The sequence below is a fragment of the Nocardia sp. NPDC059228 genome (assembly GCF_042754245.1).
Taxonomy (GTDB): domain Bacteria; phylum Actinomycetota; class Actinomycetes; order Mycobacteriales; family Mycobacteriaceae; genus Nocardia.
The window spans coordinates 1-196,621 of the sequence record NZ_JBHZAL010000015.1 but is presented as its reverse complement, the minus strand read 5'-3'; the positions used below and the strand labels follow the sequence as shown (position 1 = coordinate 196,621).

General features: G+C 68.3%; 188 protein-coding genes, 2 tRNA genes and 3 pseudogenes. 100 read left to right on the top strand and 93 right to left on the bottom strand.

The window, feature by feature from the left end; translation table 11 throughout:
* Positions 1–114: 114 nt before the first annotated feature.
* Positions 115–873 carry a class I SAM-dependent methyltransferase gene (locus tag ACFXKA_RS23735; RefSeq protein WP_379428941.1) on the bottom strand — a complete coding sequence of 253 codons (759 nt, stop codon included), beginning with the start codon at positions 871–873 and terminating at the stop codon, positions 115–117.
* 397 nt (positions 874–1,270) lie between these two features.
* On the opposite strand from ACFXKA_RS23735, the gene ACFXKA_RS23730 reads away from it, so the two are divergent.
* On the top strand, positions 1,271–1,939 hold the full coding sequence (locus ACFXKA_RS23730; RefSeq protein WP_379428940.1) for a hypothetical protein: 669 nt from the start codon (positions 1,271–1,273) through the stop codon (positions 1,937–1,939).
* Between the two features lie 102 nt (positions 1,940–2,041).
* Here ACFXKA_RS23730 and ACFXKA_RS23725 read toward each other — a convergent pair whose 3' ends face one another.
* The 5 genes from ACFXKA_RS23725 to ACFXKA_RS23705 form a co-directional block, all read right to left on the bottom strand.
* Positions 2,042–3,640, bottom strand: a complete 1,599-nt coding sequence (locus ACFXKA_RS23725) for an FAD-binding oxidoreductase (protein ID WP_379428939.1) — start codon at positions 3,638–3,640, stop codon at positions 2,042–2,044.
* Between the two features lie 115 nt (positions 3,641–3,755).
* On the bottom strand, positions 3,756–4,349 hold the full coding sequence (locus ACFXKA_RS23720; RefSeq protein ID WP_379428938.1) for a TetR/AcrR family transcriptional regulator: 594 nt from the start codon (positions 4,347–4,349) through the stop codon (positions 3,756–3,758).
* 24 nt (positions 4,350–4,373) lie between these two features.
* Positions 4,374–4,964, bottom strand: a complete 591-nt coding sequence (locus tag ACFXKA_RS23715) for a TetR/AcrR family transcriptional regulator (RefSeq protein ID WP_379428937.1) — start codon at positions 4,962–4,964, stop codon at positions 4,374–4,376.
* Between the two features lie 278 nt (positions 4,965–5,242).
* The gene (locus ACFXKA_RS23710) at positions 5,243–6,331 is read right to left on the bottom strand and encodes a dihydrodipicolinate reductase (protein ID WP_379428936.1); all 1,089 of its coding nucleotides are present in this window, start codon (positions 6,329–6,331) and stop codon (positions 5,243–5,245) included.
* Positions 6,328–7,152: an SDR family oxidoreductase gene (locus tag ACFXKA_RS23705; protein WP_379428935.1), complete on the bottom strand. Its 825-nt coding sequence runs from the start codon at positions 7,150–7,152 to the stop codon at positions 6,328–6,330. The genes ACFXKA_RS23710 and ACFXKA_RS23705 overlap by 4 nt, the downstream gene beginning before the upstream one ends.
* Positions 7,153–7,247: 95 nt before the next feature.
* Between ACFXKA_RS23705 and ACFXKA_RS23700 the strand changes: the two genes are divergently transcribed.
* The 5 genes from ACFXKA_RS23700 (at position 7,248) to ACFXKA_RS23680 (ending at position 11,627) form a co-directional block, all read left to right on the top strand.
* Complete coding sequence (locus tag ACFXKA_RS23700; RefSeq protein ID WP_379428934.1) at positions 7,248–7,829, top strand: TetR/AcrR family transcriptional regulator; 582 nt, start codon at positions 7,248–7,250, stop codon at positions 7,827–7,829.
* 313 nt (positions 7,830–8,142) lie between these two features.
* Entirely contained in the window at positions 8,143–8,286 is a 144-nt protein-coding gene (locus tag ACFXKA_RS23695; protein ID WP_379428933.1) for a hypothetical protein, read from the top strand.
* An 82-nt stretch (positions 8,287–8,368) separates the two neighbouring features.
* Positions 8,369–10,168 carry a fatty acid--CoA ligase FadD11 gene (gene fadD11, locus ACFXKA_RS23690; protein ID WP_379428932.1) on the top strand — a complete coding sequence of 600 codons (1,800 nt, stop codon included), beginning with the start codon at positions 8,369–8,371 and terminating at the stop codon, positions 10,166–10,168.
* A 180-nt stretch (positions 10,169–10,348) separates the two neighbouring features.
* Positions 10,349–10,960 (top strand): TetR/AcrR family transcriptional regulator, encoded by a 612-nt coding sequence (locus tag ACFXKA_RS23685; RefSeq protein WP_379428931.1) that lies wholly within the window; start codon positions 10,349–10,351, stop codon positions 10,958–10,960.
* Between the two features lie 13 nt (positions 10,961–10,973).
* Positions 10,974–11,627: an enoyl-CoA hydratase-related protein gene (locus ACFXKA_RS23680; protein ID WP_379428930.1), complete on the top strand. Its 654-nt coding sequence runs from the start codon at positions 10,974–10,976 to the stop codon at positions 11,625–11,627.
* Positions 11,628–11,750: 123 nt separating this feature from the next.
* Here ACFXKA_RS23680 and ACFXKA_RS23675 read toward each other — a convergent pair whose 3' ends face one another.
* Both ACFXKA_RS23675 and ACFXKA_RS23670 read right to left on the bottom strand, forming a co-directional pair.
* Positions 11,751–12,659, bottom strand: coding sequence for an alpha/beta fold hydrolase (locus ACFXKA_RS23675; RefSeq protein ID WP_379428929.1), 909 nt, complete (start codon positions 12,657–12,659; stop codon positions 11,751–11,753).
* 127 nt (positions 12,660–12,786) lie between these two features.
* Positions 12,787–15,954 (bottom strand): crotonase/enoyl-CoA hydratase family protein, encoded by a 3,168-nt coding sequence (locus tag ACFXKA_RS23670; RefSeq protein WP_379428928.1) that lies wholly within the window; start codon positions 15,952–15,954, stop codon positions 12,787–12,789.
* Positions 15,955–16,109: 155 nt separating this feature from the next.
* Between ACFXKA_RS23670 and ACFXKA_RS23665 the strand changes: the two genes are divergently transcribed.
* Both ACFXKA_RS23665 and ACFXKA_RS23660 read left to right on the top strand, forming a co-directional pair.
* The gene (locus ACFXKA_RS23665) at positions 16,110–16,445 is read left to right on the top strand and encodes an ArsR/SmtB family transcription factor (RefSeq protein ID WP_379428927.1); all 336 of its coding nucleotides are present in this window, start codon (positions 16,110–16,112) and stop codon (positions 16,443–16,445) included.
* Positions 16,442–16,915, top strand: coding sequence for an SRPBCC family protein (locus ACFXKA_RS23660; RefSeq protein WP_379428926.1), 474 nt, complete (start codon positions 16,442–16,444; stop codon positions 16,913–16,915). The genes ACFXKA_RS23665 and ACFXKA_RS23660 overlap by 4 nt, the downstream gene beginning before the upstream one ends.
* A 10-nt stretch (positions 16,916–16,925) precedes the next feature.
* Here the strand turns inward: ACFXKA_RS23660 and ACFXKA_RS23655 are convergent, their stop codons facing one another.
* The 6 genes from ACFXKA_RS23655 to ACFXKA_RS23630 all read right to left on the bottom strand — a co-directional run bounded on the left by ACFXKA_RS23655 (position 16,926) and on the right by ACFXKA_RS23630 (position 22,627).
* On the bottom strand, positions 16,926–17,807 hold the full coding sequence (locus ACFXKA_RS23655) for a GNAT family N-acetyltransferase (RefSeq protein ID WP_379428925.1): 882 nt from the start codon (positions 17,805–17,807) through the stop codon (positions 16,926–16,928).
* Between the two features lie 329 nt (positions 17,808–18,136).
* On the bottom strand, positions 18,137–19,375 hold the full coding sequence (gene mshC / locus ACFXKA_RS23650; RefSeq protein ID WP_379428924.1) for a cysteine--1-D-myo-inosityl 2-amino-2-deoxy-alpha-D-glucopyranoside ligase: 1,239 nt from the start codon (positions 19,373–19,375) through the stop codon (positions 18,137–18,139).
* 158 nt (positions 19,376–19,533) lie between these two features.
* Positions 19,534–20,331 carry an SCO1664 family protein gene (locus ACFXKA_RS23645; RefSeq protein WP_379428923.1) on the bottom strand — a complete coding sequence of 266 codons (798 nt, stop codon included), beginning with the start codon at positions 20,329–20,331 and terminating at the stop codon, positions 19,534–19,536.
* Positions 20,315–20,899: a DUF3090 domain-containing protein gene (locus ACFXKA_RS23640; RefSeq protein ID WP_354832444.1), complete on the bottom strand. Its 585-nt coding sequence runs from the start codon at positions 20,897–20,899 to the stop codon at positions 20,315–20,317. Before ACFXKA_RS23640 ends, ACFXKA_RS23645 begins: the two co-directional genes overlap by 17 nt.
* Before the next feature lie 26 nt (positions 20,900–20,925).
* Positions 20,926–21,660: a histidine phosphatase family protein gene (locus tag ACFXKA_RS23635; protein WP_354832446.1), complete on the bottom strand. Its 735-nt coding sequence runs from the start codon at positions 21,658–21,660 to the stop codon at positions 20,926–20,928.
* 16 nt (positions 21,661–21,676) lie between these two features.
* Entirely contained in the window at positions 21,677–22,627 is a 951-nt protein-coding gene (locus ACFXKA_RS23630) for an undecaprenyl-diphosphate phosphatase (RefSeq protein WP_379428922.1), read from the bottom strand.
* A 274-nt stretch (positions 22,628–22,901) separates the two neighbouring features.
* Between ACFXKA_RS23630 and ACFXKA_RS23625 the strand changes: the two genes are divergently transcribed.
* The 4 genes from ACFXKA_RS23625 to ACFXKA_RS23610 all read left to right on the top strand — a co-directional run bounded on the left by ACFXKA_RS23625 (position 22,902) and on the right by ACFXKA_RS23610 (position 27,104).
* Positions 22,902–23,861: an aldo/keto reductase gene (locus tag ACFXKA_RS23625; RefSeq protein WP_354832450.1), complete on the top strand. Its 960-nt coding sequence runs from the start codon at positions 22,902–22,904 to the stop codon at positions 23,859–23,861.
* A gap of 20 nt (positions 23,862–23,881) precedes the next feature.
* Positions 23,882–24,919 (top strand): ABC transporter substrate-binding protein, encoded by a 1,038-nt coding sequence (locus tag ACFXKA_RS23620; RefSeq protein ID WP_354832452.1) that lies wholly within the window; start codon positions 23,882–23,884, stop codon positions 24,917–24,919.
* A gap of 329 nt (positions 24,920–25,248) precedes the next feature.
* Positions 25,249–26,265 (top strand): FecCD family ABC transporter permease, encoded by a 1,017-nt coding sequence (locus ACFXKA_RS23615; RefSeq protein ID WP_379428952.1) that lies wholly within the window; start codon positions 25,249–25,251, stop codon positions 26,263–26,265.
* Positions 26,262–27,104, top strand: a complete 843-nt coding sequence (locus ACFXKA_RS23610; protein ID WP_379428920.1) for a heme ABC transporter ATP-binding protein — start codon at positions 26,262–26,264, stop codon at positions 27,102–27,104. Before ACFXKA_RS23615 ends, ACFXKA_RS23610 begins: the two co-directional genes overlap by 4 nt.
* A 60-nt stretch (positions 27,105–27,164) precedes the next feature.
* On the opposite strand, the gene ACFXKA_RS23605 is transcribed toward ACFXKA_RS23610, so the two are convergent.
* The 4 genes from ACFXKA_RS23605 to ACFXKA_RS23590 form a co-directional block, all read right to left on the bottom strand.
* Positions 27,165–27,515: a YrdB family protein gene (locus tag ACFXKA_RS23605; protein WP_379428919.1), complete on the bottom strand. Its 351-nt coding sequence runs from the start codon at positions 27,513–27,515 to the stop codon at positions 27,165–27,167.
* Positions 27,512–29,662 (bottom strand): MMPL family transporter, encoded by a 2,151-nt coding sequence (locus ACFXKA_RS23600; RefSeq protein WP_379428918.1) that lies wholly within the window; start codon positions 29,660–29,662, stop codon positions 27,512–27,514. Before ACFXKA_RS23600 ends, ACFXKA_RS23605 begins: the two co-directional genes overlap by 4 nt.
* Complete coding sequence (locus ACFXKA_RS23595) at positions 29,614–30,150, bottom strand: hypothetical protein (RefSeq protein WP_354832460.1); 537 nt, start codon at positions 30,148–30,150, stop codon at positions 29,614–29,616. Before ACFXKA_RS23595 ends, ACFXKA_RS23600 begins: the two co-directional genes overlap by 49 nt.
* 105 nt (positions 30,151–30,255) lie before the next feature.
* Positions 30,256–30,633: a hypothetical protein gene (locus ACFXKA_RS23590; protein WP_354832462.1), complete on the bottom strand. Its 378-nt coding sequence runs from the start codon at positions 30,631–30,633 to the stop codon at positions 30,256–30,258.
* A gap of 196 nt (positions 30,634–30,829) precedes the next feature.
* On the opposite strand from ACFXKA_RS23590, the gene ACFXKA_RS23585 reads away from it, so the two are divergent.
* From ACFXKA_RS23585 to ACFXKA_RS23575, 3 genes are read left to right on the top strand one after another with little or no spacing between them, the layout of a single operon-like run.
* Positions 30,830–31,855, top strand: coding sequence for a hypothetical protein (locus ACFXKA_RS23585; protein ID WP_379428917.1), 1,026 nt, complete (start codon positions 30,830–30,832; stop codon positions 31,853–31,855).
* A complete protein-coding gene (locus ACFXKA_RS23580) occupies positions 31,855–32,121 on the top strand; it encodes a DUF5703 family protein (protein WP_040857817.1) in 267 nt (88 codons plus the stop codon). Before ACFXKA_RS23585 ends, ACFXKA_RS23580 begins: the two co-directional genes overlap by 1 nt.
* An 18-nt stretch (positions 32,122–32,139) precedes the next feature.
* On the top strand, positions 32,140–33,219 hold the full coding sequence (locus ACFXKA_RS23575) for a quinone-dependent dihydroorotate dehydrogenase (RefSeq protein WP_379428951.1): 1,080 nt from the start codon (positions 32,140–32,142) through the stop codon (positions 33,217–33,219).
* A 94-nt stretch (positions 33,220–33,313) separates the two neighbouring features.
* Here the strand turns inward: ACFXKA_RS23575 and ACFXKA_RS23570 are convergent, their stop codons facing one another.
* From ACFXKA_RS23570 to ACFXKA_RS23560, 3 genes are all read right to left on the bottom strand, one after another.
* Entirely contained in the window at positions 33,314–33,727 is a 414-nt protein-coding gene (locus ACFXKA_RS23570; RefSeq protein ID WP_379428916.1) for a hypothetical protein, read from the bottom strand.
* 250 nt (positions 33,728–33,977) lie between these two features.
* Positions 33,978–34,172 carry a hypothetical protein gene (locus ACFXKA_RS23565; protein WP_379428915.1) on the bottom strand — a complete coding sequence of 65 codons (195 nt, stop codon included), beginning with the start codon at positions 34,170–34,172 and terminating at the stop codon, positions 33,978–33,980.
* Positions 34,173–34,257: 85 nt separating this feature from the next.
* Positions 34,258–34,551: a hypothetical protein gene (locus tag ACFXKA_RS23560; protein ID WP_379428914.1), complete on the bottom strand. Its 294-nt coding sequence runs from the start codon at positions 34,549–34,551 to the stop codon at positions 34,258–34,260.
* A gap of 439 nt (positions 34,552–34,990) precedes the next feature.
* Between ACFXKA_RS23560 and ACFXKA_RS23555 the strand changes: the two genes are divergently transcribed.
* From ACFXKA_RS23555 to ACFXKA_RS23540, 4 genes are all read left to right on the top strand, one after another.
* On the top strand, positions 34,991–36,544 hold the full coding sequence (locus tag ACFXKA_RS23555; RefSeq protein WP_379428913.1) for a carbohydrate kinase family protein: 1,554 nt from the start codon (positions 34,991–34,993) through the stop codon (positions 36,542–36,544).
* 8 nt (positions 36,545–36,552) lie between these two features.
* Positions 36,553–37,638, top strand: a complete 1,086-nt coding sequence (locus tag ACFXKA_RS23550; protein WP_379428912.1) for a GTP cyclohydrolase II — start codon at positions 36,553–36,555, stop codon at positions 37,636–37,638.
* A 160-nt stretch (positions 37,639–37,798) separates the two neighbouring features.
* Positions 37,799–38,410 carry a GTP cyclohydrolase gene (locus ACFXKA_RS23545; RefSeq protein ID WP_379428910.1) on the top strand — a complete coding sequence of 204 codons (612 nt, stop codon included), beginning with the start codon at positions 37,799–37,801 and terminating at the stop codon, positions 38,408–38,410.
* A gap of 187 nt (positions 38,411–38,597) precedes the next feature.
* Positions 38,598–40,427 (top strand): AMP-dependent synthetase/ligase, encoded by a 1,830-nt coding sequence (locus tag ACFXKA_RS23540; protein WP_379428909.1) that lies wholly within the window; start codon positions 38,598–38,600, stop codon positions 40,425–40,427.
* A 103-nt stretch (positions 40,428–40,530) separates the two neighbouring features.
* On the opposite strand, the gene ACFXKA_RS23535 is transcribed toward ACFXKA_RS23540, so the two are convergent.
* Positions 40,531–41,838, bottom strand: coding sequence for a hypothetical protein (locus tag ACFXKA_RS23535; protein WP_379428908.1), 1,308 nt, complete (start codon positions 41,836–41,838; stop codon positions 40,531–40,533).
* A gap of 133 nt (positions 41,839–41,971) precedes the next feature.
* Between ACFXKA_RS23535 and ACFXKA_RS23530 the strand changes: the two genes are divergently transcribed.
* Positions 41,972–42,523: a TetR/AcrR family transcriptional regulator gene (locus ACFXKA_RS23530; RefSeq protein ID WP_379428907.1), complete on the top strand. Its 552-nt coding sequence runs from the start codon at positions 41,972–41,974 to the stop codon at positions 42,521–42,523.
* A gap of 204 nt (positions 42,524–42,727) precedes the next feature.
* On the opposite strand, the pseudogene ACFXKA_RS23525 reads toward ACFXKA_RS23530, so the two are convergent.
* Positions 42,728–43,024, bottom strand: a pseudogene (locus tag ACFXKA_RS23525) (hypothetical protein); the annotation flags it as partial.
* Between the two features lie 413 nt (positions 43,025–43,437).
* On the opposite strand from ACFXKA_RS23525, the gene ACFXKA_RS23520 reads away from it, so the two are divergent.
* From ACFXKA_RS23520 to ACFXKA_RS23510, 3 genes are all read left to right on the top strand, one after another.
* A complete protein-coding gene (locus tag ACFXKA_RS23520) occupies positions 43,438–43,833 on the top strand; it encodes a transposase (protein WP_379428950.1) in 396 nt (131 codons plus the stop codon).
* A gap of 254 nt (positions 43,834–44,087) precedes the next feature.
* Complete coding sequence (locus tag ACFXKA_RS23515; protein WP_379428905.1) at positions 44,088–45,383, top strand: hypothetical protein; 1,296 nt, start codon at positions 44,088–44,090, stop codon at positions 45,381–45,383.
* Positions 45,380–46,567, top strand: a complete 1,188-nt coding sequence (locus tag ACFXKA_RS23510; protein WP_379428904.1) for a DUF4041 domain-containing protein — start codon at positions 45,380–45,382, stop codon at positions 46,565–46,567. Before ACFXKA_RS23515 ends, ACFXKA_RS23510 begins: the two co-directional genes overlap by 4 nt.
* A 703-nt stretch (positions 46,568–47,270) precedes the next feature.
* On the opposite strand, the gene ACFXKA_RS23505 is transcribed toward ACFXKA_RS23510, so the two are convergent.
* The 3 genes from ACFXKA_RS23505 to ACFXKA_RS23495 all read right to left on the bottom strand — a co-directional run bounded on the left by ACFXKA_RS23505 (position 47,271) and on the right by ACFXKA_RS23495 (position 50,559).
* The gene (locus ACFXKA_RS23505; RefSeq protein WP_379428902.1) at positions 47,271–47,807 is read right to left on the bottom strand and encodes a YbhB/YbcL family Raf kinase inhibitor-like protein; all 537 of its coding nucleotides are present in this window, start codon (positions 47,805–47,807) and stop codon (positions 47,271–47,273) included.
* Positions 47,808–47,826: 19 nt separating this feature from the next.
* Entirely contained in the window at positions 47,827–49,176 is a 1,350-nt protein-coding gene (locus ACFXKA_RS23500) for a M20/M25/M40 family metallo-hydrolase (protein WP_354832484.1), read from the bottom strand.
* A 165-nt stretch (positions 49,177–49,341) separates the two neighbouring features.
* Positions 49,342–50,559 carry a hypothetical protein gene (locus tag ACFXKA_RS23495; protein WP_379428901.1) on the bottom strand — a complete coding sequence of 406 codons (1,218 nt, stop codon included), beginning with the start codon at positions 50,557–50,559 and terminating at the stop codon, positions 49,342–49,344.
* 179 nt (positions 50,560–50,738) lie between these two features.
* Here ACFXKA_RS23495 and ACFXKA_RS23490 point away from each other — a divergent pair, with 179 nt between their 5' ends.
* The 4 genes from ACFXKA_RS23490 (at position 50,739) to ACFXKA_RS23475 (ending at position 56,060) form a co-directional block, all read left to right on the top strand.
* Complete coding sequence (locus tag ACFXKA_RS23490; RefSeq protein WP_379428900.1) at positions 50,739–51,827, top strand: phospholipid scramblase-related protein; 1,089 nt, start codon at positions 50,739–50,741, stop codon at positions 51,825–51,827.
* Positions 51,828–51,891: 64 nt separating this feature from the next.
* Positions 51,892–53,409, top strand: coding sequence for an FAD-dependent monooxygenase (locus tag ACFXKA_RS23485; protein ID WP_379428898.1), 1,518 nt, complete (start codon positions 51,892–51,894; stop codon positions 53,407–53,409).
* 169 nt (positions 53,410–53,578) lie between these two features.
* Positions 53,579–55,030 (top strand): FAD-dependent oxidoreductase, encoded by a 1,452-nt coding sequence (locus tag ACFXKA_RS23480; protein ID WP_379428897.1) that lies wholly within the window; start codon positions 53,579–53,581, stop codon positions 55,028–55,030.
* A gap of 151 nt (positions 55,031–55,181) precedes the next feature.
* Positions 55,182–56,060: an NAD(P)-dependent oxidoreductase gene (locus tag ACFXKA_RS23475; protein WP_379428896.1), complete on the top strand. Its 879-nt coding sequence runs from the start codon at positions 55,182–55,184 to the stop codon at positions 56,058–56,060.
* A 100-nt stretch (positions 56,061–56,160) separates the two neighbouring features.
* On the opposite strand, the gene ACFXKA_RS23470 is transcribed toward ACFXKA_RS23475, so the two are convergent.
* The 5 genes from ACFXKA_RS23470 to ACFXKA_RS23450 form a co-directional block, all read right to left on the bottom strand.
* Positions 56,161–57,384, bottom strand: a complete 1,224-nt coding sequence (locus tag ACFXKA_RS23470) for a hypothetical protein (RefSeq protein WP_379428895.1) — start codon at positions 57,382–57,384, stop codon at positions 56,161–56,163.
* A 5-nt stretch (positions 57,385–57,389) separates the two neighbouring features.
* On the bottom strand, positions 57,390–57,611 hold the full coding sequence (locus tag ACFXKA_RS23465) for a hypothetical protein (RefSeq protein ID WP_379428894.1): 222 nt from the start codon (positions 57,609–57,611) through the stop codon (positions 57,390–57,392).
* A gap of 108 nt (positions 57,612–57,719) precedes the next feature.
* Positions 57,720–60,086, bottom strand: coding sequence for a GMC family oxidoreductase N-terminal domain-containing protein (locus ACFXKA_RS23460; protein WP_379428893.1), 2,367 nt, complete (start codon positions 60,084–60,086; stop codon positions 57,720–57,722).
* A gap of 11 nt (positions 60,087–60,097) precedes the next feature.
* A complete protein-coding gene (locus ACFXKA_RS23455) occupies positions 60,098–61,126 on the bottom strand; it encodes a hypothetical protein (RefSeq protein ID WP_379428892.1) in 1,029 nt (342 codons plus the stop codon).
* 13 nt (positions 61,127–61,139) lie between these two features.
* A complete protein-coding gene (locus tag ACFXKA_RS23450) occupies positions 61,140–62,663 on the bottom strand; it encodes an aldehyde dehydrogenase family protein (protein ID WP_379428891.1) in 1,524 nt (507 codons plus the stop codon).
* Positions 62,664–63,669: 1,006 nt separating this feature from the next.
* On the opposite strand from ACFXKA_RS23450, the gene ACFXKA_RS23445 reads away from it, so the two are divergent.
* Positions 63,670–63,969, top strand: a complete 300-nt coding sequence (locus tag ACFXKA_RS23445; protein WP_354832508.1) for a hypothetical protein — start codon at positions 63,670–63,672, stop codon at positions 63,967–63,969.
* Positions 63,970–64,396: 427 nt separating this feature from the next.
* Here the strand turns inward: ACFXKA_RS23445 and ACFXKA_RS23440 are convergent.
* Both ACFXKA_RS23440 and ACFXKA_RS23435 read right to left on the bottom strand, forming a co-directional pair.
* Positions 64,397–64,639 (bottom strand): annotated as a pseudogene (locus ACFXKA_RS23440) (transposase); the annotation flags it as partial.
* 2 nt (positions 64,640–64,641) lie between these two features.
* A complete protein-coding gene (locus ACFXKA_RS23435; RefSeq protein WP_379428890.1) occupies positions 64,642–65,364 on the bottom strand; it encodes a FadR/GntR family transcriptional regulator in 723 nt (240 codons plus the stop codon).
* Between the two features lie 598 nt (positions 65,365–65,962).
* On the opposite strand from ACFXKA_RS23435, the gene ACFXKA_RS23430 reads away from it, so the two are divergent.
* The gene (locus ACFXKA_RS23430; protein ID WP_364610405.1) at positions 65,963–67,093 is read left to right on the top strand and encodes a glycosyltransferase; all 1,131 of its coding nucleotides are present in this window, start codon (positions 65,963–65,965) and stop codon (positions 67,091–67,093) included.
* 123 nt (positions 67,094–67,216) lie between these two features.
* On the opposite strand, the gene ACFXKA_RS23425 is transcribed toward ACFXKA_RS23430, so the two are convergent.
* Complete coding sequence (locus tag ACFXKA_RS23425; protein WP_379428889.1) at positions 67,217–68,338, bottom strand: hypothetical protein; 1,122 nt, start codon at positions 68,336–68,338, stop codon at positions 67,217–67,219.
* Positions 68,339–68,588: 250 nt separating this feature from the next.
* Here ACFXKA_RS23425 and ACFXKA_RS23420 point away from each other — a divergent pair, with 250 nt between their 5' ends.
* The 6 genes from ACFXKA_RS23420 to ACFXKA_RS23395 all read left to right on the top strand — a co-directional run bounded on the left by ACFXKA_RS23420 (position 68,589) and on the right by ACFXKA_RS23395 (position 72,294).
* A complete protein-coding gene (locus ACFXKA_RS23420; protein ID WP_379428888.1) occupies positions 68,589–69,773 on the top strand; it encodes an anion permease in 1,185 nt (394 codons plus the stop codon).
* Between the two features lie 11 nt (positions 69,774–69,784).
* Positions 69,785–70,078 carry a hypothetical protein gene (locus ACFXKA_RS23415; protein WP_354832519.1) on the top strand — a complete coding sequence of 98 codons (294 nt, stop codon included), beginning with the start codon at positions 69,785–69,787 and terminating at the stop codon, positions 70,076–70,078.
* A gap of 3 nt (positions 70,079–70,081) precedes the next feature.
* Positions 70,082–70,384, top strand: a complete 303-nt coding sequence (locus ACFXKA_RS23410) for a DUF3349 domain-containing protein (protein ID WP_379396769.1) — start codon at positions 70,082–70,084, stop codon at positions 70,382–70,384.
* Positions 70,385–70,416: 32 nt separating this feature from the next.
* Positions 70,417–70,728, top strand: a complete 312-nt coding sequence (locus ACFXKA_RS23405) for a DUF3349 domain-containing protein (RefSeq protein WP_354832523.1) — start codon at positions 70,417–70,419, stop codon at positions 70,726–70,728.
* Positions 70,729–70,914: 186 nt separating this feature from the next.
* Positions 70,915–72,021 carry an alanine dehydrogenase gene (gene ald, locus ACFXKA_RS23400; protein ID WP_379428887.1) on the top strand — a complete coding sequence of 369 codons (1,107 nt, stop codon included), beginning with the start codon at positions 70,915–70,917 and terminating at the stop codon, positions 72,019–72,021.
* 51 nt (positions 72,022–72,072) lie between these two features.
* Positions 72,073–72,294: a hypothetical protein gene (locus ACFXKA_RS23395; RefSeq protein WP_354832527.1), complete on the top strand. Its 222-nt coding sequence runs from the start codon at positions 72,073–72,075 to the stop codon at positions 72,292–72,294.
* 56 nt (positions 72,295–72,350) lie between these two features.
* On the opposite strand, the gene ACFXKA_RS23390 is transcribed toward ACFXKA_RS23395, so the two are convergent.
* Both ACFXKA_RS23390 and ACFXKA_RS23385 read right to left on the bottom strand, forming a co-directional pair.
* Complete coding sequence (locus ACFXKA_RS23390; RefSeq protein ID WP_354832529.1) at positions 72,351–72,851, bottom strand: Lrp/AsnC family transcriptional regulator; 501 nt, start codon at positions 72,849–72,851, stop codon at positions 72,351–72,353.
* Positions 72,852–72,917: 66 nt separating this feature from the next.
* A complete protein-coding gene (locus tag ACFXKA_RS23385; RefSeq protein ID WP_379428885.1) occupies positions 72,918–73,118 on the bottom strand; it encodes a hypothetical protein in 201 nt (66 codons plus the stop codon).
* Positions 73,119–73,583: 465 nt separating this feature from the next.
* Between ACFXKA_RS23385 and ACFXKA_RS23380 the strand changes: the two genes are divergently transcribed.
* From ACFXKA_RS23380 to ACFXKA_RS23365, 4 genes are all read left to right on the top strand, one after another.
* A complete protein-coding gene (locus ACFXKA_RS23380) occupies positions 73,584–74,309 on the top strand; it encodes a DUF5753 domain-containing protein (protein WP_379428884.1) in 726 nt (241 codons plus the stop codon).
* Positions 74,306–74,515, top strand: a complete 210-nt coding sequence (locus tag ACFXKA_RS23375; RefSeq protein ID WP_354832535.1) for a DUF397 domain-containing protein — start codon at positions 74,306–74,308, stop codon at positions 74,513–74,515. Before ACFXKA_RS23380 ends, ACFXKA_RS23375 begins: the two co-directional genes overlap by 4 nt.
* 101 nt (positions 74,516–74,616) lie before the next feature.
* Positions 74,617–75,291 carry a class I SAM-dependent methyltransferase gene (locus tag ACFXKA_RS23370; protein ID WP_379428883.1) on the top strand — a complete coding sequence of 225 codons (675 nt, stop codon included), beginning with the start codon at positions 74,617–74,619 and terminating at the stop codon, positions 75,289–75,291.
* 209 nt (positions 75,292–75,500) lie between these two features.
* Positions 75,501–76,418, top strand: coding sequence for a DMT family transporter (locus tag ACFXKA_RS23365; RefSeq protein WP_379428882.1), 918 nt, complete (start codon positions 75,501–75,503; stop codon positions 76,416–76,418).
* A gap of 146 nt (positions 76,419–76,564) precedes the next feature.
* Here ACFXKA_RS23365 and ACFXKA_RS23360 read toward each other — a convergent pair whose 3' ends face one another.
* From ACFXKA_RS23360 to ACFXKA_RS23345, 4 genes are all read right to left on the bottom strand, one after another.
* On the bottom strand, positions 76,565–76,834 hold the full coding sequence (locus ACFXKA_RS23360) for a hypothetical protein (protein ID WP_379428881.1): 270 nt from the start codon (positions 76,832–76,834) through the stop codon (positions 76,565–76,567).
* A gap of 12 nt (positions 76,835–76,846) precedes the next feature.
* Entirely contained in the window at positions 76,847–77,809 is a 963-nt protein-coding gene (locus tag ACFXKA_RS23355) for a sigma-70 family RNA polymerase sigma factor (RefSeq protein WP_379428949.1), read from the bottom strand.
* A 774-nt stretch (positions 77,810–78,583) separates the two neighbouring features.
* Complete coding sequence (locus tag ACFXKA_RS23350) at positions 78,584–79,375, bottom strand: SDR family NAD(P)-dependent oxidoreductase (RefSeq protein ID WP_379428880.1); 792 nt, start codon at positions 79,373–79,375, stop codon at positions 78,584–78,586.
* Between the two features lie 318 nt (positions 79,376–79,693).
* Complete coding sequence (locus ACFXKA_RS23345; protein ID WP_379428879.1) at positions 79,694–80,521, bottom strand: acyl-CoA thioesterase; 828 nt, start codon at positions 80,519–80,521, stop codon at positions 79,694–79,696.
* Between the two features lie 221 nt (positions 80,522–80,742).
* Between ACFXKA_RS23345 and ACFXKA_RS23340 the strand changes: the two genes are divergently transcribed.
* Positions 80,743–81,405, top strand: a complete 663-nt coding sequence (locus ACFXKA_RS23340; protein ID WP_379428878.1) for an HAD-IA family hydrolase — start codon at positions 80,743–80,745, stop codon at positions 81,403–81,405.
* A gap of 18 nt (positions 81,406–81,423) precedes the next feature.
* Here ACFXKA_RS23340 and ACFXKA_RS23335 read toward each other — a convergent pair whose 3' ends face one another.
* The 3 genes from ACFXKA_RS23335 to pruA form a co-directional block, all read right to left on the bottom strand.
* A complete protein-coding gene (locus tag ACFXKA_RS23335) occupies positions 81,424–82,851 on the bottom strand; it encodes an amino acid permease (protein WP_379428876.1) in 1,428 nt (475 codons plus the stop codon).
* Positions 82,852–83,045: 194 nt separating this feature from the next.
* Positions 83,046–84,005 (bottom strand): proline dehydrogenase family protein, encoded by a 960-nt coding sequence (locus tag ACFXKA_RS23330; protein ID WP_379428875.1) that lies wholly within the window; start codon positions 84,003–84,005, stop codon positions 83,046–83,048.
* Positions 84,005–85,663, bottom strand: coding sequence for an L-glutamate gamma-semialdehyde dehydrogenase (gene pruA, locus ACFXKA_RS23325; protein WP_379428874.1), 1,659 nt, complete (start codon positions 85,661–85,663; stop codon positions 84,005–84,007). The genes ACFXKA_RS23330 and pruA overlap by 1 nt, the downstream gene beginning before the upstream one ends.
* A gap of 232 nt (positions 85,664–85,895) precedes the next feature.
* On the opposite strand from pruA, the gene ACFXKA_RS23320 reads away from it, so the two are divergent.
* A complete protein-coding gene (locus ACFXKA_RS23320; RefSeq protein ID WP_379428873.1) occupies positions 85,896–87,602 on the top strand; it encodes a PucR family transcriptional regulator in 1,707 nt (568 codons plus the stop codon).
* A 24-nt stretch (positions 87,603–87,626) separates the two neighbouring features.
* On the opposite strand, the gene ACFXKA_RS23315 is transcribed toward ACFXKA_RS23320, so the two are convergent.
* Positions 87,627–88,601, bottom strand: a complete 975-nt coding sequence (locus ACFXKA_RS23315) for an alpha/beta hydrolase (protein WP_379428871.1) — start codon at positions 88,599–88,601, stop codon at positions 87,627–87,629.
* A 154-nt stretch (positions 88,602–88,755) separates the two neighbouring features.
* Complete coding sequence (locus ACFXKA_RS23310) at positions 88,756–89,988, bottom strand: lipase family protein (RefSeq protein WP_379428869.1); 1,233 nt, start codon at positions 89,986–89,988, stop codon at positions 88,756–88,758.
* Between the two features lie 122 nt (positions 89,989–90,110).
* Here ACFXKA_RS23310 and ACFXKA_RS23305 point away from each other — a divergent pair, with 122 nt between their 5' ends.
* Positions 90,111–91,193 (top strand): hypothetical protein, encoded by a 1,083-nt coding sequence (locus ACFXKA_RS23305; protein ID WP_379428868.1) that lies wholly within the window; start codon positions 90,111–90,113, stop codon positions 91,191–91,193.
* Positions 91,194–91,215: 22 nt separating this feature from the next.
* On the opposite strand, the gene ACFXKA_RS23300 is transcribed toward ACFXKA_RS23305, so the two are convergent.
* The 3 genes from ACFXKA_RS23300 to ACFXKA_RS23290 are packed head-to-tail and all read right to left on the bottom strand — an operon-like array spanning position 91,216 to position 93,982.
* Positions 91,216–92,460 carry a cytochrome P450 gene (locus ACFXKA_RS23300; protein ID WP_379428948.1) on the bottom strand — a complete coding sequence of 415 codons (1,245 nt, stop codon included), beginning with the start codon at positions 92,458–92,460 and terminating at the stop codon, positions 91,216–91,218.
* Positions 92,456–92,650: a ferredoxin gene (locus ACFXKA_RS23295; protein WP_354832567.1), complete on the bottom strand. Its 195-nt coding sequence runs from the start codon at positions 92,648–92,650 to the stop codon at positions 92,456–92,458. The genes ACFXKA_RS23300 and ACFXKA_RS23295 overlap by 5 nt, the downstream gene beginning before the upstream one ends.
* An 18-nt stretch (positions 92,651–92,668) precedes the next feature.
* Positions 92,669–93,982 carry a hypothetical protein gene (locus tag ACFXKA_RS23290; RefSeq protein ID WP_379428867.1) on the bottom strand — a complete coding sequence of 438 codons (1,314 nt, stop codon included), beginning with the start codon at positions 93,980–93,982 and terminating at the stop codon, positions 92,669–92,671.
* Between the two features lie 162 nt (positions 93,983–94,144).
* Here ACFXKA_RS23290 and ACFXKA_RS23285 point away from each other — a divergent pair, with 162 nt between their 5' ends.
* From ACFXKA_RS23285 to ACFXKA_RS23255, 7 genes and pseudogenes are all read left to right on the top strand, one after another.
* Complete coding sequence (locus ACFXKA_RS23285) at positions 94,145–94,288, top strand: hypothetical protein (protein WP_379428866.1); 144 nt, start codon at positions 94,145–94,147, stop codon at positions 94,286–94,288.
* A 77-nt stretch (positions 94,289–94,365) separates the two neighbouring features.
* Positions 94,366–95,012, top strand: a pseudogene (locus ACFXKA_RS23280) (NADPH-dependent FMN reductase).
* 320 nt (positions 95,013–95,332) lie between these two features.
* The gene (locus ACFXKA_RS23275) at positions 95,333–96,325 is read left to right on the top strand and encodes a zinc-binding dehydrogenase (RefSeq protein ID WP_379428865.1); all 993 of its coding nucleotides are present in this window, start codon (positions 95,333–95,335) and stop codon (positions 96,323–96,325) included.
* 156 nt (positions 96,326–96,481) lie between these two features.
* Positions 96,482–97,477 carry an RNA polymerase subunit sigma-70 gene (locus tag ACFXKA_RS23270; RefSeq protein WP_379428864.1) on the top strand — a complete coding sequence of 332 codons (996 nt, stop codon included), beginning with the start codon at positions 96,482–96,484 and terminating at the stop codon, positions 97,475–97,477.
* 241 nt (positions 97,478–97,718) lie between these two features.
* A complete protein-coding gene (locus tag ACFXKA_RS23265; RefSeq protein WP_354832577.1) occupies positions 97,719–98,960 on the top strand; it encodes a glycosyltransferase family 4 protein in 1,242 nt (413 codons plus the stop codon).
* Positions 98,957–101,056 carry a glycogen debranching N-terminal domain-containing protein gene (locus ACFXKA_RS23260; RefSeq protein WP_379428863.1) on the top strand — a complete coding sequence of 700 codons (2,100 nt, stop codon included), beginning with the start codon at positions 98,957–98,959 and terminating at the stop codon, positions 101,054–101,056. Before ACFXKA_RS23265 ends, ACFXKA_RS23260 begins: the two co-directional genes overlap by 4 nt.
* Positions 101,057–101,182: 126 nt before the next feature.
* A complete protein-coding gene (locus ACFXKA_RS23255; RefSeq protein ID WP_379428862.1) occupies positions 101,183–103,945 on the top strand; it encodes an aminotransferase class I/II-fold pyridoxal phosphate-dependent enzyme in 2,763 nt (920 codons plus the stop codon).
* Positions 103,946–103,971: 26 nt separating this feature from the next.
* Here ACFXKA_RS23255 and ACFXKA_RS23250 read toward each other — a convergent pair whose 3' ends face one another.
* The 3 genes from ACFXKA_RS23250 to mihF form a co-directional block, all read right to left on the bottom strand.
* Positions 103,972–105,321, bottom strand: a complete 1,350-nt coding sequence (locus tag ACFXKA_RS23250; RefSeq protein WP_379428861.1) for a flavin monoamine oxidase family protein — start codon at positions 105,319–105,321, stop codon at positions 103,972–103,974.
* A gap of 463 nt (positions 105,322–105,784) precedes the next feature.
* Positions 105,785–105,869 (bottom strand) — tRNA-Leu (locus ACFXKA_RS23245).
* Positions 105,870–106,008: 139 nt separating this feature from the next.
* Entirely contained in the window at positions 106,009–106,323 is a 315-nt protein-coding gene (mihF, locus tag ACFXKA_RS23240) for an integration host factor, actinobacterial type (protein WP_354832585.1), read from the bottom strand.
* 274 nt (positions 106,324–106,597) lie between these two features.
* Here mihF and ACFXKA_RS23235 point away from each other — a divergent pair, with 274 nt between their 5' ends.
* Positions 106,598–107,425, top strand: coding sequence for a tetratricopeptide repeat protein (locus ACFXKA_RS23235; RefSeq protein ID WP_379428860.1), 828 nt, complete (start codon positions 106,598–106,600; stop codon positions 107,423–107,425).
* A gap of 9 nt (positions 107,426–107,434) precedes the next feature.
* On the opposite strand, the gene ACFXKA_RS23230 is transcribed toward ACFXKA_RS23235, so the two are convergent.
* Positions 107,435–109,705 (bottom strand): ATP-binding cassette domain-containing protein, encoded by a 2,271-nt coding sequence (locus ACFXKA_RS23230; protein WP_379428859.1) that lies wholly within the window; start codon positions 109,703–109,705, stop codon positions 107,435–107,437.
* A 175-nt stretch (positions 109,706–109,880) separates the two neighbouring features.
* On the opposite strand from ACFXKA_RS23230, the gene ACFXKA_RS23225 reads away from it, so the two are divergent.
* Positions 109,881–110,189: a hypothetical protein gene (locus ACFXKA_RS23225; RefSeq protein WP_379428857.1), complete on the top strand. Its 309-nt coding sequence runs from the start codon at positions 109,881–109,883 to the stop codon at positions 110,187–110,189.
* 95 nt (positions 110,190–110,284) lie between these two features.
* Positions 110,285–110,369, top strand: a tRNA-Leu gene (locus ACFXKA_RS23220).
* Positions 110,370–110,609: 240 nt separating this feature from the next.
* Here ACFXKA_RS23220 and ACFXKA_RS23215 read toward each other — a convergent pair.
* From ACFXKA_RS23215 to ACFXKA_RS23175, 9 genes are all read right to left on the bottom strand, one after another.
* Positions 110,610–111,314 carry an aspartate/glutamate racemase family protein gene (locus ACFXKA_RS23215; RefSeq protein ID WP_379428856.1) on the bottom strand — a complete coding sequence of 235 codons (705 nt, stop codon included), beginning with the start codon at positions 111,312–111,314 and terminating at the stop codon, positions 110,610–110,612.
* Positions 111,315–111,344: 30 nt separating this feature from the next.
* Positions 111,345–112,634: an NAD(P)/FAD-dependent oxidoreductase gene (locus ACFXKA_RS23210; protein WP_379428855.1), complete on the bottom strand. Its 1,290-nt coding sequence runs from the start codon at positions 112,632–112,634 to the stop codon at positions 111,345–111,347.
* 9 nt (positions 112,635–112,643) lie between these two features.
* Positions 112,644–113,519 (bottom strand): family 3 encapsulin nanocompartment shell protein, encoded by an 876-nt coding sequence (locus ACFXKA_RS23205; protein ID WP_379428854.1) that lies wholly within the window; start codon positions 113,517–113,519, stop codon positions 112,644–112,646.
* A complete protein-coding gene (locus tag ACFXKA_RS23200) occupies positions 113,513–114,337 on the bottom strand; it encodes an SDR family NAD(P)-dependent oxidoreductase (protein WP_379428853.1) in 825 nt (274 codons plus the stop codon). Before ACFXKA_RS23200 ends, ACFXKA_RS23205 begins: the two co-directional genes overlap by 7 nt.
* Before the next feature lie 6 nt (positions 114,338–114,343).
* Positions 114,344–115,279, bottom strand: coding sequence for a sulfotransferase (locus tag ACFXKA_RS23195; protein WP_379428852.1), 936 nt, complete (start codon positions 115,277–115,279; stop codon positions 114,344–114,346).
* A gap of 15 nt (positions 115,280–115,294) precedes the next feature.
* Entirely contained in the window at positions 115,295–116,449 is a 1,155-nt protein-coding gene (locus ACFXKA_RS23190) for an MFS transporter (RefSeq protein WP_379428850.1), read from the bottom strand.
* The gene (locus tag ACFXKA_RS23185) at positions 116,446–117,774 is read right to left on the bottom strand and encodes a DegT/DnrJ/EryC1/StrS family aminotransferase (RefSeq protein WP_379428849.1); all 1,329 of its coding nucleotides are present in this window, start codon (positions 117,772–117,774) and stop codon (positions 116,446–116,448) included. Before ACFXKA_RS23185 ends, ACFXKA_RS23190 begins: the two co-directional genes overlap by 4 nt.
* Positions 117,775–118,278: 504 nt before the next feature.
* Positions 118,279–118,491: a GNAT family N-acetyltransferase gene (locus ACFXKA_RS23180; RefSeq protein WP_379428947.1), complete on the bottom strand. Its 213-nt coding sequence runs from the start codon at positions 118,489–118,491 to the stop codon at positions 118,279–118,281.
* A gap of 76 nt (positions 118,492–118,567) precedes the next feature.
* A complete protein-coding gene (locus ACFXKA_RS23175; RefSeq protein ID WP_379428946.1) occupies positions 118,568–119,281 on the bottom strand; it encodes an ArsR/SmtB family transcription factor in 714 nt (237 codons plus the stop codon).
* Positions 119,282–119,498: 217 nt separating this feature from the next.
* Between ACFXKA_RS23175 and ACFXKA_RS23170 the strand changes: the two genes are divergently transcribed.
* From ACFXKA_RS23170 to ACFXKA_RS23155, 4 genes are all read left to right on the top strand, one after another.
* Complete coding sequence (locus ACFXKA_RS23170) at positions 119,499–119,654, top strand: hypothetical protein (protein WP_379428848.1); 156 nt, start codon at positions 119,499–119,501, stop codon at positions 119,652–119,654.
* A gap of 60 nt (positions 119,655–119,714) precedes the next feature.
* A complete protein-coding gene (locus ACFXKA_RS23165) occupies positions 119,715–121,001 on the top strand; it encodes an MFS transporter (protein ID WP_379428847.1) in 1,287 nt (428 codons plus the stop codon).
* Positions 121,002–121,482: 481 nt separating this feature from the next.
* The gene (locus tag ACFXKA_RS23160) at positions 121,483–123,750 is read left to right on the top strand and encodes a serine/threonine-protein kinase (RefSeq protein WP_379428846.1); all 2,268 of its coding nucleotides are present in this window, start codon (positions 121,483–121,485) and stop codon (positions 123,748–123,750) included.
* Between the two features lie 100 nt (positions 123,751–123,850).
* On the top strand, positions 123,851–125,620 hold the full coding sequence (locus ACFXKA_RS23155) for an FAD-dependent oxidoreductase (protein ID WP_379428845.1): 1,770 nt from the start codon (positions 123,851–123,853) through the stop codon (positions 125,618–125,620).
* 316 nt (positions 125,621–125,936) lie between these two features.
* Here the strand turns inward: ACFXKA_RS23155 and ACFXKA_RS23150 are convergent, their stop codons facing one another.
* The 3 genes from ACFXKA_RS23150 to ACFXKA_RS23140 all read right to left on the bottom strand — a co-directional run bounded on the left by ACFXKA_RS23150 (position 125,937) and on the right by ACFXKA_RS23140 (position 127,578).
* Positions 125,937–126,566, bottom strand: coding sequence for a hypothetical protein (locus tag ACFXKA_RS23150; protein ID WP_379428844.1), 630 nt, complete (start codon positions 126,564–126,566; stop codon positions 125,937–125,939).
* Between the two features lie 70 nt (positions 126,567–126,636).
* A complete protein-coding gene (locus ACFXKA_RS23145) occupies positions 126,637–126,993 on the bottom strand; it encodes a DUF1330 domain-containing protein (RefSeq protein WP_379428843.1) in 357 nt (118 codons plus the stop codon).
* Positions 126,994–127,020: 27 nt separating this feature from the next.
* Positions 127,021–127,578, bottom strand: a complete 558-nt coding sequence (locus ACFXKA_RS23140) for a TetR/AcrR family transcriptional regulator (RefSeq protein ID WP_379428842.1) — start codon at positions 127,576–127,578, stop codon at positions 127,021–127,023.
* A gap of 67 nt (positions 127,579–127,645) precedes the next feature.
* On the opposite strand from ACFXKA_RS23140, the gene ACFXKA_RS23135 reads away from it, so the two are divergent.
* Genes ACFXKA_RS23135 through ACFXKA_RS23125 form a run of 3 tightly spaced genes read left to right on the top strand, consistent with a single transcriptional unit; the run spans position 127,646 to position 131,710 of the window.
* Positions 127,646–128,593 (top strand): haloalkane dehalogenase, encoded by a 948-nt coding sequence (locus ACFXKA_RS23135; RefSeq protein ID WP_379428841.1) that lies wholly within the window; start codon positions 127,646–127,648, stop codon positions 128,591–128,593.
* On the top strand, positions 128,590–130,236 hold the full coding sequence (locus tag ACFXKA_RS23130; RefSeq protein WP_379428840.1) for a sulfatase-like hydrolase/transferase: 1,647 nt from the start codon (positions 128,590–128,592) through the stop codon (positions 130,234–130,236). Before ACFXKA_RS23135 ends, ACFXKA_RS23130 begins: the two co-directional genes overlap by 4 nt.
* A complete protein-coding gene (locus ACFXKA_RS23125; RefSeq protein WP_379428839.1) occupies positions 130,226–131,710 on the top strand; it encodes a hypothetical protein in 1,485 nt (494 codons plus the stop codon). The genes ACFXKA_RS23130 and ACFXKA_RS23125 overlap by 11 nt, the downstream gene beginning before the upstream one ends.
* 49 nt (positions 131,711–131,759) lie before the next feature.
* On the opposite strand, the gene ACFXKA_RS23120 is transcribed toward ACFXKA_RS23125, so the two are convergent.
* A complete protein-coding gene (locus tag ACFXKA_RS23120) occupies positions 131,760–132,785 on the bottom strand; it encodes an Lrp/AsnC family transcriptional regulator (protein WP_379428838.1) in 1,026 nt (341 codons plus the stop codon).
* Between the two features lie 101 nt (positions 132,786–132,886).
* On the opposite strand from ACFXKA_RS23120, the gene ACFXKA_RS23115 reads away from it, so the two are divergent.
* The 7 genes from ACFXKA_RS23115 (at position 132,887) to ACFXKA_RS23085 (ending at position 140,508) form a co-directional block, all read left to right on the top strand.
* Positions 132,887–134,323, top strand: coding sequence for an MmgE/PrpD family protein (locus ACFXKA_RS23115; RefSeq protein ID WP_379428837.1), 1,437 nt, complete (start codon positions 132,887–132,889; stop codon positions 134,321–134,323).
* Positions 134,320–135,192 (top strand): oxaloacetate decarboxylase, encoded by an 873-nt coding sequence (locus ACFXKA_RS23110; RefSeq protein ID WP_379428836.1) that lies wholly within the window; start codon positions 134,320–134,322, stop codon positions 135,190–135,192. Before ACFXKA_RS23115 ends, ACFXKA_RS23110 begins: the two co-directional genes overlap by 4 nt.
* A 3-nt stretch (positions 135,193–135,195) precedes the next feature.
* Entirely contained in the window at positions 135,196–136,443 is a 1,248-nt protein-coding gene (locus ACFXKA_RS23105; protein ID WP_379428835.1) for an aconitase/3-isopropylmalate dehydratase large subunit family protein, read from the top strand.
* 8 nt (positions 136,444–136,451) lie between these two features.
* Positions 136,452–136,937 carry a 3-isopropylmalate dehydratase gene (locus tag ACFXKA_RS23100; protein ID WP_379428945.1) on the top strand — a complete coding sequence of 162 codons (486 nt, stop codon included), beginning with the start codon at positions 136,452–136,454 and terminating at the stop codon, positions 136,935–136,937.
* 31 nt (positions 136,938–136,968) lie between these two features.
* Complete coding sequence (locus ACFXKA_RS23095; protein ID WP_379428834.1) at positions 136,969–137,544, top strand: YbhB/YbcL family Raf kinase inhibitor-like protein; 576 nt, start codon at positions 136,969–136,971, stop codon at positions 137,542–137,544.
* Positions 137,545–137,738: 194 nt separating this feature from the next.
* Positions 137,739–138,773, top strand: coding sequence for a zinc-dependent alcohol dehydrogenase family protein (locus ACFXKA_RS23090; RefSeq protein WP_379428833.1), 1,035 nt, complete (start codon positions 137,739–137,741; stop codon positions 138,771–138,773).
* Between the two features lie 421 nt (positions 138,774–139,194).
* On the top strand, positions 139,195–140,508 hold the full coding sequence (locus tag ACFXKA_RS23085) for a glycosyltransferase 87 family protein (RefSeq protein ID WP_379428832.1): 1,314 nt from the start codon (positions 139,195–139,197) through the stop codon (positions 140,506–140,508).
* On the opposite strand, the gene ACFXKA_RS23080 is transcribed toward ACFXKA_RS23085, so the two are convergent.
* Positions 140,456–141,190, bottom strand: coding sequence for a glutamine amidotransferase (locus ACFXKA_RS23080; protein WP_379428831.1), 735 nt, complete (start codon positions 141,188–141,190; stop codon positions 140,456–140,458). The genes ACFXKA_RS23085 and ACFXKA_RS23080 overlap by 53 nt on opposite strands.
* Positions 141,191–141,276: 86 nt before the next feature.
* On the opposite strand from ACFXKA_RS23080, the gene ACFXKA_RS23075 reads away from it, so the two are divergent.
* Positions 141,277–141,951, top strand: coding sequence for a class I SAM-dependent methyltransferase (locus ACFXKA_RS23075; protein ID WP_379428830.1), 675 nt, complete (start codon positions 141,277–141,279; stop codon positions 141,949–141,951).
* Positions 141,952–142,047: 96 nt separating this feature from the next.
* Here ACFXKA_RS23075 and ACFXKA_RS23070 read toward each other — a convergent pair whose 3' ends face one another.
* The 6 genes from ACFXKA_RS23070 to ACFXKA_RS23045 all read right to left on the bottom strand — a co-directional run bounded on the left by ACFXKA_RS23070 (position 142,048) and on the right by ACFXKA_RS23045 (position 148,233).
* Positions 142,048–143,640 carry an MFS transporter gene (locus ACFXKA_RS23070; RefSeq protein ID WP_379428829.1) on the bottom strand — a complete coding sequence of 531 codons (1,593 nt, stop codon included), beginning with the start codon at positions 143,638–143,640 and terminating at the stop codon, positions 142,048–142,050.
* Positions 143,641–143,782: 142 nt separating this feature from the next.
* Positions 143,783–144,946 (bottom strand): polyprenyl synthetase family protein, encoded by a 1,164-nt coding sequence (locus ACFXKA_RS23065; protein ID WP_379428828.1) that lies wholly within the window; start codon positions 144,944–144,946, stop codon positions 143,783–143,785.
* 150 nt (positions 144,947–145,096) lie between these two features.
* A complete protein-coding gene (locus ACFXKA_RS23060; protein WP_379428827.1) occupies positions 145,097–146,077 on the bottom strand; it encodes a hypothetical protein in 981 nt (326 codons plus the stop codon).
* 118 nt (positions 146,078–146,195) lie between these two features.
* On the bottom strand, positions 146,196–146,972 hold the full coding sequence (locus ACFXKA_RS23055) for an ABC transporter permease (protein ID WP_379428826.1): 777 nt from the start codon (positions 146,970–146,972) through the stop codon (positions 146,196–146,198).
* Complete coding sequence (locus ACFXKA_RS23050; protein WP_379428825.1) at positions 146,969–147,619, bottom strand: ATP-binding cassette domain-containing protein; 651 nt, start codon at positions 147,617–147,619, stop codon at positions 146,969–146,971. Before ACFXKA_RS23050 ends, ACFXKA_RS23055 begins: the two co-directional genes overlap by 4 nt.
* Before the next feature lie 47 nt (positions 147,620–147,666).
* Entirely contained in the window at positions 147,667–148,233 is a 567-nt protein-coding gene (locus ACFXKA_RS23045; RefSeq protein WP_379428824.1) for a TetR/AcrR family transcriptional regulator, read from the bottom strand.
* Between the two features lie 73 nt (positions 148,234–148,306).
* On the opposite strand from ACFXKA_RS23045, the gene ACFXKA_RS23040 reads away from it, so the two are divergent.
* Positions 148,307–149,527, top strand: coding sequence for an FAD-dependent monooxygenase (locus ACFXKA_RS23040; RefSeq protein ID WP_379428823.1), 1,221 nt, complete (start codon positions 148,307–148,309; stop codon positions 149,525–149,527).
* A 501-nt stretch (positions 149,528–150,028) separates the two neighbouring features.
* The gene (locus tag ACFXKA_RS23035; RefSeq protein WP_354832654.1) at positions 150,029–150,244 is read left to right on the top strand and encodes a hypothetical protein; all 216 of its coding nucleotides are present in this window, start codon (positions 150,029–150,031) and stop codon (positions 150,242–150,244) included.
* Positions 150,245–150,296: 52 nt separating this feature from the next.
* On the opposite strand, the gene ACFXKA_RS23030 is transcribed toward ACFXKA_RS23035, so the two are convergent.
* Complete coding sequence (locus tag ACFXKA_RS23030) at positions 150,297–150,632, bottom strand: hypothetical protein (RefSeq protein WP_379428821.1); 336 nt, start codon at positions 150,630–150,632, stop codon at positions 150,297–150,299.
* A gap of 239 nt (positions 150,633–150,871) precedes the next feature.
* On the opposite strand from ACFXKA_RS23030, the gene ACFXKA_RS23025 reads away from it, so the two are divergent.
* Positions 150,872–151,318 carry a nuclear transport factor 2 family protein gene (locus ACFXKA_RS23025; RefSeq protein ID WP_379428820.1) on the top strand — a complete coding sequence of 149 codons (447 nt, stop codon included), beginning with the start codon at positions 150,872–150,874 and terminating at the stop codon, positions 151,316–151,318.
* A gap of 12 nt (positions 151,319–151,330) precedes the next feature.
* Here the strand turns inward: ACFXKA_RS23025 and ACFXKA_RS23020 are convergent, their stop codons facing one another.
* Complete coding sequence (locus tag ACFXKA_RS23020) at positions 151,331–152,212, bottom strand: LLM class F420-dependent oxidoreductase (protein WP_379428819.1); 882 nt, start codon at positions 152,210–152,212, stop codon at positions 151,331–151,333.
* Positions 152,213–152,393: 181 nt separating this feature from the next.
* Between ACFXKA_RS23020 and ACFXKA_RS23015 the strand changes: the two genes are divergently transcribed.
* From ACFXKA_RS23015 to ACFXKA_RS23005, 3 genes are all read left to right on the top strand, one after another.
* Complete coding sequence (locus tag ACFXKA_RS23015) at positions 152,394–153,614, top strand: transcriptional regulator (protein WP_379428818.1); 1,221 nt, start codon at positions 152,394–152,396, stop codon at positions 153,612–153,614.
* Between the two features lie 194 nt (positions 153,615–153,808).
* Positions 153,809–155,326 carry an aldehyde dehydrogenase family protein gene (locus ACFXKA_RS23010; protein WP_379428817.1) on the top strand — a complete coding sequence of 506 codons (1,518 nt, stop codon included), beginning with the start codon at positions 153,809–153,811 and terminating at the stop codon, positions 155,324–155,326.
* Positions 155,327–155,403: 77 nt separating this feature from the next.
* On the top strand, positions 155,404–155,811 hold the full coding sequence (locus tag ACFXKA_RS23005; RefSeq protein WP_354832666.1) for a DUF779 domain-containing protein: 408 nt from the start codon (positions 155,404–155,406) through the stop codon (positions 155,809–155,811).
* A gap of 86 nt (positions 155,812–155,897) precedes the next feature.
* Here the strand turns inward: ACFXKA_RS23005 and ACFXKA_RS23000 are convergent, their stop codons facing one another.
* The 4 genes from ACFXKA_RS23000 to ACFXKA_RS22985 form a co-directional block, all read right to left on the bottom strand.
* Entirely contained in the window at positions 155,898–156,713 is an 816-nt protein-coding gene (locus ACFXKA_RS23000) for a class I SAM-dependent methyltransferase (RefSeq protein ID WP_379428815.1), read from the bottom strand.
* A 60-nt stretch (positions 156,714–156,773) separates the two neighbouring features.
* On the bottom strand, positions 156,774–158,327 hold the full coding sequence (locus ACFXKA_RS22995) for a succinic semialdehyde dehydrogenase (RefSeq protein ID WP_379428814.1): 1,554 nt from the start codon (positions 158,325–158,327) through the stop codon (positions 156,774–156,776).
* Between the two features lie 319 nt (positions 158,328–158,646).
* A complete protein-coding gene (locus tag ACFXKA_RS22990; RefSeq protein WP_379428813.1) occupies positions 158,647–159,090 on the bottom strand; it encodes a hypothetical protein in 444 nt (147 codons plus the stop codon).
* A gap of 35 nt (positions 159,091–159,125) precedes the next feature.
* Entirely contained in the window at positions 159,126–160,628 is a 1,503-nt protein-coding gene (locus ACFXKA_RS22985) for an alkaline phosphatase (RefSeq protein ID WP_379428811.1), read from the bottom strand.
* Positions 160,629–160,888: 260 nt separating this feature from the next.
* Here ACFXKA_RS22985 and ACFXKA_RS22980 point away from each other — a divergent pair, with 260 nt between their 5' ends.
* The 6 genes from ACFXKA_RS22980 to ACFXKA_RS22955 all read left to right on the top strand — a co-directional run bounded on the left by ACFXKA_RS22980 (position 160,889) and on the right by ACFXKA_RS22955 (position 167,734).
* Positions 160,889–163,225 (top strand): nitrate- and nitrite sensing domain-containing protein, encoded by a 2,337-nt coding sequence (locus ACFXKA_RS22980; RefSeq protein WP_379428810.1) that lies wholly within the window; start codon positions 160,889–160,891, stop codon positions 163,223–163,225.
* On the top strand, positions 163,203–163,601 hold the full coding sequence (locus ACFXKA_RS22975) for a roadblock/LC7 domain-containing protein (RefSeq protein WP_354832678.1): 399 nt from the start codon (positions 163,203–163,205) through the stop codon (positions 163,599–163,601). Before ACFXKA_RS22980 ends, ACFXKA_RS22975 begins: the two co-directional genes overlap by 23 nt.
* A gap of 166 nt (positions 163,602–163,767) precedes the next feature.
* Entirely contained in the window at positions 163,768–166,386 is a 2,619-nt protein-coding gene (locus ACFXKA_RS22970) for a nitrate- and nitrite sensing domain-containing protein (RefSeq protein WP_379428808.1), read from the top strand.
* Complete coding sequence (locus ACFXKA_RS22965; RefSeq protein WP_040857697.1) at positions 166,364–166,789, top strand: roadblock/LC7 domain-containing protein; 426 nt, start codon at positions 166,364–166,366, stop codon at positions 166,787–166,789. The genes ACFXKA_RS22970 and ACFXKA_RS22965 overlap by 23 nt, the downstream gene beginning before the upstream one ends.
* A complete protein-coding gene (locus ACFXKA_RS22960; RefSeq protein ID WP_354832682.1) occupies positions 166,786–167,163 on the top strand; it encodes a DUF742 domain-containing protein in 378 nt (125 codons plus the stop codon). The genes ACFXKA_RS22965 and ACFXKA_RS22960 overlap by 4 nt, the downstream gene beginning before the upstream one ends.
* Entirely contained in the window at positions 167,144–167,734 is a 591-nt protein-coding gene (locus ACFXKA_RS22955; protein ID WP_354832684.1) for an ATP/GTP-binding protein, read from the top strand. Before ACFXKA_RS22960 ends, ACFXKA_RS22955 begins: the two co-directional genes overlap by 20 nt.
* A gap of 76 nt (positions 167,735–167,810) precedes the next feature.
* On the opposite strand, the gene mtnC is transcribed toward ACFXKA_RS22955, so the two are convergent.
* From mtnC to ACFXKA_RS22930, 5 genes are all read right to left on the bottom strand, one after another.
* On the bottom strand, positions 167,811–168,494 hold the full coding sequence (gene mtnC, locus ACFXKA_RS22950; RefSeq protein ID WP_379428807.1) for an acireductone synthase: 684 nt from the start codon (positions 168,492–168,494) through the stop codon (positions 167,811–167,813).
* Positions 168,491–169,069, bottom strand: a complete 579-nt coding sequence (locus ACFXKA_RS22945; protein WP_379428806.1) for an acireductone dioxygenase — start codon at positions 169,067–169,069, stop codon at positions 168,491–168,493. Before ACFXKA_RS22945 ends, mtnC begins: the two co-directional genes overlap by 4 nt.
* A 33-nt stretch (positions 169,070–169,102) precedes the next feature.
* Positions 169,103–170,764, bottom strand: a complete 1,662-nt coding sequence (gene mtnA, locus ACFXKA_RS22940) for an S-methyl-5-thioribose-1-phosphate isomerase (RefSeq protein WP_379428805.1) — start codon at positions 170,762–170,764, stop codon at positions 169,103–169,105.
* A gap of 273 nt (positions 170,765–171,037) precedes the next feature.
* Complete coding sequence (locus tag ACFXKA_RS22935) at positions 171,038–171,172, bottom strand: hypothetical protein (protein WP_379428804.1); 135 nt, start codon at positions 171,170–171,172, stop codon at positions 171,038–171,040.
* Between the two features lie 262 nt (positions 171,173–171,434).
* The gene (locus ACFXKA_RS22930) at positions 171,435–171,635 is read right to left on the bottom strand and encodes a hypothetical protein (RefSeq protein ID WP_354832694.1); all 201 of its coding nucleotides are present in this window, start codon (positions 171,633–171,635) and stop codon (positions 171,435–171,437) included.
* Between the two features lie 559 nt (positions 171,636–172,194).
* On the opposite strand from ACFXKA_RS22930, the gene ACFXKA_RS22925 reads away from it, so the two are divergent.
* From ACFXKA_RS22925 to ACFXKA_RS22915, 3 genes are all read left to right on the top strand, one after another.
* Positions 172,195–172,473 (top strand): hypothetical protein, encoded by a 279-nt coding sequence (locus ACFXKA_RS22925; protein WP_379428803.1) that lies wholly within the window; start codon positions 172,195–172,197, stop codon positions 172,471–172,473.
* Positions 172,474–173,348: 875 nt separating this feature from the next.
* The gene (locus ACFXKA_RS22920) at positions 173,349–173,630 is read left to right on the top strand and encodes a hypothetical protein (protein ID WP_354832698.1); all 282 of its coding nucleotides are present in this window, start codon (positions 173,349–173,351) and stop codon (positions 173,628–173,630) included.
* Positions 173,627–174,040: a hypothetical protein gene (locus ACFXKA_RS22915; RefSeq protein WP_033091132.1), complete on the top strand. Its 414-nt coding sequence runs from the start codon at positions 173,627–173,629 to the stop codon at positions 174,038–174,040. The genes ACFXKA_RS22920 and ACFXKA_RS22915 overlap by 4 nt, the downstream gene beginning before the upstream one ends.
* A gap of 35 nt (positions 174,041–174,075) precedes the next feature.
* Here ACFXKA_RS22915 and ACFXKA_RS22910 read toward each other — a convergent pair whose 3' ends face one another.
* Positions 174,076–175,320: a KasA/KasB family beta-ketoacyl-ACP synthase gene (locus ACFXKA_RS22910; protein ID WP_379428802.1), complete on the bottom strand. Its 1,245-nt coding sequence runs from the start codon at positions 175,318–175,320 to the stop codon at positions 174,076–174,078.
* Between the two features lie 39 nt (positions 175,321–175,359).
* On the opposite strand from ACFXKA_RS22910, the gene ACFXKA_RS22905 reads away from it, so the two are divergent.
* The gene (locus ACFXKA_RS22905) at positions 175,360–175,929 is read left to right on the top strand and encodes a TetR/AcrR family transcriptional regulator (RefSeq protein WP_354832701.1); all 570 of its coding nucleotides are present in this window, start codon (positions 175,360–175,362) and stop codon (positions 175,927–175,929) included.
* Between the two features lie 60 nt (positions 175,930–175,989).
* On the opposite strand, the gene ACFXKA_RS22900 is transcribed toward ACFXKA_RS22905, so the two are convergent.
* Positions 175,990–177,234, bottom strand: coding sequence for an MFS transporter (locus tag ACFXKA_RS22900; protein ID WP_379428800.1), 1,245 nt, complete (start codon positions 177,232–177,234; stop codon positions 175,990–175,992).
* 112 nt (positions 177,235–177,346) lie between these two features.
* Here ACFXKA_RS22900 and ACFXKA_RS22895 point away from each other — a divergent pair, with 112 nt between their 5' ends.
* From ACFXKA_RS22895 to ACFXKA_RS22885, 3 genes are all read left to right on the top strand, one after another.
* Positions 177,347–177,724 (top strand): ArsR/SmtB family transcription factor, encoded by a 378-nt coding sequence (locus ACFXKA_RS22895; RefSeq protein WP_379428799.1) that lies wholly within the window; start codon positions 177,347–177,349, stop codon positions 177,722–177,724.
* 112 nt (positions 177,725–177,836) lie between these two features.
* A complete protein-coding gene (locus tag ACFXKA_RS22890) occupies positions 177,837–178,685 on the top strand; it encodes a DUF3558 family protein (protein WP_379428944.1) in 849 nt (282 codons plus the stop codon).
* A gap of 51 nt (positions 178,686–178,736) precedes the next feature.
* Positions 178,737–178,958, top strand: coding sequence for a hypothetical protein (locus tag ACFXKA_RS22885; RefSeq protein WP_354832709.1), 222 nt, complete (start codon positions 178,737–178,739; stop codon positions 178,956–178,958).
* Between the two features lie 356 nt (positions 178,959–179,314).
* Here ACFXKA_RS22885 and ACFXKA_RS22880 read toward each other — a convergent pair whose 3' ends face one another.
* Positions 179,315–180,196: a class I SAM-dependent methyltransferase gene (locus tag ACFXKA_RS22880; RefSeq protein WP_379428798.1), complete on the bottom strand. Its 882-nt coding sequence runs from the start codon at positions 180,194–180,196 to the stop codon at positions 179,315–179,317.
* Positions 180,197–180,470: 274 nt separating this feature from the next.
* On the opposite strand from ACFXKA_RS22880, the gene ACFXKA_RS22875 reads away from it, so the two are divergent.
* The 3 genes from ACFXKA_RS22875 (at position 180,471) to ACFXKA_RS22865 (ending at position 181,435) form a co-directional block, all read left to right on the top strand.
* A complete protein-coding gene (locus ACFXKA_RS22875; protein WP_379428796.1) occupies positions 180,471–180,659 on the top strand; it encodes a hypothetical protein in 189 nt (62 codons plus the stop codon).
* 13 nt (positions 180,660–180,672) lie between these two features.
* Positions 180,673–181,035: a hypothetical protein gene (locus tag ACFXKA_RS22870; RefSeq protein WP_379428795.1), complete on the top strand. Its 363-nt coding sequence runs from the start codon at positions 180,673–180,675 to the stop codon at positions 181,033–181,035.
* Between the two features lie 121 nt (positions 181,036–181,156).
* Entirely contained in the window at positions 181,157–181,435 is a 279-nt protein-coding gene (locus ACFXKA_RS22865) for a hypothetical protein (RefSeq protein ID WP_354832717.1), read from the top strand.
* Between the two features lie 182 nt (positions 181,436–181,617).
* On the opposite strand, the gene ACFXKA_RS22860 is transcribed toward ACFXKA_RS22865, so the two are convergent.
* Positions 181,618–181,914 (bottom strand): hypothetical protein, encoded by a 297-nt coding sequence (locus ACFXKA_RS22860; RefSeq protein ID WP_354832719.1) that lies wholly within the window; start codon positions 181,912–181,914, stop codon positions 181,618–181,620.
* A gap of 523 nt (positions 181,915–182,437) precedes the next feature.
* On the opposite strand from ACFXKA_RS22860, the gene ACFXKA_RS22855 reads away from it, so the two are divergent.
* The 8 genes from ACFXKA_RS22855 (at position 182,438) to ACFXKA_RS22820 (ending at position 188,071) form a co-directional block, all read left to right on the top strand.
* Entirely contained in the window at positions 182,438–183,076 is a 639-nt protein-coding gene (locus ACFXKA_RS22855; protein ID WP_379428794.1) for a hypothetical protein, read from the top strand.
* A 179-nt stretch (positions 183,077–183,255) separates the two neighbouring features.
* A complete protein-coding gene (locus ACFXKA_RS22850; protein WP_379428943.1) occupies positions 183,256–183,975 on the top strand; it encodes an AAA family ATPase in 720 nt (239 codons plus the stop codon).
* A 214-nt stretch (positions 183,976–184,189) separates the two neighbouring features.
* Positions 184,190–184,348, top strand: a complete 159-nt coding sequence (locus ACFXKA_RS22845; protein ID WP_379428793.1) for a hypothetical protein — start codon at positions 184,190–184,192, stop codon at positions 184,346–184,348.
* A gap of 65 nt (positions 184,349–184,413) precedes the next feature.
* Positions 184,414–184,824, top strand: a complete 411-nt coding sequence (locus ACFXKA_RS22840; protein WP_379428792.1) for an NUDIX domain-containing protein — start codon at positions 184,414–184,416, stop codon at positions 184,822–184,824.
* A 139-nt stretch (positions 184,825–184,963) separates the two neighbouring features.
* Positions 184,964–186,085: a nitronate monooxygenase family protein gene (locus ACFXKA_RS22835; RefSeq protein ID WP_354832725.1), complete on the top strand. Its 1,122-nt coding sequence runs from the start codon at positions 184,964–184,966 to the stop codon at positions 186,083–186,085.
* A gap of 56 nt (positions 186,086–186,141) precedes the next feature.
* On the top strand, positions 186,142–186,729 hold the full coding sequence (locus tag ACFXKA_RS22830) for a sensor domain-containing protein (protein WP_379428942.1): 588 nt from the start codon (positions 186,142–186,144) through the stop codon (positions 186,727–186,729).
* A 275-nt stretch (positions 186,730–187,004) separates the two neighbouring features.
* Positions 187,005–187,811: an HNH endonuclease family protein gene (locus ACFXKA_RS22825; protein ID WP_379428791.1), complete on the top strand. Its 807-nt coding sequence runs from the start codon at positions 187,005–187,007 to the stop codon at positions 187,809–187,811.
* Between the two features lie 35 nt (positions 187,812–187,846).
* Positions 187,847–188,071: a hypothetical protein gene (locus ACFXKA_RS22820; RefSeq protein ID WP_354832731.1), complete on the top strand. Its 225-nt coding sequence runs from the start codon at positions 187,847–187,849 to the stop codon at positions 188,069–188,071.
* 3 nt (positions 188,072–188,074) lie between these two features.
* Here the strand turns inward: ACFXKA_RS22820 and ACFXKA_RS22815 are convergent, their stop codons facing one another.
* Positions 188,075–188,527 (bottom strand): SRPBCC family protein, encoded by a 453-nt coding sequence (locus ACFXKA_RS22815; protein ID WP_379428790.1) that lies wholly within the window; start codon positions 188,525–188,527, stop codon positions 188,075–188,077.
* Between the two features lie 111 nt (positions 188,528–188,638).
* Here ACFXKA_RS22815 and ACFXKA_RS22810 point away from each other — a divergent pair, with 111 nt between their 5' ends.
* On the top strand, positions 188,639–189,166 hold the full coding sequence (locus tag ACFXKA_RS22810; protein WP_379428788.1) for an NUDIX domain-containing protein: 528 nt from the start codon (positions 188,639–188,641) through the stop codon (positions 189,164–189,166).
* 22 nt (positions 189,167–189,188) lie between these two features.
* Here the strand turns inward: ACFXKA_RS22810 and ACFXKA_RS22805 are convergent, their stop codons facing one another.
* From ACFXKA_RS22805 to ACFXKA_RS22795, 3 genes are all read right to left on the bottom strand, one after another.
* Positions 189,189–189,785: a Uma2 family endonuclease gene (locus tag ACFXKA_RS22805; protein WP_379428787.1), complete on the bottom strand. Its 597-nt coding sequence runs from the start codon at positions 189,783–189,785 to the stop codon at positions 189,189–189,191.
* Between the two features lie 117 nt (positions 189,786–189,902).
* The gene (locus ACFXKA_RS22800) at positions 189,903–191,045 is read right to left on the bottom strand and encodes a serine hydrolase domain-containing protein (RefSeq protein WP_379428786.1); all 1,143 of its coding nucleotides are present in this window, start codon (positions 191,043–191,045) and stop codon (positions 189,903–189,905) included.
* A gap of 66 nt (positions 191,046–191,111) precedes the next feature.
* A complete protein-coding gene (locus ACFXKA_RS22795) occupies positions 191,112–192,515 on the bottom strand; it encodes an MFS transporter (RefSeq protein ID WP_379428785.1) in 1,404 nt (467 codons plus the stop codon).
* Between the two features lie 100 nt (positions 192,516–192,615).
* On the opposite strand from ACFXKA_RS22795, the gene ACFXKA_RS22790 reads away from it, so the two are divergent.
* Positions 192,616–193,092 (top strand): winged helix-turn-helix transcriptional regulator, encoded by a 477-nt coding sequence (locus tag ACFXKA_RS22790; RefSeq protein WP_379428784.1) that lies wholly within the window; start codon positions 192,616–192,618, stop codon positions 193,090–193,092.
* Between the two features lie 337 nt (positions 193,093–193,429).
* Here ACFXKA_RS22790 and ACFXKA_RS22785 read toward each other — a convergent pair whose 3' ends face one another.
* Entirely contained in the window at positions 193,430–193,978 is a 549-nt protein-coding gene (locus ACFXKA_RS22785) for a TetR/AcrR family transcriptional regulator (protein WP_354832750.1), read from the bottom strand.
* Between the two features lie 134 nt (positions 193,979–194,112).
* On the opposite strand from ACFXKA_RS22785, the gene ACFXKA_RS22780 reads away from it, so the two are divergent.
* Entirely contained in the window at positions 194,113–195,033 is a 921-nt protein-coding gene (locus tag ACFXKA_RS22780; RefSeq protein ID WP_379428783.1) for an esterase/lipase family protein, read from the top strand.
* A gap of 1,288 nt (positions 195,034–196,321) precedes the next feature.
* Here ACFXKA_RS22780 and ACFXKA_RS22775 read toward each other — a convergent pair.
* On the bottom strand, positions 196,322–196,621 hold a 300-nt coding region (locus tag ACFXKA_RS22775), incomplete at its 5' end, for a hypothetical protein (protein WP_379428782.1).

Here is a 196,621-nt window from a genome sequence, read left to right as displayed (position 1 = left end):
AACACTCGTTCTTCCACTCTCCCCCTCCCTGTCTCGAACAACTAAACCCGGTGCGGGGTGGTGGCGGCGCGGCGGGCGCCCCCCCCCCCCCCACCACACACTTCGAGACACTGCCTAGTCGAGGCGGGTGGCGGCCACGGCCCACACGGGCACGTGCACCCGGTTGTTCTTCAGCAACGGCCCGATGATCTGCAGTTGTTCCATCATCGGCTTCATCCGATCAGCCCATCCGGAGTCGTCGCTCATCTCCTTGGTCATGTAGGCGAACGTCTCCGGGCCGAAGTTGGCCTGGTAGGTGGTGGTTCCCAGGTGGTCGATGACCCACCCGGCCGCGGAAAGCACGCGGTCGAAATTCTCCGCGGGCAAACCTTCGAGCTGAACGCCGTTGACGTTGTGGCGGCCGAATTCGAACATGAACAGCCGTGCCCCCCGTCTGGTGGCGCGGTGCAGGGCCTGCGCGTACCGGATCTGGGTTTCTTCGTCGTCGAGGAACACGTGGTAGAAGGCGCTGTCGACGACGGTGTCGAAGCGATCCTCCAAGCCCTCGAGTTTGGTGGCATCGGCCACCTCGAAGTTCACCGTCACCTCGGCGCGCTCCGCGTTGCGCTTGGCCCGCTCGATGGCCGACGGCGACGAGTCGATACCGGTGACCGAGTAGCCCTTGGACGCGTAGTAGATCGCGTGATGCCCCGGGCCGGTTCCGGGGTCGAGCACCTCGCCCCGCACGGCGCCGTAGGCCACCAACTGCTGCACCACCGGCTGTGGGCCGCCGATGTCCCAGGGGATCAATGCGGGAGCACCCGGTTCCGATGCCGTGTCGTGGTACAGGGCTTCGAAGTCCATCTGATCGTCGTGCTTCGGTTCGGTGCCCATGGCTCCTCCTTCGATTGCGGATGGGCAACACATGAAGGGTCGTGCCGGCGATGCGACGAATTGTTCCGATGATGGGTCGTCAGTTCTCGGATCATCAGTTTAGTTGTTGCACCGCCGACGGTGGCCCGGTGCTGTTGTTCATTCCGCGCCCGGTGCCGAACATGCTGATCCGACGAATGGAAACCCTTTGGCGTATTTGGCTTTTGGTGAAATTTCTGATTCGACCGAAGTTGGCAATGGCCGATGCTGGATGGTGTGGAAACGGTTGCCACCAGAGCGGGTTGGTTCGGGTTGCTAACAGTTCCGCTCAGTGGGACACGGGCCGGGTGCCGTCCCGAAGGCTGGGTTACTGTCCGGTTGGTTCGATGATCAGCATCACATTCCGGGTAGCAGGGCTATGAAACTGACGTATTTGCTGTGGGGGGCCGAATTGAAGACACGCCTGCACGATGGCGAATTGCGGCGGGCGCTGTCCTGCTGCGGTGTCAGCGAACTGCAGGTGAATATCCGTGACGAGTACGTCGCCGCCGCCGAGCTGTGGATGTGTACCTATGACACGCCCGTCGACGCCGTGGTGACGCTGCGTGGGGTCGAGGACCCCGATCAGGTCACCGCGCTGCTGCGGCCGCTGGCCGATCGGCTCGACGGGTTCGTCGTCGACGAGCTCACCCCGTTGCGCCCGCCGCGCACCGACAGCGGTGTCCGCGCCGACGCACTGGCGCGCATCGCGGTGATGAGGATTCCCGCCGGGATGACCCGGGCGCAGTGGCTGGAGAACTGGATCGGCGACCACACCCAGGTCGCGCTGGACAACCAGGCCAGTCTGGGCTACATCCAGAATCCGGTGCTGGGCTCGATCACCCCCGACGGGCGGGTGGACGCCGTTGTCGAGGAACTGTTCCCGATGGCCGCGATGTCGGATCCGCACGCCTACTGGGGAAGCGGCGGTGACGACGCCGAACTCGAGCGGCGCTGTACCCGCATGCTCGACAGCATCGCCCGTTTCGGCGCCGACCGCGACCTCGACGTCATCCCGACCAGCCGCTACGTCTATTCGCTGCGCTGACCGTGCGCCGACCCCCGGCCGAGCCCGAGCCGGCGCCGGGGCCGGTACCAGGTGGCGCTTTCGACCCGCACCGGGCGCCGAACCCTTCGAGCAGGTGGCTGTTCATGACTGCCCCTCGCGGTCGATGAGGACGCCCGGGTTGAGGATCCACGCGGGGTCGAGTGCGTTTTTGGTGGCGCGCAGGGCGGTGGCGAACGGCCCGGGTCGTTCCCGGTCGTACCAGGGCCGGTGGTCGCGGCCGACGGCGTGATGGTGGGTGATGGTGCCGCCGTTGGCGGAAATGGCTTCGGAGACAGCGGTTTTGATCTCATCCCACTGTTCGACGGTGCTCCCCCACCGGCCGGCGGCGTATACACCGAAGTAAGGTGCGGGCCCGTCGGGATAGACGTGGGTGAACCGGCAGGTCAGCACGCCGGTGACACCGGTGGACCGGAACGCGTCGGCGGCCGCGGTCTCGATGGCGGCGCGCAGCTGGTCGAATCGATCCCAGGTGCAGGCGGTTTCGAAGGTTTCGGTGATCATCGACTGGGCGGCGAGGGCGTCGCGCTGATAGGGCATGCGCAGGAACGACGAGCGCCAGGTGTCGGAGGGGTCGGCGTCGGATGCGGTGGCGGGCGCCTCGTCGCGGGTGCGGCCGCCGAAACCGGCGCAGATCTCGACGGCGCGGCGCAGGGATTCGCCGACGGGGTGGTCGGCGGATTCGAATCCGAGGACCAGGACTCCCCCGGCGGCGAGGACTCCGGCGTTGAGGAACGCTTCGGCGGGATCGAGCAGCCGGCAGTTGGCCGGGTTGAGCCCGGATTGGGCCAGGGTGCGGGTGGCGTCGACGGCGGCGCGGTAGTCGTCGAACAGGACCGAGGCCTTCGCGCGCCAGCGGGGCCGATCCTGCAGCCGCATCCACGCTTCGGTGATGACGCCGAGGGTGCCCTCCGAGCCGAGGAACAGGCGGTCGGGGGCCGGTCCGGCGCCGGAGGCGGGCAGCCGCCGCGATTCGCCGACCCCGGCGGGGGTGACGACGCGCATCGATTCGAGCAGGTCGTCGATGTGGGTGTAGAGGGTGGCGAAGTGTCCGCCGGCGCGGGTGGCGAGCCAGCCGCCGAGGGTGGAGAACTCGAACGATTGCGGGAAGTGCCGCAGGGTCAGGTCGTGGGGGCGCAGCGCGGATTCCAGTGCGGGCCCGAGGATTCCGGCCTGAATACGGGCCGCGCGGCTGGTGCGGTCGATCTCGAGGACCTGGTCGAGCGCGGTCAGGTCGAGCGCGACGCTGCCGGGATAGTCGCCGCAGTCGCGGGGTTCGACACCGCCCACGACCGAGGTGCCGCCACCGAAGGGGATGACCGCGAGTCCCGCGCCGGCGCACCAGTCGAGGACGTCGACCACGTCCTGCTCGGTGCGCGGGCGCACGACCAGGTCGGGGACATCGCCGATGCGGCCGAGCAGATTGCGCACGATATCGCGGAAGGCCTGGCCGTGGCCGTGCAGCACGCGGTCGGCGGTGTCGTAGGAGGCGATCCCGGCCAGGGCCTGCGGGGCGCGGGTGCGCGGTTGCGGGATCGGGAGTGCGGTGAGCTCGGGTGGCTGGTGGATGGTGAGGTCGGCGTCGGGCAGCAGGGCCGCGATCCGCTGGGTGAGTGCGCTGCGTTCGGCGCCGGTGACGGCGTCCTCGACGGTGCCCCATCCCCACCACGATCTGGTTGCCATGGTCGTATCCTCCACTCGCCACATTAATGACTGATCGGTAAATTACTACATGGTCAATAACGGCGGCGGCAAGAGGCACCCTCGCGGACACCGCTGCGCGGCCACCGGATTCGAGTCAGGCGAACGCGGCGATGACCCGGCGGGTGCGGGCCGCCAGCTCCGGCCCCGGCACCTGCGGATGCCGCTGCCACCAGTGGATCAACGCGGTCACCGCACCGATCCACACCTCGGTGAACGCCGCCAGATCCACCGGATCGGTGATCGCACGCGCGGCCATGAACGCCGACATCGCGCGCGCGGCCTGCTCCTCGATCCGCGCGCGCGCCGCGTTCGCGGCCTCGGCGGCCGGGCCGGCGGCGGGATGGGTGCGATCCAGCAGCACGTTCCAGTCGTGCGGGCGGTGCTCGAGCGCGCCGAAGATCGCCAGCAGGGTCTGCTCGGCCATGGTCAGATCCGCGGTCCCCGACAGCACCGGCTCCACCGCCTCGGTGACGGCCCGGGCGGCCCGGTCCAGGCACGCGGCATAGAGCCCGTCCCTGGTGTCGAAACAGGTGTGCACCAACGTCTTCGACACCCCGGCCTGCTTGGCGACGGCCGCCATCGACAGACCCGCGTAGCCGACCCGCGCGATCTGCGCGGCGGCGGCGTCGAGGATCTGCTCCTCGCGTTCGGCGCGCGGCACATTCCTGCTGCCCGCGGTGCGTGCCATCTCAGCCCTTCCCGGATGCGGCGGTCACGACAGAGCCGTGATCAGGCGGCGGCTGCGCGCGATCATCGCCGCGGCGGATTGGTCGGGATGACGGATCCACCACGACACCAGCGCGGTGACCGAACCCATCCAGATATCGGTGACCATCGAAAGATCCTGCGGATCGCCGACCCCGCGCGCCCGCATCACCGCGCCCGCCCCGTGCGCGGCCTGCGCGGCGATCCGCCGGCGCGCCGCCCGGGCGGCGTCGGCGGCCGGACCGTCGCCGGGATGACTGCGATCGAAGAGCGCATTCCAGTAGTACGGGCGATGCTCGAGAACCCCGAAGATCGCCGCGAGGGTGTTCGCCGCCATCTCCAGTTCGGCCGGACCGGCGATGACGGTGTCGATCGCGTCACCGATCGCCGCGGCGGCCCGCTCCACACACGCCGCGTACAACTGGTCCTTCGTGCCGAAGTAGGTGTACACCAACGGTTTCGACACCCCGGCCTGGGCGGCGACCTCACCGGGATTCAACCCGGCATACCCGACTGCGGCGATACGTTCGGCGGCGATCTCCAGGATCTGATTCTCCCGCTCGGCGCGCGGCACACCCTTGGTTCCCGCCCTACCCATTCCACCGTCCTCGGTCACACACCCGGTCACCAGCAACCTACCGAATCGGCGACCACGCCCGGCCCACCCGCCACGCGCGCCGGGAACCGGGCGGACCTGTCAGGGTGGGCTCGCGACGTGGTCGGCCGCGCCGGCTCTCACGCATGCCGTGCTGGACGCCGGGTGGCTACCGACGAGTGGAAGCTGCTGCCGCCGAGGAGGATCGGTGGTTCGCGACCCGGACACGAGACAGCCCCCTCCGGACAGGTGCCGGGAGGGGGCTCGCGCACCGCGTCCGGTCAGCGGATGGTGCCGGCGCCCGGGATCAACGGCAGATCCAGCGGGGTGACCCAGCCCGGCGGCAGGGCGTTGACCGCGGGCACGGCGTTGAGGGCGCGCATGCCGGTCGCCAGGCACCCGGCGACGGCGGGGGTACGCCCGGAACCGTCGGTGAAACGGAACGAGGTCTCCTGCGAGATCGACGGGCTGCCGATGATGTCGACCCGGTAGACGTCGTCCTTGGTGCCCGCGGGCCAGTCCGGGGCGGCATCGAGGCCGATGCGGTTCACGTGTTCGAGGGTGATGACCTCGCGGCCGCGATACACGCCGTTGATGGTGAAGCGGATCGCGGCGACCGTGCCGGCCTTGATGATGCCCTTGGCCGAGGGCCGGTCCTCGGGCGTCACCCACTTGTCCCAGGTGGTGGTGATGGCCTCGAGTTCGATCCCGGCGGCGGTGGCGATCATGGGAACCGTTGCGCCCCAGGCCATCACGAGCATGTCGGGGTGTTCGAGCAGGGCGGTGAACTCGGGCGGGTGGCCGATGCCCATCTCGAATTCGTAGTCGCCCTCGTAGTCGGTGTAGTCGAGCAGCTCGGAGGCGCGCACGGATTCGACCGCACCGCACAGGCCCATCAGGGTCATGGGGAACAGGTCGTTGGCGAAGCCCGGGTCGATGCCGGTGGTGAAGCACGACGCCCCGCCGGCCGCGCACGCCTCGGTGATCGGGTCACGCCAGAACGCGGGCAGCTTGTCCATGTGCGGCCACACCCACGGGGTCATCGCGGTCGAGCACACGTCGATGCCCGCGCGCAGGAACGACCCGATCACGCGCATGTTCTCCTCGGCGAACGCCGCCGTCGGCCCGTAGTGCACGACCGCGTCCGGGCGCAGCGCGATCAGCTCCTCGACCGAATCGGTCGCGAGCACACCGGTTTTCGCGGCCCCGCACAGGTCCCCGGCGTCCTTGCCGACCTTGTCGGGATTGCTGACGCCGACCCCGACCAGGTCGAAGCGCGGGTGGCGCACGATCTCGGCCAGCACCATGGACCCGACCACGCCGGTCCCCCACAGCACGACGCGCTTGTTCACGGTTGCTCCTGTACTCATCGGTGGAACTCGCCGCAGTCGACGGTGAGCATCTGGCCGGTGACGGCGGTGGCGAGATCACTGGCCAGGAACAGGGCCGCGCGCGCGACCTCCTCGGGTCCGGCGAGGCGGCCCAGGTCGGTGGGTGCGGCCTTCTGCCGGTAGATGTCGTCGTGGGTGACCCCGGCCTGGCCGGCCAGCCAATCGAAATAGGCCTTGTTGATGTCCTCGTACACATACGACGGTGCGACCGAATTGACGCGGATGCCGCGCGGCCCGAGCTCGGTGGCCAGCGACGAAGCCAGGTGCGCGAGTGCGCCTTTGGACAGTTTGTAGCCCGAGTACTCCGGTTGCGAGCTGTAGGACACGCACGAGTTGAGCATGATGACCGACCCGCGCGAGCGTTCCAGCGCGTCGGCGAACAGCGCCGACAGTCGCAGCGGCGCGAACACGTTCGTCTCGTTGGCGTGGCGCAGCGCCTCCACCTCGATCTGGGTGATCGGGTACATGGGCGGGATGGCGAAGGCGTTGTTGATGAGGCAGTCGACCCGGCCCAGTGCGGCCAGCGTGGTCTCGACGAGCGCGGCGCGCTGGGATTCGTCGGTGATGTCGGTCCTGGCGACCACCGCGGCGCGGCCCAGGGCGCGGACCTCGTCGGCGTATTCGTGCAGGCGTTTCTCGGTGCGTCCGGCCAGCACCAGATCCGCGCCCATGCGGGCGGCTTCGATGGTGAGCGAATGGCCCAGGCCCGGTCCGACACCGGAGACCACGATGACCTTGCCGGCCAGCAGCGGTACCGGCTGGTAGGTGTCGGCGGGGGTGACCTGCGGGGCAGCTGACACGACTCCTCCTCGAGTCCTCAGCGGTTACAGAATGTAACGACTTTGATGTGACAGACTGTATCGACTCCTGCCCGCAGCGACAAGGACGGATTTCCGTGACCACACGCCACCGGCTGGGCCCGCACCGCGACCCCGCGGTGGACACCGCGGTCCTCGACGCCACCCGCGCCCTCGTCGTCGAAGCGGGCTACGGCGCCACCTCCATCGACGCCATCGCCGCCCGCGCCGGCGTCAGCCGCCCCGCCATCTACCGGCGCTGGCCCTCCAAGGCCCACCTCATCGCCCAGGCCGTGTTCCCCGACGTCGGATCCGCGGTCGTCGCCCCCGATCTGCTCGCCGAGATCCGCAAGGTCATCCGCGGCACCATCCAGCTGTTCGGATCGGCCGAAACCCGCGCCGCCATGCCCGGACTCATGGCCGAGATGCGCCAGGACTCGGGCCTGTACGAGAAACTGTCCGCCCGCCTGGACACCCCCACCCGCGACGAACTCGCCGACTACCTGCCCGGCGACGCCGAACGCCCGGGCCTGGACCCGAACACCGTGCTCGACACCATCGCCGGCGCCGCCCTGTTCGCCATGTGCATCCGCGACATCGACGACCTGGACGGATTCGCCACCTCCCTCGAGGACCTGTTGCTCTACGGCATCCTGGGCGCCCGCCCCGACACCGAATGACCCGGCGCGGCCTCACCTCTCGGCGAGACCGACACCCAGCATCAGCGTCAGCGAGTCGAACAGCGGCCTGAATTCGACCACCTTGGCCTGGGTCACCCGCACGAAACCCCTCTCCGCCGACTCGATCGTCGCGCCCGTCGGCGGCGCGGACCGGAACTCGCCGCCATGGATGCCGCGCGGGGGCGACCCTGCACCTCGTGGCGACCCGCCGCAACAACCCCGGTGAGCCGGCCCGGTCGTCGCCCAGCGGAGCGAATTTCGGTGGGCGGAAAGGTCTTTCGGCGGTCGCGTACCCGCCAGGGCGGCCAAGACCGTGCACGCGCTGCTGATCGAGACCCCGCCCACTCCCGCCGAACTGAAATCGGTGCAGATCGGCGGCGACACCACCGGGTCGGTGGGCGCGGTCGCGCAGGTCAGCGAGATCGTGGTCGCGCTGCGGCCCACCCGGGACTGCTGACCTGCCGCATTCGGGCCCGCGACACCCACTCCGCCCCTTACCGTCTGAGAAGGCTTCGATGGTGAGTGGAACGAGAAGTGTGATGAGCGAACCGAATACGTCCCCCGCCGCCTTCCAGGCGACCGCCGCGATCGACCCCGGCGCGGTCGCGGTCCGCGATATCGGCGGCGCCCGCGCCCTGACCTGGGCCGACTATGCCACCCAGGTACGCGAGGTCGCCGCCGGGCTGGCCGCACTGGGGGTGGGGCGCGGGGACACGGTGGCGTTCATGATGGCCAACCGCGTCGAGTTCTACCCCCTCGAGGTCGGCGCCCAGCACACCGGCGCCACCTCGTTCTCGGTGTACAACACGCTCTCGGCCGAACAGCTGCACTACGTGTTCAGCAACGCCGGCAACCGGGTCGTGCTGTGCGAGGCCCAATACGTCGACCGCATCCGCGCCTGCGGAGTGCCCATGCAGACCATCGTGTGCGTCGATGAGCCCGCCCCCGGCACGCTGACCGTCGCGCAGCTCAAACAGTTGGGGCGCACCGATTTCGACTTCGACGCCACCTGGCAGGCGATCCGGCCCGACGACATCGTCACCCTCTGCTACACCTCCGGCGCCACCGGCAACCCCAAGGGCGTGGAGATCTCCCACGCCAACCTCGCCTTCGAATGCCGCGCCTACGCCTCGGTCATGCCCGTCGAGTTCGGCGACCGCATCACCTCGTTCCTGCCGACCGCGCACATGGCCGACCGGGTCACCAACCTGTACCTGCACGAATACTTCGGCACCCAGATCACCGTCGTGCCCGACCGCACCCAGCTGCCCGCAGCCCTGGCCGACGTGCACCCCACCATCTGGGGCGCGGTCCCGCGCGTATGGGAGAAACTCAAAGCGGCCGTGGAATATTCGGTCACCGCCGAAACCGACCACACCCGCCGCGCCGCCCTCACCTGGGGCCTCGAAGTCGCCGCCCGCAAGGCCGCCGCCCAGCTGGCCGGGCAGCCGATCGACACCGACCTGGCCGCCGAATGGGACAAGGCCGACGCCGCGGTGTTGGGGCCGCTGCGCGCCAAACTCGGCCTGGACCAACTCAAATGGGCGCTGTCGGGGGCCGCGCCGATCCCGCCGGAAACCCTCGGATTCTTCTTCGGCCTGGGCATCCCCATCTCCGAGGTGTGGGGCATGTCCGAACTGACCTGCATCGTCAGCGTCTCCCCGCCCGCCGAAGCCCGCCTGGGCACCGTCGGCCGGCTGCTGCCCGGACTGGAATCCAAGATCGCCGACGACGGCGAGTTCCTGGTCCGCGGGCCCCTGGTCATGCGCGAATACCGGCACGAACCCCAGAAGACCGCCGAGGCCCTCGACCCGGACGGCTGGCTGGCCACCGGCGACATCATCACCTGCGACGCCGACGGCTACCTGCGCGTGCTCGACCGCAAGAAGGAACTCATCATCAACTCCGCCGGAAAGAACATGTCCCCGGCCAACATCGAGAACACCGTCAAAGCCGCCACCCCGCTCATCGGCGCCCTGGCCACCATCGGCGACAACCGCGCCTACAACACCGCCCTCGTCGTCCTCGACGCCGAATCCGCCGCACCCTACGCCGCTCGGCACCGGCTACCCGACGCCTCCGCGGCCGCCCTCGCCGCCGATCCGGGCGTCATCGCCGAGATCGCGCGCGGCGTCGCCGCCGGCAACGCCAAACTCTCACGCGTCGAACAGATCAAACGCTTCACCATCCTGCCCACCTTCTGGGAACCCGGCGGCGACGAGATCACCCTCACCATGAAACTGCGCCGCACACCCATCGCCCGCAAATACGCCGCCGACATCGACCGCATGTACACCCCCGCCCTCGCCGACGGTGTCCACGAACCCACCACACCCTGACCCGCACCGGCATCCGATCCGGCCGTCTCCGCACCCCGTCGCGGAGGCGGCCGGATCGTGTTCGCGCCGCGGGAGGGGAGTCTCGGGCGGCGCGGCGCTCGCGCGCCGGTCACGTCGCTGGACGGGCCGGCAAGGAACCGACCCTTTATAACAGAGCGCTTGCTCTGTTATGGTCGGTGCATGCCCCGCCCCCGCACCCACGACCCCGACCTCGTGCTCGATGCCGCCGAGGCCCTGGCCGTGCGATCCGGGCCCGCCGCGGTCACCATCCGCGCGGTCGCCGCCGCCACCGGCGTCTCCAACGGAGCGCTGTACCACACCTTCGGGTCACGCGCGGAACTGGTGGGGCGCACCTGGATCCGGGCCGCCCACCGGTTTCTCGCACTCCAGGCCGCCATGGTCGCCGAGGCCGGCGACGGCGTGGCAGCGGTCATCGCCGCCGCCGAGGCGCCCGCGGAATTCGCCGCCCGCCACCCCATGTCGACCCGGCTGTTCTTCACCGTCCGCCGCGACGACCTGCTCGGCGACGACCTGCCCGAACCCGTCCGCGCCGAACTCGCCGCCACCCAGGCCACCCTGGTCGAGCTGATGAAGACCCTCGCCCGCCGGCTCTGGGACCGCGCCGACGCCGCCGCCGTCGACACCCTCACCCTGTGCCTGGTCGACCTGCCGACAGCGATCCTGCTCGACCGCGACCGCCTCGCCAATCCCCTTGCCCGCGGGCAGCTCCGGGCCGCCGTCCGCGCGGTCCTCGACCTCGGGCCCGCACCCGCACGACCGAAAACCACCTGAGGAAGGACACCCCATGCCCACACTCACCTACCACGACAAGATCGCCGTGCTGGACCTCGGCGGCGACGAGAACCGCTTCTCACCCGAATTCCTCGACCAGATCGGTGCGCACCTCGACACCGCCGTCGCCGACGGCGCACACGCCCTGGTCACCACCGCTTCGGGCAAGTTCTACTCCAACGGCCTGGACCTGGACTGGCTCTCGGCCAACGGTGAACGCGCCGAATGGTATGTGGCGCAGGTGCAGTCGCTGCTGGCCCGCGTGCTCACCTTCGAACTGCCCACCGCGGCCGCCCTGCCCGGGCACGCCTTCGGCGCCGGCGCCATGCTCGCCCTCGCCCACGACTACCGGGTCATGCGCGCCGACCGCGGCTACTTCTGCTTGCCCGAAGTCGACATCCACATCCCCTTCACCCGCGGCATGGCCGCGCTCATCCAGGCCAAACTCACCCCCAAGACCGCGATCGCGTCCATGACCACCGGACGCCGCTTCGGCGGCCCCGACGCCCTCGCCCACGACATCGTCGACGCCACCACCGACCTCGACACCCTCACCGACACCGCGCTCGCGATGCTCGCCCCGCTCGGGGCCAAGGACCCGGCCACCCTCGGCGCCATCAAGGCCACCATGTTCGCCGACGCCGTCGCCGCCCTGAACAACGCCTGACCTGGCCTACCGGGTGCGGCCGGCCACCGACACCGCCGGCCGCATCCGGTTGCCGCACGACGAGCACTCCATTGCGATGGGCTCACGGGGGCACAGGATTCGGGCCCCACGGCGGCCACCGACTTATCCGGTATGCGCGCCGGCTCCCCGGAGATGCGGCAACAGCAACTCCGCGACCGCATCCGGGCGTTCGGCCTGCAGGAAATGCCCACAGCCGGGCAATTGCGCGTGCTGGACCTGTGCATGCTCTGCCAGTACCCGCTGCAGATCCGGCGACAGGCAGCCATCGCGCAGCCCGGCCAGCGCGAGCGTGGGCAGCGGGGCGGCCTCGGCCATCAGGATGTCGCTGAATTCGCGAGTCGCCCTGCGCTGCACCGTGAACAGCGACCGGTAATACCGCGTGGCCGCCCACGCCATCACCGGATCGGTGAAAACGGCTGCCACCGGCGCGAACTCGTCGTCGGTGAACGCCCACCCCGGCGACCACCGCCGCCACAGCGCTCGTACGAACCCTGCGTCCCGGCGGGTCAGCAACCGCGGCGACAGCCCCGACTGCATGACCGGAATGTAGGACGACAACACCAGCTGCCGCGGCAGATGCCGCCACATACCCGGCGCCACCCCGCCCCCGAACGGCGGAATCGCCAGCAATGTCAACGACTCCCACCGCCGCGGATCCTGTTTGGCCAGGATCATGGCCACGAACGCGCCCCAGTCGTGTCCCACCAGATGCGCGCGCGGCCCACCCAGCTCCGTATGCCAGGCCGCCACATCCGCACTCACCGCCATCAGGTCATAGCGCGCCGCCCGCGACGCCGACCCCGGCGTATAGCCGCGCAACCACGGCGCCAGCACCTGATACCCGGCCTCGACCAGCAGCGGGATCAACCCGTCCCACGTGTGCGGCGTATCCGGAAACCCGTGCAGCAGGATCAGCAGCGGCGCGTCGTCCGGGCCGAAGTGACGAGCGGACAGTTCCAGGCCGTCACGGCGCAACGTCAGCGTGCGCGCAACAGGATGATCGAACGGCATGCACACACCCTCTCACTGGAGTCGACTGTCGAATTCCTCGACACCTGAACACATTCGGCCCCACGGCACGAAGCCGCGACCCGGCGGCGGGTTCGCCGGCGGCTACCAGCCGAACCCGCTGTCGCGGTCAGCGGCCCTGCCAGACCGGGGGACGTTTCTCCACGAACGCGCGCATACCCTCCCCGGCGTCCTGCGACGACAGGGCGGCCGCGGCGACCCGACCCTGCTTGCCGAACGCCTCGGCCACCGACCAGTCCGGGGCCTGTTCGATGATCTGCTTGCTCGCATCGATACTCAGCGGAGCGTTCACCGCGATCCGCTGCGCCAGCGCCAGCGCCGCCTCGAGCGCCTTGCCCGGTGCGGCGACCTCGTTGATCAAACCGATCTCGGCGGCCCGGGCCGCGGTGATCGGGTCACCGGTCAAAGCCAGTTCCATGGCGATCGCCCGGGGTAGGCGCTGCGACAGGCGCAGCACGCCACCGCCGACGGCGACCAGGCCGCGTTTGACCTCCGGGATGCCGAACGTCGAATCACTCGCCGCGACAATGAGATCGGCGGCCAGCGCCAATTCGCAGCCGCCCGCCAGCGCGGGCCCCTCCACCGCCGCGATGAGCGGCTTGCGCGGCGGCTGGGAGACGATGCCGAGGATGCCGCGCTTCTCGGTGACCGGCACCTCGCCACGAGCGGCCGCCTTGAGATCCATACCGGCACTGAAATATCCGCCCGCACCGGTGAGAATCGCGATGCGCGCATTGGAGTCGCCCTCGTAGGCGTCGATCGCGCGTTCCAGTCCCAGCGCGGTGGCCAGGTTGATCGCATTGCGCGCCCGGGGCCGGTTGATGGTGATGATCATGACGTGGCCGCGGCGCTCGATGAGCACCGGCGCGGGCGGCGGCGGCGGCAACGCGACCCGGGGCAGACCCGCGGTGCTCAACCCGTGACCAGGCGTCTTCGCCACCGTCGTATCCGCAGCAGTGTCAGTGGATACACCGGTATCGGTGGCGACGGCATCGGATTCCACCGCGCCGGACTCGGAGGTCACCGGGCCGGCATCGGATTCCCCTGTGCTGGACTCGGCTTCGCTGACCTGCGCGGGCCTCGGGACGATCGCGTCGCCGTCCACGGTCACCGGCAGGCCCAGCCAGTCGTCGTCGGTGAGAGCGGTGAGCAGGGCGGAATCGGTGGAGCGCACCAGGACTCGCTCACCCTGCGGGGTCAGCACGCTCACGATCGCGGCCTCGGGACGGCCGTCGCGGCCGTAGGGCAGCGTGTAGGCCTCCACCACGGCCTCGCCGCTGAAACCGGTGCGGGCCGGGCGGGCCGGGGGATGCTCGATGACCGGGGTCAGATGCCGGTAGCTCTGCCGGGGCGGGGTCGCCGAGTACACGCCGAGGGCGTGCTTGGTCAGATACCAGCCCAGAGACGTTGCCAGACCGAAGGATTCCGGCTCGGCGCGCAACCGCTGCACCAGCGTCGCCACCGCGTGACCCCCGTAATTGTTGCCCGGCCCGCCACCGAAGGTCAGGCCCCCGGTCACCGACAGCGGCCGCTTGGGATCCTCCACCGGCAGCCCCAGCTCACGGGCCGCGATCTGCACCGCCACCGGGAAACACGCATACAGATCGACATGGGCCAGCGCGTCGGCGGTGATGCCCGCATGGTCGAGCACCGCCGCACCCAGCGTGCGGATCGCGGGCGACGCCGCCAAATCGCTGCGCTCACTGACGAACCACTCGTCGGTGCCCGAGGCGCCCGCGTGCAGGAACACCCACTTGTCCTGCGGAATACCCGCCGCCTCGGCGGCCGCCGCGCTGGCCACGATGATGCCCGAAGCCATGTCCACCATCAGGTTCGCGCACTCGAGTTTGGTGTAGGGCGCGGAGATCATGCGATTGGCCTCGGTCACCGTCGCGATCTCGGGGGCCGGGAACTCCTGCGGCTGCCAGGCATTCGGATTGGCCGCCGCCACCGCCGAGAACCGCGACCACATCTCGGCCACCGCCGCCGCATGCTCGGCCGGAGTACGGCCCAGCCGCCCCCGATTGGCCGACTCCAGCAGCGCGTACATATTGATCGGCGCCTGCAGCCCCGCCGCCGACTCGGCCGCATTGTTGGCCGCCTTGTCGATCCCCACCGTGCGCGTCGGCGCCACCGCCGGATCCTGTACCGGCCAATCCAATTCGATTCCGGCGCGCTGCGCCGCCGCCTGCGTGGCCCCGGCCTCGGCGCCGGTCACCAGCACCAGGTCGTAGTCGCCAGCCGCGATCGCCGCGGCCGCCTCGTTGAGCACCAGCTGCCCGCCGTCACCGCCGAACGGGCTCGACTGCACCGTCTCCGCCCCGCGCGCGCCCACCGCGCGCGCCACCAGCGCACCCAGATCCCGGTACTGCCACGACGTCGGCGACACCGCGAACACCGCATTCGCCTGCGCCAGCAGCGCTTCCCCCGCCCCGGCATCAGCGGCCGCGGCGCGCAACGCCCGCACCGCCAGCTGCGCGGGATCGCCGTAGGACGGGTCGGGGGTGCGCTGCACCACCTGCCCGACGCCCACCAGCACCGGCGTGCCCGGCGCCAGCAGCGTCCCGGATGCCCGGTGCCGCACCGCCTTGTGCGCCGTCCGCTCCGTCGAGCTCGACTTGGCCGCCACCGCCGCGGGCAGCGCCGCCAGGGAATCGCGCAGCGCGTCACCGAGCGCCCGGGCCACCGTCGCGCCCAGCGGCCCGTCGACCGGCTGCCCCGACAGACCCGCATCGAGGTACACACTCGACCCGGACCCGTTGGGCGCCACCGTGATCCACAACCCCAGGCCCAGCCCCTGCGGCCCGCGCCCGCGCATCGCCAGCCCGGCGTCGCCGACCTCGGTCACCGTCCACGCCACATCCGCCGGGATCCCCATGAACTTGGCCACCTGCGTGTACTCCACGCCCACCGCCGCCGCCCCCGGCGCCTCCCCGCGCCAGCCCGCATGGAACACCACCCACTCCGGAAGTCGTTGCAGCTGAGCGAGATACGCCAGCGTCGCGGCCGGCCCGGTCTCGAGATCGTGATGGGCGTGCGCGGTGCGCGGGTAGTCCGCCAGCCCCGCCGGCACCGCGTGCTCGACCGGGACCGCCGCCTCGCCGGTACCGCCGTGACCGGTCAACCCGGCGATCAGCTCCCGCACGATGCGCGGATCGCGGCGCACACTGTCGACCAGCTGCCCACCCGCACGCAACTGTTTACGCACCGACGCACTCCGATCGAGCCCCTGCCCGACCACCGCACGCAAACGTTCGAAACCCGGCACCGCACTCACGGCCCACCTCCTCGCTGAGGGTCCACACCATCCGGCCCTCACGGTATCGGCCGCCGACCGGCCGCGGGAAGGGCGACGGCGACTTCGCACCCCCGCCAACCGGATTCGCCACCACCCCTTCCACCCGCGTGTGTGTAAGCGTAGAATTACGGTTCGTGGGTACTTACCAAAGCGCCGCTCTCGACGCCCTCGGTGACCCGACCCGGCGAGCCATCTTCGAACGCCTCGGCCGAGGCCCGTGCGCGGTCGGCGAACTCGCCCAGGAGCTTCCCGTGTCCCGGCCCGCCGTCTCCCAGCACCTCAAGGTGCTCAAACAGGCCGGCCTGGTCCGCGACGAAGCCGTCGGCACCCGGCGCGTCTACCGGCTCGACCCCAGCGGCATCGACGCGCTGCGCGCGTACTTCACCCACTTCTGGTCGACCGCGCTGTCGGCCTTTCGCGACGAAGTGAACCGCCACGCCCAGCAGGACCACACCCAGGAGCAGTCATGACCCAGCACACCGACACCGTCACCGTCGACGTCACCGTCGACGCACCCATCGACAAGGCCTACCGCGTCTTCACCACCGGCATGGACACCTGGTGGCCGCGCGAGCACCACATCGGCTCCGGCCCGCTGGCCGAAGTCGTCGTCGAACCCCACGTCGGCGGCCGCCTCTACGGCCGCGAAGCCGACGGCACCGAATGCCCGTGGGGCCGGGTGCTGGAGTGGTCACCCGACACCCACTTCGCCTTCTCCTGGGACATCGACCTGAGCTGGAAACCCGAATCCGACCCGGCCCGCACCAGCCGCGTCGATGTCACCTTCACCGCCCTCGACCCCGGCCGCACCGCCGTCACCCTGGTGCACTCCGGCTTCGAAAACCACGGCCCCGGCTGGGAATCCATGCGCGACGCCGTCGGCTCCCCGGACGGCTGGCCCGCACTGCGCGACAACTACGCCAAGGTCGTCGCCGCCTGAGCGGGCACCCTCACAGCAGGCGGGTGAACCACACCTGATCCCGCAACCGGATCCCGTCCACCACGATCTCCTCCGCATACCCGGCCGCGGCGGTGAACACATCGGGCACCACCCGCGTCATCCGGAACCCGCACCGCTGATAGAACCGCAGATTGCCCACATCGGCGGTGGCGGTGGCCACCTCCAGCCGGCGCACCCCGGCGTCGGTGGCCACCGCCACCACCCGATCGATCAGCCGCCTGCCCACCCCGGTGCCCCGCACCGGTTCCGCCACAGCGGTATTGACGATCTCCCAGGTCGATTCCCCGGCCCCCGGCGCAGCCTGGATATGGCCGACCACCGCCCCGGAGTCGTTGCGCGCCACCCACACCCGTCCCCGGCCGATATACCCGGCCAGCGCCTGCTCGGAATCCTCGGCCATCCGGAACGACCACGCGATCTCGGCGCGATCACCGAGGAACTCCTCGATCCGCACCTCGCGCGCCGCCTCCGGCACCACGATCAGCATCCACCCCTCCGGATCCAGCACCGCGAACGCCCCCGCCGCTACCCAATACGGATTGTCCGGAACCACCTCGGCCACACCATGATCGGCCAGCCGCGCCCGCAACCGCGCGAACCCCGACCGCAGATACAGCACCACCGCATGCTCGGGGCCCGGCGGTGGCGGTGGCGGCGCGCCTTCGCGGCGCACCAGCTCCAGCTGCGCCGACGCGTCCGGCAGCCCGAACACGAACCCGCTGTAGCCGGCATGATCCTCGAACACGAAAAGTTCGGTCAGTCCGACGATCTCCCGGTAGAACGCCGCACACTCCACCACCCGATCGGTCTCCCGCGCGAAACGCGCCGCCGCCAGCGACCACTCGCCGCGACCGGACTCCGAGGCAACCACAGGCACATCCTCCTCACAGACAACGACACCCGCACGCCGGCATGTCGGCCCGGCACCGAGCAGTCGACCCATTGCTCCCCAACCGCCCGCCCGACCCCGCACACCTTGCCGAATACCGACCGGCCGAAACACGAACGCGGGTGCCCCGATACGGGCGCGCGCGGTGGACACACCCCCCCCGGCGCGGCGCCCCGCCCACGTTCCAGCCCCCCAGTGCCCCCCACCCGCCGCCCCGCCCCCCCCCACCGTTCCCAACACCCCTCGGCCCAAACCCCCACCGCCGGCCCCGCCTGCGGGCCCCCCGCGTTCGACTCACGCCCTCGTGCGGCTCAGAGCGCGACACCCAGCAGGGCGTCGACGGTGTCCTTGATCAGACCCGGCGCCGCGGTGGCGGGGCCGCCGTAGGCCAGCGCCTGCTGTGCCCACGCGTCGATCGCCGCGATCGCCTTCGGCGTGTCCAGATCGTCGGCCAGATGCCGCCGCACCCGCGCCACCGTGTCACCGGCCTCGGGACCCGACTCCAGCGCCACCGCCGCCCGCCACCGCTCCAGCCGCGAAAGCGCCTCGGCCAGTACCGCATCCGACCACTCCCGGTCGGCGCGATAGTGGCCCGCGAACAACCCCAGCCGGATCGCGGCCGGGTCGGTGCCCGCGCGGCGCAGCTTCGACACGAACACCAGATTGCCGCGCGACTTCGACATCTTCTCGCCGTCGAGCCCGATCAGGCCCGCGTGCACGTAGTGGCGGGCGAAACGGCGTCCCTTCACCAGCGCCTCGGCGTGCGCGGCCGAATACTCGTGGTGCGGATAGATCAGATCGCTGCCGCCGCCCTGCACGTCGAACTCGGTGCCGATGCGGTTGAGCGCGATCGCCGCGCACTCGATGTGCCAGCCGGGACGGCCCGCCCCGAACGGCGCCGGCCACGACGGCTCACCCGGCCGCTCCGCGCGCCACAGCAGCGCGTCGATCGGATCCCGTTTGCCCGGCCGCTGCGGATCCCCGCCGCGCTCGGCGAACAGTCGCTCCATCGTCGCCCGGTCGTAGCCGGACTCGTACCCGAACTGCTCGGTCGCGTCGTGACGGAAGTAGATGTCGGCGTACTCCGGATCATCGACCACATACGCCGCACCCGAGGCGAGCAGCTTGTCGACCAGCTCCACGACCTCCTGCACCGACTCGATCGCGCCGATGTAGTCGCGCGGCGGGATCACCCGCAACGCGTCCATGTCCTCACGGAACAGATTGATCTCCCGGGTGCCGAGCTCACGCCAGTCGATGCCGTCGCGCTGGGCGCGCTCGAACAGCGGATCGTCGACATCGGTGGTGTTCTGCACGTAGTGCACCTCGTGCCCGCCGTCGCGCCACAACCGGTTGACCAGGTCGAAGGTCAGATAGGTGGCCGCGTGCCCGAGATGGGTCGCGTCATAGGGGGTGATGCCGCACACGTACATCGTCGCGGTGGCGCCGGGGGTCACCGGGCGCACCTGCTTGTCGGCGGTGTCGAACAACCGCAACGCCGGTCCGGATCCGGGAACGGTCGGGACAGCGATATCGGACCAGGACTGCATGAATCGAGGTTAACGCTGTGATCGCGCCCCACCCCCGCCGCCCCCGCACCGGTGTGCCGTGCGACACCTGCCCGCCCTGGCCGACCAGCACCCTAGTCGCGGGCGCGAGGGTGTCAAGAGTTGCAATCACGACGAGGCGAACGTCGCCGCCGACCGGGTCAGAACGCGGGCCAGGGAATCGGGCGCTGACTCACCGGCATCGGCATCACCGGCTCCTCCAGCAGGGCCCGCCCGCGCGCCTCGAGCGCCTCGATCTCGGCGTCGGTGAGGAACTCCGCCAGCCGCTCACCCAGCTCACCGGGCAGCGCCTTGACGAAAACCGTGATGTCGGTGAGCAATTCGTCACCGATCGGCTCACCGGCCCAGCCCCACAACACCGTGCGCAACTTCGGGTCGCGATGCAGGCAGATGCCGTGATCGACACCGTAGACCCGCCCATCGAGCCCGACGAGAGCGTGCCCGCCCTTGCGGTCGGCATTGTTGAGCAGCACATCCAGCACCGCCATCCGATGCAGCCGCGGATCATCGGCGTGCACCAGCGACACCGGATGCCCACCCGGATCCAGCGCCCGCAACACCTCCCGATACCCCTCGGGCACCGCATCCACCGGGCACAGATCCACCAGATCCGGGCCCGTGGCATCCTCGGCGGTCTCGATCCAGCGCTGCACCATGCCCGGCCCGAAAGGGCCCTCCCGCAACACGGTTTCCGGGATCACGCCCCAGCCGATCGCCTCCGACACCAGATACGAGGCCACCTCCCGCCCGGCCAGCGTGCCGTCGGGGAAATCCCACAGCGGCCGCTCCCCGCGCACCGGCTTGTACACCACCCGCAGCCCCGCGCCGTCGGTCTCGCAGACGAGCGTCACATTGCTGGCGGTGGTGACCTGCCCGATCACCGTCAGCTCGGCGGTGCGCAGCCCATCCTCGCTCACGCCGTCATTCCTCGAGTTCATTGCCGCCGAAGATGTCGCCGCGCTTGTAGCCGTTGGTGCGCACGCACATGTGCCCCTTGGACGACAGCGGCTCCCCGCACAGCGGGCACGGCGGGCGCCCGGCGGCGATCACGCGCGCCGAGCGCAGCGCGAACTCGCGCGCCTGTACCGGGGTCAGGAACACCCGCACCGCGTCGGGACCCTCCTCGGTGTCGTCGAGCACCACCGATTCGTCCACCTCGGTCTCGGTGATCGCCAGCAGCTCCACCACCACCGCGCCCGCGTCGGCGTCCCAGCCCAAACCCATGGTGCCGACCCGGAATTCGGCATCGATCGGGGTGATCAACGGCGCGGTATCGGCCACATCGGCGGCCTGCGGCGGCACGGTGGTGCCGAAGCGTCGTTGCACCTCGTCCAGCAGCAGACCCATCCGATCGGCGAGCACCTTCACCTGCTGCTTCTCCAGCAGCACGCTGATCACCCGCGGGTCCTGCACGGCCTGCAGGTAGAACGCGCGGTCGCCCGGCTCGCCGACGGTGCCGGCGACGAAACGATCGGGGGTGCGGAAGATATGGATTGCTCGGCCCATTGCACCTCCATTCGGTTCACTCACACTTATGAATCGGGGCGTTCCGCTACCCCATTATCCGTACTGATGGTGGTACCCGTTTCTCCGCCGGGAACCGGCCCCGAGCGCGATTCGCCGCCGGTTCGCGGTGAAATCGCCGCCAACGCGGACAGGTCCGTCCCGGTGTCGTTGACCCGCCACACGTACGGGGCGGTCGGGGTGTAGCGGATGACGCTGATCGACGCCGGCTCCACCACGATGCGCTGGAACCCGTCGAGGTGAATGCCGAAGGCGTCGGCCAGCACCGATTTGATGACGTCGCCGTGCGTGCACGCAATCCACAACACATCGCTACCATGCCGGGCCGCGAACTGCCGATCCCGTTCGCGGACAGCGGACACGGCCCGAAACTGCACCTGTGCCAAGGACTCTCCGGAGGGGAAGGTCGCCGCCGAGGCGTGGCGCTGCACCACCTTCCACAACGGCTCGCTCATCAGGTCCGCCAGCGCCTTGCCGGTCCAGTCGCCGTAGTCGACCTCGAGCAGGCGTTCGTCGGGTTCGGGTTCGAGTCCGAGCTTGTCGGCCAGGGGGGCGACGGTGCGCTGGCAGCGCAGCAGCGGCGAGCACACGATGTGTTCGATGGGCAGTGATCCCAGCCGCTCCATCAGGCTCTGCGCCTGTTCGCGTCCGCGGTCGGTCAGATCGACGCCCGCGCTGCGGCCGGCCAGGGTGCGAGCGGTATTCGACGTGGACACGCCGTGCCGCAACAGGATCACCGTCACCGGGACAGCCTACTGGCTACGTCGCCGACACGACGCCGGTCGTCAGCAGCACCATCACGGTCAACCCCAGCAGGATGCGGTAACCGACGAACCAGTCCAGCGAGTGCCGCGCCACGAACTTCAGCAGCCACGCCACCGACGCATACCCCACCGCGAAGGACACGATGGTCGCCACCAGCAGCTGCGGACCCGACGCATTGAGGCCCTCACCAGCGGGTTCGAACGCGTCGGGAAGACTGAAAAGGCCCGAGGCCAGCACCGCCGGGATCGCCAGCAGGAACGAGAACCGCACCGACGCCTCCCGGGTCAGCCCGCAGAACAGGCCCGCCGACGAGGTCGCGCCCGAACGCGACACGCCCGGGATGAGGGCCAGGCACTGCGCCAGCCCCATGATCAGGCCGTCGCGGGTGGTCAGCAGCTCGATCGGGCGGCGACGGCGACCGTAGGCCTTGCCCGAGTAGTACTCGGCGGCCGCGATCACCAGTGCGAACACGATCAGCATGATCGACACCAGCCACAGATTCCGTGCGCCGGTGCGGATCTGGTCCTTGAGCAGCAGACCCAGAATCCCGATCGGGACGGTGGCGATGATCACATACCAGCCGATCCGATAGTCCAGCTCGCGCTGCACGTCGGGATCGGGGCCGAAGGAGAAGCGCCCGTCCTCGGTCAGCACCGGCAGCCGGGTGGTCGCACGCTCGGACACCGGCACCGAAACCCGTTGCGGCGCGGCCACCTTCGACCACATCGTGGTGCACCAGGCGACCAGGATGCGCCAGATGTCCTTGGCGAAGTACACCAGCACCGCCGCCTCGGTGCCCAGCTGGGTGACCGCGGTGAACGAGGCGCCCGCATCGTCACCGAAGAACACCGCCGAGGTGATCCGCAGATGCGCCGAGGAGGAGATCGGCAGAAACTCCGTCAGCCCCTGCACCAGGCCCAGCACCAGCGCCTGCACCCACGTCATCGACTCGCCCACACACCCTCCAGTCCCGAATCGTCGGCTCCCGGTGCGGATTTCGGCGCCACATCGCGCCCGAACCGCCACCGCCCCGGCGCATCCGCGCCGCAACACCGCAGCGACCCTACCGGGCGGGTGTCCGAATTCGGACATGCATGCGCGAAATGGGCGGAGTTGCCCGGTACGGACGTCGACCCGCCGCGCTCGCCGCGGGCCGTAGCCCGGCAGATGCGACAGGTGGGCCTAGGCTGACGCGTGTGACGAAAGTGCAAGCGCGGTGATGGAACAACGGACGGTCGGCCGCAGCGGACTGCGGGTCTCGAGGCTCGGGCTGGCCACCCACACCTGGGGCAGGGAAACCGACGCCGAGGACGCGGCCGCCCAGCTGATGGCGTTCGTCGAAGCGGGCGGCACCCTGGTCGACACCTCCCCCGCCTACGGGGACGGCGCCGCGCAACACATTCTCGGCGAACTGCTCTCCGAGATCGGGCGCGAGGACCTCGTGCTGTCCGGAAGTGCCGGATACACACCGATACTCAGCGATGCCGCCGCGGAAGCGCCCGCCGCCGTGCGCTGGACCGTCGACGCCTCCCGGCGCACCATGCGGCGCCAGCTCGACCACACCCTGCGCCAGCTCGGCACCGACCACCTCGACCTGTGGACCGTCGCCGCCTGGGACCCGCACACCCCCCTCGAGGAGATCGCCGACACCCTGTCGTGGGCGGTGCGCTCGGGGCGGGTGCGCTACGCGGGCGCGCGCGGCTACGACGGCTGGCAGCTGGCCACCCTGGCGGCCGCGGCGCCCATCACCGCCGCGACCACCCAGTACTCGCTGCTCGCACGCGGGGTCGAGCACGAATTCGTGCCCGCCGCACAGCATCACGGCATCGGCCTGATCGCCACCGCACCCCTGGCCGGGGGCATCCTCACCGGCAAATACCGCGACGGCGTGCCCGCCGACTCGCGCGGCGCCGACGAGGCCACCGCCGCCGAGATCACCGCCCACCTCGACGATCGCGCGGTGCGGGTGGTGGACGCGGTGGTCACCGCCGCCGACGGGCTGGGCACCTCACCGCTGGCGGTGGCGCTGGCCTGGATCCGCGATCAGCCCGCGGTGGCGACGATGCTGGTCGGGGCGCGGGATATCGGGCAGCTCACCGGGATTCTGGCCGCCGAAACCCTCGAGCTGCCGCGTGCCATCACCGCCGCACTGGGAGACGTGAGCGCACGCACAGAATGAGCAAGGCTAACCTTACCTGCATGAGGTGTCTCGTGAATGCCCGCTCGGCGGCCCGTACGCTGCTGATCATGCTGCTCGGCATCGGCCTGGTCGCGGGCGTCACCGCCTGCAGCAGCGGCACCTCCGGCACCGGCGGCGCCCACGGCCCGGTGACCGCCAGCGTCGGCGACCTGAACCCGGTGGCGATCGGACCCGAACCCACCCCGGTGCTGCCCGCGACCGTGAAGTCCTTCGACGGCAGCGACGTCACCGTCACCGACACCAGCCGCATCATCGCCGCCGACCGCTACGGCACCCTGGCCCAGACCGTCGTCGCGCTCGGCCTCCGGTCAAAACTGGTCGGCCGCTCCAACTCTGCGGCGTTCCCCGCCGTCGAGGACCTGCCCACCGTCTCCAGTGGCGCGGGCACTCTGAGCGTGGAATCGGTTGCGGCACTGCGGCCCACGGTATTCCTCACCGACACCACCGCCGTCACCGCCGCCCTGCGCGAGCAGCTCAAGGCACTGGGCATCACCGTGGTCTACTTCGACCCGCAACGCACCATGGACGGCGTCGTCCCCCAGATCCAGGCCGTCGCCGCCGCCCTCGGCGTCCCCGACGCCGGCAAGGCCCTGGCCCAGCGCACCCGCGACGAGATCTCCGCGGCCACCGCCTCGGTGCCGCACCAGGATTCGAAGCCCAAGATCGCGTTCCTGTACCTGCGCAGCACCGCCATCACCATGATCGCCGGACCCGGCTCGGGCGCCGACTCGCTCATCACCGCCCTGGGCGGCATCGACGCCGGCACCGCCTCGGGCATCACCCAGGACTTCCTGCCCATCACCAGTGAAGCCATGATCGCCGCCGCCCCGGACGTCTTCCTGCTCATGAGCGACGGCCTGGCCTCCGTCGGCGGCATCGACGGCCTCGAGAAGATCCCCGGCGTCGCCCAGACCCCCGCCGGACGTGACCGCCGCGTCGTCGACATGTCCGACGCCGTCCTGCTGTCCTTCGGCCCCGACACCGGCCGCGTCCTGGCCGCCCTCGTCAAGGCCGTCTACGGCACGAGCAACACATGACCGACCCGCAAGCCCCGCGACCCGATCCCGCCCGCCCGCCCGGCGCTGCCGCCACACCGGACGGCGACGGGACCGATCCGGCCGTGGACCGCGCGGCGAACCGGGCCAGGGCACACGAGACGACCTCGCCCACCGGTAAGCGCGACGAGACCGATCGGGCGATGTCCGAGCGGGCGAACCCGGCTGCCGCCGTGGAGTCCGGTCGCGCGGCCAGCGGGCGCGGGGCAGTCGAGATCGCCGATTCGGAGACGGAATCGGTTGCCGCACATCGTTTGCCGGCGAGTGTCGATCCGGCTCCGGCCGGTCGGCGCAGCCGCCCGCGCACCACGCTGATCTTCGCCGCTGCCCTGGCCGGGCTGGTGGTGCTGGCCCTGATCTCCGCGGCCATCGGCCAGGTGCCGACCAGCCCCGCCGAGGTCGCGGGCAGCGTGTTCCACCGCATCGGGCTCGACTGGGGCCCGCTGCCCCACCATCCCGCCGGCAACGTGACGTTGTGGGAAGTACGGTTCCCGCGCGTCGTACTCGCGGTGCTCGTGGGCGCGGCCCTGGCCACCGCGGGCGCGCTGCTGCAGGGCGTGTTCGCCAACCCGCTGGCCGAACCCGGCGTCATCGGCGTGTCCGCGGGCGCGGCGGTCGGGGCGGGTGCGGTCATCGTGGTCGGCGGCGCGTTCACCGCGGCCTGGTCGGTGGCGGCGGGCGCGTTCGTCGCCGGGCTGGGCACCACCCTGCTGGTGTATCTGCTCTCGCGCTCGGGCGGGCGCACCGAAGTGGTGACCTTGATCCTCACCGGCGTCGCCATCAACGCCTTCGCCGGCGGCGTCATCTCGTTCCTGCTGTTCAAGGCGTCCCCAGCGGCCCGCGATCAGCTGGTGTTCTGGCAGATGGGCAGTCTCAACGGGGCGAGCTGGCAGGCGGTCAACGTGGTGTGGCCGCTGACCCTGCTGGGCATCGCGGCCGCGATCTGGATGGCCCCGCGCCTGGACCTGCTCGCCCTCGGTGAATCCGCGGCCCGCCACCTCGGGGTCGACGTGGAACGGTTGCGGCGCAACATCCTCGTCGTCGTCGCGGTGCTCGCCACCGCCGGCGTCGCGTTCACCGGCATCATCCTGTTCGTCGGATTGATCGTGCCGCACCTGGTGCGCATGCTCGTCGGGCCCGGACACCGGGTGCTGATTCCGCTGTCGGCGATCCTCGGCGCGGCGGTGCTCGTCGCCGCCGACATCGGCGCCCGTGCCCTGGTCCACAACGCGGACCTGCCGCTGGGCATGATCACCTCGCTGGTCGGCGGGCCGTTCTTCTTCTGGCTGCTGCGCCGCACCCGGGCACGATCGGGAGGCTGGGCATGAGCGGCCTGCGCGAGCTGGCAACGATTTTCGGGCGTACCCCCGCACTGCCGGAGACACCGGAACCGGGCGCGGTCACCTTGCGCGCCCGCAACGTCAGCGCCAAGCGCGGCGACCGCACGGTCCTCGAGGGCATCGACTTCCCGGTGATCGCCGGGCAGATCGTGGCGCTGGTCGGACCCAACGGCGCCGGGAAGTCCACACTGCTGGCCGCCCTCGCCGGGGAACTCGAACTCTCCGGCGGCAGTGTCGAACTCGACGGGCACGCCCTGACCCACTGGTCCCACCTGGACATGGCGCGCCGGCGCGCGGTGCTGCCGCAATCGCACACCGTCGGATTCCCGTTCCGCGCACGCGAAGTCGTGGCCATGGGACGCTCCCCGTGGGCACGCACCGACCGCCAGGACCACGACAACGAGGCGATCGCCGCCGCCATGGCCGCCACCGACGTCGAACGCTTCGCCGAGCGGCCCTTCCCGGCCCTGTCCGGCGGTGAACGCGCCCGCGTCGCCCTGGCCCGGGTGCTGGCCCAGGACACCGCGACCCTGCTGCTCGACGAGCCCACCGCCGCACTCGATCTCGGCCACCAGGAGCAGGTGCTGCGCCTGGCGCGCGAGCGTGCCACCGCCGGCGCGGCCGTTGTGGTCGTGCTGCACGACCTCGGTGTCGCCGCCGCCTACGCCGACCGGGTCGCCGTCCTGGAAGCCGGGCGCATCGCCGCCGACGGCCCGCCCCGCCAGATCCTCACCCCGGAACTGCTCTCCCGCGTCTACCAGCACCCGGTCGACGTCTTCGACCACCCGGTGACCGGCGCGCAACTGGTGCTGCCCGTCCGCGGCTGATTCGCCGAAAGCCGTGCGGGCCAGGCACATTCGCCCCGGCCCGCACGGCGGCAACGCGGATCAGAGCTGCTGCTGACCCCACAGCAGCCGCAGCGCGCCGTTGCCCAGCCACACCGCGAACATCACCGCACCCGCGACCGGAGTCCAGGCCAGGCCCAGCAGCACCGACGCCGCGCCGAACCACACGACCTCCAAAACGACACGCCGCCAACCGGTTTGCGGGAACCGGGGATCCTTGGCCGCGCCGAACAGCGCCCACACCACGATGAACACCGCCGGGGCCGCCAGCCCCAGCACGATCCGCGCCGCGAGCGGCGCCGACACCGTGAATCCCCACCACGCGGCCGCACCCAGCACCAACAGTTCCAGCAGGAACATCACCAACAGGTTCGCGCCCTTGAGCACGCTCATCGCCAGACCAACTTCAATACCGCGGGAGTCAACAGCATACGGATCACGGTGGCGTCCAACACCAGTGCCGCGATCATGCCGTAGGCAATGTATTTCATCAGCACCAGATCCGAGAACCCGAACGCCCCGGTCACCACGATCAGAATCGCCGCGGCCGAGGTGATCACACCGCCGGTGTGGGCGATGCCGTAGCGGATCGCCTCGGGCGCCTCGGCTCCCGCCGCGCGCGCCTCGGCCATCCGCGACTGCAGGAACACCTCGTAGTCGGTCGACAGGCCGAACAGCACCGTCACGATCAGCACCAGCACCGCGAACATGAGCGGACCCGGCGTGAAATCGAACAGGCCCGCGCCGTGGCCCTGCACGAAGATCCAGGTCAGCACGCCCAGGGTGGCGCCGAGGCTGAGCGCGCTCATCACCACCGCCTTGATCGCCAGCACCAGCGACCGGAACGCCGCGTACATCAGCGCGATCGCCGCCACGACCAGGATCGCCGCCAGCAGCGGCAGCCCCTTGATCAGACCCTGGATCGAATCCCGCTCCAGCGCGGGCACCCCCGCGACCATCACCTGCACCGCGTCCGGTTGCGGGATCGAGCGCAGTGCCGCGATCACGCTGTCGGCGTCGCGTTTGTCGCGCAGCCCGCTGGCCAGCACCGTCACCTGATCCTTGGTCGGCGCGGCCGGATCGAACGGCCCCGTCATCTCCGGGCCCACCATCTGATTGGCGGCGTAGCGGATATCGGAGAGCTGCTGCGGATTCGCGCCCACCACCACCAGCTTCAACGGCTCGGTCCGGAACTGCGGGAACATGCGGTCGAAGTCCTGCTGCGCCACCCGCGCCGCATTGTCCGAGGCCAGATATCGCTCGCTCAGCCCCCCGAACTCGATACTGCGGAACGGCAGGATCAGCACCAGCAGCATCAGCACCACCGGCACGATCACCAGCCACGGCTTGCGCATCGCGAAAAGCGCCAGCCGCGAGAAGAATCCGGCATCGATCTGCTCGGCGGTGCGCACACTGGCCAGCCCGTGCCAACCCCACAGATCGATGCGCCGCCCCACGATCGACAACACCGCCGGCAGCGCCGTCACCGACAGCACCGCCGCCAGCAGCACCGAGGAGATACCGCCCAGCGGCACCGACCGCAGCACCCCGTTGGGGTAGATGAACAACGCTCCCAGGCTCACCGCGATGATCGCCGCCGAGAACAACACCGTCCGCCCGGCCGTCGCCACCGTCCGCGCGGTCGCCTCCTCGACACTGCGGCCCGCCGCCAGCTCCTCCCGGAACCGGGTCACCGCGAACAGCCCGTAGTCGATCGCCAGCCCCAGGCTCACGAGCGTGACCACCGCCGAGGCGAACACGTTGACCTGCAGATGATTCGTCAGCAGCCGCATGATGCCCTGGCTGCCCAGGATCGTCATGCCGCCGATCAGCACCGGCAGCAGCGCCCCCACCACCCCGCCGAACACGAAATACAGCAGGATCGCCACCAGCGGCAGCGCGATCAGCTCCGCCCGGCGGATGTCGTCCTGCATACCGGTGTTGATGCCCTCCACCACCGGCTGCAATCCGGCCAGCTGCACCGTCGTCCCGCCCGGCCCGGAACCGGTTGCGCCCGAGTGGAATTCGCTCTTGACGGCCAGGTAGTTGTTGACCGTGTCGGTGCCGCCGGCCCCGCGCAGCCCGATGCTGGCGAAGGCGTGCGTGCGCGAGGCGTCGGCGAACTGCCCCATCAGCGCGCCGTCCCAATACGAGTCGATCTTCAGGATCCGATCGGGATGCTCGGCGCGCAGCCGGGTCAACTCCGCCGCCACCGCCGAACGCACCGGCTCGTCGTCGACGGTCAACCCGGGCGGTGCGGTGTAGATCGCGATCAGATCCGCGTCGGTGTCGCGCCCGAAGGTGGCATCGGCCAGCTTCGACGCCGCCACCGACTGACTGGATTCGTCGAACCAGCCCTCCTGGGTGAGGTGATCACCCAGGTCCCGCCCGTAGCACCCCGACGCCAGCACCACCAGCCCGAACACGGCGAACACCGCAAACCGGAAACGGTGGATCAGCCGCCCCCATCGCAGGGATCCGGCCTCGAGCATCAGCCGCAGGCCGCGGTCTTGTAGTCGGCCGAACGCAGAATGCCGCACAGGTCGGTGCGTGAGATCTTCCAGCGCCCGTCCTTGTACACGAAATGCACCACCGTGGTGCGCACATCGGTGCCGGTGCCGTCCTTGTCCAGGCTCAGCGTCGCGGTCAGGGTGCCGTCGTGATTGTCGAACACCGGATCCTTGACCCCGTACACCGCGCGCGGATGATCGGCCAGCGCCTTGTACATGTCCGGAATCGCGTCCTTGAACGCCTGTCCGTCCTCGATCAGCGCGGTCCGGTCACTGTCGGGCAGATTCGGATCCAGTGCGCTCTTGATCTGCGCGTCCAGCTCCTGCGCGGTCGGGATGGTCGGCTTGTTGGCGCTGCTCTGCGCGGCCGCGGCCGCCGAAGACGAACTCAGTGCCGCGTACGCCGAGGACCGTGCCTGGGCCACCTTGGACTCGTCGTCGCCCCCGCCGCACGCGGCGATCGACGCGCCGAGCACGGTCAACAGAAGCGCGGCGGCGGCCGGTCGTCGAAGTCGCATCAACATCCTCGTCAGCTCGAACTGCGGTTGTGTGCCGTTAGTTTGTCACGCGCCGCGCCCGAGGGTGATTCCTGTGTCACAGACACCCGGTTCCGCGCGAGCGGCTCACATGCCGTCGATGACCGCGCTGAGCCGCCCCAGCAGCGCCCGCACCGTGACGGCCTCCCGCAGCTGCGCGGCCGGCACCGGCGTGGCCTGCGGAATCAGATCGCGCACCAGCGCCACGACGCTGCGCTCGTCGTCGAGATCGATATCGGTCACCGGTGCCATCGCCACCGCTTCGACGTCCTCGGGGCCGGGCACGGCGGTGGCCAGTCCGAGCCGGTAGATCTCGAGGGTGAGGGTCGCGCGGTGGGTGCGGAAGGCGAAGGACCGCCCGTCCGCGGTGACCCCGAACCCGTGCGCGTAACGACCCACCGTCACGTCTTCGACGATGAAGCCCGGAGTGCGGTCGGCTACCAACAGATCTCCCTGATACAGCACGCTTTTGCCTTCCACGGTAACCGCACCGGCCGACAACGCCACCGAAAGCCCATGTCACATCATGCAAATCGGCCCGGGAGGCGGGCGGCACGCCGCCGCGAAGACCCCCGCTTGTGGGGTGTGGTGACGGATCATGGTCAGATAAGAGAGCACGCATGATTTCGTCGCTCAGTTCGGTCAGTAAGGAGTTCGCTGCATGCGCCGTCGCGGCTGGATCGGTTCAGCCCTCGCGGGTGTGACCGTGGTGACCCTGCTGGCGGGCTGTTCCTCCCAGGAGAACAACGCCGACAACGCCACTCGTGACCCGGCCACCCCCGCCGCCGCGCCCGCGGCCACCGCGGCCCCCGCCGGGGAGGTGACCCCCAGCACCCCGATCTCGCTGCTGGTCTCCGAACCGGCCACCGGAATCCTGGCCGCCGCGACCACCGCCGGCGACACACCCGTGCTGCGGCTCACCGACACCGCCACGCCCGCCAACCACCGGACCACCGATGTCCCGCTACCCGGCAAGGCCGCCTCGCTCGCCCTCGGCAAGCCCGGCGAGATCCTCGTCGCGGTGCCCGGCGGGATCCTCCGCGTCGACGCCGCCTCGGCCAAGGTCACCGAGATCGCGATCGACGGCGACGTGCACGCGGTGGCGCTGCGCCCCGACGGCTCGCTGGTGGCGGGCCTGGCCAACGGCAAGGTGCTGCTGCTGGACGCGGACGGCACTGTGCGCCACACCATTTCGGGTCTGTCCTCCGCCGACGCGGTCGAAGCCGGCGACGGCGCGGTGGTCGTGCTCGATCGCCGCCAGACCGCCATCGTCCAGCTCGACGGCACCAGCAAGCTCGGGCTGTCGCTGCGCGCGGGCGACGGGGCGTCGAACATGATCGGCGACCACTTCGGCCGCCGCATCGTCACCGACACCGCCGGGCAGGAACTGCTGGTCTACACCGCCGATCCCTTGGTCCTGCACCAGCGTTTCCCGGTAGGCTCGTCGCCCTACGCACTCGCCTACGATCAGCGGTCCGAGACCGTGTGGGTGACGCTGACAGGCAGCAACGAAGTCGTCGGCTACGACCTGTCGACGGGTATACCGGTAGAGGTGGGGCGCTACCCGACGGTGCGCCAGCCCAACGCGGTGACCATCGACGGCCGCACCGGTGACATGTTCGTGGGATCCGCGACCGGTGACGGTCTGCAACGGATCGGCGCGGACCAGCGGAAGAGAGGGCAGTGATGGCTCGGGCCTCACGATCGGCGCACCAATCGCGCACATTGCCGGAGGGCTGGGAGGAATCCAGCGACGAATGGGAATACGTGCCCCTGCGGCTGCCGCCCGGCATCAGCAGGGTCACCGCCTCCATGCGGCTGTCCATCCACGCCGAATACGGTGGCTGGGAGTTGTCGCGGGTACGCGCCTACACCGACGGCAGCCGTCGGGTGTTACTGCGCCGCCGCAAGACGACCCCCCTGCTATCCCCGACACCCGAGGCGGTGATGTAACCCCCCATGTACGAGCGCCTGTACAGCCTGTTGCTGAAGGTGATGTTCCTGCTGCCGCCGGAACGCATCCACCACCTGGCCTTCGCCGCCATGCGGCTCGCGACCCGCTTCGCCCCGGGCCGCGCCCTGACCGGCAGGCTGCTGGTGGCCGACGATCCGATCCTGCGCACCCGCGTGTTCGGCGTGGACTTCCCCGCGCCCCTGGGTCTGGCCGCCGGCTTCGACAAGAACGCCGACGGCGTCGACGCGTGGGGCCCGCTCGGTTTCGGCTACGCCGAGATCGGCACCGTCACCGCCCAGGCCCAACCCGGCAACCCGGCCCCCCGGCTGTTCCGCCTGCCCGCGGACCGGGCGCTCATCAACCGCATGGGCTTCAACAACTTCGGCGCGGCCGCCGCCGCCGGACACCTGGCCCATCGCCTGCCCGGCGGCGTCCCCATCGGCGCCAACATCGGCAAAACCAAGATCGTCGAACCCGAGGACGCCGCGGGCGACTACGCCATCTCCGCCGAACTGCTGGGCCCGCTGGCCGACTTCATGGTCGTCAACGTCAGCTCCCCCAACACCCCCGGCCTGCGTGACCTGCAGGCGGTGACCTCGCTGCGCCCGATCCTGCAGGCGGTCCTCGACACCGTCTCGGTCCCCGTCCTGGTCAAGATCGCCCCCGACCTGTCCGACGAGGACATCGACGCCGTCGCCGACCTCGCCGTCGAGCTCGGCCTGGCCGGCATCGTCGCCACCAACACCACCATCCGCCGCGACGGGCTGCGCACCCCCGCCGCCGACGTGGAACCGATCGGCGCGGGCGGCCTCTCCGGCGCCCCCGTCGCGGACCGCTCCCTCGAAGTCCTGCGCCGCCTCTACGCCCGAGTGGGCGACCAACTCACCCTGATCTCCGTCGGCGGCATCGAAACCGCCGACCAGGCCTGGGAACGCATCCTCGCCGGGGCCTCCCTCCTCCAGGGCTACACCGGCTTCATCTACGGCGGCCCGTTGTGGGCCAAGCACATCCACCGCGGCCTCGCCGCCAAACTCCGCGCCCACGGCTACACCACGCTGGCCGACGCGGTCGGCGCCGAACACAAAACCCGCGCCTGACAACCGCTCCCGGCCACTGACCTCGCACCGGCGGCGGCCCGACGCGTCCTGGGGACCGATCGGGTGCGGAGAATCGCCGTGCGGGTCGGGTCGGTCAGGCCCACAGGTGGCGGGAGCGGGCGCCTGTCGTCGAGGGACGGTGGGTGGTGGCTGCCCATCCTGCGAGGATCGATTCGGGTCGTTCGTCCTCCTCGTCGGTCTCTCGGGGAGTGTCCTGGCGGTACATCCGTTCGGCCAGGCGTTGCGAGAGCAGCAGTACCGCGCTTTCGACGCCGATGCCGACTCGGGTGGCCAGGTCGGCGGCCCACAGGTGGGCGGCTTCGTCGTAGACGACGGCCGGATCGGACAGGATTTCGTCCAATTCCATTCCGGCGCGGGCCTGTTCGTGGGTGAGCCGGTGGGTCGGAAGCCAGCTCAGGCGCCAGACCGCTTCGCTGCCCCGGTGCTCGCGGATCGCATATTCGGGGCTGATGGTGCTGGTCATGGCGGTGGTGGTGATGTCGATCATGGGGCCCTCCCTCGGCCGTGCACGCGAGCGGCAGGATCGCTGCCCGTTCGCGCTGTGGTGCGCTCGGTCGCGGTCGATGTCCCACGCCGGGCTGTTTGCTCCCTCATCGAATGCTGGTCGGTCGCACTGTCATCGCGTCTCCTGCTCCCGCCCGAATGTCGGCTGTGCCAACTCCTTTCCCCGGTTGTCGACCCACGGGCGATACCGCGGTCGACGATCGTCACGGCCCCGTTTCCGGCGTCGCCTGTGCTCATGCCGACCGCCGGCGCAGCAGAAACATCGCCTGCTCCACCGGAATCCCCAGTTCGCCCGCGCCGGCGATCAGGCGGCCCTGGACGATTTCGTCCCGCGGATACGGATCGACGGCGACGATTTCGGCCAGCACCATGGCCGCCAGCGCCTGGGCGCGGGCAGCAGCCGATCCGGCAGCCAACTGCACCGCCACGCCAAGGTCCACCGGTCGGCGACCCGCACGGCGCTCTCTCCGGTGACGTCGCTGGTCATCGTCCAGTCGTCGGTAGCGTAGATGGTCACGAGTCCCCCCGCTCCTGCCGGCGCCTGCGCAGGATGTCGCAGGCTGCTTCGATATCGATGCCGAGTTCGGCGGCGATGGTCTGCACGCGCTGCCACACCGTGTCGGAGCCGACGAGCGGGGTGCACAGGATTTCGGTGAGTTCCATTGCCGCCAGCGCTTGTTCGCGAGTCAGCAACGGCCGAGGCCGCCAGCTGAGCTCCCATGCCGGTTCCGGGCAGTCCGGGCGCCGCTGCGCCCATTCGACGACTGCGATGCTGCTGGTGATCGAGTTGGCACTGGGATAGATCACGGTGGCCCCCCGGGGCGTGTGTCGCCCTCGCGCGGCCGCTGGATGCCGGTGCCGGCCGACCCTCGAAAGGCGACCGGCCCGGTGGGCCGTCGCCTGCGAATGATGGTGTCGGCCAGGGCGATTGGCGACAGGAATGGATGGTGTCGGTCGCGGCGCGGACGGATTCCGTCCTAGCCCACGGCGACATCGATGTCCTGCTCCGCATCGCACTCGCTGGTCGCGCCGCGTCTGTGCCGGCGGATGTGTCGAATCAGTAGAAGCACTCCGGACACCGGACCTCCCGAACCTGCCTGGTGGGCACGGTACTTCGCCACCATCAGTATGGCATTTGCCGGGAGTTGGGTGTTTTTGCCGCTGGTCTCCGGCATTTGCCGCCGCACCCAGATTATTGCCGTATTCGCTGGTAGCTAAACCGATTTCGGCGGTATCGTTGGAGCAAATGGTGAGAGACAACAACGATCCAGGACTCGCGTCCACCATTGCGGTGCCCGACCACGCTGCGGATGCTGTCTGCGGAACCCTCATGCGTGTCAGAAAGCACGAGGGTTTGAACGTCGGCCGCATCGAGAGCAGTGAGATCGACACCAGGATTCTGCTGCAGCTCACCGCGGTACGCCGCTGTGCGCACCTGGAGCGCGTGGAGCCGAAGGATGCGCTCCCGGGAGCGATTCGCCGGATCGCCGACAAACTGTCGGTGACCGACCGGGTCGTCGTCGACGCCGAGCTGTGCCTGGGACTGCTGCGTGAGATCGGTCCGCCGGGTGTCGATCTGGATCAACACTACGGCGCGGCACTCGCTCAGCGTCGCAGCTCCCTGGCCCGCCATTGGCGGACGCTGCACGAGGCATTCGGGGCGGTCGACATCCCGCCCGCGCCCACCGCGCGGGCGGTGCGCGGGGGCCGGTACGAGGTCCCGGCCTTTGTAGCCCTCGCGAAACTCTTGACCACGCTGTCCGATCCCGGCGGTAGTGAGCGCGATGCAGTGGTCGTCATCGGCGACGCTGTCATCGACCACATCCTGGAAGTCGACCACTTCCCCCGGCCGGGGATGTCGATGTGGGGAAAGGACTCCGGTAGTCGTCCGGGAGGAAAGGGACTCAATCGAGCGGTGGCGTTGGCGCGTCTGAACCTCGATGCGAGACTTCTCGCGGCGATCGGCGATGACGACGAAGGCCTCGAGATCCTGCACTACCTCGACAGCGAACACGTCGATACCAGTCTGATCAAGGTCGCGGCGCTCGAGCGGACTCCGGTGACGACGGTGGTGACCCCGGCCGACGGCGACTATTCGTCCATTGCGATCAAGAAGGGCCGAACGCGGCTGACCTCCTCGGATCTCGAGCTCGCGCCCATCCGCCATGCGATCACCTCCGCGGCAGCGGTCGTGCTCACGTTCGAGCAGTCGGACAGCGTGATCGAGAAGGTGCTGGAAATCGTTGGTGCGGTGAATGATTCGTCCGCCGGATCCGAATCTCCATGGGTGGTCGTGAATGTGAGCCCGCCACGTCCTCCGACGCAGTACATGCGCGACCATCTCGCGGTCATCGACTACCTGGTCGGTTCCTCCGATGATCTCGCTCGACTGCGCCCCGATCTCCCGGACGGGGCCGTCGCCGAAGCCCTGCTGAACGACGGGGTCGGCACGGTGTGTGAGATCGATCGGTCCCAATGCACGGTTCATCGGCGTGGTCTCGGTGCCATCGAGGTCGATCGCTTCGGCACCGCGGTATCGAACGTCGCCGGCGCGGCCTCGGCCTTCTCCTCTGCGTTGACCAGCAGGCTCGTCAAGAACGCCCGGCCGGCCGAGACCGCGGACTTCGTGTGGGCGACCGCGGCGATGGCGACGCTGATCCATCGTGATGCCGGTGAGCATCCCGTGGAGAGCGTTCCCGACGGCATGCCTTCCGAGGCGAGCATCGACGAAATGGTCGAAAGTACGCCCGTCGGCGATGGTCGAGGCCCTGATGCTGACGCAGCAACTCCACCGCGCTGATCAGCGCCGTGACGGCTGCGCGAAGGCGACACGTCGCTGATGTATCAAAGACACGCCGACGTCTTGACGAAAGTCGTATTATGCTTCCCCGCGGCCGCAACTGGCTTGCGGGCACGGTCCCCACTCGAATGGGGTCGGAATGGTTCGACCTCACCCGGGAGGATCGGTTGCGCGCACCAGTAGTCGAGACCAAACGGTCTGATCGTGAGTACGCCGTCGCGCTGGCTGCGAAAGCTCACTGCGACACTGAGCACCGATTCACTCGCAATGGACTCGATATCACCGTCCGTGTGGTCGCGATAGACGCGAACCAGGGGTATGCGCTCGTATTCGGCGACGGGTCGCATCTGGAAAACTGCTTGGTCCGTATCCACTCCCGGTGCCTTTACGGCGATGCCCTCCGTTCCGACGACTGTGACTGCGGCCCCGAACTGGATCTGGCCATGGACATGATCCAGGAAGAAGGCAAAGGGGTACTGATCTATCTCGAGCAGGAGGGGCGCGGCGCGGGGTTGATCAACAAGGCCCGCGCCTATCAGTACAGCCAGCAGCATGACGCCGATACCTTCGAGAGCTACGGAAAGCTCGGCCTGCAATTGGATTCGCGGCGCTACACCGCCGCGGCCATGACCCTGAACGAGCTCGGGCTGACGCAGATTCGATTGTTGACAAACAATCCGGCCAAAGCCGACGACCTGCGTGAGGCGGGATTGGCCGTCGAGATGAAGCCGCTGCTGATTCCGCCTCAGAATCCCACTGTGCACCGCTATCTCGAGGCCAAGCGCGCCCACCGGCATCATCGTTTGCCGAAGTCCTGGCGGTTCTACAAGTGGGTCGATCGCCTGATGCAGGCGACCGGGCTGCTGGTATTCGGACTGTGTTGTGCCGCATTGGCCGTGGTCGCGCGTTCGACCATCCTGACCGTCTGGGAGCGTGTCTGGCCCGGCGCTGCGGTGCCCGCCGGTGGATTCGTGATCATCGCTGTCGGTATCGCGGCCGCAGTCGGACTGGCTGTCGGTAAGCGCGGTTCCGCCCGGCGACGCCTGCAGAAGGCGCGGCTGGCCTCCCGCATAGTGTCCGTGCAGCTGCGGTAGGACACGATCGCCTCTGGATATCGTGCCCGTTTTGCTCGGATCGGGGCATGAACCTGGTCGCTCGGCCATAATTGCCAGAGGCAGGGCGGCAGGTGGTGTAGGCGTGAAAGAGCTTCAGGCAACCGCACATTCGTTGCTCCGGAACGGACGCGAGTTGCGGGTGCGTGTGAAGGAAGTGCACGACGAAGCCGGTGTCGGGCACATGCTGATCTTCGGGGAGCCGGCCGATGGGTGCCTGGTACGGATCCACTCCCGCTGCCTCTACGGCGATGTGCTCGGCTCGCAGGACTGCGACTGCGGCCCCGAACTCGACCTGGCCATGGACCTCATCCAGGACGAGGGCGGGCAGGGTGTGCTCATCTATCTCGAGCAGGAGGGGCGCGGAGAAGGCCTCGAGGTCAAGGCGATGGGGTTGCATCTCGGTGAAGAGACAGGTGCGGACACCTTCGATGTCTACCGGCGGCTGGGGCATCCCGACGATTCCCGCACCTATGACCATGCCGCCTATGCGCTGGCCGCCCTGGGATTGCGATCGGTGCGGCTGATGACCAACAACCCGGACAAGGTCGCCGCCGTGGCGGACGCGGGGCTGATCGTGACGGCGGTGCCGCTCGAGACCGAGCCGCGCAGTCCGCAGGCGGCGCTGTACATGGCGGCGAAAGCCAAACGGCGCAGCGCTTATCCGGGGCGGCATGCCGGCATCGGGCGTGATCCGGTAGTCGGACCGTGGGGTCGCACCTTCGATTCCGCCACCCGCCACCAGGATCGGTAAATTCGGCCACCGAGGTGGCCGTGTAGCCCAGGACACAACCGTGATGATCTGGTTACGATGAGTGAGCCGCGCCACAGACGGCGCGTGGCCATCGCGTGATCGGGTTGGTCGTTCTCTCGGACGTCGGGGTTCGCGCAGGTGGGTGCGCGTGTGGCGGGTGAAGCGAGAGGCAATCGGGAAAAGGGTTATGACGACTGACATCGGGTATGCGCACGCATCTGGGAAAACCGTTCACACGATTCCGCAGGCGTTCCAGGAGACATTGACGCTGCGGCCGGGGCAGGTGGCGTTGCGGACCGTCGGGGGGACACAGCAGATCACCTGGCGCGAGTACGGGGAACGGGTGCGCGCCATCGCGGCGGGGCTGGCCGGATTGGGGGTGGGGCGCGGGGACACCGTGGGGATCATGCTGACCAACCGGCCGGAGTTCAATCTGGTCGACACGGCGGCGTTGCACGTTGGAGCGACGCCGTTCTCGATCTACAACACCAGCTCCGCCGAGCAGATCGCCCACCTGTTCACCAATGCCGAGAACAAGGTCGTGATCACCGAGCCCGCGTTCCTGGACGTGGTGCGCGGGGCGGGCGTCGAGCTGGAACACATTGTGCTGGTGGAGGGTTCGGCGGCGGGCACGCTGACCCTGGCCGAGGTGGAGGCCGCGCCCGAGGCGGACTTCGACTTCGATGCCGCCTGGCAGGCGGTGCGGCCCGACGATGTCGCGACGCTGATCTACACCTCGGGCACCACCGGCCCCTCCAAGGGCGTGGAGCTCACCCACGCCAATGTGGTGGCCCAGATCGTGGGCCTGGTCGAGGGCCCGCTGACCGTCGGCCTCGACGACCGCTCGGTGTCCTACCTGCCGGCCGCCCATGTGGCCGACCGCATTTCGGGCCACTGCGCCAACCTGTTCACCGGCGTGCAGATGACCTGCGTGCCCGACCCGCGCGAGATCGCCGCCGCCCTGCCCGACGCCCGCCCGACCGCGTTCTTCGGCGTGCCGCGCGTGTGGCAGAAGATCAAGGCCGGGATCGACGCCAAGCTCGCCACCGAGGCCAGCCCGGTGAAGAAGGCCCTCGCCAACTGGGCGCTCGGGGTCGGCGCGCAGGCTGCCCGCGCGGATCTGGCCGGCACCGGCCGCGGCCCGCTGCTGGATGTGCAGCACAAGCTGGCCGACGCGCTGGTGCTGTCGAAGCTGCGTCACGCGCTGGGCTTCGACGAGTTGCGCGTCGCCGCCTCCGGTGCGGCCGCGATCCCGCCGGAGACCCTGGAATACCTGCTGGGCCTGGGCTTCACGGTGACCGAGGTGTGGGGCATGTCGGAGACCTCCGGTGTCGGCACCTACACCCCGCTGGCCAAGCCGAAGCCGGGCACCGTCGGTGTTCCGTTGCGCGGGCTGGAGATTCGCCTGGGCGAGGACGGGGAACTGCTCGTCCGCGGCGGCATCGTCACCCACGGCTACCGCAAGATGCCCGACAAGACCGCCGAGGCCATCGACGGCGACGGCTGGCTGCACACCGGTGACGTCGCCACCATCGACGGCGACGGCTACGTCAGCATCGTCGACCGCAAGAAGGAACTCATCATCAACGAGGCGGGAAAGAACCTGTCTCCCACCAATATCGAGAACACCGTCAAGGCGGTGTCCTCGCTGGTCGGCCAGGTGGTGGCGATCGGTGACGCCAAGCCGTTCATCTCCGCGCTCATCGTGCTCGACCCCGACACCGCGGTGGTGCGGGCCAAGGCTCTGGGCACTCCCGACGCCGAGCTGAAGACCCTGGCCGCGCACCCGGAGATCGTCGCCGAGATCAAGGCCGCGGTCGCCGAGGCCAATGCCAAGCTCTCGCGGGTGGAGCAGATCAAGCGCTTCACCATCCTGGATCTGGGCTGGGAGCCCGGCGGTGACGAACTCACCCCGACCCTCAAGCTCAAGCGCAACCCGATCGCGGCCAAGTACGCCACCGAGATCGCCGCGCTGTATCTGACCCCGCCGCCGGACGGCGTGATCAACATGAGCTGATCCGGGGGCACGCCACCGGAACAGAGGTGGGCCTGGACGAGTCGTCCAGGCCCACAGCCGTTTTCGCGTCCGTTGTGCTACAGGCGCCGCATCGCCGGTGGTGTCACCCGCGCGCCGCGGCCGTCCGGGTCACCCGGGCCAGCAGATCGCTCATCGACTCGGCGATCCGCCCCATCTGACGGTGACTGTGCTCGGCGGTGTCGTACTCCACCTGAATCGTCAGCCGATCGCCGACCGTGAAGATCGTCATCTTCGGCGGCATGCCGGCCGCCATCGCGAACACCTCGTCCCGCACGAACTCCAGGCCCGCGGGCATCGGATGTGCGGGCAGCCGGCCCATATTCGACAAGGCGATCGCCGGCGCACCCGACAGCATCGCCGCCACCTCCGGCGCCAGCGCCCGCTGCGCGGCCCGCATGAACAGCGCCGGGAACCGTGCGTCCAGCATCTGCCGCATGGTCGCGTCGACCACCGCGCCCAGCGCCCGCGGATCGGCATCCCGATCCACCAGCGCCGGGGTTCCCGCCCCCGAGGCGCAATTGAGCATCGTCGAGGCCGGCAGTCGCGGCGAGAGTTCCGGCCGCAGATCCGCGGCATGCCCGCACATCAACGGCAGCGGCCCGTCCTCGGCGAGCTCGGCGCGCACCGCCGCCAGGGCGGCTCCGGCGAGCAAGCTGTTGACCGAGATCCCTTGTTCGCGTGCCACCTCCACCAGCTCGCCGGTGTGCCGGGGCGGCAATTCGATGCGGCGCAACGCCAATCGCCCGCCGGGATCGCCCGACCCGTCGCCGTCGTGCGGCAAGGTCCGCGGTGCGCCCTCGGGCCCGACGGTCGCCGCCATCTCCCCTACCTGCGCGAGGAATCCGTCGACCTCGGCGTCGGTGGTGACCCGCGCCAGCAGTCGATCGACGCCGTCGAGCAGGTCCCGGTCCGTATCCTCGAGCGGTAGTGCCGTTCCCGCGAAGTGTGCGCTGTAGCGCCTCCACATCTCGTCCAGCAGCGCGAAAGCCGAACGCCCATCGCTGATCCCGTGATGGATGACCAGCACGATGCGACTGTCCACGGGCCCGCGCAGCAGCACCGCCCGGAACAGCCCCGCACTCCAGTCAGGGCAAGTGTTGACCAGTTCCCAGTACTCGTCGACCTCGCCGTCGCGCACCTCCAACGGCGGCGCATAGCCCTCGTCCACCTCGAACCGCGCCACCCCCGCCACCGTGACGGCGCGGCTGCGCAGCAGCACATGCCCGGCCGCGAGTTCGCCGAGCACCCGCCGCAGCACGGCGGGATCGACCGCACCGCGCACGGTGGTGCCGATGAACAGCGGCATCCCGCCGATCGGCACGCTGCCGAGGCGGGTGTCGGTGGCGAAGTAACCGGTTTCGAAGGGGGACAACAGTCTCTGCTGAGTCATGTCGGGGCTCGTACTTCCGTGTGATGGATCGTGCCGAACTCGACCATACACACGTTTCATACGTATGTACAAAACATCTGTTTTAAACGGCTGTTACAAACGACCGTTTCACCCGGTGCTAGGCTCTACCGCCGTGGGAACCCGAGAAGATCTCCTCGCCGCGACCAAGCAGTGCCTGGCCGACCGCGGCTACGCCCGCACCACCGTGCGCGACATCGTCGCCGCCTCCGGCGCCAACCTCGCGGCCATCAACTACCACTTCGGCACCCGCGACAAGCTGCTGAACCAGGCCATGCTCGAGGCCACCGCCGCCGCCGTGCAGCAGATCCTCGACTCCCTGCCCGCCGATCGCGCCGGTGATCCGGCCGCCCGCCTGAACACCTTCTGGCACAAACTGATCGACTCGTTCACCGCCGACCGGGTGATCTGGACCGCCAATATCGAATCCGCGGCCCAGGCCCTGCACTCCCCCACCCTGCGCGCGGAAACCGGTGCCGCACAGCAACAAGCGCGCGCCGGCCTCACCGAAGCCCTCGGCGCCGGCGACCCCGCCATCGGCGCACTCCTGCAAACCCTCATCGGCGGCCTGCTGGTCCAATACCTCATCGACCCCGACCACTCCCCCACGCCGGAAGATCTCGCCGCGGGCCTGTGCGGCCTGGCCCAGCTCACGACCCCCGACTAGCCACCTGCACTCGCCGCTGGGCACGGCCGGCCGCGCCGCCGCCGCTGCCACACCGCGACGAGCCTCGGGTGTCCGAGTCGGGCGACCGGCCCAGTCTCGTTGGATCCCAGCGCCGTCCGGGTGCTGTCGGGTGCCTCCGCGATCGGGACACAGGAGTTCCCGGTAGTAGTCGCCGAAAATCCAACGAAATTTTCGTAGATCCTGGTCAGGTGCGGTGCGGCGATAGGCGACCAGGTCGCCAGCCTCGTAGAGACGGACGGGTCGTCTCCGTCTGCGAGCACCGTTTCCAGCTCTCCGAGGGCTTCGTGCAGTTCGTCGGTAGCGGCCGCCAGCGCGCGGGCCGGATCGGCGGATGTCGACCAAGCGGCAGAATTCGGCGCGTTGCGGCTCCCATGGTTCGGGCGTGAGCAGGTAGGCAGCTGGGTCTGCGTTACGGCGTGAGCCTGGCATGTGCGCATCGCCGCTGCGCAGGCCATCCCGCAGGCCGAGCAGCACGCACAGGCGAACACTCTGCTCTACAACGACACCGCTGCACCGGCATTCCTGAGGTCACGAGGTGAATCCCTCCGGATTTGATGCCGACTGCTGCGCGGCCTGTACATCAAGGCCTCGGACTCGCTGCCACGCTCGGTCGAGCAGCGCGTCGCGGTGCAGGAGCGTCCGGGCGCGGACCGGGCGTACGGGGGATTTCCTCACTGTGGCCCCATCTCTCCACCATCATCCGCATAGCCTGCAGCGTGGTCCACGCGTCCGCCTTGACGGACTTCTTCTTGCTGCGCATCGTGCGCTTGGAGATTCCGTAGATGGGGTTCTCGCCCTTGATGGCGCCGTGGCGTTTACACAGGTCGAGAGTCTCGCGCAGAATCGTGGCCTGGCACCGCGCCTTCCGCTTGTGACCCAACAGCAGCGACCGGATCGGGCCATCGTCCAAACGGCACGCCAGCTGGATCATGACCCGTCAGGCCGCGCTGCCCACCGTACGGCGCACCGACCTCGACGAGCTGCTCGCCACCTGCCCCGAAATGACCGCTGTCACTGGGCTCGTGCACGAGTTCGCCCACATCATGAGCAACCGCCGCGGCAGCGAGCTCGACTGTTGGATGAAACAGGTCCGCGAGGCGCGGCTACCCGAACTCAAACCCTTCTTGACCGGCCTGGATCAAGACCATGATGCCGCCGTCGCCAGCCTCACTCTGCCCTTCAGCAGCGGCCCGATCGAGGTTGTGAACACGAAAACCAAGCTGATCAAACGACAGATGCATGGCAGGACTGGCTGCCAGCTGCTCCGCCGCCGAATCCTGTTGGCATAGTTCGCGATCCGCCACCACCGAAAGAGGGCCAGAGCCGCTATCTGGACAGACCCGGGCCACACATTCGAGGTCCAGCAGGGACGCCTGGTTCATGACCTGCTTCGGTGTCACGACTCCATCACTGCGAATTTTGGGCAACTCAGTTTCGATATGCTTGCGTGCTGATTGTCGGCGCATCCGGAGCGGAGCAGCACGGGTAACGGATTGGCTCCGGTCACGACAGGAAATGCAGACTGTGGTTAACGGCTCGGTCGGTGGAAAGCGGTGCGAAGAAGGGGATTTGGGTGGCGCGGCGGCGGGGGTTCCTTGCTGAACTGCAGCACCAGCAGAGGCTGGCGCAGCAGCGGCAAGCGAGGCAGCAGCGGGAAGCCATACGAGCGCACAACGAGGCTGTACGGGAGGCGCAACGCTCTGTTCGCGAGCAGCAACGCGCGGCTGCCGCCGCTATGCGAGCTTCGGCCGCCGAACGCGCTGCCGCGGAACGCGCTGCCAAGCTGGCCCACATAGCAGCCCGCGAGGCAGAAGCCGCGGAGAAGAACGCACAGCTCGCTGTCACCTATGACGAGATCGACAACCTCCTCAATGCCACACTGGAGACCGACGACTGGGTCAATCTGGAGTCGCTCCGTGAACATGTCGAGGATCTCCTGTTCGATCGTCCCGAATTGCTGGTTCCGTCGCTGGCTCCCCGTTACCGGCCGACGCCAGCTCGCCCGATCTTCAAGCCCCCTGCGCCGCCGTCGAGTCTCAGCGGTGCTCTGGGCGGTAACCGCAGGCATGCAATGAACGTGGAGGCGGCGCAACGCGAGTACCTGAGCCGTGTACAGCAATGGGAGATTGCTCTCACTCAGACCTGTGCGCGGAACGCCGAGCTGCGCGATGAGTGGCGCCAACGGGAGGCGTCCCGCTGTTCAGCGTTGGCCGATGCACAACGCAGGCTCGAACAACTCAACACCGAGCGTCGCAAGCAAGCCGAATTGTCGAACGCCCGCCTAGACGGACTGATCACTCGTTTGAGTGAGCGGCAGCCTGCCGCGATGGACGAGTATGTGGCTATTGTGCTGGCGAACTCGATCTACCCCGAGGCATTCGAGGTGTCGTACGAGCACAGCTTCGACGCGGACGACCACGAACTGCGCATCACCGTGTTGGCTCCACACCCCGACACGTTCCCCACCTCGAAAGCCTTCCGCTACAACAAGTCCAACGACGAGATCACCACGACCGTAATGTCGGCTGCGGACACGAAGCGCCGCTATGCATCGGCGATCGCGCAGACGGCGCTGCGGACAGCACATGAAATGTTCGAAGCCGATCGGGAAGGAATCATCGACAGCGTCGCGCTGACCGTCGCCGTCGACACCGTCGACAGCGCAACCGGCCACGACACCCGGATCGACCTCGTCCGGCTGGCAACCGATCGCCCAGATTTCCTTCCCATCGAGCTTTCTCGCGTGGAACCGGCCGCCACGCTGGCCTACCTCTCGGCAGCGGTATCGAAGAATCCCTACGGGCTGGCTCCCTTGGCAAATCACGGAGTACGCGGATGAACGACCCACAAGACGCGATCGTCGGACTGCGAAAGATGTTGATCGTCAAGGAACGCGAAGCCGCCGACCTGCAAGACCGCATCCACGATCTCACCGCGCAACTCCAAGCCCGCCCCATTCCCGCTGCCGAACCGCCAGCTCTGAATGACCCCCGGCTCATCACCGTCGAAGACGCACTGGTGCTTCAGGAGGTGGGGATCTACGAGTATCACCACCCCCTGGAGAACGCCGACAGTTACAAGCAGGCTCTCGCAGACCTTCGCACCGACGTACGCGAAGCTGTGAAGAGCAGTGAAGCCATCGTTGTGGCCAAAAAGTTCAGCTTCAACAACTCACTCGCCGAAGGCCGTCGGTTGACCTCGGACCTGTCCAAGCTCATGCTGCGAGCGTACAACGCCGAGGCCGAGAACTGCGTCCGAACCATACGGGCCGGCAACTTGGACACCGCCAAACGGCGACTCGACAAAGCCGCCAAAGATATCGAAAAGCTCGGCGCAGCAATGCAGATGCGCGTGTCACCCGACTACCACGAGCTACGTATCAAGGAACTCGAACTCACCGCCGACTACATGATGAAGGTGCAGGAGGAACGCGAGGCCGCCCGGGAGGAACGCGAGCGACTGCGCGAGGAACGCAAAGTCGAGCAAGAACTCGCCGCAGAGCGTGAGCGACTCGACAAAGAACAAGCGCACTACCGTGCGGTGCTACAGCGGCTCAGAGACACCGGACAAGACACCCGCGACATCGAAGACCAGTTGGCTCGCATCGCGGACGCGATCGCGCAAAACGACTACCGCGCAGCGAATATCCGTGCCGGCTACGTCTACGTCATCTCCAACATTGGAGCCTTCGGACCCGGCGTCGTCAAGATCGGACTGACCCGCCGCCTCGAACCCCTCGACCGAGTCCGCGAACTCGGCGGCGCTTCCGTCCCGTTCCCGTTCGATGTCCATGCGGTCTACTTCTCCGATGACGCGGTCACACTCGAAAACGAACTGCACAAAGAATTCAGCTCTCGACGGCTCAACCATGCGAACCAACGGCGCGAATTCTTCTTCGCCACACCTGAAGAAGTACGTCAAGTGCTGACGAAGAAGGTGGGAAACCTCCTCGACTACAATGACTCTCCCGAAGCCACGCAGTACTTCCAATCGAAGGGTTACTGGCCCGACTTTAGGGGATAGCGATTAAACTGACACGCCCACACGGTGGGCAAACTCCCGAAGGGTGCTTCGTCTGTCGTGTTGGAGGAGCACGCTGACCACCGTCCGGAGCAGGGTACGCCGCCGCCGCAAAGCATCAGCGCGGCGATCTTGCGGTGTCCGCACGGGCTATTCCTCGGCGTATTTCAGCCACGCTCGACGCGAATCGCTGCACGACCCTTGGGACGTCGCGGTGATCGACGACCAGCCGGACCGCCTCGAGCTTGGTCGCTTCGTCGTACTTCGCAGGCATGATGCGCCCATCCTTTCCAAGAAAGAAGGTGAGCACCAAACCCGGGGCGATTCACACCGACCGGGTAGACCGACGTCGGCCGATCGCCATCGTTGCGGGTCAACGGCGGCACAGAGGCAGGCTCACCTCGTGACCGGCGCCGGTCTGCTCGAGCCGATGGCCAAGTCCCGCACTGCAAACCCGACAACCTGCGGCGCTACTTCAACCCCTCACCACAAGCCAATGCGCGAGTCGACCGGCGCCATTGAGCCGCCTTCGCCTGAACTGACATCCGCTCAACTGGAATCGTCGAATCACCTTCTGCCAGGCGATATCTCCAACTTCGTTGGATTTTCGGCGATTACTACCGGGACCCCCACGGGTCGTGTTGCCCGGACATGACTGGGGCCCCGAGCGAATTACTCGGGGCCACAGTCGTTTCGGCGTGGACGCCTACTTCTGCTCGTGAGTGCCGATGATGGTGGCGCGGCCGATGGCGTTCATGAACAGGTTGAAGCCCAGGTAGGCGGGCGAGGCGTTCTCGTCGACCTCGAGGCGTTCGACGCCGACGGCGTGCACGACCACGAAGTAGCGGTGCGCGCCGTGCCCGGCGGGCGGGAACGCGCCGGTGTACTCGTGCAGGCCCGCGTCATTGCGCAGGTGGATGGCGCCGGCGGGCAGGGTGCCGCCCTTGCCGGCCTGCCCGCTGGTGAGGCTGGTCGTGGTGACCGGGACATTGGCGAGGACCCAGTGCCAGAAGCCCGAGGCGGTCGGCGCGTCCGGGTCGTACATGGTGACGGCGAAACTCTTGGTCTCGGCCGGGAAGCCCGACCAGCTCAGCTGCGGGGAGATGTCCTCTCCGCCCGCGCCGCCCAGCGCGCTGACCTGATCCAGGTGCAGGGGCTTGCCGTCGCTGATATCGGTGGAGGTCAGGGTGAACTCGGGCAGCTGCGGCAGCGGCGCGTAGGGATTGTAGGAGTAGTCGGGCACGAGCAGTCCTTTCGAATCGTCAGCTGTGCAACAGGAAGTGTTCCAGTACACGGGTGCCGAATTCGAGCGATTCCACCGGAACCCGCTCGTCGACCCCGTGGAACAGGGCGGAGAAGTCCAGTTCGGGCGGCAGTCGCAGCGGCGCGAAGCCGAAGCAGCGAATCCCCAACTTGGCGAAGGCTTTCGCGTCGGTGCCGCCGGAGAGCATGTAGGGCACGGTGCGCCCGTTCGGATCGTGGGCCAGGATGGCGTCGTTCATGGCGTCCACGAGGTGCCCGTCGAAGGTGGTCTCGTAGGAGTCGAGCTTGGTGATCCATTCCCGTTCCACATCCGGTCCGATGAGCGCGTCCACCTCCCGCTCGAATTCGGCCTGCCGTCCCGGCACCACCCGGCAGTCGACGACGGCCTCGGCGGTCTGCGGAATCACATTGGCCTTGTAGCCCGCCCGCAGCATGGTCGGGTTGGCGGTGTCGCGCAGGGTCGCGCCGATGATGCGGGAGATGGTGCCCAGTTTGGCCAGCTGACCCTCGATATCCGGTGAGCCGGGATCGAATTCGAGCCCGGACTCCTCGGCGACGGCGGCCAGGAACTCCGCGACCGAATCGGAGACCACCAGCGGGAAGGTGTGGGTGCCCAGCCGCGCCACCGCCTGCGACAGGATCGTCACCGCGTTGTCCTCGTGCAGGAACGAGCCGTGCCCGGCACGAGCCTTGGCGCGCAACCGCATCCAGCCCAGGCCCTTCTCCGCGGTCTCGACCAGATACAGCCGCCGCTCGCTGCCGTCGGGCCGCGGCACGGTCAGTGAGAATCCGCCGACCTCGCCGACCGCCTCGGTGATGCCCTCGAACAGGTCGGGCCGATGCTCGACCAGCCACTGGCAGCCCCAGCGCCCGCCGTTCTCCTCGTCGGCCACGAACGCCCACACGATGTCGCGCGGCGGTACCGTGCCCTCGATCTTGAACTGGCGGGCCACCGCCAGCATCATGCCGACCATGTCCTTCATGTCGATGGCCCCGCGGCCCCACACGTAGCCGTCGCGCACCGCGCCGGAGAACGGGTGCACACTCCAGTCGGCGGCCTCGGCGGGCACCACGTCGAGATGCCCGTGGATCATCAGGGCCCCGCGTGAGGAGTCCGCGCCCTGCAGCCGCGCGAACACATTGCCGCGTCCCGGCGCACCCGATTCGACGTATTCGGTGGTGTACCCGGCCTCCTCGAGCTGTGCGGCCACCCACTGCGCGCATTCGCGCTCGCCCTTGGTGGTTTCCAGTTCGCCGGTATTGGAGGTGTCGAACCGGATCAGCGCGCTGACCAGGTCCACCACTTCCGAGACGGCGCGAGGGGTGCGGGTTTCGGCGGTTTCGGACACGTCACCTTTCCTACCACCTCCCCGGCACCCCGTCGCCCACCGCCGCCCGCACGACCCGCCCCGCCGCAGGTCGAACGACGACCGGGAGTTGGAATCATCCGTGGCACAAGGGTTCCCGTACCCGGCGGGACGGCACCCGCGCGCCCGATCGCCGACGGCGGCCGCTCAGCGCAGGAAACGGATCGTGTTGGTCAGCGTGGCCAGCAGCGAATCCAGGTGCTGGTCGGCGATGCGGCGTTCGAGAACCTCGAGGTCCAGGCGGGTGGCGGTGGCCCACAGCTCGCCCACGCGGGCCTGGACCTCGACATCGGTCGCGGACAGCACCCACAGCAGCGGCGGCCACAACCGGGCGGTCTGGGCCAGCGCAGGCAGCATGAGCAGCGTCGGGGCGTCGAGGGTGGCCAGGCGCAGGCCCGCCCGGCGGCGCACCTCGGCGGGAGTGCGCGCCAGGGGTTCGAGAACCCCGCGCCACACCGCCAGGTCGCTGCTGCCGTCGACGGCGTCGACGAGGGTCTCGGCGATCTCCGGCAGCACCGGGTTGAGGGCCAGCCGGGTCAGGGCATTCGGGCTCAGCCGTCCGAAGAAGCGCAGCATGTCGTCGGTGGCGCCGGCTGCGATATAGGTGGCGATCAGGTCCGCCACCGCCGAGGGCGGGGCCACCTCGAAGAGGATGTCGCCCACCGCGGCGATCACATCGGGGGCGCAGCGCGCGAACACCGACAGCGCCGCGAGCCGTAACTCCTTGGAACCATTGATGACCGTGCCCAGCAGCCGCGGCACCCGCTGACCGCTGCCCGCGAGCAGCTGCCGCATCACCGCACTGAGCGATTCCCCCGAATACGCGTAGGCGGCCGAGCGGATGAGGCCCTCGTCATCGGGCACCCCCTCCTCGACCGCCTGGATCAATTCCGGTGTCGCATAGGCCAGGAACGGCCCCGCGGTGATGTAGTCGCGCCGGGCCAGCAGCTCGTTCACGATCGCCACCACCGGCGCGGGCGGTGCGTCGTCGGCGAGCTGGCCGACCGTGCGCGGATCCAGATACGGCGCACAGTCCGCGGCGTATCCGACGTCCAGCCGCAGCAGCGCCTCGATCGCCTTGGCCGGATACTTCACTCCGATCGCGCCGGCCGCGCGCCCGGTCATGGTGGGCGGCACCAGCCGCTGCACGATCGGCAGCGAGATGCTCAGCGGGATGACGGGGACCAGCTTGGCGATGCGCTCGAACACCGGCGCGTGCCGGTCGAAGAGGTTGCCCGCCATGCGTTGTTGCAGCTCGTGCAGGCGATGCGGGCCGAGGCGTTCGAGGTGGGCGAGCCGTTCCACCGGCACGTGCAGGGTCCGGGCCAGGAGGACGAGCTGGGCTCGCGTCACCAGTTCGGTCATAAGCCCGGCCGCACCGTGTACGCGTGGCAACCCGCGAATTCGACTGTGGCGGACATACTTTCCCCGTTCCCCGGTTGACCCGAGCTGGGCCTCCGGATGTCGACCGCCCATCATAGAGGTGACCGCGGGGCGAAAAGTGCAAAAAGTGCAGAGTCCCTGTACACCGTTAGGATGCGGCCATGAGTCAACCCGCGGGGTGGTACCCCGAGCGTCCCGGATCTCCAGTGCTCCGCTGGTGGGACGGCAGCCAATGGACGAATCACACTCAGCCCCAGCAGCAACCGGCGCCGGCGCCGCAGCAACCGGATCGGCCCCGGTCCGACCAGTTCGCGCAGCAGCCGAACCAGCCGCACGCTCAGCAGTCGCAGCCGCACCAGGTCCAGCAGCAGTACGCGCCGCAACCTCAGCAGCAATACGGCCAACAGCCCCAACAGCAGTACGGCCACCAGCCCCAGCAGCAGTATGCCCAACAGCCGCAACAGCAATACGGTCAGCGCCCGCCACACCCGCAGCAGCCGGGCCAGCCCTATGGCGCGCAACCGCAGCAGTTCGGCGGTCGCAGTGAGGCCAGCCCCTGGGAGCTCGAGGTCGGCAGCGCCGACAACCCCGCCGGCATTCAGCGCCAGGTGCAGCAGCAGGCCGGGATCGCCCCCGCCCAGGCCGGTGGCGGCACCGTGTTCACCGAACCCGTGCTGGTGGTGAACCAGAAGGTCAAGTTGATCGAAATGGTCAACGAGTACAGCGTCTTCGACCAGCACGGCCGCCAGATCGGCGCGGTCGCCGAGGTCGGGCAGAGCGCGCTGAAGAAGGCCGTGCGCTTCCTGTCCAGCTACGACCAGTTCATGACCCACAAGCTGGAGATCCGCGACGCGCACGGCCAGTGCCTGATGCGAATCACCCGCCCGGCCAAGGTCTTCAAGTCGAAGTTCCTGCTCGAGCACGGCAATGGCGCGCCGATCGGTGAGATCATCCAGGAGAACATGATCGGCAAGATCAACTTCGCCTTCGTGGTCAACGGTCAGCAGATCGGCGGTATCCGCGCCGAGAACTGGCGGGCCTGGAACTTCGCCATCCACGACCACACCGGTCAGGAGGTCGCCCGCATCACCAAGACGTGGGAGGGCCTGCTCAAGACCATGTTCACCACCGCCGACAACTATGTCGTGCAGATCCACCGCCAGCTCCCCCAGCCGCTGCTGTCCATGGTGGTGGCTTCCGGCCTGGCCATCGACACCGCCCTGAAACAGGATTCGCGCGGCTGGAACTGACCGCGCAAGCGGCGCGCAAGCCGACGCAAGCGCCCGGTGATCGGCCACCACCACAGTGATTCTCATGGATGAGACACGAGATGTGGTGGTGGCCGGGGCCGGACCGGTCGGGCTGATGCTGGCCTGCGAGCTGCGGCTGGCGGGGGTGGACGTGCTGGTCGTCGAGCGCCTCGCCGAACCCGATACGACGATCAAGGCGGGCGCGATCAACGTGCCCACCGCCCAGGCGCTGGGCCGGCGCGGGCTGGTGCCGGAGCTGCGGGCGGCCCACGAGGCGGCGCTGGCCCGCATGGGCCAGATGTTCGCGGGCGCAGCGGTTCCCACCGCGCCGCGGCGTACACCGGCCGGTGCGCACTTCGCCGGGATCATGCTGTGGGCCGGCAATGTCGACGGTGCGGATCCGGCCTTCGCCGATCTGGGCCCGGCGGCCGAATACCGCTTTCTCGATCAGCAGACCATCGAGGCCGTCCTGGCCCGCCGCGCCGCCGACCTCGGAGTACCGGTGCGGCGCGGGGTCGAGCTGACCGGATTCGACGACGACGGCCTCGGTGTCACCGTCGACTGCGGCGGGCACACCGTGCGCGCCGGCTGGCTGGTCGGTTGCGACGGCGGCCGCAGCACCGTGCGCAAACTGGCCGGATTCGAATTCCCCGGCCTGGGCCCCGAAATCACCGGCCGCCAGGCCCTGGTCGAGATGACCGGCGCGGAGAACGTGCCCCTGGGCTGGCACACCACCCCCACCGGCATCTTCGTCAACGGCCCCCAACCCGGCCGCATCCTGACCGTGGAACTCGACGGCCCGCCCGCCGACCGCACCAACCCGGTCACCGCCCGCGAGCTCGAGGACAGCTTCGAACGCGTCACCGGCGTGAAAGTGCAGATCTCCACGGTGGTTTCGGCCACCCGCTTCACCGACAACACCCGTCAGGTCCCCGACTACCGCAGCGGCCGGGTCCTGCTGGCCGGCGACGCCGCCCACGTGCACTCCCCGTTCGGCGGCCAGGGCCTGAACCTGGGTATCGGCGATGCGGTCAACCTGGGCTGGAAGCTGGCCGCCGTGATCCGCGGCCGATCCCCGGAGACGTTGCTGGACACCTATACTCGCGAACGCCACCCGATCGGCGCCTGGGTGCTGGACTGGACGCGCGCGCAGATCGCGCTCATGCGCACCGATCCGCGCAGCCGGGCGCTGCGCGCTGTCACCACCGACCTGCTCGACACCCCGGCGGCCACCACGCAGGTGGTGAAGAAGCTCTCCGGCGTGCTGCACCGCTACGACCTGGGCAGCGCTGACCCGCTGGTCGGTGCGGCCACACCCGATTTCGAGCTGTCCGACGACACGAGCGTGTCCGGTCACTTCGCCGACGGCCGTGGCGTGCTGCTGGATCCGACCGATTCCCCCGCCCTGCGCGCCCAGGTCGAGCCGTGGGCGGATCGCATCCGGATCGTCACCGCCAAGCCCGCTCAGCCGCGCGAGCCGCTGTCGCTGCTGATCCGCCCCGACGGCATCGTCGCCTGGACCTCCGCCGAGCCGCACGGGCTCGAACAGGCCTTGACCACCTGGTTCGGCAGCCCGGCGTGACCGGCCCCGCGGCGCCGGCCCGCGGTGGGCAGCTCACCCCACCACCGCGGCCGGCGCCGGCAGTTCCCGTGGCCGTGCCGGTGGTATCCGGTGAGTGAGACAACCGTTTTCGGTCGGCGCGACGGGCTGGGACCGTTCGCGGTGGACGAGATGGAAGGACGGTGCGGTCGTGGCCGACTGGGGTGTGGCGTGGGATGTCGAGGCCGATGTGGTGGTCGTGGGATTCGGCGGGGCGGGCTGCGCGGCCGCCGTCGCGGCCCATGATGCCGGGGCGCGAGTGCTGGTGCTGGACAAGGAATCCGGTGGCCGGGCCGGTGGCAGCACCCGGGTGTCGGGCGCGGTGTGGTTCGACAACCGCGATCCCGAGCGGGCCGCGGTCTACCTGCACAGCCTCAGTGCCGGGCGGCCGATCCCGGAACCGGTGGTGCGGGTGTGGGCGCAGGAGACCGCCCGCAACAGCGAGTGGATGGAAAGCCTCGGCATCCCGGTCGGTTTGGCGGTGCCCGCGCCACCGGAATTCCCCGACCTCGACGGCAGCGATGTCATGTGCGGCTGGATCGGCGTCGAGGGCCGCATGGGTGACGGACTGCTGTGGGCGGCCCTGTCGGAGGCGGTCCGCGACCGCGGCATCGAGGTCCGGTTGCAGACGCCCGCACGCGAATTGATCACCGGCGACGGCACGGTGCTCGGCGTGCTGGCCACCGCACCGGACGGGACCGCCCTGCGGATCCGCGCCGAGCGCGGAGTCGTGCTGGCCACCGGCGGATTCGAGGCGAACCCGGAGATGGTGCGCGATCACCTGCGCCTGACCGACCCGGTGGTCTGGGGCACGCCCGCCGCCACCGGCGACGGCCTGCGCATGGCGGTCAAGGCCGGAGCCGACCTGTGGCACATGTCCAACATGATGACCCTGCCCGGATTGCGTGCTCCCGGTTACGAAGCCGGGTTCTACACCGCGTTCCCCAACACCAACAGCTTCGTCTACCTCGGCCTCGACGGTCGCCGCTACTGCAACGAACGGGTGGCCCTGGGCCACGGCCATGCCCGCATCAACGGCAGCTACCAGCTGTTCCCCACCACCCCGATGCACATCGTCTTCGACGAATCCGCCCGCCGCGCAGGCCCGATCGTGCCCGGTCGCGAGCGCCTCGCCGTCGGCTGGGCCAGCCTGATCGAAGGCTACGACTGGAGCGCCGACAACAGCGCCGAGATCGGCAAGGGCTGGATCCACCGCGCCGACACCCTCGCCGAACTCGCCGCCATCCTGCACGTGGACGCCGACGTCCTGTCGCAGACCGTCGACCGCTACAACGCCGCCTGCGCCGCCGGGCAGGACGACCAGTTCGGCCGCCCCGCAAAGACTCTCGCACCCCTGTCCGAGCCGCCCTACTACGCCTTCACCGCGGCCCCCATCCTGGCCTGGAGCAACGGCGGCCCCCGCCGCAACGAGAACGCCGAAGTCCTCGATCCTTTCGGCGCGGTCATCCCCGGCCTCTACGCGGCGGGCAATGTCAGCTCCACCTACTCCTGGTGCAAGGACGGCGGCTTCCACATCGCCGACGCCCTCGCCTTCGGCCGTGTCGCCGGGCGGCACGCAGCCGAACGCGGCGGGAGCGCGTAGCGCGGCTGGTGGTCGACTGTGCTGGAGACAAACCTTTTCGTAAGTAGCTGAGCTATTTGTGCGTACTTGTGGGACGACTCCGTAACCGGCAGCCTCGAATTCAGCGCGCGCCGGAACCACTCGCCAACGAGCGACAAGGAGTTGTCCTGTAATGACGAACATCCAGCACAGCCCGGTGACCGTACTCGGCCTCGGTGCGATGGGGCGGGCGCTGGCGGCCGCGTTCCTGAAGGCCGGCGTGGCGACCACGGTGTGGAATCGGACGCCCGGAAAGGATGCCGAACTGGTTGCCGCGGGCGCGGTTTCCGCTCGGACGGCCGAGCAGGCGGTGGGCGGCGGTGAACTGGTCGTCACCGTGCTGCTCGATCACGCGTCCGTGCACGAGACCCTCGATCCGATCGCGGCCGAGCTCCGCGGCAAGCAGTGGCTCAATCTGACCAGCACCTCGCCGGAACAGTCGCGGGAACTGGCGGCCTGGGCGGCCGGACACGGCATCGATTTCCTCGACGGCGGGATCATGGCGGTCCCGGGCATGATCGGGGCGGAGGGCTCGAGCATTCTCTACAGCGGGTCGCAGACGATCTTCGACGCCCACCGCCCCACCCTCGAATTGCTGGGCGCGGCCGAATATTTCGGCACCGACGCGGGCCTGGCCGCGCTGTGGGATTTCGCGCTGCTCTCGACCATGTACGCCATGTTCGGCGGGTTCTTCCAGGGCGCGGCCCTGGTCGGCTCGGCCGGAGTTGCGGCCTCGGAGTTCGCGGCTCGCGCGGCGGCGTGGGTGACCGCCATGTCCCAGATGCTGCCCGCCTACGGCCGCGTCATCGACACCGGCGACTACACCGGCGATGTCTTCCAGGACCTGGTCTTCACCAAAACCGCCCTGGACACGTTGCGTCGAGCCGCATTCGATGCCGGAATCACCGCCGAACCGCTCGACGGGATCGCCTCCCTGGTGGACCGTCAGGTCACCGATGGACATGGTGCGGCCGCATTCGAACGCAGCATCGAGGCCCTGCGCGGGCAGTGACGGACCGCACGCTCGGCGGTGACCGCGCCATCCGTGCGTACCGAAATCCGCTGCGGCCCCGAGCGACTCGAAGGTCGCCGGGGCCGCAGCGTCGGCGACGTCATCGCGTGAGCTGCAATGTTGCGATCAGTGTCGTCAACTGCTCGCCCAGGCCGAGATCGGCGATGCGCTGCTCGATCTCGTTGCGCTCCAAGGCCGGCAGCGGCGACCACAGTTCCCCGATCCGCGACTGCGCATCCGGCTCGGCGGTGGCGAGGACCTTCAGCAGCGGCGGCCACAGGTGCGCGGTCGCCGCGAGCCCCGGGAGCCCCGTCAGCGTCGCGGTGTCGAAATGCGAGATGGCCCCGCCGATCCGGCGCGCGATGCCCGGCTCGGTGCGCTCGGCCAGCTCCAGCAGACCCCGCCAGACCGCGGCCTCGCCGCTACCGTCGGCCGCGCCCGCGACGGCGTCGATGGGCTCCGGTTCGGCCAGAATCGGATTGGCCGCGAGCAGGTCCAGCGTCGCGGGGCTCAGCTGCCCGGCGAAGCGCAGCGTCTCCGGGACCGCCCCGGCGGAGATGAAGGTCTCGATCAGATCGGCGATCTCGTCGGCCGAGCCCACATCGAAGAGGATGTCGCCGATCGCCACGATCACATCGGTGTCGCAGCGCGCGAACACCGACAGCGCCGCCAGGCGCAACTCCTTGGCGCCCTGCAGGATGGTGCGGGCCAGCTTCGGAACCCGCCGTCCCTCGCCGGTCAGCAGGTGCCGGATGATCACGCTGATGTTCTCGCCGGAGAACGAGTACGACGCCGACCGGATCAGGCCCTCGTCGTCGTGCACGTCGCGCTCGACCGCGTGCACCAGATCCGGTGTCGCATAGGCCAGGAACGGTCCCGCCGTGATGTAGTCCCCGCGGCGCAGCAGCTCGTTGATGATCCGCATGACCGGCCCGGCCGGGGCGATATCGGCCAGCTGCCCGACGCTGTGCGGATCCATGTAGGGTGCGGCCTCGGCCGCATAGCCCGGATCGAGCATGCCGACCGCCTCCGCGGCCTTCCGGGGGTGATCCACCCCGATCGCACCCGCGGCGCGACCGGCCATCACCGGCGGCACCAGCTTCTGCACCAGCGGCAGCGAGATGCTCAGCGGGATGATCGGCACCAGCAGCGACAACCGCGAGAAGATCGCATTGTGCTCGGCGAACATCACCTGCGCCATGCGTTCCTGCAGTTCGTGCAGGTTGGCGGCGCCGAGCTTCTCGAGATGGGCGAGCTTGTCCTCGGAGACGTGCAGCGTCCGCGACAGCAGGGTGATCTGTGCGCGGGTGACCAGGTCGCTCATCGCCCCTACCCGAGCTTGTTGCCGAACATGATCTTCTTGGCGGCCGTGCGCAACGGCCACGGCAGCGCGCCGACGGTCTTGTCGACGGCCTCGACCATGGCGATGTTCTCGGTCCGCCGCGCCTGCTGGAAGATCGCCAGCAGATCGGCGGTCTCGCCCTCGGTCAGCAGATCCAGCGCGGCCAGCGACCCACCCAGTTCCCGTTCCAGTTCGGCTCTGGCACCCATTGATTCGTCCCCATCCTCCGGAATGATCCGGATCACCCCTTGTGTGCTTACACCAATCTCTACCAAGATCACAGGTGGTGCGCCAGAGGGGTGACGGGGCGAATCCGGTCAATTGAGGTCAGCTGCAATCAGATCGGCGGCGCGGAGCGCGAACGCCATGATGGTGACCTGCGGGTTGACCCCCAGTGACGTCGGGACGACCGAACCGTCGACGACATACAGACCGGTCGTGCCGAATACCCGATGGCCGAAATCCACCACCGCTGTCCGGGCATCAGTACCCATCCGGGCGGTGCCCAGCGGGTGCGGGCCCATCATGCGGAATTGCCGCGGACTCAACCGGATCTCGGCGACCGTGCGGGCCTGATCGAGGGTGCGGATCGGCGGGGTCCCCGCGATCGGCAACGCCACCGCCTCCGCCCCGCCGTGCAGGAACAGCTCGGCCAGGCTCGCGCAGGCGTGCTGCAACGCGGCCTGGACGCGCGGGGTCAGGTGATAGCGGATCAGGGTCCGCCCGCCCGGACCGTGATGCACGCTGCCGGTGCCGGTGTCTCGCACCATCGCGCCGAACTGCTCGGTGTGGGTCCAGCGGTTCATCCATTCGGTGAGCCGCGCACCATGGAACGGCAGCGTGCCGGCCGCGAACTGCGGTGGGATGGCGACGCCTTCGAAGGTGACCAGCGGATCGCCCAGTCCTTCCACCTGGTAGCCCTGCGGGATCCCCGACCACGGCGTTCCGGGCGTCGGCATCATGGCCACCGCGCCCAGGGACGGATGCACCGACAGGTGGCGTCCCAGCGCGGGCAGGCTCAGGCCGTTGCGACGCAGCAGCAGCGGCGTCATGAGGGTACCGGCCGCGACCACCACCGCGCGGGCGCGGATCTCCACTGTCCGCGGCGCGCCGTGCGCGTCCTGGCCCTCGGCCAGCACACCGGTGGCACGGCTGCCCGACAACAGGATTCGGGTGACGGTCAGATTCGTGAACAGCTGCGCACCGCCCTTCAGTGCCCGTGGCACCCAGCTGACATTGCTCGAGCGTTTGGCCTCGGTCGGGCAGCCGTGCACGCACTGGCCCTGCCCGTCGCAGCCCACCGCATTGCGCGGCAGCGGACCGTGCGCCGTGCCCAGGGCGTTCGCGCCCGCGCCGATGATCTCCGCGACCCGGCCCAGATAGCGGGGATCGGCGGGGCCGATGCCCAGTTCGGCGGCGACCTCGTCCAGGTAGGGCGCGAACGCCTCGGGGGTGAAGTCGCCGGGGAAGCCCAGGTCCAGCCATTCCCGCAGCACCGCGTCCGGGGTGCGGAAGGCGGTGCCGGAATTGATGGCGGTCGTCCCGCCCACCAGCCGGCCCGTGCTGACGCCGAGCACCGTATTGCCGAGTGCCAGGTTGTATCCGCCATCGCGCCAATACTTCTGGGTGCGTTCTCCCAGATCCCCGCGGAACTGTGCGCGGCCGGCGTAGTCGCCCTCCTCGACCATCACCACGCCGAGGCCGTGTTCGGTGAGCCGGGCTGCCGTGGCCGCACCGCCCGCACCGGTGCCGATCACCACGACATCGCAGTCGATCGTCTCCCGCCGCGACAGCTCGGTCGGGGTGGTGACATTGGCCATCCAGCCCGGCCGCTGCTCGAGCACGGGCTCGTCGTAACGTGGCGCGCCGATCGCATCCAGATAGCGGCGGTCACCGAAATGCGCGATCCGCAACGGAGTCTCGACGGCATCGACCGCGTGCCGCAGGGCGCTGCCGCGCCGGGCCTCCTCCACCAGGGCCCGGCGTTGCGAAAACGTCAGCGCCGCAGCGCGTTTGCCGTGCCGGGCGCGCGCTGCCGCGTCGAGTCCGCGCAGCGCCGCCCGCATCCCGGATTGCATGAGCGGGGTCATATTGCCGATATAGGTGTCGACCCGGTCGATGGTGCCGGTGTCGACGGGCGGCACCGACCCGCCCGGCTCGATCAGCACCTCGGCCAGCGCTGCGAGGGTCTCGCGATGTCCCGGGCCGAGTATCCCCTCCGGATGGCGGCCCTCGGGCAGGTCGGCGCGCAGCGACACCCATGGCTGGAACGAGCGCAGAAAACTCGGATAGTCGTTGGCGAAGAACTGCATTCGCCCCTGCGCCACCCGCTCGCCCTCGCACGACAGGGTGGTGGCGAGGTTGGTGAGGCCGGCGTGCGCGCCGCGCAGCCAGCGCACATCCTTGCGACCGCTCAGCTGCCAGACGCGGCCGGCGTCGTCGCGGAACTCGAGTTCGTAGCTCATCAGCCGCTTGGTCACCGGCAGCGCGATCAGGGTGCCGAGCACCGCCGCGCCGTCCGCCCACGGCAGGGCCCGGATGGTGCCGGTGATGCGCGCGCGCCCATTGGTGACGAATCCGCGCGCGTGCCCGGATTCGCAGCGCAGATCCATGGCCACGTGATGCGCCAGCCCGTCGGCGTCGTAGAGCTCGCCGCGCATGGTCTCGAAGAAGGTCAAAGGCATAGCGGGTTCTCTCAGACGATCGGGGACACCGACGCAACCGGGTGCGGGACAAGGAATTCCAGTGCGCCGCCGTGCGGGCTGCGCAGCTCGAAGGCATTGCCGTTGATCGGGGCGACGTGCACGGAGACAGTCGCGGTCTTGGAATTGAGGCAGTAGCTGGTGTCGCGCGCCGGGTTCCGGTAGGCCAGGCACACCATCTGCTCGGGCTCGGCGTGCATGCGCAGATCCGCGGTGCCGTGTCGGCCGCGCATGCGCAGGGTCCAGGTCGGGAAGTCGAGCCGGGGGCGCTGCCGCCACAGGTCGACGATCCGGTCGAACCGGAATTCCTCGTCGCCGCGGCGGATGACCAGCATGGACAGCAGCGGCGAGGTGCGGCCCGCGATGCGGGTGCGGCCCGAGGCTGCCTCCAGTACGGCGAAGGGTTCGCCGCTCCGGGCATCGGTGAAAACGCACTGGCCCCAGGCGTATTCGGGGCTGTGTTCGCGGCCCCAGTTGTGGCCCTGCATCCCGTGCCAGCCACTGAGGTCCCAGTGCTCGCCCTGCCACTCCAGCCGGCCCGTGCAGGTCAGGACTGGAAACGGGGTCACCAGTTTGTTGTTCGGTACCGGAGTATCGAGCAACCGGTCGCTGGGCAGCAGCGACATCGGCTCACCCAGACCCGCCACCTTGCTGAAGCTCAGCTCCCAGGTGACGGTGTGCGCGTCATCGGACAACTTTCCGCTGGTCGTACCGCCGTTCCCGGTCAACGACAGGGTCAACGGACCGGCGGAGACGTCCTGCCCGATCGCGTGCGCCTCGAATCGTGCGGCCGCCAAGGGAATATCGAGACACCAGGCGTGCGTGCGCTGCCCGTCGAAGACGCTGCACCACGCCTGCGCCAGCGCGGTCCCGTCGCGCGCGGCGAGCACGGTCGCCTTGATCCACACCGCGCGCGGCGAGTGCGGGTCATTGGCGCGCACGAACCACGATTCGACGTGATCGGCCCCCGCCCGCAGCCGCGGAGCGTTCTGGGCGATGGCGGTCATGACTTGGTTGTTCACCGATTCCCGTCCTTCAGAGTTTCGGCTGCCGGCTGAGCATGCCCAGCAGCAGGTGACCGGCCCGCCCGTATCCTCGCAGCCGAGCCGCCGCTCGCGGCGTGACCGCGCCGGAGGCCAGCGCCCGCATGGCGTCCTCGAGCTCGGGCCCGTACGGATACCACCAGGGCCGTTTCGGCCCGAACGCCGGGCCGCGCGGCAGGTCCACCACCTGCACCCAGCTCGCATCCAGCAGCGCATCGACCCCGTGTGAGCGGCCGAAGCCCGACCGGCCGACCCCGCCCCACGGCAGTTCCGGTGTCGAATACATGGTTGCCGCAACATCATTGATCGACACCGCGCCCGCCCGCAGCCGCTGCGCCAGCGTGCGGGCGCGTCCGACATCGGCGGAGAACACACTCGCGGTGAGCCCGTACTCGGTCGCATTGTGCAGCGCCACCGCCTCGTCGTCGGACCCGAACCGCGCGATCGCCGTCACCGGCCCGAACGTCTCCTCTCGCCACACCTCGGCCGCCGTGACACCCGCACCGCTCACCAGCGCGGGCGAAAGGTGGCGGTCCCGCAACGGTTCTCCGCCGCGCACCTGCACGCCGCCCTGCCGCGCCGCGGCGAGATGGCGCTCCCACACCCGCTGCTGGCGCTCATCGATGGCCGGCGCCAGATCCCGCCCGGTGTCGATGCGCCGCACCTTGTCCTCGAGCCGGACCAGGAACGCGTCGTGCAGCGAGTCGTGCACCAGCACCCGCTCGATCGAGCAACAGGCCTGTCCCCCATTGAAATTCGCACCCCAGGCCACCGCCGAGGTGGTGAACTCCAGGTCGGCATCGTCGAGCACGATCGCGGCGTCGACCCCGCCCAGTTCCAGCCCGACCGGAATCGGGAAGCGTGCGGCCGCCGCCATCACCGTCCGCCCGGTGGCCACCGAACCGGTGAACAGCACCTTGTCCGGCCGCCCGGCGATCAGCTCGGCGCCGACCGCCCCGTCCCCGACCGCCAGTTGCACGACCCCGGCGGGCAGACCGCAGTCTGCGATCAGCTCGACCAGCGCCTCGGCCACCCGCGGTGTGAGCTCGGAAGGCTTGAGCACCACCGCATTTCCCGCGATCAATGCGGGAAGCACCTGACTGAACGGAATCAGGAACGGCAAGTTCCAGGGTGCGATGGCGACCACGACCCCGTAAGGCTGATGGGTGCGCAGCGCCTTCCGATGCGGCACGGTCGCCGAGCTGATCCGGGTCGCGCCCAGGGTGGCGACGGCACTGTCGAGGTGATGGCGAGCCAGGGCGATCGCCGGGACTACCTCGTGCGCCAGCGCCTCGGCGAGTGGTTTGCCGTTCTCGGCGGCGATCCCCTCCGCGATCCGGTCCATCCGGTCGAACAGCAGCTGCGGCAGCGACCCCAGCACCTGGACCCGTTCGGCGACCGTCAGCGCAGCCCACTCCGGCTGCACCTCCCGCGCCCGCTCGAGCAGCACGGCCGGGGTAACCACGTCCGGCCGCTCGGCGCGAGCCTCGCGTTGCGATTGCAGAGGGGGCGTCATACGCGTACCGCCTTGTCCAGACAGATGATCTTGGCCTGGTGGCCAAGTGGTCAGACCAATATATCGATCCAGCGTCGAAACACAAGACCGTCGCCCGGATCGGTCAGCTGTGCCCAGCGCTCGCCGGGGCGGGGCTCGGCACGCGCGGCGGGCTACACGCCGGGATCAGGCCGGTACGGGCGTCGGCCCGTGAGACCGACCGGTAAGGCTCGTATTCGAGTGGTCTGAATTCTTCTGCTGGGTGAGCGCGAAAACCGCTGAGAGCAACGATCACCCGCAACTTGCCACGATCGTCCATCCTGTCGAGGGTGCCCGTTCAGAAGAAGTAGCTGCCAGGATTGCGCGCAGCTGCATCAGGGCGTCGAACGGAGTCGATGCCAGGCGTGTGTCCACGGGCACCGGCGGTGGCGGATCCGGCACCACCGCACCGAGCTTGACCCAGGGAAATTCGCTGAACAGGTCCGCATAGTGGGTGTGACCGAGGACGATTTCCTGCTTACCGTTGCAGCCGGACGCCGTGTCAACGGGCACCGACGCGACCAACCAGGGGTGCGGCGGCGCCCTGTACGCGCTGCAGTGGGGTCACGCAGAGCCGTCGCCCCCATAGCACAGAACGGGAGAGACGTCGAGGACGGCAACCGTGTTCTGAGCATGTCGCGCCCTCGCGTTGCGCGAGGCCTCCTCGTATCGCCGTCATGCCGGCGAGTCCCTGGGTGGGTCGTTCAGCTCGAGGGCGCGCCGTGCCGGGATCGGAGATCCGCGACGAGATCTCCTCCGCCGCAGGCCGATACGCGGCTCCGTAGAAAAAGCAATCGAATTTGATCATTGAATTCGCGGGCGGAATGAAGATCAAATAGCGTCATCTAAGCAAAACGTGCTGTTAGCTCATTGTTAACGGTGATTATTCACACAAAAATAGCGGTAGATTTGCAGATCTCTTCTTCATAACATTTTGTTGTGCGCCGTGATGGCGTCGTTATCTGTCTGTGAAAGGAAGACTCCATACATGTTCTCTCGCAAGATCGTTGCCGCCGCCACCCTCTCGGCCGCCGCCCTGTTCCTCGGCCCGGTCGCGGTGGCCTCGGCTGCCGGCTCCCCCGCCACCGGCCTGGGCGCAGGTTCGGCTGACGCCGGCTCGTCCTCGGGTTCGGCCGGCTCGTCCTCGGGTTCGGCCGGCTCGTCCTCCGGTTCGGCCATGCTCGACTCCGGCAGCTCGGCACTCGACGGCGGCACCCACGCCATTGTCAACATCCTCGATGCGATCAATGGTGTCAGCAACCTGGGCAAGTCCAAGCCCGCCTCCTGATTCGGGCGGTGGTGCCGGACCTGCCACACCACCGGCGCCCGTGGACACACGGGTGGCGTCGACCCCGTTCGACGCCCTGATACAGCTGCGGGTCAATCCCCGCAGCTACCTCTTCTGAACGAGCACCCTCGACAGGATGGACGGTCGCGGCAAGTTGCGGCGGCCGTTGCTCTCAGCGGTTTCGCGCTCACCCAGCAGACGAATTCAGACCGCTCGAATACGAGCCCTCACCAGTCTCGCATCACCGAGCTCGGCCCACGGAGACTCGCTGAACGGGTCCGCATTGTGGATGTGACCGAGGACGATTTCCAACTCGCCGCCAGGCCCGAATTGCCTTCTCTGGTTGTCGATCTGGACCGTTGGCAGTGTCGGCCTGGTGACCAGCTTCGCACTTTCGGTGGTCATGACCCCGGCGTGGTCGGGCCGGCAGGATGCGGTGCCGGAGCAGGTCGAATCCCGCTCGGCCATACATTTGTCGTTTGATCAGTCTGGTTTTCGTGTTGACACCTTCGATCGGGCCGCTGCTGTAGGGCAGGGTCAAGCCCGCGACGACGGCGTCGTGGTCCTCGTCGACACCGGTGAGGCATGGTTTCGGCTCGATGAGGCCGGCCGCACGAACCTGCTTGATCCAGCAGTCGATTTCCGGTGCCGCACCGATACGGGCGGGGCGTCCTATGCGCCGGGTCGAGTCTGACGGAGAAATGTGTCGAACGACTCCGCCGCGATCGCCAGCAGGGCATCCGCCGCCGCCCGCGCTTCCTGGGCGTCGCCCGCGATGACCGCCTCGGCCAGTCCGCGGTAGCGATCGATGCTGCCCACCTCACCGGCCATCACCCCCGCCAGCGCCTCCACCGCGGGTTCATACACCGCGCGCAGATCGTTGTAGAGCAGCCGATACACGATCGAATCCGCACCATCGACCAGGTGATCCCAGAAAGCGACCGCCGACATCTGCTGCGTCACCGGATTGTGTTCCACCGCAAGCGCTTCCACCGCCGCGTGCAGCGCCTCGGCCAGCCCGGCCCCGGCGCGCTCGGCGGCCAGCCCCGCGACCTCCCGCCCGAGCACGCGCCGCGTCTCCAGGATCGATCGCACCACCGTGGGGTCCAGCTCCCCCTGCCGGATCAGCAACCGCGGCAACATCTCCAGCCCCGCGTGCCGCCGGAAGTCCTGTACCGTCGTCGACCCACCCTGCCGCACCTCGACCAGCCCGGTGTGCGCCAACCGCTGCAGCGCCTCCCGCACCGTCGGCCGCGACACCCCCAGCGTCTCCGCCAGGGCCCGCTCCGCCGGCAAGGCCGCCCCCGGCGCCAACTCCCCATCCAGCACCTCACCCACGAGCTGCTCGAATACCGTGTCCGGCACCGTTCGCCGATCGATCCGCTTGAACGCCATCCTCGAACGCTAAATGCGCCCACCCAAACAGGTCAAGCGGCCAGACCAGTTGCTACCACGACCCATACGAGGCCGCCGCAGCGGCGGCGCGAAATTGCCGGGCAATGGGCGATCGAGGCGCACCAGATCGACCGAGCCGCCGATGAGCCCGGATTGCAGTGCGGGATGGGGTCGAGACGGTGAACGGTAGCGCCGCGGCAGCCGCCGACCAGGCGAGCACGCCGCTGACCAAGATCAGCGAACCCTTCTACTTGCCCATGATGAGCTCCTGGTTACGGCGTCGCGCACCCGCGCAGCGCGGCATCGGCGGATCGTCGCGAACGGGCCGCCCGGCGAAGCGGTCCCCGAGCGGCAGTGCCGCGCACCGGGCCCTGACGACCGAGCGCATGGGTGCGGCGTGGTGGAGATTTGCCCGGAATTGCGTGCTGCGGGCTTCCCGATCTTGGTGGCGTGGGTCGTGCGGGGTTCGGGGTGTGAGGTTCGGTGGGCGGGTGCGGGGTGCCGACTACGCCGGGTTCGCTGGGTCTTACGCGGGTGTTCATGTGGTGTTGGCGCCGGGGGTGCCGACGGTAACCCGTTGCCCTGCACGATCGGCCTCGTGCGCATCGTTCAGCTGGCGAACTTCTATGGTCCGCGGTCGGGTGGGTTGCGCACCGCGTTGCATCACCTGGGTGAGGGATATGCGGCCGCCGGGCACGAGGTGGTGCTGGTCGTGCCGGGGCCGAAGCGGGCCGAGGAGGTGCTGCCGACCGGGGTATTGCGGATCACGGTGCCCGCGCCGCAGATTCCGTGGACCGGCGGCTACCGGGCAGCGGACCCGCGCCGGGTCGCCGACACCCTGGCCGGGCTGCGGCCCGATGTGCTGGAGGTGTCGGACCGGTTGACACTGCGTGGCTTCGGCCGGTGGGCGCGCCGCCGCGACATCGCGGGCGTGATGATCTCCCACGAGCGCCTCGACCGGTTGCTGGGCCAGATCTTGCCCGGTCCGATCGCCCGCCGCGCCGCCGACGCCGCCAACCGCCGCACCGCCGAGGACTACGACGTCGTCGTCTGCACCACCCAGTTCGCACGCGAGGAGTTCCACCGCATCGACGTCGAGAACGTCGAACTCGTCCCGCTCGGCGTCGATCTGGACATGTTCCGGCCGGACCGCCACGACCACCGCCTGCGCACCGATCTCGGCGCCGACGACTACCCGTTGCTGGTGCATTGCGGCCGCCTCTCGGTCGAGAAACGGGTCGACCGCAGCATCGCCGCGGTGAGCGCACTGCGCCGCCGCGGCCTCGACGCCCGTCTGGTCGTCGCGGGCGACGGCCCCCGCCGCGACGCCCTCGAACGCCGCGCCCGCACCATCCCACCGCTCCCGGACGGCCGCCCCACCGTCCACTTCGCCGGCTTCATCGATGACAGAACCGCTTTGGCCACCCTGCTCGCCACCGCCGACGTCTCCCTGGCCCCCGGCCCGCACGAAACCTTCGGCCTGGCCGCACTCGAAGCCCTCGCCGCCGGCACCCCGGTCGTGGTCAGCCGCTCCTCGGCGCTGGCCGACATCATCACCGCCGAAGCCGGCGCGGTGGCCGCCGACCACCCCCGTGCTTTCGCCGAAGCCGTCACCGACGTGCTGTCCCGCCCGGCCGCCGAACGCCGCCGGGCCGCCCGCAGCCGCGCCGAGGAATTCACCTGGCCCGCCGCCGTTTCCGGCATGCTCGGCCTGCTCGGTCAGGGCTGACCGGTCGCCTGGGGGAGCGACGGATCAGCATGCCGGGTGAGCAGTGCGCAAGGCGCTCGCACCGCTCACCCGGGCTACCGGGCGCGACCCTCGCACGGCAAACCCGACTTTCGCTGAAGCCGGTCAGTCGCGCGACGGGTCGGGCTGCCAGGGCACGTAGGGCCGTCCCGACGCCTCCGCGGCGTTTTTGGAGGAGTTCAGCTGGTACGGCGTGATCCCGCCGGGCTGCCACGGTCCGGCCGAGCCCGCCGCGAGCGCCGACCCGGCCTTGGGAACCAGGCCGATCTCATTGCGCACCACCGTGATCGGGCGGTCGGCCAGCGAGAACCAGTCCAGGTCGAGGAAGTCGTGGCTGCCCCGGGTGAGTGCGCCGCGCCGCATGGCATCGCCGAGCCGTTCGGCCATGCCGTGCGTGCTGAGGTGGCCTTCGTCGGCCTCGAACAGGCCCGCGCCCGCGCGCAGGTACCCGGTCTCGAACAGCGAGATCACCATGGCCAGCAGGCTGAACGCGCGCGGGTCGTCATTGGCGCGGGCCATGAAGGCGAAGACCTCGATCTCGTTCTCGAGGGTGGTTCCGTACCCGGCGAGCACGTGCACCCAGTCGTGCTGGGCCAGCAGTGGCGGCGCGGAACCGGGCAGACCGGGGGTGACGAAGCCCCGGTCACGGTAGAAGTCGGCGACACCGCGTCCGAGCGTGCCGACGGGCAGGTCCCACAGTTCGGCCCAGCGCCCGGCCAGCACCGGATCGTCGGTGACCGCGCTCCACGAGCTGTCCAGGCCCTCGGTGTGGAGCGCGTCCAGCCGCAGCGTATTCGTATTGCCCAGATAGCCGTTGCGGGTGAAGTCGACCGCGGCCAGATCCACCGCGCCCTCGGCGTAGCGCTGCGCGACGGCGATCATGTCGTCGTCGACCCCGAGCGCATCGGCGAACTCCCGCAACCGGTTTCCTGCTTCCGCGGGCAGCGGCCGCACCACCAGCGCCGCGAGCAGCATGGTCTGCACGATGCGTTCCCGGAACACCCGATTGCGCCGCGCCATGCCGTCCGCGAACTCCGCCGCCCCGATCGGGCGCACCTCGGCCAGTTCCACCGGATGCCCGGTCATCGACAGGAACAAGGCCGGAACCAGCAACTCCTGCAGCGGCGTCAACCCCGCCTCCCCCGCCGCCGCACTGACCACACCCCGCGCCAGGAACCGCACCTCGGCGGCATCCGGCGGCGTGAGCAGCACCTCGTCCATCGACACCCTCCCGAACCTCGGGGCCCCAGCGGCCCGCCTCATTCTCACCGCGAAACACCGCCGCTGCGCGCTCATTTCACTGACGGCGTAGTCCGCCCATCTCCTGCCCCTGTGCACGCTCATGCCCGGCTGCCGCCAGCGCATGTGAGAGGCCGGACAACCCCGGGCGACCGTCCCGGGGCTATCCGATTGAATTTCGAGTGAACACCGGCGTGTAGCCATTCTGCGCGCGGTATTCCGTTGTGACACTGGAGTTGTGAGCGCTGAGCTACTGGTTCTCTTGATCGTGGTGGTTACCGCGTTGGCGTTCGATTTCACCAACGGGTTTCATGACACGGCGAATGCGATGGCGACCTCCATCGCGACCGGCGCGCTCGCTCCCCGGGTGGCAGTGGCCCTTTCGGCCGTGCTCAACCTGGTCGGAGCGTTCCTGTCGGTGGAGGTCGCCAAGACGGTCTCGGGTGGACTGCTGAATATCGGCGGCATCCACGGTATGGCCTTGCTGCACATAGTTTTCGCGGGCCTGGTCGGCGGAATTCTGTGGAATCTGTTCACCTGGCTGGTCGGAATTCCGTCGAGTTCCTCCCATGCCCTCTTCGGTGGCCTGATCGGGGCCGCGGTCGCGGCGCTGGGCGCGAGCGGCGTGATCTGGACCGGGGATCAGAAGACCGGCCTGATCAACAAGATCATCCTTCCGGCCCTGCTGGCCCCCTTCGTCGCCGCACTGGTGGCCGGAGTGGGCACCTACGCGGTCTACTGGCTGACCCGCCACTCCCGCAAGGACCGGGTGAGCACCGCATTCCGCTGGGGCCAAATCGGTTCCGCGTCCCTGGTCTCGCTGGCCCACGGCACCAATGACGCCCAGAAGACCATGGGCGTCATCTTCATGGCCCTGGTCGCCCGCGGGACCTATACCAATGCCGACGACATCCCGCTGTGGGTGAAGGTGTGCTGTGCCCTGGCGATCGCCGCGGGTACCTACCTGGGCGGCTGGCGCATCATCCGCACCCTGGGCAAGGGTCTGGTGGAGATCGATTCGCCGCAGGGCTTCGCGGCCGAAACCTCTTCGGCGGCCATCATTCTCACCTCGGCTCAGTTCGGCCTGCCGCTGTCGACCACCCAGACCGCGACCGGTTCCATCCTGGGCACCGGCCTGGGCAAGCCGGGCGCGGAGGTGCGCTGGGGTGTCATGGGCCGCATGGCCGTGGCCTGGGTGCTGACCCTGCCGCTGGCCGGTCTGGTCGGCGCGGCCTGCTGGTGGGTCGCCGATCTCGGCGGTGGCCTGCTCGGCGTGCTGATCGTGCTGGCCGTGCTGATCGCCCTGTCGGTCTCCATGTACCTGCGCTCGCGCCGCAATCCGATCGACACCAGCAATGTCAACGACGACTGGGCGGATGGCCTCACCCCGCCGGCCCAGCCGCGCGAGAGCGCCGCGGCCTGAGGAGAGCGAGCATGCACACCTTCAACGCCATCGCCAAGTCCCTGGGCGAGGTCACGCTGATCGCGCTGGTGCTCGGGGTCGGGGTGCCGGTGATCTTCGGGATCGGCGTCCGGCTCTGGGCACTGGAACCGGCCGCCGACGGCCCGGCCACCGCCAACCGCAATGTGGTCGTCACCGCCATCGCCTACCTCTGCTTCGCGGCGGCCCTGATCGTGGTCGCCGCCGGAATCCTCTATATCGCCAAGGATTTCATCAGCCACAGCTTCGACATCCAGTTGTTCGGCGCGAAACCCCCGAAGAAGTGAGCCATGACGACCAATCGTTCGATCCTCGCCACCGTCCTGGCCTGGCTGCGCGCGGGCTACCCGCACGGCGTCCCGCGTGAGGACTACGTGGCCCTGTTCGCGGTGCTGCACCGCAAGCTCACCGACCGCGAAGTCGACGAAGTCATCGAGGGATTGCTCGCCTCCGGCGGCGTGCTGGACCGGGCCGCCATCGAAACCGCCATCGCGCAGCTCGCCCACGAGAAGCCCGGCGCCGACGACGTGAACCGGGTCGCGGCCCGGCTGGCGGCCGGCGGGTGGCCGCTGGGCGACCCGTCCGAGGCGTGAATTCCGTTCCGGCAGAGTAGAACCGAGCACCGATGGAGTTGTCCGAGCTACTGGCCAGAATTGTCGGCTGGCTGCGCGCCGGGTACCCGCACGGTGTTCCCGACACCGACTATCTGCCGCTGCTGGCCGTACTGGCGCGGCGGCTGTCCGAGGACGAGGTGCGGCAGGTGGCCGCCGAGCTGGTGCTGCTCGGCGCGCTGCCCGCCGACCGGGCCGACGTCGGGGTGATCATCACCAAACTCACCGACGAGATGCCGCGCGCCGCCGATCTGGATCGGGTCCGCGCCCATCTGCGGGCGGGCGGCTGGCCGATCGATGACAGCTGGCCGGAGCCGTTGCAGTAGCGCCGCAAACGCCGAAGATGCTTCGGTGTGACCCAGCTCGCACTCGTTGATTCCGGGCATTCGGATAGTGGAGTGCGAATTCAGAGAATCTTATTCACGTCTCTGGCGCTGATCTCGCACAATATTCATACTGACTCTCTGGCGGCGATCCCGCCTCAACCCCAGTCGAGAGAGTCAGGAGTGCGGATGAAGATCGGAATTCCCCGCGAGGTCAAGAACCACGAGTACCGGGTAGCCTGCACGCCCGCCGGTGTGCACGAGTTGGTGGCCCGCGGCCACGAGGTGGTCGTCGAGGCCGGCGCGGGTGCCGGCTCGACGTTCGAGGACGACGCCTACCGCTTCGCCGGTGCGCAGGTGCTCGACACCGCCGACGAGGTCTGGGGCGTCGCCGATCTGGTGCTCAAGGTGAAAGAGCCCGTCGCCGAAGAGTATTCGCGCTTGCGTGCGGACCAGGTGCTGTTCACCTACCTGCACCTGGCCGCCTCCCGGGAGTGCACCGACGCCCTGCTGTCCTCGGGCATCACCTCCCTCGCCTACGAAACCGTCACCGCCCCCGACGGTTCCCTGCCACTGCTGGCCCCGATGAGCGAGGTCGCGGGCCGGTTGGCGCCGCAGGCGGGCGCGTATCACCTGATGCGCAGCGGCGGCGGCCGCGGCGTGCTCATGGGCGGTGTGCCGGGTGTACGCCCGGCGCGCGTGGTGGTGATCGGTGCGGGCGTGTCCGGGCGCAATGCCATCGCCGTCGCGCACGGCATGCACGCCGAGGTCACGGTGCTCGACTTGAACATTCAGCGCCTGCGCGAGATCGACGACCTGTACCACGGCCAGGTGCGCACCGTCATGTCCAACCGGCTCGAGGTCGAGAACCTGGTGCGCGAGGCCGACCTGGTCATCGGCGCGGTGCTGGTGCCCGGCGCGAAGGCTCCCACCTTGGTCTCCAATGACCTTGTCGCCCAGATGAAGCCGGGTTCGGTGCTGGTCGACATCGCCATCGATCAGGGCGGCTGCTTCGCCGATTCCCGCCCCACCACACACGCCGATCCCACCTACCGGGTGCACGACTCGATCTTCTACTGCGTGGCCAATATGCCCGGCGCGGTTCCGCACACCTCGACGGTGGCCCTCACCAACGCCACCCTCCCCTACGCGGTCGCTCTGGCCGACAAGGGCTGGCGCGACGCCGTCGCCGCCGACCCGGGCCTGGCCGCGGGCCTGAGCACCCACAAGGGCGAACTGCTCTCGGAATCGGTTGCGGCAGCACACGGTTACGCCGCACACTCCGTGGCCGCCTGAGGCCTCATCCGGAAAGGTCGACACGGTAATGCCCAGGGATGGCGATCGGCCATGACCCACGAAGGATGGTTCCCACCCGACGGTGATGTCCACGTGCGAATCTGGCTGGCCGATGTGGTCTTCGACTACACGGTCACTGCGGTAGCGGTACGCAACTTGATCCACGATTGGCGGCAAAGGCATTGGTTCACAATCGAATTCATACGCGACACCTTCGACGAATGCCGGCTGCTGCCGCGCCTGCCGTGTGAACGACTGTTCGTCGGACCGTGAGGGCTCCGCTTACTGAACCAACCTTTCCGGACATGGCACCAGCCCCGCGCCGCCGATCAGGTCGCGGGGCGATGCCCCGGGCGCACGTGCTCGAAGATGAGGATCGTCTCCGTGGACGCGACGGCGGGATGCGCGCTCAGATGCTCCAGCACGAAGGTGCGCAGCTCGCCGGAGTCGGCGGTGGCGACATGGATCAGGTAATCGTCGGCCCCGGCAATGAAATACACGTTCTCGACCTCCGGCAGCGCGGCCATCTGCTCACCGAATTCGGCCAGCTGGCCGCGCGCCGCCGCACTCACCCGCACCGCGATCATGGCCTGCAGCTCGCGACCCAGCGCGGCCGGGTCGATATCGGCGTGGAACCCGCGGATCACCCCGTGCTCCACCAGCGCCCGCACCCGGCCCAGGCAGGTCGAGGGTGCGATCCCCGCCGCCGCGGCCAGCGCATTGTTGGTCATTCGCCCGTCGCGGGCCAGCTCATCGAGCAGCAGCCGGTCGATGGCATCCAGCGGAACCGCCCCGCCCGGCACATTCGATCCTGAAGAAACCTTCTTCATGGAGGAACTGTATCGAACTTCCTTCGTGCGGGAGGGGCAGATCAACGAAATATTCGTACAGAGCGGTCACTCGCCGGCCCAGATGTTCCAGCTGGTGGCGCCCCGCTCCCGGTACCCGCTCCGCTGCAGGTAGGGCACCTGCCGGCTGAAGTACCGCTTCGCCTCGCGCTCCTCACCGCACTGCGCATGCTGCGCCAAGGCTCGTTGCGCGACTTCCAGATTCAGTACCGGGTGGTCCGGCACGCTGTGCGTAACAGGTCGATTCACCACATCAACTCCCTACGTGTCGAGCGTCGGCGGGTGCCGGCGTCCCGCACGCGATGAGCCGACGCTTGGCCTGGTTCTTCACCGGACACACCGAAACCAGGCAATTCCGGTGTGTCTGCATGGTCAGATGCGCGTATTCGATTGTCATCGTTGGCAATTCGCTATGGTCGGTGATGGAAGGGTTGGACACGAACTCAGATTTACTCCGATGCCAAGGGATTTGGGGCCGCCATGACCGGCTGGTCGCGGGTATAGCGCCGAACTTCCATCGCGGGGGGTTCCAAATTTCGGCGCCTTCGATAGAAAGGCTAGGAAAATGTCTGGCTCCACCCTTGCCGCCCGCGCCCTCGGTCGACTCTTGGCCGCGTACCGTCAACGGGCGCAGCTGAGCAGATCTGCCGCAGCGCGGGTCGTGGACACTCGATACAGACCATCGGCCGCCTGGAAGACGGTCTCAAGACCAAGGTGTCGCGGGTCTGGATCAATGCGCTCGCCGACGCGTACAACTGCGGCGACGACGAGCGCCGCCTATTGCTCGGCCTTTCCCAGGAAATGGCCTCGGCGCAGCAGAATTGGTGGCGGGCGTACGAGGATGCGATGAAGCCTCGTTTCGATTACTACCTCGGGTTGGAAGCTTCCGCCCGCCGCGTGTCCTTCTGGCGACAGGCGGACGTGCCCGGACTCTTCCAGACGCCTGCGTATCGTCGCGCGATCGAATGGACCGAGCATCCGACGATGCCACCAGAGCAGGTGGAGAGGCGCGTTGAAATGGCCATGAGGCGAAAGAACCGATTGGAAGACAAAGGGTTCGAGATCGATGTCGTCTTGTCGGAAGCTGCCCTGCACGGTCAGATCGGCGGACCGGCAGTTCTGGCCGAGCAGCTTCGATACCTGGCCGATCTGAGCCAGCTGCCGAACGTGTCGATCCGGTATGTTCCCCACCATGCTCCGGGCCATCTCGGTGCGGTGGTGGAATCCTTTGTCCTGCTGGAGTTTCCCAAACTTCCGGCAACCAGGATGGTCGAGCCGCCGGTGGTCTACATCGAAGGCTTTGTGGGAGACCTCTACCTGGAACGAGAGCCCGAGGTCCGGCGGTATCGGCATGCGTTCGGCGAGATCAGCCGAGTAGCATTGGATCCGGTCACAACCAGGCAGGTCATGTTGTCGAGAGCCAAGGAGTGCGCCGAATGAACATCGAACTGTCCGAAGCCGATTGGTTCAAATCCAGCTACAGCCATTCGGGCGGAGAATGCCTGGAAGCCGCCCACCTGAACCGCGCGAGGGTCGGAGTACGGGATTCGAAACTGGGAGACTCGAGCCCGGTGCTCGTGTTCTCCCCGGTGGACTGGGACGTGTTCAACGCCGCCGTGCGGGCCGGGAAGTTCGATCTCGGCTGACGTCCTGGGACGGTCGAGGGCTTGGTCCACGGCATTTCGAAGCCCATGCAGAGATCTATGATCGCACTAGACCTGATTACCCGGCCGCACTGTGGACACGGTTGCGAGAGTTCGGGTTACTGCGGTCCGGCGTCCGGGTGCTCGAGCTCGGCGCCGGTACCGGATTGGCGACGGGTCCGATGCTGCAGGCCGGTGCTGCTGTCACCGCTGTCGAGCCGGGGCAGGGTCTGGCCGCCCGTCTGCACCGTCGATGGCCCGAGGCGTCGGTGATCATCGACAGCGCTGAAACAGCGCCCTTGCCGTCCGCCGCCTTCGATCTGGCCGTCGCGGCGACGGCCATCCACTGGTTCGATCTCGACGTGGTGCTGCCGAGAATTCACCGCGCGCTGGTCACGGACGGTCATTTCGCGGTGTGGCGTCACGTCTTCGGCGACCCGTCGGCCGCTGCCACCCCATTCCGGCAGCGAATAGCCGAGATCGTCGCGCGTCGCGGCGACTACTCCCCGCCGCGCAGACCGGCAGACTTCGACACCGATGCGTTGGTGCGCCGTCTGACCGGCAGTGGGCACTTCGTCGCCGCTCATGTCGAACGGTTCTCCTGGACAATCGAACTGAGCACCGATCAGATCCACGATCTGTTCACCACTTTCAGCGATTGGACGGCCGCTGAAGTCGACGAGGCCGCCCGCGCGGCACACACCCTCGGCGGGCACGTACTCGAGCACTACCTCACCCCGCTGATCATTCTGAAACGCGCCGGAACTGTCCCCACCTGACCACCGGGCGGACCGGGCGCGAGGCTGTTGGGTAGTCTCGGTCCATGGGTACGTTCTGGCACTCCGTCACGCCGCCGCCGGCCGCCTGATCGGGCGCAGCGGCAGACTCTCGTTTCGCGTTCCGGCTGACCTCCGACGGCAGCCCGGATTCGTCGTGCGCCCGTTTCGATTCCTTCCCCCTTCGGAATTCGACGACGGAGTACTCGACAGTGTCCGAACACACGTCCACGCTCACCCCTGAACAGACCCCTTCAACCTCTTGGCGCGGTAGTGCGCCGATCCTCGCCGCGTCGGTGCTGTGGGGCAGCACCGGTACCGCGGCATCGCTGGCTCCAGCCGGAACATCGGCTGCCGCAATCGGTTCGGCCGGCTTGGCCCTCGGCGGATTGCTGCTGTTCGTCACCGGCCGCGGGCATCGGATGCGCGCCGCCGCGTCGGAACGATGGCTGCTGCTGCTCGGCGCGTGTGCCGTGGCGGGGTATCCGGTCACCTTCTATCCGGCCGTGGCCCGCACCGGCGTGGCCGTGGCCACGGTCATCGCCCTCGGAAGCGCACCGGTCTTCGCGGGCCTGCTGGCCTGGCTCACCGGCCGGGGCCGACCGTCCACGAGATGGTGTGCCGCCACCGGGCTGGCCGTAATCGGTTGCGCAGTACTGGTTATGGGCCCGCGATTCGGCAATGCGACCCCGATCGACCTGCCGGGCATTCTGCTCGCGGCCTGCGCGGGCCTCACCTACGCCGTCTACTCCCTGATCGGCGGCACCCTCATTACCCGCGGCCACGCCTCCGGCTCGGTCATGGGCATCATGTTCGGTCTCGCCGCCGTCCTGGTCCTGCCCGTGGTCGCAACCTCCGGCCCGATCTGGCTGACCACGCCGAGGGGCCTGGCGGTCGCCCTGCATCTCGCGTTCTTCACGACCTTCCTCGCGTACCGCCTGTTCGGTTACGGCCTGCGCCACACCACCGTCGCGTCCGCCACCACCCTGACGCTCGCCGAGCCTGCGGTCGCCGCTCTGCTCGGCGTCACCGTCGTCGGCGAGCGCCTCCCCGCGCTGTCCTGGTGCGGCCTGGTCGTCCTCGGTGCCGGTCTGGCCGCCCTGACATTCCCGGACAAGGGGTTCCGGTAGTAATCGCCGAAGAGACAACGGATATGGCGTAATGCCTTGTCGAGGTGGGTGATTCGTCGAGTTCGACTGCACGTCAGGTGCCAGGCGTCGCGAGGAGCTGTTCCGGTTCTTCACGCTGGCCCTCACCAGCGTGAACGGGCCGTGAGCTATTCATCGCCGATACCGACGCCCCGGCCGCAGCAATATCTGTTCCGGCCTGCTCGGCGGATCCCGCAGAGGTCAGCCGCAATACGGAACAGTTGAACGCGTTCCGATGGCCGATTCTCTTGCTCGTCGTGGTAATCGAGTGCACGACGGTAGATCTGCTGAATCACGCGGTCGGCGGCGTCGGCTGAACCGATCATGAGTTGGCAGAACAGCCGCAGTTGCGCGTGCAGCGCGGCGTCGTGCTGGGCGATGTCTTCCTGTTCGGACATGCCGTGGCCTGGTCAGAGTCCGAACAGCGGAAACAGCCCGGAGCCGTGGAACGCGACGATCCTGTCGATGCCCTCGGCGGTGATTGTCAATACGTGCAGTGCGTGTGGATGGTGTGCACCGTCGTGGCCGCGGGCGTACACCGCGAAGGCGGGCTGTCCATTGGCGGAGGTGGCGACCAGTTCGGCCGGACCGATCATCCGCATCTGTCTGGCCAGGAAGGCGAGGATGGTGTCGCGGCCTTCGAACCAGGCCGCGATCGGCGGCATTTCCCATCGTGCGTCTTCGGTCAATACCGCGACGAGTTGATCGACGTCCGCGGTTTCGAATGCGGTGACGTATCGGTCGAGCAGGGCGCGCTGCCGTGGTTCGTCCGGTTCGGTCAGACCGTCCTCGCTGAGCGGAACCTGGGCTCGCGCTCGCTGCAGCGCGCTGTTGACGGCCGCCGTTGTCATCTCCAGCAGTTCCGCGACCTCGGTGGTCCGCCATTGCAGCACGTCGCGCAGGATCAGCACGGCTCGTTGTCGCGGTGGTAGCTGCTGGAGTGCCCCCATCAGGGCGAGCCGCAGGGTCTGTCGTTGCACCACAACGGTTGCCGGGTCGGTCGGTGCGGCGGTGAACAGGACGTCGGGTATCGGCTGGAGCCACGACACCTCCGGGGATCGCTCGACCAGCCTGGCCTCCAGGTTCGTCTCGGGGTCGCCGAGATCGGCGGGCAGCGGCCTGCGTCTGCCTTTTTCGAGCGCTTTGAAACACGCCCGGGTCGCGATGCGGTAGAGCCAGGTGCGCAACGACGATCGGCCCTCGAACCCGTCGTAGGCCCGCCAGGCGTCGAGATAGACGTCTTGCACCACTTCTTCGGCGTCATCGGCCGAACCGAGCATGCGGTAGCAGTAGGCGAGCAACTCGCGTCGGAACGGTTCGCTCAGCCGTCCGAAATCCCCATTGCCTTTCGTGGTTTCAGTCACTGTGTGCATGATCCGCCGATCCTGCGGTGGGGGTTGTTCATAGTGATCAACAAATGGTGATGTCGGCCATGTCGATGGCGACGAGGGCAATCCGGTCGTCGCCCACGGTGGTGTAGGCCCGCCGGGTGGCCGGGATGATGATGCCGTCGATGTCGCGGTAGTCGGAGGCGTAAAGGCGTAAAGGTGTGACTCGGTGGCCGGGTCGACGATGTCGATGGCGAAATCATGGCGGCGGAGCAGCCCGTCCGGGCCGAAGCAGAACACTTGTTCACGGGTGTGGCTCTTGATGTGGTCGGGGAAGGTCACGTGGAGCCGCCGCCATATTTCACCATCGGCCTGGATGGGCGCGATCTCTTCGCAGACGAACCCCGGCCACGTGAACAGGAACGGCGTATTCAAGTACGTCCACAGTGCTTCCCCGGTGAAGTATGCGAGATGTAGGTCGTCCCACGGCGTTTGGAACTGGTGGCCGTCGAACGACCGCTCCGGGTCGTCGCGCGCGTCGACAACCGTGCCGTCGCGTTGCTGCAGGACGACCCGGTCGGGCTCGAAGCGCGACCGTCGGTCTCGACCGACGAAGTCCATGGTCAGCCGTTCCCGTGTGGTGTCCACCTCGAAGCGGATGTCCCTCAGCGCATCGCCTTTTCCCTTGACCTGCCAGAAGGCTCCGGTGATGGCGGCATCGACGCGGATCGCCCGGATCCGATTCCACCGGTCCGAACCACCGTGCGCGGCAACCGCGCTCGCGAGTAGATCGTTCATTGCCTTGCTCCTCCGTGGTGGTCAATCGACGATGATTCCGCCGGTCAGGTTGGCGACGGTTCCGGTCATCGCGGCCGCTTGGTCGGAGGCGAGGAACACCGCGACAGCTGTGAGCTCGGCCAGTGTGGTCGGGCGTTTGCGGTGGGTCATCGAGCTGACGGCGGCGGTGAATTGGTCCTTGGAGATGCCCAGCGCGTCGGCGTGCAGTCCGAACACGACGTCGATGGCCGGTGTCTCGACCATGCCTGTGGTGCGCAGGCAGATCGAGCGGACGCCGTGCTCGGCCCATTCGGCGGACAGCGCGCGGTTGAGGGCTTCCATCGCCGCCCAGCCGACGCTCATGCCGCCGACTAGGGGCAGGGGCACGCGGGCCGGTTCGGGTGTGTGCATCATGATCACTCCCGATCCCCGGGGGATCATGTGCCGTGCGGCGGATTTCGCGGTCACGAAGTGAGCCTGGGCGTATGTCGTGATGGGTCGCATGAATTCGTCGACCGGTAGGTCGGTGAGCGGGATTCCCTGCAGTCCCCGCGGTGAGATTCCGATCGCGTTGAACGACACGTCGATGCCGCCGGCGTCAGCGACGACGGCGTCGAGGTGCTCGGTGACGGATTTCTCGTCCCGGGCGTCGACCACAGCGGTCTCGACGGCTCCGCCCACGGCGGCGATTTCCTTCGCGACGGTGTTGACGATGTCTGGATTTCGCCCGGTCAGGAAGACCCTGGCGCCTGCGTGGGCGAATCCGCGAGCGACCGCGCTGCCGACCGCTCCGCCCGCGCCGTAGACGATCACGTTCTTGTTTTCCAGCAACATTTCCTACCTCCTACTCATACAGAGGCGATCGCACCGCGAAAGTCATCGGCGCCCGATAGATCGGAGAAGGAATCTTGGGCCCCGAGCAGATACGCCCGGGGCAATGCGCACTCCGGCCGGCCGGTTCCTGTTCCACGTCATCGCCGCCATGGCGAAATCACCGCCGACGACAACTCCACCGGCTGACCCGGGACTACGGCATATCCGTTGTTCTTTCGGCCAGTCCGGAGCCCCGGTACACGGTGAAAAGCGCTGCTCGCCGATCACTTCCGTCGTGTGTGGCCGGAGCGAGCCGACCGGTGCCCGAGGTGTGGTGGATCAGTCCTTGAAGTACACGAGCTGGTGGCTGGTGGCCAGTGCGGTGCCTTCTTCGGTCCACAGGTGGGCGGACTGGTCGAAGAAGCCATTGCCGAAGTGTTGTGCCCGGGCGGTCGCGAGAACGAACCGTCCGGGATCGGCGAGCGGGTCGAGTTCGGCGTGGAAGTAGACGGTGAGCGAGACGGTGCCCGCGGGGACCATCCGGCCCAGGCGCAGCATGACGCGCGGGAAGAAGATATCGCTCATCGCCGCCACGGCCGGAAAGTCCAGCGAGCGCGCGGGCGTGTCCCGAACCCACAGGGTGGAGGTGGACGTCGGGGCCGGTGCGCCGTCACCGCCCCCGGCGAACGGCCCGCGGCCCGCCACGAACCGCATCTCGTAATTCCGCAGCCACGCAGGCGATTCGGGCAGTTCCGCCACCTCGAGGGAGTCCGGTGCGGGCGCGGCGGGCGGGCTGATCTCGGTGTCGGACCAGGTCGGGCGACGCAGCGCGCACACCACGGTAGCGGTGGTGGCCACGGTGTCCTCCTGCCGCATGGTCACGACCCAGTGTTGGGTGGTGCGATTGGTCCGCACGGGCTCGGCGTCGATGGTGAACGCTCCCGTGGCGATGGGCCCGGCGTAGTTGACCGTGAGCGACAGCGGACTGCCCGCGCAACGCGGGTCGTCGAGAACGGCCCGCAGCATGGTGGCGGCCGTGATCCCGCCGAAAGGGCCCACCATGTTCGAGTACTCGGCCGCGGTGTGACCGAGAAAGCGCCCTTCCCCATCCGGCGTCAGCGCGATGGCGGTATCGAACGGGTGCTCGAGGGTTGTGGTCGACCCCAAGACGATTTCTCCTTCGAACAGTTGCGGATTCGCGCGCGAGCGCGTGGCCCTCCGTCTGGTCGGAGATCGCCCCCGCCGACCATAACGACCGTTATAGACCGATCCGGCACGGGCCCTGCGGCCGTACGGCGAGCTCCGAGGTGTGATGGCGGGAATCCCTTGCCCGCGACACGGATTCGAGACATATTGCACGCCCGGCATCTTGTGGTTATAACCAGCTTATGACGGTTGATGCCACGCTGGCCGCCCGCGGCCTCCTGCTCGATATGGACAGCACCCTCGTGAATTCCGAAGCCGTAGTGGAGTTGCTGTGGCGACGCTGGGCCACCGAGCACGGCCTGGCGGTGGCCGATGTGCTGGCCGTCGCACACGGCCGCCAGGGCTGGGCGACCATGGCCGAACTGCTGCCGGACCGTCCCGCCGAGTTGAACCGCGCCGACAACGACCGCCTGCTCGCCGAGGAAGCCACCATCGTCGACGGCGTCATACCCATCGCCGGCGCCCCAGAGTTCATGGCCGCCCTCGCCGACCTCCCGCACGCCCTGGTCACCTCCGCCAACCGCGTCCTCACCGAAACCCGGATGACCGCCGCCGGCCTACCCATCCCTCGCGTCCGCATTACCGCAGAATCGGTGACGGTGAGCAAGCCCGACCCGGAAGGTTTCCTGAAAGCCGCCGCCGAACTGGGCCTTTCAGCTGATGACTGCCTGGTCTTCGAGGACTCGCAAGCAGGCATCACCGCCGCCAAGGCGGCAGGCATGCGTGTCATCGGCGTCGGCCCCCGCGCCGCCACCCTCGACCCGACCGCCCACGTCCCCGACCTGACGCACATCCGGATCGAGCCGCTCCCCAGCGGCTCGATCGCCATTCACGTATTCGCCTGACCGGAAATGGGCTCCGGCTCAGGCGTTTTCGATCGAGGTGGGATGGCCCAGGCGGGAGTTGAAGCGGGAGTAGCCGAAGTACACGATGAGGCCGACGATCAGCCAGGCGACGAAGCGCACCCAGGTTTCCCAGGGCAGCGACCAGATCAGATAGATCGAGAATCCGATGCCCACCACCGGCACCACCGGCATGAGCGGCAGCCGGAATTCACGCGGCTCGTCGGGGCGGGTGTAGCGGAGCACGATCACCGACACGCTGACCACGATGAACGCCATCAGGATGCCGATATTGGTCAGCTCCGCAACGGTATTGATGGGCAGCAGCCCGGCCAGGATCGCCGAGCCGGCGCCCACGATCCAGGTCACCCGGGTGGGCACCTTGCGGGTGGGGTGGGTCTTGGCGAACCATTCCGGCAGCAACCCGTCGCGGCTCATGGCATACCAGACGCGGGTCACGCCCAGCATGAAGGTGAGCACCACGGTGATGATGCCGACGATGGCGCCGATGGCGATGATGTTCGCGATGCCCGGCATCCCCACGGATTTGAACGCGGTGGAGAACCCGGAGGTCGGGCTGATCTCGGTGTACTTCTGCATGCCGGTGAGCACCAGCGTGGCCAGCACGTACAGCACCATGGCGATGGCCAGCGAGTAGATGATCGCCTTGGGCAGATGCTTTTTCGCCTCGGTGGACTCCTCGGCCGCGGTGCTCATGGCGTCATAGCCGAAGACGGCGAAGAACACCGTGGCCGCGCCCGTCCACACCGCGCCGGTGCCGAACGGGAAGTACGGGTGGTAGTTCGCGCTGTCGATCTTGAACAGGCCGAGCACGATGATCAGCAGCACGATCGCCACCTTGATCCCCACCGCGACGGTCTCGAACCGTCCCACGCTCTTGATGCCGCGCGACAGCACCCAGGCGCTGCCGAGACAGAACAGGATCGCGAACACGTCCACCACATGCCCGTCCCCGGTGCCGGAGGCCCCGAGCATCCAGTGCGGCAGGGTGATTCCGATCTGATCCAGCAGGAAGTTGAAGTACCCGGACACGCCGATGGCGACCACCGCCGCCACCGCCACGTATTCGAGCAGCAGATCCCACCCGATGAACCAGCCCGCCAGCTCACCCAGCGACACATACCCGTAGGTGTAGGCCGATCCGGCCTTGGGCACCATGCCCGCGAATTCCGCGTAGCAGAGTGCGGCACAGGCACTGGCCACACCTGCGATCAGGAACGAGATGAGGACCGAGGGACCGGTCGTATTGTGTGCGACCGACCCGGCCAGGGCGAAGATGCCCGCGCCGATGATGCCGCCCACCCCGATGGCCGTCAGTTGCCACAGACCGAGGTGTTTCGACAGCCGCTCGTCCGCCGGCGTGTCGTCGTCTACCTCCGAGATCGGCTTGCGGCGCAGGATCTGGCCGCGCAACTCCGCAAAAGACATGCGGGATCCTTTCGTTCCGCTGCGCACCGCCACTCTGCGGTAACGCAGGTCACACTCGAGCTAGCTCAGCTAATCCGACCACGGCCGATGCTGTGATCGGGCGGTTGGTTAAATAAAGTTCAGAAAGCTTGTCCAACCGGCCGACGCGCACCGCCCCGGGTGCGTTCGCCGAGGCGGTGCGATCGCGGGACCGATCAGCGGCGCGCGCCCGGTCCGAACGAGCGCAGGAAGAACGCGAGATTGGCCGGGCGCTCGGCCAATCGGCGCATGAAGTAGCCGTACCACTGGTCACCGTAGGGCACATAGGTGCGCAGGTGCGCGCCCGTGGCGACCAGCCGCTGCTGCTCGTCGTCGCGGATGCCGTAGAGCATCTGGAACTCGAAGCGGTCCGGCGACCGCCGCGCCGCCCGCACGTAGTGGGCGGCAGCGTCGAGCATCACGGGGTCGTGGGTCGCCACCATGGGATAGCCCAGGCCGCGCATGAGGATGTCGAGGCAGCGCAGATAGGACGCGTCCACCTCGTCGCGGCCCTGGTACGCGACCCCGGCCGGTTCGCGATAGGCGCCCTTGCACAGGCGGATTCGTGATCCGGGACCGGACAGGTCGCGGCAGTCGCTCTCGGTGCGCAGCAGGTACGCCTGCAGCACGGTGCCCACCCAGGGGAAGTCCGCCCGCAGCGCGTGCACGATGGACAGGCTGGAATCGGTGGTGGTGTGGTCCTCGGCGTCCACGGTGACCCAGACTCCCGCCGTCGCGGCGGCGGTGCAGATCTTGTGGGCGTGTTCGAGGGCGATGGCGTGGCCGTCCCGGGGCAGCGCCTGGCCCAGGGCGGAGAGCTTGAGCGAAACCTCCAGTGGCCGTACCTCTCCCGTGGATCCGGGCACAGCACCCAGGGTTTCGAGCAGGGCCAGATAATGCGCGACGGTGGCGCGCGCCTGCGTGAGGTCGGTGGTGTCCTCGCCCAGATAGTCGAGGCTGACGTACCGCCCGGAGTCGATCAGCGTCCCGGTGGCCGCCGCGGCATCCGCCTCGGATTCCCCGGCGACGAAGCGCCGCACCATCTTCCGGGTCGATGCCAGCCCGGTCACCGTCCGTTCCACCCGTGGCGACCGCGAGGCCGCCAGCAGTGCCGGACGCAGCACGGTCGTGAACATCAGCGCTCCCCCGCTTCCGTCGCGACGGCCTGGTGCGGATACCGGTGATCGGTCGGCGGCACGAACGTCTCCTTGATGGTGCGCGCCGAGGTCCAGCGCAGCAGATTCTGCGCCGACCCGGCCTTGTCATTGGTGCCGGAGCCCCGCGACCCGCCGAACGGCTGCTGTCCGACCACCGCGCCGGTCGGCTTGTCATTGATGTAGAAATTGCCCGCCGCGTACCGAAGTCGCTCGGACGCCGTCGCGACCGCCGTCCGGTCGTCGGCGATCACCGCGCCGGTGAGTCCGTACGACGACCCGCGGTCGACCAGATCCAGCACCGCGTCGAACCCGCCCGGCGTCGCGTCGTCGTAGACGTGCACGGCCAGAATCGGCCCGAAATACTCCGTCCGGAACGCCTCGTCACCCGGATCCTCACCCAGCAGGACGGTCGGCTCGACGAAGTAACCCACACTGTCGTCGGCGCGCCCGCCGGTGAGCACGGTCAGACCGGGTGTCGCCTTGGCCCGCGCGAGGGCGTCGGCATTGCGGTCGAAGGCACGCCGATCGATCAGCGCCCCACCGAAATTCGTGAAATCGGTGACGTCGCCGTAGATCAGTTCCGACACCTTGCCCAGGAAGTCCCCGGACATGCGCGACCACACCGACTTCGGAATGAACGCCCGCGACGCCGCCGAGCACTTCTGGCCCTGGTAGTCGAACGCCCCGCGAATCAGGGCCGTGCTCAACACATCCGGATCCGCCGAACTGTGCGCGACCACGAAATCCTTGCCGCCGGTCTCGCCGACCAGCCGCGGATAGGTGTCGTAGCCGGCAATGTTCTCCCCGACCGTGCGCCACAGCCGCTGGAACGTCCCCGTCGACCCGGTGAAGTGGATGCCCGCCAGCCGCCGATCGGCCAGCACGACGGCCGACACCTCGGGACCGTGGCCGTGCACCAGATTGATCACGCCCGGCGGCAGCCCCGCCGCCTCCAGCAGCCGCATCGTCCAATAGGCCGAAAACGCCTGTGTGGGTGAGGGTTTCCACACCACCGTATTGCCCATCAGCGCCGGCGCGGTCGGCAGATTGGCCGCGATGGCGGTGAAGTTGAACGGCGTGACCGCGTACACGAACCCTTCCAGCGGCCGGTACTCCACCCGATTCCACACCCCCGGTGTGGAGATCGGCTGCCCGGCCAGGATCCCGCGCGCGAAGTGCACATTGAACCGCCAGAAATCCACCAGCTCACACGGTGCGTCGATCTCGGCCTGATACGCGGTCTTCGACTGCCCCAGCATGGTTGCCGCCGCAACCGTCTCCCGCCACGGCCCCGCCAGCAGATCCGCGGCCCGCAGGAATACCGCCGCCCGCTCGTCGAACGACAGCGCCCGCCACCCCGGCGCCGCGGCAGCCGCCGCCTCGATGGCGTCGGCCGCATCCCGCGCCTCGGCCACCGTAATGGTCCCGAGCACCGCCGAATGCCGGTGCGGCTGCACGACATCCACCACCTCCCCCGCACTCCGCCGCTCCCGCCCGCCGATCACATGCGGAATCTCGACCGGCGTCGCGGCGAGTTCGGTGAGCTCGGCCCGCAGCCGCGCGCGCTCCGGGGTGCCGGGCGCGAAGGTTCCCACCGGTTCGTTCACCGGCGGCGGCGTGACTGTCACGGCGTCCATGACAACCTCCTGGCGGATTGTGGCCCGTATCACCGGGCGAGTACGCCGAGTCAACTCCGAATCGCACCACGGATATTGAGCCGATCGGCCAAAGAACCACCGAATCTGTTGTACGTTCGGCTGAACACCGCTGACGCGCTGGTGCCCGGATCGATGGCGCTGTTCCGGCCACTGCCCGCAGGGCCGAGCGTGTCGGCGAGGCAGTACCCAGGCTTTGAATACCGGAGACAGCATGACCGCGGACGAACGCCACACCTCCACCGGTTCGCGAGCCGCCGACCGAACCGGAGTAGCGCTGCGGGAACTGCTGGGGGCACTGGGCACGACGCTCGTCGACCTGGTCGACGCACCGCTCGGGGACGAGGTGGCCATCCGGTCGGTGGCGCTGGTCGACGGTTCCGACCTGAGCTCGGAAACCGTTGCGCACGCACCCATGTCGGACATGTACCTGCACGTGGGGATCGCCGAGGCCGAGGCCGTGCGGTGGCTCGAGGAGGTCGCCCAGCGGGCACCGGCGCAACGACCCCGCGCGGTGCTGTCGAAGTCGGCGGCCGCGGCGGGCGGGTTGCGGCGGGCCGCGCTGCGGGCGGGGGTGGCGGTGGCCGGGGTGCACCCGCAAGCCCGATGGGATCACGTGTACCCGCTGATCCGGCGGATGCTGGATCGCACCGGCCCGGCCCGCGACAGCGCGGACCAGGATCTGCTGGCCGCCGACACCGACCTGTTCGGGCTGGCGCAGATCATCGCGCAGAACGCGGGCGGCATGGTCACCATCGAGGACGCGCACTCGCACGTGCTCGCCTACTCGGCCTCCAACGATGCCGCGGACCGGCTGCGGATCCAATCCATCCTGGGCCGGGAGGGGCCGCGCGAGTATCTGCGGATCCTGCAGCAGTGGGGTGTCTTCGACCGGCTGCGGCACACCGACGAGGTGGTCGACCTGCCCGCGCACGCCGAGCTCGACATCAAACACCGTCTGGCCGTGGGGATTCGGCGGCCGGGCGAGGGTAGCGCCGCCACCGTGCTCGGATCGATCTGGCTGCAGGAGGGCGAGCGGCCGTTCAAGTCCGATGCGGCCGAAGTGCTGCGGGGCGCGTCGGCGATTGCCGCGCGCATCATCTCGCGCAGCCTGGACGCACCGTCCACCGAGGCCCTGTTGATCCAGCGCCTGTTCGGCGCGCGCGGCGGCGGTGTCGATGTGCCGTCGGTGGCGAGTGCGCTGGGCATCCCGGTGACCGGCCCGGCGGCGCTCATCGGGTTCGCATCCTCCGGCGCGATTCCCGCCGCCGCGGAACTGTCGGCGCTGGGCAGCACACTTCGCCTGCGCGCGAGCGCCTTCCGACGCGACTCGCTGGCGACCCTCATCGGCGACCGCGCCTACATCCTGCTCCCCCGCTATCACTCGGCCCGCGCGGTCACCGCCTGGACCCGGCAGCTGGTCGACCAGCTGGAATCCACCGGCGCCCCGATCCTGCGCGCCGCCATCGCCGTTCCCGTCGCCGAGCTGACCGACGTCGCCCGCGCCCGCCTCGAGGTGGACCGCGTCCTGGACAGCACCGCCGCGAGCTTCCCGAAGGATCGGGTCACCACCCTCGCCGAATCCCGTACGGCCGTCCTGCTGGGCGAGATCCTCGATCTCCTCGCCGCCCGCCCCGAGCTCGAGGACCCGCGCCTGACCGCCCTGTTCGACTACGACCGCGGCCACGCCGCGCAACTCGAGGCCAGCGTCGACCACTACCTGCGCCATCACGGCGACGTACGGGCCGCGGCCACGGCGCTGCGCATCCACCCGAACACGCTGCGCTACCGCCTGCGCCGCGCCCAGGACATCACCGGCATCGACCTCGACGACCCGGCCGATCGCCTACTGCTCGAACTGCAACTGGCTCACCACCGCCGCGGTGCGGACCGCACTCGGCACCGGCCGATCCAACGCTGAGCGACCATCCAGCGCGGTGCCTGCCTATTCCGTCAGCGCCGCCTCCAGAATCGGCCACGATTCATGAAGATCTTCTTGCCAATACGGCCAGGAATGCGTGCCCAGCGGATGGAATACGACGGTGGCCGGTACACCGAGGTCCTGCAATCGCCGCTGGAACGACTCGGTACAACCGTGCACCAGATATTCCAGCACCGCACCGAAGGTCACCGCCTGCGGCATCTGCGGGCCGGTCAGTGATTCCGGTCCCGGGATCCCACTGCCTGCCGACACGTACACCGCCTTCCCGCGCAGTGCGGGCGCATTGGTGAGCGGATCGTGCGCCCGCCACGCCGGATCGGCATCGGTTCCCCACATATTCTCCGGATTTCCGCCCATCCACCTCACCGAATTCCGGATGACGAGTCTGGCGCTCGCGCTCACGGTGTCGAGACAGCCGCTGAAGGCCGCCACCCCGCGATACAGCTCCGGATGCCGGGTGGTCAGCGTGACCGCCGAGAGCGCACCCATGGACAGCCCGCCGATGACATTGCGCCCGTCGCCCCGGAACCGCGCGTCGATCAGCGGTGGCAGCTCACCGGTCAGGAAGGTCTCCCACCGCTGCGCCCCGCCGAGTGCGGGATCGGGCCGCTGCCAATCGGAATAGAAAGTGCCCCTGCCGCCGACCGGAAGCACCACGTTGACGCGCTTATCGGCGAAGAAAGACACGATGTCGGTCTTTTGTGTCCAATTCGTCTCCGCGGCACCGGAATCCACACCGTCGAGCAGATAGTAGGTCGGACGCGGCTCGTCATCGGCGGGATGCAGCACATCGACGGTGACGGTGCGGTCCATGGCGGCCGAATACACCGATATCCGCGTCCGTGCCGGATCGATATCGCGCACGCTGGAAATGGCAGATTCCGTCTGCGAATCGGCGCGCACCATACCTGCGCCGGATATCAGCAGCGCCGCCATGGCCAATGCCGCGGTCGCGGCGGTACGTATGTTGGCGGTCATTCGATGATCCATTCATCAGGTTGCGAACGGTTCGAGTGAGAGCGGAAACGAGCCCCCGTGGCGGATAATTCGAATATTAAGTGAAATTCCGATGACTCAATGGCGGCGACACCGAAGATATTTCGTTCGATGCCAGCGGAATTTCCGCGGGTGGTCAGTGATCCGGACCGGTGCACCCCGGCGGCACCAGTCGGCCGGCCAGCAGATCCTCGATCCACCCGGTGGTCAGTGGAATGGACAACGCGCCGACGATGAAGTGCTCCCCCGGGAACGGCTGCAACCGCACCCGGGCGCCTCGCGCGCACCATTCGTCGAACAGATGCTGCGCGCCCGCGAAGGGAACGAAGATCTCATTGACGCCGTGGAAGAGGAATACCGGCGCGGCCGGCGCGCTGCGGCCGGGGCGGTTCTCTTCCAGAATCCGCTGCACCGCAGGCAGTTTCAATGGATCCGGCACGACCGAGAGCTGGTCCACCCGCAGCGGCGCGATCAGCCCGAGCGCCGTCTCCTGCGAAATGCAGATATCGCGGAACATCCGCGCCAACCGCCACCCGTTGTCGTTGAACAGGCCCATCAGTTCCGGGTACTCACGCGCCAGCCCGAGCACGGCCGCCAGCAGGACCCCGGTACTCCAGTTGCCGTTCATGGCGGGCAGCAGCATCTGATAATCCGCCGGGGTCCCCCCGATGATCACGCCCGCCAACCGGATCTCCGGTGCGTAGGTCGGCGCGAGCTGCGCCGCCCAGCTGGTGGCGATCGAACCGCCCGAATAACTCGTCATCACCACCGGCGTCGCCGGCCCGAGGTCCGGCATGTTCGCGCGGGTCACGGCCCGGATGGAATCGAGCACGGCGTGCCCGCCCATCAGCCCCGCCGCGTATGCCTGCCGCGGGCCCTGGTGGTCGGGAACGACCACCGCATAGCCCTTGGCCAGAATCAACCGGATCGCCACGACATCGGCCGACACAGCCCGCTTGAGTTCCGTGGAGGGCGCACAGGACTGCCCCAGCGAGGAGATCGGAAGGTTGTACGACACCAGCGGTCTGGGGCCCGATCCCTTCCACGCCTCGTTCGGCAGCAGCAGGGTGGTCACGATGGCGACCGGCTGATCGTGGGAGTCGGTGGACCGCACCAGCAGCTGGTAGGCGCGGGCGGCGGGAAACAGGCTGTCGGTGGTACGGACCGCGAGCACGCTGCCCGGCGGGCGGGCTTCGAAACCGGGCCCGGGCGTGAAGAAGGGGTCGGTCGGTGGCGACGGCAGCACGCTGGCCGGATCGTGTGCCGGATTCAGCAGATCCGAGAGGGGATTGGCGTGCGCATGCAGTGGGAGCAGCGCTGTCACCAGCGCCACCAGCATCCATATCCGTGTGAACCGGACAGCAGCCACGAGCAGAGATCGTCACACGCCGTCCGGTGCGCGGCCCGGATTTGCCTCGGCGCGGCGGTTCGGGTCCCGCGGGAAACGCGCACAACCGACAAATCGCCGCGTCGGTCTGGCACCCTGTCCCAATGAGGTGGTCAATCGTCTTGGTCGTCGCGCTCGCGCTGGCGGCCGGGTGTGCTGCGCGGCCATCGGATTCGCCCTGGCGCGAGGTATCGCTGCCGCAGCACGGGGCGCGGGTGCTGGAGTTCGCGCCGATCGCGGGCGGCGTGCTGGCGCTGGGCTCGATCCCGGCCGGCGACGGACGCGCCCCGGCCGCCTGGTCCTCCTCCGACGGCACGCGCTGGACATCTGTCCCCGTCCGGCCCGACAGCCCGTACGGCGCACTGGCGGAACTAATTTCGGCGGGCACCGGTACGCACACCGTGGTGCTGGGTCAGGCTTTCGGTGGCGCGCACAGCAATCCGCGCATGACCATCTGGAGCGGCGACGGCCGGGGTCTCACAGAACACACCCAGGCCATGGAGATGTTCGGCGGCCCGCACGCCATCGCGGTGACCGCGGCGGCCGCGCGCGGCGGCACCGATCTGCTGGTGGGCGGCTGGGACGGCGACAACGGCCGCTACGGCGCCGCGTTCTGGACCTCCCCCGACGGCGCGGACTGGCAACGCCACGCGGACGATCCGGCGTTGTCGTCCGCACCCGGCGAACAGACCGGCGCGGCCGGGGTCGGCACCGGCGCGCAGGGCTTCGTCATCGTCGGGGAAACCTTGCGCGACAACATCCTTCGGCCCCTGGTGTGGACCTCGCCCGACGGCCTCGGATGGCAGCGCCACGAGCTGCCCGGTGCGAATGCCGTCGCCGCGCGCGTCGGCTGCGGCACTGCCGGCTGTACGGTGCTCGGCCAATCCATCGGTGCCACACCGCACGTGCTCTGCTGGCCATCGGCCGAGGCCGACCCCGTGCCCGGTCCGGGCGCGTCAACGGTCGACGTGCTGCAGGTCCTGCCGACCGCGTCGCGCGTCCTGAGTCTCGTGGCACTCGACCACGCGGTGCAGCTGGCGTCGATGACGCCGAATTGTACTGAATGGCAACAGATTTCCCTGCCGGTGAGCGCGCCCGGGGCTCGCATGGCCGCGCTGCCCGCCGGCCTGCTGCTGGCCACCACCGAGGCCGACCGCAGCAGACTCTGGCTGCATGCCCTGCCCTGACGGCAGGACACCGGTCACCTCATCACCATGCGACGGGCAGCGACCGCACCCCGTACACCATCGCGTCGTACTTGAAATCGATCTCCTCGGTCGGCACGGTCAGGCGCAGCCCCGGCACCCGCCGGAACAGCGTCTGCAGCACCATGCCGAGCTCGATGCGCGCCAGCTGCAGACCGATGCACTGGTGCCGGCCCGAGCCGAAGGCCAAGTGCTGCGCGGCATTCGAGCGCGCCAGGTCCAGGGTCTCCGGCTCGGCGAAGACCTCCGGGTTCCAGTTCGCGGTGGCCAGGTCGAACACGATCGGGTCGCCCGCGCGGATCACCTCACCGCCGATCTCGATGTCCTCGACGGCGACCCGCCGCAGCCCGGTGTCGACAATGGTCATGTAGCGGATCAGCTCGTCGACCGCATTGCCGAGCACCTGCGGGTCGTCGGTGTCGCGAATGATCGCCAGCTGCTCGGGCCGGTCGAGCAGCGCGATGACGGCCAGGGAGATCATGTTCGCGGTGGTCTCGTGCCCGGCGACCAGAATGCCGACCGTCTGCAGCGCGGCCTCCCACACCTGCAGCTCACCGTCGCGCACCAGTTCGGCGACATCGGAGAGCAGATCCTCGGCCGGGTTCTCGGTCTTGGCCTCGACCAGCTTGTTGAGGTAGCCGAGCATCTCCAGCGTCGACTGCTGCTGCTCCTCGGCGGTGGCGTTGCCGCCGAAGCCGAGTTCGGTGGCCTCCTGGAAGAACGCGTGGTCCTCGTAGGGGACGCCGAGCAGTTCGCAGATCATCAGCGACGGCACCGGCAGCGCCAGCGCCTTCATCAGGTCCGCCGAGTTGCCCTGCGCCAGCATGGCGTCGACGGTCTCGTCGATGTGCTTCTGGATATTGGGCCGCATGGCCTCGAGCCGCCTGGGGGTGAACGGCTTGGCCAGCATGCGCCGGTAGCGGGCGTGCTCCTGGCCGTCGGTGTTGAACATGGTGCGCGGGCTCATCTCCGCGACCGTCTTCATCCCCTCGTGGATGTGCGGGTAGGAGGGGTGGTGGTTGTCGGCGCTGACGCGGGCGTCGGCGAACAGCTCGCGCGCCTCGGTGTAGCCCGTGATCAGCCACGGCTGCTTGCCCTCCCAGGTCCGGACCTTGGAGATCGGGCCGGCGGCGGCGAGTTCGCGGATCTCGGCGGCGGGCGCGAACGGGCAGCTCGCGGCGCGGCGACCGGGATAGAAGGTCGGCTCGGCGGGGGTCTCGGTGCTGGACTCAGGCATGTTCGGGTCAATCCTCGATCTGGATGGCTTGCGCTGGGCAGAATTCGGCGGCCGTTCGCACGGCCGGGGCCTGCTCCGGCGCCGGATTCTCGTCGAGCAGCACGACGACACCGTCGTCGTCGCGCTGGTCGAAGACTTGGTCGGCACGCAGCACACAGTGACCGGCTGCGATGCACTTCTCTTGACTGACAGCAACTCTCATGGCGTGTCCGGCCGCGAGTCAGCCACGATCCGCGTCGGCGTCGCAGACGCGACGGACCTGCTCCCGGATCGCCTCGGTCACGCGGCCCATCAGGGCGTGACTGTTGCGGGTGGTGTCGTAGTTGACGTGAATGATGAGCCGCTCGGCGACGGTCCACACGGTCAGCTTCGGCGGCATGCCCTTGGCCATGCCGAACGCCTCATCGGCGACGAATTCGAGCCCGCCGGGGATCGAAGGTGTCTGTTCCACACCGAGATTCGCCATGCCCAGCGTGGGCTGCGCACCGAAGATCGCAGCGGTCTCCGGGTCGAACGCGCGCTGCGAGGCCCGCATGAACAGGGCCGGGAACCGGGCGTCGAGGGCGGCGCGCATGGCCACCTCGGTCGCCTTGGCCAGCTCGATCGGATCGGTGTCGGCGGCGGCGAAGACCGGGGTGGCCACCCCACCCGCGCAATTGAGCAGCGTCGACTGCGGGATCGGCTCGGCGAGCGAGGCGCGCAGATCCACCGCGTGCCCGAACACCATCGGCACCGGCCCGGAATCCGCCTCGAGCTGGCTGCGCACCGCGACCATGGCCACCCCGGTGACCAGGCTGTTGACCGAAACACCCTGCGCGCGTGCGACACCGAAGAAGGCCGCGCTCTGCACGGGGTCCACCTCGATGCGCTGGGTGGCGAACCGGCCCACCGGGTCGCCGACGCCGTCGCCGTCGCGGGGCAGCTCGAGGGGCGCGGGCACCGCGTCACCGGCGGCCGCGATACCGCGCAGCATCGCGACCAGCTCGTCGACCTCGGCCTCGGTGACACTGCCCGCCAGCAACGTATCGATGCCGTCGACCAGCGTGTTGTCCGAATTCGACGGCGGCAGTGGCGAACCCGCCAGCTGCGCGCCGTAGCGTTGCCACATGTCGTCGCGCAGCGCCAGCGCCGACCGTCCATCGCACATGCCGTGGTGCATGATCAGTACGATCTGGTCGAGACCGCCCTCACGCAGCACGTGAGCCTTGAAAAGACCGGTGCTCCAGTCCTGTTCGATGTTGACCAACCGCTGATAGCCGTCGGGACCCCACTCGGTGACCTCGAGCGGGGGCTGGTACTGTTCGCGAACCCGGAAGACCGGCTCAGCGCCGGGCTCGTGGATCATGACCGCGCGCAGCAGCGCGTGGTCGGCGGCCAATTCCGCCAGCACCCTGCGCATGACGTCGGGGTCGATCTCACCGCGCACCGTGGTCGCGACGAACAGCGGCACACCGGCTTTCGGCACGTCGCCCCAGCGAGCGTCGGGGTCGAAATGCTTGAACTCGAAGGACGACAGCGGTCGTTGACTACTCATAAAGCCCTGGCACTCCCATTGTGAAACATGCCCTTCCGACCATACACACGACGAGGACAATCGTCAGGACTGTTGTCAGGAACCGGTTCCGACCCCGAGTGTCCGAATGCCTTCCGGCACAAGAATGTTGCCTGGCCTGCCCCGATGCTATGGGTGGAGGGGATGACCACCCCGCGCGCTGAAGGCAAGGGCGCCAGCGCCTTCGAGTGCGACGCTGAACTGAAGCGAAGCTCGTTCAGAACGATCGCCATCCGCTCGATGGTCGAAATCCAGGGCACGTTCCGATTCGAGGGCTCGGTGGGCTGAACCGCACTTGCGGGGAAACCGCCCGGCGCCCCGGACGGTCCCGCACCCCAGGCGGGTGACGCACATCACTGGCCGGGATGTCACAACGCGAGGGGTCGGCGGCCACTTGTGTCGTCGAGTCGTCACCACCCCGAGGAGTAATCGACATGACCACAATCGGCATCATCATCGGCAGCACCCGGCCCGGCCGCAACGGCGAGAAGGTGGCCCGCTGGGTGCAGGCCATCGCCGCCGAACATGCTGGCGAGACAGCCGAATTCGAGCTGATCGATCTGCAGGATCACCGGCTGCCCCTGCTGGACGAACCCGTCCCGGCGGCCCGCACCCCCGGACAGCACCCGCACACCCGCCGCTTCGCCGAGCACGTCGGCTCCTGCGACGCCTTCATCTTCGTGACCGGCGAATACAACACCGCTCCCCGTCCTCCCTCACCAACTGCATCGACTACCTGCACGCCGAATGGGCCTGCAAGCCGGTCGCCTACGTCGGCTACGGCATCTACGGCGCGGTCATGGCGATTCAGAAGCTGCGCGCCCAGGCCGGTGTCCTGCGCATGGCCGATATCGGCCCCCAGCTGGCCCTGACTCTGCGCGACGACTTCGTCGCCTATACCGAATTCCGCCCCCAGCCCCCGCAAACCCCCGCCCTGCACGGCGTGATCGACGAACTCCTGGTCTGGACCCACGCCCTGACCCCACTCCGCGAACCCGCCACCATCGCCTGACCGGAGCGGGCAGACATCCTGCGCCCCAGCATGTTCGGAGCCGATGGCCGACCGGGTCATCATTACTTCGGAGGGCAACCCCGCCGGGATCCGGTGGATCCGGCGGGGGAACCACGATCGGCTGGTCGCCGCTGGCCGCGCCGATCAGAATCTGCCACGGCCAGGCCGGGTCCGGCGGGTTGTCGGGCAGCTCGGTGAGGAGGTCTGCGCTTCACCATGCCCGCGGTCACGCCGATCGGCTGACCGGTTCCGACGGCCGATTCCTTTCTCCGGTGGCGGCGGTCTACCTGGAGACAAACCGAGAAGGAGCGCTGATCGCCATGACCATTCCCACCACCATGCGAGCCCTGCGGCAGACCTCGCGGCGGGGCCCGCAGGATCTGCGTCTGATCACCGACGCACCGGTACCGGTTCCCGGTCCGGGCGAGGTCCTGATCCGGGTCGCCGCCGCCGGAGTCAACTTCGCCGACATCTCCCAGTCCCGCGGCTCCTTCCTGGGCGGACCGCGGCCACCGTACACGGCGGGGTTCGAGGCCGCCGGTGAGGTCGTCGAGGTGGGAGACGAAGTGGCCGAACCACATTCGGGAGCCTGCGTCGTCGGCGTGGGGGCCGGAGCATTCGCCGAATACGCGGTGCTGCCCGCGGCCTCGGCCGTGCCGATCCCGACCGGGTGGACCGCCGAGCAGGCACTCGGACTGGTCGTGAACTGGCCTACCGCGCTCGCCGCATTGAAACCGTTGGGCCGCATAGCCACTGGCGAGACGGTGCTGATCCACGCCGCGGCGGGCGCGACCGGCCAAGCCGCGGTCGCCATGGCCAAGCATTACGGTGCGACCGTCATCGCCGCCGCCTCGCCGGGCAAACACGAGATCGTGCGGGGACTCGGTGCCGACCACATGCTGGACTCACGGTCCGAGCAGCTCGCCGCCGAGGTCCTGGAACTGACCGGCGGCGCCGGGGCCGACCTGGTACTCGAATCCGCCGGTGGCGCGACCTTCACCGCGAGCCTCGCCGCGGCCAAACGGGTCACCGGACGGGTCGTCGTCTACGGCATGGCAGGGGGCGACAGCGCCATCACCAACTGGGAGTTGGTGTACAAGCACCAGATTCACCTCGTCGGCCTCAATATCGGCGTGCTGATCCAGGTCGCTCCTCACGTCTTCGGCGAGATCATGGCCGAAATGTTCGCGCTCATCGCCGCAGGTGTCCTCGCCCCCGCCAGACCCACCGCCCATGATCTCGCCGACGGACCGAAGGTCCTCGCGGCAATGGAATCCCGCGCCACCATGGGCAAATTGGCCCTGCTGCCCTGACCATTCCGGATACCCGCCGACCTGGGTTTCGATTCCTTCGGACCGCCGTTCCGGTCGTAACGGGTGAGGGCCCGATCAGCGGGCACACGATCCGGAAAGCGAGCAACCCATGACGAGCAGCCATTCCGCAGCCCGGCGGCAGCCTAAACTCGCCGCATGACGGCGCACCTGGCGGAGGCGGCCGATCGGAGCCGCTTCGCCGCCGACACCGAGCGGTTCCGCCGGGAACTGCTGGCGCACTGCTACCGCATGGTCGGCTCGGCCCACGACGCCGAAGACCTGGTCCAGGAGACATACCTGCGCGCCTGGCGCTCCTACGCCGCTTTCGAGGGCCGCGCCTCGGTTCGGACCTGGCTGTACAAGATCGCCACCAATGTCTGCCTGTCGGCGCTCGAGCCACGCCGCATCCGAATCCTGCCCTCGGGCCTGGGCGGCCCCGACGACGGGTCCGAGGGAGCGCCGAGTCGCGTTGCGCCGGGCGAGGTTTCGTGGCTCGAACCATGCCCCGGCGGCTGGATCGGCCCGGCCGCGGACGATCCGGCCGCCGCGGTGGTCGCCCGCGAGTCACTTCGCCTGGCTCTCATCGCGAGCCTCCAGCATCTCCCCGCCCGCCAGCGCGCCATTCTCATCCTGCGCGAGGTCCTGTCCTTCTCCGCCGCCGAGACCGCCGAAATCCTGGGCACCACAACCGCGGCAGTCAAGAGCGGCCTGCAGCGGGCCCGCGTCCGGCTGAACGAATTGCCCTCGGGGCCAGAGGAATTGCTCGAACCGTCCGATCAGCGGGCGCGGGCGCTGCTCGACGGCTACATCACCGCCTTCGAGCACGCCGATGCCGCTCTCCTGGAACGGGTGCTGCGCGCCGACGCGACGCTGGAGGCGACCGGGTTCCGCGATTGGCAGGCGGGCCTGGTGAATTGCATCCGCATGCTCGACGCCTACGTGATGGGCCGGCCCGGCGACTGGCGGATGCTACCCACCACGGCCAACGGCCAGCCAGCCGCCATCGAGTATCACCGGGACACCGATGGCGTGCTCCGCGGCCACGGCATCGTGGTCCTGGCTCCGACCACCGCCGGTGTCCGCGGTGTCATCTCGTTCCACGACCCGGCGCTGGTCGCATTGTTCGGATTCCCCGAGGTGCTTACGGAGTGAGTCGGTAGAAAAGGGTTCTCGCCGATCGCTACTGCCGAGATTCGCGAATCCCTCACGGTGCAAATGCATTTCATGCTCGATGGGTGGATAGGGATACCCGTAATTCGAGCCGATAAACCATCGACATAACTTTTGAATTGCGACCGCACAAATCGGACAAACATCACTTGCCGACCAGCGCCGTTCGTGGCAACGTATACGAGGGTTTGGCTCAGTTCAACTCACGACGAGGAGTTTCGAAATGAGTAGCGAACTTACGTGCGATGCCTCACTCGAGAACGCCTTCGACTTTCTGCAGCTTCAGCCCGAAAACTCCGCTGTGTTCGGCGCGGTCAATTCCCGGAAGCGGTCGCTGCATATCGTTCTCGCTGCTCCACCGTATTTCGACATCCCACCGGTCGGCTACGGCGGTATCGAGGCTGTGGTCGCCACGCTGGCCGATGAGCTGGTCGATCAGGGTCACCGCGTCACGCTGCTCGGCGCCGGCCACGCCGGTACGAAGGCCCGATTCGTCCGGGTCTGGGACGAGATCCAGTCCAAGCGGCTCGGCGAGCCGTACCCGGAGATCGTCAATGCCATGAAGACCTGGCAGATCATCGAGGCACTGCACGCCGAGGACCCGGTGGACGTCGTGCACGATCACACCTTCGCCGGCCCGGCCAACGCGGCCGCGTACCGGGGGCTCGGGATTCCCACCGTCGTCACCGTGCACGGTCCGGTCGACCCGGAGATGCACGAGTACTACCAATCGCTCGATCACAGTGTGCGGCTCGTGGCGATCAGTGACCGGCAGCGCGCGCTCGCGCCGGATCTGAACTGGATCGGCCGCGTGCACAATGCGATCCGCCCCTCGGAATGGCCATTCCGCACCGAAAAGCTCGACTACGCCCTGTTCCTGGGCCGCTACGCGCCCTACAAGGGACCCCACCTGGCACTCCGCGCCGCACACTCCGCCGGTGTACGCCTGGTCCTGGCGGGCAAGCTCAACGAGCCGCCCGAGCACGAGTTCTTCGACAACTACATCGAGCCGCTGCTCACCGAGAGCGATGATGTGTTCGGCGAGGCCGACGCGACCGCGAAACGCCATCTTCTCGCCGGCGCGCGCTGCCTTTTGTTCCCGATTCGGTGGGAAGAACCGTTCGGCATTGTCATGATCGAAGCCATGGTCTGTGGCACACCGGTGATCGCGCTGCGTGGCGGTGCGGTGGAAGAGGTCGTCGAACATGGCGTGACCGGATGGATCTGCGACGATCCCGACGAACTACCCGGATACATCGCCCGCGCCGATGAGATCGACCCCTATGCTTGCCGGGAGCGTGTCGAAAGGCTGTTCGCCACGGACCTGTTCGCGCAGGGCTACGAGGCGGCCTATCACCGGGCGATCGAGATGGCGGCGGAACGGGCGTCGCGAACCGCCGTCCGGATGCGGGTACCCGCAGGGACTCCGATCCTCACCAGCCCTGCGCCGGGCGGTCGCCCGTGAGCGTATTCAATGCCGGCCCACCTGTTTTCATCGAGGGTGGCGCCGGCGTGATCACCCTCGTCGAGGCCGGAACCTTCTGCCTGTCCGACCGACTCGGGGACCTCCACCCCGGCACCGCCCACGGTTTGTACTACCGGGACACGCGCATCCTGACCCGATGGGAGCTGCGCGTGGACGGTCTTCCGCCGGAACAGCTTTCGGTGGTGGTGCGCGAACCCTTCCGGGCGCGATTCGTCGCCCGGAAACCGCCACCGCACGGTGTCGCCGACGCGACGGTGCTGATCCAGCGCCGTCGCGTCGTGGGTGAGGGAATGCAGGAGATCATCAGCGTGCTCAATCTCGGCGACGAGGACACCGCCCTGACCGTGGTTCTCGATGCCGAGGCGGACTTCGCGGACCTGTTCGCGGTCAAGGAGGGCCGCGCGGGCGGCGGCGGCAGCGAGTCGGCCGCCACCGACCAGGCGCTGCGCTTCACCGACCGCAGTCAGCAGGGGCGTGGCATCATCATCACCGCCAGCGAGGACCCCGAGGTGCAACCCGGATCGCTGACCTGGCAGGTGCTGGTCCCGGCAAAGGGCAGCTGGCAGACGGTGGTGCACTGCCAGCCGATCAACGACCATCGGGCCGTCCCGATGAACTTCGACGACAACGACGAATACAGCCCGGCGGACAAGATCCGGCGCTGGCGTGCCTCGACCACCACCCTCACCGCGAGCGGCGCCGGCCTCAACCTCATCCTGCAGCGCACCGAGACCGATCTCGGCGCGCTGCGCCTCGACGATCCCGCCGACGGCACCTCCTATGTGGCCGCCGGCGCGCCCTGGTTCATGGCCCTGTTCGGCCGCGACAGTCTGCTCACCTCGTGGATGGCGCTGCTGCTGGATTCGGACCTGGCCCTGGGCACACTGCGCCAGCTGGCGAAACTCCAAGGCACCGAGTCGAATCCGCTCACCGAGGAGGAGCCCGGCCGCATCATGCACGAGCGGCGCTACGGTCCCGGCAGTGATCGGGTGCTCGGCGGCACCGTGTACTACGGCACCGCCGACGCGACTCCGCTGTTCGTGATGCTGCTCGCCGAATGCCGTCGCTGGGGTATCGGCGCCGCGGCCGTACAGGAGTTGCTGCCGGCCGCCGACGCGGCGCTGGCCTGGATCGACAACGACGCCGACCTCGACGGCGACGGCTTCGTCGAGTACCGGCGCAAGACCGACCGCGGCCTCGCCAACCAGGGGTGGAAGGACAGCTGGGACGCGATCGGATTCGCCGACGGCCGCCTCGCCGAGCCGCCGATCGCCCTGTGCGAGGTGCAGGGCTACGTCTACGCGGCCCGGATCGGCCGCGCCGAATTGGCCGAGGAGGCCGGCGACCACGCCCTCGCCGAGCGGCTGCGCACACAGGCCGCCGACCTCAAAGCCCGTTTCGACGAGACGTTCTGGATGCCGAAGAGCAGCTGCTACGCCCTGGCGCTGGACAGCTCGAAGCAGCCGGTCGATGTCGGATCGAGCAATCCCGGCCACTGCCTGTGGACCGGTATCGTGCCCGACGAACGCGCGGCCGAACTGATCGAGCGCCTGGGCGCGGCGGACCTGAACAGCGGATTCGGATTGCGCACGCTGTCTTCCACCGCGCGCCACTTCAATCCCATGGGTTATCACACCGGTTCGGTGTGGCCGCACGATACGGCCATCGCGGTGGCCGGTCTGATGCGCTACGGTCACATCCCCGGCGCGCTGGACCTGAGTGTGAAACTCGCGAGCGGACTGCTCGAGGCCATCCTGGAATTCGGGGCCCGGCCGCCCGAACTGTTCTGCGGCTTCGCGCGCTCCGATTTCAGCTCCCCGGTGCCGTACCCCACCTCGTGCTCGCCGCAGGCGTGGGCGAGCGCGGCGCCCCTGCTGCTCATGCGCTCGTTCCTGGGGCTGATGCCCGACGTCCCCGGGCGCACCCTCACCATCGCGCCGCGCCTGCCCGACCGGGCGGGCATCATCCGGCTTTCGGACCTCCGTCTGGGTCCGGCGACGGTGTCCATCGAGGCGTGCGGCACCGACGCGAAAGTCCAGGGGCTGCCATCGGATTGGCAGCTGAACCGGAAATAGCGACAGGCGGTGCCGGCCGATGCCGCAGCGGAAGGAAACGCTGATGACGATGCCTCCCAGGACCTGCGCGGGCACCGGGCGTGGCGATCGGATGCGGAACGCGCCTGAGCATCAGGACCGCCGGCCGTGGTCGGCAGCCGGATCCCTCCGTCGGGCGTGGTGGTGAGCACCGCGGCCGACCGCGCCGACAGCGATTCCGGGCGGGAGCTGTCGGCGTACAACAGTGTGGCGCAGTTGCGAAACGACATCTGGTGGCACATCGCCGATACCGCGCGGCGGCTGGCGGTGCTCGGCCCGGACGCGGGTACCGAGGTGGCGGAACTGGAGCGCTACCTTGCCGACGCCGACCTGCTCGAGCCATACCACAGTTACCCCGGCGGCCGGCTGGTGGCGCGGGCGCACGAGCTGGCCGGGACGGGCGCGTACGCCGAACTGACCCGGCTGGCCGAGACCATCGGCCGGGGGCTCGTCGGCGGCGCGGCGCTCGCAGCCGCGGCGAATGTCGGCGATCGGGCGCCCGGCGTGCCGGGCGAGGGGTCGGCGGCCACCGACCCCCGGCCGAACTTCGACATTCTGGTGGTCGCCGATCTTTCCGACCGCGAGGACCAACGGCTGCGCGAGGAAATCCGGGCCATCCGCCGGCCGGAGGACGAGGCCGTCTACGACGTCGTGGTCGCGCCCAGCGTCGAGGACGCGGTGGTGGCGGCCCTGGTGAATTCGCGGATCCAAGCCGTCGTCGTCCGCTCCGACTTCCGGACCCGGTCGATGCGCGATCGCACCCTGCTGGACCGGCTCGTCCCACCGGTCGAGTCCGCGGACTTCGACCGGCTCGACACCGCGGCCCGGGTCTCGTCGGTCGCGCGCGAATTGCGTTCCCTGCGACCGGAACTCGACCTCTACCTGGTCGACAACGCGTCGATCGAACTGCTGGCCGCCCAACTCGGGCAGCGCTTCGACTCGGTGTTCCTACTGCAGGAGGACGTGCTGGATCTGCATCTGACGATCCTGCGCGGGGTGGCGCGGCGCCGGCGGACCCCGTTCTTCTCCGCGCTGACCGCCTACGCGCGGAAACCGACCGGCGTCTTCCACGCCATGCCGATCTCGCGCGGCAACTCGGTGGTGAACTCGCCGTGGATCCGGGATATGGGCGAGTTCTACGGGCTGAACATCTTCCTGGCCGAGACCTCGTCCACCGCCGGTGGTCTCGATTCGCTGCTGGAACCGCACGGCCCGATCCGGGAGGCGCAGGAACTTGCGGCGCGGGCGTTCGGGGCGCGCCGGACCTACTTCGTCACCAACGGCACCTCGACCGCCAACAAGATCGTCACCCAGGCCCTGGTGGCGCCCGGGGATGTCGTGCTGGTCGACCGCAACTGCCACAAATCGCACCACTACGCCCAGGTGCTGGCCGGGTCCCGGGTGGCCTACCTGGACAGCTACACACTCGACCGGTACTCCATGTACGGCGCGATTCCGCTGGCCGACATCAAGCGGACCCTGCTGACGTACCGCGCCGCGGGCCGCCTCGATCAGGTGCGGATGATCTCCCTGACGAACTGCACGTTCGACGGCGTGGTCTACGACGTCGAACGGGTCATGACCGAATGCCTGGCCATCAAGCCGGATCTGGTCTTCCTCTGGGACGAGGCCTGGTTCGCGTTCGCCCGATTCCATCCGGTGTACCGCCGGCGGACGGCGATGAACGTCGCGGCCACCCTCGCACAGCGCTTCCGGACCCCGGAGTACCGGGCCGAATTCGAAAGCCGCAGTGCCGAACTCGCCGGCCGCCCGGACGACGATCTGGTGCACGAACCACTGCTGCCGGACCCCGACCGCGTGCGCATTCGCGTCTACGCCACCCAGTCCACCCACAAGACGCTGACCGCGCTGCGGCAGGGGTCGATGATCCATGTGTTCGATGACGACTTCGCCGGGCGCGCCGAGGGCGCCTTCCGCGAGGCGTACATGACGCACACCTCGACCTCGCCGAACTACCAGATCCTGGCGTCGCTGGACGTGGGGCGCCGGCAGGTCGAACTCGAGGGCTTCGATCTGGTCGCGCGGCAGGTGGAGCTGGCGATGACCCTGCGGGACCGCATCGCCGAACATCCGCTGCTGTCGAGGTACTTCCGTGTCCTGGGCAGCGAGGACCTGATCCCGGAACGGTACCGGCGCAGCCGCGGCTGCCCACTGCACGCCGGTCCGGTGGCGATGGACGAGGCTTGGCACACCGACGAATTCGTGCTCGACCCGTGCCGGCTCACCCTCGAGATCGGGGCGACCGGGATCGACGGGGACACGTTCAAACACGACCAGCTGATGGATCGCTGGGGCGTCCAGGTCAACAAGACGACCCGCAACACCGTGCTGGCCATGACGAACATCGGCACCACCCGAACATCCGTCGCGTATCTGCTGCGCGCCCTGGTCGGTATCGCGGAGGGGCTGGAGGACGAGGCGAGCCAGCGGGGCCCGGCGGCCGGACGGGAATTCGAACGCCGCGTGCACGCGCTCACCCACGAACATCCGCCGCTGCCGAACTTCTCCCGATTCAACGACGCGTTCCGGACCGACCCGGGCGGGGCGGCGCCGGACGGGGATATGCGCACCGCGTTCTACCTGGCCTACGACGACGACCGATGCGAGTATCTGCCCGCCGACCAGGTCCGCGAGCGGCTCGGCGCCGGACAGCCGGTGGTATCGGCCACCTTCGTCACTCCGTATCCGCCGGGATTCCCGGTGCTGGTCCCCGGCCAGGAGTTCAGCACCGACATCCTCGACTTCATGGACGCCCTGGACACCAAGGAGATCCACGGCTTGGACCCGGGCCGCGGGTACCGGGTGTTCACCGCCGCTGCGCTGGCGGCGGTGACAGCCGTGACGACCTAGGTGTGTTCTCTCGATCGCAACCTCGACTACCGGGGCCGGCTCAGGCTCGCCAGTACGGCCTTCCCCGCTTGCTCACCCGATGCGGCCGCGTCGGCGAGCGACGGTAGATCGAGCTGATAATCGCCGGCGAGGTATATCGATCCGAGCGGATTCCGCAATGTCGGAAGCGAGTTCCTCCGGCCGGGCGCCCAGAACGGGACGACCCGATGGTGCTTCCGCACAACACCGTCGCCCAGCTTCCCGTCCAGCTCGGGGAATACGGTGAGCAGGTCCTTCGCGAATCGCGACAGGATTTCCTCGTCGGGCAGGTCCAGCAACGCGTCGGCCTGAGCCCCGCCGGCGAAACAGGCCAGTGCCCCGCCCGGCTTCCGATCGCCACCGCTGCGCATCGCCGCGGCATGGTTGAACATCGCTTGGAACGACAACTGAGGCGTCGAGACACCGAAGAAGTCGTCCCAGCGCTGCGGCCCCACTTCCTCGGTGAAGAACCCGACCACTACGTACCGGCCGTACGTGATGTCGTTGAATGCGACGCGGTACCGCTGCGGGAGGTCCGGAATGATCTGCTCGGCGATATCGCCCGGCGCGGTCACGATCGCGCGCTCGGCCCGCAGCCTCGCCGGACGGTCACCGTCGAGGTAGTCGACGACGACGCCGTCGCCGTCCTGGCGTACCGATCGCACCGCCGAGTTCAACCGGATCCGACTGCCGAGGTCTTCCGTCAGTACGTCGGTCAAAGTCTGGTTGCCACCGACCGGCAGCGAGAAGTTCGGAATTTTCTCCGGGTCGGCCAACGCGATAGCCACGGACGTGACGAACTGGGTCGCGGCCGTCTCCTCCGCCTCGCATCCCATCCACTGCGCCGACCATGACCGGACGACCTCGCCGGCCAGCTCGGAGCGGACGCCCTGCAGTAGATACGACGCCAGCTTGGTGTCGAGCTTGGCGCGAACCCTTCGCGCGATTCGGCTCTGCGACTCCAGGAACGGCATGACGGCGAGAATGCGCGCACCGACGATGGCCATGCCGAGACGATCCATCATCGTCATCTTCGTACGGAACATGAGCGCGAGGGGATTCGCGGTGTCGACCAGCCCGCCATTGAGGTACAGCGCGATGCTTTTGCCTGCGAGCGAACCCATCTCGATGCTGTGCCTGTGCAGGGCATCGATCAGTGCGCCGGTGCCTTCGGTGAACTGAGTGCCGACGTTGATCCAGTAGTCGCCCTTACGGACGGTGTCGACTCGTCCGCCCGTGCGATCGGTGGACTCGAGGACAACCACATCGGTCTGCGGCGCCAGCGTGGTCGCTGCCATCAATCCCGCCATCCCAGCGCCGACGACAACTACCTCTGCGGTCTCTTCGTGCGCAGTCATATCAACTCCTGACTCTCGATTGGTTCGACCACCTCGGTGTCGTGGTGTTTGCGAACTGCCTGCGGCGCACAACTACCTGCCACGCCCTCACAGGGCCGGTGGTTTATCGAATTCGAATCGATATCGAGTTTAGAAGGCTCGCCGTTGCGCTGTCAACACGTGTTTCATCCCGGCCGACGCCACGCACGCCCGGATGACCCGAGTCGATACGGTGATCACCGAACTCGGCAGGCGCAGTACGGAATTCGCCACTTTGTGGCAGGCGTTTCAGTTCAGGGTCCGATCGCGGTGCGGAGGCTGGACCTCGGCACCGGCGCAAAGCGCCCGCGATCGACGCGAAATTCGTTGCGGACCATGGGATGAGCCGGGAGGAGATCCGGCAGATGGTCGATTGCCTCGGCGGGCTGTGAACATGAAAAAGGGCGGTTTTGGTCGAAACTGCTCCAAAACCGCCCACTGGTTGTGTCCGGAGGGGGACTTGAACCCCCACGCCCTAATACGGGCACTAGCACCTCAAGCTAGCGCGTCTGCCATTCCGCCACCCGGACCGGTGATGCTCAGCAAGGTTATCGGATCGGACCGCCTGGACCAAATCGGTCGATGTCCTGCGCGTTCACCGAGGATTCGGAGGCGGTGGGAGTGGTTGCCGCCGGGCCGGTTCGCGACCCGGCAGGCCACCCCCCGATCTCAAGCCTTCAGCGCCTCCAGCAGCGCGGCACGCTGCCGGGAACCCAGGCCGCCGATACGGCGGTCCGCGGGGATCTCGGCCTCGTCCATCAGCTTGGCCGCCTTGACCGGGCCGATGCCCGGGAGCGCCTTGATGACCGCCGCCACCTTCGTCTTCTTGACCAGGTCCTCCTTGTCCGCGCGCTTGAGCACCTCGGCGAGGCTGACCGACCCCTTCTTGACCTGCGCGATGAGTTCCGAGCGGGCCTTACGAACCGCCGCGGCCTTCGCCAGCGCCTCGGAGCGTTGTTCGGGGGTCATGGTGGGCAGAGCCATATGTCCTTACCTTTCACTCGTTCGCTGGTACGTCGCCGACGATTCAACATGACACCAGGCCCTCCGCAAGTACGACACACCGCGTGGACGTGGCCGCCACGTCGATCGACCGGCGAAATCGGTACACCGGGCACCGGTCGGACGCCCGGACAGATGCCGGTCATGCGACCAGGAGTTTGCTGGATCGCGGAGCTGGCAAATCCGGGACGCAGAACGTGGCATCGGTACTACGGTAGCCCCGAATATCACCGGGCACCGGCGGAAGGCGGGGCAGATGAAGGGGTCGTTTTCGTACGCCGAGCCGGGCACGACCGAACCAACGCTGGCGGACCGATACGACAGCGCAGACCCCGTGACCTGGAACGGAGCGCAGGTCTACCCCCTGCACTCGGAGGGTCTCGGCGGCTCCCCCACCACGGTCCGGCTGACTCTGCGCAGCGCCGCCCCGCGCCCCGGCGTGCGCAGCCTGGGCATCGGACTCGCCGTGGAGCACGGACATGTGTTGCTGGAAGGCCGCCGGCTCAGGGGGGTTGACGTCTGGAGTGATGCCATGTCGGGTGGCATCGAGCTACAGGTGTGCCCTGCCGAGACCGATGCCGCCATCACCCTCACCCCGGTCTGGGTGGACGACACCGAGGCCACCGTCTCCTGGACGGGTAACTACGGCATCCTCATCGCCCGCGAACCCGCCATGACGGTCCTGCACTGCAGCACCGGCGTCGGCCCACCCGACTTCGGCGAACTGGTCGTGGAACTCACCACCGCCCCCACCTCGCCGCCCCCGCCCACCGATGCCAGCCGATACCAGAACGCGCTCTACGAGCTGGGAGTGGCCATGCAGCGCCGCGGCGACGAGGAGCAGGCCTGCCAACTATGGACGCAGGCAGCCGAATTCGGTCATCCGGGCGCAGCCTACGACCTCGGCGTCTTCCGCTATCGCCGGGGCGATTTCACCGAGGCCGAGCACTGGTGGCGCGCCGCCGCGACCCAGGGTGACGCCCGGGCCATGGCCGGTCTCGCCGAACTCCTCGATCGCCGCGGCAATCCCCATGAAGCCAGGGCGTGGCGGGCGGCCAGTACCGCGGACGATCAGTACCCGTGACGCACTTCGTCAGGCGGACTTGTAGCGGCGCAGGTACTCCCCCGTCAGCGAGGCCGGGTCGGTGAGCAGTTCGGCGGGAGTACCGGTGAACACGACCTGGCCGCCGTCCTTGCCACCGTCGGGCCCGAGGTCGATGACCCAGTCCGCGTGTGCGACCACGTCCAGGTTGTGCTCGATCACCACGACCGTGTTCCCGCGCTCGACCAGGTTGTCCATGAGCGCGAGCAGGGTGTCGACATCGGACATGTGCAGGCCTGTGGTGGGTTCGTCGAGAACGTAGACCGTGCCGGTGTTCTGCAGCTGCGTCGCGAGTTTGATGCGCTGGCGTTCGCCGCCGGAGAGGGTACTCATGGCCTGGCCCAGGCTCAGGTAGTCGAGGCCGACCTCGTTCATGGTGCGCAACTTGGCATTCAGTGTCTTCTCGGGGAAGAACTCCACGGCCGCCTCGGCGGAGAGCTCGAGGACGTCGGCAATCGACTTGCCGCGCAGGGTGAGTGCGAGGACTCGATCGGAAAACCGCCGCCCGTCACAGGATTCACAGTGGGTGGTGACCGGGTCCATGTAGGCGATCTCGGTGATGATGACGCCGCGGCCGCCGCATTCGGTGCAGGCGCCGTCGGAGTTGAAGCTGAACAGACCGGCCGGTTCGCCGGTCGCCTTGGCGAACAGCTTGCGGATCGGATCCATGAGCCCGAGGTAGGTGGCGGGTGTGGACCGGGAGGACGCGGCGATGGCGGACTGGTCCACGAAGACCGATTCCGGGTAGCGGACCAGGAATTCGTCGCGGATGAGGCTGCTCTTGCCCGAGCCGGCGACACCGGTGATGGCGGTCAGGATGCCGGTCGGAATGGCGACGGTGACATCTTTCAGGTTGTGCGCGTTGGCATTCGCCACCGTCAGCGTGCCGGTCGCGGACCGGAAGTTCTCCTTGACCCGGAAGACGCGGCGCAATCCCGCGCCGGTGGGGGTGTCGGCTTGCCGCAACTCGGCGAAACTGCCGGTGAAGACGACCTCGCCGCCGTGGACGCCCGCGCGCGGACCGACGTCCACGATGTGGTCGGCGATCTGGATGACATCCGGATCGTGCTCGACGACCAGGACGGTATTGCCCTTGTCCCGCAGCGCCTCCAGCATGTGGTTGAGCCGCCCGACATCGCGCGGGTGCAGGCCGACGCTGGGTTCGTCGAAGATGTAGGTCATCCCGACCAGCGTGCTGCCCAGATGCTTGATCATCTTCAGGCGCTGGCCCTCACCGCCGGACAGGGTCGAGGTGGCACGGTCCAGGCTCAGGTAGCCCAGCCCGATGGCGGCGACGCGTTCGAGCGCGACCCGGGTGGCCGCGGCCAGTGGGACAGCGGCCGGGTCGTCGATCTCGCCGAGGACCTCGATCAGATCGGTGATCTGCAGCTGCGCCCAGTCGGCGATATTGCGTCCATTGATGGCGGTGGCCAAGGCCTTCGGATTCAGTCGCGCCCCTTGGCAGGCCGGGCATACTCCCTCGGTGAGGAAGCGCTGGATCTGCTCGCGGGTCTTCTCCGACAGCCCCGAGGTGTCGCGCTTGAGCCGGGTGCGGGTGAATTTGTCGACCAGGCCTTCGTAATTGGCTTTCCAGGTGCCCTTCGCGAAAGACAATTCCACTTTGCCGCCGGTGCCGTGTAGCAGGTCGCGCCATTCCGCGTCGTCGTAGTCGGCGAGTTTCTTGTCCGGGTCGAATCGGCCGGAGTTGGCATACAGCTGCCAATCGCCGCTGCCGACGGTGTAGCCGGGTACCAGTAGTGCGCCCTCGTTGAGCGATTTGGTGCGGTCCACGAGTTTGCCCGGGTCGGCGGTGATGGCCACGCCGAGTCCGTCGCACTCGGTGCACATGCCCTGCGGGGTGTTGAAGGAGTAGTCGTAGACCAATCCCGTGGACGGAGAACCGAAGCGCGCGAACAGAGCTCGGATCAGGGCGTAGATGTCGGTCATGGTGCCGACCGTGGAACGCGGCCCGCCACCGACCGCCTTCTGATCGATGATGACCGGCGCGGTGAGGTTCTCGATGGCCTCGGCGTGCGGGCGTTCGTAGCGCGGCAGGAAATTCAGGACGAAGGCCGGGAAGGTGGCGTAGAGCTGCCGCTGGGATTCGATGGCGATGGTGTCGAAAACGATCGAGGACTTGCCGGATCCGGAGACCCCGGTGAAGACGGTGATCTTGTTCTTGGGAATGTCGATCGAGACGTTGCGCAGATTGTGCTCGCGGGCGCCGAGGATCCGAATTGTTTCGGTGGAGGCCAGGGACATGTCCCCCACCATGCCAGGTCGCCCCCCCTCGATGTGCGGGGAAATGTGATGCAAATCACGGTGATTCGGATCGAATCTCCGGGTCCAGCCCCGATTGCCGAACGGTCGCACCCATCTACAGTGGCGGTCGATCGCGCGGCCGACACCGCCGCGCACGACCGACGAGGAACGCATGATGAACACCGCCCGATGGACGGCCGTGGCCGCCGCCGCACTAGCCGTCGCCCTGCTCTCGGGTTGCTCGGATGTCGAGAAGGCCCTCAATCAGGGCGGCGACACCAAGTGCAGCGATTACCTCGCCCAGAACGCCGACACCCAGCGCGTCACCATCACCAAGTTCATCAAGCAGCAGACCGGCAACGACCACGAGCCCGCCGGCACCCAGGTGGACCTCTCCATGGCTGCTGTTCAGGGCCTGTGTCAGATTCAGGCCAACAAGGACACTCCCATCAAGAACGCCAACCTCGCGGGCATCCTTCACTAGCCCCCCAAACCTCCCCTCGCGCACCCTATTTCGCCTGGCCCAGCCCCGATTTCCGTTTCTGCCAACCTCTCCGCTAATCTTGTCCAGCATCACCGGTCCGGGTGGCGGAATGGCAGACGCGCTAGCTTGAGGTGCTAGTGCCCGTATTAGGGCGTGGGGGTTCAAGTCCCCCTCCGGACACAAGGAGAGCGAGTTCCCTTGCCTTGACAAGGGAACTCGCTCTTCCTCATTCGTCGACCATTTGTTGGTGTCGTCTGCTATCCCTAGCGCTGCAATAGCCTTTCCTTGAGCCTGCTTCAGGAAAGCGACGACGAAATCGAATGTCTTCCACATAATTTCGAACGGCACTTTGGTCGAGCAGGCCTGAACACGACCTTCGTGGCCGGCCGGTATCGGCGCCGCTGCAGCCGTGACACCGTCCTAACCGTCGCGCTCCCCGATGCGGAAGGGCATGTGGGACAGGGTGCGGTGGATCATGTTGGTGAGGGTCACGATGTCGAAGACCGGGATGTGCAGTAGCTGCTGGATGGCGTGACCGTACGGCACGAGATCGGTGCATTCGATGACCAGCGCACCCATGTCGGGGTTGTCGGCGGCCAGTTGGGACACTTCTTCGAGGACTTCCGCACCGAGGCGGTCTGCGTCGAGGTTGTTACGGCGGCCTTCGAGGATGACCTCGCGAAATTCCGGGTGCCCGGCCATTCCCGTGACACAGATCGGCACGGACTCGCCGCCGATGGCTTCCAGATGGCGGCGGGTGAGGGCCTGTTCGTCGGCGACGAGCAGGCCCACGGTGCGATCAGCGGCGAGCATGCGGTGGACCATGGGCAATTGGATGAGGCTCGAGCTGTAGAGCGGGACTCGGACGGAATCGGCCAGCCGCTGCTGGAACAGGACCAGGAATCCGCAGGCGGCGGCGATCGCGTCCGCGCCTTCGGATTCGAGCTTGCGGGCGGCGTCGATGAACGGCTCGAGCAGGGTCGGATCCGCCTCGCTCACCACCCGGCGCGGGGTCGCACCGGCGACGACCTGGTAGACGACCGGGAAGTCGAAGGTCGCCGGATTGCGGATGTGGCCGGGGAGCTTGGTGAACGCCGTGTCGAGACACAGGACACCGATCCTCACGTCCGTTCTGTCTGTCATGCCGTCGCCGCTTCAGGTGGGTGTGCCGAAACGATTCGGCCGCAACGGGATCGGGTCGGTGAATGGCTGTTCACCCGCCAGGAGCTGACCGACGAGTTCACCGCCGGCGGGCGCGAGCCCCATGCCGATATGGCCGTGTCCGGCGGCGACGAGGAGGTTGCGGAGATCACCGGCGGGACCGATCAGGGGCAGGCTGTCCGGGGTGCACGGCCGCAATCCACTCCAGCTCTGCAGGATCGCTGTCTCCTCCAAGTCGGGCAGGAAGTCGCGCACGGCGCGCCGCAGCGCCCGTAGCCGGTGTTCGGAGACCGCGCAGCTCATCCCGGTCAGCTCGAGCTGTCCGCCGATCCGCAGCCGGTCACCGAGCGGGACCATCGCCACTCTGGCTTCGCTCAGCAGCACCGGCAGCCCGGGCGCGCTCGGCGGCATGGCCACGGTGAGGCTATGGCCTCGGATCGGTTGCAGCAGCAGATCCATTCCCGCCATGCGGGCGCACTCGGCGGTCCATGCGCCCGCCGCGATGACCACATTGCCGGGGCGTAGCTCCCCGCGAGTAGTGTTGAGCCGTACGATATTCCGATCCCGTATGCCGAAACCGGTGACCTCGATGTGCTCGCGGATCTCTACGCCCGCACCGCGCAGGACCCGGCCGAATTCGACGAGGAATTCCGGGACGCGCAGATATGCACCCTCGGGGTTGTACAGTGCGCCGTGAATATCGAACGTCGTCTTCGGCGCGAGCTCGTCGAGCTCACCGGATCCGAGGACCCGCAGCGGCACACCACCGGCAACAGTGCGCGCCACGGTCCGGCTCGCCTCGTCGAAGCCCGCCGGGGTCTTGAAAGCCAAAACGATGCCCGGTGACTCGAACAGAGCGGCCATGTTCTCCGAAGCGCACAGCTCGAGCAGGATCGCGAGGCTGCGCCTCTTCATCTCGATCAGTATCCGGAATCCGTTCGCCGCGGCATCGGCCGAGCAGGCGCGCCGGAAATGCCGTAGCCAGTGTGACAATTCGGCGTCCAGGCGCGGCTCGATGTACCAGGGCGCGTCAGGATCCGTCGCACCCGGAACGGCGATAGCGAGCATGCCGGGTTCGGCCAGGGGTGCGGCACCGTGGGTGCCGACGAATCCCGTGTTGCCGGCCGAGCACGATTGCGGTCCGCCCAGCGCACCGCGCTCGAGCACCGTGACAGTCGCCCCGCGCCGACGCAACTGCTGCGCACAGAACAGGCCGACGACTCCCCCGCCGATGACCACCACATCCGGGTCCTCGCGGACGGGGGTTCCCTCCTCGAGCGTCATGAGCGCGACCTAGACGCTGACGACGAAGAAGTTCGTCGGCAGATTGACCACGACCCGCTCGTAGATCTCGGCCTTCAACGCGATCCCCGGCTCGGTGAAGGTGCCCGCGGGCGGCTCGGCGAATCGGATCACCGAACGTCCCGCGTCGAAAAGCTGTGCGCCGTGGCCGAAGTCGCCGACGATGGCGGTCCCCGGTTCGACCAGCCTGGTGCGGACGATGAACACACCGTTCTGTTCGAGGTCGTCCATCAGCCGACCGCTGCCCATGGCACGGTAGTAGTCGACCGGGTTGATGATCATGCCGTCGGCGGTGCCGCCCATCTGCTCGATCTCGTTGCAGGCGCGCAGGATTGTCGAGGTGAAAGGTCCCCGCTCGGTCATCCGCTCGATCTCGGCCATGTTCAGCAGTCCGCCCTCGCCGCTGATGATGGTGTGGTTCTCGGCGGTGCACAAGCGCACGATCAGGCGGTAATTGAGGAAATTCTCGAAGGTGTCGGGGTCCTTCCACAGATCCGGCGGGACCTGCACCCACGCCGTGGTGGTGAGCAGCTCCGGAATCGGCGACTTGTGGAATCTGCTGGCCAGCTCGCGCCGGACATCCGCGCCCACAATGGAGGTGTCGCCCGGAGCGGGGGCGCTCTCGTGCCAATAAAACTGGCGTGGATCGCGCGACAGGTCGATGGTCTTGAGCATATTGCGGGCCGGATTGCGGGGTTTGCGCCGCGAGCTGGTCAGGGAATCGGTGATTGTCACGTCGTATTCGACCGCTGCGTCCAGCCCGTGCTGCCCGCAGGCCTCGACGAACATCCGGCCCGGCGACAACTCGTGTTTGCGGTCCGCAACGACCTGCGCCAGGGTCTGTTTGATCGAATCTGCCTTCAGCATGTCCCCTCCTGGGAAACGGTGTAATGCGATGAGGACGCGCCGAGCACACTCGAGCCGCCGTCGATCAACTGGACGGTGCCGGTGATGTAGCCGGCCCGTTCGCTGGCCAAAAACGCTGCCAGTGCGGCGATTTCGTCGGGCTTGGCGATGCGGCCCACCGCGGTCTTGCTGCCGACGGCGGCCAACTCCGCCTCGATCCGCCCGTCCGCGGAGCCCTGCGCCAGGACCCGTTCCAGCAGCGGAGTGTGAGTCGCGCTCGGCGCGAGCACATTGACGGTCACGCCGTCGCGCCCGACGTCCGCGGCGAGGGCCTGCGCGAACCGCACGATCGCCGCCCGGCTCACTCCGGACAGGGCCAGTCCGCCGATGGGGACCACCGCGGTCTCCGATGCCACCAGAAGTACGCGGCCCCACCGCGCATTCCGCAGGTGCGGCAAGGCTGCCAACGCCAGCTGGACCGCGGGCATCAGGACCGTCTCGACCGCCTCCCGGTACGCGGATGCCTCGAAGGCCGTCGCGCTCCCGGTGGGCGGTGTGCCGCCGCTGACGGCGACGATGTGGAGTCCGCCAAACTCCGCGGCGACCTCGTCGACCCAGCGGAGAGCCGCTTCGGGGTCGGCGATGTCCACGCGTGTTGCGTGGACTCGCCCCCGTGCCATCGCTGTGATCGCGCGTTCGGCGGCGGCCAGCCGTCCCGGGTTGCGGGCTCCGATGGCGACATGCGCGCCCTCGGCGGCCAGCTCCTCGGCGATCGCCAGCCCGATGCCGCTCGAACCGCCCGCGACGAGTGCGACCTTGTCCCTCAGCCCCAGATCCATTGTCGCTCAACCTCTCCCATGTCGACCGCGGATCAGATACCCGTACCGGATCGCCAGCGGCCAGGACAGCGCCGCCACCGTCGCCCTGGCCGAGTTCGGCAGCGCGCCGCGCCACGAGTCGTCGGTCGGTCGGATGACGGTGACGCCGGTGTTGAACCGGTCCGGGTTCCCGGTGACCGTGTGATTGGCGTGCAGCTCGATCGTCCGGTCGGTCATCGGGTTGGCCCCCGGATCGATCTCGCACAGTCGCAGCACCGTGTCGAGCGTCCCCGCCGGATCGGCGATGAAGTCCTCATATCGCAGGAACAGTGACCGTCGCGGATACCGGCGGCCGATCGCGTGCGACGCGAGGTTGAAGCCGCTCCAGTAACCGGTGCTCTTGCCCGCCGACATGGCGTACACGTATTCCTTCGGCTTGCTCCATGATTGGGCTACGGCTCGGGGATCACGCACCAGGTGCAGGTAGTACGGGGTGATCCCGTCGAGGTACGACAGCAGCGCCGCCTCCCCCGGCATCTTCGAGGTATCGACGATCAACCGCGACCGGCTGCGTTCGGCAATGGCGCGGTAGACCTGGGTCAGCAGGTCCGCATGCGCGCGCATCGGCTCATTGCGCAGGCCACGCCCGAGCACCTGCCACGTGTGCCTGGTGCGGACGTAGCCGAGTTGGTGCCGAATCACCGTGTCCGCGTGGTCTTCCAGGGTGGCCCCGTCGGGCCTGCCGATCGGCAGGATGGTGGACCAGAACGGGCAGTCGACGAGCTTGTGCCCGCAGCCGCACAGCTCATTGACGCCGCGCCCGGCGGCGTTCTTCCACAGGAAATGCAGTTCCCCGACGTGGAATACGCCCGGAATCTCATTGAGGATGTTGCCGAGGATGGTGCTGCCGTTGCGGCACCATCCGGTGACGCACAGGACCTTGACCGGGGGCGCGCTGCTCATCTGCCGCCTCCTCTCTCACTGGTTGGTGGCCGATTGCCGAATCGTGTAGGCCATGACCGCGGCGGTGAACGCGCAGCCCGCGCCGACCAGATACACGGCGGGATAGCCGAGCCCGCTCGCGATGGCACCGGTCGCCGGGCCCCAGACGAACAGTCCCAGATCCCAGAACGAGGTGTAAGCCCCCAGCGCCGCACCCTGTTTCGAGCTCTCGGCCTTGTTCATGACCATCAACGCCAGCGAAGGGTGCAGCAGTGAGAAGCCGACACCCATGACGATGACGCCCAGCACCGCCACCGGCAGGTTCGGCGACCACGCGACGATCAGCAGCCCGGCGGCCTCGCCGATACCAGACCAGGTGCCCACGCGCCGCGGTCCGAGCTGGTCCGGCAGCTTTCCGATGACCAGCCGCGTACCCGCGTACACCGCGCTGAAGACGGCCAAAACGACCGCGCCGGAACCGATCCCGCGCACTTGCAGGTCGCGGATGATGAAAGCGGCCAGCCCCACATAGCCCGCCGCGGCGAGGGCGAGGGCCAGACCGGGCAGCGCCGCGGGCTTCAGCATCAACCCGGGACCCCTGCTCGACCGCGCGACCTCCGGCTCGGGCCCGGCAACCGTGATCAGGGCGAGTCCGGCGAGCGGCGCGACCGCGCACAGCGCCCACACCGCCCCGATCCCGAAGTGCCGCAGGGCCGCACCGAGCGCCGTCCCCGCCGAGATGCCGCCCCACATGGCTACCCCGTAGAGCCCGATGAGCTGGCCGCGCCGATCATGTGGCGCGAGTGTGACGGTCCAGGCCGCACCCGCCACGAACAGCGCGGCCTCGCCGACACCTACCACCAGCCGCACCACGATCAGCCCGGCCAGGCCGAGCGGCAGAAAGTACAACAGCCCGCCGACCGCGATGGCGAGCGCGCCGAACCGCATGACCTGCCGATAGCCGTGCCGGTCGGCCAGCCCGCCGAACACGGGCCGGGTGAGCAGCGCGGTCAGGGCGGTGGCCGTCACCACGAGCCCCACGCTCAGATCGCCCGCGCCGAACCGGTCGCGAACATGGTCGGGCAGCGCCGGAATGGCCGCGGACAAGCCGAGATAGCCGCAGAACAATCCGCCGAACACCCCGGCGAGCGCGAGCCGCGGCAGCGTTCCGGTGTCGGGTGAGGCCGTCATGGTCGCCAAGCCCACGAGGAATTCGCGTCGACCTCCGTCGTCGTCAGGGCGGCCGCGACCTTCCGTACCGCGGCGACCAGATCATCGCAATCCGCCCGCGACAGCGTCGAGGACAGCGGAATGTCCACGGCCCGTTGCAGGTTGCGGGTCGCATTGGGCAGGGATGCTTGCACGGCGGCGGTGTCCTTGCCGCCGAACAGGAATCGCCAATTCCAGAAGGCGCGAATATTGTGATCGGTGTCCGAGCCGAGGTTGCGCGCCTCGATACCCTCCTGGCACAGCGCACGCGCGAACCACTGCGCGCGACCCTCGGCAACCTGGAAGATGAAGGCCTCGCCCAGATACGCGCCCGGCGCCACCGGCTGCCGGATTCGAATGCCGTCGAGGTCGGCCAGCTCCGCGGCGACATAGTCGTAATTCTCGCGGAAGGCGGCCAGCCGGATCGGCAGCCGTTCCAATTCGGATCGCAGCAGCGCGGCCCGGATCTCGTCCATGCGGAAGCTGTACAGCGGCAGCTCCAGATCGGTGGCCAGCGGCGATCGTCCGTCGGCGAAATGCCGCCGCAGCCGGCCCTCGTATGCGCCGGAAAGCACGGTGGCCCGGGCGAACAGGGTACTGTCATCGGTAATGAGGAAGCCGCCCTCTCCGCTGTTGAGCGACTTGTCCGACTGGGTGCTGAATGCGCCCGCCAGGCCGAAGGTGCCGAGTTTGCGCCCGTTCAATTGCGCGCCGAGCGCCGGGACAGCATCCTCGAACACCGGAACGCCCTGCTCATCCGCGAATCGGAGCAACGCACCCATATCCCCGGCGAAGCCACGCATGTGCACCACCACGATCGCCCGGATTCGCGGTGTCCACCGCCGGCGCAGATCGTCCACGTCGAGGTGGAGGTCCTCGTCGGCGTCGACCAGGAACGGCGTGCATCCGGCGAGCAGAATGGCACTGGGTGTGGCGGCGAAAGTGAAACCGGGACAGGCGATCAGGTCTCCCGGTTCGACTCCGGAGGCCATGATCGCCAGCGCCAGCGCGGTGGTGCCGCTCGAGGTGGCCAGCGCGTGTGCGCTCCCGAAGTAGCGGCACAGTTCCGCCTCGAATCGTGCGCACTCGGTCTCATGCGGCGGGCGATGGTCGTATCGGAAATAGAGATGGCTGCGAATCGCGCGCAGCGCTGCTTCCTCGTCCTCAGGATGGACGCACACCGCGCCCCGGTCATAGGTCGGCCAGGGTATGCGCCGTACCGGATCACCGCCGTTCAGGGCCAGCCGCGCACCAGGGGCCGGCTGCGTGTCCGGTGCCGTCGGGGCCGATGCCGAATCATCGATCACATTGTCCGCCATCATATTCAAGGCGCCGACCGACCAGGGATCGGCGGTACTTGCCTGCTTGCCTGCCGAGACTCCCAGAACCGGGAACCTCGGTGAATGTGCAAGGCACGCTACGCCGAACCTGCGGGATTCATGACCGAAATATCGTTAAGTTCTGGTCACGCGTCCGAAACTGGCGGATATCCGCAATCGTCTGTGCCCCAACGGAATCAGTGCTTCACTGAGTACAGGCGGCCATGCATGACATGAGTGTGGCCGCCGGATACGCGGTGCGAGTGGCTGATTCGCCACATCGAAAGACAGCAGGCCCTTCTTGCGATCTTGAATCCGTTGCGCAGCAATAGTTGTCGGGCAACGCATGTGTCCCTGTCGCCCGTGCCGAGCCTTGGACGAGGGTTCGGTTGCGAACCAACCGGTCCCGGCTAGTCCGCTTCGATCATGCTGTTGCACAACTGGTTTCCCGTGTTCGATCACCGTGGCGCGGACAATGACGGAAATGTACGACTACAGCGTCGGGCGGGCGTAGAAGGCGCGGGCGGTGGAGTTGAGCTCGAAGACGTCGAGGGTTGCCGTGCTGTGGAGGCGTAGCGCGTGGGCGACCAATTGCCTTCCGATGCCTGATTTTTGGACGCCGGGGTCGGCGAACAGGTCACCGATCTCGGCATCGAGCATCCCAGCAGCCCAACCACACCCCGGTTCGAGAGTTCGACGACGCAGTTATCGGCGTGGACGAGATAGATCTCGCGAAGCCCGCGCTCTCGCTCCCCGGTGCCGAGGGGATGTTCCAGCGCGTTCAGCAGCTGCCCGACGCGGCACCGTCGACCGGTAACCCGGCCAGTGTCCATTCCAGCATTCCTTCGTCGAGACGTTTCACTGCGTGCCCGGACTGCTGAGCGATACGGATCGCGTCGGGTGCCATGACGCAATAGGCCCCGCGGCAGTAGGCGACGATCTCGCGATCGGCGGGCAATTCGGCAAGGCGGGCAACCAGTTCGGCAACGGGGACGCTGATGGCGCCGGGAATATGACCCGCGTCGTATTCCTCGCGCGGGCGAACGTCGATGAGGGTGATCTCCCCGGCGTCACGGCGGCGGATGAGTTCATCGCGGGTGATGGTGTCCTCGGGTGCACCGAGCACGGCGGCCGCTGCGACAGCGACGTCGGCCAGGTGGGCTTGGGCCACGGTCTGCACCAGCGCGAACAAGCGGGCCACATCGGTTCCGGCGAGCCGGTAGTACTGGCGAGTGCCGTCGCGGCGCGCTTGCACCAAGCCGCCGGCCTTGAGTGAATGCAGATTCGCCGAAGCCGTGGTCAGGTTCATGCGGGTCGCGGTGGCGATCGCTTCGACGGTGCGCTCACCTTGGGCGAGCAGGTCCAGGATCTGCAACCGTCGGCCGTTGCCCAGCGCCTTGCCGACGCGGGCGATCTCATCGAACAGGGCGGCGTTGCGATCGATCGACTCACTCACGCTTGCTTCTCCAATACTCTTTGGAATAGCGTATTCCATAGTTCCTTGGAACAACATCGAACATGGCGATTGTATTCGCCACCGACTTGCCCCGCCGACCGGGAGCGGATCTACCAGGGAGAACGCGAGTGAACTATCTCTTCGTGCTGCACGAGCGGCCCTACGGTCCCGAACGCTGCAACGGCCTGCTCTGGACGCGGCAGAAGCTCGAGGCCGGAGACGCGGTGCGGGTGTTCAGGAGGAAACGAGAAGCCATGTGGAACTCGGTAATGGCTTGGTGGCCAAGGGTGAAGCCAATTTCCTGGCACCACCGGCCCCGCAGGTGAACCTGCGGGAGCCGCCGGTGGCCTACCACCGGGACAACGAACAGCAGGGGCGAGACTGGTTGGCTCGCTGGAACATTCGCTCCTGACCCATCGCCGGCCACTTCACCGGAGTGCGCCCGGGCCATCAACACCAGGAAAGACCTCTCGTGTCGCACAGCGCCGCCGCCACCATCTCCAGCCCTCACCTTCCCGATACCGTCCGCGCCCAACGTCGTGTCCTGACTGTGCTGGTGTCCGCGCAGATCCTCAGCGGCGCCGGGCTGGCCGCAGGGATCACCGTCGGCGCACTGCTGGCCCAGGACATGCTCGGCTCCACCAGCCTGGCCGGCCTACCCAGCGCCCTGTTCACCGCCGGCTCAGCGCTCGCCGCCGTCGCCGTGGGCCGGCTGTCCCAGTCCCGCGGCCGCCGCCCCGGCCTGGCCGCGGGCTACTTCACCGGCGCGATCGGCAGCCTTGGTGTCATCGCCGCCGCCGTCGCGGAGAACCCGGTGATGCTGTTCGTCGCGTTGTTCGTCTACGGCGCGGGCACCGCCACCAACCTGCAAGCCCGTTACGCCGGAGCCGATCTGGCCACCGCTTCGCACCGTGGCCGTGCCGTATCGACCGTGCTGGTGGCCACCACCCTCGGCGGTGTCGTCGGCCCCAACCTCGCCGCCCCGACCGGCACACTGGCCCGAGCCGTAGGAATTCCCTACTTGGCGGGACCTTTCCTGCTCGCCGCGCTGGCCTACGGCTTGGCCGCGCTGGTGCTGGCGATGTGGCTGCGCCCGGACCCGCTGTTGTTGGCGCGGCAGATCGGCGCGACGGACTCCATCGCCGCGCCGAGCACCACGGAGATCTCGTCCGCTGACGGTGCCGGCAAGGCTATTGCCTCCGGTGGATTCGTGATGGCGCTGACGCAACTGGTGATGGTGGCGATCATGACCATGACGCCGGTCCACATGCTCGCGCACGGCCACGACACCGCCGCCGCCGGGGCGGTGATCGCCATCCACGTCGGTGCCATGTACCTCCCCTCCCCCGTGACCGGATGGCTCGTCGACCGCTACGGCCGCCTGCCCGTCGCCGCCGCATCCGGTGTGACGCTCCTCGCCGCGGGAGTACTCGCCGGCCTCGCACCCGGCGACCAGGTCGCTCTGCTCGCGCTGGCACTGGCCCTGCTCGGGCTGGGCTGGAACCTCGGACTCGTCGCGGGCACCGCGATCATCACCGACACCGTCACGCTGGCCACCCGGGCGAAAACCCAAGGCGCCGTGGACGTGTCCATCGCCATCGCCGGAGCCACCGGCGGCATGGGCTCCGGACTCATGGTCGCCGCCACCAGCTACCCGACACTGGCACTCGCCGGTGGTGTCCTCGCGCTGGCGGTCGTCCCGGCCGCCGCGTACTCCGGCCGTCCCGGGACAACGCCCGTCCCCTCGCCGCACAGCTGACCTGGGTGGCCGCCCTCGATGCCCGGAGTACCCGAACCGGCCCCGCTCGGCTACCTCGTCGTTCGCCCGCCGCGCGCACAGCTCGGTCGATCAGGCGCTGGCCTCGTCGTGGCCGGTCGAACGCAAGGACCACACGACGCGACCGTCGAAGCGATTTTGGGTGGTCTGCCGTCGATGACGGTTCGGTTCATCCTGGGACAAGGCGAGGGCCAGCATTGCGGTGGAGGTGAAGTCTGTCGAGGGTTCCAGGTCTGCGCTGAACCGGTGTGACCGCGAATTCTCCTAGACTGCACAAGGTTTCGACCGACCGCACGGTAGTTAATGTCCAGCTTTTGCGTATCGGTGTGTGCTCGATGGTTGCGCGATAGGCTTTGGAGGTGCCGGTAAGGGGATGGCACCGAAGCTGTGTCGAATATTCAGGTGTGGTTGTCGAACATCGCGTGGGGCCACACCTCGGGGATCCGCGTCTCGGGGTATCGATGTGGTGCATGAGCCTTTCGAGGATCTGATCGTCGATCCGGCCGAACGGAGCCGCACGGCGCTCGCCGGGGCCGCGGCCCGTTTCGAGCGGGCGTGGGCGGCGTCGGGGTGTCCTCCCGACCTGTCGGCGTATCTGCCGGTCGCCGATGCCGAGCGGCGGGCGGTGCTGGTGGAGCTGATCAAGGTCGATCTCGAGAACCGCTGGGTGCGGCATCATTTTCCCAAGCGTCTGGCCGAGTATTGCGAGCAGTACGCCGAACTGCGCAGCGGCCCATTGCCTGCGGACCTGGTCTATGAGGAGTACCACGCCCTGCGTCGCGGCTCTCAGCCGGTCGCGGCGGCGGAGCCGACGGAAGCCGGGGCTGCCGAGCCCGAAGCCACGGAGGTCGGTCGGCCTCCGGCCCAGTTGGACACCACCGCTTATCGCAGCACGATGGTTGCTCGCCCGAGTGCGCAGGTTGCCCTGGGGGCCATCAATCCGGGGGACCGGGTGGGGGACTTCGATCTGCTGGCGATGATCGGGGAGGGCACGTTCGCTCGCGTGTATCTGGCGCGGCAGCGCTCGATGCAGCGGCTGGTCGCGGTCAAGATCTCGCACAACCACGGCACCGAGCCGGAGACCCTCGCCCAGCTCGACCACGAGTACATCGTGCGGATCTTCGACCAGCGACTGATCGCCGACGGTGAACTCAAGCTGCTCTACATGCAGTACCTGCCGGGCGGCACGCTGCTCGACGTGCTGAATCGACTGCGATCGACCCCGGTGCAGGCCCGCAGTGGGCAGGTGCTGCTCGATACCGTCGACGGGGTACTCCAGGACAAGGGCGAGGTTCGTGCCACCGATTCGGCGGTGCGGGCCCGGATCGCCGCGATGACATGGCCGGAAACGGTTGCCTGGCTGGGCCGCCGGCTTGCCGACGCGCTCGGGCATGCCGCCGGACGCGGGGTGCTGCATCGCGATATCAAACCGGCGAACGTGCTGCTCAGCGCCGACGGTATACCCAAGCTCGCCGACTTCAATGTCAGCTTCAGCCAGCACATCCGGGGCACCAGCCCGCTGGCGTACTTCGGTGGGTCACTGGCCTACATGTCGCCCGAACAGCTCGAGGCGTGTCATCCGGAGCTGCCGGGGACCGCCGGTGACCTCGACACGCGCAGCGACATCTACGCGCTGGCCGTGATGTTGTGGGCGTTGCTCACCGGGCGGATCCCGTTCGCGGACGAGGAATTCGCCGGCATGTCGGAGACGTCGCTGGGCCGCATGCTCGAGCTGCGCCGCCGGCCCATCGATCCGCGGTACCTGTCCGATGTTCCCGCCGATTGCCCCGCGGCGCTGCGGCAGGTGCTGCTGACCTGCCTGTCACCGGACCGCGAGCACCGGTACGGCAGTGGATCGGAATTGGCCCTGCAGTTCGATCTGTGCCTCGACGCGCGGGCCCGAGACCTCGTCTACCCACCGGAGAACAGTTGGCGCGCACGGCTTTCGCGCCATCCCGTCCCGATCCTGTGGCTCGCCGCATTGGTCGGCGTCGGCCTGGCGTTGGTCTACCTGTCCGGGCAAAACCTGCAGCTGATCAACGCGCGTCTGTCCGCGGCAACCAACGCGCAGCTCACGCGGCTCACGACGATCTTCCATCTGATCGCCTGGCCGCTGGCCATCGTGAGCTGGTCCTATGTGTCGCGACATCTGATCGCGGTGCCCCGCGGCCTGCGCAAGGGCAGACGCTACGACGAGGCGATGCTGGCCCGCGTCCGATCACGCACCCTGCTCTGGGGCGACCTCGACGCGATGATCATCCTTGTGTTCTGGACCATCGCCGCGGGAGTCTCGGTGACCATGCTCGGCACGGAAGCCGGCCTTCCGCCGCGGCTGATGGTCCATTCGGCGGCGATCGTGCTGGTGTGCGGCGCCATCTCGGTCTCCTACACGTTCTTCCTTCAAACGTTCTACATCGTGCGGTGCGTGTACCCGATCTACCTGCGCCACGGTCGCACGACGGCTCGCGATGCCGTCCACCTGCGCGCACTACGCCGCAGAAGCACGGTCTACCTCGGCATCGCCGCATCGGTCCCCCTGGTCGGCGTCTTGACCGGATTCATCAACCTCGAGCCGGCCGAGCGTCCGCTCGTCCTGAATTCGGTGCTGTGGTTGTGCGCGGTCACGGGGCTCGCGTTCGCGGCCGCATATTGGGTGTTCCGAAAACTGGACGCCGACCTGCGGGCCCTCGAGAGCGTCGTCGAGAAGCGATCGGGTGTCGAGGTCACATGAGAACTCTCGAGCCCGTGGACACGCCTCGCTGAACGCCACGGCATGAGCGGATCGCCCAGTATCATTCCGTACGCCCGCCCCGCACGACAGGGGAGTCGCCGTGGAGTCGGACCGCCAAGCCCTGCTCGGATTTTCGCGACGCACCGTGCTCGGCGGCGCACTGGCAGCGGGAATGTCGACAGTCTTCGGAGTCTCTCCGGTGCACGCCACACCGGTTTCACATCCCCGCTCGCGGGTGGCGATTCTCGGCGGTGGGGTCGCCGGGCTCACCGCCGCGCACGAACTGATCGAACGCGGCTTCGAGGTGACCGTCTACGAGCGCAGGGCACTCGGCGGAAAAGCCCGCAGCATGGCCGTGCCCGGAACCGGAATGCCCGGCCGCGCACCCCTTCCCGGCGAACACGGGTTCCGATTCTTCCCTGGCTTCTACCGCAACGTGACCGACACCATGCGGCGCATCGGATTCCCCGGAAACCTGAATGGAGTGTGGGACAACCTGGTCGACGCCCGGCAGGTGAAGCTGTCGCGGCAAGGCGCCCCCGATATCACGGTGCCGGGACTCCGCGATCTCGCCACGATCACACCCGACGACCTGCGCGAGTCACTCGCTGCCGCAGCCCGGGAAGCCGCCGACCTTCCCGCATCGGAGTCGTCGTATTGGGCTGGGCGCATGTTGGTGTATCTCACCAGTTCCGACGCCCGCCGCCTCGGACAATGGGAAGAAACACCCTGGACGAGCTTCATCGGCGCGGATACGCGATCGCCGGAGTACCGGACGGTGCTGTCCAGGCTGCCCACCAGAAGTCTGGTCGCTGCCAGGGCGGACCTGGCCAGCACCCGCACGATCGGCAGCATCAGCGAGGCGTTCTTCAACCTCGCGCTGGGCAACGGCAAGGACGGTGAGGCAGACCGGGTGCTGAACGGCCCGACCAGCGAGACGTGGATCGACCCGTGGGTGCGCCAACTCACCGATCTCGGTGTCCGATTCGAGGTACCGGCTACGGCGACCGGGTTCGATGTGCGCGGTGGCCGGATTGCGGTCGTCACCGTGGCCGATCGGACAGGCTACGAAACTCCGATCGAGGCGGACCATTTCATCTGCGCGCTCCCGGTGGAGAAAGCCCGCCGACTGTGGACGCCGGAGATTCTGAGCTTGGATCCCGGCCTCGCCGCGATGGACAACTTGTTCGTCGATTGGATGAACGGGATCCAGTTCTACCTGCGCCACCCGGCCAGGCTGTGCGAGGGGCACATCGCCTTCGTCGATTCGCCGTGGGCACTGACCGGGCTGTCACAGAACCAATTCTGGGCTCGCAGCCTCGGCGACCATTACGGCGATGGTGAGGTACAGGATTGCCTGTCGGTCGACATCTCGGACTGGGAGACCCCCGGCATGTTGTACGACAAACCCGCCAAGCAATGCAATCCCGAGGAGATCGCCCGGGAGGTATGGGCGCAGATCGGCGCGCACGTCAACGACACGCGGGTGCTACTGCCGGACGACGACCTGCATTCGTGGTTCATCGACCCGGGTATCGCCTGGCATCCCGGCCCCGGACTCAATACCGACGACGATCCGCTGCTCATCAACACCGCCGGCTCCTGGCAGGACAGGCCGAATTCGCAGACCGCAATCGCGAACCTCTTCCTCGCAGGGGACTACGTGCGGACGAACGTCGATCTGGCGACCATGGAGGGCGCCAACGAATCCGCCAGGGCGGCAGTGAATTCCCTGCTGGACGCTACGGGATCGAATGCCGAGCGCTGTGATATCCACCCCCTTTATCAAGCCCCGGAACTCGAGCCGCTGCGTGGGATCGACGAACAGCGCTACCGTGACGGGCTGCCCAATATGTTTGATATCGGGTAAACGCTAGGAGCCCAGTGCGGCAGCCATGCCACGCTCGATGGCTGCGACGTTCTGGGGGCGTAGCTCAGCCGCGCGGATGATCGAGTGCACCGGAATCGACCTCGCGGGCGCACGTGATGGTGTGTATCGCTTCGAACTCGGCGGCGACCTCGCCCAGTTTGTCCGAACACACCGCGGCCTGCCGGGCGACTAGGTCGACTCGCAGCCGGCCCTTTCGGCGCCATCGTCGGCGATCCGCTGCTCGAGCTCGCGAACGTCCGCCGCGGCCGACTCATCCTGGGAGGCACCACGACCGGGCACACCTGCTCGCGGGTGGTCAGGATTTGGTGGCGTGGTGGTAGCCCTCGGTGAAGAAGGCGAACAGGGCGTCGGCGGTGCCCAGGGCGGTGAGGGTGTGTGCTGCGCCGAAGGATTCGTTCCAGAAGGGGCCCGTGTGGGGGTCCCAGGGGCCGATGTAGGCGTAGGGCTCGGGGATGTGGGGGTCGCCGGGTGAGACGCCGAAGTTGATGCGGTCCGCGGTGATGCCGAGGTCGAAGTGTTCGGGCCAGAGGACGGGAGTCTCGGCGGGGTTCAGGCGGCGGAGGGCTCGGTCACCCCAGTCGAAGGCTCGGGCGATGGTCTGGGCGTGGTCGAGGTCGACGTGGATGGTGTCGGTGAGGGTGCAGCCGGAGCTGTCGGAGTAGAGGTCGGCGGGGGCGCCGGCGTCGATGCCGGCGTGGGAGGCCAGTTCGGCAAAGGTTGTGCCGCTGAGCTTTCCGGCCACCAAACCGTCGACCAGCAGCAGGTCGCCGTCCACCGCGATCGACGGGGCATGGATCGTGCTGAATCCGCCCGGGGCTGGGCGCAACTTGATCGTGCCGTGGGCGCGGTACTGCGGGCCGGCCATCAGCAGTTCGGCCACACCATGGAGACTGCGGCGGGTGCGGGTGTAGTCGCCGGATTCCATAGGACTGTCCTTCCTCCGGGGCCGTCGAGGGACAGGGTCGAGAATATTCCACGGATCTTGCCCGATGCGGTCAGCGGGTGGCGAGAGGGTGGCAGGCGATGAGCTCGGTGCGGGCGATGCCCGACTCGCGGTGCTGGTGGATGCGCTGGTATTCGGGAGCGGTCACCATGTCGAGAAATGCTCGGCGGCTGGGGTATTCGACGAGCGCGACGTAGTCCCACTCGGCGGCGCCGATCAGGGTCTGTCGCGGTTCGCCGTGCCACAGGAGGCGGCCGCCCTGCTGTGCGACCAGGGCGAGGACGGCGGCGCCGTAGGCCGCGTATTCGGTGCGGTCCTGGAAGGTGATCAGGTTCAGCATGACCACGGGGCCCTCGTCGGTGGCGGCGGCGAAGCGAGTGAACTGATCGGGGTCGGGCGTGATCGACATCGGGTGGCTCTTCTTTCGGCGGCCCGCTCAGCCGGTGAGCAGGCTGGTGAGGACTGAGGTCACCGCGGCGCGGGCGGCGGTGACCGACAGGGACTGATGGCGGCGTAGGACGTCCCAGGCTTCCCAGGAGCAGAGGGCGTAGGCGGACTCGCGGGCCGGGGGGTCGAGATCGGCGAGCTCGGGCAGGTGGGTGCGCAGGTGGGCGCGCAGCGCGGCGCGGCTCTCGTCCAGTCGTTCGGACAGCACGACGGATTCGTGTTCACGCAGCAGGGCGGCGCGGCGGGTGCCCGCGACACGCTCGAACAGTTCGGCCCGCAGTGCGACCACGCGATCGATGCGATCGTCCAGTCCGCCGCTGACAGGTTCCATCAGCAGTACCCAGTGCCGGGCGGTCTGTGTCTGTGCGGCATCGAGATACAGCGTCTCCAGGTCGCGGAAGTGGTGATACACCGAGCGGGTCGCGACTCCCGCGCGTTCGGCCACCGCCTGCGCGGTGGGCTGCAGATTGCCCTCCTCCATCAGCGCCAGCGCGGCGTCGAGTACCGCCTGACGGTTCTTGGCTCCACGTGCGGTCCGTCCGTCCATCATTGGCAACCCTACACACGCGGAAGGGTAGTTGCACGCCGCATGCAACAAAATTATCGTCGGCCTCATGCACGCATTGCGGACACCGGACGAGCGGTTCGCCGCCCTGCCCGACTTTCCCTTCGAACCCCGCTACCTCGAGGTCGAGGCGGGCGACGGCAGCGATTCCCGGCTGCGGTTGCACTACCTCGACGAGGGCCCGCGCGACGGCGAGATCGTGCTGCTGCTGCACGGCGAACCGTCCTGGAGCTTCCTGTACCGCCACATGATCCCGGTGCTGGTGGCGGCCGGGAAACGCTGTGTCGCACCGGATCTGATCGGTTTCGGCCGCAGCGACAAGCCCGCCGACCGCGCCGACTACACCTATGCCCGCCACGTCGAATGGGTACGCGAGGCGCTGTTCGATCACCTGGACCTCTCGGGTATCACCCTGGTCTGCCAGGACTGGGGCGGGCTGATCGGCCTGCGGCTGGTCGCCGAGCACCCCGACCGCTTCGCCCGGGTGGTGGTCGCCAATACCGGCCTGCCCACGGGTGAGGCGAAACTGACCGATGCCTTCGCCGCCTGGCAGCGGTTCTCCCAGGAGACACCGCAATTCCCCGTCGGCGGCATCATCGTGGGCGGCTGCCGCACCGAGCTGTCCCCCGCGGTGGTGGCCGGATACGACGCCCCGTTCCCCGACGAGACCTACAAGGCGGGCGCGCGCGCCTTCCCGATGCTGGTCCCCACCCGCCCCGACGACCCGGCCGGCCCCGCCAACCGGCGCGCGTGGGAACAGTTGGCGCACTTCGGGAAACCGGTGCTCACCGCCTTCTCCGACGGTGATCCGATCACCGCGGGCGGCTATCGCCCCTTCCAGGAGCGGGTGCCCGGCGCGGCCGGTCAGCCGCACATCACGATCACCGGCGCCGGTCACTTCCTGCAGGAGGACCGCGGCCCGCAGCTCGCGACGGTGGTGGCCGAGTTCATCGCCGCCACCCCGGCTCCCGACACCACCGGAGGATCCACGAAATGATCAGCAGGCGAGGATTTTTCGGCACCGGAGCGATGGCCGGCGCCACCGCCGCGGCGGTCGCCGCCACCGGCCCGGCCGCCGCGACCCCGCGACGCATGGACAACCATCCGGACCGGCCCAATATCCTGGTGGTCCTGGTCGACGAGATGCGCACCCCGATGTGGTTCCCAGAGCAGTCGGTGCTCGACACCATCCTGCCGAACATCGCTGCGCTGCGGAACAAGTCGGTCTCCTTCGAGCAGCACTACACGGCCGCCAACGACTGCACGCCGTCGCGCGGCGTGCTGGTGACAGGTCTGTACTCGCATCAGACCGGCTGCCTGTCGACCTCGCAGTCGGAGCTGGCGGCGGGCTTCCCGACCTGGGGGTCCATGCTGCGCGAGCAGGGCTACCGCACCACCTGGTGGGGCAAATGGCATCTGGGCCACTACGCCGACACCACCCCGGGCGGCCTGGACCGCTACGGATTCGACGGCGGCACCTACCCCTCGCCCAACGGCGCGCCCGAACAGGGCCTGCAGATGGACGGGCGCATAGTCGACCAGTTCGTCGACTGGTTCAATACCGATGCGGGACAGGGTCCCTGGTGCACGACGGTGTCACTGGTCAACCCGCACGACATCCAGTGGTGGCCGCGCTGGACGCGACGCACGCTGGCGTTCAACAACATTCCGCGCTGGATCAACGACCTGCCGGGCAATTTCGAGAGCCTCGAACAGCTGTCGCGCAAGCCGCGGCTGCAGAAGGCCCTGGTGGAGGTCTCGGCGGTGACCTTCGGGCTGGCGCCCTACGGCACGCCCGGGGCCGATCAGGAGTGGATCGACATGCGCAACCTCTATCTCTGGTTCCAGCAGCAGGTCGATATCCAGATCGGGCGCGTGCTCACCGAATTGGCGACCCGGCCGGAGGTCGCCGCCAACACCGTGGTGGTGTTCACCTCCGACCACGGTGACTACGCCGGTTCGCACGGCCTGCACGGCAAGGGCGGCGGCGCCTACGACGAGGCCATTCGCGTACCCCTGTTCATCCACGATCCACGCGGTCAGCTCACCCCCGCACCCGGCACCCGCGATCAGCTGACCTCCAGCGTCGACCTGGCCGCGCTGCTGCTGACCATCGGCACCGGCGGCAACGGGTGGCGGGCCGAGGACCGCTACGCGCACCTGGCCGGGCGGCACGATATCGCCGCCGTCGCCGCCGATCCGGGCGCACCCGGCCGGCCGTGGATCCTGCACACCACCGACGAGCATTCCATCGAGGAGGCGGCCGTCCGGTTCAACGACGACGCACCCGGTCACGTGATCGCACTGCGTACCGCGGACGCCAAGTTCGTCCGCTATTCGCACTGGGTGCCGGGCTCCGCGCAGATCGACCCGGCCGAGCAGGAGGAATACGAGCTGTACGACTATTCGACCGGCGACGGGCAACTCGAGCTGGACAATGTCGCGGCCATCGGCGGCGGCCTGCGCGACACCATGAGCCGGTTGCACGACGAAGCGGTCAGCACCGAACTGCACCAGCCGCTACCCTCCTACCTGCAGCAGGCCCAGCAGGACGGATGGAACGATTACAACACCCAGACCGCGAAACCCTTCGGGGAGCAGCTCTTCGACTTCCTGCAGGACGGTATCGGTGCGAAATAGCGTGCGGGGCAACCTCGTCACCGGCGCTGCCGCCGGGTTGCTCGCCACCGTGGCCGGTAGCGCGGCCGCCGTCCCGATTCCCGCGGTACCGGGGTCGCCGCCCGGATTCATCGGCAATCCGGCTGTGGCACAGCCGGTCACCGATGTGCCGCCGGTGCCGCAACATCCCCATCTCGCGCCCAACGGCAGCTCCGGCATCCACGACGACGGGTGGATGAGCAACACCAGCACCCGCCCGGGACCGCTCGGGCACGACCCCCGCGTGGTGTCGGCGGTGATCGGCGGAGAGTGCGGGTCGATCACCTTCGACCGGGCCGGCCGCATCGTCACCACCTGCATCGGCCCGTCCCCGGCGCTGTACCTGCTGGACCCGGTCACCTTGAATGTGCTGGGCCGCAGCGCGTTACCCGGTGATCCGGGCGCGTTCCTGCGGCCCGGTGCCTTCGGGAACTTCACCGGCGGCGCCTACTTCTATCTGGACAACGACGATCGCGCGGTGATCGCCTCCCGCGACGGCCACATCCGGGTGTTCGCCGAGAACGCCGGCGGCGACGGTTTCACGCTCGCGCACGACTACGACCTGAGCGGTGTGCTGCGGCCCGGGGAGACCTTCAACTCGGCGCTGCCCGACAGCAACGGGCTGCTGTGGTTCGTCACCCGGACCGACGGTGTGGTCGGCACCCTCGACCTGAACACCGGTGCCGCACAGGTGATCCGGCTCGGCGACGGCGCCGAGGGCGAGATCGAGAACTCCTTCGCCGTTGGCAATGACGGTGATGTGTACATCGCCACCAACCGCGAGCTGCTGCGTTTCGATGCCGGGCCCGGCGGCGCACCCGCCGTCACCTGGCGGGTCACCTACGCCAACAGTGGACAGCGCAAGCCCGGCCAGGTCGACGACGGCACCGGCACCACACCCACCCTCCTGTCCGGCGGCTATGTCGCCATCACCGACAACGCCGACCCGATGAACGTCGTGGTCTACCGCACCGCTCCCGGGGCGGCGCAGCGGCAGGTGTGCGCCGTGCCGGTGTTCGAGGCGGGCGCCAGTGATACCGAGAACTCGTTGATCAGCGCGGGAAACGCGCTGATCGTCGAAAACAATTACGGCTACACCGGTCCCGAGGCCGCCTTGCTGGGCAAGACCACCACCCCCGGCTTCGCCCGCATCGACATCGACCCCGACGGCAATGGCTGCCACCAGGTGTGGACCAACACGATCGAGGCCGCACCGACCGTCGTGCCCAAGCTGTCGCTCGCCACCGGTCTGATCTACACCTATACCAAGGGCACCGAGGCCGGCGATCCCTGGTACCTCACGGCCCTGGATTTCCGCACCGGAGCGACGGTGTGGAAGCAGCTCACCGGCACCGGCCCCGGGTTCAACAACAACTACGCCGGAATCGCCATCGGCCCGGACAGCACCGCCTATCTCGGTGTGATCCCGGGCCTGATCGCAGTCCACGACGGCTGAGCGATCGAGAGCCGCTGCACGGCAACGGCTCTCGATCCACGGGCACGTCTCAGGTGTCCGCCACCGCCGCCCACGGGTTGACCGGCACCATGCCGACCGCGTGCCCCGAGCTGTCCAGCAGCCGCCCCCACGACTTGAACGCCCGCAGCACGAGGCGCTGGTCGATGACGACCGCATCGGTCAGCGCCGTAGCGATCCGGCCGAGGATGGCGCCCAGGTCCGCGATGCGATGCACCTGGGCCATGACCATGATGTTCGCCCGCCCGACCGTGGACAGGCAGATCCGGGTTTCCGGCCAGGAGGCGATCTCGGTCCCCGCCGCGTCCAGGTCCCGGTGCGGAACCGACAGCCAGAGTACGTACTCGGTCGGCCAGCCGCCCGCGCCGCGCGCGAAATCGGTTCGGAAGGCCAGCATTCCGCGGCGGACCAGGGCATCGAGCTGCCGGCGCACGAGATGCTCGGAGGTGTTCAGCTCGCGGGCCAGATCCCGGTACCTGGCCCGGCCGTCGTGCTGGAGGGCGAGGAACAGGTCCCGGTCGCCGGGCTCGAAAGTGCGGTAGCGCATCGCTTTTCGCGACTCGCCACTGCCCTCCTCGGCAACCGACCGCTGCTGATCGCTGTCGATCGCGCCGAGCCGCCAGTGCACGCCGCTGTGCCACTGCAGCGCCACGGTGGAGCGTGCCCGTGCGATGCCCGGCACCGCGGGCAGCCGCTCGAGCAGGAGGATGCTCAAGGCCGCCGGGCTGTCGGCCAACACCAGGGTGTGCAGGTCGAAATCGCCGTCGGTGCCATAGACACTCATGACCTGCGGGATCGAGGCGAGTCCGGCGGCGACGGCCGCGGCCCGGCCCGGCTGTGCCCGCACCTCGCACACCGCGCCGACCAGCGCAACCTGCGGGCCGGGCACCGACGACACCCACGCGCGCCCGGATTCCGACAGTCGCTGCCACCGGCGGGCGGCCGTGGCCGCCGAAACCCCGAGTGCCGGGCCCAGCCGTTCGAAGCTGACCCGGGGGTTGGCGTGCAACGCGTCGAGCAGCATCAGGTCGACCTCGTCGAGGTTGCTCTCCCGCACCACCCATGTCCATTCCGTCGATTTCCCGCAGCAGATGTACCCATTGTGCGACTCCCCCGCAATGTCAGGGACAGGCAGCTGGCCTGCCGTTCACTGAGGACATGAGCGAATCGACGACGGGCGTCACGGTACCGCTGGCCCGCTGGGTCGAGCAGTTGACGCCCGAGCAGATCCCCGAGCGGATGCGGACCCGCGCCAAGCACCTGCTGCTCGATGGTGTGGCGTGCGGTCTGGTCGGCGCCCAGCTGCCCTGGTCCCGAGTCGCCACCTCGGCGGTACTGGACCTGGAGAGCACGGGCGCGGCGACCGTGATCGGAACCGGTGCCACCACCAGCGGGCCCGCCGCGGTTCTGCTGAACAGCACCTTCATCCAAGGCTTCGAGCTCGACGATTTCCATCCGCTCGCGCCCCTGCACAGCACCTCCCTGATCCTGCCGGTCCTGCTCGCGACCGCCCAGCAGCTCGGCGGGGTCTCCGGCGCCACGGCCCTGACCGCCGCGATCGCCGGGTTCGAGGTCGGCCCGCGCGTCGGATTGGCCCTGCACGGCTCGGAGATGCTCTCTCGTGGCTGGCACAGCGGCCCGGTCTTCGGAACCCACACCGCCGCAATGGTTGCCGGAAAGCTGCGGGCGCTCGCCGCCGCCCGGCTCGAGGACGCGCTCGGCATGGCGGGCACCCAGTCCGCCGGTCTGATGGCGGCCCAGTACGAGGCGATGTCCAAGCGCATGCAGCACGGATTCGCCGCCCGCAACGGCTATTACGCGGCCGGTCTGGCCGCTGCCGGGTACACCGGGATCAAGCAGGTCTTCGATCGGCCCTACGGCGGCTACCTGTCGGTCTTCGGCGAGGGCCACGACCCGGACCCCGCCCAGGTGATCGCCGGTCTGGGCGAGAACTGGCACACCGAGTTCATCATGGTGAAGTCGTATGCGGCCCAGGGCGGACTGCACGGCACCGTCCAGGCGGCGCTGGAGCTGCGCGCCCGCCACCACATCGACCCGAAGTCGGTCGCGCACATCGAGATTCGCGTCGGCCACACCGTCTACCACCATGGCTGGTGGGAGCCGGAACGGCCGTTGACGGCCATCGGCGCGCAGATGAATCTCGGCTATGCCGCGGCGGTCGCGCTGCTCGACGGCCAGGTGCTGCCGCCGCAGTTCACCCCTGCCCGGCTGGACGCCGACGATGTCTGGGAGCTGCTCGGCAAGGTCGAGGTGAAACTGGACGAGAACATCCAGAACGGCCCTGTCCACGAACGTTTCGCCACCGAACTGGCGATCACCCTCACCGATGGCACGGTGCTCGCACAGCGGATCGTCCAACCGCACGGCGGCCCCGCCGACCCGGTCACCGACGACGAACTCGTCGCCAAGTACCGCTCCCTCGTCGGTCCCCTGGTCTCGCCCGATCGGCTCGACGCCATCCAGCGGGCAGTGCTCGGCATCGACGAGCTCCCCGATCTGCGCGAGCTGGCCGACCTGCTCGCCGCGCCCGTCGCCGGGGCCCTCGACAACCTGGAACAGGATCCCCACCGATGACCACCCCATCGCGGGCGCGACTACGCGCCGCCCTCTCCGACCGTGCCGAAATCACCGTCGCCCCCGGCGTATTCGACGGCCTGTCCGCCTCCCTGGTCCGCCGGCTGGACTTCCCCGCCGCCTACCTGACCGGCGCGGGCGTCGCCGCCAGCGGTTTCGGACTCCCCGACATCGGGCTGGTGACCCAGACCGAAATGGTCGAGCGCGCCCGGATGCTGGTGCGCGTCCTCGGCGACATCCCGCTGCTCGCCGACGCCGACACCGGATACGGCACCGCGCTCAATGTGGTTCGCACCGTGCGCGAATACGAGGCCGCCGGCGTCGCCGCGATCCAGCTCGAAGACCAGGCCTTCCCCAAGAAGTGCGGGCACCTGCCCGACAAGGAGCTGATCGAGGCCGGGGAGTTCGTCACCAAACTCACCGCCGCACTGGAGGCGCGCACGGATCCGGAGCTGGTCGTCATCGCCCGCACCGACGCCCGCGGCCCGCTCGGTATCGACGTCGCCATCGGCCGGGCCAACGCCTACGCGGCGGCGGGCGCCGACGTGGTCTTCGTCGAGGCGCCGCAGGGCACCGCCGAGATCGAGCGCATAGCGCGGGAGGTGTCCGCTCCCCTGCTCATCAATCTCGTCCTGGGCGGCCTCACCCCGATCGAATCCGCCACGCGCCTGCGGGAACTGGGCTATTCGATCGCCATCCACCCCTCGCTCCCGCTGGGCGCCGCGGCGTACGCGATGCTCACCGGCCTGGCCGAACTCGCCGGCCGCGATCCCGGGCCGCTGCTGCCCGCGAAACCTGCCGAGTTCTTCAACCTCGTCGGTCTGGCCGAATGGTCGGAGCTGGGCGAACGCTACCGTGAAGGAGCCTGACCCATGGGCATGACCATGATCGAGAATCTGCTGGCCCGCAAGGCCGGGGTGCCAAGGGTCCGGCCCGGGGACCTCGTGACCGTCGACGTCGACATGTGCGTCCTGATCGATCTGCAGTTCGCCACACTGTGGCAGCAGCCCCGGCGCATCCACGATCCCCGCAAGGTCGCGGTCGTCATGGACCACGCCGTACCGGCGCCGTCGCTCAAGGACGCCGCGGGCGGTCCGAAGGCGCGGAAGTTCGTGGCGGACTTCGGGATCGAGCACTTCTACGATGTCGGCCGGCACGGCATCTGCCACCAGGTCATCGCCGAGAACGGGCTGGCCCGCCCCGGGGAGGTGCTCGCCTGCACCGACTCGCACACCTGCGCGGGCGGCGCATACAACACCGCTGCTCGCGGACTCGGCCCGGCCGAGGTGTATTCCATCCTGTGCACCGGCGCCACCTGGTTCGAACTCGCCCCCACGGTGCGTTACGAACTCACCGGCGCGCTTCCGCCGGAGGTCAGCGGCAAGGACGTCTTCCTCTTTCTCGCCGACACCTACGGTGACGCCACCAACCAGAATCTCGAATTCGGCGGGCCGGGCCTGCCGACGGTCCCGCTCAACGACCGGCGCACGATCGCCACCCAGGCCGCCGAAATCTCCGCCGACTTCGCCACTTTCGGTGTCGACGAGCTGCTACGCGAGTTTCTCGCCGCGCGCGGGGTGACGGATTTCATTGCCGCCGAGGCGGATTCGGACGCCGAATACGCCGACATCCGCACGATCGACCTGTCGGGCCTCGAACCGTACGTCGCCCGCCCGGGCACGGTGAGCCGCAACGGGGTGCCGGTCTCGCAGGTCGAGCCCCGGCGCATCGACCAGGCGTTCATCGGGTCCTGCGCCAACGGCCAGCTCGAAGATCTCCGCATCGCCGCGCGGATCCTGCGCGGCCGCACCGTCGCCCCCGGCGTCCGGCTGCTGGTCACGCCCGCCTCCCAGCAGGTCTACCGGGACGCCATGCGACTGGGATACCTGCAGGACATCGCCGACGCCGGTGGGGTGGTGACCAATTCGACCTGCGGCGCCTGCTTCGGCTACCACATGGGCGTGGTCGGGCCCGGCGAGGTCTGCCTGACCTCGAGCACCCGCAACTTCACCGGCCGCATGGGCAGCACCGAGGCCGAGATCTACATGGCCGCACCCGCCACCGTCGCGGCCTCCGCCATCACCGGCTACATCACCGACCCCCGGAGCGTCACCGCATGAGCACCACCATCACCGGCCGCGTCTGGGTCTTCGGCGACTCCCTCGACACCGACGCGATGTACCCGGCCTTCGCCATGAAACTCGAGCTGCCCGAGGCCGCCCGGCACATCTTCTACCAGGTACGGCCCGGCTGGACCGATCTCGTCGTCCCCGGCGACATCGTCATCGCCGGAACGAATTTCGGCGTCGGCTCCTCCCGTCCGGTCGCCGCCCTCTTCCAGCGGCTGGGCGTCGCCGCCGTGGTCGCGGAGAGTTTCAACTCGCTGTTCTTCCGCAACGCTGTGAATGCGGGGCTGCCCGCGCTCACCGCATCCGGAATCACCGAGCACTTCCAGGACGGCCAGACCGGCACTGTCGATCTCGCGACGGGAACGTACAGAAACGAGTCCACCGGGATCAGTGGCCTGGGCCGCCCCTTGCCGCCGTTGCTGCTGGACATCATCAGTAGCGGAGGGATTCTCGCGTGCCTGGCCGAGCAGGGCTTCCTGTCGTGACCGCAACCGACCCCACAGAATCGGACCAGCCATGGCAATTCGTTTGATCGGGAGACTCCTGCGTCCGGTGCGAGCCGGAATCGGCCGCACCGCGTGGTTCGATCCGGCCGTCCAGCATGCACCCGAAACCCTGACGGTGGGCCGTGCCGCCTTCGCTGACGGCGGGGACATTCCGCGTCTGCACGCGGGAACAGGCTTGGGAGACAACGTATCCCCACCACTGCACTGGTCGGGTGTGCCCGTCGAGGCCGTCGAACTGGTCCTCATCATCGAGGACCCCGACGCTCCTCTGCGCCGTCCGGTTGTGCACGGCGTGTTCGCCGGAATCGATCCGCGCATCGCCGGCGTCCAGGAGGGAGCGCTCGGCTCGAATTGCGGTGAGACGAGCAGCAGCATCAGGGTGGGCACCGGGACGTTCGGCCGCCGGGGCTACGCCGGTCCACGCCCCGTCCCCGGTCACGGACCGCACCGCTACGTCTTCCAGCTCGTGGCGCTCGACGAGCCGAGCGGATTGACCGATGGCGCAACGTTGCCCACCGTGCTCGCTGCCGTCACCGGGCATGTGATCGCCCGTGGCAGACTCACCGGCCGCTATGAACGGCCCTGACACACGAACCATCGGGAGAGACGGGGTCGGCCGGCAGCGGAATCGGCAGGTGGCAAATAATTAGCTATGACGTCCCCTTCGATGGGAGGAGAGCGCATGGAACGCCTGAACAACCCGCCCACAGGGAAGGGCCGGACTGCTACCGCGCACTTCCCGCAACCCTGACCAGCATCGGTACCGAGCGAAGGAGTCTCATGCGAGCGACCTACATGTACGGTGCCGGTGATGTCCGCGTCATCGACGTTCCCGATCCCGTGGTTCAACACCCCACCGACGCCCTGGTCCGCGTCGTCCGCAGCTGCGTGTGCGGTTCCGATCTGCACCCGTACCACAACATGCCCGTCTCGGAGCAGGGCGAATCGATGGGCCACGAGTTCGTCGGCGTCGTCGAGGACGTCGGAAGCGAGGTCCGCACGGTCGGGAAGGGTGATTTCGTGATTGCCCCCTTCGCCTGGTCGGACGGCACCTGTGATTTCTGCCGTGAGGGACTGCAAACCTCTTGCCGCCATGGCGGTTTCTGGAACGCGGGCGATGTGCGCGGTGGCCAGGCCGAGGCCGTGCGGGTGCCGCTCGCCGACGGCACCCTCGTCCCGGTACCGGTCGAGGAGAAATCGCCGCTGGTCCCGTCGCTGCTGACGCTGTCGGACGTGTACGGCACCGGCTACCACGCGGCCGTGAAGGCCCGGGTCACCGCGGACACCACGGTCACCGTGATCGGTGACGGTGCGGTCGGCCTCCTGGGCGTCCTGTCCGCGCGGCAGCTGGGCGCACCCCGGATCATCCTCATGGGCCGCCACAAGGAGCGCACCGATCTGGGACGCGAATTCGGCGCCACCGACGTGGTCGCCGAACGCGGCGCCGAGGGTGTCGCCGCGGTGCGCGAATTGACCCGGGGCGACGGCACCCACGTCGTCATCGAAGCGGTCGGCCACATGCCCGCCTACGAACAGGCCCTGGGCGTGGTCCGCCCGGGCGGCGTGATCAGCCGCGTGGGCCTTCCTCAATACAACAACGCCCCGGTCGGCTGGGACCTCTTCGGCCCCAACATCACTCTCACCGGCGGCCCCGCACCCGCCCGCGCCTACATCGAAACCCTGCTCCCGGCGGTGCTCGACGGCACCGTCGACCCCGGCAGGGTCTTCGATACCGAACTCCCCCTCGATGACGCCCCCGACGCCTACCGTGCCATGGACGACCGTCGCTCCCTGAAGGTCCTCCTCCGTGCCTGACCCGATCCCTCCACTCAGTCGGGAGCGGTCGCGGGCGCTGGCCCTGCGGTGGAGCAAAAACCGCCCGCCCGCCCGACTTCGACGGCCACACTGCACACATTCGAGGACAAGCTGCGGGCGGCGCTGAACACGCCGGGCCGCGCGCTTCACCGCCCGCCGCACGCCTCGTCGGGCGGGAGACGGTGGCGTGTCGGAGACAGTGCCCCGCGACGCCATCGAGCGGTTGGCCAGGATGTGATCGGTGCACCTCGGCCAAGGTCAGCGGCCGATCGACACGACCCACAGCCGTGCACCGACCGGTCCTAACCGGCGATTTCGACACTCCCGGACGGTCCGCACGCGCCGAGGGCGGCTGGCGATCAGGTGGGCCCGTCACTACGGTGGGGCGGGCAATCGGAAGCCCGGAAGCGGGGGTGTGTGGATGCCGTTGTCGACGGCCGAACAGGTGCTGGCCACGAATCAGGATGCGCCGCAACGGCGCTCGATTCCGCTGGTCGTGGTGTGGCTGGTAGCGGTGCTGGGTGGACTGGCCGGGTGGTACTACCTCGGTCAGCTGCTGGCCGCGCCCCGCGCGATGCTGCACCTGGTCGATCTCGGCGTGTATCAGATCGCGGCAGACCGTGTGGTGCACGATGTTTCGGTGTACGACACCCCGTTGCGGGGGCACACGCGCGGAGTGTGGGAGTTCGTGTACACCCCGTTCGCGGCACTGATGTTCGTGCCGCTGGCGTGGCTGCACGGGTCGGTCTTCACCTGGGCCGGGGGACTCGCGAATTTCGCGATGCTCACCGGATCTGTTTGGGCGGCACTGTCGGTGCTCGGTTATCGGCGCGACCGCCGCATGCTGATCGTGGGTCCCGCTGCCGCCGCTCTGCTGCTGTTGTGCGAGCCGATCCGGGAGACCGAGGCCTTCGGGCAGGTCAATATCCTGCTGCTGCTCCTGGTGCTGGCCGATATGGCGCTGCCCGATTCCTCCCGCTGCAAGGGCGTGCTGACCGGTATCGCGGCCGGCATCAAGCTGACCCCGGCGTTCTTCATCGTCTACCTACTGGTGACTCGCCGATTCCGGGCGGCCGCCACCGCCACCGGCGCGCTGGTAGCCACCATGGTGATCGGCCTGGCCGTGCTGCCGAAGGATTCGCTGGCGTTCTGGAGCGGCGCCTTCGCCGACCCTGCCCGGGTCGGTGTCCCCGAGAATCCGCAGAACGAATCTCTGCGCGGCATGCTCGCCCGTACCCTGGGCGCGGCCGGCAGCATCCAATTGCTGTGGGCCGCAGCCGCTCTCGCCATCGCGGTGGTCTGCCTGATCCTGGCCCGCCGTCTCTCGGTCACCGGCCGTGAACTTCCCGCCGTGGTGCTGTGTGGTCTGACCAGCACGGTCGTCTCCCCGTACAGCTGGATCCACCACTGGGTCTGGCTGGCTCCCCTGCTCATCTACCTGGCCGACCTCGCCCTGCGCCACCGCTCCCTGCCGACCGTGGCCGGTCTGCTCGTCGTCTTCCTCGCCTGCTCGGGCGGTGTCTTCGAGCTGCTGGACCTGCACTACGGCAGTGTTTTCGACCTCCCGAGCCGCGGCCCCTTCGCCGTCCTGGACCACAACGCCTACATCTGGCTCACCCTCGCCCTCTTCGCCGCCACCGCTGTGCTGACACGGCGCGGTTCCGCGCCTGTCCGCCCCGTCCTCACACCCGGTACCGGGCGACGAAGCGCCGCAGAATCTCCTGCGGCACCGTGATGTGCTCGCGGTGCCCGAGTTCGGTCAGGGAGTCGGCCTCGCTCGGGTCGAAATAGCCTTCGTGCCGGTAGATTTCGATGCGCAGCGCCAGGCCCCGGCCGTCGAGTTCGGGGTGGAACTGGGTGGCGTAGACGTTCTCCCCGACCCGCACCGCCTGTACCGGGCAGACGGCCGAACTCGCGAGTAGCACCGCACCCGGGGGAACGTCCTGGCAGGACTCCTTGTGCCCGACGAAGGCCCGGAACGTCTCCGGAAGTCCGTTCAGCAGCGGGTCTTTCGCCGCGTTCTCGGTGAGTTCGATGGTCGTCGCGCCGGGGGTCTCGCCGTAGCGCTCGGTGCCGACCGGCCCGCCCAGCACGTCGGCGAGCATGCTCAACCCGTAGCACGCGCCCAGGTACGGCATGTCACGGCGCACGATCTCGATGAGCAGCTTCTTCAGCTCGGGTTCGAAGACCCGCTGATAGTCGTACTTCTTGGCCTCGGGGTAGCTGAGGTTGCTCGGCCCGCCGCCGACGATCACCGCCCAGTGGTCCTCGAGCTCGAGATCGGGCATGCCGCGATTCATCTCGACCCGCACCACGTCCGCGGCCGCGAGCCCGCCCGCGTCGAGGATCGCTTCGTATTCCTGGTCGGAGGCCGCTTGCTCGGGTCGCAGCTGCAGCAGCAGGCAAGACTTGGGCATGTCCACATTGTGGGCGGTCGATCCGCTGCGGTTGGGGGCTATCCGGGGATTGACCTCGAGTGCGCTCGAGGTTGCAGGGTGGAACCATGACTCGACCGGTAGAAATCTGGAACACCGTCTACGACGAGGACACCGCGCCCTGGGTGATCGGCGAACCACAACCCGCCATCGCGGCACTGGAACGCGCCGGTGAGATCCGCGGCCGCGTCCTCGAGCCGGGCTGCGGTGCGGGCGAGCACACCATCCTGCTCACCCGCCTCGGCTACGACGTGCTGGGCGTCGACTTCTCCCCCAGCGCAATCGAATACGCCCGCGCGAATGCCGCCGCCCAGGGCGTTCCGGCCGTCCGCTTCGAGGTCGCCGATGCCCTGGCCCTCGGTGCCAATGCCGACTTCGCGGGCGATCCTCCGGGCTCCGCGCCCGCCTTCGACACCGTGGTCGACAGCGCCCTGTTCCACGTCTTCGGCACCGAACCCGAGGCCCGCGCCGCCTACGTCCGCAGCCTGCACGCCGTCTGCAAGCCCGGCGGCGTCGTCCACCTTCTGGCGCTCTCCGACGCCGAACCCGGCTTCGGCCCCCGCATCAGCGACGCCGTGATCCGGGAAGCCTTCGGCGCGGGCTGGGAACTGGAGAGCCTGGAACCCACCCGCTACCGTGGCCGGGTCACCGCCACCGTCGCCGATCAGGCGGTGGGACTCGAGGTGTCCCCCGCGGGCCTGGTGGATGTCGCGGCTTGGATGGCACGCATCCGGAGGCTCTGATACAGTTCGCCTACCTCATCAGAAAATTCTTCCGAAAAACAGAGTACGTGTAACCCAGGGTTACACGTACTTTTGTTTTCAACCCTGCCGCTGCTTTCAGCCCCGATGCACCCGGTCGCTCACCAGCGCCCGCAGCGCCGGATCCTCCTCGCCCACGTGCAGTGACCGAATCCGTTGCACCGCAAGCGCGTCCGTCCCCGTGACCCGCTGGCTCAGGCGCTCGTGCTCCACCCACGACGGGCTCATGAAGGTCTCGACGTGGCGGTCCGGGTCGACCGGATCGGAGTACATCGCCCAGTGCATGGCCCCGTCACGGCGGCGGGAACGCCGCAGGTCGGGAATAGCGGCATGGAAGTCGGCCAGGTGCTCGGCGGGGATGCGGTACTCGACGGTGAGCATGATCGGGCCGTCGTCGGGGGCCAGCGACAGCGGCACGTACGGTTCCAGCACGTGCGCGGCCTGGACATCGATCTGCTCGGCGGCCACGAGCCGGAACCACAGGCCCAGCACCGTCTGCGCAGCGAGTGCCACCCCGGCCGCGGTGAGTGCCGTGGGCAGTCCCGCGGTGCCGGCCACCGCACCCCAGCCGGCCGCGCTCACCGCGAAGCCGAGCTGGAACACCAGCTGGAACACCGCCAGTCCGCGACCGCGAATCCAGCTGGGCAGCACCGATTGTGCCGCGATATTGAGCGTCGACATCACACCCATGCCCGCCATGCCGGCGAGGAACAGTACCGGTAGCGCGGGCGGGAAGGCGGTCAGCTGCGCGACCGTCAGCAGGCAGGCGGCGTAGAGCAGACTGCAGGCCAGCGCGATCCGATCGGGGGAATGGCGGTGCCGGATGCGCGGCAGCACCAATGCGCCGCACACGCCACCGACCCCGAGTACACCGAGCAGCAGACCGTACGTGGTCGCCGTCTGATGCAGACGCACGCGGGTCACCACGGCCAGCAGGGACGGCAGCGCACCGTAGCAGAGCACGAAGGCGGCGGCGCGAACCAACACCGCGCGCAGTTCGGGCGCATTGGCCACATAGCGCAGGCCGGTGCGGATGGCCGTGGTGAGATGCTCGGGCGGCAGTGCCGTCGCGGTGGGCCGGCGTCGCCAGATATACACCACCGCAAGCACTCCCAGGAACGACGCGGCATTGAGCAGGAAGACGCCACCGGATCCGACCGCGGCCACCAGCACGCCGCCGATGGCCGGTCCGATCGCCTGCGAGGCCGTCATCGCCACCGAGTTGAGGCTGATCGCGGCGGGCAACTGCGCGGCGGGCACCAGCTCGGGGGTGATCGAGCTGAAGGCCGGCATGCCGAGCGTCGCGCCGGTGCCCAACAGCAGCGTCGCGGTCAGCAGCAGCGCCGGATTCACGCTGTGCGACAGCGTGAGTGCGCCGAGCAGCGCCGCCACCACCAGCTGCCACGCCTGGGTGAACAGGATCAGGCGGCGGCGGTCGAGGATGTCGGCGAGCGCGCCCGCGGGCAGGGCCAGCACAAAACTGGGCAGGGCATTGGCGGTGGACAGCAATGCCACCAGCGCGGCCGATCCGGTCAGCGTGGTCATCAGCCAGGAGGCGCTGACCAGGTGCATCCAGGATCCGACGTTGGAGGCGATCGAGGCGATCCACAGGGCGCGAAAAGTATTGATGCGCAAGGGTGTCCACGGTGAGGTCGCCGAGGGTGTGCTCATCCGTCAGAGGGTACGGATCCGTCCTGGCATCGGCGCATCCGTTCGCGACGGGCCGAACGGGTGGGGCCGGAACCCGGCCGCCGCTCCCGCGGTGGGGGCCTCCGACAGCGCCCGGCGACATCGAGTTGACGCTCCCGACGGTCTAGTGATCGCGGTGTGCCATCAGCTGGGCGAGGGCGGTGAGGTCGTCGGAGGCCAGATCGCCGGGCAGGGCCGCGAACGCGGCGTCCAGGGCAGCGGCCGCGCGGTGCAGGGTGCGCTGGCGGCCGCCCGCCTGCTCGATCAGGTCCGCCGCCCGGGCCGCGCGGGCCGCGGTCATGGGATGGCGGGCGTGGTAGAGGCGGGCCAGTTCGCGGCCGGCCGCGGTATCCGATTCCAGGGCGCACACCACCGGGAAGGACTGTTTGCGGTGAATCAGGTCGCTGTGCGCCGGTTTTCCGGTGATCTCCGGATCGCCCCAGATGTCGATGAAGTCGTCGACGAGCTGGAACACGAGCCCGATCTCGGTGCCGAAGGTGTGCATGGCCGACACCACGCGGTGGTCGGCCCCGGCACACAGCGCGCCCAGTGCGCAGGCGCAGCCGAGTAGCGCGCCGGTCTTCCCGGCGGCCATGGCCAGATACTCGTCGACGCTGACGGCAGGCCGGGTTTCGAAGGCACAGTCCGCGTACTGGCCCCGGCACAGCGTGACCGTGGCATTGGCCAGCCGGATGACGGCCTCGGCGGTGACGGTCTCGGGCGCGCCGTCACACAGCACGCCGAGCGCGACCGCCTGCAACGCGTCGCCGAGCAGCGTCGCATTGGTCTCGCCCCAGATGCGCCAGACCGTCGGCCGGCCGTGCCGGAACGGATCGGTGTCCATGAGGTCGTCGTGGACGAGCGAGAAGTTGTGCAGCAGTTCGACGGCCGCGGCGGCGTGCACCGACTCCGCGACCGCGCCGCCGCAGGCCGCGGCCGCCGCGAAGGTGAGGGCCGGGCGCAGCGCCTTACCCTGCGCGCCGGTGACCGTCTGTCCCTCGGGATCACACCACCCGAAGTGGTACCCGGCCATCACATCCAGGGGTTCGGCCAGCGCGCCGACCGCCGAGCGCAGCACCGGATCGATGGCGACCCGGGCCTCGGACAGGCGTCTGCGAGCTCTCCGCTCGGTATCCACGTCGAGCGGGAGGGATAGGGATTCGGGTGCGCGGGCGCAGGTTTCGTCACGGTCGGCCAGGGCGGCCGCGGCCGGGCGGGACAGGCCCCACCGGCGTTTGCCCTCGGCGTGCTGTCCTACGGTGAATCGGATCGGTTTCGACGCTCGCATAATCGGCCCCGCTCGCTCGGACACGGTCGCCGCAGCCACCCGATGGCGGCTGGGCAGCCATGCTCGGAAGAAGCTCATGGTCCCATCACAGTCTGAAACCTGAGGGTTGCCTATGGATTTCATTTCGGCAACGCCGGAAGGTTTCCTGCTTCAGGTCAGTGGCAGGCCGTGCTCGAGCGCCTCCGCGGGTGCGCTCGTGTAGCGGGCCGCCTGATAGTGGTAGTCGTGGTTGGCGCGCACATAGACGGTGTAATTATGGGCGGTGACCAGGGCGTCCGCGCGCTCGCGACCGGTGAGGCCGGCATCGTCGAGCTCGGTCGGCAGGCGTTGCACCGCCTCGATCATGTGCTCGATGCATTCGGAGAGCATGCCGTTGACCAGTTGCCGGGCCTGAGCTCTGTTGTGCCCGTGGTGATACTGCGCGAGCAGTACCGAGTTGTAGAGGTAGCCGGAGGCCTCGTCCGAGGCAACCGACAGCACATCGTTGAACAGGCCCATGTGTTCGACGGCCGCCACCCGCAGGCTGCGCATGGCGGGCAGGTGGCGGACGGCGGCGGACAGGTCCACATCCTCGGCGCGTTCGCTGATATCGAGAAACACGAACAGCGCCACGCCGTCTCGCCGATGTGCGCGGTAGGTGTCGAGGTCGGGCAGATTGCCCGATAGCCGGCCGACGCTCTCGGTGTAATAGGTCCACAGCCAGTCGTGGATCTCCCGGCGCACGCTCCGCCGCCAGGCCGGCGACCGGCCATGGCACAGCCGCGGCCACAACTCGGCCAAGGCGACCGCCAGCACGCCGGAAGGTGTTGTCGTACCGTCCAGTACGGCCTCGATGGCGGTAATGGCCTCCAGACACCGGCGCGGATCGGGAATTTCGATGTCGAACTGATCGTCCACGATGAAAGCCCATGCGGTGTACTGACTCAGCAGCGTGAGTTCGTCGGCGTCCGCGCTCGGACACCAGAGGGCGTACATGCGCGCCGGGCGGGTGCGTTCCATGCGCCGCCGGGTGGGCTCGGTGGGAACCAGCCCGTAGGCCTCCAGCCAGGACCACATCCCCGCTTCGGCTTCCGGCTCCGCGGGATTCACCCCCGCGGATGCGAACGGCATGAAGAACTCGATCGCTTCCATACGAAACTACCTATCCCCCAAGCACTTTACCGACGACACCGTAACGATAACGGCATTTCGTACGTTTGAGCTCGCATTTGAAATCTCACTCAGTAGGATTTTGCGGGCTTGACTGTCGTCAGTCGGGCAGCCGGATCAGGCGTTGCGCACCGTCGAAGAGGGTCCGCTCGGCCACCCGGGTGGCCGCGAGCGCGGCCAGGGTCGTGGCCGCGAGCAGCATGTACATCACGACGATCTGATAGCGGATGGCCGTCAGCGGATCCACGCCCGCCAGAATCAAACCCGTCATCGCGCCCGGCAGGCTGATCAGACCGACCACCTTGGTCGAGTCGATGGCCGGGATCAGCGCGGTGCGCAGCGCCGAACGCTGATTCGGCAGGAACGACTGGTACGCCGAAAGACCCAGTGCCAGCCGCGCTTCCACGGCATCGCGGGCCCGGCGCGCGTCCTCGACCAGGCGGCGCAGAGCGATTCCGGTCGACTGCATCGCCGACGACACGATCATGCCGCCCACCGGCACCACCACCCGCGCCTGGGTGGAAATGATGCCGAGCGCGATCAGCGCGCCCAGAGTGATGGACGCGCCGAACGCCACGCCGACGGTCGCCGAGCGCGTCGCGTGCGGCAGCCCCGCCCCGCGTCGCCCGGCCACCTGCCCGGCGATGACGATCATCAGGACCACCCAGCCCAGCGCGCCCGGCAATCCGGTGTGGCGGAACAGGATCAGCAGAATCGCGCCCACCGCGACGAGCTGCATCCCGGCCCGGGCCGCCGCGATCAGCAGTTCGCGGGTCAGATGCAGCTGCTGTCGGTAGGCGATGGCCGCCGCCAGCGCGACCAGGACCAGCGACGCGCCGACGCCCGTCCAGTCGGGCACCGAAAGTCCCGGGGTCATGGCTGATTCCCCGTTTCCGCACCGCGCGTGAGCCGCCCGGCGGCCAGCGTCCACACCTCGTCCGCCGCCTCCGCCACGAATCCCGGATCATGGCTGACCAGCACCACGCTGCCGCCGGTCGCCACATGCGCCCGGATCAACGCGCCGATCGCCACCGCCGACGCCCCGTCCAGCGCCGAAGTCGGCTCGTCGAGCAGCAGCACGCGCGGCTCCACCGCCAGCGCCCGCGCCAGGCAAACCCGTTGTGCCTCACCCCCGGACAGCTCGGCGCAGCGGCGCGCCGCGAACCCGTCGGGCAAGCCGACCGCCCCGAGTAATTCGCCCACCCGCTCGGAATCGACGGCCCGCCCCACGCACACCTCCTCGGCGACCGTGTCGGTGAGCAACACCGGGCGCTGCGGCACCAACCCCACCTGCCGCCGCAGCGCCAGTACATCCAGGTCGGCCACCGGGATCCCGTCCAGCAGCACCCGGCCGCTGTCGGGTTCGCCGAACCGATTCAGCAGCCGCAGCAGGGTCGTCTTGCCCGCCCCGCTCGGTCCGACCACGGCCGTGCACCGCCCTGCCGCGAAGGTGGCATCGACCTCGACGAGTACCGAGGTCGATCCGTGGCCGAGACTGACCCGGTCCAAGACAATGCTGGGCACCGCCTCACCCTGCCCCACTCCGGATCGGCGACGGAGCGCGGGGTCGCCTACTCGTCGGAAGCCGCGGGCAGCCCGGCGATCCGACGCAGCCCCTCGGCGAGTTCCGCTCCGGTGGGGGCGGTTTCGGGGTCGATGAGCGCCTGCGCCGCGAGCCCCACCAGCAGCGCCTGATAGAACGCGCCGACAGTCCGGCCGGTGTCGCCCGCGCCGGTGCCGCCGAAGAGCCGGGCCAGCCCCGACCGCGACTCGTCGGTCTGCTCGGCCAGCTGGGCCCGGGTCTCGGGATGGGAGAGCGCGTCGAAGGTCGCTCCCCACAGCCCGCGGTGCGCGGTGATGGACTCGCGGACCGCGTCCCAGCGAGAGGCGAAGTGCCGCAGCGGATCCGGGCCCGGGTCGGCCGCGTCGCCCAGCGTGTTCGCGAGTTCGTCGCCCCACTCCCGGGTGGCTTCGACGAGGGCGGCGGTGAGCAGTGCCTCCTTGGTCCCGAAGTGGTAGCCGATGGCGGCCATGCTCACCCCCGACGCGGCGGCGATATCGCGCACGGTGGTGCGGGCATAGCCCTTGTCGAACAGGCACTGCCGCGCGCCGGCGAGCAGATCCTCACGATTTCCCATGCCGGCCAGACTAGCGCATGCGCATGAGACGAATGTCTTGCGCAATTGCCCAAATCGGTTCTATGGTCGAGACATGCAGCAGACGAGCACCAAGAACGTCCTCATCTCCGGCGCCAGCATCGCGGGGCCCGCCCTCGCGTTCTGGCTGCGGCGCTACGGATTCACACCCACGATCGTCGAGAATTCCCCCACCCCGCGGCCGGGCGGGCAGGCCATCGACGTCCTCGGCACCGCCACCGAGGTGGTCCGGCGGATGGGCCTGCTCGAGCAGGTCCACGCCCGCAGCACCGGCAAGCGCGGCACCTCCTATGTCGACGCCGCCGGGAAGGCCCGCGCCGGCATCTCCGCCGAGATCTTCAATGGCGTCGGGGCCAACGGCGACACCGAGATTCAGCGCGGCGATCTGGCCGAGGTGCTGTACGAGGCGACCCGGGACAGCGTGGAATACCTGTTCGGCGACTCCATCGCGGCGCTGCGCGAGGACGAGGACGGCGTCCACGTGACCTTCGAGCATGCCGCCCCGCGCACCTTCGACCTGGTCATCGGCGCGGACGGCGTCCATTCCCACACGCGCGCGCTGGCTTTCGGCCCGGAGTCCGGCTTCCTGCACCACATGGGGTACTACATCGCGATCTATACGACCCCGAACCTGCTGGACCTCGACCACTGGGAACTGGACTACAACACTCCCGGCAAGATCGCGGGCAGCTACAGCGCCCGCCACAACACCGAGGCCAAAGCCATCTTCGCGTGGGCCTCCGAGCCTCTGGACTACGACTACCGCGACACCGCGGCCCAGCGCCGCATCCTCGCTGAAACCTTCGCGGGCCAGGGCTGGGAGGTGCCGCGCCTGCTCGCCGAACTGCCGGACGCCGCGGACTTCTACTTCGACGCCATGGCGCAGATCCGCATGGATGCCTGGTCGACCGGCCGCATCGCCCTGGTCGGCGACGCCGGCTATTGCGCGTCCCCGCTCTCGGGACAGGGCGCCAACCTCTCCCTCGTCGGCGCCTATGTGCTGGCCGGGGAATTGTCCGCCGCCGCAGGCGATCACCGTGTGGCCTTCGCCGCCTACGAGCGCGAGATGCGACCCATGGTCGACACCTGCCAGCGCTTCGCCGCGGGCGTCGGCGGCTGGTACGCCCCGAACTCCAAGGCCATGATCGCCTTCCGCAACCTGAACGTCCGCCTGCTCCCCTACCTGCCCTGGCGCGGCCTCATCGGCGGCGCGCCGCAAAAGGTGGCCCGGACCATCGCGGCCAAGGACTACCGGATCGGCGAAAAAGCGGTCTGACCTGATGAGGGACCGGTCTGAGCGAGATCTATTGCATCCCAGCATCTTTCGGAAAAGATGGAACCCATTCTGCGATGTAGACGGATCGGGCCGTTGATCATTTGGGTACCCGATTCCAGGATTGCTCCAAATTTCGTCGGCTTCAGCTCCTCCAGGAATCGAAAGTCTTCGGGATCAGTGGAAGTCGATGTCCTACCGATGGCGGGACAAGCTTGCCGAAGTGGCTGGGTTCGAGATCGGACGCTCGGCCAACGACGAACCCGGATAGACCAGTAGTGCCTGATTGCCGCAGAACTGCCAAATCCTGCCCGCTCAACGCCACCGCGCCATGAGCCGTCGTCTCCCGCGAGAAATGTCCCGTTCCGAACCGGATAATCCGACAGGAATGGGGCAATTAGGATTCTGAATTATGTTGCGGTAGTGCATGTCTGGTCTGGGTTTGGATCCGCGACCTGTAAGATCGGTCGCCTGTGCGCCACTAGAATCCGACAGAAGGACATCATGCGGACAATCGCGCCCGTGTTCCTCATCCTCGCGGCCACCACCCTCACCATCTGTGCGGCACCCTACGCAGTAGCGGACACCCAGTGCCACGCAGGGTTCTGCGACGCCCCCACCATCGACCTGCTGCCGCCCAGCATCGCACCGCACCCCCGGGTCGACGCGGACATCGTGCCGGACTACGGTTTCCGGGACAGTGGCTCAGGAATTCGGTAGACGCAAAACAACGCCCCAGTCCCACGAACGTGGGTCTGGGGCGTTCATCGTCTTACACGCTGTTGATCCGGTCGGCGAGCCGCTGGCAGTAGCCGTCGCGGACGTAGGCCACGGTGTGCTGGAACGGGTACCCGGCCGTGTCGGTGGCGGCCGCGGCGTACGGGTCCCACGTGCGGACCGGATGCAGCGCGTCGCCGAAGGAGGCGGGTTGCCGGCGATGCCAGCGGATCCGGTCGGCGAGATCGGATGGCCAGCCGCCGATCTCTGCGAGCCCGAACGCCGACACCACATCAGCCAGACCACGCAGCGGGGAGCCGGGCAGGCAGGAGGTGATCACGTCGGCGGGGTTCACGCACTCGAAATGCGGCTGCGTCGGCGTCACCGCCATCTGCCCGTTGATCCCGAACCCGGACGGGGCCGGGGTCGATCGAATCCCCTTCGCGACGCAGCGGGTTCGCGACGCACGCGGTGAACGCGATCTCACACTCGGAGTACTGACCAGCGGCCGTTGGCCTCGACGGTTCCCATTCGCCTGCAATATCTTTCGGAAACGGCAAGATCAACGTCCGCCTCGCCGTACGCTGGCCCACCGTCCCTGAACAGTTATCGGCACCACTCGGAGGCACCATGCTGTCCCTGCAGGAGATTTCGGACCGCCTGGAAATAGAGGACCTCATGGTCCGCTATTCCCACGCCGTGGACACCCACCAATGGGAGCTGCTGGACGAAATCTTCACCCCCGACGCGCACATCGACTACACCGCCATGGGCGGCCCGGCCGGTGACGTGGAATCCACCAAGAAGTTCCTCGCCACCGTCATGCCGAATTTCTCCGCCTTCCAGCACATGATCAGTAACTCCTCCATCCGCGTGGAGGGCGATAACGCCACCGCCCGCACCATGTGCCACAACCCCATGCTGGTCACCGCCGCCGACGGCACGCGGCAGCTCATGATGTGCGGGCTCTGGTATCACGACACCTTCGTGCGCGTGGACGGCGAATGGCGCATCAAGCAGCGGGTGGAGGAGAAGAGCTACATGTTCATCGCCCCCGACGCGGTCCCGGGCACCTGAGTCCCGCGGGGGTCACTCCCCCTTCAGCAGCTCGATGAGCGGCGCGAACCGGTCCATGTTGTGCTCGAGCACGGTGATGTAGTTGAACCCGAAGCGTTCCCGGCGTTCGCGCAGGGTCTCGGCCATCTGCGCGGCGGTGCCGACCAGCAGCACGGGCAGGTCCTCGAGCGCGCCGGTGTAGCCGAAGGGCAGGTGCTCGGTGAGGTAGGCGACCGCGGCCTCGCGGTCGGCCGGTGCGGCGATGCCCTGCACGAGCAGGTTGAATTCGACGGCGTCGGCGCGGTTTCCGAGCAGTCCGCGCACATAGTCCGTCTTCTTCGCGGTCGAGTCGGCGTCCGCGAGCGTGAGCAGCCCGCTGTCGGCCGAGCTCGCGCCGGTGAAGGCGACGATGTCGGCGTACTCGGCGGCCAGCCGCAGCGCCCGCTCACCCCAGCCGGCCACGAGCAGCGGCGGCCCGGAAGGCTGCGCCGGACGCGGCTGATACTCCGGATCGGCGTAGAGGCGGCGCAGCGTCGTGACCGTCTCCTCGAGGTGCGCGACGCGGCGGCCCGCCGACGGGAACGGCATTCCGGCCGCCTCGAATTCGGCGCGCACGTACCCGGCCCCCAACCCCAGCTCGAACCGCCCTCCGGTGAGCTGATCCAGCCCGGCTACGTCCCGGGCCAGCAGAACCGGGTTGTAGAAGGGCGTATTGAGCACGAAAGTGTTCAGCCGCGGCCGTTCGGTGACATCCGCGGCCAGCATGAGCGCCGGGAACGGCGCGGGCAGCCCGAGATGGTCGGGCACTCCGATGACGTCGTAGCCGAGTCCCTCGGCGCGACGGCACTTCTCGATCCATTCCGGTCGGGATGCGGGGGTCAGCAGGTTCACGCCGAAGCGGAAAGGGAGGACCATGACTTCTTGTCTACCAGTGGAATCCGGAACCGTTCGAGGGCGCGGAAGCGGGGCGGCGAAGGCTGCGAAGCCGCCCGGAACGAATTAGCGCACGGACTGCGGCGAATGCGGCCCGCGCGATGCGACCGCGCGCCATCATGGGATATCGCTCGGTCCGGTCGCACCGCGAGGAGTTTGCGCCATGACACAGCTACCAGCCGCTTCGCGCCAGCGTGCGGAGTTGGAGAAGGCATGGGTGCGGTGGACCACGGCCTCCTCGGGCCGCCCGCCCGGCACCGAGGTGGTGCTGCGCAACGAGGTGGCGGAGTCGTGGGCGCGGTCGCTGCGCACGGTGGATCCGACGCGCGCGGTGGCGCCCGGAACCGATCGGGACGAATTGGGTTCGCGCTGGGCCGAATCGCCGTTGCGCACGCCCATCACCGAGATGGCCGGTGAACTGCGGGCGCTGTCGGAGGATTCGGGCATGGTCGCGGTGGTCACCGACGACACGGGGACCGTGCTCTTCAGCTGTGGCGACCGATCGGTCCGGCGGCGGGCGGAATCGGTCAATCTCGCGCCCGGCGGCTGCTGGGACGAGCCGTACATGGGCACCAGCGGTGTCGCGCTGTCGCTGCACAGCGGCCGCCCCACCTCGGTCTGGGCCGCCGAGCATCTGGTGGAGGCGCTGCACGGCTGGGTCTGTTACTGTGCGCCCATCCGCGCCGCCGACGGTCGTCAGCTCGGCGTGCTGGATTTGTCGACGTATTGGGATCGCTCACATCCGCTCATCCTCACAACGGTCCGAGCCCTGGTGACAGCCATCGAAGCCCGAGTACATGCCGAACAGTCCCGCCCCGCCGGTGATACCCGGCTGGAGTCGCTGGGGGTGCCGCGCCTCTACAAGCAGGGCAAGCAGATGGCGATGCGGCCCCGGCAGCTGGAGATCCTGACCCTGCTCGCCCTGGAGCCCGAGGGCTTCACGCCGGAACGCTTGCACGAGGCCGTCTATGGCGACCGGTCGGTGTCCTCCAGCACCCTCAAGGCCGACGTCTCCCGCCTGCGCGCCGCCACCGACGGCCGCATCGCCGACCGCCGCTACATGCTCACCGAACCCCTCGCCTGTGACGCGGTCGAGCTGCTCGCCGCCCTCGAAGCGGGCGACCTGACCACCGCCGTCCGCCTGTATCGCGGTCCGCTGCTGCCTGATTCGGACGTTCCGGGCATCGTGCAGTGGCGCGAACACCTCGACGTCTGCCTGCGCACCGCCGTGCTCGCCGACCACAACCCCGAGCACGCCCTGCGTTTCGGCCAGCGCTGCCCGGACGACATCGAGATCCACGAGCACGTGCTGCACCTGCTCCCGCACGGCGACAGCCGCCGCGCCCTGGCGACCGCACGCCTGCACACCGCCTTGCGCGCGTAATCGATTACCGCAGTGCGTGCGCAGGTGCACGCCGTGCCACGAATATGCCGATGTTGTCCGGAATGTCCATTACCGCAGTCGAATTCGACGGCAGTGACTCAGCAACGTTTCGCCAACCCGGCGCCAACCTCCCGCCAACCTTCGCGGTTCATAGTGGCCCCCGTCACCGCTGATACGGGATCAGGAGCCGCGCCATGATCTACGCAAAACCCGGCACCGACGGGAGCATCGTCAGCTTCAACCGCCGCTATGACAACTTCATCGGCGGCGAGTGGAAAGCGCCGATCGAGGGCAGATACTTCGACAACCCCTCTCCGATCGACGGTGAAACCTTCTGCCAGGTGGCACGTTCGAGTGCCGCGGACATCGATATGGCCCTGGAGGCGGCGCACCGGGCGGCCGACGCGTGGGGTGCCACGTCGGTGACGGATCGTGCCAACATCCTCAACAGGATCGCCGACCGGATCGAGGCGAACCTGGAGCGGCTCGCTGTCGCCGAAACCTGGGAGAACGGCAAGCCCGTCCGCGAAACCCTCGCCGCCGACCTGCCTTTGACGATCGACCACTTCCGCTACTTCGCCGGCGCGGTGCGCGCGCAGGAGGGCCATCTCTCCCAGATCGACGCCGATACCGTCGCCTATCACTTCCAGGAACCGCTGGGTGTGGTCGGGCAGATCATTCCGTGGAACTTCCCGATCCTGATGGCCGCCTGGAAGCTGGCCCCCGCCCTCGCGGCCGGCAACTGCGTGGTCATCAAGCCCGCCGAGCAGACCCCGGCCTCGCTGCTGCTGGTCATCGAGCTCATCGCCGACCTGTTGCCGCCCGGAGTCGTCAACGTGGTCAACGGTTTCGGCGTCGAGGCGGGTAAGCCGCTGGCCTCCAGCCCGCGCGTGGCCAAGGTCGCCTTCACCGGCGAGACCACCACGGGCCGGCTCATCATGCAATACGCCAGCGAGAACATCATCCCGGTCACCCTGGAACTCGGCGGCAAGAGTCCCAATATCTTCTTCCCCGATGTCATGGCCGCCGACGACGCGTTCCTGGACAAGGCCGTCGAGGGCTTCGTGATGTTCGCTCTCAACCAGGGCGAGGTCTGTACCTGCCCGTCGCGGGCGCTGATCCACTCGTCGATCTACGACGAGTTCATGGCCCGCTGCCTCGAGCGCACCAAGGCCATCAAGGGCGGCAACCCGCTCGACGACACGACCATGATCGGCGCGCAGGCCAGTAACGACCAGTACGAAAAGATCCTCTCCTACATCGATATCGGCCGCAAAGAGGGCGCGACGGTCCTCACCGGCGGCGAGATGCGCAAGGTGGAGGGCTTCCCCAATGGGTACTACATCGAACCGACGATCTTCGAGGGCCGCAATGACATGCGGATCTTCCAGGAGGAAATCTTCGGTCCGGTGGTAGCGGTGGCCCGCTTCGACAACGAGGTCGAAGCGGTAACCATCGCCAATGACACGCTCTACGGCCTCGGCGCGGGCCTGTGGACCCGCGACGGCAGCACCGCCTACCGGGTGGGTCGCGCCGTCAAGGCCGGTCGGGTGTGGACCAACTGCTACCACGCCTATCCCGCGCACGCGGCGTTCGGCGGCTACAAGAAGTCCGGCATCGGCCGGGAAAACCACCGTATGATGCTCGACCACTATCAGCAGACGAAGAACCTGCTCGTGTCCTACTCCCCGAACAAGCTCGGATTCTTCTGAACCGCAAGCAATTCGGTTCATTGCGAACTTGTCGGTAATTCGGAGTCGGACGGGCCGGACGGTCTGCGAGGAGCGTGATGAAAGCAGGTTCCGTATCCCGGGTGACCATCACCGAGGCCGCCGCACACGTGCTGCAGGACCTCATCGATCACCATGGTCCGGTGATGTTCCACCAGTCGGGCGGCTGCTGCGACGGCAGCTCTCCGATGTGTTACCCCCTGGGCGAGTTCCGGGTGGGCGCGGCCGATGTGCTGCTCGGCCGCGTCTTCCCGGATACGGCGTTCTGGATCAGCGCCGACCAGTACGAGTACTGGCGCCACACCCATCTGACCGTCGACGTGGTCCCCGGCCGCGGCGGTGGCTTCTCTCTCGAGGCCCCCGAGGGAGTCCGATTCGTCATCCGGTCACGCCTGTTCACCGATGCCGAGACAGCGGCGTTGGAAGCGGCTCCCGCTCCGCTGCGCGGCAACGAGCTGGCCGGATGAAGGAAGGTGGCGCGGCCGGTTTCTCCGGGTCGGCCGCGCCATCGTCAACCTCGGGAGCCTCCGGACAGCTCCGAACCCGGAAGTCCTTATCGCGGAACGCGACCGGTGCCCAGCCACGCGGTCGTCGACAGCGGGGTGCCCGGCACGTAGTGCTCGCGCAGATAGTCGATCATGACCTTTTCCTGGGCTGCCCAGGTGGCCTTGTCGGTGCGCCGGCGGGTCGCCTGCAGTGGTGCGCTGCCCCGGGTCAGCCGGTCCCACATCTGCTCGGCGCTGTCGTAGCTGAACGATTCCGCGTGCGGCCGCAGCACCACCTCGGTGAAACCGGCCGCGAGCAGCTCCTTCTCGAACAGGTTCGGATTCTCGAGGCTCTCCGGATTCGGCTGGGGCGCGGGGAATCCCGGAATCCCGGCCTGGAACGCCTCGAACAGCAATGTCATCAGCGGCGAGTCCGTGATCGGGGCCCAGCTCGACACCACCGCGATGCCGCCCGGCCGCAGCACCCGGTGCAGCTCGGCGAATCCGCTGGCCCGGTCGGGGAAGAACATGAGCCCGAACATCGAGAACGCGGCGTCGAAAGTGTTACTGGCGTAGCGCAAATCCTGCCCGTCGCCGACGCCGGTGAGCACATTGCCGATCCCGGCCTGCATGATGGCGCGCCGTAGCCGACGGATCATGGCCTCGGAGAAGTCGACCGCGACCACCTCCGCGACCCGCGGCGCGGCCAGCAGCGCCAGCACGCCGGGCCCGGTGGCCACATCGATGACCCGGGACCGGCCGCTCAGTTCGGCCGATTCCAATGCGCGAATCGCGAACGGCCGCATCATGTCCGATACGACGTCGTCGTAACTATCAGCGACCTGGTCCCACGCGCCCGGCGCGGCAAGCGGATTCTCCGGCATTCGACCACCCTTCCGACGGGTACAGTGTACGCAGGCCGGACGGGTGGTCCAGCCGGAGAATCAGCGACCCGGCAGGAATCGGATGCCGCGGGCGATGGCCATGAGGAACGGCTGCCACCTGTTCTGCGGGATGAAGGGCGGTGCGTCCAGGTTCAGGAACCGCGTGACCACGATGGACTGGGGTTCGGTGAACTTCAGCAGGCCGTCGGGACCGTGGCGGCGGCCGACGCCGGAGATGCCCATGCCGCCCATCGGCGCGCCGGTGGTGCCCCAGGCCGGGGCGTAGCCCTCGTCGATGTTCACCGTGCCCGCGTGCAATTGCTCCGCGATCTGCTCGCCCTCGGCCTTGCTGCCCGCCCACACGCTGGCATTCAGGCCGTACTCGGTGTCATTGGCGCGGATGATGGCCTCCTGCACCGAGTCGACCGGGTAGATCGACACCAGCGGGCCGAAGGTCTCGTTGCGGCCGCACTCCATCGCGTCGGTGACGTCGGACAGGACGGTCGGCTCGAAGAACAGCGGGCCCAGGTCCGGGCGGGCATTGCCGCCCGCGAGCACCTTCGCCCCCTTGGACACCGCGTCGGCCACATGCTTGGTGACCGTCTCCAGCTGGGCTTCGGAGATGAGGCTGCCGATATCCTGCGAGAAGTCGTACGTGGCACCGAGTTTCGCCGCCCGCACCGCCGCGACGAACTTCGCGGTGAACTGGTCGGCGACCTCACGCTCGACATAGAGCCGCTCGATGGAGATGCACAGCTGGCCCGCATTGGAGAAGCAGGCGCGGACCGCGGCCTTGGCGGCCTTGTTCAGATCGGCGCCACGGGTGACGATCATCGGGTTCTTGCCGCCCAGCTCGGCCGAGAAGCCGATGAGTCGGCGCCCGCACTGCTCGGCCAGGGTGCGGCCGGTGGCGGAGGAACCGGTGAACATCAGGTAGTCGCAGTCCTCGACGATGGCCGTGCCGACCACCGTGCCGGGCCCGGGCACCACCGCGAACAGATCGCGCGGCAGCCCGGCGCGCGCGAACAGTTCGGCGTTGACCAGCGAGGAGTACGGGGTCTGGCTGTCGGGCTTGACCACCACTGCGTTGCCGGCCAGCAGCGCCGGAATCGAGTCGCCCACCGAGAGCAGCATCGGGTAGTTCCAGGGCGCGATCACCCCGACCACGCCCTTGGGCACCGCGCGCACCGAGGCCCGGTTCAGCACCGGGAACGCGCCGGCCGCACCGTGCGGGGCGAGCAGCTGCGGAGCCACCCGGGAGAAGTAACGGGCCGCGAACATCAGCCCGATGACCTCCTCCTGAGCCGCCCACCGCGCCTTGCCGGTCTCGGCCTGGATGATGTCCATCAGGTAATCGCGGTTCTCGACCACGAGCGCCCGGTACCGATCCAGCACCTCGGCCCGCTGCTTGGGCGTGCGCGCGGCCCATTCGGCCTGCGCGATACGCGCTTTGGCGATCGCGGCCGTGACATCGGCGGCGGTTCCGACCGGCACCGAGCCCAGGGTCTCGCCGGTGAACACCTCGGTGATCGCTCGGGTCGCATGGTCCTGGGTGGTATCCACGGCCGCGAACGAGCGCAACCGTTCGAACACCGCGGCAGCCGGCACCGGCATCATTGCCTCCTACTTGCGAGTAACTTGCGGATACAGACAATCTACTCCGCCACGCCCGCGCCCGGCCGGGACTGCGAGATTCCGCCCGCTCGGATCGGGTTCCGGCCGGATGGTCGACTGGGCCGAAATGTCGTGATTACCCCGTTTTTGGCTGCTACCTGCGAAATCTGTAACCGATCATGAACGCGGAACGAAGAAACAGCCAGCAGTACCCGGGCAGGGATCCATCGCCGGTGAGGCAGCACCGGCTACCGGGCCCGATCCCGCGCACGCACGAGGGGTGCGTGCGCGGGATCATGAAAAGCGCTGCGGGAACAGGCTATTCGTTGACCAGCACCGGAATCGACAGCACCGCTGCGGAAATCGGCGCATCGGCCGGGGACGCGGTGATCGTGAACGGGATGCCATCCGGGTTCGGTGCGTGCGCGCCACCGCCGGGTTCCGCGTCGGCGTGCTGGAAGGTCCCCGTACCCACCACGTGACCGGTCGCGTCGTAGAAGGCCGCGTGCACCTCCAGCGCCAGCACATCACTGATATCGGAGGTGATGGCGAGAGTGCCGCGCACCGAAGCGCCTTCGAGCCGAATCCCATTCAGCTGGACCCGATCGGTGAAGGGACCCGGGCTCAGCCGCACCTCACCGGGCGAGACCGTCACCGCCGAGACGGGCGCTGAAGCGGGTTTCGGTGCCGCCATCGGCGTGGGAGCGGGTGCCGGGTCGGCGGCGTGCGGAGCGGTCGAACAAGCCGCGCTCGTGGCCGCCATCAGCAGACCCAACATCAGGAGACCCGGTCGCCGTCTCACGGCAGCAGCGCCTGGTGCATCTTGGTGTACAGCGAGGTGTTGTCCTGATTCGCCGCGAACACCTGCGCGCCGGGGCCGTAGGCGTAGATCTGCACGTCCGCGCCGGTGTGGTTGCCGGACAGGTAGGTCAGCCACAGACTCGCCTCGGGAGAGCCGTCCTTCACCTCGGCCGGGTCGTCCGGCGTGCGGAAGGTGGCGGGGGCGAAATTGCGCGGATCCTGGTGTCCCGCACCGTTGACCAACCCGGTCGAGCGTGCCGGGTCCTTCACGTTGTCCTTGCCGTCGCGCGCCGGGACGCTGTTGTTGGCCGGGTTGCCGGTGTCGACATTCGTCGGCGGTGCAACCGCTTCGGCATTGGTGAAGGTGTTCTTCTCGATGATGTTGAACCCGGCGCACTCGTGGTCGGCGGTCACGATCACCATGGTGTGCCCGTCCCGCTTCGCGAAGTCCAGGGCCGCGGCCACCGCGTCGTCGAACGCCTTGACCTCGTCGAGGGTCTGGGCGGCGTCGTTGGCGTGTGAGCGCTTGTCGATGAGTGCGCCCTCCACCTGCAGCAGGAAGCCCTTGCCGTCCTTGCGCTTCGCGAGCAGGTCGATGGCCTTGGTGGTCATCTCGGCCAGCGTCGGCTCCTGCTTCTGCGGGGCCGAATCCGGCAGTGCGGCGCGCGCATTGGTGGCGGTCATGTTCCCGCGGTTGAACAGGCCGATCACCTTCTGCCCGGTCACTGTCTTCAGGTCGGCGGCGGTGGCCACCCGCTGACTCTCGGGCGTCTGCACCTTCAGGGCCGGGTCGCCCATGCTGCCCAGTACCTCATACCCGTTGTCCTGCATGGCCTTCTGGTCGTCGGGCTCGAAGCGGGCCAGGCCGCCGCCGAGGATGACATCGGCGGTGTTGTTGCGAGCGATCTGCTCGGCAATGGGGGTGACCAGCGTCTTGTCCGCGGGCTGAGCCTCGTAACTGCCATCGGATTTCTTCGGCAGACAGGATGATTCGCTGAATGCGGGTCCCTGGCAGCCACGCAGCAGGCTGTGGCTGACCATGGCCGCCGGTGTGGCGTCGGTGATCTCGGCGGTGCTGACATTGCCGGTCGCGAATCCGGCGGCCTTGGCCTGCTCCATGAGGGTCGGCACCGACTTGCCGTAGGCGTCCACGCCGATGGCGGCGTTGTAGGTCTTCACGCCCGAGGACCAGGCGGTCGCCGCGGACGCCGAGTCGGTCACCAGGGACGGCTTGGCGCTGCCGGGTTCCACGGCATAGGTCGCGACCGCGCCGACGTAGGGCAGCTGTTCGAGGTTCAGCCGGCCGTTCGCGCCCGCGAAACGTTCCCGGGCGGCGGTGACGTGGGTGCGTCCCATGCCGTCGCCGAGCAGATAGATGATGTTGTGGACTTCGTTGTCGGCCTTGCTGTCCGATCCGCATCCGGCGATGAGTGTCGCCGCCGACACCGTGGCCGTGGCGACCGCGATGGCGACCGGCCATACGCGTTTCCTGTGCTGCACTTCGTCTCCTCCGTCCGCGCGCCCGGATCACCGGGCGCGGCCCGCTGTCCCGGGTGCGGACGAAGCTAGTGCTGAAAGTTTGCCCACTCTGGTCTCACAGGAAGCTCACAGCTGGCTCGAAGGTAAACGAATTCTAAAGAAATTCCCGGGGGGATCGGGGACCTCCCGGCTTATGGGACTCGTCTCGCCTGTGTCAAATCCCGTCCCGCACAAAAGGACTCGACCCGCCGAGCGCATCACCGCGCAGTTACGTTGCAGCGATGCGCTTTCCGACGCTCGGGGTCCGCACCCGGATCCTGGCCATCGCGCTGGTACCGAGCGTGGCGTTGGCAGCCATCGGCCTCGGCGTGGCCGGCACCCTGATCGACCGCTCACACCAGGCCCGCACCTGGGCCGACGAGATGCAGGCGGGCATCGCGCCCACCCGCGAGCTGATCGAGGCCGTGCAGGCCGAGCGGCAGCTGACCCTGTGGCGGGTGGCCGGAATGGATTCCGATGTGCGCCAGCTGACGAAGGCACGCCAGCGGCTCGACAGTGCCGTGCGACTGATCGCCCCGGCCCAGTCGGCGCTGTCGCGGATCGGGCCCGCGTCCATGGGCCAGGCCACCGACGCGCTCGGCGAAATGAGCAAGCAGCTGGCCGGAATTCGCGCCGGCGTCGATGCGGGCACCCTCGGGCTGGCCGACGCCTATGCCTTCTACAACCACATTCCCGAGGCCGTCATGGCGGGCGTGCAGGTCGCGCAGAAGACCGCGCCCGATGCCGCCACCGCTGTCGAGCTCACCCTGGCCGCGGACGTACTGCACTGTCTGGAGGCCATGAGCCGCGCGAACGCGCTGGGCGCAGCCCTCGTGGACGGCAACAACCTCTCCCCCGAGCTGGGCGCCGAATACCTCAGCCTGGTCGGCTATTACCGCACCCGGGTCGACGGCATCGTCAGCGCACCCGACGAGAAGCAGGCGGCCGCGGCCCGGGCGCTGGTCTCGACCGCCGCCTGGCAGCAGCTGGGCGTGGTGGAGCCGGTCCTGGCCCAGCACACCCTGGTGCCGTCGGACGGCTCGGCCAAACGCTCGGCGCTGCAACCGCTCCCGATCTCGGTCGCGGAATGGCAGCACAGCGCCGGGGAGGTCACGCACGGCCTGGCGAACCTCTGGCAGGCGGAGAACGCCGAGGCTCAGCAGCTGGCCGGGGCCGCCGCGGACGACACCACCAGGAAATCGCTGGCGGCCGGGGCGGGCATGGTCGTGGTCGGGGTGGGCGCGATCCTGGTCGCGCTGGTGCTGGCCAATCGGATCATCCGCCGGCTCCGGCGTCTGCGCGACCGCACCTTCGCCCTGGCCGACGAGCAGCTCCCCGAGACGATGAGTCGGCTGGCCGCCGGTGAGCACCTCGATATCGAGACCGAAACCCCCGTCCTGGACTTCGGCCACGATGAAATCGGCCAGGTCGCCGAGGCTTTCGGCCACGCCCACGGGACGGCCGTCGCCGCCGCGATCACCGAGGCGCGTACCCGCGAGGGCGTGAAGTCGGTCTTCCTCAATATCGCGCACCGCAGCCAGGTGGTGGTGCACCGGCAGCTGGAGATCCTCGACGAGGCCGAATCCCAGCAGGAGGATCCGGAGCTGCTGGACATCTACTTCCGGCTCGACCACCTGGCCACCCGGGAACGCCGCAATGCCGAGAACCTGATCATTCTCGCGGGCGGACGTCCCGGCCGCCAGTGGCGCAATCCGGTCCCGCTGCTGGAATTGGTGCGGTCCGCGGTCGGCGAGACCGCCGACTACACCCGGGTCCAGACCGGCCGCCTGCCTGCGGCTTTCATTGCCGGCCGGTCCGTCGCCGACCTCATCCACCTGCTGGCCGAGCTGATCGACAACGCCGCCTCCTTCTCCCCGCCGCAGTCCCGCGTCGAGATCTCCGGCGCCTCGGTGGGCCGCGGGGTCGCGGTCGAGATCAGCGATCAGGGCATGGGCATTCCCGAGTCCGACCTGGCCCGGCTCAACGAGCTGCTGGCCGGGCCACCGGATTTCGCCGTCACCAGCCTGTCCTCGGATTCCCGCCTGGGCCTGTTCGTGGTGTCGCGGCTGGCCGCCAGGAACGGCATCTCGGTGCGCCTGTCCGATTCCGATTACGGCGGCACGCGCGCCATCGTCCTCATCCCATCCGGGTTGATCGAGGGCGAGCTCGGTGCGGCGGAACCGCGGACGGCGGCCATGCCCCCGCAGCGCCGCGCCGAACTCGAGCAGGCGGCGACCGCGTCGCCGGAATTCCGAGCGGCGGCAGCATTATTCGATGCGTGGCATCCGGGCCCGCAAGAACCGGACTTCCCCGCACCGGATACGCAGGTCACCGCCGATTTCCGGCCCGAGCTGCCGCGGCGCCGCCGCCAGGAGCATCTCGCGCCGGAGCTGGCCGAGCACCCGGCCCCCGAGCACTCCCCCGCCCCGGCCCCGGCGCCGGGCGAACGCAGCGCCGAGCAGGCGCGAGAGCTGTTCTCGGCCATCGAGAACGGCACCCGACAGGGGCGGCAGACCGATCCCGGCGCGCCGCCCGCCACCCGACAGGAAGACGATGGTGAACACCTCCCCCGCTGGTGATCTCGACTGGCTCCTCGACGATCTCGTCGACAAACTCGCGGGCGTGCGGCATGCGGTGGTGCATTCCACCGACGGCTTGCTGCTCGGCCGGTCTGCCCGGATGAGCCGGGAGGACGCGGAGCACTTCTGTGCCATGTCCTCGACCCTGTTCGGGCTGTCCCGCAGTGCCGGGCACCGATTCGACGCGGGCGGGGTGCGGCAGGCCGTGATCGAACTCGACCGCGCCGTCCTGTTCGTCACCGCGGCGGGTGCCAATGCCTGCCTGGCACTGCAGGCCGCGGCCGACGCGAACCTCGGCATGGTCGCCTACGAGATGAACCTGACCGTGCAGCGGGTCGGATCCTTCCTCTCCGCCGCACCGCGCCAGCGTGCCTGAGAGTCGCGAATTGTGCTTTCCTGCCCCAGCTTCCGATTGCCAACCGGTAGCTGACCGGTGGCATTATGTGCGATGCGCAAACATACATGAATGAGAAAGTCAATCTCAGTCCCGCTCAACGGGATCGATGGGGCATATGTGACTTACGCCCCGTTACCTTTGCCCGATGTTCAGAGCGAGGCTCGGGGTCCGGACCCGCGTGCTCGCCATCGCACTCGTCCCGAGCCTGGCGCTGCTCGTGATCGGCGTGGGTGGCGCGGGGTACCTGGTGGTCGAGGGCAAGCACGCGCGGGATTGGGCGGACGCGTTGTCCGCCGCGGGACCGCCGACCGGAGAAGTGATCGCCGCGGTGGAGCAGGAGCGCCAGCTCTCCCTCGCCCAGATGGGTGGTGGCGACGACGCGAGTCCGAAGTCGTTGGCGCAGGCGCGCACCCGTCTCGACACCGCGTTGCAGGGCATGGCCCCGGTCAGCGCCGAAATGGAGAAGCTCGGCCCGAAATCGGTCACCGGGGACGTCGGCGGGCTGCTCACCCTGACCCGCCAGCTGGCCGGTCTGCGCACCCAGATCGACACCAATGCGGTGTCGGTCTCCGATGTCTACTACTTCTACGGCAAGCTGCTCGAGTTCGTCTGGATCGGCACCCGCGTCGTCGCCGACACCGCGCCCAGTTCCGAAGTGGCCCTGGAGGTCGCCAACGGCCTGCAGGTCGTGCAGGCCGCCGAGATGCTCTCCCGCGAGGCCGCGGTCGGCGAGGTCCTGCTCGCCGGCGGCACCCTGCCGCCCGAGCTGGCCATCGAATTCTCCCGCGTGGCAGGCACCTACCGGGTGAACCTCGGCGTACTGGCCGGCGGCGACGGCACCAACGGTGACGTCGACATGCAGGCGCTGATGAACGATCCGGACTGGACGAAGATCGTCATGATGGAGAACGTGCTGCTCTCGCGGGCACTCGATCCCATGACCGTGCCGCCCGCGAAACCCGGTGCCGCTCCGCAGGTCGCACCGCTGACCTTCACCGCGCAGGAGTGGCGCGACACCGTTGCCCGGCTCAACACCCAGATCCTGCACCTGTGGGAGAAGATGAGCCGCCACAACGAGAAGATGGCCGCCGAGGTGGCCGACAGCAATGCCCGCAGCTCCGCGCTCGCCGGCGGCGGCATGCTGGCGGTGTCCGGGCTCGCCTTCCTGGTGTCGCTGGTGCTCGCGAACCGGATCATCCGCCGCCTCAAGGGCCTGCGCAACGAGACGCTGGTGCTGGCCGACGAGCGGCTGCCCGAGATCATGACCAAGCTGCGCACGGGCCAGCCGGTCGATATCGCCGCCGAGGCCGCGGTGCTGGACTTCGGCCACGACGAGATCGGCCAGGTGGCAAAGGCGTTCACCCACGCCCACTCCGCCGCCGTGACCGCCGCCGTCACCGAGGCCCGCACCCGTGAGGGCGTCAAGGCGATGTTCCTCAATATCGCCCACCGCAGTCAGGTCATCGTGCACCGCCAGCTGGAGATCCTCGACGCCGCGGAGTCGTCGCAGGAGGATCCGGCGCTGCTCGACATCTACTTCCGCCTCGACCACCTGGCCACCCGCGAACGCCGCAACGCCGAGAACCTCATCATTCTCGCGGGCGGTCAGCCCGGCCGGCAGTGGCGTAATCCCGTGCAGCTGCTCGAGATCGTGCGCTCGGCCGTCGGCGAGACGCTCGACTACACCCGCGTCAAGATCGCGCGGCTGCCCGACGTGTCCGTCGCGGGCAGCGCGGTCGCCGACCTCGTGCACCTGCTCGCCGAACTCGTCGACAATGCCGCCCACTTCTCGCCGCCGCAGTCGCAGGTCGAGGTGCGCGGCAATGTGGTCGGCAAGGGCGTCGCCATCGAGGTGATCGACCAGGGCATGGGCATGCCCGAGGAGGAGCTGGCGCGGATCAACGAGATCCTGCGCGACGCACCCGATTTCGGTGTCGCCATGCTGCCCGACGACTTCCGCCTCGGCCGCTTCGTGGTCGCCCAGCTGGCGGCCCGCAACGGGATCTCGGTGCGGCTCACCGAATCCGACTATGGCGGCGTCCGCGCCATCGTGCTGGTGCCCAACAGCGTGGTCGTGCAGCCGTCCGGCCGCACCGGCGAGATCCCGGTCGTGCCGCGACAGCTGGATGCCGCCGAGCCGTCCGCGGCGTCCCGCGCGGTAGCCGCGCTGCCGCAGCTCCCCGCGGCGCCGGCTGTTCCCCCGTCGACGATCTCGAGCTACGAGCTGCCCATCGTCGGATACGAGGCCTACGCACCCCCGGCCGCACCGGAACCGCCCGCCGCGCCCAGTGCGCCGGTGGCTCCGGCCGCGCCCCAGCGGGAGCCGTTCGGGCCGTCCACCGGCTCGCTGGTGCCGCCGGTCATGTCCTTCGGGGCCGCAACGCCGTTCGACCCGCCGACCAACCCGCGGCCGAACCCGAATCCGCCGGCCGAACCCGTCCCGCCCGTGGAAAACGGTTTCCGGTCTCGCGAATTCGGGCGCTCCCATTACACTGGCTCCGACGCCCGGCCCGCGCTCCCGCGTAGGCGCCGGCAGGCAAGTCTCGCACCGGAATTGGCGCAGGAGCAGTCGGCCCCCGAGTCGGCGGTCCAGGCCACCCGCACGGCCGAGCAGGCCCGAGACCTTTTCTCCGCCATCGAAAACGGAACCAGGCAGGGCCGGCAGGCCGACCCCGGTTCGTTCGGGCCTGAGTCCCAGGCCTTCTTTGAAGGCACACAGTCGGAACGACAGGAAGGCGACGGTGACCACCTCAAACGCTGGTGATCTCAACTGGCTACTCGATGATCTGGTCGACCGGCTCGCAGGCGTCCGTCACGCGGTGGTGCACTCCACCGACGGGCTGCTGCTGGGCCGCTCCTCCGCCATGAGCCGCGAGGACGCGGAGCACTTCGGTGCCATGTCCTCCACCCTCTACGGCCTGGCGCGCAGCGCCGGAGGCAGATTCGACGGCGGCGGCGTCCGCCAGGCGGTCATCGAACTCGAGCGCGCGGTGCTGTTCGTGACCGCCGCCGGCAGCCATGCCTGCCTCGCGCTGCAGGCCACCGAACAGGCCAACCTCGGCATGGTCGCCTACGAGATGAACCTGACCGTGCAGCGCGTAGGCAACTACCTGTCCACCACCCCGCGCCACAATCTGGCCGGACAAGGCAACCCCCGACTGTCATGAGGCCGGGGCCGGGGGAACAGTGGTTCGATGACGCGGCCGGTCCGCTCGTGCGTCCCTACGCACGGACCGGTGGCCGAACCATGGGTGCGGGGCACGATCTGGACATGCTCACGGTGGTGGTGGTGCCCAATGCCGCCCCTCCGCTGCGTCGTGTCGAACCGGAGTACGCGGAAATCGTCCGGTTGTGCCGGCTGCCGCTGTCGGTGGCCGAGGTGTCGGCCGCCCTGCGGCTGCCGCTGGCGGTGACCAAAATCCTGGTGGGGGACCTGATTTCAGACAACATCCTCAACTTCCGGGCCCCGGCCTCCCCCGAGGCCGCGCCCGGTGACCTCAACATTCTGCGAGCGGTACTCGATGGCATTCGAAAACTCTGATACCGCCCAGCCCATGGCCGCCTCGGTGAAGATCCTCATCGCGGGCGGCTTCGGCGTGGGCAAGACAACAATGGTGGGGGCGATCAGTGAGATCACTCCGCTCCGCACCGAGGAACTCATTACCGAATTGTCCGCCGGCGTCGATGATCTGCGCGGCGTCGAGGGCAAGACCACCACCACGGTGGCGCTGGACTTCGGTCGTATCACCATCGACCAGAACCTGGTGCTCTACCTGTTCGGCACGCCCGGCCAGGACCGCTTCTGGTTCCTGTGGGACGAACTGGCCCGCGGTGCGCTGGGCGCGGTCGTGCTGGCCGACACCCGCCGCCTGGAGGGCTCGTTCGCGGCGATCGACTTCTTCGAACGCCGCGGCGTCGCTTTCACGGTGGCCGTCAACTGCTTCGAGGGCGCGCCCCTGTACACCCCGGCCGAGGTTCGCGACGCGCTCGACCTGGACGAGCGAATCCCGGTGCTGCTGTGCGACGCCCGCGACCGCGGCTCGTGCAAGAACGTGCTGATGACGCTGGTCGAGTACCTCATCGACCGGGCTGCCACTGCCGGCGTGCGCTGACAGCCGTCCCGAACGCGAGGCGAGCCCGCCCGGAGAAATCCGGACGGGCTCGCCTCGTCTTCGCTTGTGTGGCAGGTCAGTTGGGCACGACGTCGGCGAAGTCGCCGATCCAGCGGTGTGAGCCGCGTGGGCTGTTCGGCTCGCCCGGGCGGGTGACGCCGATGGCCTGCCAGCCGGCCGCCACGGCGGCGTCGACCTCGTCGGGGTGGTCGGACAGGAACAGGATCTGCTCGGCGGGGACGCCGATGGCGCTCGCGATCTTCTCGTAGGAGGAGGCTTCGCGCTTCGGGCCCGCGGTGGACAGGTCGAAGTGGCCGCTGATCAGCGGGGACAGATCGCCGCCCCGGGCGAACGCGAACCAATCCTTCTGATTGCGCACCGAACCCGAGGAGTAGATGTAGAGCTCCAGACCGGCGTCGCGCCAGGCGCGCAGCACCGGCGGCACGTCGGGGAAGAACTCGCCGTGCAGGGACCCGTTGCGGAAGCCCTCGGCGCAGATGATGCCCTGGGCGGCCTTGAGCGGCTCGGACTTCACGTCGGTATCGAGCCACCCGATGAGGATCCGGGCCACCTCGGCGGCGTCGGCGCCGGGGCGGTTCGCCTGGGTGCGGGTGGCCTCGAGGATAGGATCCGCTGCGCCGCCGGTGTTCTCGGCCAGCCAGGCCGGGAGCCGGTCGCGGGTGTAGCCGTAGAGGTCCTCCCGCACCGAACTGGTCGGGCTGGTGGTTCCCTCGATATCGAGCACGACCGCCTTGATCATGCCGGGGCCAGCAGTTCGTCGAGGGTCGGGAAGCCGGACGAGATCTTGTCGCCGGTGAAATCGCCGATCCAGCCGTCCTCTTCCTCGAAGAAGCGCACCGCCACGAACTCCGGCCGGGTGCCCATGTCGAACCAGTGCAGGGTGCCCGCCGGCACCGAGACCAGATCGCCGGCGGTGCACACGGTGGCCAGCACCTCGTCGCCCAGGTGCAGATAGAAGCAGCCCGCGCCGGCCGCGAAGAAGCGGACCTCGTCCTCGGCGTGGCGGTGCTCGTCCAGGAACTTGGTGCGCGCGGCGACCGCCGTGGCGGGCCACTCCGGATCGCTGTCGTCGGGGTGGATGCGCGCCACGTCGATGAACTTGTAGCGGCCGTCGGCATTCAATTCGTCGATGCGGCCCTGGTATTCGGCCAGCAGCTGCTCGGTGGTGGTGGCGGCGCTGAAACCCTCCAGCAGCGGCCAGCGCTCGAAGGTGATGCCGCGCTTGGCCAGCTCGGCGGCGATCACCGCGTCATCGTCGGTGCGCAGCACCACATCACCGGCGTCCTTGTCGGACATGATCTGCAACAGGGTCATAGGAGGTTCCTTTCTCGGAACGCTGTATTCAGTTCATACATGGTCGCCCACCGGGATCTCGCGGTGTCCGGTCAAGGTGGTCAGCTGGCACATGGCCTCGAGGCACTCCGCGCGATCGCGCGCCTGCGCCAGGCTCGAACCCCAGGCGGTGATGCCGTGCCCGGCGATGAACAGCACCGGCGGGGCCTCCGGATGCTCGGTCAGGTACTTCTCGATATCCGCGCCGATCTGCGGGACATCGGCATGGTTCGGGAACACGGGGATGTCGATGACATCCGGGCGGGCCGAACCGAGGCCCTTGATGAGCTCGTAGCCCGCGAAACGCGCTGTGGTGACTCCTGATCCGGCTGTAGTGATCGAGACGGCCGTGGCGTGCGGCGGGTGCACGTGGACCACCGCGTCGGCGCCGCGGGTGCGGTAGACGGCGGTGTGGATGGTGGTCTCCGCCGAGGGCTTGCGGCCGGAAGCGTCGACGGGCTTGGAGTCGACCACGGCGACGGTCACCATGTCGGAGGCGGTGAGCTCGCCCTTCGACAACCCGCTGGCGGTGACGAGGGCCGTATCGCCCTGGCGCACCGAGATATTGCCGGCCGTGCCCGGCATCCAGCCGCTGGCGTACAGGCCGCGCGCGATCTCCGCGATCTCCGCGCCCGCCGCAGACTTCGGGGTGGTCACCGCCGAGGCGGAAGTCCGCGCGGCCGCCGGGTCCTCGAGCACCCCGAACTCGGTGACCACCGCGGTCACCAGCTCGGCCGGGGTGACGTCGAAGGCCGGGTTGAACGTCTTGGTGCCCTCGGGAGCCGTTGCGACGCCGCCGAATCCGGTCACCTCGGCTGCGGCGCGCTGCTCCACCACGATGTCGGAGCCCTTCGCGGTGGAGATGTCCCGCGTCGATTCGGGCGCGACCACGATGAACGGAATGCCGTGGTGCTGCGCCGCGATGGCCAGCATGTAGGTGCCGATCTTATTGGCGACCGCCCCGTCGGCGGTGATCCGGTCCGCGCCCACGACCACGGCGTCCACCTGCTCGGTGGTCATGGCCCACGCGGCGGCGGAATCGATGGTGAGCCGGTGCGGGATCCCGGCTTCGGCCATCTCCCACGCGGTCAGGCGCGCGCCCTGCAGCAGCGGGCGGGTCTCGTCCACGATCACCTCGGCGAGCGCGCCCCGCTGATGCAGCACCCGCAGCGCGCCGATGGCGGTCCCCCACGCGGTGGTGGCCAGGCGGCCGGTGTTGCAGTGGGTGAGCAGCCGCAGCGGGCGGTCCGCGCACAGCCGCTGGATCAGATCGGCGGCCGCGGTGGCGGCGGCCAGATTCACCCGCCCGTCCTCGGCCAGCATGTCGAGGGCTTCGTCGAGCATGGCCTGCACTCCCTCGGGAAGCTTGGCCAGCGTGCGCTGCACACCCCAGGCCAGATTCACCGCGGTCGGCCGGGCGTCCGCGATCCGCGCGGCCTCGGCCTCGACCCGCCCCGCGTCGACCACGCCGTCGGTGCTGGCGGCACGGGCCGCGATCACCACACCGAACGCGCCGCACACGCCGATCGCCGGCGCGCCACGCACGGCCAGAGTCTTGATCGCATCGATGACCTCGTCGACCGTCGTGATCCGAAGCTCCCGCACCTCGTGCGGCAGCGCCCGCTGGTCGATGGTGACGAGCGCACCGTCGGCCCACGCGATCGAACTCTGATCCATCTAGTTCTGTCCTCTTGACTGGAGAATTGCGGCGACGCCCACGGCCGTGGGCACACTCCACCGTATCGAACTCGGATCCGCGCCTGACCGGCAGGTTTCGGATCAGCGCAATCCGAATGGCCGGTTTTCGTGCGGGATGCCCCGCGAACGGGTAGTGCGTCTCACGGCGATGTCAGCTCACGTCCGCGCGCCATACCGCTCTACCGTCGCGGTATCCCAGAACAACGCCATCATCCCGGTTCATCAGGGGTCGGTTGCCGTAGACCCGTGCTGTCAGGTGCTGGGCTCGACGAACAGGCTGCCAGTGAAAGTCGCGTCGCCGGTGACCTGAATGCGGTACACATTCGGTTCGGCGGTAGGCAGCTGCAACGTGAACGGCAGCTGGTAGGTGCCATCGGGAACGATCATGCAGTCGGTCCTACCGAGCGTTTGCACGGCTACCGAACACGGGCGAACGAAGAATCGGCCGGGGCGGCCGCATGCCGCCGCGGGCCTCTCGATTCGGCACGGGATGTCAGTAGCGGTTGTCGAACTCAGGCGACTGCTCAATGCTCGACGGTCAGACAGATGCGCCCGTTTTTGTTGATCGCTTCGATGAGTTCGGCTGCGTCGCTGCTGATCTCGACATCGCTCGCAGATGACCCAGGCGGTGCCCATCGCAGGGCCGCGGTCAAATGGTGGTTCCCACGACCACGCAGTTGCCGCTGTCGTCCCTCTCTTCCAGCACGCGCAGCGGCGAGACCGCGTCGTGGTCGTCGCCGGGATGCTTGTCGTGCTTCCACCACCCGCCGGTCGGGCATTCCACCCAGTGGATGCGGTTGGTGCAGGCGAGGCATCGAGAGAAGATGGGATGGCTGTCGGCGTCGCGCATTCGGGTGTCTCCTTTCGAATTACCGCCCGGATGTCGGACGGGAACGGTTCCGACAGTTAGTTCGGTACAGAGTGGGGGTCGGTATTGGCGGGCTCGATGATCGCGTCGCCCGAGCCTTCCGCCTGCGCCTCGATCGAGTCGATCGAGTCCTCCAGGTTGGTCACTCCGTAGGTGTCGCCGCCGCGCAGCTTGATGTGTATAGGTCTTACACCTTGTCGCTGACCTCGGCCAGCGGCTTCCACGCCGAAACCCGTTGCAACGGCATGCTGATGAGCAGGTCGACCGCCGCAGTCAAGATGGCAACACCACGGATAAGCGTCCGAGGCGCTGCGTCAATACAAGTCAAGGAACCCCGGACTTCCGCACCGGAAGTGACTCGACTGTAACCGCTCAGACTGCGGGACGCCAAACCATTTGCGGCCGTGTCGATTCCCGGTCTTACCGTGAAAATGCCATTCGGATGGGATCCTTATCCGATCGAACTCCGACTACCCGGACGTATCAGGCCGTGTTGATCAGAGAGGCCCGCAGTGCCCGCTGCCAGCATTATCTTCCTGGCATGACACCACTCGAGCCGCCCATGATCGCCACGCCGCAGCAGACAGGGATGATCCTCGACGTCGCCGCCGTCGGCATCCACGACCCCGCCGGCGCTGACACCCTCTACCTTCGGGCAACCAACGGCGCGCGGTACCAGCTACCCGAGCAGCTGCGACACTGGGCGACCACCGTTATCGGCGGGAACCTGCGCGCTGTTGCGGCCGGGCACCCGTCGGCGTTCCCCTGCCGGATCGAGTTCGGAATCCTCGACGGCCACATGTACGCCGAAATGCTGTAGCCGGGGGTGTCTCAGCGGAGAAGTGGCTCTCACGGTTGGCCGCCGTACATTCGATGGCGGGGCGTACCGGCGGCGACCATCTAATTGGAGAGACACATCAACGGATGTCCATATCCGCACGGTCGACCTATCGGCTTGGAAGCGCGTACGCCAAACGGGCTGGGGCCGAGTCTTTTTCGGCCATCTCGCTTGCTACCGCCGGAAACGACGAAAGCCGGTCCAGGAAGGGGGGAATCCGGACCGGCTTTCGTCGTACCAGCGCGTTGCGGAACGCAGCATCGATGACGGCGCAGGCGCGGAGTGGTTCGGCACGCCGTTCCGGCTCGGGACATTCCTGTACTCGTCCTGATTGATCCGATGGCGTGCCTTCTTGGCGGCCTTCCTGTGGGTGAGCTTGCAGTACAGGACCTTCGAGTTCGAAGACTCGACCTCGAACCGGTCACCGCACCATTGGCATTCGCGCGTGTGCCGGGCGCTCACGAGTTGGGTCCTCTCGTCGTTGCAGCCCGATACGGATGGTTGCCGATAGATTGCTGGACCCGAAAATCTGCCCGCGTGTCGGTAGCGCGACACGCCGACTGGTGACCAGGTCGGCAGTGGGTGGACTGCGTCCGAGACGGCCCAGGAGCGCTGGGCTGATACATGGCGCCCGCTCACCGCGGCGGTTCGAATCGGACGCTCCGACTCCGATAAGCCCGGGCAGTCGCGGGCAGTGCGCTCCAGGACTGGCTCCGAGTTTCGGGTCGAAATCGCGGGCGAACCGGTGTGATGGGGGCAAACGCGGGCAGTACCGATTTCACCGAACTTGCTGGCCAGCGTGTGAATTCCGCCCGGTCGCCAGGAGTTTCCCGGAATGCGTGGGATACCATCGCGGTATGGCGAGACCGCGTCGTACCCGCAAGATCACCGTGACGATGCCGGAGGAGATCGCTGCGACCCTCGACGATTGGCGCAGCACCGGCCGCATCGCCTCGATTTCCGCGTTCGTCGCCGAATCCGTGAAGGCCCGGGTCGATCGGGCCGAATCGCTGGCCCGCCTGGAGAACGCGCTCGGCGGCCGCCCGCCGCTGGATCTGATCAATCGCGCCCGTGCCGTTCAGGGGTTGCCGCCCTTATCGGATAAGGAGGATCCCGGCGATCACGCCGGCGCGGCATGACCCCCGCCGCCCCGACGCTGGGCGGCGTCGTGTTCGACACCGCAGCGCTGACCGCCTGGGCGCATCGCGTGGCATACGTGCAATCGGTGGTCTGGGCGACCGCGGACGCGGGCCACACCATCATCGTCCCGGCCACCGCTCTCGCCGCGGCCCGCGCGTTGATTCCGCCCGGCCGCCTGGACATCCTCTCGGTGCTGCTGGATCTGCCGAACACCGTCATCCAGCCCCTCGACCGCCCGGCCAGTGATCATCTGGGCGACACCCTCGCCGACCGCCCCGACGCCGACGCGCTCATTCCGGCCGGGCACGCGACTCTCGAAGCGGTGAGCCGGGATTGGCCGTGCCTGACCGACCGCCCCGATACGCTGCGCAAGCTGGACCCGCGTGTCCAGACGGACAAGTTGCCCTGAGCGGTCGAATCCGGCTGCGGCCCAAGGGCTATCGATCAGGCGCGCCCCAGCGCGAGGGTGACGTTGTGGCCGCCGAACCCGAAGGAGTTGCTCAGCGCGTACCGGAGCTCCTGATGGCGCGGCTTGTCGGCCACCACATCCAGCTCGGTATCCGGGTCCGGGGTCTCGAAATTCAGTGTGGGCGGGACGATCTGCTCGTCGAGTGTGCGCAGGGTGAGCATGGCCTCGAGGGCGCCGACCGCGCCGATGGAGTGGCCGAGGGCCGATTTGGGTGCGTACACCGAGGCATGTGGCGCGACCGTCATGATCGCCTTCGCCTCGGAGGCATCGCCGATCCGAGTGCCGGTGGCGTGGGCATTGACGTGGTCGATGTCCGCGCCGCTCAGACCGGCCGTGGCGAGGGCCTTGCGCATGGCGCGGGCGGCGCCGTCACCGTCGGGCGCGGTGCCGGTGATGTGGTAGCCGTCGGAGGTGATGCCCGCGCCGAGGACCCGGCCGAGCATCCGCGCACCCCGCGCCCGCGCATGCGCCTCCGACTCCAGCACCAGCAGCGCGCCCGCCTCGCCGAACACGAACCCGTCCCGGTCCCTGTCGAAAGGCCGTGAGGCGCGCTCGGGTTCGTCATTGCGGGTGCTCATGGCCCGCATCATGGCGAAACTGGCGATCGGCACCGCGTCGATGTGCCCCTCGACGCCGCCCGCCACTACCACGTCGGCCTCACCGGTGGCGATCAGCCGCCAGCCGTGCGCGATGGCCTCCGCGCCCGAGGCGCACGCCGAAACCGGCGCGTACACACCGCCTTTCGCGCCGATCTCCAGTCCGACGGTGGCCGCCGAACCGTTGGGCATGACCATGGGCACCGTCATGGGCGGCACCTTCCGGTAGCCCCCGGCCTTCATCAGGTCCACGGCATTGACCAGTGCCTCGCCCCCGCCGAGCCCGGTGCCCACGGCGACCGCCAGCCGTTCCGCCTCGACCGCGGGTGTCCCCGCCTCCTGCCAGACCTGCCGGCTCAGTACCAGTGCCAGCTGCTGCACGAACGACATCCGCCGCTGCTCGATCCGGGTCAACTGCTCCCCCGGCTGCGCGACCAGCCGCCCGCCGATGCGCACCGGCAGGTCGTTGTCGGTGACGAAATCGTCTGTGAGCGTGCCGATCCCGCTGTCCCCCGCCAGCAGTCGCGACCAGGTGGTGTCGAGATCGGCCCCCAGGCAGGTGGTTGCCGCCATTGCCGTCACCACGACGTCCCGGCAAGTTTCTGTACCAGTCGTTACACTCATGCTGACATGGATACCTGTACCACCCGCTACAGTCAACCCGTGCCCCGTCCACTCGACCATGCCCGCCGCGCCCAGCTCCTCGAAGGCGTCATCGCCTACATCGCCGAGTTCGGCCTCGCCGAACTCTCCCTGCGCCCGCTGGCGGAATACCTGGGCACCAGCTCCCGCATGCTGATCCACTACTTCGGGACGAAAGAGGCAATGCTGGTCGCCGCCTTGGAAACCCAGCGCCCCGATATCGCCGCGCTGTTCTCGGGCATCGACTCCGCGGAGGTCCTCCGCGAGCGACTCTCGGCGTCCTTCGCGATCAACACCGCGGGTCAGTTCGCGAACAGCCTCCCGGTACTGCTCCAGGTTCTCGGAGCGGCCACTGTTCCCAACAGCCCGTTCAAGGCCTACGCGACCGACGCCATCCTGGTGCTCATTACCGCAATGACCCAGTCTCTCAGCCGAATCGACCCCACCATCCCCGACCCCGAGGCCTCCGCCACCCTGCTCATCTCGGGAATGCGCGGCCTGATCCAGGACTGGTGGGTCACCGGCGACACCACTCGGGTCCACCGCGCCGTGAACCTCCTCATAGCCCAAGCCATCCCCACGTCCGCGTGAACGGCGAACATGCCTTGGCGCAGCCACCGGAAGGGTGCTGCGCCAAGGCATGCCGGCGGATCAGGCGGGAGTGAGAGCAGGGCGATTGCGCAGGATTGCGCCGGCGGCCAGCACCGACAGTGCCAGCAGGGTCAGTGCGAAGGTCGTCGCGCCGGTCGAGAGGCCGACGACGTCGCTGAGGTACCCGGCGCTGACGGGTAGCAGACCGGCGGGGATGTAGCCGCCGATATTGAACGCCGCGTTGGCTTCTGCCAATCGAGCCGCCGGGACGGCGTGGTTGAGCAGGGACAGCCCACCCAGTTGACCCAGGCCCTGGCCCGCCCCGGCGAGCAGCGCCGAGGCGATCAGGGAGGTCGGCGACTGGGTGTGGACGGCGATCACGAGGGTGAGCATGGCGAGAGCGGTCGCGGCGGCGGAGATCGCCATCATCGCCGGGCGCGGCAGGGACCGGGCGGCGAACTGGACGGCGGTGGCGGTGAAGAACATCGCGAAGGCCATGGCGCCGGCGACGATTCGGCTCGTCGTGCCGAGCAGGCCGGACAGCAGGGCCGGGCCCAGAGACAGCACGAAGGAGGTGGCGGTGATTCCGGGCGCGAACACCGCGATGCCGAGGAACAGCTGGCGGCGGTTCGCGTGGGGCACCCGGGGCACCCGGATCCATGAACCCGCACCCCGGTGCGCCGGACGGCCGACGGGCATCCGCAGCACCGTCACGAAAGCGGTTGCCAGCAGCGCGATCTCGACCAGGAAGACGGTGGCGGTCGGGGCCGGGACGGTCTCGGACAGGACGCCGGACAGCAGCGGGCCGACGCCCGCGCCCAGCACCATCGCCGTCGAGGCGAAGAGCGCGCCCAGATGCTTGCGCTCCGGTCCGGCGACATCGGTCACGGCGGCCATGCCCGCCGACACCGCAGCGCCCACCGCGATACCGGTCAGCAGGCGAGCGATCATCAGCGCGATCACACTCGGCGCGGTGGCGAAGATCAGACACGCGGCCGCCGCGAGGATCAGCGCCGGGATCAGCACGGCCTTGCGGCCGAGCCGGTCCGAGGCGACGCCGGACACCAGCAACGATCCGAGCAAACCGACGATGTAGAACGCGAAGACCACGGTCATCGTGCCCTTGGAGAACCCGAAGTCGCGCTGCCACAGCACATACAACGGCGTCGCCGCGTTCGAGAGCACGAAGACCGCGGTCACCGGCCACGCCGCGAGCCAGATCCACCACGCCGGGGCGACGCGAGACGCGATTCCGAGATCGATCGGCTCCGCGGTCCGTGCCGGACGAGATTGTGTCGCAACCACTTCCATTACCTCCACTCATAGTTCGAATCGAATCGAACTAGTACGAACGGAGTCGAACATAGCATGCTGTACGATGAAAGTCGTACAAGCGCCGACAGTGAGGAGTTCAACGATGCCGGCCAAGCAGCGCCCCGCGCCGAAGTTCACGCTCCCCGCGGAACCGGCCGTCGTGCCGGATCCGTTGCCGGAACCCGGACTCGACGAACTGCGACTCGAGACCGTCATGGGCGCGCTCAGCGACCCGCTGCGGCTGCACATCGTCCAGAAGCTGCTGCTCGAATCCGAGGCCTACGACCACTCCTGCGGCTGGTTCGGCATCGACCGCCCGAAATCGTCGCTGACACACCACTTCAAGGCGCTGCGCGAAGCCGGTGTCACCCGCCAGCGCCAGTACGGCCTCGAACGCCGCAGTCAGGTCCGCATCGACGACCTCGAAGCCCGCTTCCCCGGCCTGCTCGACCTCGTCGCCGCCTGGGAGCCCGCGGACTGACGCCCGAGGGATGTGATGGTCCCGTCAGCTTGGCGTCACGAACGCTGGTGAGCGCGATCGCAATGCTGGTGGCGAGCCCCAGATTTTGGGGGCCGCTAGTCTTGCTAACGGAATGAGGGGATCATCCGACCAAATGGCCATGAGTCCGAACAGGCTGGATATTCAACAACTCTCGGCGCGCGCTCGTTCGCGGCCGGATGTTCGACCAACCCCCACAAGACGCCGATCGATCTTGGCGGCGAAGGACTCCGAGATGGCGAGAAGAGCTAGCGGGACCCTTTTCGCAATCGTTGCGTGTGGTACAGCCGTACTCCTCGCGGGATGCGGCACCACCACCTCCGTGGACAGCTCGCCGACTCCGAGCAGGTCCATGTCGGCGACCAACGCCGCTGCCACCACCGCGCCCCGCACCGACGCCGGATCGGCTCGACCGCAACCCGGCCCGGTCGACGACGATGCCACGACACCCGCGGCCACAGCACCACCCGGCACGCCCGCGCCTGTCACCGCCGCGCCTGGAAGTCCTCCCGTTACTACGGCTTCCACGGCCGGTGTCGTCTGGGATGCGTGCTCGATATCGGAAACCGCCCTCACTGCGGCCGGCTTGAATACGGCATCCAAGACACGTATGCCCACTTCGTCCCCGACCTGGCAGGCATGCAGGTGGCAATCCGCCGACCAGACCTTCGAGTTGGTTCTCACCGCCACCGACGAAGCAGTGGATGATCAGCTCACGCCCGGGCACTACCAGGATGTGCGCAGGACCACGTACTACGGCCGAGATGTGATCGTGTACCGATCGGTGCAGGACACCAACAAGCTGGGGTGCTATGTCGCAACGTCGGCCTCTTTCGGCAGCGTCGTGTTCACGGTCCGCAACGTGCGCGTCCAGACCGGCGAGGGCGAACCCTGCGCCGAAGCCAACCGCCTCGGCGCAGCCCTGACCAGGTCATTGCCCTGATCGTGCCGTGGCATTACTTGATTCACCGATCGAAGAATGAAAGGGAACACAATGCTTCGGAAGACGATGCTGGCCCTCACGGCAGGGATCGTGATCGCCGCCCCGACGACGGCAATCGCCGAGGCCGCACCGCCGGCCCCTACCGTTGTCGGCGCACACGATGTCGCTCTCAGCACGGGATCGGGAGCGGCGGACGCGGTGATCAACGGACTGATCGCAGCGATCTTCGGTCCCAATGATCCGTCTCAGTGCAAATTCCCGTACTGCTTCTGAGCCATACGCGGCGGCCGGCGAACCCGCGACATCAACGCCCCGAATCCAACTGCTCGGGTGGAGCGGGAGTCGAGCCGCCGCTCTCGAGGAAAGGCCGATCTGACTGCTCGATTCGGCCCGTGAGACTGGTGGAGTCGCGTATTCGACTGTCTCCGATTGTGGTGCATTGCAAGGGCTTCAGGAGATCCGGTTGAGGCCGGCGGACCTTTCGCCCCTGAAGTGGTTGATTCGCACGGACACTCATCCGGACGCTCTCGCTGCCACGGCGCGATCTGCTGAATCCGTCTCGGTGGTGGCCCGCCGCACCGGTGCACGCCGGCAGCGACTGGTCGCAGACGGCGGGCCGCTACTCGCCCTCACAACCCGTTCTTGAGGCAGGTGAACTGCATGACGTCGAGGTGGCCGTGACGGAAGTAGTCGGCGAACCCGGTCATATGGCTGATGTAGGCGTTGTAGGTGTCCCGCCCGGCGAGTTCGATCGCCCGGTCGCGGTGCTCGTGCAGCGCGGTGGCCCAGTTCTGCAGTGTGGTGGTGTAGTGCGGTCCCAGTTTCCCGATTCCGGTGATGGTGAATCCGGCATCTTCCGCGTACTCGGTGACCCCCTTGGGGTCGCGGCCGGTCGGTGGCGGAACTCGGTCGAAGGGAAGGACAGTCCCGGGCTTGAACACCGAATCGGTACTCGCGAAACGCGTCTGGTGGGCATCGGAGGGGTCGCGGCCCGGTGCGACGACGGTCTGCACCAACAGCACCCCGTTATCGGGCAGGATCCGGTAGGCGAAATCGAAGAAATCGGCGTAGCGCTGCGGGTGGAGGTGTTCCAGCGTCCCGATACACACGATGCGGTCCACGCGGCGGTCGAATTCCTCCCAATCCTGCCGCCGGACCCCGCCGTAGGGGCGGCCGCGGATCAGCCGGTCGACGAGCCGGTCCCGCACATACCGGTGCTGGTGGCGGTTGCCGGTCAATCCGATCGCGTTCACCCCGTAGGCGTCCATGGCGCGCAACATCGTCGAACCCCAGCCGCAACCGACATCCAACAAGGTCATCCCCGCCTGCAGATCGCACTTGGCCAACGCAAGGTCGATCTTCGCCGACTGGGCTCGTTCCAGGGTGTCGTCCGGGCGGGTCCACAGCGCGCAGCTGTAGGTGCGGGTCGGGTCGAGGAAGAGGGCGAAGAATTCATCCGGGAGTTCGTCGCGCGATCGGACCTCGCCAAGCACGGGTACATCAACAGTCATGACGGCGGATCCTTCGTGCAATCGAGCACTGCCGTGGACGGCAGCCGAGGTAGCCCGCTCCCCTCGTCACCTCCATCTGGGAGGTCGAGCGCCCTGCCGAGCCTAGGCGACCTCACACACCGGACTGAAGGCTTGTGAGCAGGAGTTCACCCGCAGGTAACCTACGCCGGGGAGCTACGCGGGTCCGGCCGGCAGTCGCCAAGCGAGATGTCGAACTGGCCCAGCAGATCGCGGCCGCGGCATGGCGACTGCACTCACCGCCGATCCCTCGGCCGTGCTGGCACTCGAGGTCGGTGTCCTGCTCGACTGGGACCTCAGCAGCAACGACCAGGACCCGGTTGTGGACTTCTGGCGCACGATCCTCGGCTACCGACAGGTCAGCCGCTGGAACGCTGCAGACGAGGCCGCGATCGACCTGATCGACCCGAAACGGCGAGGGGTCCCAATCGGCTTCGATTTCTGAGAACAGTTACGGCGTGGATGTGGAGCCCGACAAGATCAGCGTCAAGGTTATTGACGCCGAAGAGGATTGGGCCGCCCCGGATGTCGTGATCAGGCGGGCAGGCGAGGAATGGATCCAGATCGACAGACCGTTCGCCAAGGCCGACAAGGTAGATCTCGCGGCCGTACTCAGCAAGGTCGGCAGCACGGGATCTATCGGCGGGCTCGTCGTAACGGGTGAGGACATCGTGCTGCGACACGCCCTCCTGCTCACCGAGGCCCTCGAGCGCGACGACGACTTCGAGAACGCCTGGAAGTATGAAGAACCACTGAACCTGATCGTCGAGGCGGCCAGGCGACTAGGGCGGCAGCTCGCAGGACACGACGACGACTTCTAACCGGCACCCATGAAGCCGCTGAAATGCCTTGCGGCAAAACGCCGCCGGGCAAATCGGGCGTCCTCGTCGCGCCTCGTCGCGCCTCAGGCGCGGAGGGCGTGGGTGGCGCTACGGTTCCGCCATGATGCTGCTGCAGCCACCCACGATCGCGTCAGCGCAGGAGAAGGGGATGATCCTCGATGTGGCCGCTCTCGGCCGCCACGATCCCCTCGGTGCCGACATCCCGTACGTGCGCGCCACCGACGGCTGGATGTTTCAACTGCCCGAAGAGTTACGGGAGTGGGCCAGGTTCGTCATCGGAGGCAATCTGCACAACCTCCAGGCCGGATACCCATCGGAGTTCCCGTGTCGGATCGAATTCGGGGTGCGTGACGGCCGCATGTACGCCGAGATGCTGTAGCGCGCAACTCAGCTTGTCCAGCTCGCCACGGCGGGCGCCGGCGAGGATGGCCGCTACCGCCTGGTCGAGGGCGGCCAGTTCCTTGCGCAGTTCATCACGCCGAGCGGCCAGCGGGGTGTCGGTGTTCGAGATCCTCACCCATCGAGTTCGATGGGTGAGGGGCCTTGCTGGTTTCGGGTCGATCAGGGATGGCCGTTCCCCGTCTGCCCCTGGCACGTGACGCTGCCGTTGGGGTAGCAGGTCGCGCTATACAGCGCACTCGATCCGGCCTGGCTGCCGGTTGGCGAAGTGCCGTATTCCTTCGACGCGCTACCGGTTGCTGACGAGCCGTTGTCGATCGATGCGCTCCCGGTGGCGGTGTTGTCCGCGACCGGCGTGAGGGGTATCTCGGCCGAGGCTGGGCCCGCGACGCCGACGAGCCCTATCGCGAGCATGAGGGCCGCGAATCCTGTTCGGACCGTGAGGTTTTGCGTGTTCACGAGCCTGACGTTATGTGAAATTTATTCGTTTAAGACTGGATTCGAATCCCCTGATTTCTGGGGCACAGATTCCTCGGGGGGTCGGTATTCAGTCGGTGGGGCGGTACCGGGACCCCGGCTCGCTGCACCGTGCCCGCCGGCGACCTTCAGCTTGCCCGAACGCTTCTCCTCGAACACGCGGGCACAGATCGGATCAAGGGCATCATGCTGGCGCGCGGTCTCCTGCGCCTTGGTGCTGACCCGGACCAAGCCGATGTGTGACTCGCGCCTATCGATGGCGGTCTTTCGCGTTGTCAGGTGGCGCCGATGACGAGGGTGCTGCGGGCGGTTTCGACGACGCCATGGGAACGACTTCTGGGCTACACGCGTGCCCGATGCGCAGACGCGGGACGGCCGAACCCGGATGTTCACCGATGCGGGAGGGTGACGGTATGGGTGGCAGGTGGCGGGTCGTGCCGGGCGGCACACGGAATCCGCACATTTCTCACGCGGATTCTGCACATCGTCCAGATAGGTTTCCAGGATGCCGTCTGAAAAGCGCAGTTCGGTTCTGGGGCTGGGAGTGGCCGCCGCGCTGGTCGTGGTTTCGATTGTCGTGACACTGCACGCCGAGTTCTTCTTGTACTGGATCTGGGTGCTGTACCTGCCGTTGTTCGCCTTCGGTTATCTGATCCTGGCCATCGTGTTCGCGGTGTTGCTGCGGCGTGTTACTCGCAGTGGTTCCCAGGGGCTGGCGGTGGCCACCGCGGCACTGGCGGTCGTGGGTGTCAGCGGGTCGTTGTTCCTGTTCGTCGATACCAAGGCCAGCGGGTGGGCGCGGTTCTGGCTCGAGTATCCTGCGTTCGCCGCGGCGGCCACGGTGGAGGTGCCCACGCACGGCGAAGGTGCTCTCTACGGTGTCGAGCTACCGAGTCATTTGTGCGTCGTGGCGCCGAACTGCCGGATCGCGAACCTCGGTTACAGCAATGGAGCACCGGTCCGGTACGCCGCCGACTACGTCGACGTCTTCGAGGAAACCTACGGTTACGGTCACTTCGTCGGCACGCCGGAGCCGAGGCCGTACAACGGATTCGGAATTCCCTTGTGCCCCACCATGGAGTTGGCGGGCGGATGGTGGTGGCTCGAACGTTGCGACGGCCCGGAGTACGAGCGAGCCCGGTGAACTCGACGATCAGCCTGCTAGTCAGGAACTGAGGTCTGATCGGGAAGCTTCTGCCACATGCTATTCGGCACTACATGACGTTCGCCTGATCTGGAAAGGCGAGCGCGACGGCATGGGCAGCTGGTAAGGAACACCGTCGCTTCGTCGAGTTCGCCGACACCGTCAAACGCGACCGCACCATCGGAATCTGCTACGGCGCAGCAGGAATCGGGAAGACCCTGTCCGCGTCCCGCTACACGCGATGGGGCAAAGCTGAGCCCTTGCTTACTGCCTGGGGTCCCCGCGAGGACTCGGACAAGGACGTCTACGCCGCACTGGCACGCTCGCGCACGGTGTTCTACACGCCCACCGTCGCCGCGGCCCCGCGCGAGCTGCGCGAGGACCTCAAACGGCTGCACAGCCGGGTCAACATCCGTATCGACCAGCACGTGGACACACGGCCGGGTCCACAGCCGATGCCCGACTACGTCGAGCTGGTCGTCATCGACGAAGCCGAACTCCTGTCCGCGACCGGGATCGAGCACCTGCATGACCGGTACGACCGCAGCGAACACGGACTCCTGTTCATCGGCATGCCCGGCATCGAGAAGACCTTCTCCCGCTACCCCCAGCTCTACAGCCGCGTCGGGTTCGCCCACCACTACCGTGCGTTGACCGGCGAGGAGCTGACCTTCGTCCTGGCCCGCCACTGGCACAAACTCGGTCTGGAGCTGGACGCCGGCGACTTCACCGACGCCCAAGCCGTCGCCGCGGTCGCGCGCATCACCGGCGGCAACTTCCGTCTCCGGCAACGCCTGTTCGCCCAGATCCACCGCATCCTGAAAATCAACGAGCTGCACACCATCACCGCCGACGTCGTCGAAACCGCCCGCAGCACACTGTTTATCGGCGCCACCTGAACACGCGAGAACACCGCCACTTATCGCTGCGAGTCACAAGGAGGTGCGGTTTGTCCTCTTCGGCGAGAGGCGTTCGGAATCTTCGCCGCGGCCCTCGCCACGAGTCAGGGTGGGTCAGCGGGCGAATTCCGGGTTGGCCCCGATGCGCGCCAAACCTCCTGTGCGACAGGCTGAATCCCGGGCCGGGTCACAGTCGATAGGAGTTGATTCACACATGGCTCAACGGTTGCTGGTCGGTCTGGGCGCTGCTGCCCTGATCATCGCTGGGGCTGGTGTCCTGGCCCCGGCGGCATTCGCGACGGATCTGGCCGAGGGAGTTTCGTGCAGTGATCGCAGCTGCGGCAATGACACCGACGCAAACTATCTGCGATAGCTGGCTACTGCTCGACCTCGTCGCCGCGTGGGAGCCCGCGGACTGACGCCCGCTAGGCTGCGCCCATGCAGACGGAGCGGGAGCAGCGGCTGATCGACACGGTGGCCTGGGTGCGGATCGAGGACGGTCGCATCCTGTGCGCGCGGCCGCGCGGAAAGGACGTCTTCTATATCCCCGGCGGCAAACGCGAGGGCGCCGAAACCGATCTGCAAACCCTCGTCCGCGAGATCCGCGAGGAGCTCACGGTCGAACTCGTACCGGACACCGTCGCTCACGTCGGCACCTACGAGGCCCTGATCCCCGACGCCGTCGTGCGCATGGCCTGCTACACCGCCGAGTACTCCGGCGCCCTCACGGCCAGCAGTGAGATCGACGAGATCGCCTGGTTCACCTACGCCGAGCGACCGCACGTCCCGCCCGTGGACCAGCTCCTTTTCGACGATCTGCACGCCGACGGCCTGCTCGCGCACGGCTGACCGTTCCCGGCAACTAGAACATGTTGTTGACAGTGACCTACGGGTAGGCATCGAGAGACTGGTCCGAATGTAGAACATGTTCTAGTGTGGTGAGCACAACATTTCCAGTGCCGGAAAGTTCAGAGGAGCCCACCACACCATGCGTACCGAGATCTGTGATCGCCTCGGCATCGACGTACCCATCTTCGCCTTCACCCACTGCCGGGACGTGGCCGCCGCGGTCAGCAATGCGGGCGGTCTGGGTGTGCTCGGCGCGGTCGGGTTCACCGCCGAACAGCTCGAGGTCGAGCTGCAGTGGCTCGACGAGCACGTGCAGGGCGTCTACGGCGTGGACCTGGTCATCCCCTCCAAGTACGAGGGCAAGGGCGTCGAGGGCCTGAGCCCCGAGGAGCTGGAAGCCCAACTGGCCAAGCTGGTTCCGCAGGAGCACCGCGACTTCGCCGAGAAGATCCTCAACGACCACGGCGTGCCGCACCTGCCGCCGGAGGAGCACCACAACCAGCTGCTGGGCTGGACCGCCACCACGGTCGCCCCGCAGATCGAGGTGATCCTGAAGCACCCCAAGGCCAAGCTGGTCGCCAACGCGCTGGGCACCCCGCCCGACGATGTGATCAAGCAGATCCAGGACTCCGGCCGCCTCATCGGCGCGCTGTGCGGTTCGGTCAAGCACGCGCTCAACCACAAGAACGCCGGGCTGGACTTCGTGGTCATGCAGGGCACCGAGGGCGGCGGCCACTGCGGTGAGATCGCCTCCATGGTGCTGTGGCCGCAGGTCATCGACGCCATCGGCGACATGCCGGCGCTCGCGGCCGGTGGTATCGGCAATGGCCGCCAGGTCGCGGCCGCCCTCGCCATGGGCGCGGCGGGCGCGTGGACCGGCTCGCTGTGGCTGACCGTGGAGGAGGCCAATGTGCCGCCCGCCCAGATGCAGACCTACATCGACGCCACCAGCTCCGATACCGTGCGCTCGCGCTCGTGGACCGGCAAGCCCTGCCGCATGCTCAAGAACGACTGGACCGAGGCCTGGGAGCAGCCGGAAAACCCGAAGCCGCTGGGCATGCCGCTGCAGATGATGGTCGCCCTCGACGGCGTCAAGCGCGGCCACCGGTACCCGGAGCAGGCCAAGGACGTGAACTTCAACCCGGTCGGCCAGGTCGTCGGCATGATGAACAAGATGGAGCGCTCCGCCGACGTGGTGCAGCGGCTCATCACCGAGTACCTGGAGTCGTGCGAGCGGCTGAACAAGCTCAACAACGCCTGATTCTCAGGACATCGACACCGCCTGATGCTCAGGCGATTCGGCGCGTCGGGTAGGGGCTGCCCGGCGCGCCGACGCATCTCCGGCGGGCGCGGCACCAGGTCGCGGGCTGCCGGGGCGGACCATCGGCCAGCGCTAGGGTTGTCCCCATGGGGAAGGTCGAGCGGGTGCTGCGGGCCGCGTACTACGCGCTGCTCTCGGTGCCGGTTGCCTTCGCGCCCACGGGGGTTCGGGCCCGGGTGATGCGGCGAGTGTTCCGGGCGCCGTTCGAGCTGCGGGAACCGGGACCGTGGCGGACCGCCGGGCACACGGTGCTGACGGTCGCGGTTGGACTGGTCGCCTGGTTCGCCGTGTTCCTGATGGTACTGGCCGCGGTGCGCGGCATCTTCTATCCCCTGGTGGCGGCGCACGATTTCGAACATTCCTGGGGCGGGCCGACATTGGCCGGCGCGTGGGCGGTGCATTTCGCCGGGGGCGCACTGCCGCTCCCCCTGTGGGTACTGCTCATCGCCGGGTTAGGAATGCTCGAACAGCGTCTCGCCCAGCGGTTGCTGGGCCGCGCCGGGCCGTGGTGGCCGGTACCGGTGGCCATCGCACTGTGCGCGGGCGGCGCGGTGTTCTTCATAGCCTGGTGGCATCAGATCTAGCGCGACACGGTCGACGCGCCGGAAGCCGAGCGGAAATCCCTGCACCGTCATTGTTTTCGATCTCGGGGCAACTCAGGATGGAATTGCGGCGGGTGTGCCGCGAGTCCGGTTCCGGATGCCGATTCTCGGGGTGCGGTGTGACACCGGTCTCCGAAACCCGCGTACGGCTTGCCGTTTCGGGTCACTGATTGCCAAGGTTTGCGGGATATGTTGCACACGAAGCCGTCACGCCTGTCGAAGCCCCTGTCCCCGGCCGCCGCGGGCGGTGGTGCGCGATGACATGGTCGAAGATCCGTTCCTCCCCCACCCTGCGCCGCGTCTTGAAAGCGGCGGTGTCGCTGCTGTTCGTGATCGTGCTGGCCATTGTGGCCGCCGTCCTCGAAAAGCATGTCGGCACCGATAAATCGGACGCGAGCGGCCCGCCGATTCCGGATCGCGGCGCTCAACCGGCGGGATCGGCCAAAGAGATCAGCAGTCTGCTGGGCACACTGAAGGTGGCCGACGAACTGCCGATGACCGGTTACTCGCGCGACCGATTCCCGCACTGGGACACCGACAAGCCCGAACACGGATTCGGTGACGCCTTCGCGCAGTACAGTCGCTGCACCACCCGTGACGTGGTGCTACTACGCGACGCGACCGGGCCGGTGAAGCTGGATCCGAGCAGCTGCAAACTGAGCGTCGGCACCAATGGCGGCTGGCGCGACCAGTACGGGGTCATGGACAAGAAGACCAATGCCCTCAAGCCCTACAAGTGGACCACCGATTCGTCGGCCCTGGACATCGACCACATCGTGGCGCTGGCCGAGGCGTGGCGTTCGGGCGCCGCGAACCTCGACGACGACACCCGTCGCCATATCGCCAATGACGCGCTGAACCTGGTGATTTCCGATCCCACCGCCAACCGCTCCAAGGGCGACCAGGATCCGTCCAGTTATCTGCCGCCCGGGACTTTCCGGTGCGCCTATATCGGGCACTACATCCAGGTGAAAGTAAAGTACGGATTGAACGTCGATGCCAAGGAGCAGACCGCACTGCAGACCGCGGTGAAGGACTGTGTCAGCAAGGGAGAGTTCACATAGTCGCCGTCGTCGAAATCCGCAGCGAGGCAGCCGTCATGACCCGGGAAGAGGGAACGGTCTCCGGGGATCTCGATGTGACGCTGGATCATTCGGGTCACGGGCTGGTGCGCTATCGCGGCACCGCCACCTGGTACACCATCGGCAATCTGGAGGACGAGGAACCACGCAGCTGGACCAGCGTGCAGGATCTGGCCACCGCCATCGAGAACGAGAGCGGTGGCCGCGACGCCGCCGGCAATGTGCTGCCGTTCGAGGCGTGAGCGCTAGTCGCGCACGGCTTTCAGTGCCTCGGCGCGCGTCTTGACCGCGTCGGTCATGCCCTCGAACCCGGTGGTCAGCGCGCCGCCCAGCAGGCCGGCGACCACCGGGGCCAGCGGCCCGTTGAGCTGGAAGTGCGAGAAGTAACGGGTGCGGCCGTCCTCGAGCGAGGTCAGGGTGTGCGAGCGCTCGCTGCTGAGCAGGCCCAGCGGCGCGGGCTTCATGTTGTAGCTGAATTCCTTACCCGGTGTGTGGGAACGGATGAACTCGCGCTGCTGCTTGGGCTTCGGCCCGACCAGCCGCACCTTCATATCGATCGGCGACCCCGGTTCGAGGGTGGTCTTGCACTCCAGGCAGAAGGGATTCCATTCCCCGTACTTGTCCACGTCGGTGAGCACCTGCCAGACCAGCTCGGCGGGCGCGTCGATCTCCACACTTTTGTCGATGACGAAGGCCATAGGGGAACAATACTGAAACCAGTTCTAGAAGGTGGGGCGGGCCGCCATCCTGCTCCGCACAATCACCTACGGCCCCCAGCGACTCCGCCAGTCCCCCAGTAGCGTCGAACCATGACCCTCGCCGACCGCTACCCCCTCCTCCACGCCCGCGCCCGGTGGGAATGGGGCGGCCTCGACGTCCAGTTCTCCACCGACCTCCCACATGACCACCTGGTCACCAACATCCACGTCGTCTGCTTCCTCGGCGACCACATCGTCCTCTGCCGCGACGACCGGGACCGCTGGATCCTCCCCGGCGGCACCCGCGAAGCCGGAGAATCCATCGAGTCCTGCGTAATCCGCGAACTTGCCGAGGAGGCCGGCGCCGAACTGTCCGGCCCCCTCCACCACTTCGGCGCCCACTACGCCACCACCGACCGCCCCACCCCCTACCGCCCCTGGCAACCCCACCCCCACAAAGCCTGGCTCTGGTGCACCGCCGACGTCACCCTCACCGGCCACCCCACCAACCCCGATGACGCAGAACAAATCCTGGAAGTCCGCGCCTTCCCTCTCGCCGAGGCCATCCGCCTGGCGGCCACCGACGGTCCCCACATCCCCGAACTACTCGAACTCGCCGCCGAACTTCACCCGCGCTGACCCCCGAGAACCGCAGCGCCCGTCAACCATCCAATCGACTGAATGGAACGACTGCCGAATAAGGGCTCTCCAGCAGCAACGCGTCTTCATGGGTCTCGGCAAGCCGATAGGTCCGCGCGGCCCAATCGAGCCGGTACTCCTGGATCATCTTCACGTAGAGACTCGAGTCCAGATAGACGATCAGATAGACCGGAATCCCCTCGTATGCGTATTCGGCAAGCTTGTCGACCGTATCCGTGTATCCGGATCCGGGCGATACGACTTCGACGACCAGCAAGGCATCGGCGGTGGTGAGTTTGGCGCCGCGTTCGACACAGCGGTAGACCGTCACATCGGGGCGACGGAACGAGAAGGCGCCGTCGCGCCGCTTCCTCCGGGTGAAGTGGACGTCTACATCGGTCGACACCCGCATGCATGGGTCATCGGGCTTCGCCGCTTCAAGATGATTGGCGAGCCGCCGAGCGACATCACTATGTTCCGCGCTGCCGCTCTGGCATCGGATGACGTTCCCGTCGATGACTTCGATCAGCTTGCGCAGGGCATCCGGGAGCTCGTCGTATTGCTCCTCGGTGAGCTCCAGCGCCCCGGGGTCGTCGGCCCACACAGGCAGTTCGGTCACTGGCAACCTCACTCGAAACGGGATGTCAGGGCAAGGTCATCGTACGCGCCGGGCGCCGGAACACTGGTGATGCTCGGATGCCAGCCCAGCTGATGACTGTCGGGGCAGTTCTGACGGTTACGGACAGAGGGCGTCGCTGAGCAGGCCGGTGATGTCCGGGTCGGTATCCGGGGAGTCGTTCATCGCTATGGTCACCGCGCGGCCCTCTCGGGTGGCGCCGGAAATGGTGAGGTAGCCGGCGATCTCGCCGACGTGGCCGAAGTATTGTGCGCCGCAGGGAAGTTGGATCGCGCCGATGCCGAGGCCGTAGTCGAGGGCGCTGTCGGGGGAACGCGGTGGGGTTGTCAGCATGTCGTGCAGCTGCCCGTCGGCGACGATCTTTCCGGCGAGCAGGGCCATGAAGAAGTGGTTCAGGTCGTTGCCGGTGGAGATCAGTCCGCCTGCCGACCAACCCACCGACGGCTCGGAGCGGGTGACGTCGGTCGGGACGCCGCCGACGAGGGTGTAGCCCTGCGGGTGTGGGCCGCGGAAGCCGGTCTCGCCCGGACCGGGCAGGTAGGTGTCGGCGAGCTGATTCGGCGTGGTGATGCGGCCGGTGAGTTCCTCGGAATATGTTCTGCCCGTCACCTTTTCGACCAGCATGCCCGCGACGATGAAATTGGTGTTGGTGTACTTGAACCGCTCCCCCGGCGCGAACTGCGCGGGCCGGCGCAGCGCGATCGCGATCTCCTCGGCGGGAGTGAAGGTGCGGCCCCCGGCCGCGGCGCGTACCTCGTCGAGTTCGGGGTCGTCGGAGAGTTCCGGCAGTCCGCTGCGGTGCTGGAGGAGCTGGCGCACCGTGATCCCGCGCCCGTCCACGCCATTGCCCCTGAGCAGCCCGGGCAGATAGGTGTCGACGGGTTCGTCGAGCCGCACCTTCCCCTCCGACACCAATTGCATGATGAGTGCCGCCGCGAAGGTTTTGGAGATGCTGCCGACCCGTACCTGCTGCGGCGGGGCCATCGGAATCGGCGCCCGGGTGGTGCGGTCCCCGACCCCGGCGGTCAGGGTGATGGTCTGCCCGTTCTCGGTCAGGGTCGCGATCACCCCGGTGGTCCCGGCCCGCACCAGCCCGTCGATGTCGTCGCGAATCCGCTCGACGCGCTTGGGCGACACCGCCATCGGGGTGGTGGAGACCGGCTGCGGCACCGAGGTGGTCATACTCCCGCATCCCGCGGCCCCCACCAGCGCCAGCACTGTCACTGTCAGCCCGATTCGCATATCTCGACGGTAGGGACAGCCGCGGACCAGGACATCCGGACAACCCCTGAGTCAGGCCCTGAGAATCTACCCGGATACCGGTGCGGCCTTCGGCATTCGCGCTGCCAGGCCCAGCAGGCCCGCGGCCACCGACGCGCCGGCGATCACGTACCAACCGTGCTGGAAGGCGTCGAGGGTCGCCTGCGCACCGGCGGGCGTACCCAGCACCGCCACCAGAACGGCCACACCCACGGCCATTCCGAGCTGCCGCGCCATGCTCAACACCGCCGACCCCGTCGCGAACTGCTGCGGTGGCAGCCCCGCCGTTCCCGCCGCCACACTGGTCGGCATGGTCAGGCCGACGCCCAGACCGGTCACCAGCATGCCGCCGAGCAGCCCGGCCGGATAGTCCGGCCGCAGCGTGATCGCCTGCGCCCACCAGACGATTCCGGCCCCGAACGCCACCCCGCCGAGCGCGAGCACCGGCCCGACACCGATCCGGGCGATCAGCCGGCCCGCCGACACCGCCACCAGCGGCACGATCAGCGGTCCGGGTGCGATCCCCAGCCCGGTCTCCAAGGCCGACCACCCCCACACGTTCTGCATCCACAGCACCGCCGACAGCAGCATCCCCGCGAACGCGATATTGAACAGCAGCGAATTGCCGAGCATGAGCGCGAAGTTCGGCACGCGCAGCAGTCCCGGATCGACGACGGGACTGTGATGGCGACGCGACGAGACCACGAACACCACGGCGAACACAGCGGTCGCCGCGAACGCGCCGATGACACCGGGCGATCCCCACCCCCAGTCCTCGCCCTTGACGACGGCCAGAATCAGCGACGCCACCGACCCGATCAACATGAGCGCGCCGACCCCGTCCGGCATCGATCCGCCCGTACCACTCGGCCGTGGCAACAGCCGCGCTCCCAGCACCAGCGCGATGATCCCCAGCGGCACGTTCACCAGAAACACCCAGCGCCAATGCAGTTCGACCAGCAGTCCGCCGATCACCGGCCCCAGCGCCGCACCCAGACCGCCGAACGCCACCCACAACCGCACCGCCGTCGCCCGCCGCTCGGCCGGTGTCGCGGCCAGCAGCAGGCCCAGCGAGGACGGTGTCAGCAACGCCGCGCCCGCCGCCTGCAGGACCCGGAAGGCCACCAGCGCGCCGGTATTCCACGCCACCGCGCACAGCGCCGACCCCAGCACGAACACGCCCAGCCCGGTCAGGAACGCGGTCTTGTTCCCGTTCCGGTCACCCAGCCGCCCGGCGGGAACCAGCAGCGCCGCGAACACGATCGAATACGCGTTGAGCACCCACGACAGTCCCGCGATCGGGGCTCCCGAGAAATCCTCCGCGATCCGCGGCAGCGCCACATTGACGATGAACAGATCCAGGCTGGACAACAGCACCGCCACCGCGACGATCCCGAGCACCACCCGCGGATCTACGGCCCGCCGTTCCTCCTGCACGACAACGGTGCTCATCGTTCTCCCCCATGCGTCCGGCCGTCGGCCCGAGTGAGTTTCTTCATGAGACGGACCATAGGCGAGTGAGTCTCTTCAAGCAACCGACTATGCTGGGGTCATGCGGCGAACCAGCTTCGAGGACATGAACTGCTCCATCGCCCAGTGTCTGGAGGTGGTGGGCGAATGGTGGACCCTGCTCATCGTCCGTGACGCGCTCTTCGGCATCACCCGCTTCGACGACTTCCGGTCCCGCCTCGGCATCGCTCGCAATGTCCTCACCCAGCGCCTGGAACACCTTGTCGCCCAAGGCATCCTGGACAAGACCCCCTACCAGGACAACCCGGTCCGATACGACTACCTGCTCACCGACAAGGGCCGCTCCCTCTGGACGATCCTGGCCGCCATGCGCCAATGGGGCGACGAATGGGCCGCCCCCGACGGCCCACCGATCGAATCCGTCCACAAATCCTGCGGGCATGTCATGACCGTCCATCCCGTCTGCTCGGAATGCGGCGATCACCTGACCGTCAAGGACCTACGCGCCAAACTGGGCCCAGGCGCTCACGACCCGTCCTTCCTGCCCGGCGGCAACTGACGGGCAATCCCACTCGACAGCAGAGAGGGCGTGAAACCTTCGGGCCATCTTGTGTGTCCTGGTACATCGCGCCGGATGCTGCCGGTCACGATCGCCAGCGAGTAGGTCCGCGACGCTAGGTGCGGTGCGAAACGCAAGCGCGCCGGGCCGCACCGAAGCGTAGAATTCCGCATCGTGTGTGGTCCGAAGGGGCTCGCGCACAACGGATTCGGGGGATTCCCGCGATGTCGGACCTGCGTGCAGCGCGATGGACCTGGCGGTTTCTGGTCGCGTTGGTCATCCTCTCCATGCTCGTCTGGGCCGGACTCGTCGACACGGGCGGTGACCGCGACGGCGGTCAGGTCGGCGTGCGCTCGATCAGTGCGGTGAGCGCGGCGCGCAGGTCGGGGCGGGCCGCGCCGGAATACAGTTCGGCCAGCGCGATCTCGGCCACCATGGCGATGACCAGGAGCGCCACCGCGGGCGGGTCTGCCCAGCCCAGCTGTTCGATATCGGGCACGATCACCGCGGCGACCAGCTGATTGCGGGCGGTCACCTCGTCGAGCAGATCGGCCTCGGTGCGAGACTGGGCGAGAAAGGCTTTGGTGCCCCGGGTGGCGAGGCAGGCGTCGAGGTAGGCGGCGAGACCGGCGCGCAGTCGCTCGCGGCCGGGCGCGAGGTCGCCGACTGCGGCGAGGACGAGACCGGTCAGCTCGTCGTGATACCGGCGGTGTAGCGCGACCACATAGCTGCGCCGATCCGGAAAGTGATGGTAGAAGGTGCCTTTCGCCATGCCGGCGGCCTGGACCACGGCATTGACCGACAGTCCGGCCAGGCCTGTGCGCGCGGCGACCTCCGCCCCGGCGTCGAGCAGGGCGTTGCGGCCCGGTTCCGCGGGTCGGGGCATGGCCGGAGTCCTTTCCTGCGCTGTCTGTTCCCCTCGAGGGTACACAGCGGCTAGCCTATGACCGACCGGTCGGTCATACGCGGCGCGTAGGGGGCACCGCGAGGCCGACCTGCACGAATCCCCGGGAGTACCTCATGCGATCGGCCACCCGCTGCCTCACCACCGCCATCCTGTTCGCCGCCGTGCTCGCCGTACGCCCGGCCGCGGCCGACGAGCCGGATCCTTCCTACAGCTACTTCGGCGGACTGGCGGCCGAGCTCACCGCGCCCGGGCAGGTGCCGCCCGGCGCGAACGACTGGTCCTGCAGACCCACTGCCGCGCACCCGAATCCGGTGGTGCTGCTGCACGGGCTGTCCAATGACACCGTCACCTGGAACACCCTGTCCGCGGTCCTCACGAACGCCGGCTACTGCGTGTTCACCACGACCTACGGCACCGGCGCGCTCGGCCCGGTCATGGGCGCCATCGCACCGGTCGAGACCAGCGCCCGGCAGACCTCCGACTTCATCGACCGGGTGCGCGCCGGAACCGGATCGGACAAGGTCGATCTCGTCGGCCACTCGATGGGCGGCGCGGTGCCGTTCTACGCCCTGAACCACCTCGGCGCCATCCCGAAGATCGACCACTACGTGGCGCTGGCCGCGCCGCTGCACGGCTCCACGGTCAGCGGCCTGGCGAACCTGCAGCCGCTGCTCGAATCCACCGCGCCCGGAGCGGAACTGGCCGCACAGTGCGGGCCGTGCCAGCTCTCGCCCGGCTCGAAGGTCGCCATCGACCTGAACGCGGACCCTGCCCTCGCACCGGCCATCCGGTTCACCACCGTGGTCTCCCGCTACGACGAGATCGCCACCCCCTGGACCACCGGCCTGCTGGACGGACCCAATGTCGACGACGTGGTGCTGCAGGACCTCTGCCCGACCGACTACACCGAGCACTACGAGCTACCCGCGGATCCGGTCACCGCGCGCGTGGTCCTCAATGCCCTCGACCCCGCGCACGCCACACCCGTCTCCTGCACGGTCGTCCTGCCTTTCGCAGGACCGCTGGGTCGATAGCAATCCAACATTCGAGTGCGATAGATCGACAATGTCGGTCGCCCGCGGGATCCGGCTGTGTTGGATCGCAAGGAACCGATGTCGCTGCTGCCAGCGACCCGAGACCTGCGCTCGCCTGATCCTCGCCCTGGCAGGACCGCCGGCATCCGTGCTGTACCGCGAGCCGGGTGACCGTGTCGGGTTGGACTCGATTCCGAATGCGGCTGGGCCGCAGGGACGTTCACTGGCGGGGCGTTGTCACGACGCGACGCGCATTGTCGACTCGCTGACCGGTTTGCTGACAGCTTGCGGTGGTCTGTACGGTGGCGTTCGCCGTCGTGGAATCCGGTGGCACTGTCGAGTGTCCGCGATGGTCTGGGCCTGCTCGACGATCTTCCCCGTCAGCCCTGGCCGACTTGGGGGTGCGTGGCGAGGTGACCAGTTCCGACTGAGGAGAGAAGGGTTCCAGTGATGCCGAACAGGACGGTGGCGCACCTGGTATCGGACATTGTGGCCCGGTACGGGTCGTTGGATGCGTTCTGCGCCCGTCTGCGCGGCAGCGTCGAGAATCCAACCGAGGAGTTACGCCGGATCACCAGTGAATGCCGGTCGCAGGCGGTCGTGGACCGCCCACGTGCGGGCGGGCCTGCCGAGGTTGCCCCCGATAGCGAGAGGCACCAGAAAATGGTGTGACTCTTCGCGTTCCCCGGTCCGCGCCGAATGCAGCCCGGTCGCCGTAGCCGCGACCTACGTCGATTCGGCATGCTCTGCTGCGGGGTGAAAACCCGTGCGGAAGCGCCGGTTTCGATCTGCGACGGTGGGCGGCAGTGGCAGGCGCACCTGCCCACTTTCCGAGTCGGCCGGGCCCCGCGTGCCCTGCGGCGCCTGAGGACAAGGTCCGCCCGTACAGGAGCGAACCGTTGCGCGATGGGGCTCGACATCGATGCGAGGTGATTGCTTTTGCGGCGCAGCCGTTCTGGCTGTCGCAGGCCCTGGAGCTTGTGATATGTCCCCGCGATCGAGGTCAGAGGTCGCCGAGGCCGTCGAGCCCCTGGCCGGGGCGCGGCGGACACAGGATACCCAGGATGATCCCCGGAATCGGATTGACGAAGGTGGCCGAACCGGCCTGGACGCAGTGCTGATACCGGTCGTGGCAACCGGGACGTCCGCGTCGGCGGTGACCGGCGCGGCTGTGGCCTGACCGATCCCGAGGGCGTTCGAGTACTTCCAGCCACCCGACCGGCTACCAGTAGACCAGAAATGCGCCCGCTCCGACCACCTGATTCGGGACCGGGAAATCTGGTCCGGATCAGGAGCCGCTGGGCGCGGGCGCGCCGGGACGCCGGCGGCTGCTGTTGTCGACCGCGGCACTCAGGTAGTCGATGCCCGTGAGGGAACTGGGCTCGAACTTGTCGGGGTTCTTCTCCATTGGAGCCGGCTTCCAGGTGCCGTCGGGGTTCCTCGACGGCGTGCCGAGGCTGTATCCGCCGTGTACCCAGCGGCCGGTGCACCCGACCTGTGTCTGTTCGGTGGTGTGGCTGTTCACCCAGACCGACGTCTCGTACCCGTCACCGAATCCCGAGCAGTGCACCCGCACCTGGATGCGATA

What these genes read in the sequence shown, in the direction of transcription:
- ACFXKA_RS23735 (WP_379428941.1), bottom strand. Translation starts at nt 873, where the DNA reads ATGGGCACCGAACCGAAGCACGACGATCAGATGGACTTCGAAGCCCTG.
- ACFXKA_RS23730 (WP_379428940.1), top strand. Translation starts at nt 1,271, where the DNA reads ATGAAACTGACGTATTTGCTGTGGGGGGCCGAATTGAAGACACGCCTG.
- ACFXKA_RS23725 (WP_379428939.1), bottom strand. Translation starts at nt 3,640, where the DNA reads ATGGCAACCAGATCGTGGTGGGGATGGGGCACCGTCGAGGACGCCGTC.
- ACFXKA_RS23720 (WP_379428938.1), bottom strand. Translation starts at nt 4,349, where the DNA reads ATGGCACGCACCGCGGGCAGCAGGAATGTGCCGCGCGCCGAACGCGAG.
- ACFXKA_RS23715 (WP_379428937.1), bottom strand. Translation starts at nt 4,964, where the DNA reads ATGGGTAGGGCGGGAACCAAGGGTGTGCCGCGCGCCGAGCGGGAGAAT.
- ACFXKA_RS23710 (WP_379428936.1), bottom strand. Translation starts at nt 6,331, where the DNA reads ATGAGTACAGGAGCAACCGTGAACAAGCGCGTCGTGCTGTGGGGGACC.
- fadD11 (WP_379428932.1), top strand. Translation starts at nt 8,369, where the DNA reads ATGAGCGAACCGAATACGTCCCCCGCCGCCTTCCAGGCGACCGCCGCG.
- ACFXKA_RS23685 (WP_379428931.1), top strand. Translation starts at nt 10,349, where the DNA reads ATGCCCCGCCCCCGCACCCACGACCCCGACCTCGTGCTCGATGCCGCC.
- ACFXKA_RS23680 (WP_379428930.1), top strand. Translation starts at nt 10,974, where the DNA reads ATGCCCACACTCACCTACCACGACAAGATCGCCGTGCTGGACCTCGGC.
- ACFXKA_RS23675 (WP_379428929.1), bottom strand. Translation starts at nt 12,659, where the DNA reads ATGCCGTTCGATCATCCTGTTGCGCGCACGCTGACGTTGCGCCGTGAC.
- ACFXKA_RS23660 (WP_379428926.1), top strand. Translation starts at nt 16,442, where the DNA reads ATGACCCAGCACACCGACACCGTCACCGTCGACGTCACCGTCGACGCA.
- mshC (WP_379428924.1), bottom strand. Translation starts at nt 19,375, where the DNA reads ATGCAGTCCTGGTCCGATATCGCTGTCCCGACCGTTCCCGGATCCGGA.
- ACFXKA_RS23645 (WP_379428923.1), bottom strand. Translation starts at nt 20,331, where the DNA reads ATGAACTCGAGGAATGACGGCGTGAGCGAGGATGGGCTGCGCACCGCC.
- ACFXKA_RS23640 (WP_354832444.1), bottom strand. Translation starts at nt 20,899, where the DNA reads ATGGGCCGAGCAATCCATATCTTCCGCACCCCCGATCGTTTCGTCGCC.
- ACFXKA_RS23630 (WP_379428922.1), bottom strand. Translation starts at nt 22,627, where the DNA reads ATGACGTGGGTGCAGGCGCTGGTGCTGGGCCTGGTGCAGGGGCTGACG.
- ACFXKA_RS23625 (WP_354832450.1), top strand. Translation starts at nt 22,902, where the DNA reads ATGGAACAACGGACGGTCGGCCGCAGCGGACTGCGGGTCTCGAGGCTC.
- ACFXKA_RS23620 (WP_354832452.1), top strand. Translation starts at nt 23,882, where the DNA reads ATGAGGTGTCTCGTGAATGCCCGCTCGGCGGCCCGTACGCTGCTGATC.
- ACFXKA_RS23610 (WP_379428920.1), top strand. Translation starts at nt 26,262, where the DNA reads ATGAGCGGCCTGCGCGAGCTGGCAACGATTTTCGGGCGTACCCCCGCA.
- ACFXKA_RS23605 (WP_379428919.1), bottom strand. Translation starts at nt 27,515, where the DNA reads ATGAGCGTGCTCAAGGGCGCGAACCTGTTGGTGATGTTCCTGCTGGAA.
- ACFXKA_RS23595 (WP_354832460.1), bottom strand. Translation starts at nt 30,150, where the DNA reads ATGCGACTTCGACGACCGGCCGCCGCCGCGCTTCTGTTGACCGTGCTC.
- ACFXKA_RS23585 (WP_379428917.1), top strand. Translation starts at nt 30,830, where the DNA reads ATGCGCCGTCGCGGCTGGATCGGTTCAGCCCTCGCGGGTGTGACCGTG.
- ACFXKA_RS23580 (WP_040857817.1), top strand. Translation starts at nt 31,855, where the DNA reads ATGGCTCGGGCCTCACGATCGGCGCACCAATCGCGCACATTGCCGGAG.
- ACFXKA_RS23570 (WP_379428916.1), bottom strand. Translation starts at nt 33,727, where the DNA reads ATGATCGACATCACCACCACCGCCATGACCAGCACCATCAGCCCCGAA.
- ACFXKA_RS23555 (WP_379428913.1), top strand. Translation starts at nt 34,991, where the DNA reads ATGGTGAGAGACAACAACGATCCAGGACTCGCGTCCACCATTGCGGTG.
- ACFXKA_RS23540 (WP_379428909.1), top strand. Translation starts at nt 38,598, where the DNA reads ATGACGACTGACATCGGGTATGCGCACGCATCTGGGAAAACCGTTCAC.
- ACFXKA_RS23535 (WP_379428908.1), bottom strand. Translation starts at nt 41,838, where the DNA reads ATGACTCAGCAGAGACTGTTGTCCCCCTTCGAAACCGGTTACTTCGCC.
- ACFXKA_RS23510 (WP_379428904.1), top strand. Translation starts at nt 45,380, where the DNA reads ATGAACGACCCACAAGACGCGATCGTCGGACTGCGAAAGATGTTGATC.
- ACFXKA_RS23495 (WP_379428901.1), bottom strand. Translation starts at nt 50,559, where the DNA reads ATGACCGAACTGGTGACGCGAGCCCAGCTCGTCCTCCTGGCCCGGACC.
- ACFXKA_RS23490 (WP_379428900.1), top strand. Translation starts at nt 50,739, where the DNA reads ATGAGTCAACCCGCGGGGTGGTACCCCGAGCGTCCCGGATCTCCAGTG.
- ACFXKA_RS23485 (WP_379428898.1), top strand. Translation starts at nt 51,892, where the DNA reads ATGGATGAGACACGAGATGTGGTGGTGGCCGGGGCCGGACCGGTCGGG.
- ACFXKA_RS23475 (WP_379428896.1), top strand. Translation starts at nt 55,182, where the DNA reads ATGACGAACATCCAGCACAGCCCGGTGACCGTACTCGGCCTCGGTGCG.
- ACFXKA_RS23470 (WP_379428895.1), bottom strand. Translation starts at nt 57,384, where the DNA reads ATGAGCGACCTGGTCACCCGCGCACAGATCACCCTGCTGTCGCGGACG.
- ACFXKA_RS23465 (WP_379428894.1), bottom strand. Translation starts at nt 57,611, where the DNA reads ATGGGTGCCAGAGCCGAACTGGAACGGGAACTGGGTGGGTCGCTGGCC.
- ACFXKA_RS23460 (WP_379428893.1), bottom strand. Translation starts at nt 60,086, where the DNA reads ATGCCTTTGACCTTCTTCGAGACCATGCGCGGCGAGCTCTACGACGCC.
- ACFXKA_RS23450 (WP_379428891.1), bottom strand. Translation starts at nt 62,663, where the DNA reads ATGACGCCCCCTCTGCAATCGCAACGCGAGGCTCGCGCCGAGCGGCCG.
- ACFXKA_RS23445 (WP_354832508.1), top strand. Translation starts at nt 63,670, where the DNA reads ATGTTCTCTCGCAAGATCGTTGCCGCCGCCACCCTCTCGGCCGCCGCC.
- ACFXKA_RS23435 (WP_379428890.1), bottom strand. Translation starts at nt 65,364, where the DNA reads ATGGCGTTCAAGCGGATCGATCGGCGAACGGTGCCGGACACGGTATTC.
- ACFXKA_RS23415 (WP_354832519.1), top strand. Translation starts at nt 69,785, where the DNA reads ATGCACACCTTCAACGCCATCGCCAAGTCCCTGGGCGAGGTCACGCTG.
- ACFXKA_RS23410 (WP_379396769.1), top strand. Translation starts at nt 70,082, where the DNA reads ATGACGACCAATCGTTCGATCCTCGCCACCGTCCTGGCCTGGCTGCGC.
- ACFXKA_RS23405 (WP_354832523.1), top strand. Translation starts at nt 70,417, where the DNA reads ATGGAGTTGTCCGAGCTACTGGCCAGAATTGTCGGCTGGCTGCGCGCC.
- ald (WP_379428887.1), top strand. Translation starts at nt 70,915, where the DNA reads ATGAAGATCGGAATTCCCCGCGAGGTCAAGAACCACGAGTACCGGGTA.
- ACFXKA_RS23395 (WP_354832527.1), top strand. Translation starts at nt 72,073, where the DNA reads ATGACCCACGAAGGATGGTTCCCACCCGACGGTGATGTCCACGTGCGA.
- ACFXKA_RS23390 (WP_354832529.1), bottom strand. Translation starts at nt 72,851, where the DNA reads ATGAAGAAGGTTTCTTCAGGATCGAATGTGCCGGGCGGGGCGGTTCCG.
- ACFXKA_RS23375 (WP_354832535.1), top strand. Translation starts at nt 74,306, where the DNA reads ATGAACATCGAACTGTCCGAAGCCGATTGGTTCAAATCCAGCTACAGC.
- ACFXKA_RS23360 (WP_379428881.1), bottom strand. Translation starts at nt 76,834, where the DNA reads ATGTCCGAACAGGAAGACATCGCCCAGCACGACGCCGCGCTGCACGCG.
- ACFXKA_RS23355 (WP_379428949.1), bottom strand. Translation starts at nt 77,809, where the DNA reads ATGCACACAGTGACTGAAACCACGAAAGGCAATGGGGATTTCGGACGG.
- ACFXKA_RS23350 (WP_379428880.1), bottom strand. Translation starts at nt 79,375, where the DNA reads ATGTTGCTGGAAAACAAGAACGTGATCGTCTACGGCGCGGGCGGAGCG.
- ACFXKA_RS23340 (WP_379428878.1), top strand. Translation starts at nt 80,743, where the DNA reads ATGACGGTTGATGCCACGCTGGCCGCCCGCGGCCTCCTGCTCGATATG.
- ACFXKA_RS23335 (WP_379428876.1), bottom strand. Translation starts at nt 82,851, where the DNA reads ATGTCTTTTGCGGAGTTGCGCGGCCAGATCCTGCGCCGCAAGCCGATC.
- ACFXKA_RS23330 (WP_379428875.1), bottom strand. Translation starts at nt 84,005, where the DNA reads ATGTTCACGACCGTGCTGCGTCCGGCACTGCTGGCGGCCTCGCGGTCG.
- pruA (WP_379428874.1), bottom strand. Translation starts at nt 85,663, where the DNA reads ATGGACGCCGTGACAGTCACGCCGCCGCCGGTGAACGAACCGGTGGGA.
- ACFXKA_RS23320 (WP_379428873.1), top strand. Translation starts at nt 85,896, where the DNA reads ATGACCGCGGACGAACGCCACACCTCCACCGGTTCGCGAGCCGCCGAC.
- ACFXKA_RS23315 (WP_379428871.1), bottom strand. Translation starts at nt 88,601, where the DNA reads ATGACCGCCAACATACGTACCGCCGCGACCGCGGCATTGGCCATGGCG.
- ACFXKA_RS23305 (WP_379428868.1), top strand. Translation starts at nt 90,111, where the DNA reads ATGAGGTGGTCAATCGTCTTGGTCGTCGCGCTCGCGCTGGCGGCCGGG.
- ACFXKA_RS23295 (WP_354832567.1), bottom strand. Translation starts at nt 92,650, where the DNA reads ATGAGAGTTGCTGTCAGTCAAGAGAAGTGCATCGCAGCCGGTCACTGT.
- ACFXKA_RS23290 (WP_379428867.1), bottom strand. Translation starts at nt 93,982, where the DNA reads ATGAGTAGTCAACGACCGCTGTCGTCCTTCGAGTTCAAGCATTTCGAC.
- ACFXKA_RS23285 (WP_379428866.1), top strand. Translation starts at nt 94,145, where the DNA reads ATGACCACCCCGCGCGCTGAAGGCAAGGGCGCCAGCGCCTTCGAGTGC.
- ACFXKA_RS23275 (WP_379428865.1), top strand. Translation starts at nt 95,333, where the DNA reads ATGACCATTCCCACCACCATGCGAGCCCTGCGGCAGACCTCGCGGCGG.
- ACFXKA_RS23270 (WP_379428864.1), top strand. Translation starts at nt 96,482, where the DNA reads ATGACGGCGCACCTGGCGGAGGCGGCCGATCGGAGCCGCTTCGCCGCC.
- ACFXKA_RS23265 (WP_354832577.1), top strand. Translation starts at nt 97,719, where the DNA reads ATGAGTAGCGAACTTACGTGCGATGCCTCACTCGAGAACGCCTTCGAC.
- ACFXKA_RS23250 (WP_379428861.1), bottom strand. Translation starts at nt 105,321, where the DNA reads ATGACTGCGCACGAAGAGACCGCAGAGGTAGTTGTCGTCGGCGCTGGG.
- mihF (WP_354832585.1), bottom strand. Translation starts at nt 106,323, where the DNA reads ATGGCTCTGCCCACCATGACCCCCGAACAACGCTCCGAGGCGCTGGCG.
- ACFXKA_RS23235 (WP_379428860.1), top strand. Translation starts at nt 106,598, where the DNA reads ATGAAGGGGTCGTTTTCGTACGCCGAGCCGGGCACGACCGAACCAACG.
- ACFXKA_RS23230 (WP_379428859.1), bottom strand. Translation starts at nt 109,705, where the DNA reads ATGTCCCTGGCCTCCACCGAAACAATTCGGATCCTCGGCGCCCGCGAG.
- ACFXKA_RS23225 (WP_379428857.1), top strand. Translation starts at nt 109,881, where the DNA reads ATGAACACCGCCCGATGGACGGCCGTGGCCGCCGCCGCACTAGCCGTC.
- ACFXKA_RS23210 (WP_379428855.1), bottom strand. Translation starts at nt 112,634, where the DNA reads ATGACGCTCGAGGAGGGAACCCCCGTCCGCGAGGACCCGGATGTGGTG.
- ACFXKA_RS23205 (WP_379428854.1), bottom strand. Translation starts at nt 113,519, where the DNA reads ATGCTGAAGGCAGATTCGATCAAACAGACCCTGGCGCAGGTCGTTGCG.
- ACFXKA_RS23200 (WP_379428853.1), bottom strand. Translation starts at nt 114,337, where the DNA reads ATGGATCTGGGGCTGAGGGACAAGGTCGCACTCGTCGCGGGCGGTTCG.
- ACFXKA_RS23195 (WP_379428852.1), bottom strand. Translation starts at nt 115,279, where the DNA reads ATGAGCAGCGCGCCCCCGGTCAAGGTCCTGTGCGTCACCGGATGGTGC.
- ACFXKA_RS23190 (WP_379428850.1), bottom strand. Translation starts at nt 116,449, where the DNA reads ATGACGGCCTCACCCGACACCGGAACGCTGCCGCGGCTCGCGCTCGCC.
- ACFXKA_RS23175 (WP_379428946.1), bottom strand. Translation starts at nt 119,281, where the DNA reads ATGGAATACGCTATTCCAAAGAGTATTGGAGAAGCAAGCGTGAGTGAG.
- ACFXKA_RS23150 (WP_379428844.1), bottom strand. Translation starts at nt 126,566, where the DNA reads ATGGAATCCGGCGACTACACCCGCACCCGCCGCAGTCTCCATGGTGTG.
- ACFXKA_RS23145 (WP_379428843.1), bottom strand. Translation starts at nt 126,993, where the DNA reads ATGTCGATCACGCCCGACCCCGATCAGTTCACTCGCTTCGCCGCCGCC.
- ACFXKA_RS23140 (WP_379428842.1), bottom strand. Translation starts at nt 127,578, where the DNA reads ATGGACGGACGGACCGCACGTGGAGCCAAGAACCGTCAGGCGGTACTC.
- ACFXKA_RS23135 (WP_379428841.1), top strand. Translation starts at nt 127,646, where the DNA reads ATGCACGCATTGCGGACACCGGACGAGCGGTTCGCCGCCCTGCCCGAC.
- ACFXKA_RS23130 (WP_379428840.1), top strand. Translation starts at nt 128,590, where the DNA reads ATGATCAGCAGGCGAGGATTTTTCGGCACCGGAGCGATGGCCGGCGCC.
- ACFXKA_RS23115 (WP_379428837.1), top strand. Translation starts at nt 132,887, where the DNA reads ATGAGCGAATCGACGACGGGCGTCACGGTACCGCTGGCCCGCTGGGTC.
- ACFXKA_RS23110 (WP_379428836.1), top strand. Translation starts at nt 134,320, where the DNA reads ATGACCACCCCATCGCGGGCGCGACTACGCGCCGCCCTCTCCGACCGT.
- ACFXKA_RS23105 (WP_379428835.1), top strand. Translation starts at nt 135,196, where the DNA reads ATGGGCATGACCATGATCGAGAATCTGCTGGCCCGCAAGGCCGGGGTG.
- ACFXKA_RS23095 (WP_379428834.1), top strand. Translation starts at nt 136,969, where the DNA reads ATGGCAATTCGTTTGATCGGGAGACTCCTGCGTCCGGTGCGAGCCGGA.
- ACFXKA_RS23090 (WP_379428833.1), top strand. Translation starts at nt 137,739, where the DNA reads ATGCGAGCGACCTACATGTACGGTGCCGGTGATGTCCGCGTCATCGAC.
- ACFXKA_RS23085 (WP_379428832.1), top strand. Translation starts at nt 139,195, where the DNA reads ATGCCGTTGTCGACGGCCGAACAGGTGCTGGCCACGAATCAGGATGCG.
- ACFXKA_RS23080 (WP_379428831.1), bottom strand. Translation starts at nt 141,190, where the DNA reads ATGCCCAAGTCTTGCCTGCTGCTGCAGCTGCGACCCGAGCAAGCGGCC.
- ACFXKA_RS23075 (WP_379428830.1), top strand. Translation starts at nt 141,277, where the DNA reads ATGACTCGACCGGTAGAAATCTGGAACACCGTCTACGACGAGGACACC.
- ACFXKA_RS23070 (WP_379428829.1), bottom strand. Translation starts at nt 143,640, where the DNA reads ATGAGCACACCCTCGGCGACCTCACCGTGGACACCCTTGCGCATCAAT.
- ACFXKA_RS23065 (WP_379428828.1), bottom strand. Translation starts at nt 144,946, where the DNA reads ATGCGAGCGTCGAAACCGATCCGATTCACCGTAGGACAGCACGCCGAG.
- ACFXKA_RS23060 (WP_379428827.1), bottom strand. Translation starts at nt 146,077, where the DNA reads ATGGAAGCGATCGAGTTCTTCATGCCGTTCGCATCCGCGGGGGTGAAT.
- ACFXKA_RS23055 (WP_379428826.1), bottom strand. Translation starts at nt 146,972, where the DNA reads ATGACCCCGGGACTTTCGGTGCCCGACTGGACGGGCGTCGGCGCGTCG.
- ACFXKA_RS23045 (WP_379428824.1), bottom strand. Translation starts at nt 148,233, where the DNA reads ATGGGAAATCGTGAGGATCTGCTCGCCGGCGCGCGGCAGTGCCTGTTC.
- ACFXKA_RS23040 (WP_379428823.1), top strand. Translation starts at nt 148,307, where the DNA reads ATGCAGCAGACGAGCACCAAGAACGTCCTCATCTCCGGCGCCAGCATC.
- ACFXKA_RS23035 (WP_354832654.1), top strand. Translation starts at nt 150,029, where the DNA reads ATGCGGACAATCGCGCCCGTGTTCCTCATCCTCGCGGCCACCACCCTC.
- ACFXKA_RS23030 (WP_379428821.1), bottom strand. Translation starts at nt 150,632, where the DNA reads ATGGCGGTGACGCCGACGCAGCCGCATTTCGAGTGCGTGAACCCCGCC.
- ACFXKA_RS23025 (WP_379428820.1), top strand. Translation starts at nt 150,872, where the DNA reads ATGCTGTCCCTGCAGGAGATTTCGGACCGCCTGGAAATAGAGGACCTC.
- ACFXKA_RS23020 (WP_379428819.1), bottom strand. Translation starts at nt 152,212, where the DNA reads ATGGTCCTCCCTTTCCGCTTCGGCGTGAACCTGCTGACCCCCGCATCC.
- ACFXKA_RS23015 (WP_379428818.1), top strand. Translation starts at nt 152,394, where the DNA reads ATGACACAGCTACCAGCCGCTTCGCGCCAGCGTGCGGAGTTGGAGAAG.
- ACFXKA_RS23010 (WP_379428817.1), top strand. Translation starts at nt 153,809, where the DNA reads ATGATCTACGCAAAACCCGGCACCGACGGGAGCATCGTCAGCTTCAAC.
- ACFXKA_RS23005 (WP_354832666.1), top strand. Translation starts at nt 155,404, where the DNA reads ATGAAAGCAGGTTCCGTATCCCGGGTGACCATCACCGAGGCCGCCGCA.
- ACFXKA_RS23000 (WP_379428815.1), bottom strand. Translation starts at nt 156,713, where the DNA reads ATGCCGGAGAATCCGCTTGCCGCGCCGGGCGCGTGGGACCAGGTCGCT.
- ACFXKA_RS22995 (WP_379428814.1), bottom strand. Translation starts at nt 158,327, where the DNA reads ATGCCGGTGCCGGCTGCCGCGGTGTTCGAACGGTTGCGCTCGTTCGCG.
- ACFXKA_RS22990 (WP_379428813.1), bottom strand. Translation starts at nt 159,090, where the DNA reads ATGGCGGCCACGAGCGCGGCTTGTTCGACCGCTCCGCACGCCGCCGAC.
- ACFXKA_RS22980 (WP_379428810.1), top strand. Translation starts at nt 160,889, where the DNA reads ATGCGCTTTCCGACGCTCGGGGTCCGCACCCGGATCCTGGCCATCGCG.
- ACFXKA_RS22970 (WP_379428808.1), top strand. Translation starts at nt 163,768, where the DNA reads ATGTTCAGAGCGAGGCTCGGGGTCCGGACCCGCGTGCTCGCCATCGCA.
- ACFXKA_RS22960 (WP_354832682.1), top strand. Translation starts at nt 166,786, where the DNA reads ATGAGGCCGGGGCCGGGGGAACAGTGGTTCGATGACGCGGCCGGTCCG.
- ACFXKA_RS22955 (WP_354832684.1), top strand. Translation starts at nt 167,144, where the DNA reads ATGGCATTCGAAAACTCTGATACCGCCCAGCCCATGGCCGCCTCGGTG.
- mtnC (WP_379428807.1), bottom strand. Translation starts at nt 168,494, where the DNA reads ATGATCAAGGCGGTCGTGCTCGATATCGAGGGAACCACCAGCCCGACC.
- ACFXKA_RS22945 (WP_379428806.1), bottom strand. Translation starts at nt 169,069, where the DNA reads ATGACCCTGTTGCAGATCATGTCCGACAAGGACGCCGGTGATGTGGTG.
- mtnA (WP_379428805.1), bottom strand. Translation starts at nt 170,764, where the DNA reads ATGGATCAGAGTTCGATCGCGTGGGCCGACGGTGCGCTCGTCACCATC.
- ACFXKA_RS22935 (WP_379428804.1), bottom strand. Translation starts at nt 171,172, where the DNA reads ATGATCGTTCCCGATGGCACCTACCAGCTGCCGTTCACGTTGCAGCTG.
- ACFXKA_RS22930 (WP_354832694.1), bottom strand. Translation starts at nt 171,635, where the DNA reads ATGCGCGACGCCGACAGCCATCCCATCTTCTCTCGATGCCTCGCCTGC.
- ACFXKA_RS22925 (WP_379428803.1), top strand. Translation starts at nt 172,195, where the DNA reads ATGACACCACTCGAGCCGCCCATGATCGCCACGCCGCAGCAGACAGGG.
- ACFXKA_RS22920 (WP_354832698.1), top strand. Translation starts at nt 173,349, where the DNA reads ATGGCGAGACCGCGTCGTACCCGCAAGATCACCGTGACGATGCCGGAG.
- ACFXKA_RS22915 (WP_033091132.1), top strand. Translation starts at nt 173,627, where the DNA reads ATGACCCCCGCCGCCCCGACGCTGGGCGGCGTCGTGTTCGACACCGCA.
- ACFXKA_RS22910 (WP_379428802.1), bottom strand. Translation starts at nt 175,320, where the DNA reads ATGAGTGTAACGACTGGTACAGAAACTTGCCGGGACGTCGTGGTGACG.
- ACFXKA_RS22895 (WP_379428799.1), top strand. Translation starts at nt 177,347, where the DNA reads ATGCCGGCCAAGCAGCGCCCCGCGCCGAAGTTCACGCTCCCCGCGGAA.
- ACFXKA_RS22890 (WP_379428944.1), top strand. Translation starts at nt 177,837, where the DNA reads ATGAGGGGATCATCCGACCAAATGGCCATGAGTCCGAACAGGCTGGAT.
- ACFXKA_RS22885 (WP_354832709.1), top strand. Translation starts at nt 178,737, where the DNA reads ATGCTTCGGAAGACGATGCTGGCCCTCACGGCAGGGATCGTGATCGCC.
- ACFXKA_RS22880 (WP_379428798.1), bottom strand. Translation starts at nt 180,196, where the DNA reads ATGACTGTTGATGTACCCGTGCTTGGCGAGGTCCGATCGCGCGACGAA.
- ACFXKA_RS22865 (WP_354832717.1), top strand. Translation starts at nt 181,157, where the DNA reads ATGATGCTGCTGCAGCCACCCACGATCGCGTCAGCGCAGGAGAAGGGG.
- ACFXKA_RS22855 (WP_379428794.1), top strand. Translation starts at nt 182,438, where the DNA reads ATGCCGTCTGAAAAGCGCAGTTCGGTTCTGGGGCTGGGAGTGGCCGCC.
- ACFXKA_RS22845 (WP_379428793.1), top strand. Translation starts at nt 184,190, where the DNA reads ATGGCTCAACGGTTGCTGGTCGGTCTGGGCGCTGCTGCCCTGATCATC.
- ACFXKA_RS22840 (WP_379428792.1), top strand. Translation starts at nt 184,414, where the DNA reads ATGCAGACGGAGCGGGAGCAGCGGCTGATCGACACGGTGGCCTGGGTG.
- ACFXKA_RS22835 (WP_354832725.1), top strand. Translation starts at nt 184,964, where the DNA reads ATGCGTACCGAGATCTGTGATCGCCTCGGCATCGACGTACCCATCTTC.
- ACFXKA_RS22825 (WP_379428791.1), top strand. Translation starts at nt 187,005, where the DNA reads ATGACATGGTCGAAGATCCGTTCCTCCCCCACCCTGCGCCGCGTCTTG.
- ACFXKA_RS22820 (WP_354832731.1), top strand. Translation starts at nt 187,847, where the DNA reads ATGACCCGGGAAGAGGGAACGGTCTCCGGGGATCTCGATGTGACGCTG.
- ACFXKA_RS22815 (WP_379428790.1), bottom strand. Translation starts at nt 188,527, where the DNA reads ATGGCCTTCGTCATCGACAAAAGTGTGGAGATCGACGCGCCCGCCGAG.
- ACFXKA_RS22810 (WP_379428788.1), top strand. Translation starts at nt 188,639, where the DNA reads ATGACCCTCGCCGACCGCTACCCCCTCCTCCACGCCCGCGCCCGGTGG.
- ACFXKA_RS22800 (WP_379428786.1), bottom strand. Translation starts at nt 191,045, where the DNA reads ATGCGAATCGGGCTGACAGTGACAGTGCTGGCGCTGGTGGGGGCCGCG.
- ACFXKA_RS22795 (WP_379428785.1), bottom strand. Translation starts at nt 192,515, where the DNA reads ATGAGCACCGTTGTCGTGCAGGAGGAACGGCGGGCCGTAGATCCGCGG.
- ACFXKA_RS22790 (WP_379428784.1), top strand. Translation starts at nt 192,616, where the DNA reads ATGCGGCGAACCAGCTTCGAGGACATGAACTGCTCCATCGCCCAGTGT.
- ACFXKA_RS22785 (WP_354832750.1), bottom strand. Translation starts at nt 193,978, where the DNA reads ATGCCCCGACCCGCGGAACCGGGCCGCAACGCCCTGCTCGACGCCGGG.
- ACFXKA_RS22780 (WP_379428783.1), top strand. Translation starts at nt 194,113, where the DNA reads ATGCGATCGGCCACCCGCTGCCTCACCACCGCCATCCTGTTCGCCGCC.